This is a genomic window from Rhodoferax sp., from assembly GCF_012927445.1.
Classification (GTDB): Bacteria; Pseudomonadota; Gammaproteobacteria; order Burkholderiales; family Burkholderiaceae_C; genus Rhodoferax.
In genome coordinates this window covers 1-228,125 of record NZ_JABBPD010000003.1, presented here as the reverse complement: position 1 = coordinate 228,125, position 228,125 = coordinate 1, and the positions used below count along the sequence as shown (strand labels likewise).

The 228,125-nt window shown below is 58.2% G+C and carries 216 protein-coding genes, 1 tRNA gene, 2 pseudogenes and 1 riboswitch (1 of these 220 running past the window's edge); of the genes and pseudogenes, 112 read left to right on the top strand and 107 right to left on the bottom strand.

Annotation, left to right across the window (positions count from 1 at the left end; genetic code table 11):
* The 4 genes from HHJ17_RS05295 to HHJ17_RS05280 all read right to left on the bottom strand — a co-directional run.
* On the bottom strand, positions 1-668 hold the 5' portion of the coding sequence (locus HHJ17_RS05295) for a nucleoside hydrolase (RefSeq protein ID WP_296501992.1). 325 nt of this gene lie to the left of the window's left edge; the window shows 668 of its 993 coding nt (coding positions 1-668); it begins with the start codon at positions 666-668; the stop codon falls past the left edge of the window.
* Positions 669-681: 13 nt separating this feature from the next.
* Complete coding sequence (locus HHJ17_RS05290; protein ID WP_296501994.1) at positions 682-1,629, bottom strand: ribokinase; 948 nt, start codon at positions 1,627-1,629, stop codon at positions 682-684.
* Between the two features lie 83 nt (positions 1,630-1,712).
* Positions 1,713-3,560, bottom strand: coding sequence for an FAD-dependent 5-carboxymethylaminomethyl-2-thiouridine(34) oxidoreductase MnmC (gene mnmC, locus HHJ17_RS05285; RefSeq protein ID WP_296501996.1), 1,848 nt, complete (start codon positions 3,558-3,560; stop codon positions 1,713-1,715).
* A 12-nt stretch (positions 3,561-3,572) separates the two neighbouring features.
* Positions 3,573-3,845 (bottom strand): oxidative damage protection protein, encoded by a 273-nt coding sequence (locus HHJ17_RS05280; RefSeq protein ID WP_114970340.1) that lies wholly within the window; start codon positions 3,843-3,845, stop codon positions 3,573-3,575.
* Positions 3,846-4,085: 240 nt separating this feature from the next.
* On the opposite strand from HHJ17_RS05280, the gene HHJ17_RS05275 reads away from it, so the two are divergent.
* Together HHJ17_RS05275 and HHJ17_RS05270 are read left to right on the top strand one after the other, a co-directional pair.
* Complete coding sequence (locus tag HHJ17_RS05275) at positions 4,086-4,319, top strand: hypothetical protein (RefSeq protein WP_011464395.1); 234 nt, start codon at positions 4,086-4,088, stop codon at positions 4,317-4,319.
* A 3-nt stretch (positions 4,320-4,322) separates the two neighbouring features.
* Positions 4,323-4,841 carry a disulfide bond formation protein B gene (locus tag HHJ17_RS05270; protein WP_296502000.1) on the top strand — a complete coding sequence of 173 codons (519 nt, stop codon included), beginning with the start codon at positions 4,323-4,325 and terminating at the stop codon, positions 4,839-4,841.
* 11 nt (positions 4,842-4,852) lie between these two features.
* Here the strand turns inward: HHJ17_RS05270 and ppk2 are convergent, their stop codons facing one another.
* Together ppk2 and argA are read right to left on the bottom strand one after the other, a co-directional pair.
* Entirely contained in the window at positions 4,853-6,082 is a 1,230-nt protein-coding gene (ppk2, locus tag HHJ17_RS05265) for a polyphosphate kinase 2 (protein ID WP_296505173.1), read from the bottom strand.
* Positions 6,083-6,196: 114 nt separating this feature from the next.
* The gene (argA, locus tag HHJ17_RS05260; protein WP_296496697.1) at positions 6,197-7,546 is read right to left on the bottom strand and encodes an amino-acid N-acetyltransferase; all 1,350 of its coding nucleotides are present in this window, start codon (positions 7,544-7,546) and stop codon (positions 6,197-6,199) included.
* 67 nt (positions 7,547-7,613) lie between these two features.
* On the opposite strand from argA, the gene hrpA reads away from it, so the two are divergent.
* On the top strand, positions 7,614-11,507 hold the full coding sequence (gene hrpA, locus HHJ17_RS05255) for an ATP-dependent RNA helicase HrpA (protein ID WP_296505172.1): 3,894 nt from the start codon (positions 7,614-7,616) through the stop codon (positions 11,505-11,507).
* Positions 11,508-11,537: 30 nt separating this feature from the next.
* Here the strand turns inward: hrpA and maiA are convergent, their stop codons facing one another.
* From maiA to HHJ17_RS05235, 4 genes are read right to left on the bottom strand one after another with little or no spacing between them, the layout of a single operon-like run.
* Positions 11,538-12,173 carry a maleylacetoacetate isomerase gene (gene maiA / locus HHJ17_RS05250; RefSeq protein ID WP_296505170.1) on the bottom strand — a complete coding sequence of 212 codons (636 nt, stop codon included), beginning with the start codon at positions 12,171-12,173 and terminating at the stop codon, positions 11,538-11,540.
* A gap of 14 nt (positions 12,174-12,187) precedes the next feature.
* On the bottom strand, positions 12,188-13,381 hold the full coding sequence (locus HHJ17_RS05245) for a 3-hydroxybenzoate 6-monooxygenase (RefSeq protein WP_296503249.1): 1,194 nt from the start codon (positions 13,379-13,381) through the stop codon (positions 12,188-12,190).
* Positions 13,382-13,400: 19 nt separating this feature from the next.
* Entirely contained in the window at positions 13,401-14,111 is a 711-nt protein-coding gene (locus HHJ17_RS05240) for a fumarylacetoacetate hydrolase family protein (RefSeq protein ID WP_296503252.1), read from the bottom strand.
* Positions 14,112-14,132: 21 nt separating this feature from the next.
* Positions 14,133-15,170, bottom strand: coding sequence for a cupin domain-containing protein (locus HHJ17_RS05235; protein ID WP_296503255.1), 1,038 nt, complete (start codon positions 15,168-15,170; stop codon positions 14,133-14,135).
* A 107-nt stretch (positions 15,171-15,277) separates the two neighbouring features.
* On the opposite strand from HHJ17_RS05235, the gene HHJ17_RS05230 reads away from it, so the two are divergent.
* The gene (locus HHJ17_RS05230; RefSeq protein ID WP_296505168.1) at positions 15,278-16,177 is read left to right on the top strand and encodes a LysR family transcriptional regulator; all 900 of its coding nucleotides are present in this window, start codon (positions 15,278-15,280) and stop codon (positions 16,175-16,177) included.
* A 13-nt stretch (positions 16,178-16,190) separates the two neighbouring features.
* Here HHJ17_RS05230 and HHJ17_RS05225 read toward each other — a convergent pair whose 3' ends face one another.
* The 6 genes from HHJ17_RS05225 to HHJ17_RS05200 all read right to left on the bottom strand — a co-directional run bounded on the left by HHJ17_RS05225 (position 16,191) and on the right by HHJ17_RS05200 (position 21,582).
* Positions 16,191-16,997: a MipA/OmpV family protein gene (locus HHJ17_RS05225; RefSeq protein ID WP_296505166.1), complete on the bottom strand. Its 807-nt coding sequence runs from the start codon at positions 16,995-16,997 to the stop codon at positions 16,191-16,193.
* Between the two features lie 415 nt (positions 16,998-17,412).
* Positions 17,413-17,856 (bottom strand): hypothetical protein, encoded by a 444-nt coding sequence (locus tag HHJ17_RS05220; RefSeq protein WP_296505165.1) that lies wholly within the window; start codon positions 17,854-17,856, stop codon positions 17,413-17,415.
* 482 nt (positions 17,857-18,338) lie between these two features.
* A complete protein-coding gene (locus tag HHJ17_RS05215; protein WP_296505164.1) occupies positions 18,339-18,782 on the bottom strand; it encodes a hypothetical protein in 444 nt (147 codons plus the stop codon).
* A gap of 46 nt (positions 18,783-18,828) precedes the next feature.
* The gene (locus HHJ17_RS05210) at positions 18,829-19,800 is read right to left on the bottom strand and encodes a WYL domain-containing protein (protein WP_296505162.1); all 972 of its coding nucleotides are present in this window, start codon (positions 19,798-19,800) and stop codon (positions 18,829-18,831) included.
* A 13-nt stretch (positions 19,801-19,813) separates the two neighbouring features.
* Positions 19,814-21,310 carry a DUF2779 domain-containing protein gene (locus HHJ17_RS05205; RefSeq protein ID WP_296505160.1) on the bottom strand — a complete coding sequence of 499 codons (1,497 nt, stop codon included), beginning with the start codon at positions 21,308-21,310 and terminating at the stop codon, positions 19,814-19,816.
* A 26-nt stretch (positions 21,311-21,336) separates the two neighbouring features.
* A complete protein-coding gene (locus HHJ17_RS05200; RefSeq protein ID WP_296505158.1) occupies positions 21,337-21,582 on the bottom strand; it encodes a hypothetical protein in 246 nt (81 codons plus the stop codon).
* A 104-nt stretch (positions 21,583-21,686) separates the two neighbouring features.
* Here HHJ17_RS05200 and HHJ17_RS05195 point away from each other — a divergent pair, with 104 nt between their 5' ends.
* Entirely contained in the window at positions 21,687-22,517 is an 831-nt protein-coding gene (locus HHJ17_RS05195) for a hypothetical protein (protein ID WP_296505157.1), read from the top strand.
* Here the strand turns inward: HHJ17_RS05195 and HHJ17_RS05190 are convergent.
* Together HHJ17_RS05190 and HHJ17_RS05185 are read right to left on the bottom strand one after the other, a co-directional pair.
* Entirely contained in the window at positions 22,514-22,765 is a 252-nt protein-coding gene (locus tag HHJ17_RS05190; RefSeq protein ID WP_366557522.1) for a DNA translocase FtsK, read from the bottom strand. The genes HHJ17_RS05195 and HHJ17_RS05190 overlap by 4 nt on opposite strands.
* A gap of 421 nt (positions 22,766-23,186) precedes the next feature.
* On the bottom strand, positions 23,187-23,648 hold the full coding sequence (locus tag HHJ17_RS05185) for a hypothetical protein (RefSeq protein WP_296505155.1): 462 nt from the start codon (positions 23,646-23,648) through the stop codon (positions 23,187-23,189).
* 461 nt (positions 23,649-24,109) lie between these two features.
* Here HHJ17_RS05185 and HHJ17_RS05180 point away from each other — a divergent pair, with 461 nt between their 5' ends.
* Positions 24,110-24,376 carry a hypothetical protein gene (locus HHJ17_RS05180; protein WP_296505154.1) on the top strand — a complete coding sequence of 89 codons (267 nt, stop codon included), beginning with the start codon at positions 24,110-24,112 and terminating at the stop codon, positions 24,374-24,376.
* A gap of 99 nt (positions 24,377-24,475) precedes the next feature.
* On the opposite strand, the gene HHJ17_RS05175 is transcribed toward HHJ17_RS05180, so the two are convergent.
* From HHJ17_RS05175 to pobA, 3 genes are all read right to left on the bottom strand, one after another.
* Positions 24,476-25,240: an IS30 family transposase gene (locus tag HHJ17_RS05175; RefSeq protein WP_296503276.1), complete on the bottom strand. Its 765-nt coding sequence runs from the start codon at positions 25,238-25,240 to the stop codon at positions 24,476-24,478.
* A 91-nt stretch (positions 25,241-25,331) separates the two neighbouring features.
* Positions 25,332-25,913, bottom strand: a complete 582-nt coding sequence (locus tag HHJ17_RS05170) for a hemerythrin domain-containing protein (RefSeq protein ID WP_296503278.1) — start codon at positions 25,911-25,913, stop codon at positions 25,332-25,334.
* 98 nt (positions 25,914-26,011) lie between these two features.
* Positions 26,012-27,196: a 4-hydroxybenzoate 3-monooxygenase gene (pobA, locus tag HHJ17_RS05165; RefSeq protein WP_296505152.1), complete on the bottom strand. Its 1,185-nt coding sequence runs from the start codon at positions 27,194-27,196 to the stop codon at positions 26,012-26,014.
* A gap of 126 nt (positions 27,197-27,322) precedes the next feature.
* Here pobA and HHJ17_RS05160 point away from each other — a divergent pair, with 126 nt between their 5' ends.
* Positions 27,323-28,108 carry an IclR family transcriptional regulator C-terminal domain-containing protein gene (locus HHJ17_RS05160; RefSeq protein WP_296505150.1) on the top strand — a complete coding sequence of 262 codons (786 nt, stop codon included), beginning with the start codon at positions 27,323-27,325 and terminating at the stop codon, positions 28,106-28,108.
* Positions 28,109-28,114: 6 nt separating this feature from the next.
* On the opposite strand, the gene HHJ17_RS05155 is transcribed toward HHJ17_RS05160, so the two are convergent.
* Positions 28,115-29,023, bottom strand: a complete 909-nt coding sequence (locus tag HHJ17_RS05155; protein WP_296505148.1) for a DUF1932 domain-containing protein — start codon at positions 29,021-29,023, stop codon at positions 28,115-28,117.
* Between the two features lie 114 nt (positions 29,024-29,137).
* Positions 29,138-30,049, bottom strand: a complete 912-nt coding sequence (locus HHJ17_RS05150) for a LysR substrate-binding domain-containing protein (RefSeq protein WP_296505146.1) — start codon at positions 30,047-30,049, stop codon at positions 29,138-29,140.
* Positions 30,050-30,378: 329 nt separating this feature from the next.
* Between HHJ17_RS05150 and HHJ17_RS05145 the strand changes: the two genes are divergently transcribed.
* The 12 genes from HHJ17_RS05145 to HHJ17_RS05090 all read left to right on the top strand — a co-directional run bounded on the left by HHJ17_RS05145 (position 30,379) and on the right by HHJ17_RS05090 (position 41,478).
* Positions 30,379-31,551, top strand: a complete 1,173-nt coding sequence (locus HHJ17_RS05145; RefSeq protein ID WP_296505145.1) for an ABC transporter substrate-binding protein — start codon at positions 30,379-30,381, stop codon at positions 31,549-31,551.
* Between the two features lie 83 nt (positions 31,552-31,634).
* Complete coding sequence (locus HHJ17_RS05140; RefSeq protein ID WP_296503291.1) at positions 31,635-32,492, top strand: branched-chain amino acid ABC transporter permease; 858 nt, start codon at positions 31,635-31,637, stop codon at positions 32,490-32,492.
* Between the two features lie 10 nt (positions 32,493-32,502).
* On the top strand, positions 32,503-33,501 hold the full coding sequence (locus HHJ17_RS05135; protein ID WP_296503296.1) for a branched-chain amino acid ABC transporter permease: 999 nt from the start codon (positions 32,503-32,505) through the stop codon (positions 33,499-33,501).
* Positions 33,498-34,250 (top strand): ABC transporter ATP-binding protein, encoded by a 753-nt coding sequence (locus HHJ17_RS05130; RefSeq protein ID WP_296503299.1) that lies wholly within the window; start codon positions 33,498-33,500, stop codon positions 34,248-34,250. Before HHJ17_RS05135 ends, HHJ17_RS05130 begins: the two co-directional genes overlap by 4 nt.
* Positions 34,243-34,950: an ABC transporter ATP-binding protein gene (locus HHJ17_RS05125; protein ID WP_296505144.1), complete on the top strand. Its 708-nt coding sequence runs from the start codon at positions 34,243-34,245 to the stop codon at positions 34,948-34,950. The genes HHJ17_RS05130 and HHJ17_RS05125 overlap by 8 nt, the downstream gene beginning before the upstream one ends.
* Before the next feature lie 143 nt (positions 34,951-35,093).
* Positions 35,094-36,218: a 4-oxalomesaconate tautomerase gene (locus HHJ17_RS05120; RefSeq protein ID WP_296505142.1), complete on the top strand. Its 1,125-nt coding sequence runs from the start codon at positions 35,094-35,096 to the stop codon at positions 36,216-36,218.
* Between the two features lie 82 nt (positions 36,219-36,300).
* A complete protein-coding gene (locus HHJ17_RS05115; protein WP_296503307.1) occupies positions 36,301-37,347 on the top strand; it encodes an amidohydrolase family protein in 1,047 nt (348 codons plus the stop codon).
* A 30-nt stretch (positions 37,348-37,377) separates the two neighbouring features.
* Entirely contained in the window at positions 37,378-38,073 is a 696-nt protein-coding gene (ligK, locus tag HHJ17_RS05110; protein ID WP_296505139.1) for a 4-carboxy-4-hydroxy-2-oxoadipate aldolase/oxaloacetate decarboxylase, read from the top strand.
* 173 nt (positions 38,074-38,246) lie between these two features.
* Positions 38,247-39,209, top strand: coding sequence for an amidohydrolase family protein (locus HHJ17_RS05105; protein ID WP_296505137.1), 963 nt, complete (start codon positions 38,247-38,249; stop codon positions 39,207-39,209).
* Between the two features lie 9 nt (positions 39,210-39,218).
* Positions 39,219-39,662, top strand: a complete 444-nt coding sequence (ligA, locus tag HHJ17_RS05100; RefSeq protein ID WP_296505134.1) for a protocatechuate 4,5-dioxygenase subunit alpha — start codon at positions 39,219-39,221, stop codon at positions 39,660-39,662.
* Between the two features lies 1 nt (position 39,663).
* A complete protein-coding gene (locus HHJ17_RS05095) occupies positions 39,664-40,518 on the top strand; it encodes a class III extradiol dioxygenase subunit beta (RefSeq protein WP_296503321.1) in 855 nt (284 codons plus the stop codon).
* Positions 40,519-41,478 (top strand): Gfo/Idh/MocA family oxidoreductase, encoded by a 960-nt coding sequence (locus HHJ17_RS05090; protein WP_296505132.1) that lies wholly within the window; start codon positions 40,519-40,521, stop codon positions 41,476-41,478.
* Between the two features lie 126 nt (positions 41,479-41,604).
* On the opposite strand, the gene HHJ17_RS05085 is transcribed toward HHJ17_RS05090, so the two are convergent.
* Both HHJ17_RS05085 and HHJ17_RS05080 read right to left on the bottom strand, forming a co-directional pair.
* Positions 41,605-41,991 (bottom strand): type II toxin-antitoxin system RelE/ParE family toxin, encoded by a 387-nt coding sequence (locus tag HHJ17_RS05085; protein ID WP_296505131.1) that lies wholly within the window; start codon positions 41,989-41,991, stop codon positions 41,605-41,607.
* The gene (locus HHJ17_RS05080; protein WP_296505129.1) at positions 41,991-42,308 is read right to left on the bottom strand and encodes a type II toxin-antitoxin system Phd/YefM family antitoxin; all 318 of its coding nucleotides are present in this window, start codon (positions 42,306-42,308) and stop codon (positions 41,991-41,993) included. The genes HHJ17_RS05085 and HHJ17_RS05080 overlap by 1 nt, the downstream gene beginning before the upstream one ends.
* Positions 42,309-42,426: 118 nt before the next feature.
* Here HHJ17_RS05080 and HHJ17_RS05075 point away from each other — a divergent pair, with 118 nt between their 5' ends.
* Positions 42,427-43,431 (top strand): aldo/keto reductase, encoded by a 1,005-nt coding sequence (locus tag HHJ17_RS05075; RefSeq protein ID WP_296505127.1) that lies wholly within the window; start codon positions 42,427-42,429, stop codon positions 43,429-43,431.
* A 162-nt stretch (positions 43,432-43,593) separates the two neighbouring features.
* Positions 43,594-44,523 (top strand): tetratricopeptide repeat protein, encoded by a 930-nt coding sequence (locus tag HHJ17_RS05070; RefSeq protein WP_296505125.1) that lies wholly within the window; start codon positions 43,594-43,596, stop codon positions 44,521-44,523.
* 39 nt (positions 44,524-44,562) lie between these two features.
* Here the strand turns inward: HHJ17_RS05070 and HHJ17_RS05065 are convergent, their stop codons facing one another.
* Positions 44,563-45,480 (bottom strand): LysR family transcriptional regulator, encoded by a 918-nt coding sequence (locus HHJ17_RS05065; protein WP_296505123.1) that lies wholly within the window; start codon positions 45,478-45,480, stop codon positions 44,563-44,565.
* Between the two features lie 86 nt (positions 45,481-45,566).
* Between HHJ17_RS05065 and HHJ17_RS05060 the strand changes: the two genes are divergently transcribed.
* The 13 genes from HHJ17_RS05060 (at position 45,567) to HHJ17_RS05000 (ending at position 59,468) form a co-directional block, all read left to right on the top strand.
* Entirely contained in the window at positions 45,567-45,920 is a 354-nt protein-coding gene (locus tag HHJ17_RS05060) for a protocatechuate 4,5-dioxygenase subunit alpha (RefSeq protein ID WP_296505121.1), read from the top strand.
* A gap of 15 nt (positions 45,921-45,935) precedes the next feature.
* Positions 45,936-46,787, top strand: a complete 852-nt coding sequence (locus tag HHJ17_RS05055) for a class III extradiol dioxygenase family protein (protein WP_296505118.1) — start codon at positions 45,936-45,938, stop codon at positions 46,785-46,787.
* A 216-nt stretch (positions 46,788-47,003) separates the two neighbouring features.
* Positions 47,004-47,786 carry a crotonase/enoyl-CoA hydratase family protein gene (locus tag HHJ17_RS05050; protein ID WP_296505116.1) on the top strand — a complete coding sequence of 261 codons (783 nt, stop codon included), beginning with the start codon at positions 47,004-47,006 and terminating at the stop codon, positions 47,784-47,786.
* A gap of 88 nt (positions 47,787-47,874) precedes the next feature.
* Positions 47,875-49,728 carry a feruloyl-CoA synthase gene (locus HHJ17_RS05045; protein WP_296505114.1) on the top strand — a complete coding sequence of 618 codons (1,854 nt, stop codon included), beginning with the start codon at positions 47,875-47,877 and terminating at the stop codon, positions 49,726-49,728.
* A gap of 18 nt (positions 49,729-49,746) precedes the next feature.
* Entirely contained in the window at positions 49,747-50,997 is a 1,251-nt protein-coding gene (locus tag HHJ17_RS05040) for a thiolase family protein (RefSeq protein ID WP_296505112.1), read from the top strand.
* 97 nt (positions 50,998-51,094) lie between these two features.
* Positions 51,095-51,880: an SDR family NAD(P)-dependent oxidoreductase gene (locus HHJ17_RS05035; RefSeq protein ID WP_296505109.1), complete on the top strand. Its 786-nt coding sequence runs from the start codon at positions 51,095-51,097 to the stop codon at positions 51,878-51,880.
* A gap of 10 nt (positions 51,881-51,890) precedes the next feature.
* Complete coding sequence (locus tag HHJ17_RS05030; protein ID WP_296505107.1) at positions 51,891-52,310, top strand: acyl-CoA thioesterase; 420 nt, start codon at positions 51,891-51,893, stop codon at positions 52,308-52,310.
* Between the two features lie 61 nt (positions 52,311-52,371).
* Positions 52,372-53,505 carry an ABC transporter substrate-binding protein gene (locus tag HHJ17_RS05025; RefSeq protein WP_296505105.1) on the top strand — a complete coding sequence of 378 codons (1,134 nt, stop codon included), beginning with the start codon at positions 52,372-52,374 and terminating at the stop codon, positions 53,503-53,505.
* A gap of 75 nt (positions 53,506-53,580) precedes the next feature.
* The gene (locus HHJ17_RS05020; protein ID WP_296505104.1) at positions 53,581-54,618 is read left to right on the top strand and encodes a branched-chain amino acid ABC transporter permease; all 1,038 of its coding nucleotides are present in this window, start codon (positions 53,581-53,583) and stop codon (positions 54,616-54,618) included.
* 1 nt (position 54,619) lies between these two features.
* Positions 54,620-56,389, top strand: a complete 1,770-nt coding sequence (locus HHJ17_RS05015) for a branched-chain amino acid ABC transporter ATP-binding protein/permease (protein WP_296503372.1) — start codon at positions 54,620-54,622, stop codon at positions 56,387-56,389.
* An 11-nt stretch (positions 56,390-56,400) separates the two neighbouring features.
* The gene (locus HHJ17_RS05010; protein WP_296503375.1) at positions 56,401-57,138 is read left to right on the top strand and encodes an ABC transporter ATP-binding protein; all 738 of its coding nucleotides are present in this window, start codon (positions 56,401-56,403) and stop codon (positions 57,136-57,138) included.
* Positions 57,139-57,239: 101 nt separating this feature from the next.
* On the top strand, positions 57,240-58,973 hold the full coding sequence (locus tag HHJ17_RS05005; RefSeq protein ID WP_296503377.1) for an acyl-CoA dehydrogenase: 1,734 nt from the start codon (positions 57,240-57,242) through the stop codon (positions 58,971-58,973).
* A 39-nt stretch (positions 58,974-59,012) separates the two neighbouring features.
* Complete coding sequence (locus HHJ17_RS05000; protein ID WP_296503382.1) at positions 59,013-59,468, top strand: MarR family winged helix-turn-helix transcriptional regulator; 456 nt, start codon at positions 59,013-59,015, stop codon at positions 59,466-59,468.
* Between the two features lie 96 nt (positions 59,469-59,564).
* Here the strand turns inward: HHJ17_RS05000 and HHJ17_RS04995 are convergent, their stop codons facing one another.
* The 5 genes from HHJ17_RS04995 to lptF all read right to left on the bottom strand — a co-directional run bounded on the left by HHJ17_RS04995 (position 59,565) and on the right by lptF (position 64,401).
* On the bottom strand, positions 59,565-60,725 hold the full coding sequence (locus HHJ17_RS04995) for a pyridoxal phosphate-dependent aminotransferase (protein WP_296503383.1): 1,161 nt from the start codon (positions 60,723-60,725) through the stop codon (positions 59,565-59,567).
* Positions 60,726-60,756: 31 nt separating this feature from the next.
* Positions 60,757-61,710: a CysB family HTH-type transcriptional regulator gene (locus HHJ17_RS04990; RefSeq protein WP_296503384.1), complete on the bottom strand. Its 954-nt coding sequence runs from the start codon at positions 61,708-61,710 to the stop codon at positions 60,757-60,759.
* A gap of 66 nt (positions 61,711-61,776) precedes the next feature.
* On the bottom strand, positions 61,777-62,148 hold the full coding sequence (locus HHJ17_RS04985) for a CbiX/SirB N-terminal domain-containing protein (protein WP_296503451.1): 372 nt from the start codon (positions 62,146-62,148) through the stop codon (positions 61,777-61,779).
* Positions 62,149-62,176: 28 nt separating this feature from the next.
* Positions 62,177-63,283, bottom strand: coding sequence for an LPS export ABC transporter permease LptG (gene lptG / locus HHJ17_RS04980; RefSeq protein ID WP_296503385.1), 1,107 nt, complete (start codon positions 63,281-63,283; stop codon positions 62,177-62,179).
* Complete coding sequence (gene lptF / locus HHJ17_RS04975; protein ID WP_296503386.1) at positions 63,280-64,401, bottom strand: LPS export ABC transporter permease LptF; 1,122 nt, start codon at positions 64,399-64,401, stop codon at positions 63,280-63,282. Before lptF ends, lptG begins: the two co-directional genes overlap by 4 nt.
* A gap of 82 nt (positions 64,402-64,483) precedes the next feature.
* Between lptF and HHJ17_RS04970 the strand changes: the two genes are divergently transcribed.
* The 5 genes from HHJ17_RS04970 to HHJ17_RS04950 all read left to right on the top strand — a co-directional run bounded on the left by HHJ17_RS04970 (position 64,484) and on the right by HHJ17_RS04950 (position 68,120).
* Complete coding sequence (locus HHJ17_RS04970) at positions 64,484-65,929, top strand: leucyl aminopeptidase (RefSeq protein WP_296503387.1); 1,446 nt, start codon at positions 64,484-64,486, stop codon at positions 65,927-65,929.
* On the top strand, positions 65,926-66,360 hold the full coding sequence (locus HHJ17_RS04965; RefSeq protein WP_296503388.1) for a DNA polymerase III subunit chi: 435 nt from the start codon (positions 65,926-65,928) through the stop codon (positions 66,358-66,360). The genes HHJ17_RS04970 and HHJ17_RS04965 overlap by 4 nt, the downstream gene beginning before the upstream one ends.
* Entirely contained in the window at positions 66,360-66,680 is a 321-nt protein-coding gene (locus HHJ17_RS04960; RefSeq protein ID WP_296503389.1) for a hypothetical protein, read from the top strand. The genes HHJ17_RS04965 and HHJ17_RS04960 overlap by 1 nt, the downstream gene beginning before the upstream one ends.
* 111 nt (positions 66,681-66,791) lie before the next feature.
* Entirely contained in the window at positions 66,792-67,922 is a 1,131-nt protein-coding gene (locus tag HHJ17_RS04955; protein ID WP_296505101.1) for a branched-chain amino acid ABC transporter substrate-binding protein, read from the top strand.
* Between the two features lie 108 nt (positions 67,923-68,030).
* A tRNA-Ser gene (locus HHJ17_RS04950) sits at positions 68,031-68,120 on the top strand.
* A gap of 82 nt (positions 68,121-68,202) precedes the next feature.
* Here HHJ17_RS04950 and HHJ17_RS04945 read toward each other — a convergent pair.
* A complete protein-coding gene (locus tag HHJ17_RS04945) occupies positions 68,203-69,117 on the bottom strand; it encodes a stomatin-like protein (RefSeq protein ID WP_296503391.1) in 915 nt (304 codons plus the stop codon).
* A 43-nt stretch (positions 69,118-69,160) separates the two neighbouring features.
* A complete protein-coding gene (locus HHJ17_RS04940; RefSeq protein ID WP_296503453.1) occupies positions 69,161-69,586 on the bottom strand; it encodes an NfeD family protein in 426 nt (141 codons plus the stop codon).
* Positions 69,587-69,716: 130 nt separating this feature from the next.
* Here HHJ17_RS04940 and HHJ17_RS04935 point away from each other — a divergent pair, with 130 nt between their 5' ends.
* A complete protein-coding gene (locus tag HHJ17_RS04935) occupies positions 69,717-72,005 on the top strand; it encodes an arginine/lysine/ornithine decarboxylase (protein ID WP_296503392.1) in 2,289 nt (762 codons plus the stop codon).
* 63 nt (positions 72,006-72,068) lie between these two features.
* Here the strand turns inward: HHJ17_RS04935 and fabI are convergent, their stop codons facing one another.
* On the bottom strand, positions 72,069-72,863 hold the full coding sequence (fabI, locus tag HHJ17_RS04930) for an enoyl-ACP reductase FabI (RefSeq protein WP_296503393.1): 795 nt from the start codon (positions 72,861-72,863) through the stop codon (positions 72,069-72,071).
* 69 nt (positions 72,864-72,932) lie between these two features.
* Between fabI and HHJ17_RS04925 the strand changes: the two genes are divergently transcribed.
* From HHJ17_RS04925 to HHJ17_RS04870, 12 genes are all read left to right on the top strand, one after another.
* A complete protein-coding gene (locus HHJ17_RS04925) occupies positions 72,933-74,729 on the top strand; it encodes an extracellular solute-binding protein (protein ID WP_296503395.1) in 1,797 nt (598 codons plus the stop codon).
* Between the two features lie 3 nt (positions 74,730-74,732).
* Positions 74,733-75,761, top strand: coding sequence for an ABC transporter permease subunit (locus HHJ17_RS04920; RefSeq protein WP_296503396.1), 1,029 nt, complete (start codon positions 74,733-74,735; stop codon positions 75,759-75,761).
* On the top strand, positions 75,745-76,803 hold the full coding sequence (locus HHJ17_RS04915) for an ABC transporter permease (RefSeq protein ID WP_296503398.1): 1,059 nt from the start codon (positions 75,745-75,747) through the stop codon (positions 76,801-76,803). Before HHJ17_RS04920 ends, HHJ17_RS04915 begins: the two co-directional genes overlap by 17 nt.
* An 83-nt stretch (positions 76,804-76,886) precedes the next feature.
* Positions 76,887-78,494, top strand: a complete 1,608-nt coding sequence (locus HHJ17_RS04910) for an ABC transporter ATP-binding protein (RefSeq protein WP_296503454.1) — start codon at positions 76,887-76,889, stop codon at positions 78,492-78,494.
* A gap of 122 nt (positions 78,495-78,616) precedes the next feature.
* Positions 78,617-79,222: a ribosome maturation factor RimP gene (gene rimP / locus HHJ17_RS04905; RefSeq protein ID WP_296503455.1), complete on the top strand. Its 606-nt coding sequence runs from the start codon at positions 78,617-78,619 to the stop codon at positions 79,220-79,222.
* A gap of 22 nt (positions 79,223-79,244) precedes the next feature.
* Positions 79,245-80,741 carry a transcription termination factor NusA gene (nusA, locus tag HHJ17_RS04900; RefSeq protein ID WP_296503400.1) on the top strand — a complete coding sequence of 499 codons (1,497 nt, stop codon included), beginning with the start codon at positions 79,245-79,247 and terminating at the stop codon, positions 80,739-80,741.
* Between the two features lie 24 nt (positions 80,742-80,765).
* Positions 80,766-83,690 (top strand): translation initiation factor IF-2, encoded by a 2,925-nt coding sequence (gene infB, locus HHJ17_RS04895; RefSeq protein ID WP_296503402.1) that lies wholly within the window; start codon positions 80,766-80,768, stop codon positions 83,688-83,690.
* A 14-nt stretch (positions 83,691-83,704) separates the two neighbouring features.
* Complete coding sequence (gene rbfA / locus HHJ17_RS04890; RefSeq protein WP_296503457.1) at positions 83,705-84,076, top strand: 30S ribosome-binding factor RbfA; 372 nt, start codon at positions 83,705-83,707, stop codon at positions 84,074-84,076.
* 5 nt (positions 84,077-84,081) lie between these two features.
* Positions 84,082-85,098, top strand: coding sequence for a tRNA pseudouridine(55) synthase TruB (truB, locus tag HHJ17_RS04885; RefSeq protein ID WP_296503404.1), 1,017 nt, complete (start codon positions 84,082-84,084; stop codon positions 85,096-85,098).
* Between the two features lie 13 nt (positions 85,099-85,111).
* Entirely contained in the window at positions 85,112-86,935 is a 1,824-nt protein-coding gene (gene typA, locus HHJ17_RS04880; protein WP_296503406.1) for a translational GTPase TypA, read from the top strand.
* A gap of 58 nt (positions 86,936-86,993) precedes the next feature.
* On the top strand, positions 86,994-87,869 hold the full coding sequence (locus HHJ17_RS04875) for a DMT family transporter (protein WP_296503409.1): 876 nt from the start codon (positions 86,994-86,996) through the stop codon (positions 87,867-87,869).
* The gene (locus tag HHJ17_RS04870; protein ID WP_296503411.1) at positions 87,866-88,993 is read left to right on the top strand and encodes an enoyl-CoA hydratase/isomerase family protein; all 1,128 of its coding nucleotides are present in this window, start codon (positions 87,866-87,868) and stop codon (positions 88,991-88,993) included. The genes HHJ17_RS04875 and HHJ17_RS04870 overlap by 4 nt, the downstream gene beginning before the upstream one ends.
* A gap of 1 nt (position 88,994) precedes the next feature.
* On the opposite strand, the gene HHJ17_RS04865 is transcribed toward HHJ17_RS04870, so the two are convergent.
* The 4 genes from HHJ17_RS04865 to smpB all read right to left on the bottom strand — a co-directional run bounded on the left by HHJ17_RS04865 (position 88,995) and on the right by smpB (position 91,331).
* A complete protein-coding gene (locus HHJ17_RS04865; RefSeq protein ID WP_296503415.1) occupies positions 88,995-89,822 on the bottom strand; it encodes an anti-sigma factor in 828 nt (275 codons plus the stop codon).
* A 17-nt stretch (positions 89,823-89,839) separates the two neighbouring features.
* The gene (locus HHJ17_RS04860; RefSeq protein WP_296503418.1) at positions 89,840-90,376 is read right to left on the bottom strand and encodes an RNA polymerase sigma factor; all 537 of its coding nucleotides are present in this window, start codon (positions 90,374-90,376) and stop codon (positions 89,840-89,842) included.
* A gap of 7 nt (positions 90,377-90,383) precedes the next feature.
* Positions 90,384-90,767, bottom strand: coding sequence for a hypothetical protein (locus tag HHJ17_RS04855; protein ID WP_296503421.1), 384 nt, complete (start codon positions 90,765-90,767; stop codon positions 90,384-90,386).
* Between the two features lie 90 nt (positions 90,768-90,857).
* Complete coding sequence (gene smpB / locus HHJ17_RS04850) at positions 90,858-91,331, bottom strand: SsrA-binding protein SmpB (protein WP_296503423.1); 474 nt, start codon at positions 91,329-91,331, stop codon at positions 90,858-90,860.
* Positions 91,332-91,399: 68 nt separating this feature from the next.
* Here smpB and HHJ17_RS04845 point away from each other — a divergent pair, with 68 nt between their 5' ends.
* On the top strand, positions 91,400-91,843 hold the full coding sequence (locus HHJ17_RS04845) for a type II toxin-antitoxin system RatA family toxin (RefSeq protein ID WP_296503426.1): 444 nt from the start codon (positions 91,400-91,402) through the stop codon (positions 91,841-91,843).
* 1 nt (position 91,844) lies between these two features.
* Positions 91,845-92,180, top strand: coding sequence for an RnfH family protein (locus tag HHJ17_RS04840; protein WP_366557521.1), 336 nt, complete (start codon positions 91,845-91,847; stop codon positions 92,178-92,180).
* A 21-nt stretch (positions 92,181-92,201) separates the two neighbouring features.
* Here HHJ17_RS04840 and HHJ17_RS04835 read toward each other — a convergent pair whose 3' ends face one another.
* Positions 92,202-92,726: a DUF4124 domain-containing protein gene (locus tag HHJ17_RS04835; protein WP_296503432.1), complete on the bottom strand. Its 525-nt coding sequence runs from the start codon at positions 92,724-92,726 to the stop codon at positions 92,202-92,204.
* A gap of 137 nt (positions 92,727-92,863) precedes the next feature.
* Between HHJ17_RS04835 and guaB the strand changes: the two genes are divergently transcribed.
* The 5 genes from guaB (at position 92,864) to HHJ17_RS04810 (ending at position 99,495) form a co-directional block, all read left to right on the top strand.
* On the top strand, positions 92,864-94,333 hold the full coding sequence (gene guaB / locus HHJ17_RS04830; RefSeq protein ID WP_296503435.1) for an IMP dehydrogenase: 1,470 nt from the start codon (positions 92,864-92,866) through the stop codon (positions 94,331-94,333).
* Positions 94,334-94,468: 135 nt separating this feature from the next.
* On the top strand, positions 94,469-96,079 hold the full coding sequence (gene guaA / locus HHJ17_RS04825) for a glutamine-hydrolyzing GMP synthase (RefSeq protein ID WP_296503438.1): 1,611 nt from the start codon (positions 94,469-94,471) through the stop codon (positions 96,077-96,079).
* Between the two features lie 43 nt (positions 96,080-96,122).
* Positions 96,123-97,517 (top strand): tRNA adenosine(34) deaminase TadA, encoded by a 1,395-nt coding sequence (gene tadA, locus HHJ17_RS04820; RefSeq protein WP_296503439.1) that lies wholly within the window; start codon positions 96,123-96,125, stop codon positions 97,515-97,517.
* Positions 97,518-97,521: 4 nt separating this feature from the next.
* Positions 97,522-98,523: an LD-carboxypeptidase gene (locus HHJ17_RS04815; RefSeq protein WP_296503442.1), complete on the top strand. Its 1,002-nt coding sequence runs from the start codon at positions 97,522-97,524 to the stop codon at positions 98,521-98,523.
* 57 nt (positions 98,524-98,580) lie between these two features.
* Positions 98,581-99,495 carry an adenylate/guanylate cyclase domain-containing protein gene (locus HHJ17_RS04810; protein ID WP_296503444.1) on the top strand — a complete coding sequence of 305 codons (915 nt, stop codon included), beginning with the start codon at positions 98,581-98,583 and terminating at the stop codon, positions 99,493-99,495.
* 1 nt (position 99,496) lies between these two features.
* On the opposite strand, the gene HHJ17_RS04805 is transcribed toward HHJ17_RS04810, so the two are convergent.
* Entirely contained in the window at positions 99,497-101,914 is a 2,418-nt protein-coding gene (locus tag HHJ17_RS04805) for a GspE/PulE family protein (RefSeq protein WP_296505100.1), read from the bottom strand.
* Positions 101,915-101,931: 17 nt separating this feature from the next.
* On the bottom strand, positions 101,932-103,098 hold the full coding sequence (locus tag HHJ17_RS04800) for a PilT/PilU family type 4a pilus ATPase (protein WP_296499779.1): 1,167 nt from the start codon (positions 103,096-103,098) through the stop codon (positions 101,932-101,934).
* 268 nt (positions 103,099-103,366) lie between these two features.
* Here HHJ17_RS04800 and HHJ17_RS04795 point away from each other — a divergent pair, with 268 nt between their 5' ends.
* The 4 genes from HHJ17_RS04795 to HHJ17_RS04780 all read left to right on the top strand — a co-directional run bounded on the left by HHJ17_RS04795 (position 103,367) and on the right by HHJ17_RS04780 (position 108,576).
* Positions 103,367-104,005: a hypothetical protein gene (locus HHJ17_RS04795; protein WP_296499781.1), complete on the top strand. Its 639-nt coding sequence runs from the start codon at positions 103,367-103,369 to the stop codon at positions 104,003-104,005.
* Entirely contained in the window at positions 104,002-106,029 is a 2,028-nt protein-coding gene (locus tag HHJ17_RS04790) for a hypothetical protein (RefSeq protein ID WP_296505097.1), read from the top strand. The genes HHJ17_RS04795 and HHJ17_RS04790 overlap by 4 nt, the downstream gene beginning before the upstream one ends.
* A 9-nt stretch (positions 106,030-106,038) precedes the next feature.
* Complete coding sequence (locus tag HHJ17_RS04785) at positions 106,039-107,022, top strand: ATP-binding protein (RefSeq protein WP_296505096.1); 984 nt, start codon at positions 106,039-106,041, stop codon at positions 107,020-107,022.
* A gap of 504 nt (positions 107,023-107,526) precedes the next feature.
* Positions 107,527-108,576, top strand: a complete 1,050-nt coding sequence (locus tag HHJ17_RS04780; protein WP_296505095.1) for a hypothetical protein — start codon at positions 107,527-107,529, stop codon at positions 108,574-108,576.
* A gap of 232 nt (positions 108,577-108,808) precedes the next feature.
* Here the strand turns inward: HHJ17_RS04780 and HHJ17_RS04775 are convergent, their stop codons facing one another.
* The 4 genes from HHJ17_RS04775 to HHJ17_RS04760 form a co-directional block, all read right to left on the bottom strand.
* A complete protein-coding gene (locus tag HHJ17_RS04775) occupies positions 108,809-109,030 on the bottom strand; it encodes a GDCCVxC domain-containing (seleno)protein (RefSeq protein ID WP_296505094.1) in 222 nt (73 codons plus the stop codon).
* Positions 109,027-109,266 carry a cation transporter gene (locus HHJ17_RS04770; RefSeq protein WP_296505093.1) on the bottom strand — a complete coding sequence of 80 codons (240 nt, stop codon included), beginning with the start codon at positions 109,264-109,266 and terminating at the stop codon, positions 109,027-109,029. Before HHJ17_RS04770 ends, HHJ17_RS04775 begins: the two co-directional genes overlap by 4 nt.
* Positions 109,267-109,523: 257 nt before the next feature.
* A complete protein-coding gene (locus tag HHJ17_RS04765; protein ID WP_296505091.1) occupies positions 109,524-110,924 on the bottom strand; it encodes a heavy metal sensor histidine kinase in 1,401 nt (466 codons plus the stop codon).
* Complete coding sequence (locus HHJ17_RS04760) at positions 110,921-111,604, bottom strand: heavy metal response regulator transcription factor (RefSeq protein ID WP_296499806.1); 684 nt, start codon at positions 111,602-111,604, stop codon at positions 110,921-110,923. The genes HHJ17_RS04765 and HHJ17_RS04760 overlap by 4 nt, the downstream gene beginning before the upstream one ends.
* A gap of 831 nt (positions 111,605-112,435) precedes the next feature.
* On the opposite strand from HHJ17_RS04760, the gene HHJ17_RS04755 reads away from it, so the two are divergent.
* The 6 genes from HHJ17_RS04755 (at position 112,436) to HHJ17_RS04730 (ending at position 117,212) form a co-directional block, all read left to right on the top strand.
* Positions 112,436-112,732, top strand: coding sequence for a flagellar hook-basal body complex protein FliE (locus HHJ17_RS04755; RefSeq protein ID WP_296505089.1), 297 nt, complete (start codon positions 112,436-112,438; stop codon positions 112,730-112,732).
* A gap of 210 nt (positions 112,733-112,942) precedes the next feature.
* On the top strand, positions 112,943-113,251 hold the full coding sequence (locus HHJ17_RS04750) for a hypothetical protein (RefSeq protein ID WP_296505087.1): 309 nt from the start codon (positions 112,943-112,945) through the stop codon (positions 113,249-113,251).
* A complete protein-coding gene (locus HHJ17_RS04745; protein ID WP_296505085.1) occupies positions 113,248-114,684 on the top strand; it encodes a TolC family protein in 1,437 nt (478 codons plus the stop codon). The genes HHJ17_RS04750 and HHJ17_RS04745 overlap by 4 nt, the downstream gene beginning before the upstream one ends.
* Before the next feature lie 61 nt (positions 114,685-114,745).
* A complete protein-coding gene (locus HHJ17_RS04740; protein WP_296505082.1) occupies positions 114,746-116,161 on the top strand; it encodes a copper oxidase in 1,416 nt (471 codons plus the stop codon).
* A gap of 35 nt (positions 116,162-116,196) precedes the next feature.
* Entirely contained in the window at positions 116,197-116,706 is a 510-nt protein-coding gene (locus HHJ17_RS04735) for a cupredoxin family protein (RefSeq protein WP_296505081.1), read from the top strand.
* Between the two features lie 155 nt (positions 116,707-116,861).
* Entirely contained in the window at positions 116,862-117,212 is a 351-nt protein-coding gene (locus HHJ17_RS04730; RefSeq protein WP_296505080.1) for a copper-binding protein, read from the top strand.
* A 402-nt stretch (positions 117,213-117,614) separates the two neighbouring features.
* On the opposite strand, the gene HHJ17_RS04725 is transcribed toward HHJ17_RS04730, so the two are convergent.
* Entirely contained in the window at positions 117,615-117,896 is a 282-nt protein-coding gene (locus HHJ17_RS04725) for a CopK family periplasmic copper-binding protein (protein ID WP_296505078.1), read from the bottom strand.
* Between the two features lie 321 nt (positions 117,897-118,217).
* Here HHJ17_RS04725 and HHJ17_RS04720 point away from each other — a divergent pair, with 321 nt between their 5' ends.
* The 14 genes and pseudogenes from HHJ17_RS04720 to HHJ17_RS04655 all read left to right on the top strand — a co-directional run bounded on the left by HHJ17_RS04720 (position 118,218) and on the right by HHJ17_RS04655 (position 131,926).
* Positions 118,218-118,622, top strand: a complete 405-nt coding sequence (locus HHJ17_RS04720) for a hypothetical protein (protein ID WP_296499818.1) — start codon at positions 118,218-118,220, stop codon at positions 118,620-118,622.
* An 87-nt stretch (positions 118,623-118,709) separates the two neighbouring features.
* Positions 118,710-119,198: a hypothetical protein gene (locus HHJ17_RS04715; RefSeq protein ID WP_296499820.1), complete on the top strand. Its 489-nt coding sequence runs from the start codon at positions 118,710-118,712 to the stop codon at positions 119,196-119,198.
* Between the two features lie 13 nt (positions 119,199-119,211).
* Positions 119,212-119,487 carry a DUF2933 domain-containing protein gene (locus HHJ17_RS04710; RefSeq protein ID WP_296499823.1) on the top strand — a complete coding sequence of 92 codons (276 nt, stop codon included), beginning with the start codon at positions 119,212-119,214 and terminating at the stop codon, positions 119,485-119,487.
* Positions 119,484-120,134, top strand: coding sequence for an isoprenylcysteine carboxylmethyltransferase family protein (locus HHJ17_RS04705; protein ID WP_296499825.1), 651 nt, complete (start codon positions 119,484-119,486; stop codon positions 120,132-120,134). The genes HHJ17_RS04710 and HHJ17_RS04705 overlap by 4 nt, the downstream gene beginning before the upstream one ends.
* Positions 120,135-120,208: 74 nt before the next feature.
* The gene (locus HHJ17_RS04700) at positions 120,209-120,505 is read left to right on the top strand and encodes a heavy metal-associated domain-containing protein (RefSeq protein WP_296499827.1); all 297 of its coding nucleotides are present in this window, start codon (positions 120,209-120,211) and stop codon (positions 120,503-120,505) included.
* A gap of 36 nt (positions 120,506-120,541) precedes the next feature.
* Positions 120,542-121,174 (top strand): LemA family protein, encoded by a 633-nt coding sequence (locus HHJ17_RS04695; protein WP_296499828.1) that lies wholly within the window; start codon positions 120,542-120,544, stop codon positions 121,172-121,174.
* A gap of 38 nt (positions 121,175-121,212) precedes the next feature.
* Positions 121,213-122,034: a YgcG family protein gene (locus HHJ17_RS04690; protein ID WP_296499983.1), complete on the top strand. Its 822-nt coding sequence runs from the start codon at positions 121,213-121,215 to the stop codon at positions 122,032-122,034.
* Between the two features lie 2 nt (positions 122,035-122,036).
* Positions 122,037-122,537 carry a TPM domain-containing protein gene (locus tag HHJ17_RS04685; protein WP_296499829.1) on the top strand — a complete coding sequence of 167 codons (501 nt, stop codon included), beginning with the start codon at positions 122,037-122,039 and terminating at the stop codon, positions 122,535-122,537.
* A gap of 76 nt (positions 122,538-122,613) precedes the next feature.
* Positions 122,614-124,890: pseudogene (locus tag HHJ17_RS04680) on the top strand (heavy metal translocating P-type ATPase); the annotation flags it as partial.
* Complete coding sequence (locus HHJ17_RS04675; RefSeq protein ID WP_296499830.1) at positions 124,887-125,375, top strand: SRPBCC family protein; 489 nt, start codon at positions 124,887-124,889, stop codon at positions 125,373-125,375. The pseudogene HHJ17_RS04680 and the gene HHJ17_RS04675, both read left to right, overlap by 4 nt.
* A gap of 183 nt (positions 125,376-125,558) precedes the next feature.
* Positions 125,559-125,783 (top strand): hypothetical protein, encoded by a 225-nt coding sequence (locus tag HHJ17_RS04670; RefSeq protein ID WP_296499831.1) that lies wholly within the window; start codon positions 125,559-125,561, stop codon positions 125,781-125,783.
* A gap of 112 nt (positions 125,784-125,895) precedes the next feature.
* On the top strand, positions 125,896-127,170 hold the full coding sequence (locus HHJ17_RS04665) for a TolC family protein (protein ID WP_296499832.1): 1,275 nt from the start codon (positions 125,896-125,898) through the stop codon (positions 127,168-127,170).
* Positions 127,167-128,780 (top strand): efflux RND transporter periplasmic adaptor subunit, encoded by a 1,614-nt coding sequence (locus tag HHJ17_RS04660; RefSeq protein ID WP_296505076.1) that lies wholly within the window; start codon positions 127,167-127,169, stop codon positions 128,778-128,780. Before HHJ17_RS04665 ends, HHJ17_RS04660 begins: the two co-directional genes overlap by 4 nt.
* Before the next feature lie 14 nt (positions 128,781-128,794).
* Positions 128,795-131,926 (top strand): efflux RND transporter permease subunit, encoded by a 3,132-nt coding sequence (locus HHJ17_RS04655; RefSeq protein WP_296499836.1) that lies wholly within the window; start codon positions 128,795-128,797, stop codon positions 131,924-131,926.
* Positions 131,927-132,231: 305 nt separating this feature from the next.
* Here the strand turns inward: HHJ17_RS04655 and HHJ17_RS04650 are convergent, their stop codons facing one another.
* Positions 132,232-133,293, bottom strand: a complete 1,062-nt coding sequence (locus HHJ17_RS04650; RefSeq protein WP_296499837.1) for a tyrosine-type recombinase/integrase — start codon at positions 133,291-133,293, stop codon at positions 132,232-132,234.
* A gap of 122 nt (positions 133,294-133,415) precedes the next feature.
* Here HHJ17_RS04650 and HHJ17_RS04645 point away from each other — a divergent pair, with 122 nt between their 5' ends.
* Complete coding sequence (locus HHJ17_RS04645; protein ID WP_296499839.1) at positions 133,416-134,411, top strand: DNA-binding protein; 996 nt, start codon at positions 133,416-133,418, stop codon at positions 134,409-134,411.
* A 305-nt stretch (positions 134,412-134,716) separates the two neighbouring features.
* On the opposite strand, the gene HHJ17_RS04640 is transcribed toward HHJ17_RS04645, so the two are convergent.
* The 6 genes from HHJ17_RS04640 to mltG are packed head-to-tail and all read right to left on the bottom strand — an operon-like array spanning position 134,717 to position 139,272.
* Entirely contained in the window at positions 134,717-135,400 is a 684-nt protein-coding gene (locus tag HHJ17_RS04640) for an ankyrin repeat domain-containing protein (protein ID WP_296499841.1), read from the bottom strand.
* The gene (locus HHJ17_RS04635; protein ID WP_296499842.1) at positions 135,397-136,191 is read right to left on the bottom strand and encodes a TatD family hydrolase; all 795 of its coding nucleotides are present in this window, start codon (positions 136,189-136,191) and stop codon (positions 135,397-135,399) included. Before HHJ17_RS04635 ends, HHJ17_RS04640 begins: the two co-directional genes overlap by 4 nt.
* A gap of 45 nt (positions 136,192-136,236) precedes the next feature.
* Positions 136,237-136,599 carry a PilZ domain-containing protein gene (locus HHJ17_RS04630; protein WP_296499843.1) on the bottom strand — a complete coding sequence of 121 codons (363 nt, stop codon included), beginning with the start codon at positions 136,597-136,599 and terminating at the stop codon, positions 136,237-136,239.
* A gap of 10 nt (positions 136,600-136,609) precedes the next feature.
* Entirely contained in the window at positions 136,610-137,611 is a 1,002-nt protein-coding gene (locus HHJ17_RS04625; RefSeq protein WP_296499844.1) for a DNA polymerase III subunit delta', read from the bottom strand.
* Positions 137,608-138,267 carry a dTMP kinase gene (tmk, locus tag HHJ17_RS04620; RefSeq protein ID WP_296499846.1) on the bottom strand — a complete coding sequence of 220 codons (660 nt, stop codon included), beginning with the start codon at positions 138,265-138,267 and terminating at the stop codon, positions 137,608-137,610. Before tmk ends, HHJ17_RS04625 begins: the two co-directional genes overlap by 4 nt.
* 6 nt (positions 138,268-138,273) lie before the next feature.
* Positions 138,274-139,272 (bottom strand): endolytic transglycosylase MltG, encoded by a 999-nt coding sequence (gene mltG, locus HHJ17_RS04615; RefSeq protein WP_296499848.1) that lies wholly within the window; start codon positions 139,270-139,272, stop codon positions 138,274-138,276.
* Between the two features lie 29 nt (positions 139,273-139,301).
* On the opposite strand from mltG, the gene HHJ17_RS04610 reads away from it, so the two are divergent.
* On the top strand, positions 139,302-140,219 hold the full coding sequence (locus tag HHJ17_RS04610; protein WP_296499850.1) for a folate-binding protein: 918 nt from the start codon (positions 139,302-139,304) through the stop codon (positions 140,217-140,219).
* On the opposite strand, the gene HHJ17_RS04605 is transcribed toward HHJ17_RS04610, so the two are convergent.
* Together HHJ17_RS04605 and HHJ17_RS04600 are read right to left on the bottom strand one after the other, a co-directional pair.
* A complete protein-coding gene (locus HHJ17_RS04605) occupies positions 140,216-141,100 on the bottom strand; it encodes a YbgC/FadM family acyl-CoA thioesterase (RefSeq protein ID WP_296499852.1) in 885 nt (294 codons plus the stop codon). The two genes, HHJ17_RS04610 and HHJ17_RS04605, sit on opposite strands and share 4 nt — an antisense overlap.
* The gene (locus HHJ17_RS04600) at positions 141,093-142,067 is read right to left on the bottom strand and encodes an alpha/beta hydrolase (RefSeq protein ID WP_296499854.1); all 975 of its coding nucleotides are present in this window, start codon (positions 142,065-142,067) and stop codon (positions 141,093-141,095) included. The genes HHJ17_RS04605 and HHJ17_RS04600 overlap by 8 nt, the downstream gene beginning before the upstream one ends.
* 53 nt (positions 142,068-142,120) lie before the next feature.
* Between HHJ17_RS04600 and HHJ17_RS04595 the strand changes: the two genes are divergently transcribed.
* Both HHJ17_RS04595 and HHJ17_RS04590 read left to right on the top strand, forming a co-directional pair.
* On the top strand, positions 142,121-143,257 hold the full coding sequence (locus HHJ17_RS04595) for an iron-containing alcohol dehydrogenase (RefSeq protein WP_296499856.1): 1,137 nt from the start codon (positions 142,121-142,123) through the stop codon (positions 143,255-143,257).
* Positions 143,258-143,365: 108 nt separating this feature from the next.
* Positions 143,366-146,806: a DUF2126 domain-containing protein gene (locus tag HHJ17_RS04590; protein ID WP_296499857.1), complete on the top strand. Its 3,441-nt coding sequence runs from the start codon at positions 143,366-143,368 to the stop codon at positions 146,804-146,806.
* An 80-nt stretch (positions 146,807-146,886) separates the two neighbouring features.
* Here the strand turns inward: HHJ17_RS04590 and HHJ17_RS04585 are convergent, their stop codons facing one another.
* Together HHJ17_RS04585 and HHJ17_RS04580 are read right to left on the bottom strand one after the other, a co-directional pair.
* On the bottom strand, positions 146,887-147,987 hold the full coding sequence (locus tag HHJ17_RS04585) for a phosphoserine transaminase (protein WP_296499858.1): 1,101 nt from the start codon (positions 147,985-147,987) through the stop codon (positions 146,887-146,889).
* A gap of 6 nt (positions 147,988-147,993) precedes the next feature.
* Positions 147,994-149,253 (bottom strand): hypothetical protein, encoded by a 1,260-nt coding sequence (locus HHJ17_RS04580; protein WP_296499859.1) that lies wholly within the window; start codon positions 149,251-149,253, stop codon positions 147,994-147,996.
* Between the two features lie 214 nt (positions 149,254-149,467).
* Between HHJ17_RS04580 and HHJ17_RS04575 the strand changes: the two genes are divergently transcribed.
* The 3 genes from HHJ17_RS04575 (at position 149,468) to HHJ17_RS04565 (ending at position 153,610) form a co-directional block, all read left to right on the top strand.
* The gene (locus tag HHJ17_RS04575; protein ID WP_296499860.1) at positions 149,468-152,101 is read left to right on the top strand and encodes a circularly permuted type 2 ATP-grasp protein; all 2,634 of its coding nucleotides are present in this window, start codon (positions 149,468-149,470) and stop codon (positions 152,099-152,101) included.
* The gene (locus HHJ17_RS04570) at positions 152,101-153,069 is read left to right on the top strand and encodes a transglutaminase family protein (RefSeq protein ID WP_296499862.1); all 969 of its coding nucleotides are present in this window, start codon (positions 152,101-152,103) and stop codon (positions 153,067-153,069) included. Before HHJ17_RS04575 ends, HHJ17_RS04570 begins: the two co-directional genes overlap by 1 nt.
* An 85-nt stretch (positions 153,070-153,154) precedes the next feature.
* A complete protein-coding gene (locus HHJ17_RS04565) occupies positions 153,155-153,610 on the top strand; it encodes a RidA family protein (RefSeq protein WP_296499863.1) in 456 nt (151 codons plus the stop codon).
* Between the two features lie 91 nt (positions 153,611-153,701).
* Here HHJ17_RS04565 and HHJ17_RS04560 read toward each other — a convergent pair whose 3' ends face one another.
* The 6 genes from HHJ17_RS04560 to HHJ17_RS04535 all read right to left on the bottom strand — a co-directional run bounded on the left by HHJ17_RS04560 (position 153,702) and on the right by HHJ17_RS04535 (position 160,300).
* Positions 153,702-155,528 carry a methyl-accepting chemotaxis protein gene (locus HHJ17_RS04560; RefSeq protein ID WP_296499864.1) on the bottom strand — a complete coding sequence of 609 codons (1,827 nt, stop codon included), beginning with the start codon at positions 155,526-155,528 and terminating at the stop codon, positions 153,702-153,704.
* A 93-nt stretch (positions 155,529-155,621) separates the two neighbouring features.
* Positions 155,622-156,107 (bottom strand): 2-amino-4-hydroxy-6-hydroxymethyldihydropteridine diphosphokinase, encoded by a 486-nt coding sequence (folK, locus tag HHJ17_RS04555; protein ID WP_296499865.1) that lies wholly within the window; start codon positions 156,105-156,107, stop codon positions 155,622-155,624.
* Positions 156,104-157,711 (bottom strand): polynucleotide adenylyltransferase PcnB, encoded by a 1,608-nt coding sequence (pcnB, locus tag HHJ17_RS04550; RefSeq protein WP_296499866.1) that lies wholly within the window; start codon positions 157,709-157,711, stop codon positions 156,104-156,106. Before pcnB ends, folK begins: the two co-directional genes overlap by 4 nt.
* 131 nt (positions 157,712-157,842) lie before the next feature.
* Positions 157,843-158,517 carry an HAD family hydrolase gene (locus tag HHJ17_RS04545; RefSeq protein ID WP_296499867.1) on the bottom strand — a complete coding sequence of 225 codons (675 nt, stop codon included), beginning with the start codon at positions 158,515-158,517 and terminating at the stop codon, positions 157,843-157,845.
* A gap of 4 nt (positions 158,518-158,521) precedes the next feature.
* Positions 158,522-159,208, bottom strand: a complete 687-nt coding sequence (hda, locus tag HHJ17_RS04540; RefSeq protein WP_296499869.1) for a DnaA regulatory inactivator Hda — start codon at positions 159,206-159,208, stop codon at positions 158,522-158,524.
* Between the two features lie 9 nt (positions 159,209-159,217).
* On the bottom strand, positions 159,218-160,300 hold the full coding sequence (locus HHJ17_RS04535; protein ID WP_296505075.1) for an AI-2E family transporter: 1,083 nt from the start codon (positions 160,298-160,300) through the stop codon (positions 159,218-159,220).
* 93 nt (positions 160,301-160,393) lie between these two features.
* On the opposite strand from HHJ17_RS04535, the gene purM reads away from it, so the two are divergent.
* Together purM and HHJ17_RS04525 are read left to right on the top strand one after the other, a co-directional pair.
* Positions 160,394-161,437 (top strand): phosphoribosylformylglycinamidine cyclo-ligase, encoded by a 1,044-nt coding sequence (purM, locus tag HHJ17_RS04530; RefSeq protein WP_296499873.1) that lies wholly within the window; start codon positions 160,394-160,396, stop codon positions 161,435-161,437.
* Between the two features lie 79 nt (positions 161,438-161,516).
* The gene (locus HHJ17_RS04525) at positions 161,517-162,650 is read left to right on the top strand and encodes an MFS transporter (protein WP_296499985.1); all 1,134 of its coding nucleotides are present in this window, start codon (positions 161,517-161,519) and stop codon (positions 162,648-162,650) included.
* A 113-nt stretch (positions 162,651-162,763) separates the two neighbouring features.
* On the opposite strand, the gene HHJ17_RS04520 is transcribed toward HHJ17_RS04525, so the two are convergent.
* Positions 162,764-163,615 (bottom strand): tetratricopeptide repeat protein, encoded by an 852-nt coding sequence (locus tag HHJ17_RS04520; RefSeq protein WP_296499876.1) that lies wholly within the window; start codon positions 163,613-163,615, stop codon positions 162,764-162,766.
* Between the two features lie 42 nt (positions 163,616-163,657).
* Positions 163,658-165,223 carry a murein biosynthesis integral membrane protein MurJ gene (gene murJ, locus HHJ17_RS04515; RefSeq protein WP_296499877.1) on the bottom strand — a complete coding sequence of 522 codons (1,566 nt, stop codon included), beginning with the start codon at positions 165,221-165,223 and terminating at the stop codon, positions 163,658-163,660.
* 117 nt (positions 165,224-165,340) lie between these two features.
* On the opposite strand from murJ, the gene rpsT reads away from it, so the two are divergent.
* Positions 165,341-165,643: a 30S ribosomal protein S20 gene (gene rpsT, locus HHJ17_RS04510; RefSeq protein WP_296499879.1), complete on the top strand. Its 303-nt coding sequence runs from the start codon at positions 165,341-165,343 to the stop codon at positions 165,641-165,643.
* 124 nt (positions 165,644-165,767) lie between these two features.
* Here the strand turns inward: rpsT and HHJ17_RS04505 are convergent, their stop codons facing one another.
* Positions 165,768-166,088, bottom strand: a complete 321-nt coding sequence (locus HHJ17_RS04505; RefSeq protein WP_296505073.1) for a DUF3579 domain-containing protein — start codon at positions 166,086-166,088, stop codon at positions 165,768-165,770.
* A 278-nt stretch (positions 166,089-166,366) separates the two neighbouring features.
* Between HHJ17_RS04505 and HHJ17_RS04500 the strand changes: the two genes are divergently transcribed.
* Both HHJ17_RS04500 and argF read left to right on the top strand, forming a co-directional pair.
* Positions 166,367-167,611: an aspartate aminotransferase family protein gene (locus HHJ17_RS04500; protein WP_296505071.1), complete on the top strand. Its 1,245-nt coding sequence runs from the start codon at positions 166,367-166,369 to the stop codon at positions 167,609-167,611.
* 42 nt (positions 167,612-167,653) lie between these two features.
* Positions 167,654-168,562: an ornithine carbamoyltransferase gene (argF, locus tag HHJ17_RS04495; protein WP_296499885.1), complete on the top strand. Its 909-nt coding sequence runs from the start codon at positions 167,654-167,656 to the stop codon at positions 168,560-168,562.
* Between the two features lie 151 nt (positions 168,563-168,713).
* Here argF and HHJ17_RS04490 read toward each other — a convergent pair whose 3' ends face one another.
* Positions 168,714-169,889 carry an FAD-dependent monooxygenase gene (locus tag HHJ17_RS04490; protein WP_296499887.1) on the bottom strand — a complete coding sequence of 392 codons (1,176 nt, stop codon included), beginning with the start codon at positions 169,887-169,889 and terminating at the stop codon, positions 168,714-168,716.
* Positions 169,890-170,031: 142 nt separating this feature from the next.
* On the bottom strand, positions 170,032-172,452 hold the full coding sequence (locus HHJ17_RS04485; RefSeq protein WP_296499889.1) for a Lon protease family protein: 2,421 nt from the start codon (positions 172,450-172,452) through the stop codon (positions 170,032-170,034).
* A 134-nt stretch (positions 172,453-172,586) separates the two neighbouring features.
* Between HHJ17_RS04485 and HHJ17_RS04480 the strand changes: the two genes are divergently transcribed.
* Positions 172,587-173,588: an LLM class flavin-dependent oxidoreductase gene (locus HHJ17_RS04480; protein ID WP_296499987.1), complete on the top strand. Its 1,002-nt coding sequence runs from the start codon at positions 172,587-172,589 to the stop codon at positions 173,586-173,588.
* Between the two features lie 11 nt (positions 173,589-173,599).
* On the top strand, positions 173,600-173,890 hold the full coding sequence (locus HHJ17_RS04475; protein ID WP_296499891.1) for a DUF4389 domain-containing protein: 291 nt from the start codon (positions 173,600-173,602) through the stop codon (positions 173,888-173,890).
* Between the two features lie 3 nt (positions 173,891-173,893).
* Here HHJ17_RS04475 and HHJ17_RS04470 read toward each other — a convergent pair whose 3' ends face one another.
* From HHJ17_RS04470 to paaN, 15 genes are all read right to left on the bottom strand, one after another.
* Positions 173,894-174,388 (bottom strand): hypothetical protein, encoded by a 495-nt coding sequence (locus HHJ17_RS04470; protein WP_296505069.1) that lies wholly within the window; start codon positions 174,386-174,388, stop codon positions 173,894-173,896.
* Between the two features lie 44 nt (positions 174,389-174,432).
* Positions 174,433-175,278 carry a dienelactone hydrolase family protein gene (locus HHJ17_RS04465; protein ID WP_296499894.1) on the bottom strand — a complete coding sequence of 282 codons (846 nt, stop codon included), beginning with the start codon at positions 175,276-175,278 and terminating at the stop codon, positions 174,433-174,435.
* A 56-nt stretch (positions 175,279-175,334) separates the two neighbouring features.
* Complete coding sequence (gene paaE / locus HHJ17_RS04460; protein WP_296499896.1) at positions 175,335-176,438, bottom strand: 1,2-phenylacetyl-CoA epoxidase subunit PaaE; 1,104 nt, start codon at positions 176,436-176,438, stop codon at positions 175,335-175,337.
* Between the two features lie 19 nt (positions 176,439-176,457).
* A complete protein-coding gene (gene paaD / locus HHJ17_RS04455; protein WP_296505068.1) occupies positions 176,458-177,021 on the bottom strand; it encodes a 1,2-phenylacetyl-CoA epoxidase subunit PaaD in 564 nt (187 codons plus the stop codon).
* A gap of 5 nt (positions 177,022-177,026) precedes the next feature.
* Entirely contained in the window at positions 177,027-177,812 is a 786-nt protein-coding gene (gene paaC, locus HHJ17_RS04450; RefSeq protein ID WP_296499900.1) for a 1,2-phenylacetyl-CoA epoxidase subunit PaaC, read from the bottom strand.
* Positions 177,812-178,108 carry a 1,2-phenylacetyl-CoA epoxidase subunit PaaB gene (gene paaB, locus HHJ17_RS04445; protein WP_114969719.1) on the bottom strand — a complete coding sequence of 99 codons (297 nt, stop codon included), beginning with the start codon at positions 178,106-178,108 and terminating at the stop codon, positions 177,812-177,814. Before paaB ends, paaC begins: the two co-directional genes overlap by 1 nt.
* Positions 178,105-179,118, bottom strand: coding sequence for a 1,2-phenylacetyl-CoA epoxidase subunit PaaA (paaA, locus tag HHJ17_RS04440; protein ID WP_296499903.1), 1,014 nt, complete (start codon positions 179,116-179,118; stop codon positions 178,105-178,107). The genes paaB and paaA overlap by 4 nt, the downstream gene beginning before the upstream one ends.
* A gap of 35 nt (positions 179,119-179,153) precedes the next feature.
* A complete protein-coding gene (locus HHJ17_RS04435; RefSeq protein WP_296499904.1) occupies positions 179,154-179,936 on the bottom strand; it encodes an enoyl-CoA hydratase/isomerase family protein in 783 nt (260 codons plus the stop codon).
* 9 nt (positions 179,937-179,945) lie between these two features.
* On the bottom strand, positions 179,946-181,046 hold the full coding sequence (locus HHJ17_RS04430; protein ID WP_366557524.1) for an ABC transporter substrate-binding protein: 1,101 nt from the start codon (positions 181,044-181,046) through the stop codon (positions 179,946-179,948).
* Between the two features lie 69 nt (positions 181,047-181,115).
* Complete coding sequence (gene pcaF, locus HHJ17_RS04425; protein WP_296499906.1) at positions 181,116-182,321, bottom strand: 3-oxoadipyl-CoA thiolase; 1,206 nt, start codon at positions 182,319-182,321, stop codon at positions 181,116-181,118.
* A gap of 10 nt (positions 182,322-182,331) precedes the next feature.
* A complete protein-coding gene (gene paaK / locus HHJ17_RS04420; RefSeq protein WP_296499907.1) occupies positions 182,332-183,657 on the bottom strand; it encodes a phenylacetate--CoA ligase PaaK in 1,326 nt (441 codons plus the stop codon).
* 23 nt (positions 183,658-183,680) lie between these two features.
* Positions 183,681-184,145 carry a hydroxyphenylacetyl-CoA thioesterase PaaI gene (paaI, locus tag HHJ17_RS04415; RefSeq protein WP_296499908.1) on the bottom strand — a complete coding sequence of 155 codons (465 nt, stop codon included), beginning with the start codon at positions 184,143-184,145 and terminating at the stop codon, positions 183,681-183,683.
* Entirely contained in the window at positions 184,138-185,661 is a 1,524-nt protein-coding gene (paaH, locus tag HHJ17_RS04410) for a 3-hydroxyacyl-CoA dehydrogenase PaaH (protein WP_296499909.1), read from the bottom strand. The genes paaI and paaH overlap by 8 nt, the downstream gene beginning before the upstream one ends.
* A 4-nt stretch (positions 185,662-185,665) precedes the next feature.
* Entirely contained in the window at positions 185,666-186,463 is a 798-nt protein-coding gene (gene paaG, locus HHJ17_RS04405; protein ID WP_296499911.1) for a 2-(1,2-epoxy-1,2-dihydrophenyl)acetyl-CoA isomerase PaaG, read from the bottom strand.
* A 9-nt stretch (positions 186,464-186,472) separates the two neighbouring features.
* Entirely contained in the window at positions 186,473-188,140 is a 1,668-nt protein-coding gene (gene paaN, locus HHJ17_RS04400) for a phenylacetic acid degradation protein PaaN (protein ID WP_296499914.1), read from the bottom strand.
* 282 nt (positions 188,141-188,422) lie between these two features.
* Between paaN and paaX the strand changes: the two genes are divergently transcribed.
* From paaX to HHJ17_RS04370, 6 genes and pseudogenes are all read left to right on the top strand, one after another.
* The gene (gene paaX / locus HHJ17_RS04395; protein ID WP_296499916.1) at positions 188,423-189,376 is read left to right on the top strand and encodes a phenylacetic acid degradation operon negative regulatory protein PaaX; all 954 of its coding nucleotides are present in this window, start codon (positions 188,423-188,425) and stop codon (positions 189,374-189,376) included.
* Between the two features lie 256 nt (positions 189,377-189,632).
* A complete protein-coding gene (locus HHJ17_RS04390) occupies positions 189,633-190,505 on the top strand; it encodes a branched-chain amino acid ABC transporter permease (protein WP_366557523.1) in 873 nt (290 codons plus the stop codon).
* A 3-nt stretch (positions 190,506-190,508) separates the two neighbouring features.
* A complete protein-coding gene (locus tag HHJ17_RS04385; protein WP_296499920.1) occupies positions 190,509-191,441 on the top strand; it encodes a branched-chain amino acid ABC transporter permease in 933 nt (310 codons plus the stop codon).
* Between the two features lie 2 nt (positions 191,442-191,443).
* Positions 191,444-192,205 carry an ABC transporter ATP-binding protein gene (locus HHJ17_RS04380; RefSeq protein WP_296499922.1) on the top strand — a complete coding sequence of 254 codons (762 nt, stop codon included), beginning with the start codon at positions 191,444-191,446 and terminating at the stop codon, positions 192,203-192,205.
* Between the two features lie 31 nt (positions 192,206-192,236).
* Positions 192,237-192,635, top strand: a pseudogene (locus HHJ17_RS04375) (hemerythrin domain-containing protein); the annotation flags it as partial.
* A 216-nt stretch (positions 192,636-192,851) separates the two neighbouring features.
* On the top strand, positions 192,852-193,553 hold the full coding sequence (locus tag HHJ17_RS04370; RefSeq protein ID WP_296499990.1) for an ABC transporter ATP-binding protein: 702 nt from the start codon (positions 192,852-192,854) through the stop codon (positions 193,551-193,553).
* Between the two features lie 53 nt (positions 193,554-193,606).
* Here the strand turns inward: HHJ17_RS04370 and HHJ17_RS04365 are convergent, their stop codons facing one another.
* The 5 genes from HHJ17_RS04365 to HHJ17_RS04345 all read right to left on the bottom strand — a co-directional run bounded on the left by HHJ17_RS04365 (position 193,607) and on the right by HHJ17_RS04345 (position 199,671).
* Complete coding sequence (locus HHJ17_RS04365; RefSeq protein ID WP_296499924.1) at positions 193,607-194,305, bottom strand: ProQ/FINO family protein; 699 nt, start codon at positions 194,303-194,305, stop codon at positions 193,607-193,609.
* A gap of 143 nt (positions 194,306-194,448) precedes the next feature.
* Complete coding sequence (locus tag HHJ17_RS04360) at positions 194,449-195,366, bottom strand: hypothetical protein (RefSeq protein WP_296499925.1); 918 nt, start codon at positions 195,364-195,366, stop codon at positions 194,449-194,451.
* A gap of 172 nt (positions 195,367-195,538) precedes the next feature.
* A complete protein-coding gene (locus HHJ17_RS04355) occupies positions 195,539-197,416 on the bottom strand; it encodes a potassium transporter Kup (RefSeq protein WP_296499927.1) in 1,878 nt (625 codons plus the stop codon).
* A gap of 72 nt (positions 197,417-197,488) precedes the next feature.
* Entirely contained in the window at positions 197,489-198,175 is a 687-nt protein-coding gene (locus HHJ17_RS04350) for a response regulator (RefSeq protein ID WP_296499928.1), read from the bottom strand.
* On the bottom strand, positions 198,172-199,671 hold the full coding sequence (locus HHJ17_RS04345) for an ATP-binding protein (protein ID WP_296499930.1): 1,500 nt from the start codon (positions 199,669-199,671) through the stop codon (positions 198,172-198,174). The genes HHJ17_RS04350 and HHJ17_RS04345 overlap by 4 nt, the downstream gene beginning before the upstream one ends.
* A 260-nt stretch (positions 199,672-199,931) precedes the next feature.
* Between HHJ17_RS04345 and HHJ17_RS04340 the strand changes: the two genes are divergently transcribed.
* The 4 genes from HHJ17_RS04340 to HHJ17_RS04325 all read left to right on the top strand — a co-directional run bounded on the left by HHJ17_RS04340 (position 199,932) and on the right by HHJ17_RS04325 (position 202,822).
* Positions 199,932-200,450 (top strand): anti-sigma factor, encoded by a 519-nt coding sequence (locus tag HHJ17_RS04340; protein ID WP_296499933.1) that lies wholly within the window; start codon positions 199,932-199,934, stop codon positions 200,448-200,450.
* Between the two features lie 186 nt (positions 200,451-200,636).
* Complete coding sequence (locus HHJ17_RS04335; protein ID WP_296499934.1) at positions 200,637-201,311, top strand: hypothetical protein; 675 nt, start codon at positions 200,637-200,639, stop codon at positions 201,309-201,311.
* A gap of 54 nt (positions 201,312-201,365) precedes the next feature.
* The gene (locus HHJ17_RS04330; RefSeq protein ID WP_296499935.1) at positions 201,366-201,758 is read left to right on the top strand and encodes a glutathione S-transferase N-terminal domain-containing protein; all 393 of its coding nucleotides are present in this window, start codon (positions 201,366-201,368) and stop codon (positions 201,756-201,758) included.
* Between the two features lie 35 nt (positions 201,759-201,793).
* Positions 201,794-202,822 carry a diguanylate cyclase gene (locus HHJ17_RS04325; RefSeq protein ID WP_296499936.1) on the top strand — a complete coding sequence of 343 codons (1,029 nt, stop codon included), beginning with the start codon at positions 201,794-201,796 and terminating at the stop codon, positions 202,820-202,822.
* On the opposite strand, the gene HHJ17_RS04320 is transcribed toward HHJ17_RS04325, so the two are convergent.
* The gene (locus HHJ17_RS04320) at positions 202,819-204,006 is read right to left on the bottom strand and encodes a PLP-dependent aminotransferase family protein (RefSeq protein ID WP_296499937.1); all 1,188 of its coding nucleotides are present in this window, start codon (positions 204,004-204,006) and stop codon (positions 202,819-202,821) included. The two genes, HHJ17_RS04325 and HHJ17_RS04320, sit on opposite strands and share 4 nt — an antisense overlap.
* Positions 204,007-204,101: 95 nt before the next feature.
* Between HHJ17_RS04320 and nth the strand changes: the two genes are divergently transcribed.
* Together nth and HHJ17_RS04310 are read left to right on the top strand one after the other, a co-directional pair.
* Positions 204,102-204,743 carry an endonuclease III gene (nth, locus tag HHJ17_RS04315; RefSeq protein WP_296499938.1) on the top strand — a complete coding sequence of 214 codons (642 nt, stop codon included), beginning with the start codon at positions 204,102-204,104 and terminating at the stop codon, positions 204,741-204,743.
* A 78-nt stretch (positions 204,744-204,821) separates the two neighbouring features.
* The gene (locus tag HHJ17_RS04310; RefSeq protein ID WP_296499940.1) at positions 204,822-205,958 is read left to right on the top strand and encodes a GGDEF domain-containing protein; all 1,137 of its coding nucleotides are present in this window, start codon (positions 204,822-204,824) and stop codon (positions 205,956-205,958) included.
* 10 nt (positions 205,959-205,968) lie between these two features.
* Here HHJ17_RS04310 and cobC read toward each other — a convergent pair whose 3' ends face one another.
* The 15 genes from cobC to HHJ17_RS04235 form a co-directional block, all read right to left on the bottom strand.
* The gene (gene cobC, locus HHJ17_RS04305) at positions 205,969-206,616 is read right to left on the bottom strand and encodes an alpha-ribazole phosphatase family protein (RefSeq protein WP_366557520.1); all 648 of its coding nucleotides are present in this window, start codon (positions 206,614-206,616) and stop codon (positions 205,969-205,971) included.
* The gene (locus HHJ17_RS04300; protein ID WP_296499941.1) at positions 206,576-207,418 is read right to left on the bottom strand and encodes an adenosylcobinamide-GDP ribazoletransferase; all 843 of its coding nucleotides are present in this window, start codon (positions 207,416-207,418) and stop codon (positions 206,576-206,578) included. The genes cobC and HHJ17_RS04300 overlap by 41 nt, the downstream gene beginning before the upstream one ends.
* A gap of 66 nt (positions 207,419-207,484) precedes the next feature.
* A complete protein-coding gene (gene cobT / locus HHJ17_RS04295; RefSeq protein WP_296499944.1) occupies positions 207,485-208,564 on the bottom strand; it encodes a nicotinate-nucleotide--dimethylbenzimidazole phosphoribosyltransferase in 1,080 nt (359 codons plus the stop codon).
* 100 nt (positions 208,565-208,664) lie between these two features.
* Positions 208,665-210,170, bottom strand: a complete 1,506-nt coding sequence (locus tag HHJ17_RS04290; RefSeq protein WP_296499946.1) for a cobyric acid synthase — start codon at positions 210,168-210,170, stop codon at positions 208,665-208,667.
* A 1-nt stretch (position 210,171) separates the two neighbouring features.
* Positions 210,172-211,245 carry an aminotransferase class I/II-fold pyridoxal phosphate-dependent enzyme gene (locus HHJ17_RS04285; RefSeq protein ID WP_296499948.1) on the bottom strand — a complete coding sequence of 358 codons (1,074 nt, stop codon included), beginning with the start codon at positions 211,243-211,245 and terminating at the stop codon, positions 210,172-210,174.
* Positions 211,242-212,369 carry an adenosylcobinamide-phosphate synthase CbiB gene (gene cbiB / locus HHJ17_RS04280; protein WP_296499950.1) on the bottom strand — a complete coding sequence of 376 codons (1,128 nt, stop codon included), beginning with the start codon at positions 212,367-212,369 and terminating at the stop codon, positions 211,242-211,244. Before cbiB ends, HHJ17_RS04285 begins: the two co-directional genes overlap by 4 nt.
* 11 nt (positions 212,370-212,380) lie before the next feature.
* Positions 212,381-213,064, bottom strand: coding sequence for a 5,6-dimethylbenzimidazole synthase (gene bluB / locus HHJ17_RS04275; protein WP_296505191.1), 684 nt, complete (start codon positions 213,062-213,064; stop codon positions 212,381-212,383).
* A gap of 76 nt (positions 213,065-213,140) precedes the next feature.
* The gene (gene cobO / locus HHJ17_RS04270) at positions 213,141-213,710 is read right to left on the bottom strand and encodes a cob(I)yrinic acid a,c-diamide adenosyltransferase (protein ID WP_296505065.1); all 570 of its coding nucleotides are present in this window, start codon (positions 213,708-213,710) and stop codon (positions 213,141-213,143) included.
* Positions 213,711-213,745: 35 nt separating this feature from the next.
* Complete coding sequence (locus HHJ17_RS04265) at positions 213,746-214,513, bottom strand: ABC transporter ATP-binding protein (protein ID WP_296499994.1); 768 nt, start codon at positions 214,511-214,513, stop codon at positions 213,746-213,748.
* 8 nt (positions 214,514-214,521) lie between these two features.
* Positions 214,522-215,544: an iron ABC transporter permease gene (locus HHJ17_RS04260; protein ID WP_296505063.1), complete on the bottom strand. Its 1,023-nt coding sequence runs from the start codon at positions 215,542-215,544 to the stop codon at positions 214,522-214,524.
* A complete protein-coding gene (locus tag HHJ17_RS04255) occupies positions 215,541-216,410 on the bottom strand; it encodes an ABC transporter substrate-binding protein (protein ID WP_296505062.1) in 870 nt (289 codons plus the stop codon). The genes HHJ17_RS04260 and HHJ17_RS04255 overlap by 4 nt, the downstream gene beginning before the upstream one ends.
* A complete protein-coding gene (cobU, locus tag HHJ17_RS04250) occupies positions 216,407-216,997 on the bottom strand; it encodes a bifunctional adenosylcobinamide kinase/adenosylcobinamide-phosphate guanylyltransferase (RefSeq protein WP_296505060.1) in 591 nt (196 codons plus the stop codon). The genes HHJ17_RS04255 and cobU overlap by 4 nt, the downstream gene beginning before the upstream one ends.
* Complete coding sequence (locus tag HHJ17_RS04245; protein ID WP_296499961.1) at positions 216,994-217,899, bottom strand: ABC transporter substrate-binding protein; 906 nt, start codon at positions 217,897-217,899, stop codon at positions 216,994-216,996. The genes cobU and HHJ17_RS04245 overlap by 4 nt, the downstream gene beginning before the upstream one ends.
* Positions 217,892-219,265: a cobyrinate a,c-diamide synthase gene (locus tag HHJ17_RS04240; RefSeq protein ID WP_296499963.1), complete on the bottom strand. Its 1,374-nt coding sequence runs from the start codon at positions 219,263-219,265 to the stop codon at positions 217,892-217,894. The genes HHJ17_RS04245 and HHJ17_RS04240 overlap by 8 nt, the downstream gene beginning before the upstream one ends.
* Before the next feature lie 25 nt (positions 219,266-219,290).
* Entirely contained in the window at positions 219,291-221,165 is a 1,875-nt protein-coding gene (locus HHJ17_RS04235) for a TonB-dependent receptor (protein WP_296499965.1), read from the bottom strand.
* A 71-nt stretch (positions 221,166-221,236) separates the two neighbouring features.
* A riboswitch (cobalamin riboswitch) is annotated at positions 221,237-221,473 on the bottom strand.
* Between the two features lie 34 nt (positions 221,474-221,507).
* Between HHJ17_RS04235 and HHJ17_RS04230 the strand changes: the two genes are divergently transcribed.
* From HHJ17_RS04230 to HHJ17_RS04220, 3 genes are all read left to right on the top strand, one after another.
* On the top strand, positions 221,508-221,738 hold the full coding sequence (locus HHJ17_RS04230; RefSeq protein ID WP_296499966.1) for a DUF904 domain-containing protein: 231 nt from the start codon (positions 221,508-221,510) through the stop codon (positions 221,736-221,738).
* Positions 221,735-222,088, top strand: a complete 354-nt coding sequence (locus HHJ17_RS04225; protein WP_296499968.1) for a cell division protein ZapA — start codon at positions 221,735-221,737, stop codon at positions 222,086-222,088. Before HHJ17_RS04230 ends, HHJ17_RS04225 begins: the two co-directional genes overlap by 4 nt.
* A gap of 242 nt (positions 222,089-222,330) precedes the next feature.
* The gene (locus HHJ17_RS04220; RefSeq protein WP_296499970.1) at positions 222,331-223,149 is read left to right on the top strand and encodes a sulfite exporter TauE/SafE family protein; all 819 of its coding nucleotides are present in this window, start codon (positions 222,331-222,333) and stop codon (positions 223,147-223,149) included.
* Here the strand turns inward: HHJ17_RS04220 and HHJ17_RS04215 are convergent.
* The 3 genes from HHJ17_RS04215 to HHJ17_RS04205 all read right to left on the bottom strand — a co-directional run bounded on the left by HHJ17_RS04215 (position 223,105) and on the right by HHJ17_RS04205 (position 227,871).
* Complete coding sequence (locus HHJ17_RS04215; RefSeq protein WP_296505058.1) at positions 223,105-225,534, bottom strand: EAL domain-containing protein; 2,430 nt, start codon at positions 225,532-225,534, stop codon at positions 223,105-223,107. The two genes, HHJ17_RS04220 and HHJ17_RS04215, sit on opposite strands and share 45 nt — an antisense overlap.
* Before the next feature lie 20 nt (positions 225,535-225,554).
* Positions 225,555-226,862, bottom strand: a complete 1,308-nt coding sequence (locus HHJ17_RS04210) for an HD-GYP domain-containing protein (RefSeq protein WP_296505056.1) — start codon at positions 226,860-226,862, stop codon at positions 225,555-225,557.
* 76 nt (positions 226,863-226,938) lie between these two features.
* On the bottom strand, positions 226,939-227,871 hold the full coding sequence (locus tag HHJ17_RS04205; protein ID WP_296505054.1) for a 1-phosphofructokinase family hexose kinase: 933 nt from the start codon (positions 227,869-227,871) through the stop codon (positions 226,939-226,941).
* Positions 227,872-228,125: the final 254 nt, after the last annotated feature.

Genomic DNA, 228,125 nt, shown 5'->3' with positions numbered 1-228,125 from the left:
AGCGTGTCGGTGGCTACATGCTGGTGTTGCGCGGCAATTTTTTTGAACAAGGCGACCGGCAGGATAACGCGGTGGGTGACATCCAGGCCAACCATGGTGAGCTTCCAGCCGGCAGTGAACACCTGATCGGCGGCGTGCGGGTCGTTCCAGACATTGGCCTCGGCCACCGGCGAGACGTTGCCGGACTCCAGGATCGTACCGCCCATGAGGATGACCTGGCGCAGCAGTTGCGGCAGCTTGGGTTCGAGCTTGAGCGCCAGGCTCAGGTTGCCCAACGGGCCCACCGCCACCAGCGTGATTTCGCCCGGTTGGGCGCATGCCATGTCGACGATGAATTGCGCGGAAGACCGGGGATCAAGCTGGGCCTTGCTCGGCAGCCGCACGGGTAGGTTACCCAGTCCATCGGCGCCATGAATATGGGCGGGCGGGGCTTCGGCGGGCTTGCACCAGGGCGTCGCCACGCCTTGGGTAACCGGAACATTTTTGCCCGCGATGGAAGTCAAATAGAGGGCATTGATGGCTGCCTGCTCTACGGTGACATTGCCAAAAGTGGTGGTGATGCCCAGCACGTCAATCGCCGGGTGCGCCAAGGCAAAGTAAAGCGCCATGGCGTCATCCACGCCGGGGTCGGTGTCGTAAATAACTTTGTGGGGGTGGGGTGTCGGCATGGAATTTGAGGGCTCAGAGTTGTGTCGGCATGTCGAAACCACAAAATCGCCGGAGTTCTGCGTTTTGGGTTTCGCTAGTTTTTGGCTGGGTGGCTAAAAAGGCCGTCACTTCAGCCTGATTGGGAATACTGGACTGGGCGCCGAGCCGGGTGCAGGCCAGGGCGCCTGCGGCGCTGCCCAGTTGCAGGGCCTGCGGCAAGGTGTGTCCCAGACTGAGCGCGGCGACCAGCACGCCACAGAAAGTGTCTCCGGCGCCGGTGCTGTCGATCGGTGTGACTTTGAACGCCGGTTGGTATGAAAACACACCGTCCAGGCGGGCACAACAGCCACGATGCCCCAATGTCACCACCACGCACGGCACCTCGAGACGGGCCAGACACTGGGCCATGCTTCCTGCATGTTGGGCAACAACGGCCAGTTCCCCCTCGTTGACGATCAGCACATCAAGCAATGCCAGCAATTCTGGGGGCAAGGCTTGCGCCGGCGCGGCATTGAGAATCACCTTGACGCCGCTTTGTCGGGCGGTGTGGGCATACGCCATGACGCTTTCCAGCGGTATTTCGAGTTGCAGCAACAAGTGGGTGAAGCCCGTCAAGGGTGGCAAGTCTGCCGCGCGCAATGCATGGTTGGCGCCCGGCGCGACCGTGATGGCGTTTTCTGCGTCATCCGATACGCAGATAAAGGCGGTGCCGGTGGCCTGGTCTTTGACGCGCACGAGGTGCATCTGCACGCCGGCCGCATGCAGGGAGGCTTCCAGCGGAGCCGCAAAGGTATCTTCGCCCAGCGCAAGCAGCATGTGTGTGGTTGCGCCACCTGCGCGGGCGCATGCCACCGCCTGATTGGCCCCTTTGCCGCCGGGGAATGTTTTGAAATCCCGTCCCAACACGGTTTCACCCGGCGCTGGAATGTGCGGGGCGCGAACGACAAAGTCGAGATTGGCAGAACCGGCAACAAGGATCATGGCGAAGTCCCAAAAAGAGTAACGATGGCACGATGTGAATGACCGCGCCTGGCCGCAATGATGCGGTAATCCAGCCAGGGCAGCTAAGTGCCGCGCAGGGCGTAAACAGACTGCGCCAAACTGGCTTCCACCGCCAGCGGCTCGGCACCCCAGCGGGCCGCCAGCAATTCGGCGCACAGGACCGAAAAGCTCATGCCGCGTGACCCCATGCCAGCACAAATCCACAAACTGGGGTTGTCTGCTTTGTACAAGGGCCCCACCATCGGCAGACGGTCAGCCGTGACACAGCGGGTGTTTTTCCAGCCGTTAATGTCGCCGGCATCAAACTGTGCAGCCAAGGCCTGCCCCAATTGGGGGATTAACTTGTTCAGCCGGCCGAGGTTGGCAGCGTGGTTTTTATCATCCGGCAGGGCTGGTTTGTTATCGGGTTGGTAGCTCGAACCAATGAACCAGGCGGCGCCCCCTTCAACGGGCACCATAGGTACCACGCTGCCCGCCCCGTTGACCGGAAAGGGCGGGGAGGCGGCGTCTGCGGCCCCTCGGTGCAGGGACCACGACAACTGCCCCAGTAAACCGTGCATGCCGGACAACTGCTGGACGCAAATGCCCAAAGACGGCAAGACGGTTTGCAGGCTTTCAATCAACGGCTTCGCGCCGCTGGCATTGGCAAAAACCACCCGGCTGGCGCTGGTGAGAACCTGGCCCTGTGCGTCCAGCAGTTCCCATTGATCCCCGTTTTGCCGAAGGGCGGCCACCCGGGCGCCGCCCTGAAAAGTGACGCCGGGCTGCGACAGCCAGGCCCGCACCAATTGGACTGGCTTGAGCCACGCCGCCTGGGCGTGCCAGATGGTCGGGTCGTCTGCGGCAATCCCATGATTCCATGTCGTGTCGGCGAGTTGCTGCGTGGCTTTATCTGGTGTTGTCATTTGCGACCAGTCCAGGCCCGGCACCGGCCAGTTGGCGGGGAGCCCCGGCGTGCCATCGACCCGGTGTTCCAGCGTGCCTGTGGCCTCCCAGTCCTGGCCTTGTTCAAGCAGGCTGCGGGCCTGCTGCAGCATCAACCGCACGCCACTGCGTGACAAGCGCGACAGCGGACAATCGTCGGCAGAGACATGCGGCACCACCAAGCCCACGGGCAGTCCGGAAGCACCGGCGGCGGGCGCGTCGCCCTGGTCGAGCACCCGCACCTGCCAGCCACGCCTGGCCAGCGCGGCGGCAACACTGGCGCCCGCCAGTCCGGCGCCAATAACGGCACAAGTTTCAACCGGCACCGAAGGCGCCACCGACTGTTCTCGTGAGTTCTTGATAGTCCAGCGCGGATTGAAGTGGCCGCTCAGTAGACCACTTTGGGGCGGGGTCTCGCTGGGCTGCAACTCAAAGCCGCATTGCGTCAAATTAGCCAACAAGTCAGAAGCATCGGTCGCAGTGACCAGACCCGTGCCTCGGCGGCAGCAGCGTGCCAAGGCTTTGACCGCCCAGATATCCCAGGTCGAAGCCGCCGTGCGGTCTAACGGGGCCGCTTGACCTGGATCCAGGTAAACCGTATCGGCATTAAATTGCTGTTGCCGCAGCATGGCCGTCAAGTCGCCCACGCACAGCGTCAACAACACCCGCCCGTTGTCGAGCGTGAAACGATGAAAGCCGGGCAGCAACCCGAACCATTGGGGTGCCAGCTCTTGCAGCAACTCCCGCAGTTCGGGAAAATTCTCTGCAGAGGCCCGTAAGTCATCCAGCGAGGGCGGCGCTGAAGTCAGCGACACATAGTGCAGCATGTGCGGTCGCAAGCGGTCGCTTTTCCAGGCCTGCCAGGTGCTCAAAAAATTGAAACCCAGAGAAAAATGGGTGTCCAGAATGCGCCAAGCCGTCTGCCCAGCCCAAGCTTGCGGTAACCCCCCCTGCTGCCACAACACGGCTGTTGCCGGTTCAACCATGCGTCAGAAACATTAAGGGCTGGGAGGCACGTAGCCCTGGGCAGCGTCGGCGCCAGAGCCAAAAAAGTGGTTTTCCATCTGGCGGGCCAGGTACTGGCGCGCGCGCGCGTCAGCCAGATTCAGGCGGTTTTCATTGACCAGCATGGTCTGATGCTTGAGCCAGGCGGCCCATGCTTCTTTGCTCACGCTCTCCCAGATACGCTTGCCGAGTTCGCCGGGATAGGGCGGAAAGTCCAGGCCTTCCGCTTCTTTACCGAGTTTGATGCAATTTACAGTGCGTGCCATTTGAAGCCTTTTCCGAATTCTTATAAAGGGCGTAACTTTAGCAAGCTTTCAGTGGCCGTCGGGCGGGCAGGGTCAGGGAGGACTTGCATTTTTACGGTGCGGCCCAATATAAAGGGGGAATTGATTTAACCCAGAACATGCTGTTGATCGCCCATGCAGCTTTGCCGCCGGCAGCATTCGGGGCTGCAAAGTAAGCATCTATCAATACCGGCTTGTGCGCACTGAAGTAAAATGTAGTTTATGGCAAAAGCAGACACAAAAACCAAAATGTTGGCCGACGGCCTGCGTTACAAATCCAAAGTATCCGGATCACCCTTCACGGCGGCAACGTCGTTTGGGGCCGCGACCATGTCGTGTTTTCTGTGTGGCAAGCATCGCGCTCGCTCACAGATGGTCACGCGCAAAATTCTCGGCAAATCCCAAGCCGTGTGTTCACCGTCCTGCAAGGCGGCGGACGAGGCAGCCGCAGGCTAATCCATGTTTTCCCAGGCTCCGCGGGGCTGGCCGGGTAACTCTGCGCGCCGCATCTTTGTACTGCTCAGCGTAGTTTGTCTTGGTTTGCTGGCGTTTGGCCTGTATTTGCAACATGCAGTGGGACTGGTGCCCTGTCCCATGTGCATCGTTCAGCGCTATGCTCTTGTTTTGATAGCATTGATCGCAGGTTTGACGGCGACTAGCAACAAAAAAGGCATCCATATTGGTGGCGCTGTGCTGTTGCTGGTTACGGCCGGTTTCGGCGCCTATGTGGCGGCTCGGCAAAGCTGGTTGCAATGGTATCCGCCTGAAGTTGTGTCTTGTGGGCGTGACTTTTACGGAATGATCGAGACTTTTCCGCTGCAGCGCGTCATTCCCATGATCTTCAAGGGCGGTGGCGATTGCAGCAAGGTCGACTGGACTTTCCTTGGTGGCTCTATCGCCAATTGGTCATTTTTGTGTTTCAGCGGCATTGCCGTGCTGGCACTGGCGCTGATCTTAGGATTGATCAAACGCCGCTGAGCCCAGTCGCTCTACAAAATCGCGCTACCTGGGTGTTCACCCCGCTCATACACCACATGCGCGCGGCCTACCAGCAAGTTATCCAGCGTGCCAATATTGGCCAAATCCTTGTTGGCATAAGGCAGTTTGTGTAAAACGTAGCGCATGGCGTTCAGGCGCGCCCGTTTCTTGCAATCCGATTTGATGACGGTCCAAGGTGCATCGGCCGTGTCGGTTTCAAAAAACATGGCTTCTTTGGCCTTGGTGTAGTCATTCCATTTGTCCAGCGAGGCCAAATCAATCGGACTGAGTTTCCATTGTTTCAAGGGATGCAGTTCGCGTTCCTTGAAACGACGACGTTGCTCTTTGCTACTGACGGAGAACCAGAACTTGATCAGGTGCACGCCACTGCTCACCAACTGGCGCTCAAACAGCGGGGCCTGGCGGATGAATTCCTGGTATTCCACCTCGCTGCAAAACCCCATTACCCGTTCCACCCCGGCGCGGTTGTACCAGGAACGGTCAAACATGACGATTTCACCGGAAGTGGGGAGGTGCTGCACGTAGCGCTGAAAATACCATTGACCGCGCTCGGTATCGGTGGGCTTTTCCAGCGCCACCAAGCGTGCACCGCGCGGATTCAGGTGCTCCATAAAGCGCTTGATCGCGCCGCCCTTGCCAGCCGCGTCGCGCCCTTCAAACAGGATCACGATGCGTTGCCCGGTTTCCTTGGCCCAATTTTGCAACTTGAGCAATTCAACCTGCAGTTGGTATTTTTGTGTCTCGTATCGTTTGCGAGACATCAGGTTCTTGTACGGGTAAGCGCCTGTGCGCCAGTCACCGGCGAGTTCTTCGTCCGGCTTGCCCACTTTATCGTTGGCCAGATTCTGGTCGTCCAGCAGCATATTGCGAATGGCGGTTACATCATCGGGAGAACTGCCCGCCAGCAAGGCCTTGAGCGCAGAAACCTTGTCATCCGTCTGCTTCAGGATATCTTTCAAGGCACTCTGTTGCGCGCCTTGCGCAGCATCCAGCTTGGTTTTGGCTACTTTTTTTGCAATGCCGCTGACGGTTTTTGCCCCGGTGGTATCGCCTTGCGCCACACGGCGTGGCGTAACAACGGTGGACTTGCGGGGTGACGTTTTGGCGCGATTGACAGGGGCTTGGGGTGCTGCCTTTAGCTGGGGCGCAATGGCCTTGGGGGTTGTCACTGGCACCGAAACGGTTTCGGGCGCCCGCGGTGCTTGAATTTTCTCGCTCATGAACACTTCCTGCTTGTCAAAGTCGTATTTTGTACCTGATCAGCATGATAAATCTTGATGCACATCAAGCAGTTACAGGTGGCAATCGACACGGCAGGAAGTTGCGTTGGCGTCCTAGCCGATCTTTTTCACCAGCACCTGGCTTTTTCGATCCCAGTTGTATTTGCGCTTGCGGGCCTCGGGCAGCCATTCCGGGTCGACCAGCACGAAGCCCCGTTTGAGAAACCAGTGGGTGGTGCGGGTTGTCAGTACAAAAATACTGTCCAGTCCAGCGGCTCTGGCACGTTGTTCAATGCGTTTCAAGACCCGTTCTCCATCGCCTTGGCCTTGCACCTGCGGCGACACGGTAAGCGCGGCCATTTCGGCGGTGCGCGCTTCCGGGTAAGAATAAAGTGCGGCACAGGCAAAAATAACGCCGTCGTGCTCGATCACCGTGTAGAGACCCACATCGCGTTCGATCTCGGTGCGGCTGCGTTTGACCAGTGTGCCGTCTTTCTCAAACGGTTCAATCAATTGCAGAATACCGCCCACGTCGTCCACTGTCGCTTCGCGCAGACTTTCCAGCTTTTCGTCCACCACCATGGTGCCAATGCCATCGTGCACGTACACCTCCAGCAGGATGGCGCCGTCGACCGCAAAGGGAATGATGTGGCTGCGTTCCACCCCATGTTTGCAGGCCTTGACGCAGTGCTGCAGGTAAAACGCCGTGTCTGTCGGGTGGTTGGCCGCGGGCAACTCGGCCAGCAGCTTCTCGGCCGCCGCCAGGGGCAGCTCGGTATCAATTGGGTTTTCTTCGTGTTCCGGTTCGGTGGGGTGCACACGAATGCCCGGTATTTCAGTGACAAAAATAAGCTTGTCGGCTTGCAACGCCACGGCTACTGAAGTGGCCACCTCTTCCATCGTCAGGTTGAAAGCTTCGCCGGTCGGCGAAAAACCAAAGGGCGACAACAGCAGCATGGCGCCAAAGTCCAGCGTGCGCAAGATGCCCGCCGTATCGACCTTGCGCACCAAACCGGAGTGCTGAAAATCAACACCGTCCACAATCCCCACCGGCCGCGCTGTAATGAAATTGCCCGAAATCACCCGTACCGTGGAGTCGGCCATCGGCGTGTTGGGCAGGCCCTGGCTGAACGCAGCCTCAATTTCGTAGCGCAGCTGGCCTGCCGCTTCCTGGGCGCAGTCCAGCGCGACTTCGTCGGTGATCCGCATGCCATGCGAATAACGCGGTGTATGGCCCTTGGCCTTGAGTTGCTCATTCACTTGCGGTCGAAAACCGTGCACCAGCACCACTTTCACCCCCATGCTCTGGATCATGGCCAGGTCTTGCGCCAGGTGCTGCAACTTGCCGGCCGCAATGGCCTCGCCGGCAATGCCAACCACAAAAGTCTGGTTGCGAAATTTGTGGATGTAAGGCGCCACCGAACGGAACCAGGGAACAAAGGTGAAGTTGAAAACTGCGGACATGCGGACGTAGATTGAATTAAGAGTGCTGGGACTGGGATAATCTCCGATTCTCTACGAAGTTATTGCTTTGACAGTTCAGCCCTTACAAATCGAGTTTCCCGAATCCCTGCCCGTGTCGGGCAAACGCGACGAAATCATGGCCGCGCTTGAAGCGCATCAGGTCATCATCGTCTGCGGGGAGACCGGGTCCGGCAAAACCACTCAGCTGCCCAAAATCGCCCTTGCCATGGGGCGCGGCAAGCTGAACTACCCGCCCGGCAAGGGCAAGCTGATTGGTCATACCCAGCCGCGCCGCATCGCCGCCAGCAGCGTGGCCAAGCGCATTGCCGAAGAGTTGAAAACGACGCTGGGCGATGTGGTGGGCTTCAAGGTGCGGTTTCAGGACCGCCTGAGCCGCGACACCTCGGTCAAGTTGATGACGGACGGCATTTTGCTGGCCGAAACACAAACCGATCCGCTGCTCAAAGCCTACGACACCATCATCATTGACGAGGCGCATGAGCGATCGCTCAATATTGACTTTTTGCTGGGCTACCTGCGCCAGATCCTGCCGCGTCGGCCCGATCTAAAAATCGTGGTGACCTCGGCCACCATCGATGCGCAGCGTTTTGCCGATCACTTTGCCTCACGTAGCGGGCCCGCGCCGGTCATCATGGTGTCGGGACGCATGTTCCCGGTCGAGCAACGTTACCGGCCGTTTGAAGAGTCGCGTGACTATGACCTGAATTCGGCGATTGCCGATGGCGTGGACGAGTTGTGGCGCGACGTGCACAACGGCGGCGACATTCTGGTGTTCTTGCCCGGCGAGCGTGAAATCCGCGAGGCGGCCGACCATTTGCGCAAGCATTTGAGCCACCAGCCCGTATTTCGCAATGCCGAAGTGTTGCCTTTGTTTGCGCGCTTGAGCCAAGCCGAGCAGGACCGTATTTTTGACGGCCACACCGGGCGCCGCATCATCCTGGCCACCAACGTGGCCGAAACCTCGCTCACCGTGCCGGGCATTCGCTACGTCATAGACGCCGGTACCGCGCGCATGAAGCGCTACAGTTTCCGTAGCAAGGTGGAGCAGTTGCTGGTGGAACCGATCAGCCAGAGTTCGGCCAACCAGCGCGCCGGGCGTTGCGGCCGGGTCGCCAACGGTATTTGTATCCGGCTCTACGACGAGAAAGACTTCAACGGTCGACCGCGTTTTACCGATCCCGAAATTCTGCGCAGCTCACTGGCCGGCGTGATATTGCGCATGAAGTCGCTGCACATGGGTTTGGTGGAGGACTTTCCGTTCATCGAACGCCCGTCCGGCCGCGCCATTGCCGACGGTTACCAGCTGCTCAACGAACTCGGTGCCGTGGACGACGCCAATGAGCTGACGCCGATGGGCCAGGAACTGGCCAAACTGCCGCTCGATCCGCGGGTCGGTCGCATGATTCTGGAGGCGCGCGAACGCGGCGCGCTGGACGAAGTGCTGGTCATAGCCTCGGCTTTGAGTGTGCAGGATGTGCGCGACCGGCCGATGGAAGCGCAGCAACAGGCCGATGCGGCGCACGTCAAGTTTGATGACGAGAAAAGTGAATTCAGCGGCTATTTGAGGCTGTGGAAGTGGATCAATGACGGCAAAGGCGGCGAAGGGCAGCACAAACTGTCCAACCGCCAATACGAACAACTGCTGCGACAGAATTTCGTCAATATCCGGCGCGTGCGCGAATGGCGTGATATTCATTCGCAGCTGCACACGGTGGTGGCCGAGCACAAATGGCGGCTCAATACGCTGCCCGCCAATTACGAACAACTGCACCTGTCGATGTTGTCGGGCCTGCTGGGCAACATCGGCTGCAAGCTGGAAACCGAAGGCGCCTCCGGCGAGTACTTGGGCGCCCGCGGCATCAAGTTTTACCCGCATCCGGGCGCGCATCTGGTCAAAAAACCGGGCCGCTGGATTGTGGCCGCCGAGCTGGTGGAGACCACGCGACTGTTTGGCCGCGGCGTTGCTGCCATCGAGCCGCAATGGCTGGAACAGGTGGCCGGCCATCTGTTGAAAAAGCAACTGCTCGATCCGCATTGGGAAAAGAAAGTGGCCGAGGTCACGGCGCTGGAGCGCGCCACGCTCTACGGCATCGTTATTTACAGCGGTCGCCGGGTCAACTTTGGCCGGGTGGACATGGTGGCGGCGCGTGAGATTTTCATTCGCCAAGCCTTGGTGGACGGGCAATGGGAAACCAAACTGCCATTTCTGGAAGCCAACCAGAAACTCATCAAGCAAGTGGAAGACCTGGAGCACAAGGCGCGCCGGCAAGACGTGCTGGTGGACGAAGAGTTGATCTTTGCCTTTTACGACCAGCAGTTGCCCGCCGATGTGTGCAGTGGTTTCAGCTTTGAGAACTGGTACCGCGAGGAAATCAAAAAAAATCCGCAGCTCTTGCTGCTGACGCGCGAAGAGTTGATGCGCCACGAGGCGGCCGGCATCACCACCCAGTCCTTTCCGAAAAATATCCGCCTCGGCGGCGTGGACTGCGCCGCCATCTACCTGCACGAACCGGGCGATGCCAAAGACGGCCTGACCGTGACGGTGCCGCTGTTCGTGCTGAACCAGGTCAACGAAGAGCGCTGCGAATGGCTGGTGCCCGGCATGCTGAAAGACAAAATTCAGGCGCTGATCAAGACCTTGCACCAGCGCCCGCGCTCGCGGCTGGTGCCGCTGCCGGAGTCCGCCAGCAAAATGGCCGAGACGCTGAACGCGCCCGAGGTCTTTGGCCACGGCTCACTGCTGGATGCGGTGCTGAAACTGGTGCGCCTGGCGACCTCCATTGACGTGGTGCGCGCCGACATCAAAGCCGACATGCTGAGCCCGCACTTCTTCATGAACTTCCGCGTGGTGGACGAACATGGCCGTCAGCTCGGCACCGGGCGCAATCTGGGTGCTTTGAAGTCCGAATTGGGCGCGCAAGCGCGCGGCGCCTTTCAGGCGTTGGCTGGACTCAAGATGGCAAAGGACGCCGCTGCCTTGCCAATTTTCAAGGAAAATCAGCCTGTAGCCCGCGTCAATAGTTCGAAAGAAGCTATAAAAAACGTAGCAAATCCCGCCACGCCCGCCGGCCAGCGCTACACCGCTTGGACCTTTGGCGAGCTGCCCGAGCTGCTCGAAATCCAGAAAGGCGGCCAAACGCTGATTGGCTATCCCGGTCTGATCGATGTCGGTGACGCCGTTACGATTGAGGTGTTTGACGAACCCGATGTTGCCACCGCCAAACACCGCGCTGGCTTGCGTCGCCTGTTCTCGCTGCAGATCAAGGACGCGCTCAAGTACCTGGAAAAGAATATTCCTGACCTGCAAAAAATGGCGGTCACCTTCATGCAAGTCGGCAAAAGCGCCGACGGCAGCGGCGGCGGCACTATTGAAGAGTTACGAGAACAAATCATTGCCGTGGCGCTGGACCGGGCTTTTCTGCTGGACCCGTTGCCGACCAATGAATTCGACTTCAAACGCCGGGTGGACGAGGGCAGGGGGCGCCTGACCCTGATTGCCAATGAAGTGGCGCGCCTGGCCGCCATCATCCTGGCTGAATACGCCACTGCCGCGCGCAAAATCAAGGACACCAAGAACGCGCCGGATGCCACTACGGATGCGGCCCAACAACTGGCGCGCCTGATGCCCAAACGCTTTTTGGCCACTTCGCCGTGGGGTCCGTTGCAGCACTTTGCCCGCTACCAGAAAGCCATCACTGCCCGGCTGGAAAAATACCGCGCCGACCCGGCCCGCGACGCCGCCCGTCTGGCCGAGTTGCGCCCGCTGGAGCAACGCTACTGGCGTCTGGTGGCCGAGCGCAAAGGCGTGGTTGATGAGCGCATGCAGGAGTTCCGCTGGCTGCTGGAAGAGCTGCGCGTCAGCTTCTTCGCGCAAGAGCTGCGCACGCCGCAGCCGGTGAGTGTGAAGCGGCTGGAGAAGGCGTGGGCGCAGTTAGGGTGAGGTGACGGTTGATTGCTCAGGCCCGGAGCGTTATGCGTCCGGCTGTGCCGCAGGGGCGGCACGTTTGAAGGCGTCCAGTTCGGCACAAGCCTGGTCAATGGCCACAATGAGCGGATACGGGGTCAGGTCGACTTTAAAGCGCCGTGCGCTTTCCACCTGCGGCACCAGATAGGCATCGGCCAGCGTTGGACTGTGACCAAAGCAGAAGTTGCCGCGTTGTGGGTCCGCAGCCAGCATGACTTCCAGCGCCTGAAACCCATCCTGAATCCAGGTGCTGCACCAGGCAAGAACGGCGGCCTCATCGCAGCCCAAGACCTTGCGCAGGTACTCCAAAATGCGGCGGTTGTTGATGGGATGGATGTCGCAACCGATGAGCGCCGCCATGGCCCGTACTTTGGCGCGGTCATTGAGGTCAGCGGGGAGAAGCGGCGAAGTGGGGTAGCGTTCCTCCAGCCACTCGATGATGGCGGGAGACTGTGTCAGGGTCAGGTCGCCGTTCACCAAGGCGGGCACCAGCCCTTGCGGATTCAGTGCCTTGAACGCGGCACCGAGGTGTTCTTCAGTGCGCAGGTCAACCGCCACGTACGCGTAGTCAAGCCCTTTCAGGTTGAGTGCGATGCGCAAGCGGTGCGAGGTGCCGCTGCGGAAAAAATTGTAGAGCTGCATAAATGCTTTCCTTGTCAGTCTGTCGCCAGGCAGTTGCCGACATTCCAGCCGTACAACCATTCCATCGCATCATAAAAACGCTCGGGGGTACGGCCCTTCCACAGGGAGTTGCGCACCAGTCGCTCGACGCCCTTGGCGTGGTAGATACGGCCCATCTCGCGACCGGAGAGCACGATGCGTGCGGTGCGGGTGATGCGTGAACGCTGATACAGATCGAAGGCTTTGACGAAGTCGTTGTTGCAAACGCGCAGCGCTTCACCCAGTGTCACCGCGTCTTCCAGCGCCATGCAGGCGCCTTGCGCCATGTATTGCGTGGTCGGGTGCGCGGCATCGCCGAGCAAGGTGGCGCGGCCAAAAGACCACTGGCCAATCGGCTCGCGGTCGGCGGTGGCCCAGCGTTTCCATTGCTTGGGCAGATCGATCAGTTGGCGTGCTTTGGGGCAGATGCCCTGGAAGTAGCTTTGCACTTCTTCCGCGCTGCCTTCGGTGACACCCCATTCTTCCTGTTTGCGGCTATGAAAGGTCACCACCACGTTGTACTGCTCGCCGCCGCGCAAGGGGTAATGCACCAGGTGACAGTTGGGGCCGACCCAGATGCTGGCCGCGTTCCACTGCAAGTCTTGCGGAAAGTCTTTTTTGTCAATCACCGAGCGGTACACCACGTGGCCGGTGACGCGCGGCGGGTCGTTCACGTAGTGCTGGCGCACCACCGACTTCACGCCGTCGGCGCCGATCAGGGCAACACCACGGTGGGCCGTGCCATGCTGGTCATAAACCGTCACGCTGTCCGCGTCTTGCTCGATGCGTTCTACCCGGGTCGAGGTCAGGAACTCGACCTTGCCGGTTTCCTGCGCGCCTTCCAGCAGCGACAGGTGCACATCGACCCGATGGATCACGGCATAGGGATTGCCGAAGCGCTGGCGGAAAGCTTCGCCCGTCGGGATGCGCCCGACCAGGGTTTCGTCGAGTGCGTCATGCATCACCATCTCGTCGGTGAAGACCGAGCGGCTGCGGGTCTTGTCGCCCACACCCAGGGCATCAAAAGCGTGAAAGGCGTTGGGGCCAAGCTGGATGCCGGCTCCGATTTCACCAATCTCGGGCGCCTGCTCCAGCACTTTGACGGTAAAGCCCTGCCGGACCAATGCCAGCGCGGCGGCCAGGCCACCGATGCCGCCGCCGGCGACGATAACGGGAAGTTGTTCGGTCATTTTTTTGTCTCTCTCGTTCTTATTCGGCTTCGCCGATGGTGAGGGCCACATCACCCACGCCATCGATATGGCCGGTGATCTTGTCGCCGCTCTTAACGGCGCCCACACCTTCGGGCGTGCCGGTGTAGATCAGGTCGCCCGGCACCAAGTGATAGAACTGGGACAGGTCAACCAGCAGTTCCGGGATATTCCAGATCAACTGGCTGAGATCGCCGGTTTGTTTGGTTTCACCATTGACCTGCAGGTTGATGGCACCCTTGCTCAATACGCCGAGATTGCCGATGGGCACGATCTCGGTGCAGACGGCAGACTTCTCAAAATCCTTGCCCAGATCCCAAGGACGGCCCTGATCGCGGGCCACCAGTTGCAGGTCGCGACGTGTCATGTCTAGGCCGGCGGCGTAGCCGTAAATCAGGCGCTGCGCATCCGCTTCCTTCACCCGAAAACCAGGCGCGCCGATGGCGACCACCAGTTCCATCTCGAAGTGGTAGTTGCTGGTGCCGGCCGGATAAGGCACGGTCGCACCCGACTCCACCAACGCGGAGGGCGTTTTTGTGAAGTAAAAAGGCCGGGCCGTGGTCTTGTCCACCGGGCGACCCATCTCGATGGCGTGCGCGTGGTAATTGCGGCCAACGCAGAAGATGCGATTGACCGGAAAACGCGCATCGCTGCCTTGCACCGGCAGTGAGTTGACGAGCGGAGGGTTCCATAAAAAGTTGGTTTGAGTCATTTTTTCTGTCCTGAAATTAAATTAAGTGCGTACTTCGTACAGGCCGAGCTTCTTCTGCAGCGGCGCGTCATCGGCGATGAAGACAAAGGCGGCGTGGTCTTTGGAACGGTTGGCCAAGGTCACCGGCGTGTAGCCGGGAATACAGCAGGTGTCGGCTTCCGCCAGGCTGAACTGATGCCCCTCCAGGCTGACATCGGCGCCGCCCTCTATTTGATGAAACACCATCGCGCAGGAGCGGGCGGGCAGTTGCAGCCGCTCACCGGGGCGCAGCATCAGGGCCGAGAAACCCAGAATCTTCTGGCAGTCGGCACCGGTTTCCGGGTTCACATAAGCCACCTGAACCGCTTCGATGTCTGGTTGACTGAGTGCCAGCGCTTCAAGCACCGCGCGAACATCCACCCACGGATAGCGCAGCATCGGGAACGGTTGGCCAGCGCGGTTGAACATCGGCGTCGGCACCACACCGCCACGCTGGTAAGCCTGATCGTTAGCCTCTGAGGTGACGGTTTGCGCCTTGCCTTCGGTCACATAGGAGGCCTCCATGTAATAGACCAGTGGCAGATCCAGCACATCAAGCCAGACCACGGGTTGGTCGCCATCGTGACCATGCTCGTGCCAGAGGCCGGTCGGGGTCAGAATCAGGTCGCCGCGGCTCATCGGGCACTTTTCGCCTTCGACCGTGGTGTAGGCGCCATCACCTTCCACGATCATGCGCACGGCGTTCGGCGTGTGCCGGTGGGCGGGCGCCCATTCGCCGGGCAACAACAGTTGCATGCCGAGATAAATGGTGGCGCTGGCCTGCATCTTTTCCAGGCCATGGCCCGGGTTGGCCAGCACCAGCACGCGGCGTTCCGCTTTTTCAATCGGGGTCAGTTCGCCCGCCTGGAGCAAGAGCGAGCGCAAGCCCTGGTAGGGCCAGCAAATCGGACGGGTGCGCGGAATCGGCTTGCCCGGTGGCAAAACCGCACGCAAGCTGGGCCACAGCGGCACCAGGTTCTGCTCGGTCAGCGCCGCGCGATAGGCCTCGGGGAGGTCTTCCAGACGACCAAGTTCCTGCATGTTGTCTCCTTCATTGTGTGATGGAGTGGATCGTAGAAGCGGACCAAATTACTGTAAATCCAATGAAGTTAATATGTCGTATTCAAAATTCGCATAGTGCTGCCACCATGAACTCCATCGATATCCGCCTGTTGTCCGTGTTTGATGAAATCTACAAGACCCGCAGCGTCTCGGGGGCGGCGGAAGCGCTTGAACTGGGCCAGCCGGCGGCCAGTGTCGCCCTGTCCAAGTTGCGTCATCAGTTTGGTGACCCGCTGTTTGTGCGCACCGCCAGCGGCATGGAGCCCACACCGTTTGGCGAGGGGCTGGTGCGGCCGGTGCGCGCGGTGCTGGACGCACTCGACGTGGTGCTCGGTCACCGCGATGACTTTGACCCGCAATCATCGGAGCGAATTTTTCGCATCTGCATGACCGACATCAGCCAGCTGGTGCTGCTGCGCAAGTTGTGGGAAAAGCTGCGGGTGGCGGCCCCGGCCATCCGCATCGAGATTTTTCCGCTGTCCAAAGACACAGCACGTATGCTGCAGAGCGGCGAGGCCGATCTGGCGCTCGGACTCATGCCGCAATTGGAAGCCGGTTTTTATCAGCAACTGCTGTTCAGGCAGAGTTTTGTCTGCATGCTGGGCGCGGATCATCCCCGCATCACCGATCAACTCAGCCTGCAACAGTACGAAGCGGAGGACCATGTGGTGATCAGCTCATCGGGGTCAGCGCCCTTGATCGTCGACCGCGAAATTACGCGGCAAGGCATCAAGCGGCGAATTGCGCTGCAAATCCCGAATTTTCTCGGCGCGGCGTTCGTGGTGGAACACACCGATCTCCTCATCACCATCCCCAAGCGTCTGGGTGATGTGCTGCAGGGACGCGGTGCGTTCCGGATTCTGCCGGTGCCGTTTGCGCTGCCCGATTACGCGGTTAAGCAACACTGGCATGAGCGCTACCACCACGACCCGGGATCGCGCTGGTTGCGGGGCGTGATTTCAGAGCTGTTGTCTGACGCCGCCTGAAGGCCCCGTTGCGCTAGAAACCGTAGGAAACAGCCACGATGCCGGTGGCGCTATCGCGCTGGCGCGTCAGTGGACTGTTCTGGGCATCGCCCTGAAGGCTGCTGGCCGATACGGCCGTCGTAATCGCCGTGCGGGGGTTCAGCTGGTAGGTCACGGACACGTTGGCATGCACATCGCGCAGACCGGCGCCAGGGGTGTAGACGGCGTAGCCGCTGCTCAGGCTTTGCACCGCATCGACCCCGAAGTAGGACTGCTGGTATTCGGCGTTGGCAAAAGTGGCGGCCACGCCCAGGCCCAGGCGCCACTGCGGCGCCAGCGCCCGGGCGTAAGCCGCACCCAGATCGAGCAACATGCCCCGACTGTTATTGCCCGCGCCATAGCGCAGCGATGAGGTCAGCACCATCTGGGGATTGATGGCGTAGTTGAAGAAGCCACCCAACTCCGGCTTGGCATCAATGTCACCCATGCCGTTGAGCGCGCTGGAGCGGCTTTGTGCGCGGCCCAAATCGGCGGTTACGCGCAAGCCATAGTCCAGGTCCGGGCGGCTGGACAAGTTGACGCCGATGCCGTTGGTTGTGCCGGCAAACCAGCCATTCTTCCACTGGTAGTCCAGCAGCGGAACAAGCAGGTTGCGGTGCTCGTCGGAGCCCTGGTATTGGCGGGTGGCGAGCACGGCGGCGCCCACGGTGCCACCGTCGCTACCGGGTGCGGCACCGTAAAGACGCACGGCGTCAAAGGCCTGGGCGAACACCAGAGGGGTGGTCAGGGTCAAACCGGCGGCGAGCGCCGCCATTTTGAGAGAACGATTGGCAAGGGTCACAGAAAACTCCGAGGGGCGAATGGTTGGGGAAATCAATGGGCAGATCATGCATCACGCCGGGCCTATTCCTGTCTAGGAGAGTTTGCTATTTAATTAATAGCGTATTGCGTAGAATACACGGGGGCTGGAGGCCTATTTCATGCTTAGTCTTGGCAGATTACATATCAGTTACCTGCAAGAAGTGAAGGACAGGTTTGTAGCGTTAGCGGGTCTACAGAAATTCAAAATTCCCGCCCGAGACCTGACGTTGCCATCAGTAGCCCGACAGTCAGCTGTGTCGCCACGATTTCAACCAATTAGGTATCCGGACTCGACCAACTCCAGTAATCCACGATGGTTCCATTGAAAGTCCGGTCTACACCTCAAAGCCGACGCCGACCTGCGGCAAATGGTCGGCACCGAAACGAAGGGTCGCCTATTCTGTAGCGGCGCAGTTGTCGCAATGAGTGTGCCGCCACCGGCCTTCACGTAATTTGCCAGGTGCGCCACAGCGTTCGCATGTGCAAAGGCTATCAATATTTTCGACCTGCAAAATCAGCGTCCGTAATTCGTCAGAGAGTGGGCCATTGACGTAAAAACGCAAGCCACCCATTTTTTCTTTGATCTGAGCGACGCGCGGCCAGCGCTCCTTGGGCACGTCCTTCGCAATAAGCATTCCGATTTCGTTTTCACAGGCACGACTCAACCGATCAATCAAGTCGAACCAGCCGTCTTCGCATTCGATGCCACGCTGATCAAACGGGGCCAGGTCATCCACCAAAAGACCGGGAATGACATCAGGGTCAACCAAACGCATTCCCGGTGAGCGGAAAAAATTTGGATACCGCTGGAGAAATTCCGTCTGAAATTGAGCTTGCATCGCTTTGCTCCGGTTTATCAATAAATGACGCAGACGAGCTTAGTTGCCCCATATACAAGGGCTATCTTTCATGACACCGATTTGGATGACCTGAGCTGGAGGTTGTACCGGTGCTTGTCGATCCACAATAGATGCAATGTTGACCATCACTTCCATGTTTGTGGCATCCATCGGGATGACCCGAGTTTGACGTGGTTCCGTAACTGGTTGAGTTGCAGAATACGCAGTGCTTCAAATCTACGCCTGTATGTTCATGGCATCCATGAGGATGACCAGAGTTGGATGTAGTTCCAAAACTTGACGAACCGCAAAACTTACATTTAGTTCCCATTTCAAATCTCCTTAATGTTGATTCCAGATTAACGCTTCACTTGACCTAGGAATCATGCTGATGTTTTTGTCACAGCTTAGATGCCAGCGCCGAATCAAGGCTGAGAACTGCATTGCGCAATCCATGAAGTGGCTATTCATATTAGTTTGGGTCATTCGACCAGCTTAATGCCAGCCTTTTCCAGTCGACTCAAAACGGACCCAGTCTCGAAACTCCAGTCAACTGGCATTGTTGTTTTTAATTTAAGTTCAATGTCAAGTAAACGCGCCTCATCTGGAGAGATGTGAGCTATTCGTAAGAACGTACCAATCATTTCAGCGACATCTTCTACTTGCTTCCCATCGTGAAACATTTCAAAGGCACGGTTGCGTATTAGTGCACACGGAACAAGATGCTCTTTATGACCACCGCCCTTTGTTGATTTCCCGATCAGAATTAAAGGTTCATGAACCAACGTGTCAAATAAACGCGAATGCACATCTGCCTTCGTTCCCCGCGGATTCTCATCTTGTTGCTCTTCCCAAAAATTCTGTAAAACCCAAGCAGTCCGAAAAAAAGCTCGTTTTTGTAATTCTTCACGCGTGAATCGTGCCATTTATGTCTCCAGTAACTATTGCTAATCAAACATCTAACTCCGGAATCTATTGACCCGTCAACGAACTCCGTGAGACCTTGCACATTGCATCCCCAAACCCCAGCAACCACCAGTCCAACATATCCGAGTCCACCACCGTTGCCGTGATCTCGTAAGCGTCATCCAGTTCCACCACCTGCTGATCAACAGACAGCGGGCATTCCACGATGTGTAGCCCTGCGCTTTTCTCAATCCGAAAACTCAGGCGAATCTGTGTGCCATCGCCATAACCAAAGTGACCATCGTCATCGAAGTGTTTGAGGTCGAAATCCTTGGGCCGCTCGAACGTCAGGGTAGATGCCTTGGCCGAAATCATGCGGTGCAGCGCCAGGCAGCGTTCATCGTCGTAGCCATCAAACCGGCAAACCAGGTACATCCGCGGCCCCTGTTGTGCCAGACCCAACGGCATGACCTTGGAATTGGTCTTATTACCCGCCGCATTTTGGTAATCCACGTCCAGCCACTGGTTGCCGTACAGCGCATTGCTGACTTGCTCAAACACGTCGTGGTCAATTTTGGGCGGCAGCAGCGGCTGGCTGGTGCTGACCACGCGCACTTTGTCCAGCCATTCGCGTTCGCGCTGGGTTTTGGTCGTCTCGCCCAACTGGCTGCGGGCCTGATCAAAAAACCCGTCCATCGACTTCACCAACTTGGTCGGCAGCAAGCTGCCCAGTTGTTGCTCAGCCAGCGTGAGTAATAGGCATTCCTGCGGGCTCAGGCTGCCAATGGTCAAGCCCCTGGCTGACTCTTTCCAGCGGTAACGGTAGGGTTTGCTGCTCATGTCCCGCTCGATGCCGTACAGGTCAGCATCGCACAGGCTTTCGAGCAGACGCTGAATCGTTCTCGGCTCGCGGGCAAAGCCATCATTCGCCAGTTTCTTCTGTAGCTCAGTGGCGGTGATGGTTCCGCGCTTGGGGATGGAATGCAGCAGTTCGATTGAAAGCTGCAATGTTTCGTGGGGGCTCGGTCGTTTGGACATACAGATGTAGGGCCTACAGTTTCAGGTCAGTGCGACCAGCAAACACCTGCCACAGGCGCACCATGGCGTAGGTATCGAGCTTGCAATAGGCCAGCAGTTGTTGCTCGATCTGGTTTTTGCGTTCGGCTGGGGTGTCGGGGTGAATCGCTTCCAGAAAAGCCTCCATCGCCATGCCGCCGTCTTGCACTCCATCGAGAGCGTCATAACGCAGTTCTGGTACCACGGCAGGCAGCACTTTCTTGATGCTCCAACTGCCTTGCTGGCTCGGGTGGTAGTAGCGCTCACGGGCAATGGGCAGCAAGTCCACGACGCGGGCGTTAATGGCCAGCAGCGATGCGCTGAATTGCGGATAGCGCGTGGCCAGCTCACTCATGCGCGATGTTTCAAACCCGGCGTTGTACACATACACTGGCCCGCTTTCACCGCAGGCAGCGATTAAAGCTTGGGCGAATGGCTCGGCCGGGTCGCCGCCAGAAATATCAAGAAACTCGGTGTGCTCAAGCTGGCCCGCTTCCGACAAGGTGTGTAGGCTGAACTGAAAGGTGTTTTGTTGGTAAGGGCGCGTGCCTTGCCAGATGGGCACGGCAAACTGAATGGTCTCGAAGTCCAGAAAATATGCGGGCAGGCAATGAATCGCCAACTCGGCGGCGGCGCCATCCGCATCGAAGAACACGGTGTTGGCCAAGGTATGGGTCTTCACCCGTAGTTGCCTGGCGTTGAGCAGATCGTCGGACACGTCTGCCAGCTCAATCACACACTGGGCGGCTAACTGCTGTGCTTTGGCGCCAAAGTAAGGCAGCCAATAGACTGGATATTGTGCTTTCGGTTCGTCGCGGCTGCAATAGTCATAAAAGCCACAGGAAAAAGGCGTTTCGCAATGGGCACCAATGTCGATGACTGGCTCGGATGGCATGGCGTCCACGCTTTGCGCCTGCGCAATCCAGCCTTTGACTTCGTCGGTGCGGGAGAAGGCTTCTGCCGTAAGGTCGGCCTCGACCAAAAGCCCACTGTAGTCCCCATTACCCGGATAGGTCCACGAACTGTCAATGTGCGCCAGGGCGATGGACTGCAATAGCACGCCGGCTGACTTGGCGATGAAAGCTTGTACCGCCACGTCGTCGCGGTGGTAGTCCTTGACGCTGGTGGAGGATTTGACTTCGACCATGCGCCAGACCTGTTGGCCATCTTGTTGTTCAGGCAGCATGACGTCAGCAAAGGCCAGTGCGCCACCGGCACAGAAACCGGCTTCAAAGATGGGCTGTGGGGTGCCAAGCAGTTCCGTGGTGCGCTCGAACGCACGAGGGAACCCCTCGCTTTGCACGTCAATGAGCGCACCCAGATTTTCTGGGTCGTAAATTTGATGGGCGATGTCGCCCACCTGGTAGCCGATCTGAAAGCTCGCCTGCGTGGCATCAGAGTCCTCGCGCAGATCCGGACGATGAATTTCCAGCCACAGACGCTTGGGACACTGGCGTAGCGCCAGCAGTTTTGATTTTGAAAAATTGCGCATAGTGCGCACCTCCCTGTTTTTTTTTGTCAGTCTAACGCCCAGCCCGCCTGCAGCAGGGCATCTACCTCTGCAAAACGGTATGCATTGCCTCCTTTTTGGGCGAGCAATATCAGACGGTCATTGCAAAGATCGTCGTAAGTCGCATAAGCACCGCCCAGTGTTATGTGCTTGAAGTGCAGACCGCCGTCCGCAGTGACGGGCAGTTGTTCAAGAGCGTCACGGGTTTGTTGTTGCAGTCTTTCAGACCAGCTGGATGTGGGGTGGTTTGTCATGGCGATGGTTTTGAGAGATTGACGTCATTGTCAGGATGGGTGCGTCACACTGTGTCGTACGTCTGTGAATACTTGGCACATTGACCCAACACAACGAGGCACTTATGGATTGCATCGACGTCTATTACTCACCTAAACAGGTATCCTGCCCGGACAGTTCGTCCCCCAGCCCACGTAAACCGGCTTTGGTGGTGGCGAACTGGATCGAGCAAGGTTTACCTATCCACATCGTGGAGCCCCTGCCGACCAGTCGCGATCAGATTGCGCTGGCCCATTCACACGAGTACGTGGATGGCATCCTGAATTGCGAACTGATGAATGGATTTCGTGGCCGTCAGCGGGACGTGGCGGACTCGTTACCCTGGACTTGCGGATCACTGCTGTCAGCCGCACGTGGTGCCTTGAACAATGGACTGGTCACCTGTTCCCCAACTTCAGGGTTTCATCATGCGGGGTATGAAACCGGCTACGGTTACTGCACCTTCAATGGGCTGATGGTGACGGCATTGGCCTTAAAGCTGGAGGGAAAAGTTCAACGCGTCGGCATTCTTGACTGCGACCAACACTATGGCGATGGCACGGCTGAAATCATGGCTGTGCTGAATATTGATTGGATTCGACTTGTTTCGCAAGAACACTGGAGTCCAACTGACGCGGAGCCATTCATTGATCAGTTGCCCCAAGTGGTACGCAGCTTTGCTGACTGCGACTTGCTGATTTACCAGGCAGGTTCTGACCCGCACATCAATGACCCGCTGGGCGGTTTTCTTACCACCAACGAATTGGCCGTGCGTGACCGTATCGTTTTTTCTGTGGCAAAGTCAATCGGCATCCCGGTGGTGTGGAATCTGGCCGGTGGCTATCAAGAGCCATTGGCCCGCGTGCTGGAAATTCACCGCAATACGATGCTGGCGTGTGTCGCTGAGTACGGTTAAGTTTCCCGGATGCCACAGTCCAAAATTTGGCGATAACCATTCACATACCTTGAACCAATCAGTCCGGCTTGTTCCATCGCCTCAAGCAAGCGGGCTGCATGGTTGTAGCCCAACTTGAGGTGGCGCTGAACCAGGCCAATACTGGCCTTTTGATTGATCATCACCACAGCCACTGCTTGGGCGTACAACGGGTCTGGCGCAATTTCTTGCGCGCCCGGTTCAGTGGGTTCGTTGGAGGTGCGTGGCAATGAGGCTGCAAGCGGTTGCCGTTCAGCAAAAAATGTTGCACTAGGTAGCAATGCACAGACCGTGACTGACATGAGTGTGTGAATGCAAAGGCGGCGATTCATTGTGAGTTCTCTGATTAATTTGATAAGAGAAGACTATGGATCAACACTGCGATGAGATGTGTCGCCTGTGGGGTGATTTTTATCAAAAACCGAATACTTCATTCACGCTGTTAGGTTGCTTCTGCTCGGCAAGCAAACCTCATCAGAGGGAACTGGCAGTCGGCTTTACATTCCATTGCCGACACTCAGACTCAGGCTTATGGCCGACCGCTTCGGGCACTGACTTTAGTAGACTGATTGCAGCCATTCACTTCGCTACTAAGCAGTCGTTAACGTTTGAATTAAGGGGCGCCGTTAGGCGTCCCGCTTGAATGATGGGTTAGAGCAGGCCATATTTGTAACTTTGCAAATTGATAGGCGGCAACTCCATAAATTGCTGATGATATTGGTATAAGAAATTGTTTTCAGTTTTTTTTGGATCTTTTGACTCAAATATTTCTATATATATATTTCCGTAGGCGGATATTATTTGATGGTACCTGTCCCAGTACTCATTTGCCTCATGGGTAATTTTATTTATATAGCGATCGTACAAGCTTCCATCAGCTTTCCCGATATAAATAATGGGGTTTTTCCCTTTTAATCTTGGTATATCAGATTGTGTTTTCCATATGTACACAATTCCCCTTTGTTGCTTTGATTCTATTAACAACGCTTCAAGTTGGGCTTTGAAATCATCAATATTTGTAGCTGATATAGTTTTTGGAGCGATTGATGTACTAACTACAAGATCACAGTGCATTATTTCTCCAGTTCTAACGTAATGTATAGAGAAAAACATGCTATATATACTGAACCTTGCTCCATATACTGGTCATGAATTTCCCCTGAGAGTGGCTTTTAGCCTTGGTTTTAGTGGTTTTCTCGGATTATTTGCAGATATAAAAATTTCGACAAACCCCGCAGATTGTTCTTTTTTGATTCTAGGCTTCAAACAAGCCAATTTTGAAATTGGAGGAGCACTTCGACTGACCGCTTCCGTTTAGGTTTTACGACGCCTGCCCTCAGGCTTGGGCTGAGTCGCTCCGGTCAGTGGTTACGGGCTGGCATTCCACAAACCTAAACGGTTGCAGTCATTCAAGCGACGTGCGTTACGTATTTTTTGTTTGCCACTCACTTCGTTCCTATGAGATTTATCAAGCGATTCGTCTTCAATTGGTTCAGGATTTAACAGCCTAGGCATTTGTCAGCAACGCCTGGACACCCGTAATCTGCTGGCACCCGCTACAAAAGGAGTACCTCATGGCATTCTTGCTGATAAGGCACAAAGTCAAGGAATTCAAGACTTGGAAGACTGGTTACGACGGCCACCAGTCAAAACGCACCGAAGCAGGTCTCACAGAGAAATATCTACTTCGAAACTCGGACGATGCCAACGAGGTTGTTATTCTTTTTGAAGTGCAAGATATCAATCGAGCGAAGGCGTTTGCAGCTTCCGCAGACCTACGCGAGAAGATGCAAGAAGTTGGGGTGGTCGACAAGCCAGACATTTACTTCCTCGAGAGCTAAGGGACCGACCGGTTCCAATGGACAGCCATTGAATCGCTATAAAATACATAGCCTCATGCGCATGTTGTACGGGGGCTAGAGGCCTAAAACGTCGCAGATTCAACTACAAAGTGCATCAGTAGGAAGTTTAAGCGGAGTCATTTTCAAGCGATAAAAGACCTCATGCGGGGTGCGATAGCCCAGGCACTTGCGAGGTCGGTGGTTAAGCCGATACACCGCCTCATTGACCTCATCCTGGCTCACCTTGAGCAGGTTGGTCTGCTTGGGAAAGAACTGGCGCAACAAGCCATTGTGGTTTTCATTGAGCCCATGCTCCCAGGAGCAGTACGGATGCGCAAAGTACACCCGGGCCTTCAAGCACTGGGCGATGAATTCATGCTCGGAGAACTCTTTGCCATTGTCAAAGGTCAAGGTCTTGCACTTGGCCTTGTGGGGCCGTAGCAGCGCGATGATGGCCGGTGTGACCTTCGCGCTGTGGCGCGAGTCCAACTGGCAGGCCAGGGTATAGCGAGATTTTCGCCCCACCAGCGTGACCAGCACACCCTGGTGCCCTTTGCCAATGACGGTGTCCCCCTCCCAGTCGCCAATACGGCTGCGTTTGTCCACCACGGTGGGACGCTGCTCAATACCGATGCGATTCTTCAGCACGCCTCGGCGCTCCTGGCCACTGGCGTAGCGTTTGCGGCGTACCTTTTGACAGCGCAGGTAACTCACCAAGTCCCCGCCTGTCGCCTTGTCTTGGTAGGCGTGTTGGTAAATGCACTCGGCACTGATGCTGATGGCTTTCTCCAGCCTGAGTCGCCCACTGCACTGCTGGGGCGAGAGGTGCAGGCGCAGGTAACGACGGCCATCAATCAATTGCACCGCATTGGCGGCCGCTACGCGCTGTGCACCATGTGCATTGGCGTCGGCCAAGGCATTGCGGTGATCATCGAACGCGTCTGATATTGGGGGGTTAATCCCCCAAGCCAATTGGTGCGGGCGCGCGCGACACAATACGCGTGAACAGCCGGTCGTACACCGGGTCACGCGGGTACTTGCCGGTGAGGGGATCGCAATTGGTGGCAAATGCGGCATCGAGTTCTTTCCAGTCGGCGTCGCTCAATACCTTTTGGGCTGCGGGCAGAATCACGGTCTCTTCCAGCCGCATGTGTTCCAGATAAAAAGCAAGATACTGTTTTGCCGCTTTCTCAAAAGCGACACGTCTGGATTCACCAACCAACTCCCACGCCAACAACAAATGCTGTAACTCGCGCACTGCCGATTCGCCCTTGACATGGTCATTTTCCAGTCGGTCAATGGCCTCCGTGGTCTCGGGCGCCAATCGGGCGACGCGGGGGAAGAGCAGTTCTGATTCCTTGGGGTGATGCAGCCGTTCCGGAAACTCGTCAATGTAGAACAGCATGGCCCGCAATACATCAAAAAAACTTTCAGGCTCGTTGCCAGGACCACGTTCAACCATCATGCCAATGGAACGCAACATCGCCGCCAACGCAGCGTGCTCGTCGTGAATAATTCGAATGCTTTCGTGCGCCATGATGCGTCTCCCCTGTTTTAAAAGTAGTGACAGATGATAACTAAAACCACCTGATTCAAGCGACCCAATACGCAGCATCTGGCGGCATGTCGAGGCGCTTAATTGCCAAAATCGAGTGGCAGGCCAACGTAGTTTTCTGCAATCGTTCGCGAGCCCGCCTCGCTGTGCAGCAAGTAGTCGAGCTCGGCTTCCTGAAACTTGGCCACGATGGCGCCGTCATCCGGAAAGCGGTGCATCAATTGCGTGAACCACCACGAAAAACGCTCACCTTTCCAGATGCGCTTGAGGCAGCGCTCAGAGTAGGTATCGATGCCGGCTTCGGTTTTGTCCTGATAAAACTCGATGAGGGCGGTGGAAAGATATTTAACGTCCGTCGCTGCCAGATTCAGGCCCTTGGCGCCGGTGGGCGGCACGATGTGGCCCGCGTCGCCGGCCAGAAACATGCGGCCAAAGCGCAGCGGCTCGGTGATGAAGCTGCGCAGCGGCGCGATGCTCTTTTCGATCGACGGCCCGGTGATCAGTTTGTCGCGGCCTTCTTCATCCAGACGCAGGCGCAGTTCTTGCCAGAAAGCGTCGTCCGTCCATTCCTCCACGGTGTTGGTCAGTGGCACTTGCAGGTAGTAGCGGCTGCGCGTTTTGCTGCGTTGCGAGCACAGGGCAAAACCGCGCGGGCTGTTGATGTAGATGAGTTCATCGTGCACCGGCGGGGTATCGGACAGCAGGCCGAGCCAGCCGAAGGGATACACCTTCTCAAATTCCTTGATCGCGTTGCGCGGCGCGCTGGCGCGGCAGACGCCGTGAAAGCCATCGCAACCGGCGATGAAGTCACACTCGATCTCAAACTTTTGCCCGTCTTTCTCGTAGGTGACGCGTGGCTTCTTGCTATCAAAATCATGCACCGCTACGTTGTGGGCTTCATACACGGTCGTCAAACCGGCACTGGCGCGCGCGTCCATCAAGTCTTTCGTGAGGTCGGTCTGGCCGTAGACCATCACGTTTTTGCCGCCGGTAAGCTTGTTCATGTCAATACGGTGGCGTTGGCCGTTGTAAAGCATCTCGAAGCCGCCATGCACCAAGCCTTCTTTGTGCATGCGCTCGCCCACACCCGCTTCATCCAGCAGGTCAATGCAGACCTGCTCCAGAATGCCGGCGCGGATGCGGGTCAGCACGTAGTCGCCGGTCTGGCGTTCCAGAATGATGGCGTCAATGCCGGCTTTGTGCAGCAGTTGACCCAAAAGAAGACCCGAGGGGCCGGCGCCGATGATGGCTACTTGTGTACGCATGTTTGCTCCTGTTTTATCTGCGTCGAGCTTAGGAGGTCTGGGCCTTTGTTCCTCGTTGGATATTCAATATTTGTGCGATGATTGCACCCATTGCGCGATAGTCGCGCAACATATCGGATTTATGGGATGACCATCGCCAAAGCAGATTTCATCGAGGGCATGGCCAAGGGCATGGCGGTGCTGGAAAGTTTTGACACCGAACGCCAGCGCCTGAACGCCACACTCGCCGCGGCACGGGCCGGCATCACGCGGGCGGCGGCGCGGCGCCATTTACTGACACTGGCGCACCTCGGCTACCTGGAGACGGATGGCAGCTATTTTTGGTTGTCCAGCAAAGTGTTGCGTTTTTCGGGCAGCTATCTGGCATCCTCTCGCTTGCCTCGTGCGATACAACCCACGTTGAACCGGCTCGCCGTGCAGGCGCAAGAATCTTTCTCGGCAGTGGTGCTGGACGCTGACGAGGTGGTGATCGTGGCGCGCAGCGGCAATGACCGCACCTCATCGGCCACCGGGACGGGGCGCGTGATTGCCTACGGACTGCACATGGGGGCGAGGTTACCGGCCCATGTCACATCTACCGGGCGGGTGTTGCTGGCCGCTAAAACCAAAGCGGCGTTCAGTGCATGGATGAAGGGGCGCAACCTGGCCCGCATGACGCCCATGACCACCACGGACACCAAGGAATTTCGCGCGCTCATCGAAAAAGTTCGCCAAGATGATTTTTGCCTGTCCAGCGAAGAACACGAACTGGGCGTTCACGCCTTGGCGGTGCCGTTGCGCAATACCAAAGGGGTGACGGTCGCGGCGCTTAACGTGGTGGCATCCCACGATCGCTTGTCAACATTGGCGATGCAACGGGACTTGCTTCCTTTACTGTTTGAAGCGGCCCGGGAGCTGCGTCCGCTGTTGTAGATTGTTTTACCTATGGTTTGTGCCGGCAATCAGCCGGTCTGCAAACTCTTCCCAACGAGCGCCTTTGGGCAAGTCGTCAAACACGCCATCACGGGTTTGTTGCGCCATCCAATCGTGTTTCCCGGCGATAGCGGTTGACATCCAGGGTTCAAAGCCGGCCTCTTGTACCGTATTGGCGGCTTCGCGCATTTCCTCGGCCCGGCGCTTGCCATGCTGCGCCACGCGGCTGAAGAAGTAAGCGCCGGTCGCTTCCCAGTCGATAGATGGGAACGTCTCGGCCAAGGTCGGGATCATGTGGCTTTCGACGCCGTATTTTCGGGCGGTGGTGTAGCTCTCAATCACCAGCGCTTCCAGTCCCTTGATCATCACGCTGCGGCACATTTTGATCGCGGAGGCCATCCCGATCTCGGTCGCCACGGCTTTGGCGTCCATGCCGAAGGCGGCTAATTTTTCAGCCAGTGCCTGCGCTTGGGCCCCGCCCAGCAGCATCGGCACCCGAATGCCATAGGGTGGCACCGAGGTCATGACACCGGCCTCCACGTAGTGCGCCCCGGCCGCCTCAATGACCTGCGCCGCCTGCTGTTTGGTCCCCGGTGACGCTGAATTGAGATCCAGAAAAATGGCACCCGGGCGAATGTGCAACGCGGCCGCCTGCGCCACCGCCAGCGTGTTGGAGGCCGTCACGGCAGAAATCAAAAAGTCAGCTTTTTCGCACAGCGCTTTCATTGAGTCCCTTGCCAGCACGCCGGCTTGCGCCGCATGGGCCAGCTCGGCATCACGCGCCATAGCGGGGGTGATGGTGGCGTCGAACTTGAGATCCCATGCGCTGACGTCAATCACCTTACTTTTGAGCCCCTCAGTGAAAATTTTACCAACCTCGCCGTAGCCCACCATGCCAATATGTTCAAGTTTCATTCGCTTGTCTCTTTGTAAGTAAAAAAGTAGTGTTTTTGGCCTCTAGCCCGCATGAAATATGCGTAATAAGCTATCAATATTGCAGCAAGTTATCAGTGCCGGGCGAGCGGTCACTTAGTCGGGTTTCGCAAGCTTTGCCATGGTTTGGCGAATCAGTGTCAGGGTGGCCTGCTGTGTCAGCGTGGCCGGGCGCAACGAGCTGGTAGCGAGTGACACCTTGGTGCGCAGTTCCGGTGCATTGATCGTGCGCACCGAAAACGCCGAAGGTCTGACCGAGGTGGCGACCGCGTTGCGCGACAACACGGCACTGCCTGCGCCGTCAGCCACCAGATCAAGAATGGCGAATACGCCGTCGATTTCGAGCGCAATTTTCAGGCGGCAGCCAATGTTCGCCATTTCTGACTCGACTTGCATCCGAATAGCATTAGGCCGACTCGGAATCACCAAAGACAATTGCGCGACTTCTTTCAGTGAGATCGGTCCGGGCGGCGGTTCTTCCTGTAAACCCGGCGGACGCGCCTGCACCAGCAGCAAGTCTTCATCCGGCAAGGGCGAGATTTCAATCTCATGGCTGGGCTGGGTGTTGTACAGCACCGCAATGTCCAGTCGCCCATTCACCAGCGACTCTTGCATGGGCACGGACAAGCCTTCGCTGATGGAGATGGTTGCATCCGGCATTTGCTGACGAAAAGCCTTGGTCAGCGGTACGGTGAGCACGCGTGCCAGGCTGGTGGGCAAACCCACGGCAACGCGCCCGGCAAGCGAACCCCGCACCCGCCCCAGTTCCTCCCGGGCCCGTTCAACCTGGTGCAAAATGCCGCGCCCATGCGCCAGCAACAGCTTGCCTGCTTCCGTGGGCACGGCGCCGCGACCATTGCGCGTCAGCAGGCTTTGATGCAACTCCACCTCCAGCAGCCGCACCTGACGGCTCAGCGCGGGTTGCGCGATGTCCAGGGCAATGGAGGCGCGGGTAAAACTACCCAGTTCGGCGACACGCACAAAGTATTCCAGTTGTTTGAGGTCCATTTTTTACCACAAGTGAATATCTAGTTATCAATTATGCCAACTTGCAATAACTGCTAGTAGTTTCCCCGACTTAACAACAGGGGGAGTTCTAGACAAAATACCGCCCATGCAAACCGCTGGAACGACTGTCTGGAGATGCTGCTCATAATCGCTGTATGACTGCACTATGCGAATTTCAAATACCTCATATTGGTTTCGATGCATTTACAGTAATTTGGTCTGCTTCTACGATTCGCGCCCTCACGCCAGTTTCATCGTCAACAATAAAAATTTCCCCACTGACGTGGTAATTTTGCCGCGCCAGGCCCTCGAGTGAATAGGAGACAAACATGCAAATCAAGAAATCCAAAGTCTGGCTCGCCGCACTGGGCGCATGCGCGCTCAGTCTGGCGGCATCCGCCGCTGAACCCCTGAAAATTGGACTGGTGTTGCCGATGTCCGGCCCGTTTGCCTCTTATGGCAAGCAGATCGAACACGGTGCGCGGCTCTATTTGGAACAGTCCGGTGGCACATTCTCTGGCCGCAAGGTCGAGCTGATCATCAAGGACGACACCGGTGTTGCGCCTGAAATCAGCAAGCGCGCCGCGCAGGAACTGGTCGTCAAAGACAAGGTGCATGTGCTCGGCGGCTTCGGCTTGACCCCCTCGGCCTTTGCTGCAGCCCCCATCGCCAGCGAGTCGCACACGCCGATGATCGTCATGAACGCGGCCACCTCGTCGATCACCACCAAATCCGACTACATCCTGCGCGTCTCGCACACGCTGCCGCAGGTGACCGCACCGGTGGCCAGCTGGGCCGCCAAAAACAAGATCAAGAAGGTGTACACCCTGGTGGCCGACTATGGCCCTGGCCATGATGCCGAAGCCCAGTTCAAGAAGACATTCACCGCCGCCGGCGGTGAGATCGTCGGCGAAGTGCGCACCCCGGTGAAGAGCCCGGACTTTGCCCCTTTCCTGCAAAAAATCAAGGATGCCAAACCCGAAGCCGTGTTCCTGTTTGTGCCACCCGGCGAGCAAACCATCGCGTTCATCAAGGGGTTTGTCGAGCGTGATCTGGCCAAGGCAGGCATTCGCATCATTGCCACCGGTGACCTGACCTCTGAAGACGTGCTGGACGGCGTGGGCGACAACGCGTTGGGCATTGTCAATTCCTTCCATTACTCCGAAGCGCACAACTCGCCCGAGAACAAGACTTTCGTGCAAGCCTATTACAAGGCTTACCCCAAGGATCGGCCCAATTTCATGGCGGTCAGCGGGTATGACGGCATGCAGCTGATTGCCAAGACGCTGGAAAAAACCGGTGGTGATGCCAGTGGCGACAAATTCATGGCCGCCGCCAAAGGCCTGGGCTGGACCAGCCCGCGCGGCCCCATCAGCATCGACCCTGTGACGCGCGACATCGTCCAGACTATTTACATCCGCAAGGTGGAGAAGGTGGCGGACAAACTGCAAAACGTCGAGTTTGAGCAGACTGCCAATTTCAGAGACCCTGGCAAGCCTTAAACCGGTTTTGTCAGCCTTGCCCGGGAGGTGCCCACCATCTCCCGGCGTGATCTATTCATGTTTCCCAGCCATAGGTAATCACCATGACTATTCTGTTCGACGGCATCGCCTCGGGGATGTTGTTATTCCTGATCAGCGTGGGCCTTTCGGTCACCCTCGGTCTGATGAATTTCGTCAACCTCGCTCACGGCGCCTTTGCCATGGTGGGGGGCTATGTCTGCGTCACCTTGCTCAACCAGCTTGGCGTGCCTTTTCTGCTTTCCTTGCCGCTGGCCGGTCTGCTGACGGCGCTGGTCGGCGTGATCTTCGAACGCACCTTGTACCGTCGGCTCTATTCGGCCACGCACCTCGATCAGGTGCTGTTTTCCATCGGCCTGGTGTTCATGTCGATGGCGACCGCCCATTACTTTTTTGGACCACAGCAGCAGCCCCTGACCCTGCCTGACTTCCTGCGCGGACAAATCAAATTACCCGGGCTGGACATGGGGGTGTACCGCCTGTTCCTGATTGTTCTCAGTCTGGCCATTGCTTTTGGCCTGCAACGCATGGTGAGCGGCACGCGTTTTGGCGCCCAGTTGCGGGCCTCGGTGGATAACCCGCGTGCGGCCCGTGGCGTTGGCATCAACGTGGAGCGCATCTTTACCCTGACCTTCGCGCTGGGTTCGGGCTTAGCCGGGCTGGGTGGCGCATTGGGCGTGGAAATGTTGGGCCTCGATCCCGGTTTTCCGGTCAAGTACCTTGTTTACTTTTTGATCGTTGTCGCGGTCGGGGGCAGTGGCAGCATCACCGGTTCGTTGGTGGCGTCGCTGGTGTTAGGGGTGGTCGATGTGGTCGGCAAATATTACGTGCCCCAGGTTGGCGCCTTCGTTATTTACGCCGTCATGGTGGTGATGCTGGTGTTGCGCCCGCAAGGCCTGTTTGGCCGCCGTGCGGCCCATTAAGGACATCAACATGAGTCTTCCAACTATTGACCTGTCCCCGCTCAAGCGCGCTGATCGCTGGCAGCCTGCCGAACTGGCGTTCTGGCTCTTGCCGGTGCTGGCTTACTTTGTTTTTCCAGAAAATCTGGTGCTGTTGTCGCAGATCGCCATCATGGCGCTGTTCTGTTTGTCGCTGGACTTGATTCTGGGCTACGCGGGCATCGTTTCCCTCGGGCATGCCGCCTTCTTCGGGGTCGGCGCTTACGCTGCCGGGCTGCTGGCGTCCCAGGGTTTTGGTGACCCGCTCATGGGGTTGCTGGTGGCGGCCTTGGTCAGTGCCGTGCTGGGTTTTGTTTGCAGCTTTTTGGTGCTGCGCGGCACCGACCTGACGCGTTTGATGGTGACCCTCGGCGTGGCGATGATGCTGTACGAGGTGGCCAACAAACTCACCTTTATCACTGGCGGCGTCGATGGCCTGCAAGGCATCGAGATGAAGCCAATCCTGGGCCAGTTCCGCTTTGACCTTTACGGAAAAACCGCTTATTGGTATGTCCTGGTGATCTTGTTCGGTCTCTTCTGGGTGGCGCGCAAACTGGTGCACAGCCCGTTTGGCCTCAGTCTCAAGGGCATCCGGCTCAACGTCGGCCGCATGCCGGCGATTGGGGCGCCGGTCAATGCCCGGCTCTCGGCCGTCTACACGATCGGAGCCGCTTACGCCGGGGTGGCGGGTGCACTGCTGGCGCAAACCACCCAGTTTGTGGCCCTCGATGTGTTGTCTTTCAATCGTTCGGCCGAGCTGATGTTGATCCTCGTTCTGGGCGGCTCCGGCAGGCTGTATGGCGCTTTGGTCGGCACCATCGTCTTTATGACGGCGCACCACCTGCTGTCAGACATCAATCCAGAGTACTGGCAGTTCTGGCTCGGTGCCTTGCTGGTGCTGATCGTGCTGTTTGCCCGCGACGGCGTGATGGGCGGACTGCAGCGCCTGATGACGCGGCTGTCCCGCAACCAAGTGGAGGCCGCCCAATGAACTACGCCCTGCAGACCCGCAACCTGATCAAAAAATTTGGCGGCTTCGTTGCCACCAACGAGGTCAACCTGAATGTCGAGGCGGGCGCGCGACACGCCTTGATCGGCCCCAACGGTGCCGGCAAGACGACACTGATCAACCTGTTGACCGGGTTTCTGGAACCGACCAGCGGGCAAGTCATCCTGAAAGGTGACGATGTCACGCAGCTCGGCCAGCACCAACGCGTCAAGCGGGGTCTGGCGCGCACCTTCCAGATCAACCGGCTGTTTGCCGACCTGACCGTGCTGGAGTCCGTGATCATGGCGGTCAATGAGCGGCTGGGACTGGGTGCCCGTTTCTGGAAACCGGTGGGCGCCTATCCGGACGCGATTGACGAGGCCGTCAAGCTGCTGGAGCAACTGCGTCTGTTGGATGTGGCGCATGCGCCAACCCGTAGCCTGGCCTATGGCAAGCAACGTCTGATTGAAATTGCCCTGGCCCTGGCGGCCAAACCGCAAGTACTGCTACTGGATGAACCCGCCGCCGGTGTGCCGACGTCTGAAAGCCGGGAGCTGTTTGAGTCCATCGCCGCTTTGCCGCGCGAGGTGACCATTTTGCTGATTGAGCATGACATGGACTTGGTGTTCCGCTTTGCCGATCAAATCTCGGTGCTGGTCAACGGCGCCTTGCTGACACAGGGCACGCCCGAGGCCATTGCCAATGATCCCAAGGTGAAAGAAGTTTATTTAGGGGAGGCCGTTTGTGGCTGAATTACTGCGACTTGACAACGTGTGGGCCGGCTACGGTGAGGCCGTGGTGCTGGAAGGCATTTCGTTCACGCTGGAGGAGGGCGACAGTCTCTCCCTGCTGGGCCGCAACGGCATGGGCAAGACCACCTTGCTGTCCACCCTGATGGGCGCGACCCACTACAAATCCGGGAGCATGCGCTTTGCTGGGCAAGACCTCAGCAAAGTGCCGGCTCACGCCCGGGCGCACCTGGGCCTGGGCTGGGTGCCGCAAGAAAGAGACATCTTCCCCTCGCTCTCGGTCGAAGAGAACCTGACCGTGGTGGCCACCAAGGGTGCCTGGAACCTGGAAAAAATCTATGCGATGTTCCCGCGCCTGAACGAGCGGCGCAAGAACATGGGCAACCAGCTCTCCGGTGGCGAGCAGCAGATGCTGGCCATTGGGCGGGCCTTGATGCTGAACCCCAAACTGCTGCTGCTGGATGAGCCGCTGGAAGGCCTGGCGCCGCTGATCGTGCAGGAATTGCTGTCCATCATCAAGCGGCTGACCGAGGAAAGTGGCATGGCGGTCATTCTGGTGGAGCAGCATGCCCGTCAGATTCTGCCGCTGACGCGCCAGGCCTTGGTGCTGGAACGAGGCAAGGGCGTTTTCCAGGGGAGCAGCGACACCTTGCTCAATGATCGAGCCTTGCTCGACAGTTGGCTGGGCGTGACGGCGCACTGATGCATCTGAAATAGACACGAATGTATTCAATCGGCAATATCACTCTTGGATTGAATAGCTTATTCATCGTTATGTCGATTTGAGATAACTGCTAGTCGCTTCACTGGCTTAACAGCGGTAGCCCTTCTGGACAAAATACCGCCATGCAAACCGCAATCCCCACCTTATTCATGCGCGGCGGCAGTTCGCGCGGCCCCTTCTTTTTAGCCTCGGACCTGCCGGCTGACATCGCCACCCGTGACCGCGTTCTGCTGGCCGTCATGGGCTCGCCCGACAAGCGGCAAATAGACGGTTTGGGCGGTGCCCACCCCCTGACCAGCAAGGTCGGTATTGTGAGCCGCAGCAAGGTGCCTGGTGTGGCGCTGGATTTCTTGTTTGCGCAGTTGCAGCCCGACAAGGCGACCGTGGACACCACCCCCAACTGCGGCAACATGCTGGCGGCCGTGGTGCCGTTTGCGCTGGAGCGCGGCTTGATTGAGGCACAAGGCGACACCACCACGGTGCGCGTGCTGACGCTGAACACCGACATGCAATGCGACGTGACGGTGCAAACCCCCATGACCCCAAGTGGCCGCCAGGTGCGGTACGACGGCGACGCCAAAATTGACGGCGTGCCCGGCACTGCGGCACCCATCACCATCAATTTTCTGGACACCGCCGGCTCGGTGTGCGCCGGCTTGCTGCCGACGGGCAAGGTGCTGGATGTGGTGACGGTGGCGGGCGACGGCTTTGAGCCGTTTACTTTGCCCGTGACCTGCATCGACAACGGCATGCCTTTGGTGATGTTCAAAGCCAGCGATGTGGGGCGCACCGGCTACGAGACGGTGGCCGAGTTGAATGCCGACATGGCACTCAAAACCCGCATCGAAGCGCTGCGCATCCAAACCGGGCATTTGATGGGCCTGGGCGATGTGACTACCAAGAATTACCCCAAGATGACGCTGATTGCTGCGCCGCGCGAAGGCGGCAGTTTGTGTACCCGCAGCTTCATTCCGCATGTGTGCCATGACGCCATTGGCGTGTTGGCGGCTGTCACCGTGGGCACGGCTTGCGTGCTCACGGGCTCGGTCTGCGACGGTGTGGCGGTGATCAACGCAGGCGACACCAAGGTCGTGTCGGTGGAGCACCCCAGCGGGGAATTCAGCGTCGAGCTGGGCTTGGACCCGGCCGATCCGCAAAAGGTGACGCGCGCTGCGCTGCTGCGCACCGCACGCCTGATCATGCGGGGTGAAGTGATGGTACCCAGCGCTGTGTTTACTCAAAAATGATAGCTGTATGCGCACTGTCCATAAGAGCTAGAGCCCTATTTCTTATAAATTTTGACGTCACATGAACATTTCGGAGACCCCCATGAGCCAAGCCAAGCCCCTCATCATCGATTGCCACGGCCACTACACCACCGCCCCCAAGTCGCTGGAAAACTGGCGCAACCAGCAGATTGCCGGCATCAAGGACGCCGCCCTGATGCCCAAGGTGGCGGACCTCAAAATCAGCGACGACGAGCTGATTGAGACCATCGAACTCAACCAGTTGCGCCTGATGAAAGAGCGTGGCAGCGACCTCACCATCTTCAGCCCGCGTGCCAGCTTCATGGCGCACCACATCGGCGACTTCAATGTCTCCAGCACCTGGGCGGCGATCTGCAACGAGTTGTGCTACCGCGTGGCGCAGCTGTTCCCCGACAACTTCGTGCCCGCCGCCATGCTGCCGCAGAGTCCCGGCGTGGACCCCGCCACTTGCATCCCCGAGCTGGAAAAATGCGTCAAGGAATACGGCAACGTCGGCATCAACCTGAACCCGGACCCGAGCGGTGGCCACTGGACCTCGCCGCCGCTGAGCGACAAGGCTTGGTACCCGATTTACGAGAAGATGGTGGAGTACGACATCCCGGCCATGATTCACGTCAGCACCAGCTGCAACAGCTGCTTTCATACCACCGGCGCCCATTACCTGAATGCCGACACGACGGCCTTCATGCAGTGCCTGACCAGTGATTTGTTCAAGGAATTTCCGACGCTCAAGTTCCTGATCCCGCATGGCGGCGGCGCCGTGCCTTACCACTGGGGTCGCTTCCGCGGCCTGGCGCAAGAGCTGAAAAAGCCGCTGTTGCAAGACCACCTGCTGAACAATATCTTTTTTGACACCTGCGTTTACCACCAGCCCGGTATCGACTTGCTCAACACCGTGATCCCGGTGAAAAACGTGTTGTTTGCCAGCGAGATGATTGGTGCGGTGCGCGGCATTGACCCGGAAACCGGCCATTACTTTGATGACACCAAGCGCTACATCGAAGCGTCCAAAATTCTGAGCGACGCAGACCGTTTCCAGATTTACGAAGGCAACGCGCGCCGCGTGTTCCCGCGTCTGGATGCGGCGCTGAAGGCGAAAAACAAGTAATCTATTCAATCCGACCAGCTGGAAATCACCATGAGCACCCCCATGAACAACCTCGGTATCGTCAACCGCAAGATCGTCCGCGCCGACAAAGCAGCGGTGGAAAAACTCTCCCGCTTTGGCGTGGCCACCATCCACGAGGCCATGGGCCGCGTCGGGCTGATGAAGCCCTGTATGCGCCCGATTTACAGCGGCGCCAAAATCTGTGGCACCGCGGTCACCATCCTGCTGCAACCTGGCGACAACTGGATGATGCACGTCGCGGCCGAACAACTGCAGCCCGGTGACGTGGCCGTGGCCGCCTGCACCACCGACAACGAAGATGGTTTCTTTGGCGACCTGCTGGCCACCAGTTTTCAGGCGCGTGGCGCCATGGGTTTGATCATTGACGCAGGCGTGCGCGATGTGGCGGACCTGGAAAAGATGGGTTTCCCGGTGTTCAGCAAAGCCATTCACGCCAAAGGCACGATCAAGGCCACCTTGGGCTCGGTCAACATCCAGATCGTGTGCGCGGGCGCCATCGTCAACCCTGGTGATGTGGTGATTGCCGATGTGGACGGTGTGGTTGTGGTGCCTGCCGCCATTGCCCAGCAAGTGGCCGATGCGGCTGAAAAACGGGAGAGCTTCGAAGGCGACAAGCGCGCCATCTTTGCCTCCGGCGTGCTGGGGCTGGATTACTACAAGATGCGTGAAGGCCTGGAGAAAGCCGGGCTGCGTTATGTTGACTAAGCGCCTGGGCGGCAGAGCGTTCTGTTCCGTGTCCCCCGGCCTGTGGCCTTCTCCTTTTACCTGCACAGAACGCTCTACCGCCCAGGCTCATGGCATTTGAACAAATAAGCCTATAGCCCCCGCAAATATTGCGTAAGAAGCTATTTATTTGATAGCAATAATTCAGAAAACACATGGAATTCACGAAAACCCCCGGCTGGCTGGACTGGTATGCCGGCCCGAGCCAACCCCGCTTCAACCTGCCTGCCGGCGCGGTTGATGCGCACTGCCACGTGTTTGGCCCCGGTGACCAGTTCCCCTACGCACCGGAGCGCAAGTACACGCCCTGCGATGCATCCAAAGAACAACTGTTCGCCTTGCGCGACCACCTGGGCTTTGACAAGAACGTGATCGTGCAGGCCACCTGCCACGGCAGCGACAACCGGGCCCTGGTCGATGCGTTGAAAGCTTCCAACAACAAGGCGCGCGGCGTCGCCACCGTCAACCGCCAGGTGACCGATGCCGAGCTGCAAGCCATGCACGCCGCCGGGGTGCGCGGCACGCGCTTCAACTTCGTCAAACGGCTGGCCGACTTCACGCCGCGTGAGGTGTTGCTGGAGATTGCCAACCGCATCGCGCCGCTGGGCTGGCATGTGGTGGTCTACTTTGAGGCGCAAGACCTGCCCGAGTTGTACGATTTCTTCACCGCGCTGCCCACCACCGTGGTGGTGGACCACATGGGTCGCCCCGATGTGAGCAAGCCGGTGGACGGCCCCGAGTTTGAGTTGTTCGTCAAGATGATGCGCGAACACGGCAACATCTGGAGCAAGGTCAGCTGTCCCGAGCGCCTGAGCCTGAGTGGCCCCAAAGCCCTGAATGGCGAACAAAACGCTTACGCTGATGTGGTGCCTTTTGCCAAGCGTCTGGTCGAAACCTTTCCCGATCGCGTGTTGTGGGGCACCGACTGGCCACACCCGAATCTGAAAGACCACATGCCCGACGACGGCCTGCTGGTGGACTTCATCCCCCACATCGCCACCACGCCCGAGTTGCAGCAAAAACTGCTGGTCGACAATCCAACGCGTCTGTACTGGAATGATGAGGCCTTGCGGGACGGACCGCAGCACGCAGTGCAAGCTCGGTCCTCAACTGATTAAGGATGCTCCATGTCACTTGATAAACCTTACCTCGACGTACCCGGCACCACCATTTTTGACGCCGAGCAAAGCCGCAAGGGCTACCACCTGAACCAGTTCTGCATGTCGCTCATGACGGCGGCCAACCGCGAACGCTTCAAGGCCGACGAGCGGGCCTACCTGGAAGAGTGGGCCATGACGGAAGACCAGAAGCTGGCCGTGCTGGCGCGTGACCTGAACCGCTGCATTGCACTGGGCGGCAATATTTACTTTCTGGCCAAAATCGGCGCTACCGACGGCAAGAGCTTCCAGCAAATGGCGGGCAGCATGACCGGCATGACCGAAGAGGAATACCGCAACATGATGATCGCCGGCGGCCGCTCGGTCGAAGGCAACCGCGTGGTCGGCGAAGACGGCGACGCGCAAGCGCACCGGCAACCGCAAGGCCAGGCCGGCAAAAAAGAAAGCAACTGATATGGCCAAAATTACCGCCAGCGTTTACACCTCCCATGTGCCCGCCATTGGCGCCGCCATCGATTTGGGCAAGTCCACCGAGCCGTACTGGCAGCCTGTTTTCAAGGGCTACGAGTATTCCAAGCAGTGGATGAAGGACAACAAACCCGATGTCATCATTCTGGTCTTCAACGACCACGCTACCGCCTTCAGCCTGGACATGATCCCCACTTTTGCCATCGGCACGGCGGCGTCCTACCAGCCGGCCGACGAAGGCTGGGGCCCGCGCCCCGTGCCGGTGGTGCAGGGTCACCCCGAACTGGCCGCGCACATTGCGCAGTCGGTCATCCAGCAAGACTTTGACCTGACCATCGTCAACAAGATGGACGTGGACCACGGTCTGACCGTGCCGCTCTCCTTGATGTGCGGTCAACCCGACGCTTGGCCCTGCCCAGTGATTCCATTTGCCGTCAACGTGGTGCAATACCCGGTGCCGAGCGGCCAGCGCTGCTTCAACCTTGGCAAAGCCATTCGCCGCGCGGTAGAGAGCTTTGACCAAAACCTGAACGTGCAAATTTGGGGCACCGGCGGCATGAGCCACCAACTGCAAGGCCCGCGTGCCGGCCTGATCAACAAAGAGTTTGACAACGCCTTTCTCGACCAGCTGATTGCAGACCCCGCTGCCGCTGCCGCCATTCCGCACATTGACTTTGTGCGCGAAGCCGGGTCGGAGGGCATTGAGCTGGTGATGTGGCTGATCGCCCGTGGTGCGATGGACGATGTGGCCGGTGGCAAGGCCCCGAAGCTGCTGCACCGCTTCTACCATGTACCCGCGTCCAATACGGCAGTGGGTCATCTGATTTTGGAGAACCAATAAATGAGCAAAACCATCAAAGTCGCCCTCGCGGGCGCCGGTGCCTTCGGCATCAAACACCTCGACGGTATCCAAAAAATTGACGGTGTCGAGGTCGTCTCGCTGATCAGCCGCGATCTGGAAAAGACCCTGCAAATCGCGGCCCAATACGGCATCGGCCACGTCACCACCCAGCTCGAAGACAGTCTGGCGTTGAAAGAGGTGGATGCTGTCATCTTGTGCACACCAACCCAAATGCACGCCGCGCAAAGCATCGCCTGCCTGAAGGCCGGCAAGCATGTGCAAGTTGAAATTCCCCTGGCCGATACGCTGCAAGGTGCGCAAGACGTGGCAGCGCTCGCCAAGACCAGCGGTCTGGTGGCGATGTGCGGCCACACCCGCCGCTTCAACCCCAGCCATCAGTACGTGCACCAAGAAATCGCGGCCGGCCGCTTCAACATCCAGCAAATGGATGTACAAACCTACTTTTTTCGCCGCAGCAACATGAACGCGCTTGGCCAGGCCCGCTCATGGACCGATCACCTGCTGTGGCACCACGCGGCGCACACCGTGGATTTGTTCGCCTACCAGTGCGGCAGCCCGATCGTCAAGGCCAATGCCATGCAGGGTCCGATTCACCCGGTTCTGGGCATTGCGATGGACATGAGCATTCAACTCAAGGCCGCCAATGGCGCGATCTGCACCTTGAGCCTGTCGTTTAACAATGACGGCCCGCTCGGCACCTTCTTCCGCTACATCGGCGACACCGCCACCTACCTGGCCCGCTACGACGACCTGTTCAACGGCAAGGACGAAAAAATCGACGTCAGCCAGGTCGATGTCTCCATGAACGGCATTGAGCTGCAAGACCGCGAGTTTTTTGCGGCCATCCGCGAAGGCCGTGAGCCCAACAGCAGCGTCGCCAATGTGCTGCCGTGCTACCAGGTGCTGCACGATCTGGCGCAGCAACTCAACGCGGGCTGACGCGACTAAATGCCCTTGTTCAGTGAACACCTTTTGCGCATGAACATCGGCCAGTGTTGCAATTTTTGCGAGTGTTTTAGGCCTCTAGCCCTTATGCGCTTTGCGTAAGCTGCTATCGTTTTTGAATCACGTTTCAGATAAAACGTCGTCCAATGCAAACGACAGTTGCTTTTGACGCTTGATCGCCAGCAGGTAAATCACGTCACTCACCAGTGCATACAGCAGCAGGTAGTCCGTCATCACGTACTCACGGATTTCGGCGGCTTTTATGTCGGTGTTCAAGGTGCTCAGCAGCGCATCGAGCTTTTGCAGCCGCGCCTGGGTCTCAATGGACTTGGTTTGACGCTGCAAAAAGTTGCGGCCCAGACGCGGGTGGCGCTTCAGGTTGGCAATAACCGGCTCGCTAAGTTCATTGACCAATCGGTCAAAGCCGTTGGGAAACTGGCATTCGTCCCAAAAAGCTTCAATGCCTTGCAGATTGGCCGTGAGGTTGTTGGTGTAGCGGATTTGCATCAAGAGCCGGTCTTGGCTGGAAGATTCCGGTTGGCGCGGCGCGTCTTGATTGCGGCCAGATACTCCTCGGCATCACCCGTACGCCCCGCAGCAATGTCGGCCAAGCCTTTCTCCACCTCGTCAATCAGCATCAGGTGGCCCCGGTCACGCTCCAGTTGGTGGTAGTAGTCGAGCCGTTTGGCGTCGATCATGGCGACAGCGGGTTCGCCGTTTCTGGTGATGATTTTTTCAGCCCCCTGGCACACCTCGTCCACCAGGCGGGAAAAATGGGTGCGGGCTTCTGAAAAAGCGACGATGTCGCGGACGGCAATTCCCATGATCAATCTCCTTTGTACAGATAAGTGTGCTAAATATTGTTCATATTAACCGGATTTATGGCAGATATTCAGGGTGAGCGCCCCTAAACTCTCGGGCAAACCCTCTCAAGGAATAAGTATGCAAACAAGAAAACTCGGCCCCTTCCAAGTCTCTGCCATCGGCCTGGGCTGCATGAACCTGAGCCATGCCTACGGCGCGCCGGTGTCGGCAGAGCAGGGCGAGCGCGTGCTGCTGACCGCACTCGACGCCGGAGTGACGCTGTTCGACACCGCCACGCTTTACGGTTTTGGCGCCAATGAAACGCTGGTCGGCAAGGTCTTGAAGCCGCACCGGCAGAAGTTCACTCTGGCCAGCAAATGCGGCATGCAGGGGCTGGACTTGAACGGCGACGGCAAACTGGTGCGCGTCATCGACGGTCGCCCGGATGTCATCCGAAAGTCTTGCGAAGACAGCCTGCGCCGCCTGCAGACCAATGTGATTGACCTGTATTACCTGCACCGCTGGGACAAAAAAGTACCGATTGAAGACAGTGTGGGCGCGTTGAGTGACCTGGTACGTAAAGGCTACATCCAGAGCATTGGCCTGAGCGAAGTGTCGGCCGCGACCCTGCGCAAAGCGCATGCCGTTCACCCGATTGCGGCGCTGCAAACTGAGTATTCGCTGTGGACACGTAACCCCGAAATTGCCGTGCTTGACGCCTGCAAAGAACTCGGCGTGGCCTTTGTGGCCTTCAGCCCGGTGGCGCGTGGCTTCCTGTGTGGTCAGTTGCACGACGTGAGCACGCTGGATGCCAAAGATATCCGTCGCACCATGCCGCGTTTTGCGCCTGGCAACTACGCAGCCAATCTCAAGCTATTGCCTGCTTACAACGCCGTGGCGAAAGACGTTGGATGCAGCCCCTCGCAGTTGGCGCTGGCCTGGTTGCTGCACAAAGCGGCGCACATCATTCCTATCCCCGGCACCACCAGTTTGTCGCACTTGGGCGAAGACCTGGCGGCGGCGGATGTGCGCCTAAGCCCGGCCACGCTGGCCAAGCTGGACGCGTTGATCAATCAAAACACGGTGGTCGGCAGCCGCTACAACGCGCTGGGTAACAGCGAAGTCGATACCGAAGAGTTTTGAGTTTGCTATATAAACAATAGCGCATTGCGCAATCTGACTGAGGGCTGGAGGCCTGTTTGGCTTCAGGTTTTGATTAAGCAACGTCACTCGCACACTTGTTTTTCGAACAAGTGCCACCATCTCGGCCAAGTCAGTTAACTTCCTTTTAAGGGCTAAAACGTTATGTTCAACGGATCAATCAAGCAGCGCTTGGGCAAATGGCTGCTGGTCGGCGCATTGCTGGGCGCTGGCTTCGCCATGGCGCAGTCAGAACCCACCCTGAAACAGGTCTACGCGGAGGCCCAGGCCGGGCGCTTGGAGCAGGCGCAGGTCATGATGCAACAAGTGCTGGTCGCCCATCCGGGCAGTGCCAAGGCCCATTTTGTCCAGGCCGAACTGTTCGCGCGCCAAGGCAAGGTAAGCCATGCGCGTGAATCGCTGGCGATGGCCGAAAAGCTGGCTCCGGCCCTGCCTTTTGCCAAACCTGAAGCGGTGCAAGCGCTGCGTACCCAGCTGGCCGCCAAAAGCAACGCACCCGCCAACAATGCCACTCCCAACCGGGCAAATGCGACGGCCGCACCTGCTGCGTATTCAGCACCTGCGGCCCCGGCTTCGTCTTTTCCTTGGCCATTGGCTTTGGCACTGGGAGGTGGTGCGATTGCGCTTGCTCTCTTTTTGACGCGTAAAAAACCCTTGTCTGCACCCATGGCGCAACAGGCTTATGCAAATCCGTCTGCCATGTCGAGCGGCTTGGGTGGTTCGCAAAACTTTGGCATGGGCAACAACAACATGGGTGGGGGCGCGATGGCGCCCGGTTATGGCCAACAACCCGCCGGCATGGGCCTTGGCGGCAAGGTGATGGGCGGTCTGGCCACTGGTTTGGCGGTGGGCGCCGGCGTGATGGCCGCGCAAGCCATTGGCAAAAGCCTGATGGGCAATGACACACCGCCGGCGCACCAGCCGGACAGCTTGGCCAACAACAACGGCTACGAACCGCTTGCCGGCAACAGTGATTTGGGCGGCCAGAATTTCGGCGTGAACGATTCCGGCTCGTGGGACGACGGTGACGCCATCGCCAGCAGCGGTGACGGCGGCGGCGACTGGGACAGTTAAGCACTCCGGTCATGCGCAATGGCCCGCACTGAGCGGGACTCAGCCGCCTGCCGCGGCGGCCATCACCGCCGGCACCAGCGCCTCCAGTTCAGCGCGCAACCAGCGGTGCGCCGGGTCGAGTTGGTAGCGCATGTGCCAGATCATGTACATCGGCATGGTGGGGCAGGGCAGCGGGACCGGGGCGCTGGCCAGGTCGCGCAGCAGGTGCGACTGCAGCAGACCGGGCGCGGTGGCCAGCAACTGGCTGCCAAGAATAAACAAGGGTAAACCGGCGAAGCCCGGCACCATCACGGAGAACTTGCGCAGCACACCGCGTGTGGCGAGCCATTGGTCGAGGTCCAGCGCCCGGCGTGGCTCGTACACCACGGTAATGTGCTGGGCCGCCAGGTACTCGGCCAATGTGCGCGGCGCCTCGCGTTGGCTGGCGTCATAAAACACACGGTAGTCGTCTTCAAACAAGCGCTTTTGCAGGATGTCGGCGCCATCGGGCGGACGCGGGCTGATGACGAGCTGGCAGTGTTCGTGACGCAGCAGGTCCAGGCTGGGCACGTCCGACGGGATGATGCGCAGCGCCACGCCCGGTGCCTGTGCGCGCAGCCGCGCCATGAGCGGGGGCAACAACACGTCACGCTGGAAATCATTGGCGGCGATGGTGAAGGTGGTCTGCCAGCGCGCCGGGTCGAAGGGGTCGGACTGGGCAAAACGCGCCATTGACGCTAATAATTCACGGGCCTGCACTGCCAAATTTTCAGCCCGCGCCGTGGCGACGACACCACGGCCGGATTTGACAAACAGCGGGTCGCCCGTGATTGAGCGCAGCTTGTCCAGCAGGTGGCTCACGGCGGACTGGGTTACGCCCAGGCGTTGCGCCGCGCCGGTGATGGAGCCGGCTTCCACCACGGCGACCAGCAGTTGCAACAGGCGACCATCAAGGTCTGAATAATCGAATTTGTTCATGGGTTACATCATGATTCATGTGTATATCTTTGGCAATAGCGGCGTAATACTTCGGTCTACCCAGATTCAAAAACAGGAGATCAACCGTGGCTTCGAACCATCCTTTGCCCGCCATTGCGGGCACCACGCTTTTCGATGGCGAGCAGGCCCAAAAAGGCTACGCCCTCAACAAAATGTGCTTTTCGTTCAATTCGGCCGACAACCGCGCCGAGTTTCAACAAGACGAAGAAGCCTACATGCGCAAGTACCGCCTGACCGAGCCTCAAGCCGCCGCCATCCGCGCCCGCAACGTGTTGCAACTGATTGCCGCGGGCGGCAACGCCTATTACCTGGCCAAATTTGCGGGAATTTTTGGCCTGGACATGCAAGACATTGGCGCCCAGCAAACCGGCCTGACCAAAGACGAATTCAAGGCCCGGCTCGTGGCCGCCGGCAAATAAACAGGGGAAACAAAAATGGCAAAACTTATCGGTTGCATCGGTACCTCGCATATTCCGGCCATCGGCGGCGCTATTCACAAGGGTCTGCAGCAGAATCCGTACTGGAAACCGTTTTTTGATGGTTTCCCGCCGATTCGGGCGTGGCTGGGCAAGGTCAAGCCTGACGTGGTGGTGATTTTTTACAACGACCACGGGCTTAACTTTTTCCTCGACAAAATGCCCACCTTCGCCGTCGGCGCCGCACCGCAGTACAACACCGCGGACGAAGGCTGGGGCATTCCCGTCTTGCCGCCGTTCAAGGGCGAGCTGGATTTGTCATGGCAGATCATCAACACGCTGGTGGAGAAAGAATTCGACATCGTCACCTGCCAGGAAATGCTGGTGGACCATGCCTGCACGCTGCCGTTGAAACTGTTCTGGCCTGAAGGCGAATGCCCGGTCACCGTGGTGCCCATTTGCATCAACACCGTGCAGTTTCCGCTGCCCAAAGCCAGCCGCGTGTATGCCATGGGCAAAGCGGTGGGCGAAGCGATTGCGGCGTGGGACAGCGACAAGACCGTGGCTGTGATTGGTTCGGGTGGCCTGTCGCATCAGCTCGATGGCGAACGTGCCGGTCACATCAACAAGGTGTTTGACCTGCAGTTCATGGAAAGCCTGCTGACCAACCCCGAATGGGCCACGCAGTTCAGCATTCATGAGCTGGTCGAAAAAACCGGCACCCAAGGAGTTGAGTTGCTGATGTGGCTGGCCATGCGCGCCGCCCTCACCCCGGGTCAGGGCGCGGGTGTGCGCAAAGTGCACAGCAACTACCACATCCCGATTTCGAACACGGCAACCGGCTTGCTGGCACTGGAAAAGGTGGACTGAAAGTAACTATTCGGGCGCCTGCTGGCCAGGCATTGCGCAAGGTTTTAGATCAGGCCGTTTCAGGGATTTTCCCCTGAAGCGGCCTTTTTCATGGTGCGCCAAAAACTTCCTTTTGCTCACTTCTCATCTAGGGTAAACACTGACGAAAAGAGTCTGAAACACGCTTGAACTGGTTATATTTAATAACCATAATTCAACCCAGAAGGAAAAAATACCATGAGCAACCAAGACCTCCATTTCGAACTCTGCGGCGAGCAGCAAGAAGTTGCCGTCATCCGCCTCACACGCGGTGCCAAGCGCAATGCGCTGAACGACGGCCTCATCCTGGCGCTGCGCGATCTGTTTCAAAACATGCCCGCCAGCGTTCGCGCGGCGGTCATTGATGGCGAGGGCGAGCACTTCTGTGCCGGCCTGGATTTGAGCGAACTGAAAGACCGCGACGCCGGCCAAGGTCTGCACCATTCCCGCATGTGGCACGCCGCGCTGGAGTGCGTGCAGTACGGCCCGGTGCCGGTGATTGCCGTTTTGCACGGGGCCGTGGTCGGCGGCGGGCTGGAGCTGGCCAGTGCCTGCCACATTCGGGTTGCCGATGAATCCACTTTTTATGCGCTGCCCGAAGGCTCGCGCGGCATCTTTGTCGGCGGTGGCGGCTCGGTGCGCATTCCGCGCCTGATCGGCACAGCACGCATGACCGACATGATGCTGACCGGCCGCGTGTTCAACGCCGCTGATGGCGAGCGCATCGGTCTGGCGCAGTACCTCGTGCCGCCAGGCCAGGCGTTTGACAAGGCGTTTGAACTGGCCGTGCGCATTGCGCAAAACGCGCCGTTGACCAACTACGCGCTCACTCATGTATTGCCCCGCATCGCCGAGCAACCTGCCGACCAGGGCTTTATGACCGAAGCCATGATGGCCGCCATTGCCCAGAGCGCACCAGAAGCCAAAGAGCGTGTGCGCGCCTTCCTGGAAGGCCGGGCCGACAAGGTGAAAAGGGCTTGAAGCACGCGGCCCGAGGCTGGGCTGAGAAATTTTGACCAATAAAAATAAAAACTAAAAAACAACCACAACGGACCCGCTGGAGACCCACATGACTGATCCGAAATTTCGTGCACTGACTTTTGGCGTGACCCGCGTTGAACTGCGCGACGGTGCGCCTGGCGTGCATTACCTGCGTGCCGAGCAAGCGCTGCTCGACTACCCCGCGCGCATGACCGACCGCCTGCAGCACTGGGCGCAGGTCGCACCCGATCGCCTCTTCATCGCGCGCCGCGAGAAGCTGGCCAGCGGTGGCACCGGCGACTGGCAAACCGTGACTTACGCCCAAGCCTGGGCCAGCGCACGCAGCATTGCCCAATCACTGATCAACCGGGGCTTGAGCGTGGAGCGGCCTGTGGTCATTCTGTCCGAGAACGATCTGGCGCATGCGCTGCTGGCCCTGGGTTGCCTGATCGCAGGCGTGCCCTTTGTGCCCACGTCGCCCGCTTATTCGCTGATCAGTCAGGACTTCGACAAACTGCGCCACGTCTTGAAGACGGTGACCCCCGGACTGGTTTTTGCCGCCGATGCAAGCCGCTACGGCAAAGCCATCACGGCCGCCGTCGGCACCGATATTGAAGTGGTGTTGACCCGTGGCACGCTGGATGGTCGCAGCACCACCCCGTTGGCCGAGTTGCTGGCAACCCCGGCGACGGCGCAGGTGGAGGCGGCCATCCAAGCCACCGGGCCTGACACGATTGTCAAATTCCTGTTCACCAGCGGCTCGACCAAACTACCCAAGGCGGTCATCAACACCCAGCGCATGTGGTGCGCCAACCAGCAGCAAATGCTGCAATCCATGCCAGTGCTGGCGAGTGAACCGCTGGTGTTGGTGGACTGGTTGCCCTGGAACCATACCTTTGGTGGCAACCACAATTTCGGCATGGTGGTTTACAACGGTGGCACCTTGTACATCGACGACGGCAAGCCGACCCCCGCGCTCATGGCGGAGACCTTGCGCAACTTGCGCGAGATTGCGCCCTCGGTGTATTTCAACGTGCCGACCGGGTTTGAGGCCATCGCCAACGCCATGAAGACGGACGATGTGCTGCGCAAAACCCTGCTGTCGCGCGTCAAGATGTTTTTCTATGCCGGCGCCTCGCTGGCGCAACCGGTGTGGGACAGCCTGTACGAATCGCAAGAAAAAGAAGTGGGCGAGCGCATCGTCATGACCACCGGCCTGGGCATGACCGAGTCGGGCCCGTTTGCCATTTTTGTGACCAACCCGAACGTGAAAGCTGGTGACCTGGGTGTGCCGACACCGGGCATGGACATCAAGCTGGTGGACATGGGTGGCAAGACCGAGGTGCGTTACCGCGGCCCCAACATCACGCCGGGTTACTGGCGCGACCCGAAAGAAACCGCTGCTCACTTTGACGAAGAAGGCTTCTTTTGCTCCGGCGATGCGGTCCGGTGGATCGACGAAACCGATGTCCATCAAGGGCTGCAGTTTGACGGTCGCATTGCCGAGGATTTCAAACTCGCCACCGGCACGTTTGTCAGTGTCGGCCCCTTGCGTGCCAAGATTGTGACCGCCGGGGCGCCCTACATTCAGGACGTGGTGCTCACCGGCATCAACCTGAAAGAAGTTGGCGCCATGGTGTTCCCGACCCAGGCGGTGCGGGCTCTGAGTGGCCTGACCGCCAGCGCAGCGATGGCCGACGTGCTGGCCAGCCCCCCGGTGATCGCCCATTTTCAGCAGGTGATTGACGAACTGGCTCGCAGCGCTACCGGCAGTGCCGGCCGCATTGCCCGTCTGTGCCTGCTGGCCGAACCGCCGACGCTCGACCGGGGCGAGGTCACGGACAAAGGCTCCATCAACCAGCGCGCCGTGCTCACGCACCGCGCCGAGACGGTGGAAGCGTTGCATGCCGATGCACTGCACACCATCCTGAAACCACAATAACTTTAAAGGAATCGATTCATGGCTGCCAAAGGATTTTTCTCCCACTTTGATGACGTCTGGATGTTGGACGGCGTGCGCACCCCGATGGTCGATTACTGTGGAGCCCTCGGCCACATTTCGCCCACCGACATGGGCATCAAGGTCGCCCGCGCGGTGCTGGAACGCAGCGGCGTTCCGGGCGCCGACATCGGCTCGGTCATTGCGGGCAACATGGCGCCCGGTGACTTTGAGCAGTTCATGCTGCCGCGCCACATTGGTCTGTATGCCGGCGTGCCAATCGAAGTGCCGTCGCTGATGGCGCAGCGCATTTGCGGTACCGGTTTTGAGCTGTTTCGCCAGGCCGGCGAGCAAATTCAAAGCGGCGCCTGCGAGGCGGCGCTGGTGGTCGGTACCGAGAGCATGACGCGCAACCCGATTGCCGCTTTTGACCACCGCACCGGCTTCAAACTGGGCGCCCCGGTCGGGTTCAAGGACTACATGTGGGAAGCGCTGAACGACTCGGCGGCGGGTATCAACATGATCCAGACGGCCGAAAATCTGGCCAAAAAATACAGCATCAGCCGCGAAGAAGTGGACGAATTTGCGTCGCAATCGTTTGCCAAAGCGGTGGCGGCGCAACAGGCCGGCTTTCATGCGGGCGAGATCGTGCCGGTGATCACAGAGAAGTTTGAGCTGGCCGGCTACAAGCCGCGCGGCATCAAGCTGCAAGGCAAGACGCTGGAAGTGGCACAAGACACCCACGCCCGAATCTCACCTGTGGAGGTGCTGGCCAAGTTGCGGGCCGTGTACGAAGGCGGCGTCCAGACCGGTGGCAACAGCGCGGCGCTGGTCGATGCGGCGGCGGCGGCCGTGGTGGCCTCGGGCAGTTATGCCAAAGCGCATGGCAAAACATCGCTGGCGCGCGTGGTCGCGGCGGCCGTTGTGGGCGTGCCGCCCGAAATCATGGGCATCGGCCCGGCACCGGCGATTCGTCTGCTGCTGGAACGCAGCGGCCTGACGCTGGACCAGATTGGCCGCTTTGAGATCAACGAAGCCCAGGGCGCCCAGACCTTGGCGGTGGGCCGTGAGTTGGGACTGGATTTGAGCAAGCTCAACGTCAACGGTGGTGCCATCGCGCTCGGTCACCCGCTCGCCACCACCGGCGTGCGCCTGACCATCACCCTGGCACGCGAACTGAAACGCGCCGGTCTGCGCTGGGGCATTGCCTCGGCTTGTATTGGCGGTGGCCAGGGCATTGCGCTGCTGCTGGAAAATCCGGACGCGGCCTGATGTTTGCCATTATTTATAAGAAATTGATCTGTAGCCCCCGTCTTACCTGCGTAACCAGCTATTAAATAAATAGCAATTCATATTCTGAAAGCCTGACATGAAGATTCAAGGACAAGCCGCACTCGTGACCGGCGGCGGCTCCGGACTCGGTGAAGCCACCGCGCGCGAACTGGCCCGTCTGGGCGCCTTCGTTGCCGTGCTCGACATCAACCAGGCCAATGCCGAGAAGGTGGCCGCCGATCTGAACGCGGCGCACGGCGAGGGCAGCGCCGTCGCCTGCCCATGCGACATTACCAACACCGAGAGCCTGCAAGCCGCGATAGCCCAAGCGGCCGCCGCCCACGGCCCGGCGCGTATTTTGATGAGCATCGCCGGTATCGGCACCGCCAAACGCGTCATCAGCCGCGACGGTTTGCCGGCGCCGCTGGAAGACTTTGTGCGCGTCGTCAACGTCAACCTGATTGGCACCTACAACGTGGCCCGCCTGTTTGCCGCCGAGTGCGCCAAGCTGGCAGCGCTGGAAGATGGTGAACGCGGCGTGATGGTGTTCACCGCCTCGGTCGCCGCCTTCGATGGCCAGGTCGGTCAACAAGCCTACAGCGCCTCCAAGAGCGGTGTGGTGGGCATGACCTTGCCGATGGCGCGCGATCTGGCGCAGCACGGCATTCGCGTCTGCACCATTGCCCCGGGGCTGTTTGCCACGCCGCTGATGGCCACTTTGCCTGAGGCGGTGCAGCAATCGCTGGCGGCCAGCATCCCGTTCCCGTCGCGCCTGGGCAAGCCGGAAGAGTTCGCGCAACTGGCCAGCCACATTGTCACCAACATGCACCTGAACGGCGAAGTGATTCGCCTCGACGGTGCGTTGCGCCTGACACCACGTTGAAAGACCCACGGTGAATAAAACCATAATTTACGAAGTGAATGTGATGTTCGGCGACTGCGATCCCGCCGGCATCGTGTTCTTCCCGAATTTTTCCAAGTGGATGGACGCTTCGTCGCTGAACTTTTTCGTCAAGTGCGGCGTGTTGCCCTGGCGCGAGCTGGTCAAGACCACCGGCATCATCGGCACGCCGTTGCTGGAGATCAATACCAAGTTCATGCGCCCCGCCACCTACGGCGAAACGCTGCAGATTCACACCAGCGTGATCGAGTGGCGCGACAAGGTGTTCATGCACAAGCATGTGGTCATGCGCGGTGATGAGGTGCTGTGCGAAGGCACCGAGACGCGCGCTTTTTGCATGCGTCACCCCGACAACCCGGACCGCATCAAGGCCATCCCGGTGCCGGAAGATATTAAAACCAAGTGCAGCTGAAGCTGCCGCTTTCGATGTCAGTCGTTTTCTTTTCCCCACTAAAACTCCAGGAGACAAACCCATGAAAACCATCAAAACGCTCATCGCCACCGCCGTTGCGGTCTTGGCGGCCGGTGCGGCGCAAGCGGACATCACCATTGGCGTCAGCCTGCCGCTGACCGGCCCGGCCTCCGGTCTGGGCATCCCGGCCAACAACCAGATCAAGCTCTGGCCCAGCACCATCGCCGGTGAAAAGATGCGGGTGATCGTGCTGGACGACGCGACCGATCCGACCAACGGTGTCAAGAATGCCAAGCGTTTTGTGACCGATGAAAAAGTGGACATCATCATGGGCTCGGTCGCCACACCGGTGGCGATTCCGATGGCCGGGGTCGCCGCTGAAGCCGAGACCGTGCAACTGTCGTTCTCGCCAGCGGTGCTGCCACCGGGCAAGGACGGCTGGACTTTCCGCATGCCCCAATCCAACGCGGTGATGGCCCACGCCATGATCGGCCTGATGAAGAAGCAGGGCGTCAAAACGGTTGGCTTTCTGGGCTATACCGATGCTTACGGCGAGAGCTGGCTGAAAGACTTCACTGCTGAGGCCGAGAAAAATGGCATCAAGGTGGTGGCGGCTGAACGCTTTGCCCGCTCCGACACCAGCGTGACCGCACAGGCGCTGAAATTGGTCGCCGCCAACCCGGATGCGATGTTGATCGTTGCCTCCGGCAGCGGCGCCGCCATGCCGCACATGGCGGTGGTGGAACGCGGCTACAAGGGCAAGATTTACCAGACGCACGCCGCGGCTTCGCGTGACTTGATGCGCGTCGGCGGCAAGGCGGTGGAAGGTGCTTACGTGGTGTCCGGTCCGGCCGTGATTGCCGAGCAACTGCCTGACAGTCACCCCTCCAAAAAGGTCGCGATCTCGTTCGTGCAACAGTACGAAAAAGCCTACGGCTTGGGTTCGCGCAACCAGTTTGCCGGCCATGCCTACGATGCGATGCTGGTGATGGAAAAGATCGTCCCCATGGCGCTCAAAAAAGCCAAGCCCGGCACCAAGGAATTCCGCGCTGCCTTGCGTGACGCGATGGAAACCATGGGCCGCACGGTGGTGTCGCATGGCGTGTTGAACTGGACCAAGGACGACCATTGGGGCTACACCCCTGAGACGGGCGTGATGCTCAAGGTCGTCAACGGTGACTGGAAAGTCGAATAACGCTTCCCGCTGAGCATGTGGCGTCGCCCCGGTGGCGGCGCCCGTGACGGGCTTTTAATTTCAACGGACTCCCCCATGGATATTTCAATCGTCGGCATTCTGATGCTGGACGGCATGACGAACGGTGCCATTTACGCCTTGCTCGGCTTGGCCACGGTGCTGGTGTTCGCCGTGACGCGGGTGATCTTTATTCCCCAGGGGGAGTTTGTCGCCTATGGCGCGCTCACGCTGGCCATTTTTCAGACCGGCCAGATTCCGGGCACGGTCTGGTTGCTGCTGCTGATGGCGGTGTTGGCGTCCGTGCTGGACGTGCGCCAGACCTGGTTGCACACCCACAACGCACCCAAAGCGCTGAAAGCTGGCATGCTGACGCTGCTGGTGCCCGCCGTGATGTCGGCGCTCTCGATCTGGGCGGCGCCGCGCCAGTTTCCGCTGCTGGTGCAGGCCTTGTTGACGGTGGGGGTTGTCACCTCGTTTGGCCCGCTGGTGTACCGGTTGGCGTATCAGTCGCTGGCGGATGCGAGTTCACTGGTGCTGCTGATTGTGTCGGTCGGCGTGCATTTCGCCATGACCGGTCTGGGGCTGCTGTTTTTCGGTGCCGAAGGCTTTCGCAATCCATCGTTCTGGGATGAGCGCTTCAGCCTCGGGGCTCTCACTCTGACCGGCCAGACCCTCATCATCGGGGGCGTGTCATTGGCCCTGATTGGTTTGCTGTGGCAGTTTTTTGAACACACGCTGTATGGCAAGGCGCTGCGCGCTACCGCAGTGAACCGGCTCGGTGCGCGCTTGATGGGCATCTCCAGCCACACGGCCGGTCAATCCACCTTTGCCATGGCCGCACTGATTGGCGCGCTGTCGGGTTTGCTGATTGGTCCTACCACCACGGTGTTTTATGACTCCGGCTTTTTGATCGGTCTGAAAGGCTTCGTGGCCGCGGTGATCGGCGGACTCGCGAGCTACCCGGCCGCTGCCATCGGCGCCCTGTTTGTCGGCCTGGTGGAGTCCTTTGGCTCGTTCTGGGCCAGTTCTTTCAAGGAAGTCATCGTCTTCACCCTGATTCTGCCCATCCTTCTCTGGCGCTCCATGTCCGGTGGCCATTCGGAGGAACACTGATATGAAATTCACGCAAAATACCCAGCGCCTGGCGCTGCTGGCTGGCGTCGTCGTGCTGGCCTTACTGCCACTGCCCGACTTCTGGATCACGCAGCTCAACTACATCGCGCTGTACAGCCTGGTGATTCTCGGTCTGGTGCTGTTGACCGGCATTGGCGGTCTGACTTCTTTCGGCCAGGCTGCGTTTGTCGGCATCGGGGCTTACACCAGCGCCTACCTGACGGTGAACATGGGCCTGTCGCCCTGGGTCACGGTCTTTGCCGGGCTCGCCATCACGGCGCTGAGCGCCTTGGTGGTGGGCTGGATCACGCTGCGCATGTCGGGCCACTACCTGCCGCTGGCGACCATCGCCTGGGGCTTGTCGCTGTACTACCTGATGGGCAACCTGGACGCGCTCGGCAAGTACGACGGCATTCTGGACGTGCCGACCCTCAAATTGCTGGACTGGGACATCGGCCAGGGCCGCCCCTTCTTTGTTTTTGCCTGGGGCTTGGTGTTGCTGGGGGCCTTCGCACTGATCAACCTGCTGGACTCCCGCACCGGGCGCGCCATTCGTGCGCTGCGCACCGGCTCGCAAATGGCCGAGGCCATGGGGGTGGACACCTTGCGCTACAAGATTGGCATCTTTCTGATTGCGGCCTTGTTTGCCAGTGTGTCGGGCTGGTTGTTTGCGCACTTTCAGCACACGGTCAATCCTTCGCCTTTTGGGCTGAAGATGGGTATTGAGTATTTGTTCATGACCGTGCTGGGCGGCGCTGGCTATGTGTGGGGCGCCATCAGCGGCGCACTGATCACCAAGCTGCTGGAAGACCAGTTGCAGGTGCTGTTGCCTCAATTGATCGGCACCAGCGGCAGCTATGAAACGATCGTGTTTGGCATCGTGCTGGTGCTGGTGCTCAAGTACATGCCGGACGGCATGTGGTCGCTGGTGGGGCGCTATTTGCCCAAACCCCAGCGCGTGAACGACTGGCAAGATGCCGCCCCGCTGGTGGAGCGCGCCAAGCCCGCCACCGGCGACACGGTGTTGGAAGTGCTGGCCATCCGCAAACAGTTCGGCGGTCTGGTGGCGGTGAACGACATTGGTTTTTCGATCCAGGCCGGGCAGATCGTCGGACTGATCGGACCCAACGGCGCAGGCAAGTCCACCACCTTCAACCTGATCACCGGCGTGCTGGGGCTGACCTCAGGCCAGGTGAAGTTTCGGGGTGAGCTCATCAGCGGCCAACCTTCGCGCGAGATTGCGCGGCGCGGCATGTCACGCACCTTTCAGCACGTCAAGATGATCCCTGAAATGACGGTATTAGAGAACGTGGCGCTGGGCGCCCAGTTGCGCGGGCACAAGGGGGCACTCTCAAGCATGTTGCGGCTGGACCGGGCCGAGGAGCAAAGCCTGCTGCGCGAAGCGGCCCAGCAGTTGGAGCGCATTGGCATGGGTGGCTCGCTGCACGAGTTGGCGGGCAACCTGGCCATGGGGCCGCAGCGTTTGCTTGAAATCGCCCGCGCCCTGTGCAGCGACCCGGCCTTGCTGTTGCTGGACGAACCCGCTGCCGGTTTGCGCCACCAGGAAAAACTGGCGCTCGCCGCCGTGTTGCGCCAGTTGCGCGACGAAGGCGTGAGCATCCTGCTGGTCGAACACGACATGGACCTGGTGATGGACGTTTGCGATCACTTGGTGGTGATGGAATTTGGCACGCTGCTGACGCAGGGCACGCCGGAAGAAATCCAGCAAAGCCCCGCCGTGCGCGCCGCCTACCTCGGCACCGAACATTGAGGACCATTGAGATGACAACGCCTATTCTTCGAGTCCAGAACCTGCGTGCCGGTTACGGCCGCGCCGAAGTGCTGCACGGGATTGACCTCTCGGCCTCGGCCGGCAGCGTGATTACCGTGATCGGCCCCAACGGGGCGGGTAAATCCACTTTTCTCAACGCCTTGATGGGGGTGCTGCCCGCGCAGGGCGAGATCGAATTTCAGGGCCAATCGATCAGCGCGCTGTCGCTGGAAGAGCGGGTGATGCTGGGCATCGCCCTGGTCCCGGAAAAGCGCGAACTGTTTGGCACCATGCCGGTAGAAGACAACCTGGTGCTGGGCGCCTTTCGCCAGGTACGGCTGCGGAACAAAAAGTGGCGCGAGCAAATGGACGTGGTGTACGAGATTTTCCCCCGCCTGAAAGAACGGCGCACCCAGCTCGCAGGCACGCTGTCAGGCGGCGAACGGCAAATGCTGGCAGTGGGCCGGGCCTTGATGTCTCGCCCCACGTTACTGATGCTCGACGAACCCAGCCTCGGGCTGGCGCCGCTGGTGGTGAAGGAGATTTTCCGCACGATTGACGCCTTGCGCAAAACCGGCGTTACCACCTTGCTGGTGGAGCAAAACGCCCGCGCTGCGCTGGAAACCGCTGATTACGGCTATGTGCTGGAAATGGGCGAGATTGCCCTGCAGGGACCCGCCGCCGATCTGGCCAATGACCCGCGCGTGATCGACACCTACCTGGGCGCCGCCCGCAAGCCGAAAGCCTGACAGCGCGCCCGGCGCCACGGGCTTGTCCACAAATTTTTACATCATTTAGCCCTCTAGACCCCGTTAATAGGGCGTAAGTAGCTATCAAAATAATAGTCATCATGAACGCTTACCAACCTTGTACCGACGACATGGCCTTCATCCTCTCGCAGGTGTTGCAGGCCCCCGCGCAACTGCAGGCCTTGCCCGCTTTTGCCGAGGTGGACGCCGACCTGATGCGCCAGGTGCTGGATGAAGCCGGCAAGTTTGCCGGCGAAGTGGTGGCCCCGCTCAACCGCGAGGGGGATGAAATCGGCGTCAGCTTTGCCAATGTCAACGGCCGCGGCACGGTCACCATGCCGCCGGGTTTCAAGGAGGCCTACCAAGCCTTCTGGCAGAGTGGCTGGCCCGCGCTGGCGTGCGCCACCGAGGATGGTGGCCAAGGTCTGCCTGCCGTGCTCGAAGCCACGCTGTATGAAATGCTCAGCGCCTCCAACCACGGCTGGACCATGGCGCCCGGCCTGCTGCACGGCGCCTATGAATGCATCAAGCACCACGCCAGCGACGTGTTGAAGGGCCGATATCTGGCAAAAGTCGCCAGCGGCGAATGGCTGGCCACCATGTGCCTGACCGAGCCCCATGCCGGTAGCGATCTGGGCCTGGTTCGCACCAAGGCTGTGGCGCAGGCCGATGGCAGCTACCAGCTCAGCGGCACCAAAATTTTCATCTCCGGCGGCGAGCACGACCTGAGCAGCAACATCGTGCATCTGGTGTTGGCTCGCCTGCCTGAGGCGCCCCCTGGCCCCAAAGGCTTGTCGCTGTTTCTGGCGCCGAAAGTGATGCCCGACGGCACGCTCAATGCCGTTTTCTGCGAGCGGGTTGAAGAAAAAATGGGTCTGCACGGCAGCCCGACCTGCGTCATGCGCTTTGACGAGGCCACCGGCTGGCTCGTGGGTGAGCCCGGGCGTGGTCTGAACGCGATGTTCGTCATGATGAACGCCGCCCGGCTGCATGTGGCGCTGCAAGGCATTGGCCTGCTCGACGCTGCCTGGCAAAAAGCCGAGGCCTATTCCCAAGAACGCCGCCAGATGCGCGCGCCGGTGCGCGGCAAGTCGCCCGCCGAGGCCGATCTGATCTGCGAGCACCCGGCGATACGCCGAATTTTGAGCACGCAACGGGCCTGGATTGACGGCGGCCGCGTGCTGGCCTACCGCACCGCGGTGGAACTCGACATCGCCAAACATCACCCGGAGGCGCAGCGCCAGCAAACGGCGCAACAGTGGTGCAGCCTGGTCACGCCAGTGCTCAAGTCGGCCTGGACGGCGCAGGCTTTTTACGGCAGCAGCGAATGCCTGCAGGTGTTTGGCGGCCACGGCTACGTGCGCGAATGGGGCATTGAGCAAATCGTGCGCGACTCGCGGGTAAGCATGATTTACGAGGGCACCAACGAAATCCAGGCGATTGACCTGCTGGTGCGCAAAGTTTTGCCCGATGGCGGTCTTGGCTTGGCGACCCTGTTGCAAACGCTGTGCGAGGGCCTGGACCCCCAAGTCGCGGAGCACGCCCAATTGATGCGCCAGGTGGCGGAGCTGGGCCAGCTCACACAAGCCTTGGTCGCCGCCGCCAAGCAGAACCCGGAACTGGCCTATTGGGTGGCCGATGATTACCTGCGCGCCGTGGCCCTGACGCTCATGGCCTGGGCCTGGCTGCAAATCAACTGCGCCATCCGTGCCGACACGTCCAACCCCGATCCGGCACGCTGGACGGAACCCGCCAGCGCCGTGCGCCACTGGGTGCTGCCTGAATTCGGAATGCGCCTGAACATCATCACCGCGTGGATTGAGGATTGCGCGTAACCGAGTTGGTATGCTCCCAAGTTTTCTCTGCTGAATGCCATGGACGCCAAACCCCAGACCCCCTTCGTCGAAAAGGTCAATACCCGCTACCTTGAGACCCTGCTGGGCTACAACTCACGCCGGGCGGCGCTGGCCATCATTGAGGTGTTTCTGGAGCGCATGGCCATCTACGATTTGCGCGTGGTGGACTTCTCGGTGCTTTCCCTTGTCATTCACAACCCGGGCATCACCTCGCGCCAGTTGTGCGCCACCCTGGGCATTCAGGCGCCCAACCTGGTCAGCATGGTGAGTGCGCTGGAGAAAAGAGATCTGATTGCCCGGCAGCCTCATCCGCTGGATGGCCGGGCCATGGGACTGCACCCCACGCCTGCCGGGCTCAAAATGATGCAGGCCGCCGAAAAAACAGCGTCGCAACTTGAGCTGGACACCACCGCCCGCTTAACTGACGCAGAGCGGAAAACCTTGCAGCAATTGCTCAAGAAAATTTACAAATAAACCGAACTGATGCTGGCCTCGCAAGCTGTTTTTACAAACGATTTCATCGAAAATAGCCTCTAGCCCCCGTGCCGTAAGCGCAAGTAGCTCCTGTTTTTATAGCGCCTGCAGACGCTGCAGCGCTGCATTCAGCGTTTCGTCCTTCTTGGCAAAGCAGAAGCGCACCACGCGCTGGTCAAAACCGTTGCCGTAAAAGGCCGACAGCGGAATGGCGGCCACGCCAATTTCCGAGGTGAGCCATTTGCAGAATTCGGTCTCGCCCAGATCGCTCACCGCTGAAATGTCGACGCACTGAAAGTAGGTGCCTTCACTCGGCAGCAGCTTGAATTTGGTGCGCTTGAGCCCGTCCCGAAACAGATCACGTTTGCGCTGGTAAAAGGCCGGCAGTTCCAGATACGGTTTCGGGTCGGCCATGTAGGCCGCCAGACCGTATTGCACCGGGGTATTGACCGTGAACACGTTGAACTGGTGCACCTTGCGAAACTCAGTGGTCAGCGAGGCCGGGGCGGCGACATAGCCCACTTTCCAGCCGGTCACATGGTAGGTTTTACCGAAACTGGAGACGATGAAGGCGCGCGCCGCCAGGCCGGCAAAACGCGCCGCGCTTTGGTGTTCTTGCCCATCAAACACCATGTGTTCATAGACTTCGTCGCTGATCAGCAGCACGTTGGTCGGCGCCAGAATCTCCTGCAGGCGCAACATGTCCTGCGCCGTCCACACCGTGCCACTCGGGTTGTGCGGTGAATTGATGATGATGGCGCGGGTCTTGGCGGTGATGGCCGCCGCGATCTTGTCGAAGTCGGGGCGGAAAGTGCCCGGTGTCAACGGCACCCGCACCGGCACGCCACCGGCGAGCTCGATGTTGGGCACGTAGCTGTCGTAACACGGCTCCAGCACGATCACCTCGTCGCCCGCATGCACGACGGCCAGAACGATGGTGATGATGGCCTGGGTCGCCCCCGCCGTGATGGTGATTTCGCTGGCCGCGCTGTATTCACGGCCATGCAGCGCTATTATTTTTGCAGCAATGGCGTCGCGCAGCACCGGCACGCCGGGCATCGGCGGGTATTGGTTCAGGCCTTGCCTCATGGCGTCGGTCACGGCATCGACCAGCTTCGGGTCGCAGTTGAAGTCAGGAAAGCCCTGGCCCAAATTAACGGCATTTTTCTCCGCCGCCAGCGTGGACATGACGGTGAAGATGGTGGTGCCGACATGCGGCAGCTTGGTTTGAAGCGTCGGGGTAGGTGCAGTAGTCATGGCATTGAATCAGTGAAAGAGCGCGCTGGTTTTACAACTCGTAGTCGTCGACATGGCCGGTCATGGCTTGGGCCACCAGATTGCGGTTCAAACGGTCGCTCAACAATTCGGCAAATTTGTAGACAAAATTACGCAGGTAGGCGCCGCGTTTGAAGGCGACCCGGGTCACGTTCTGGCCAAACAAAAGCCCGGCGGGACGCACCACCAGGTCGCTCTTGGCCCCTTCCGCGATCACGTCGCGGACCGACATTTCAGCGGCAATGCCAATGCCCAGGCCCAGGCGGACGTAGGTCTTGATCACGTCCGAGTCAATCGCTTCGAGCGCAATGCGGGGTTCCAGCTTGCGGGTGGCAAACGCGTGGTCAATTTTGGTGCGACCGGTGTAGGACGGGTGGTAGGTGATCAGGGGTTCAAGGGCGATGTCTTCCAGTGTCAGGTGTTCTTTCAGGCACAAGGGATGGCCCACGGGCAGTACCAGCACATGCTCCCATTCGTAGCACGGCAAGGTCACCAGTTCCGAATAACCCGCCAGCGATTCGGTGGCAATGCCAATCTCGGCCACTTCATCGATCAACATTTTGGCCACCTGGTCAGGTGAGCCCTGGTGCAGGCTGACGTTGACCTTGGGGTAGGCTTGGCGCAGCTTGGCGACTGGTTCCGGCAGCACATAGCGGGCCTGCGTGTGGGTCGTGGCAATGGACAAAGTGCCGCTGTCTTCCGCACTGTATTGCTCGCCAATGCGCTTGAGGTTGCCGACCTCGCGCATGATCAACTCGATACTTTTGAGCACATGCTGGCCTGGCTCGGTGACGCGTTTGAGGCGCTTGCCGTGGCGCGCAAAAATTTCGATGCCCAGCTCTTCTTCCAGCTCGATGATGGCTTTGGAGACCCCGGGTTGGGAGGTATGCAGGGACTTGGCCGCTTCCGTCAGGTTGAGATTGCGCCGGACGGCTTCCTGAACAAAGCGGAATTGATGTAGGTTCATATTAAATTTCAACTAACAATGAAATTTATTATGCCTCAGCTACATATGCAAGTAACTGAGTAATCTTCAGGACAGGGCAATGCGGGCCATCAACTCAATCATCTGCGCCTCTTCGCCGATGGCGGGCCTTAGCTTGAACGCAATCTGCGGATGGCGGGTCTGGAGCGCCGCCATCAGCAGGGGCAAATCTTCCCTTGCATGCTTGCCGACACCCAAAAAGAGCGGCACCACAGTGATCGAGGTAACGCCCAGCGTGACCAATTCGGCGGCGCAGTCAGGCAGAGCAGGCTCCATGATTTCCAGATAAGCGCAGCGGACATGAACTGATGGCGCTATCTGCCGAATTTGACTGGCCACCGCCTCAATGGGTTGGCGCCACAAAGGGTCGCGTGAGCCATGGGCAAACAGAATCGTTCCGCGCACCATATTAGATTGCATCAAAAAGTCATTATCTTTAGTCATTGCACTAACGTCTCAGCACCAGCCAGCCAAACGCGGTGAGGGACAGCAGTGAATAAATCATGCCCGGCAGCGCGGCAGTCAGCCAGGGCTGCCAGTTCTGCAGGTTGCCGATATAGCCAAATACGTTATTCAGCAAGAAGAAGCTGATGCCGGCCATCACGCCGCCAAAGACATAGGTGGCAATACCGCCCGAGCGAAAGTGAAGGTAGGCAAAGGGCAGGGCCAGCACCACCATCACCAGACAACTCAGGGGATAAAAAACCTTCTTCCAGAATTCAATCTCGTAACGCTGCGCACTCTGGGCATTGGCATCCAGATGCCGGATGTACTCAAACAAGTCAACGGTACTCATGCGTTCGGGCTTGAGCAGCGCGGCCGACACCATCTCCGCGCTGATTTGGTTGGGCCAGCGAAAAGTATCCAGTTGGGTGCGTTCTATGCGAGCGGTATCGGTGCCGCGGACGGGGAACTCGGTCCGGCTCACCTGCTGGAGGGCCCACGATTCATCAGCGCTGTAGCTTGCGGTCTCGGCCTGCACCAGGGAGATCAGGAACCCTTTGCTGTCAAATTCGAAGACACGGACGCCCCGCATGCTGCCGTCCGAATCCAATGCGCTGACGTTGACCGCATACTGCGAATAACGCTGTTTTTCTTTCAGCCACGCGCCGGTCTGCCCGACCGTGATGAGCCCTTGGTAACGGGCCTTGATGAGTTGCGCGGTGCGGTCCGCGACGGGAGAGATGTAGTCCCCGATCGCAAACGTCAACACCACAAACCCCAAACCCAGCACCAGAAGTGTTTTCAAAGCCCGCCACGGTCCCAGTCCGCTGGTTCGCAAAATGGTGAACTCCGAGCTTTGCGCAAAACCCGCCATCACGAAAATGGTGCCGATCAAAACGGCGATGGGCAGTAACTCATAAAGGTGGCTCGGAATCATCAGCGTCACATAGGTCAAGGCATGCACCAGCCGATATTCGGCGGTGGCATGGCGCCCAAGAGACTGGATTTCTTCGACAAAGTCAAAAAAGAAAAATAGGGAAATAAACCCAAGCGTGACAAACGCCACCGCTTTGAGCACTTCACCGTAGATCAGGCGTCGAATGGTTTTCAAGTCGATGACTTCCGCAAAAGGGAGGTGGGTGAAGTACGAAGGCCCAAAAAGGTGTTCCAGTTCCAGTTGTTATGGCCCTTGGCCAGCCAGAGGAGTCCAAACACCAGCGCGCTACCGTGCAACGCCAGTAGAAAACCGACAAAGGAGAACTTGCCCGACGCAATCCAGCTTTGACCCAGGTTCAACAGGTTGTAATACAGGACAAAAGCAAACATGGAAAAAACAAGGTTGGCACTTCGGCCCACGCGGGGGTTAACGCTTGAGACGGCGATGCCAATGATCACAAAATTGATGGCCGCCAGGATCAAGCCAATGCGCCATGACAACTCAGCCAGGTTGGGCAGCGTCAGGTTTTTTAACAACACCAGGGTGGGGCGGGTGTTGATTGCAACGTAGTCAGGGTCACCGAGAATATCAACGCCGACCTTGATGCCGTATTCTTCAAATTCGCTGATTTTCAGATCGGACTTGCCAATCGTACTTTCCAGCCGCTGCCCATTGCTGAGCATCAAAAACCGATCTTTCCCCACCAATTCGACGCGACCGCTGCGGGCCGATGTCACGGTTTCTTTCCCGTTTTCAGTCGTGGCAATGAAGACATTCGAGCCCGACTGCTTGCCGGTGGCATCTTTTTCAACAAAAAACACCCGTTTCCCGGCGGCCGACTCCTGGAATTGTCCGGGTTGAATCCGCTCAAGATCACCGCGTTTTTCGTATTGGTCCTTCATGGTTTCAATTTTTTGATTGGACCAGGGCAAGACCAGCAAGGCCAGCGCCATCACCACCAGCAAGACAGGCCAGGCAAACCAGAACAAGGGGCCGAGCAAAGCCGACAACCCCCGGCCACTGGTGAACCAGATCACCATTTCGCTGTCACGGTACATGCGTGACAAGGCCGCGATGATGGAGATGAAGAGGCTCATGGTCAGGATGGTCGGCATGTAGGCGAGCACGGTGTAACCCATGACCAACATGACGTCAGACGGATTGAAGCTGCCACGCGAAGCCTGCCCGAGCGTGCGGATCAGCGTCATGGTCATGACAACCGTCGCCAGCACGATCAAGGTAGCGCCAAAACTGCGCGCCAGCTCCTTGCGAATGGAGGAATGGAATAACATAGACTGAGAATTTTCGGGACAGACCCCCAACTATGTGATAGCTGAGCAAGCGCTGTCCTTAACTAATTAGAAAAGCTGAATTATGAACTTTGAACTCAAGACATTTGACATTGCCGGTGCAGCAAATGAAAAGTGCGATGCCCTGATTGTGCTGCTAAGCCAGTCCTTCAAACCTGGAAAAGACGTTTTATCAACGCTGGTGGCTCAAGCGCTCAAGGCGGGTGATCTGGAGACCAAACCGGGTAAATCGCTGGTGGTCTACCGTCCCGCAGGAATGGCCTGTTCACGGGCGGTGCTGGCCAGCGTCGGTGATGGGTCGGCGAAAGAGGTGCGGCAAGCCGTCTCAGCGGCTGTTGCGGCGGTGAAAGCGGTCAATGTCAAAAAGTTGGCCATCTGTTTTGCCACCTTGCCGCAGGAGAATGCCGTTCGCGCTGCCGTGATGGCGGTTGCTGAAGCCAGTTATGTATTTACGACAACCAAATCAAAACCTGAGGGCAGGGCGATTCAGCGTGTTGTGCTGGGTTTACAGAACTCACCCAAGGTCAAGGCCGTTTTCGACCGGTCTGTCGCCGCCGTAACGGGCAGTGAATTTGCCAAAGAATGGGCCAACCGTCCGGCAAACTATGCGACGCCCACACTACTGGCCGGCGCCGCACGGGCATTGGCAAAGTTGCCGAATATCAAATGTGAAGTGCTTGGCCCCAAAGAAGTGGCGAAATTGGCCATGGGTTCTTTCATGGCCGTCGCCCAGGGTTCGGAAGAACCCTTGCGCTTTATCGTATTGCGCTATGACGGTGCCGTGAAGTCCGAAGCGCCCACGGTGCTGGTGGGCAAGGGCATCACCTTTGACAGTGGCGGTATTTCCATCAAACCCGCCGCCGAGATGGACGAGATGAAGTTTGACATGTCTGGCGCCGCCAGCGTGTTGGGCGTGTTTCGGGCCTTGGCAGAGTTGAAGCCCGCCATTAACGTGGTCGGCTTGATTCCCTCCTGTGAGAATCTGATCAATGGTCGGGCCGTCAAGCCGGGCGACGTCGTCACCAGCATGAGTGGCCAAACCATTGAAATTCTCAATACCGATGCCGAAGGGCGCTTGGTGCTGTGCGACGCTTTGACCTATGCCGAGCGCTTCAAACCACGTGCCGTGGTAGACATTGCCACGCTGACGGGTGCCTGCGTGGTGGCTTTGGGGGCGGTACGCAGCGGCCTATTCTCTGCCAACGATGAATTGGCAGCGGCACTGTTGTCAGCGGGTGACGCCTCGCTTGACCTGTGCTGGCGCATGCCGCTAGATGACGATTACGAAGAAGGCCTGAAAAGCAATTTTGCGGATGTGGCCAATGTGGGCGGACGCGCCGGGGGTGCGATCACCGCAGCAAAATTTCTGCAGCGTTTTACGGGAGCATTCCCGTGGGCCCATCTGGACATTGCCGGCACCGCCTGGAAAAGCGGCGCCGCCAAAGGCGCTACCGGTCGCCCGGTCGCCCTGTTACTGGAATACCTGCTGACTTCTGCCAAACACAAATGACCGAGGTTGCATTCCACTTCAATGCGCCTGACCGGGTGGCCTATGCCTGCCGTTTGCTGCGCAAGGCCGTGAGCAGTGGTGCGAAGATTGTGGTGACAGGCCTGCCCGACACCTTGCAGCAGCTGGATACGGAACTGTGGACGTTTTCAGCCACCGATTTTGTACCGCATTGTCTTCTTGACAGCGAGGCCGCACTCGTTGCGGCTTCACCTGTTATTTTGGCGGCGTCAACTGCGGCCGTGCCCCATCTGCAGGTGCTCCTCAATCTCGGTCCGCTTGTTCCTAGCGGCTTTGAGCGGTTTGAACGTGTGATTGAAGTGGTCTGCCTTGATGATGAAGACCGCCAATTGGCGCGTGGCCGCTGGAAGCATTACGCTGACCGTGGCTACGCCATCACACGGCATGATTTAGCCTTGAAAACATCAGCTTGATGAGTACAACACCCCGAAACCTGCCCCGTTTTCTGCCAACGCTGACGGAGGTGGTTGATCCCTCCAGTTTGCACCGGCATGCTGTGGCGGCAGCGCCTGCACCAGAGCTTGATGAAATAGTGCAGACAGTGCAGAAACAGGTGGCGGTGGTCCTGGAACGCCGTATGGCCGAAGAAATTGATGTCTTGGTACACACCTTGATGACAGAACAGCTGCAAACCATGAGTGCGCGCCTTCATGAGGAGCTGGAGACGGTCGTGCGGCAAGTGGTGTCTGAATTCATGCGCACACGGGCAGATCTGCATCAACATAAGTCATGAAAATGAGCCAATCTGATTGGTGTCTTCCCTATGGTTCTGGCGCGAAACTTGCGTTATCGTGTCTGATGTGTATTGGTTAAATTCACATTTTTCTTAACAATGGAGTTGTCTATGCAATTGAAATTGAAAATCACCGTGGCTGCCGCTATTGCCGCTGCCGCTGGCGTATCCCTGGCACAGGACATGATCGTCAAGATCGGCCATGTCGCCCCGGTTTCGGGCGCACAGGCCACGTACGGACGCGACAACGAGAATGGCGCCCGCATGGCTATTGAAGACCTGAACGCCGCTGGCGTGATGATTGCAGGCAAGAAGGTCAAGTTAGAGTTGATGGCAGAAGACGACGCCGCCGACCCTCGCCAAGGTGCGGCCGTTGCACAAAAACTGTGCGATGCCAAAGTGAATGGCGTTGTGGGGCACCTGAACTCAGGCACCACCATCCCCGCTTCCAAAATTTACCATGATTGCGGAATTCCGATGGTGACCCCGTCGGCGACCAATCCCAATTTAACCAAGCCTGGTTACAAAACCACGTTTCGTCTGTTGGCCAATGACAATGCACTGGGCGCGGGGCTGGCCTTTTATGCCGCTGACGCTTTGAAGCTCAAACGCATTGCCGTCATTGATGACCGTAGTGCTTACGGCCAAGGTGTTGCAGATGTATTCAAGAAGATAGCCGCGAGCAAAGGCATCACCATTGTTGACGAGCAGTTCACCACGGACAAGTCCGTTGACTTCATGTCCATCCTGACCGCGATCAAGGCCAAGAATCCGGATGGCGTATTTTTCGGTGGCATGGACGCTCAAGCGGGTCCCATGCTGCGTCAAATGGAGCAACTGGGTCTCACCAACGTCAAGTACTTTGGCGGTGATGGCATTTGCACCAACGACCTGATTAAACAGTCTGCGGGTGCCAAAACGCTTGACAACGTGATTTGCGCGGAAGGTGCTGCATCGTTGGTCAAAATGCCGGGCGGCACAGCTTGGAAGAAGCGTTATGACGCCAAATACCCAGGCCAGTTCCAGATCTACAGTCCTTACGTCTATGACGCCGTTAACGTGTTGGTTGACGCAATGAAGCGTGCTGGCAGCGCAGACCCCAAGGTTTACTTGTCCAAATTGGCGGACACCAACTACAAGGGTATTACGACCAATGTGCAGTTTGAGCCCAATGGTGAGTTGAAAAACCCGGCGATGACGCTGTACACCTACAAGGCTGACAAAAAGGTGGCTCTGAACTAAACCGGTTCCGCGCAAAGCAAAAAAAGCCACCCTTAGGTGGCTTTTTTATTACCTCGTTTGGTCGTCCAATAGAAATCAGCCCTTGGCTCAGTTAGAATTCAGCACGCTGGATCGGTGGATGAGCGGTTTAAGTCACACGCCTGGAAAGCGTGCGAGGGGTCAAACCCTCCGCGGGTTCGAATCCCGCCTGATCCGCCAGCATACATGTCTTGAATCATCCGCAGACATACGAAATCCCGCAGTTTTCATTGAGAACTGCGGGTTTTTTGTTTTTCGGCGCTTAATTAATCCGTTGGACCTGCACCATTTTCATCGCCGATGAAATCAGCGCTGACACCTCGGTCATGTTACTGGGCACGATCAGGGTCGTGGTGGCATCTGCCGCCACCTTGGAATAGGCCTCGACGGCTTTTTCTGCAACCTTGAGTTGCACCGCCTCGGCACCACCGGGTTGACGAATCGCTGCGGCAATACGTTCGATGGCTTGCGCGGTGGCGTCCGCAACAGCGGTGATGGATTGGGCTTCGCCCTGGGCCTTGTTAATGACAGCCTGTTTCTCGCCTTCAGAGCGTGCGATGAATGCCTCACGTTCACCCGTGGCAATGTTGATCTGTTCCTGACGGCGACCTTCTGACGCTGCAATCAGGGCGCGTTTTTCGCGCTCGGCCGTAATCTGCTGTTGCATGGCGTGCAGGATCTCTTTGGGGGGCGTCAAATCCTTGATCTCATAACGCAGCACCTTAACGCCCCAGTTCAGTGCAGCTTCATCAATCGCCTGCACCACTTGAGCGTTGATGATGTCGCGCTCTTCAAATGTTTTGTCCAGTTCCAGCTTGCCGATGACCGAGCGCAATGAGGTTTGCGCCAACTGCGAAATCGCCATGATGTAGTTGCTTGAGCCATAACTGGCGCGCATGGCATCGGTCACTTGAAAATACAAGATGCCATCGACCTGCAGCTGGGTGTTGTCGCGCGTGATGCAAACCTGGCTGGGAATATCCAGCGGAATTTCTTTGAGCACGTGTTTGTAAGCCACCTTGTCCACGAAAGGCATCAGAAAGCTCAAGCCGGGCGTCAGGGTGCCATTGTATTTACCGAGTCGCTCGACGACCCAGGCGTGCTGCTGCGGGACGACTTTGACCGATTGCGTGATAAACACCGCCGCCAACACAAACAAAATAATTGCAATTTCCATCAATTTCTCCAGTTAAATCCAACGCCAAGTGGTTGGCACATGCTCACAATTTTTTAAGGATGAGTCGGCTACCGACAACTTCCACAATGGCGTGGAGTCCCGGGGCGGGCATGGCGCCGGGTAGGAGTGACACACTCCAATTAGCGCCGCGGTACTTCACGGTGCTTGTACCGTCCGGGCCCCATGCCTCAACATGCACGCTCTCGCCAACATCCATATTGACGTCGTGATTGGCACCGGCGGGCAGGGCGGATGGCGTTTTTTGTTTGTAGAGACGCCATGCGACCACAAATCCACCGCCCACAACGGCTGCCACCACGAATTGCACCGTGGCAGTGGCACCGAGATGGGCGGCGATGGCCGCAGCAATCAAACCCATGGACAGCATGAGCAAATAAAATGTTCCGGTCAGTAATTCGACCGCGATCACAGCGCCTGCAAGCACCCACCAGATCGTTGATTCAGCCATATCGCCCCTAAATGTGTTGCTATCGCTGCATTTTGAGGCAAAAGAAGGGGTGAGCAAGTGACGAGACTTAATAAGTCCGTACACTTCGCGCCTGTTTCACATTTTTTGCTGTGCTTGGCTGGAGTTCTCAATGAAATTTCGCTTTCCCATTGTCATCATCGACGAAGATTTCCGCTCTGAAAATACCTCAGGTCTGGGTATTCGGGCGCTGGCCCAGGCGATTGAGTCTGAAGGCCTCGAAGTACTGGGTGTCACCAGTTATGGCGATCTCAGCCAGTTTGCGCAGCAACAAAGCCGCGCCAGCGCCTTTATTTTGTCGATTGACGATGAAGAGTTCACGCCCGGCCCCGATTTGGACCCGGCGGTGCTGAACCTGCGTCATTTCATTGAAGAAGTGCGTCGCAAAAATCTCGATGTTCCCATTTACATCTATGGCGAGACCAAAACCTCACGCCATCTCCCCAATGACATCCTGCGCGAGTTGCACGGCTTCATTCACATGTTTGAAGACACGCCCGAGTTCGTGGCGCGCCACATCATTCGCGAAGCCAAGAACTACCTGGAAGGCGTGCAACCGCCGTTCTTCAAAGCTTTGCTCGACTACGCGGAGAACGGGTCCTATTCTTGGCACTGCCCTGGGCACTCAGGGGGCGTTGCCTTTCTGAAAAGCCCGGTCGGTCAGATGTACCACCAGTTCTACGGCGAAAACATGCTGCGCGCTGACGTTTGCAACGCGGTCGAAGAACTGGGTCAGCTGCTGGACCATGACGGCGCCATTGGCAAGAGCGAGCGCAATGCCGCCCGCATCTTCAATGCCGACCACTGCTTTTTTGTGACCAACGGCACCAGTACCAGCAACAAGATGGTGTGGCACCACACGGTCGCGCCCAATGACGTGGTGGTGGTGGACCGCAATTGCCACGTGTCCATCCTGCACGCGATCATCATGACCGGGGCGATTCCGGTGTTTTTGAAGCCCACGCGCAACCACTTCGGCATCATCGGGCCGATCCCGAAAAGCGAGTTTGAACCCGCCGCCATCAAGGCCAAGATCAAGGCTAACCCCTTGATTCGGGAGCACTTGCAAGGCGTGGATGCCAGCAAAATCAAGCCCCGGGTGCTGACCCTGACGCAATCCACCTACGACGGCGTGTTGTACAACACCGAGACCGTCAAAGGCATGCTGGACGGCTATGTGGAGAACATCCACTTTGACGAGGCCTGGTTGCCCCATGCGGCGTTCCATCCGTTTTATGGTTCTTACCATTCCATGGGGAAAAAGCGTGCCCGCCCGAAACACGCCATGGTGTATGCCACGCAGTCCATCCATAAACTGCTGGCCGGCATCAGCCAGGCCAGCCAGGTGCTGGTGCAGGATTCGCAAACCGTCAAGCTCGACAAGCACCTCTTCAACGAGGCTTACTTGATGCACACCTCGACCTCCCCGCAGTACAGCATCATCGCCAGTTGCGACGTCGCAGCCGCCATGATGGAGCCACCCGGTGGCACCGCCCTGGTCGAAGAAAGCATTGCCGAGGCCCTGGACTTTCGCCGTGCCATGCGCAAAGTCGATGAAGAGTACGGTGACGACTGGTGGTTCAAGGTGTGGGGGCCGGACAAGCTGGTCGACGAAGGTATCGGACGCGCTGACGACTGGATCATCAAAGGTGAATCAGCCAAGGCCAAGGCCGGCGTCAACTGGCATGGTTTTGGCAAGATGGCCACCGGCTTCAACATGCTGGACCCGATCAAATCGACGGTGGTGACGCCCGGCATGGACTTGAATGGCAAGTTTGCCAAAACGGGGATTCCCGCCAGCATCGTGACCAAGTTCCTGGCCGAGCATGGGGTGGTGGTCGAGAAGACCGGGCTGTACAGCTTTTTCATCATGTTCACCATCGGCATCACCAAGGGCCGCTGGAACAGCATGTTGACTGCCTTGCAGCAGTTCAAGGATGACTATGACAAGAATCAGCCGATGTGGCGGATCCTGCCCGAGTTTTGCCAGAAGTACCCCAAATACGAAAAAATGGGATTGGCCGACCTGTGCCAGCATGTGCACCAGCTCTACGCCAAATACGATATTGCACGGTTGACGACTGACATGTACCTGAGCGACTTGGCGCCCGCCATGAAGCCCAGTGATGCTTATGCCCACATTGCGCTGCGCAAAACCGAGCGGGTCGAGATTGACCATCTGGAAGGCCGCATCACGGTCGGCCTGGTGACGCCATACCCGCCCGGCATTCCGTTGTTGATCCCAGGGGAAGTGTTCAACAAGAAGATTGTGGATTACCTCAAATTCTCACGCGAGTTCAATAGCCAATGCCCGGGTTTCGAGACCGACATTCATGGACTGGTGGAAGAAGAAGGGACAGACGGTCAGCGTCACTACTACGCAGACTGCGTCAAAGACTGACGCAATTGCTATCGGATTAATAGCTGCTCGCGCCCGGTAAACGGGGGCTAGCAGCTATTTTCATTAAGAAGTTGGGGTTTCGACAACCGCCACGGCTGTTTGGCTGACGCCACAATCCACGTAAGAAATCTGGCCCGTCATGCCGGAAGCCAGATCGCTCAGCAAGAAAGCGGCGACATTGCCCACTTCTTCAATTGTCACGTTGCGTTTGAGCGGCGATGCGCTGGCTGAAATGGCCAGCAGCCGGCCAAAATCCTTGATGCCGCTGGCGGCCAGGGTCTTGACCGCTCCAGCGCTCAGGCCATTGACGCGCATCCCCCGCGGACCAATGGCATCGGCCAGGTAACGCACGGAAGACTCCAGCGACGCCTTCGCCAGACCCATGGTGTTGTAGCTTGGGACGACACGCACGCCGCCCAGGTAGGTCAGTGTGAGCAAGGATGACTTGTCACTGAGGTAGGGCAGGGCTGCTTTGGCCATGGCGGGAAAACTGTAGGCGCTGATGTCGTGGGCGATTCTGAAGTTTTCGCGTGTCAGACCGTCCAGGAAGTTGCCGGCAATGGCTTCGCGGGGGGCGTATCCAATGCTGTGCACAAAGCCATCAAATTTAGGCCAGTGCGCCGATAAATCGATGAATAATTTTTCAATTTGCGCGTCGTCGCCAACATCGCAGTCGAATACCAGTGAGGAACCAAAATCTGCCGCGAATTCGGTAATGCGCTCTTTGAAGCGCTCGCCCACATAGCTAAAAGCCAATTCGGCACCTTGCTCGTGGCAGGCCTGCGCAATGCCATAAGCGATAGAACGCTTGGACAAAACACCGGTAATCAACAATTTTTTTCCTGTCAGGAATCCCATATCGTCTCTCTTATATAAGCAGGTGAATCATCGCCGTATCGGCGGCGGCATTTGATGCAGAATTGTCGCATGCGAAGTCTGCTGTTATTGCTGTTGTGGGGAATGTCTGCGCCGTTATGGGCGGCGCATGGCTACGCCCTTTGGGGTGACCTGAAGTACCCGGCCAATTTTTCGCATTTTGATTACGTTAATCCCAATGCCCCTAAAGGTGGCGAATTGCGTTTGGTCAGCAATCTGCGGGTGTCCACCTTCGACAAGTACAACCCCTTCACCATCAAGGGCACCGCCCCCGCTTACCTGTCAGACTTGATGTTTGACTCGCTGCTCACCGGCGCTCTCGATGAAACCGGCTCCGGCTATGGCCTGCTGGCCAACGATGTGGTCGTGGCGGCCGATGGCATGAGCGCCACCTTTCGTTTGGCGCCCGAAGCGCGCTTTCATAACGGCACTCCGGTGCTGGCCGCAGATGTGAAGTTCAGTTTTGACACCCTGATGGGGCCTTACACCTCGCCCGCCTATAAAAGTCTGCTGGAAGACGTGGCCGGCCTGGAGGTGCTGGATGAGCACACCGTGCGCTACCGTTTCAAAAAACCCAACCGCGGGCTGCCGCTCACCGTGGGCGGTCTGCCGGTCTTTAGCCGACAGTGGGGCATGGAGAACGGCAAACCCAAATCGTTTGACCAGGTGGTGACGGACATACCGATTGGCAGCGGCCCCTACAAAATCGGCCCGGTGCGGTTTGGCAAAGACATCACCTATGTGCGAGACCCAAATTACTGGGCTCGGGACCTGAATGTGAAGCGCGGCAGCAACAACTTCGAGCGCATCACGGTCAAGATTTACAAAGACAATACCGCCCGGCTGGAAGCCCTCAAGGCCGGCGAGTTTGACTTGATGCGGTTTTTTTCGGCCGGCGACTGGGCGCGCCGGGTGAATGGCAAGCGGTTCGAGTCCGGTGAACTGGTCAAACGCGAGTTCCAGCATCGTTTGCCTTCCGGCTTTCAGAGCTATGTGCTCAATACCCGACGCGACAAGTTCAAGGACGTGCGCGTGCGTCAAGCACTCGGGCTGGCGCTGGATTACGAGTGGATGAACCGCCAGATGTTCTACAACGCCTATCAGCGAGTCAACGGCCTGTTCGGCAACACCGATTGCCAGGCCACCGGGGTGCCCGGCCCGGAAGAGCTTGCCTTGCTGGCGCCCTGGCGGAAAGACATTCCACCCGCCACCTTCGGGCCGATGACCACAGCGCCGCGCACCGATGGCACTTCGTCTCTGCGCGGCAACCTGCGCCAAGCACAGGTTTTGCTGCGGGCCGCTGGCTGGGAGGTGCGCGATGGCGCCTTGCGCAATGCGCAGGGCCAGGCGTTTGACATCGAGTACCTGGACAGCAACGAAAGCAGCGCCCGCGTGGTGGCACCCTGGGCACGCAACCTCGAAAAACTCGGCATCCAGCTGAACTTTCGCCCGGTGGACTTTGCCTTGTACCAGCAGCGCCTGCAAAAATTTGAGTTTGATATGACCTCCATGGCCTACGGCGGCACGCAGAACCCGGGGCAGGAGTACGCGGACCTGTTTGGCGCCAAGGCCGCCGACATTGAAGACTCCGGCAACCTGTCCGGCATCAAAAGCCCGGCAGTCGATGCGTTGATCAACAAGATGACCAGCGCCAAATCCAAGTCCGAGTTGTTGCCCGCTTGCCGTGCGCTGGAACGTGTCATCAGCCACAGCCACTTGCTGATTCCCCAGTGGGCCGCCGGCACCCACCGCATGGTTTACAACAGCTGGCGCATTGCCATGCCAGCCACCATGCCGCCCTACGCCCAAGGCGAAGGCTGGGCCATTGACACCTGGTGGGCCAAATAAACCATGCTGGTCTATATCCTCAAACGTCTGTTGCTGATGATCCCCACCTTGCTGGGCGTCTTGCTCATTACCTTCGTCGTGGTCCAGTTTGTACCTGGCGGGCCGGTGGAACAGTACATGGCCGAGGCCAAGGCGGGGACCGGTTCCAGCGCCGAGGGCGGTGGCTTGAGCTACCGGGGCGCCCAAGGGGTGGATCCCAAGCGACTGGAACAGATCAAGGCCTTGTATGGTTTTGACAAACCGGCCCCCGAGCGCTTCTTTCAAATGCTCGGCCAGTTCGCCCGCTTTGACCTGGGCAAAAGTTTTTTCCAAAACAAAGAGGTTTCCCAACTGCTGTGGGAGAAGCTGCCGGTGTCCATCAGCCTCGGGTTGTGGACGTTTTTCATCAGTTATTTGATTGCCGTGCCGCTCGGCGTGGCCAAGGCGGTGCGGGCCGGATCGCGCTTTGACTTCGTCACCACGCTGCTGGTGCTCATGGGCTATGCCATTCCCGGCTTTGTGCTGGGCGTGGCGCTGCTGGTCATCTTTGGCGGCCAGTTGCAATGGTTTCCGCTGCGGGGTTTGACCTCCAGCAACTGGGATGAGTTGAGCTGGGGGGCGCGCATCGTCGATTACCTCTGGCACATCGCCATGCCGGTCACCGCCATGGTGCTGGGTAGTTTTGCCGTCACCACCATGCTGACCAAGAACGCTTTTCTGGAAGAAATTCGCAAGCAGTACGTGGTGACGGCGCGGGCCAAAGGGCTGGATGAGCGGCAGGTGCTGTGGAAACATGTGTTTCGCAATGCCCTGATCCCCATCATTACCGGCTTCCCGGCGGCCTTTATCGGCGCGTTTTTTACCGGTTCGCTGCTGATCGAAACGCTGTTTTCCCTCGATGGGCTCGGTCTACTGAGCTACGAGAGCGTGATCCGGCGCGACTACCCGGTGGTGCTGGGCACCTTGTATTTCTTTACGCTGATTGGCTTGGTCACCAAGCTGATTTCTGACCTGTGTTACGTCTGGGTGGACCCGCGTGTCAAATTTGATTAAGCCGCCAGCGCCAAGGCCCAGCCTGAGTCCTTCGCGTCGGGCCTGGTTGCGCTTCAAGCGCAACCGACTCGGTTTTTGGAGCCTGCTGGTCTTTTGCACACTGGTGGTGTTGAGCCTGTTTGCGGAAGTGATCTCTAACGACCGGCCACTCGTGGTTCGCTACGAGGGAACGACCTACTTCCCCATGGTCAAGGACTATTCGGAAAAAACGTTTGGCGGTGACTTCGACACCAGCACCGACTATTTGGACCCCTTCATACGGGAGCGTTTGTCTCAATCCGGCAACTGGGCGCTGTTTGCACCCAACCCCTACGGTCCTAAAACGCTGAATTACTTTGCCAAAGAACCCAATCCGTCGGCCCCCAGCCGCGATAACTGGCTGGGCACCGATGACCGCGGCCGTGACCTGCTGGCGCAACTGATTTATGGCTTTCGCGTCAGTGTGCTGTTTGCCTTGGCGCTGACCGTCACAGGCGTGCTGCTGGGCGTGATCACCGGGGCGATTCAGGGCTTTTTCGGCGGCACGACGGATCTGGCGTTTCAGCGGTTTATCGAGATTTGGGGTTCCATGCCGGAGTTGTACCTGCTCATCATCTTCAGCGCGGTGTTCGCGCCCAGTCTGGCGCTGCTGCTGGCTTTGTTGAGCTTGTTCGGCTGGATGGGTTTGTCGGACTACGTGCGGGCCGAGTTCCTGCGCAACCGGCAACTCGATTACGTGCGAGCGGCGCGGGCACTGGGCGTGAGCAATTGGCAAATCATCACACGTCACCTGCTGCCCAACAGCATGACCCCGGTGGTCACGTTTTTACCTTTTCGCATGAGCGGCGCTATTCTGGCGCTGACCTCGCTGGACTTTCTGGGCTTGGGTGTGCCGCCCGGAACGCCGTCACTGGGCGAGTTGCTGTCGCAGGGCAAAAACAATATCGACGCCTGGTGGATCTCGCTCGCCACCTTTGGCGTGCTGGTGGTGACCCTGCTGCTGCTGACCTTCATGGGCGACGCCCTGCGTGATGCGCTGGACCCGCGAAAGGCAGAAAAGTGAACGCCCCCACGCTCGGCACTGACGTGTCCTCGCTGCCCCCCGAGGGGGCTGTTCCGCCTAAGGGCGGCCTGTCGGCGGAACAGATCACGCGCCCACCGTTGCTGACCGTTAACGGTCTGCGTGTGGCGTTCTCCGGCAAAGAGGTGGTGCACGGTATCGATTTTTCCATAGCCCCCGGCGAAAAACTGGCATTGGTCGGTGAATCTGGCTCCGGCAAAACAGTGACCGCCCTGAGTCTGCTGCGTCTGGTGCAAAACGCTGACATCAGCGGCCAGGCCCTGTTTCAGGGGAGCGACCTGCTGTCCATGCCGGAGCGTGCGCTGCGCGGCCTGCGCGGCCAGGCCATTTCGATGATTTTCCAGGAACCCATGACGGCACTCAACCCGCTGTTCACGGTGGGCGATCAAATTGCCGAAGTTTTGGAGCTAAAACAGGGTCTAGCCCGCCAGCAGTCTGCGCAAGCAGCTATTAAGTTAATAGCTGACACCGGGATTGCCGAGCCCGCGCGACGTGCCAAGGCCTATCCGCATCAGCTCAGCGGTGGCCAGCGCCAGCGCGCCATGATCGCCATGGCGCTGGCGTGTCAGCCCAAATTGTTGCTGGCCGACGAGCCCACCACCGCGCTCGATGTGACCCTGCGCGGGCAGATACTGGATCTGCTGGCCAGCTTTCAGCAAAAAAATGGCATGGCCGTACTCATGATCACCCATGACTTGAATCTGGTACGGCGCTTTGCCGACCGCGTCATCGTGATGGAAAACGGTCATATCGTGGAGCAGGGCGCTGTGGCCGACGTATTTGCCCGTCCGCAACACAGTTACACCCGCCGATTGATTGACAGCAAGCCGGTTCGTGATGTGCTCGAGGTGGCGCCTGTTGCCAGCGAACAGGCCGTGATGCAGGCCCGGGCGCTGCGCGTGACCTACCCGACAGCGCTACCGGGCTTCAACGGCTGGTTTCGTCATGGCGAGTTTGTTGCGGTGCAGGGTGCCGACTTTCACCTTTCGCCGGGGCAAACGCTGGGCGTCATCGGTGAATCAGGGTCCGGCAAATCCACTCTGGCGCTGGCTGCGCTGGGGCTATTGCCTTTCTCGGGCGAAATGAAGGTGACCGGACAATCCTGGGGCTTAAGCGCAGCCAGCAACAAATCCATGCGGCGCGTGGTACAGGTCGTGTTTCAGGATCCTTTTTCGTCCCTGTCGCCACGACTGACCGTTGAAGAGATTGTGGGCGAAGGGCTGCTGGTGCATGAGCCCGAGCTGCCACTCACTGAACGCCGCCAGCGGGTAGTGCAAGCACTGCTAGAGGTTGGCATGGGCGTTGACCTGGATGAAACCCAGTTTGCAAGCCTGCTGCAGCGTTATCCGCATGAATTCTCTGGCGGGCAGCGGCAGCGTTTGGCCATCGCGCGCGCGCTGATCGTCAAGCCGCAGGTCTTGGTACTCGATGAGCCCACCAGCGCGCTCGATGTCACGATCCAGAAGCAGGTATTGCAATTGTTGCAGCGTTTGCAACGGGACCATGGCTTGAGTTATCTGCTCATCACGCACGATGTCGATGTCATTCGGGCCATGGCCCATCAAATTATGGTCATGAAAGATGGGGATATCGTGGAGGCGGGGCCTGCCGCCCAAGTGTTAGCCGCGCCTAAGGTGGATTACACCCGAATCCTGCTGGCGGCAGCCGGATAAAGCGTTAGAAATCAAGGCGTAGAAGCAGGTTTTCGGGTACAATCCAAGCTCACGACCAAACGGGCGGGTATCTACCGCCCGTTTTTTTTGGTCGATTGTTTTTGCATCGCATTTATACACACGTGGCACTAAAAGAAATTGTTGAACAAACCGTAGCTGGTCTCGGTTACGACCTGGTGGAATCCGAGCGTTCCGCTGCTGGATTACTGCGCATCACGATCGACCATCCGTGGTTGCCGAATGCGGATGGTTCTGTTGTTGAGCAGTTTGTCACGGTTGAAGATTGCGAGAAGGTGACGCGTCAGCTTCTGTTTGCGCTTGAGGTGGATGGCATTGATTACAAGCGGCTTGAGGTTTCCTCGCCGGGTATTGATCGTCCCTTGCGGCATGAAAAAGATTTTGAGCGCTTTGTGGGTCAAGAAATTGATGTCACGCTCAAGGCGCCCATTGGGGTTGCGGCGGCGGCAGGGCAAGTTAATGCCACACGCAAGAAGTTTCGCGGCACCTTGGAGCGCACCCAGGTTGAGGGTGGAGCGCCGGGTTGGCAAATCGTCTGGAGCGATCTGCCAGTTGGCAAGCCGGGTCAAAAAATTAGCAAGAAGAGATTGCAGGTGCCATTGCAGGCCCTGGGGTTTACTCTGGATGAGTTGAAAGAGGCGCGACTGGCGCCCATCGTCAGCTTCAAGGGTCGCGGTGTCAAAGGCGACTCAGAGACAAATTTGGATTGAATTGAAACAGGAGAGTTATGGCATGAATCGCGAAATGTTAATGCTGGTAGAAGCCATCTCACGCGAAAAGAATGTGGAGCGTGATGTGGTGTTTGGCGCTGTTGAGGCAGCGCTGGCGCAAGCGACCAAGAAGCTTTCCCAGGGCGACGTGGATATCCGCGTCGCAGTTGATCGCGACAGCGGCAGCTATGAGACGTTTCGTCGTTGGCATGTGGTGCCGGATGAGGCGGGTCTGCAGCTGCCGGACCAGGAAATCCTGTTGTTCGAAGCCAAAGAGCAGATTCCCGACATTGAGGTGGACGAATACATCGAAGAAACGGTGGAATCAGTCCCGATTGGCCGTATCGGTGCCATGGCTGCCAAGCAGGTCATTCTGCAAAAAATTCGTGACGCTGAGCGTGAGATGCTGCTCAACGACTTCATGTCGCGCGGCGACAAGATTTTTGTCGGCACGGTCAAGCGCATGGACAAGGGTGACCTGATTGTCGAGAGCGGCCGAGTTGAAGGCCGTCTGCGCCGCAGCGAGATGATTCCGAAAGAGAATCTTCGCATGGGTGACCGGGTTCGCGCCATGATCATGGAAGTGGACTTGACCCTGCGCGGTGCGCCCATCATTCTGTCGCGTTCGGCGCCTGAGTTCATGGTGGAACTGTTTCGTCAGGAAGTTCCTGAAATTGAGCAGGGTTTGCTGGAAATTAAATCCTGCGCCCGTGATGTTGGCTCTCGCGCCAAGATTGCTGTGTTGTCGCATGACAAGCGCGTTGACCCTATCGGTACCTGTGTTGGTGTGCGGGGTACGCGTGTCAATGGCGTGACCAACGAGTTAGCCGGCGAGCGCGTGGACATTGTGCTGTGGAGTGAAGATCCAGCCCAGTTTGTGATTGGTGCCTTGGCCCCGGCCAATGTCTCAAGCATCGTGGTCGACGAAGAGCGTCATGCCATGGATGTGGTGGTGGACGAAGAAAACCTGGCGATTGCGATCGGCCGTGGCGGTCAAAATGTGCGCCTGGCGTCCGACCTGACCGGCTGGAAGATCAACATCCTTGATGCCGCCGAATCAGCCCAGAAGCAAGCCAATGAGACTGATTCTGGTCGCAAGCTTTTCATGGAAAAGCTCGATGTGGACGAAGAAATTGCCGATCTGCTGATTGCAGAAGGCTTTACCAGTCTGGAGCAGGTTGCCTACGTGCCGTTGGAAGAAATGCTCGAAATCGAGAGTTTTGACGAAGACACTGCCAACGAATTGCGCACCCGCGCTAAAGACGCGCTTTTGACCATGGAAATTGCGCAAGAAGAGAGTGCCGAAGAGGTTTCGCAAAACTTGCATGACCTCGAAGGCCTTTCCCCCGAACTGATCGGCAAACTGGCAGATGGCGGCGTTCACACGCTTGACGACCTGGCCGATTTGGCCGTTGACGAACTCACTGAAATCACCGGCCAGTCTGCGGACGAGGCCAAGACCTTGATCATGAAGGCGCGCGCACATTGGTTTACCAATGACGCCGCTTCTCAAGAGTAATGGTCATGAAAGGTTACACAACAAATGTCCAGTACGACCGTCGCCGAGTTTGCAATAGAACTCAAAAAATCAACCGATACCTTGCTTGAGCAACTGAAATCGGCAGGAGTGGCCAAATCGGCCGCTACTGACAAACTGACAGAAGCTGATAAACAGCATCTGTTGAGCTATTTGCAGGCCAGCCATGGCACTGCCAGTGCCGAGCGCAAGAAAATTACGCTCGTCAAGAAGTCAACCAGTGAAATCAAGCAGGCTGATTCCACCGGAAAAGCACGCACCATTCAGGTTGAAGTGCGCAAGAAACGTACGTTCGTCCGTCGCGAAGACGGCGTTGAGGTGGCGGTTGAGTCATCTGAACCTGAGCATGAACTTGATACGACACCGCAGATCGACAATGCCGAATTGGCCCGTCGTGAAGAAGAGGTTCGCCAGCAGGCTGAATTGATCCGCCGCCAGGAAGAAGAACTCACCGAGCGCAGGCGTCAGCGCGAAGAGTTGGAAGACCGGGCGCGTGAAGCGGCTGAAACAGCCGCAGCCAAAGCGGCTGAAAAAGCTGCCGCTGAAGCTGTCCTTGAAAAAGCCAAGGCGCAAGCCCCCGCACAACAAGCAAAAGATGCTATCGATACTGCAGCGGCCAAAGTTTTGGAAGCTGCAGAAAAAGCCGAAGCAGCAGCCAAGGTGCAACTGGAAGCTCGCGAAAAAGCAGCTGCTGATTCCAAAGCACGGGCCGCTGAAGATGTTGCACGGGCCGCTGATCTGGGTGACCGTCGACGTAAGGCCGAGGCCGAAGCCGCCGCCATTCGCTTGATGATGTCATCGCCCGCCAAAAAAGCGCCGGTTGTCAAAAAACCAGAAGAAATCAGGGCCGAGGCCGCCAAGGCGGCGGGCATCAAGGGCACATTGCATAAGCCAGCCGCTGGCACAGTCGCTGCAAAACCGGCCAAACCCGGCGTTGCCGGTGCGCCAGGCACCACTACCGCCGCTGGCGCTGGCAAAGAAGTCAAGTCAGCCAAACTCTCCAGCAGTTGGGCGGGCGATCCGAAAAAGAAGAGCGCCATTCCAACCCGTGGTGCAACCGGTGCGCCCGGCCCGGGTCGTGGCAACAACTTCCGTGCGGCGCCAAGAGGCCGTCGCGGCAGTAACGACCGCGGTCGCGATGACAACCGCGTGCAGGCCGCACCAGTTGAAGTGCGTGTGCTGGAAGTCCACGTGCCTGAAACCATTACCGTGGCCGAATTGGCACACAAAATGGCGGTCAAGGCTTCTGAGGTGATCAAACACCTGATGAAGCTGGGTCAGATGGTCACCATCAATCAGCCGCTGGATCAAGATACCGCCATGATTTTGGTGGAAGAAATGGGCCACAAGGCCATCGTTGCCGCGCTGGACGATCCAGAAGCGTTTACCGATGACGAAGTGTCCCAGCAGCAATCAGAATCGTTGCCCCGCGCACCGGTTGTGACGGTTATGGGTCACGTCGATCACGGTAAAACCTCTTTGCTGGATTACATCCGTACCTCCAAAGTGGCTTCAGCCGAAGCCGGTGGCATTACGCAGCACATTGGTGCCTACCACGTGGAAACACCACGCGGCATGATTTCGTTCCTTGACACCCCTGGACACGAAGCCTTTACGGCCATGCGTGCCCGTGGCGCTCAAGCGACTGACATTGTGATTCTGGTGGTGGCAGCGGATGACGGTGTGATGCCGCAAACCAAAGAGGCCATCAAGCACGCCAAGGCAGCCGGTGTTCCGATTGTGGTGGCGATCAACAAGATCGACAAACCAGATGCCAATCCAGAGCGCGTCAAAAACGAACTGGTGGTAGAAGAAGTGGTGCCGGAGGAGTTTGGTGGTGATTCACCTTTCGTCACGGTATCGGCCAAGACCGGTCAGGGCATTGATGCCTTGCTGGAACAAGTGCTGCTGCAAGCCGAAGTGCTTGAATTGCGGGCACCGGTGGATGCCATGGCCAAGGGTCTGGTGATTGAGGCCCGACTCGACAAGGGTCGTGGTCCTGTGGCCACGATTCTGGTGCAGTCCGGCACGCTCAAAACTGGTGACGTCGTTCTGGCGGGTTCCACTTATGGTCGTGTCCGCGCCATGCTGGATGAAAATGGCAAGACCATTAAAACTGCGGGTCCTTCAATCCCGGTTGAAATCCAGGGTCTGACGGAAGTGCCGCAAGCAGGTGATGAATTCATGGTGATGTCGGACGAGCGCCGTGCCCGTGAAATTGCCACCTACCGTGCTGGCAAGTTCCGCCACACCAAGTTGGCCAAGCAACAAGCCGCCAAACTGGAGAACATGTTCACCGACATGGCCGCCGGCGCTGTCAAGATGGTTCCGATCATCATCAAGGCCGACGTGCAGGGTTCGCAGGAAGCATTGGCTCAGTCACTGCTCAAGCTGTCGACCGAAGAGGTCAAGGTGCAGTTGGTGTACACCGCCGTCGGTGCGATCAGCGAGTCGGATGTGAATTTGGCGATTGCGTCCAAGGCCGTCATCATCGGGTTCAACACACGTGCCGATGCCGGTGCGCGCAAGTTGGCCGAGAACAACGGTGTGGACATTCGTTACTACGACATCATTTATGACGCCGTGGATGAGCTCAAGCTCGCCATGTCGGGCATGTTGACGCCAGACAAGAAGGAAGAGGTCATTGGTACCGCCGAGATCCGTCAGGTGTTCAAAGTGTCCAAGATCGGCTCGATTGCCGGTTGTATGGTCACCGCCGGTATTGTCAAACGTACGGCGCGTCTGCGGTTGTTGCGTGACAACGTGGTCATCTACACCGGTGAACTCGAATCGCTCAAGCGCTTCAAGGACGATGCGAAGGAAGTCAAGGAAAGCTTCGAGTGCGGCTTGAATATCAAGAACTACAACGACATCCAAGACGGTGACGTGCTGGAGTTCTTCGAGATTCGTGAAATTGCCCGTACCCTTTGATAGATTTGAGATAAATCGTGCGAATCAAGTCAAAAACTCCTAACCGCAGCTTCAAGGTTGCCGATCAGATCCAGCGTGATCTGACCGAGCTGATTGCGCGCGAGCTCAAGGATCCACGGGTAGGCATGGTGACGATTCAGGCGGTGGAAGTCACGCCTGACTACGCACACGCCAAGGTGTTCTTCAGTCTGCTGACAGGAGACCCCAAAGCTTGTACGGAAGGTTTGAATCAGGCCGCCGGCTTTTTGCGGGCGGGTTTGTTCAAGCGCTTGCACATTCACACCGTGCCGACCTTGCATTTCTTGTTTGACCAAACAACCGAGAAAGCTGCCGACATGAATGCCTTGATTGCGCGCGCTGTAGCGTCTCGGGCCAAAGAGGACTGATGCCGATGAATGCGCCGCGTGCACGGGTTGCCAGGCGCCCCGTCCATGGGGTGCTGTTGTTGGACAAGCCTTTGGGCTGGTCCAGTAATGACGCCTTGCAAAAAGTGAAATGGCTGTTGCGTGCCGAGAAAGCGGGCCACACCGGCACGCTTGATCCCCTTGCGACCGGTTTATTGCCGCTGTGCTTCGGCGCTGCGACCAAGTTCAGTCAGCTCCAATTGGATGCAGACAAGACGTATGAAGCCGTCGCGCGACTGGGTGAAAAAACCAGCACCGGGGACGCCGAGGGCGATGTGATCGAAGAGCGTCCTGTCAACGTCACAGAGGAAGACCTGAACAATGTGCTACCACGGTTTACCGGGTTGATCCGGCAAATACCGCCGATGCACAGTGCCTTGAAAAAGGATGGTCGGGCGCTGTACGAGTACGCCCGGGCAGGTATTGAGGTCGAGCGGGAAGCGCGTGAGGTTACGATTTATGAATTAAAAGTAAGTCTAGCCCCCGTGGATACTGCGAAGCAAGCTATTGAAATGATAGTAAGGTGCAGCAAGGGAACTTACATCCGTACCCTCGGTGAGGATATCGGTGAAGCCTTGGGTTGTGGTGCGCACCTGACCGCGTTGCGCCGGGTTGAGACCGGTGGCTTCTCAGTGGCGCAATGCGTGACGCTGGAAGCCTTGGAAGCCATGACCGAGGAAGAGAGATTGAACTGCTTGATGCCCGTGGACTCGCTTCTTCGCGACCACACGGTTGTCACGTTAGAAGGCGAAAGTGCAGGGCGTTTCCTGAGTGGCGTGCGACGCCGGGGTAGCTGGCCTGACAGCCAGAAAGTAGCCGTCTACAGCGAAAAACCGCGTGCCTTGCTGGGCACGGCACACGTTGTGGCGGATGAATTGATCCCGGGGCGGCTGTTGAGTCCACTTGAGATAGAGCAAATATTGGGAGATTGCGGACCGGAGTCAAGCGTGCAGCACGCAGCCCCGCCCTCAGCGACCCAGAAAATAGACTTTGACCAGATTTAAGAGAAAGTGAATCATGACCATTAAGCAAATCCGAAACATCGCCATCATCGCCCACGTCGATCATGGCAAGACCACCATGGTCGACCAACTGCTGCGCCAGTCCGGTACCTTTGCCGATCACGAGAAAGTGGTCGACACCGTGATGGACAACAACGCCATTGAAAAAGAACGTGGTATCACGATTCTGGCCAAAAACTGCGCTGTGACCTGGAAGGGCACGCACATCAACATCGTTGACACCCCCGGACACGCCGACTTCGGCGGTGAAGTGGAACGTGCGTTGTCGATGGTTGACGGCGTGGTTCTGCTGATCGATGCGCAAGAAGGCCCCATGCCTCAAACGCGTTTTGTGACCAAAAAGGCTTTGGCCCTCGGCTTGAAGCCCATCTTGGTTGTGAACAAGGTGGACAAGCCCGGTGCGCGTCCTGACTTCGTGGTCAATGCCGCTTTCGACTTGTTCGACAAGCTCGGCGCTACCGATGAACAACTGGATTTCCCTGTCGTTTATGCCTCTGGCATCAACGGCTGGTCGTCGATGGTAGAGGGCGAACCTGGTGAACAGTGGGGCCCCGATATGTCGGCCCTGTTCGACACCGTGCTCGCCCATGTGCCGGCTCAAAAGGGTGACCCTGCTGCACCGTTGCAATTGCAAATTTCGGCGCTCGACTTCTCCACCTTCGTGGGTCGTATCGGCGTTGGCCGTATCAGCCAGGGCACGATCCGTCCCATGATGGATGTGGTGGTCATGGAAGGTCTGGATGGCAAGCCCGTCAAAGGTCGTATCAACCAAGTGCTGACATTCCAAGGCCTGGAGCGCGTGCAAGCCACGGAAGCTGGCCCAGGCGAAATCGTGCTGATCAACGGTATCAACGATATCGGTATTGGCGTGACGATCACCGACCCGATCACACCCATGCCGCTGCCCATGCTCAAGGTCGATGAGCCGACCCTGACCATGAACTTCTGCGTCAATACCAGCCCGCTGGCTGGCCGTGAAGGCAAGTTCGTTACCAGCCGCCAGATCTGGGACCGCCTGCAAAAAGAACTGCAACACAACGTGGCCTTGCGCGTCAAAGAAACCGATGAAGAAGGTATCTTTGAAGTCATGGGTCGCGGCGAACTGCACTTGACCATTTTGCTGGAAAACATGCGCCGCGAAGGCTACGAGTTGGCTGTTTCCAAGCCACGCGTGGTGTTCAAGGACGTGAATGGTGAAAAGCATGAGCCTATCGAGTTGGTCACGGCCGACATCGAAGAGACACACCAAGGCGGCGTGATGCAGGCTTTGGGTGAGCGCAAGGGTGACTTGGTCAACATGGAATCCGACGGCCGTGGCCGCGTGCGCCTGGAGTACCGCATTCCGGCGCGTGGTTTGATTGGTTTCACCAACGAATTCCTGAACTTGACCCGTGGTTCTGGCCTGATCGCCAACATCTTTGACAGCTACGAAGCGCACAAGGGCGACATCGGCGGCCGTAAAAACGGCGTACTGATTTCCATGGACGCAGGTGAAATTTTCACTTACGCCTTGGGCAAGCTGGACGAGCGTGGCCGCATGTTCGTCAAACCGAACGACCCGGTGTACGAAGGCATGATTGTGGGTATCCACAGCCGTGACAACGATCTGGTGGTGAACGCCACGCGTACCAAGCAGCTGACCAACTTCCGCGTTTCAGGCAAGGAAGATGCGATCAAGATCACACCGCCGATTGATGCCACGCTGGAATACGCAGTGGAATTCATCGAGGACGACGAGTTGGTTGAAATCACGCCCAAGTCGATCCGTCTGCGCAAGCGCTACCTGACTGAGAGCGATCGTAAACGCTTTGGCCGTTAATCCCCGTCAAGCGGGATAACTAGCGGGCTTCATTGCCCGCTTTTTTTTGAGTAAAACCATGAAACTAAGCCACAACCGGGCCGTGCTTCTGATGGTGGCGGTGACCCTGATGTGGTCCATCGCCGGTGTGGTGACGCGCCACCTGGACAGTGCCCGCAGTTTTGAAGTGACCTTCTGGCGCAGCTTCTTTACCGTGCTGGCACTGTTGGTGATCTTGCCGCTGTTTCAAGGGCGCGCTGTGTTTCGCCGGATGCGCAGCGGTGGGGCGTCGCTGTGGATTTCCGGCGTCTGCTGGTGCGGCATGTTCACCTTTTTCATGGTGGCGATCACACTGACCAGTGTGGCCAACGTGTTGCTCAGCATGGCGATAGGGCCTTTGCTCACGGCTTTGGCGGCGCGCCTGTTCATTGGCCATCGAATCCCCAGACGCACCTGGTTTGCCATCGTGGTCGCGGGTGCGGGTATCGCCTACATGTTTGGCAGCCAGATCGGTGACGGCGTCAGCCTGACCGGCACGCTGGTGGCCTTGTGTGTGCCCATTGCCGGCGCCGCCAACTGGACGGTGACCCAGCATGCGCATGCCCGTGGGCATGACGTCGATCTGATTCCTGCGGTCTTGCTCGGTGCTGTCTTCTCTGCACTGTTGACCTTGCCGCTGGCCTTGCCGTTTCAGGCTTCGACCCACGATCTGGTCCTGCTGGCCGGCCTGGGTGTGGTGCAATTGGCGATTCCTTCCGCGCTGGCGGTGTTGTGCGCCCGGGTGCTCAAAGCGCCTGAAGTGTCTTTGCTCGGCTTGCTGGAGGTTATTTTCGGCATCCTGCTGGCGTGGGTCGGGGCCAATGAAGTCCCGGGGCCCAACGTGCTGGCGGGCGGGGCGCTGGTGATCGGCGCCTTGGTGACCAATGAATTGATTGGATGGAGAAACAGACAATGACGATGCAAAATATTCTGCCAACGGATGAGGCGCCAGAGGTGCTGGCCGAAATTCGCGGTCAGGTGGGCTTGATCACGCTGAACCGGCCCAAGGCGCTCAATGCGCTGTCGCTTTCAATGATCCGGGCCCTCACTGAATGCTTGCTTGCCTGGCGCGATGATCCGGCCGTCAAGGCGGTCGCGATCCGTGGCAGCAACAAAACCGGACCTTTCGGTGCCTTTTGCGCCGGGGGTGACATCCGCTTTTTTCACCAGGCCGCGCTGGCTGATGATTCCCGGCTGGAGGATTTTTTCACCGAAGAATATGCCCTCAATCACCTGATTCACACCTATCCCAAGACCTACATCGCTTTCATGGATGGCATCGTCATGGGTGGTGGCATGGGCATCAGCCAGGGCGCCAAAATCCGCATCGTTACGGAGCGCACCAAGATGGCCATGCCTGAAACCAACATCGGCCTCTTTCCCGATGTCGGCGGTGGCTACTTCTTGAGCCGCTGTCCGGGCCGAATTGGCGAATGGCTGGCCTTGACCGGCGAAATGCTGGGCGCCGGAGAGGCGCTGGCCTTTGGTTTAGCCGATGTCTGCATTGACGTCTCACAGCTGACATCCGCCTGGGATGCGTTGACCAACCTGGACCTTGAGCGACCTGGCGCCATCGATCCCTGGCTTGCTATGTATTCAATAGCTGCTTCCGCTTACGCAACGGGGGCCAGAGGCCAAATTGATCATTATTTTGCACAACCAACCGTGTCGGCCATCGTCCAGGCGCTGGACGCGGATGACAGCGCGTGGGCACAAGGTACCGCAACCGCCTTGCGCCAACGTTCACCACTGATGCTGCATGTGGCGCTGGAACAAATTCGCCGAGCTCGCAGCATGACGCTGGCGGATGATTTGCGCATGGAGCGGGACATGGTTCACCATTGTTTTCACCCGCAACATCTGGGACGCTCTGGCGCTAGCAGTGAAACAGTGGAAGGCATTCGTGCCCTGGCTGTGGACAAAGACCACGCCCCCCGCTGGAACCCGGCCCGCATTGAAGAGGTCAATGCCGCGATGGTGGAACCTTTCTTCAGCAGCCCCTGGACACCTCAGACCCATCCGCTGCGCGAACTGCGCTGAATCACAGTTGCTGGTAAACCTGTTCGGCCAGTTGCATCAAAGCGGCACGCGACACCGGGCCTGACAACGCATAGCCAAAGCCCTGGTCGATCCAGTAAAAGCTGGGGATCGGACCGTCAGGCGCAAAGTGAAAGCCGGTTTCTCGGGCTTCCGCGCTGCCCGGCAACTTGTCGACAGCCCCGAGATACAGGGTGATTCGGACGCCCGCCGCATTCTGGAACATGAATTGCGCCCGCGCGCCCGCTTCACCAGGCAACAGGCGGCCGCCCACGAGCTCATAGCCCTCGGCGGCTAAATTGGGAACTTTGAGCGGCTTGCCGACGCGTTTGGACAGCCATTGCACCAAGTGCGCCTGCTCGGCCGCCGTGACCTCCACCGGGTGCCTGATTTCAGGGGAATACACCATATGGGCAAAGCCGGCCTGGCGGACAAAATCCTGCTCAGCCCGTGCTTTTGCCAAAGCAATCGTGCTCGTCTGGGATTGCCAGTTACTGTGCCAGGCGATTTGGGAGAACCAGCCCACGCCAAACGCCAACAGGACGCCAGCGGCCATGCCACCCCAGCGCCACCATTGGTTGATTTCCTGCTGGGCGGAGGCTGTTTGTTGCGCGGCTGCCCGCAAGCTGGACGGGAGCGGCTCGTCCAGAACGTCTTGATACAGGCCTCGCAGGGCGTTTCGCTGCTGTTGCCACTTCCTGACCGTCGCCTGTGCGTCAGGCTCTTGCGCCAGACGCGCTTGCAGGGCGGCAAGGTCATCGGTTGCATGCTGGCCATCCACCAGCGCGTGGATTTGGTCTTCGGTAAGTGGCTTATCGGCGGTGCTGTCCATGGTGTTTTTCCAATGTCTCACTTCAGACGGCGCAAAGTGCTAACCGGGGCAACGGAAGCTGGCGACGCTGCACTGCGGACCGGTTCATCCAGCAGCGCCTGCAGACGGCCGCGGGCACGCGAGAGGCGAGACATCACCGTGCCAATCGGAACGCCGGTAATTTTTGCCACCTCCGCGTAGCTCATATCTTCCAGGCTGACCAGCAGCAAAACCTCCCGCTGGTCCATTGGCAAACGCAGCAGGCAACGCTGCAAATCCATGGCAATCCCCAGATCGGCAACGGGGGCTACCAGCTCATGCGCCACCTCGTCAATATTGACGCTGCCGCTCTGTGCTTGCCTCGTCGCCCGGCGCACCTGGTTGGCAAACAGGTTGTGCATCACGGTAAACAGCCAAGCCCGCAGGTCAGAACCTGCGACCCACAAACGCCACTTGCTGCAAGCACGCTCCAGCGTGTCCTGCACCAAATCATCGGCCGCCCAAGCGTCGCCGGTCAGCGCCCGCGCATAACGGCGCAGCGCAGGTATTTGCTCGACGATGGGCTGGGTGTTCACTAATGACTTACGGCTTGGCGGTCTGCCACAGCTTGAGGACACCATCACCGGTTTTGTCGCCGGGTTTGCTGTCCTTGGACCAGAAATACAGGGGCTTGCCCTTGACGGCCCACTGCTTTTTACCGTCGTCACGCATGATGAGGGTGTAGTCGCCGGACGGCTTGTCCGATTCGCTGCCCAGCAAGGGTGGCCAGTTGGCGGCGCAAGGGCCATTGCAAACCGATTTACCGCTGCCGGCAACGTCTTTTTCGAAGGTATACAGCGTCATGCCGTTAGGGCCTACCAGCATGCCGTCGGCCACTTTGGCCGGGGCGGCAGACATGGAGGCACATCCACCCAAAAGGATAAGCGCCAAGGACAGGCTAAGGGAGGCGCGAGCGGTGAATTTCATGATGAACTCCTGAGTTGATGGACGCAAACAAACATTTGCACTCAGATAAACACCGGCACGCCCTGGTTTATTCCCTGCCTCCGGAAAAATTTATCGCCGATGTACTTTCATGGCTCGTTCCACCTCGCGCTTGCCTTCTCGGTCCTTGATGGTGTCGCGCTTGTCGTGCTCGGCCTTGCCCTTGGCCAACGCGATTTCGCACTTGATTTTGCCGGCTTTCCAGTGCAGATTGATCGGCACCAGCGTGTAGCCTTTTTGCACCACTTTGCCAATGAGGCGTTTGATCTCTTCCTTGTGCAGCAAGAGCTTGCGGGTGCGTACCTTGTCTGGACTGATGTGGGTCGAGGCGGTATTCAGCGGATGAATCTGCAGGCCGATGATGAACAGCTCGCCATTGCGGACGACGATATAGCCATCGGTCAACTGCACCTTGCCCTCGCGCAGGGATTTAACCTCCCAACCCTCCAGCACCAAACCGGCTTCCAGGCGTTCTTCAAAAAAATAGTTGTAAGACGCCTTCTTGTTGTCGGCAATACGGGTAGCAGTTTCAGGTTTCTTGGCCATATAGTAAATTTGGGGTCGTCAGTCATGCGTACAAGGCTTGTCTACAATCCCGCGCAGACCCCCATTCTATGAAAACCGTAAAGAAGTCAGTCCTGATCTGGTACAGCCCGCAAGAAATGTATGTTCTTGTGACTGAAGTCGAGCACTACCCCAAGTTTTTGCCCTGGTGCGATCGCGCCCGGATCGTCACATCAGACGCGCACGGAATGACGGCGGAAGTCGGCATTTCCTTCAGTGGTATTCGCCAGACGTTCACTACCCGCAATGAACATGTGCCAGGCCAGCAGGTGGCAATGACACTGGTGAACGGCCCTTTTTCACGGCTGGATGGTGAATGGAATTTCTTGCCGATTGGAGACGGAACGCAAAGGGCGTGCAAAGTGGAACTGACGCTCAACTACGGCTTTGACAACGCGACCCTTGGCAAACTCGTTGGCCCGGTGTTTGACAAGATTGCCGGCAGCATGGTCGATGCTTTTGTCAAACGTGCGGCGCAGGTGTATGGAGAGTGACGTGAATATTCAAGTTACCGTGGTTTACTCGCCAAGCCCCCGAGATGTGCGTGAGGTCAACCTGAGTCTGGCACCTTCGTGTACCGTTTTGCAAGCACTGCAGGAGAGTGGTCTTTTGCAACTGTTCCCCTTGATCGATCAGCAGACAACGGTGGTCGGTGTTTGGGGACGCAAGGCGAGTTTGAGCCAGCTGCTGCGGGAAAATGACCGGGTAGAAATCTATCGGCCACTCACGGTCGACCCCAAAGTGGCCCGCCGTGAGCGTTTCGCCAAGCAGGGGGCTCGCACAACGGGTCTGTTTATTAACAAACGTGCAGGTGCCAAGGCCGGTTACTGATTCAGAATCCAGCCATGCCGGCTATTTGCAGTCTGAATCGATGACGACCTGAATGCGCTTCACTTCAGAGGCCCGGGCCGCATCATCCATGACTTCACGCTCGCCCTTTTCGTTGGTCCGGGCCATGCGTCCGCCGGAGTCAAAGCTGGATTTGGCCTGTTTGGCACGGGCGCAATTTTCAATTTTGACTTTCAGGACTTTTTCTTCCTCTGCTTTGCGTTTGGCAACTTCGGCTTCTTCGGCCTTCTTTTTCTTTTCCGCCAATTCTTTGTCGACACCGCTAAGCCGGGAGGCACTGGCAGCCCCTAGCGGCGCGGCAGCGGCGGCACCGGTCGGAGCCAAATCGCCGCCACTGACGGGCGCACCCACTGGGCTTGCGGTTCGGCCGCCCGGTCGTTTAATAATGTTTTTGTCGAGAATGTCGGCTGGGGGTGCACGGTCACTGAACACCTTGCGGCCATCCTTGTCTGTCCACTGCCACTGTGCAGAAGCCGCTACAGATATCAGGCAAGCGGCTCCCATCAAAAGTTTTTGGATACGGTTCATAGCCGGAGTTTAGCCCGCACCCGACTATTTTTTACAGGACACATTTGCCTTGGGTCGCGTCATTTGTTCTTTTTTGACGATCTCGTTCGGGGTAACTGTCCATGTCGTGGGTACAATCCATCATTTGGAGCTTCGACATGCGCCTAATCGGCAAAGCGCTCACCTTCGATGACATATTGTTGGTGCCAGCGTTCTCCCAAGTCCTGCCTAAGGACACTTCTCTTGCGACTCGTTTCTCCCGCAACATAGAACTGAACATGCCCTTGGTGTCTGCCGCGATGGACACCGTGACCGAAGCTCGACTGGCAATTGCCATCGCGCAAGAAGGGGGCATCGGCATCGTTCACAAAAACATGTCGGCCCAGGAGCAGGCGGCGCAAGTGGCCAAGGTTAAACGCTACGAATCTGGTGTGTTGCGTGACCCGGTTGTGATCACGCCCCATCACACCGTGCGCCAAGTCATCGATTTGTCAGCGCAACTCGGCGTGTCAGGCTTTCCAGTCTGCGATGGCGGCAAAGTCGTCGGCATTGTCACCGGACGCGATCTGCGCTTTGAGACTCGTTATGACCTGCCGGTGAGTCACATCATGACGCAGCGTGACAAGCTGGTCACGGTGCCGGATGGCACCACGCTGGCGCAAGCCAAAGTCTTGCTGAATCAGTACAAAATTGAGCGCTTGCTGGTGGTCAATGATGCCTTTGAGCTCAAAGGCCTGATCACCGTTAAAGACATCACCAAGCAAACAAGTTTCCCCAACGCAGCGCGTGATGCGCAAGGCAAACTGCGCGTCGGCGCTGCCGTTGGCGTGGGCGAAGGCACCGAAGAGCGGGTTGAGGCGCTGGTGCGAGCCGGGGTTGACGCCATCGTGGTTGACACCGCACACGGTCACAGCAAAGGCGTGATTGAGCGCGTGCGCTGGGTCAAACGCAACTACCCGCAGGTTGATGTGATCGGCGGCAACATTGCCACCGGTGCAGCGGCATTGGCATTGGTCGAGGCCGGTGCTGATGCGGTCAAGGTCGGAATTGGCCCAGGCTCCATTTGCACGACCCGCATTGTGGCGGGTGTGGGCGTGCCCCAGATCATGGCGATTGACAGTGTCGCCACCGCGCTCAAGGGCAGCGGCGTGCCCCTGATTGCTGACGGCGGCATTCGCTACAGCGGTGATATTGCCAAAGCGCTGGCCGCTGGAGCCAGCACCGTGATGATGGGTGGCATGTTCGCCGGCACCGAAGAGGCGCCGGGTGAAGTCATCCTGTTCCAGGGCCGCAGCTACAAGAGTTACCGTGGCATGGGCAGCATTGGCGCCATGCAGCAGGGCAGTGCGGACCGCTATTTCCAGGAATCCACCACTGGCAATCCGAACGCCGACAAACTGGTTCCCGAGGGCATTGAAGGCCGCGTGCCTTACAAAGGCTCCATGGTATCTATCGTGTACCAGATGGCCGGTGGTGTTCGCGCCAGCATGGGCTACTGCGGTTGTGCCACGATCGAAGACATGCAGAATCAGGCTGAGTTTGTGGAGATCACCACCGCCGGCATTCGTGAAAGCCATGTGCATGACGTGCAAATCACCAAAGAAGCGCCCAATTACCGGGCAGACTAGGCAACAACCCCAGGCTGCGCGCACGTCGTGTCGCTGCGCCACCCCCTTTGCAGGGGGCAACACCAGCAGACTGGCAAAGTCAGATCTGCGGTGTTCCTGGGATAAGGCACGCGAACTGAACATATCTCTTCTGCCATGCATCAAAAAATTCTCATCCTCGACTTTGGATCCCAAGTCACCCAACTGATTGCGCGTCGCATCCGTGAAGCGCATGTTTTTTGCGAAGTTCATCCCTGTGATGTGACCGATGACTGGATTCGTGCTTATGCCCGTGACGGCAAGCTCAAGGGCATCATCCTTTCGGGCAGTCACGCCAGTGTGTACGAAGAAACCACGGACAAAGCGCCGCAAGCGGTGTTCGAATTGGGGGTGCCGGTGCTTGGCATTTGTTACGGCATGCAAACCATGGCACACCAGTTGGGTGGCATCGTGCAAAGCGGGCACAAACGTGAGTTTGGCCCAGCCGATGTGCGTGCGCACGGCCATACCCAGTTGCTGGAAGGCATTCAGGACTACACAACCGCCATGGGGCACGGCATGTTGCAGGTGTGGATGAGCCATGGCGACAAGGTCACCGAACTGCCGCATGGCTTCAAAGTGATGGCCAGCACCGACAGCTGCCCGATTGCCGGCATGGCCGACGAAGATCGCCGCTTTTACGGCGTGCAGTTTCACCCTGAAGTCACGCACACCAAGCGCGGCGCGGCAATTCTGGAACGTTTTGTTCTGGACATCTGCGGCACCCGGCCTGACTGGATCATGGGTGACTACATCAGCGAGGCGGTAGAACAAATCCGCGCTCAGGTCGGCACCGATGAAGTCATTTTGGGCTTGTCCGGTGGGGTCGATTCATCGGTGGCGGCGGCGCTGATTCACCGCGCCATTGGCGACCAGCTCACCTGCGTGTTCGTTGACCATGGTTTGTTGCGCCTGAACGAAGGCGACATGGTGATGGAGATGTTTGTCGGCAAGCTGCACGCCAAGGTGATTCGGGTCGATGCTGCTGATCAGTTTTTGGGTCATCTGGCGGGCGTGAGCGAACCTGAAGCCAAGCGCAAGATCATTGGCCGCGAATTTGTCGAAGTGTTCAAGGCGGAAGCTGGCAAACTCAAAAACGATCATTCGCGGCATGTGGCATGGCTGGCGCAGGGCACCATTTACCCTGACGTGATTGAGTCGGGTGCTGCCAAGTCTAAAAAAGCTGTGGTCATCAAGAGCCATCACAACGTGGGTGGTTTGCCGGAACTGCTGGGCCTCAAATTGCTGGAGCCGCTCCGCGAATTATTCAAGGACGAAGTCCGTGAGTTGGGCGTGGCGCTGGGCTTGCCGTACCACATGGTGTACCGTCATCCATTCCCGGGTCCAGGTTTGGGCGTGCGGATTCTGGGTGAGGTGAAGAAGGAATATGCCGATTTATTGCGCAAAGCCGACGCCATCTTCATTGAAGAGCTGCGTAACTTCATTGATGAAGAAAGTGGCAAAAGCTGGTACGACCTGACCAGCCAGGCGTTCACCGTGTTCTTGCCGGTCAAGAGCGTGGGCGTGATGGGCGATGGCCGCACCTACGATTACGTGGTGGCCTTGCGCGCAGTGCAAACCAGCGATTTCATGACGGCCGACTGGGCCGAACTGCCTTACGCGCTGCTCAAAAAAGTGTCCAGCCGCATCATCAACGAAGTGCGCGGCATCAACCGTGTGACCTATGACGTCAGCAGCAAGCCACCCGCCACCATTGAGTGGGAATGAGGCAGGCCGCGGTGCCGTGAGGGCATCCCGGACGTGGGCTTAAATGGCGGCTGATGACGCCACTTTCATGGCGCTTGCGTTGGCGCAAGCGCAGGTTGCCCTGGCCGCGGGGGAAGTACCGGTAGGCGCTGTGCTCGTTCGGGACGGGCAGGTGATTGCCGTTGGCCACAATGCGCCGATTGGTCGGAGCGATCCGACCGCCCACGCTGAAATTGTGGCGCTCCGTGCCGCGGCACTGGCTTTGGGCAACTACCGCCTGGACGATTGCGAGCTTTTTGTCACGCTTGAGCCCTGTCCCATGTGTGTTGGCGCCATGCTGCATGCACGCCTTAAACGCGTGGTCTTTGGTGCGCCGGACCCGAAAACAGGTGCCGCTGGCTCGGTGCTGGATTTACTCGCCAACCCCCAACTGAACCACCACACGCAAGTGCAAGGCGGGGTACTGGCGCATGCGTGTGCCAGCTTGCTGCAGGATTTCTTCAAACAAAAACGCGATGCCATCCGGTTACATAGCAGCCCGGTGCGCGATGACGCCGTGCGAACACCCGACGCACGCTTCGCGCAACTGCCGGACTATCCATGGCCTCCCCATTACATCAGTGACCTGCCCAGCCTGAATGGCCTGCGCATGCATTACCTGGACCTTGGCCCGGGCGATGCACCGCTGACTTACCTTTGTCTGCATGGCAACCCGGCCTGGAGCTACCTGTACCGAAAAATGATTCCGGTCTTGCTTTCAGCCGGTAGCCGGGTGGTCGCACCCGATCTTATTGGTTTTGGCAAGAGCGACAAACCCAAAAAGGAGGGGGTTCACCAGTTCACCTGGCATCGCCAGATCCTGCTGGAGTTGGTTGAACAACTGGATCTGAAAAACGTCATCTTGGTAGTGCAGGGCTGGGGCGGACTGCTAGGGCTGACCTTGCCGATGGCTGCCGCGCAACGCTACGCCGGCCTGCTGGTGATGAACAGCACCCTCGGCAGCGGCGACGCCTTGTTATCACCCGGTTTTGTGGACTGGCGCGAGATGTGCGCCAAAAAACCAGAATTTGACATCGCCCGCTGGGTTGCCCAGGGCCATCCGGCCATGAGTCCGCAGGAATGTGCCGCCTACGCGGCGCCGTTTCCGGACCGTGGTCACCGTGCTGCGCTTCGGGCCTTTCCATCCCTGTTGACGGAACTCAAGAACTCCAACGGCGCGGCCATTCTGGGCCAGGCTTGTGACTTCTGGCAGGCGCGTTGGTCAGGCCCAACCTTGATGGCCATTGGCCTGCAAGACCCGGTGCTGGGTCTGCCTGCCATGCGGGAATTACAACAACGCATTGCGGCTTGTCCGGAGCCAATGTGCCTGGAGCAGGCTGGACACTTCGTGCCGGAGCAGGGCGCGTCCGTCGCCGAAACGGCGGTTCAGTATTTCGGCTCTCCCCAACCGGTTAAATAAGCTCGTGAAAAAACACATCTATATCTACTCTCCTTCCGGTGCCGTGCGTGACAAGGCGGCGTTCCGGCGTGGTGTGGCGCGACTCAAAACGCTGGGGCACGACGTTGAAATTGATGAAGCGGCGCTAGCCAGTCATCTGCGTTTTGCCGGTGACGACGAAACCCGGCTCGCCGCCATCCACCGTGCAGCCGCCAGCGGCGCCGACGTCGCTTTGGTATCACGAGGCGGCTATGGCCTGACCCGCATTCTGAGTGGTATTAACTACAAAAAGGTCGCCAAAGCCATTGAAAAGGGCACGCTGTTTGTCGGCATCAGCGATTTCACGGCGTTTCAGAGCGCCGTACTGGCCCGCACCGGTGATGTAACTTGGGCCGGACCGGCATTGTGCGAAGGCTTCGGGGTTGGCGGCAAGACGAACCAGGCCGATGGCCCAGCTGGCGGGAAAGAGCAGGTACCCGACGACATCATGGAGGCCTGCTTTGACGATCTCATCAGTGGGCAAGGGGAGGGGGCAGGTTGGCGTCAAAATCGGGAGACACACCCAACCACTACCAATTCAATAGCTACTCCCGCAGAAGACACGGGGGCTAGAGCCGAATTTAGTATAAAGAACTCGACCATTTGGGGGGGCAACCTGTCGGTATTGGTCTCCTTGCTGGGCACCCCTTATTTTCCGATGATTAAAGGGGGCATCCTGTTTCTGGAAGACGTGGGTGAGCATCCGTATCGGATTGAACGCATGCTCACCCAACTGCTGCACGCCGGCGTACTGGCACGTCAAAAAGCAATTGTGCTGGGTCAATTTACGGCATTCAAGCTGGTCCCCCACGACCGGGGTTTCAAGTTGCAGAGCGTGGTGAACTGGCTACGCCAGCAGCTCAAGGTGCCGGTGCTTACCAATTTGCCCTACGGTCATGTCGCCACCAAAGTCATTTTGCCGGTAGGTGCAAAAACTGATCTGGTGGTGGAAGGGCGCGATGCCCTGCTGTTTTGGGGTCACCTCTGATGCGTCTCGGATATGACCTAAACTGTCCTCAATCTTAAGAAACGGAATCGGTTGGGAATGGGCGTTCACACTACGGTTGTATTCACCGATCTTTTTGGCAGCACAGGTGTCTTTGAAGCCCTGGGCAATGCCAAGGCAACACAGGCGATTACGCAGGTAACGAACTGGATTGCCAAAATAGTTGAATCGCACGGCGGACGTGTGGTCAAAATGCTGGGGGATGGCGTACTGGCGCTGTTTGATGACAACCCGTCGGCCATCGATGCCGTGGTGGAGATGCAGCGCAGTCACCTCAGGCGCATGGCCCAAATGCCGGCTGCCAACCGCCTGCCGATCCGCATAGGCGTTGCCAGTGGCGATGTCGAACTGGTGGACGGAGATTGTTATGGGGATGCCGTAAATGTCGCGGCTCGCCTGAGTGACCTTTCCGGTCCTCAGCAGATATGGGCCAATAGCGCAGCGCTGACGGGTGCTGACGAAGCCGATGGCGTGCGTTTTCGTATTCTGGGGCCCATCAGCATTCGGGGACGGGCCGAGCCCTGTACGGTTTACCAGGTCGAGTGGCAGGATGATGTCGCCTCCGATTTTTTGACGATGCAGGCGGAACTTGACCCCTTGCTCGACGCCAGTAATAAGGATGCGTTGGGCGGACAGATTGAGCTGACCTGGAAGGACACCGTCAAGACTTTCAAATCGTTCGAGCTGCCGATTCACATTGGGCGCATACGTCAAGTTGAATTTGTCATCAACGATCCCCGCGTTTCCCGAACGCATGCCCGCATTGACTGGCGAAATGGCAGCGTGATGCTGGTCGATGTCAGCTCCTACGGCTGTTGGGTTCGTTTTTCGGGTGGCGGCTCAGACTTGCTGCTCCGGCGTGAAGAATGTGTCTTGCATGGACGCGGTGAAATTGCACTCGGCTCCTCGTTTGCCGATCCAAGTGCCCCGACGGTTGGTTTTTCAGTGTCCTGATTCAGGCGTAAACGGTTCTGGCCTGCGGCAAATCAATCAAGCCAGCCACTACTTTTTCAAGCGCATCCTGGCGCAAGGTCCGCATGCCGGCCCGGGAGGCTTCGGCAAAAATTTCTGAAGTCGGTGCCCGCGTCTGGATTTTGTGTTTCATGCCTCCCACGTTTTCCAGGACTTCATAAATGCCCAAGCGGCCTTTATAGCCTCGCCCTCCACACCGCTCACAACCCACCGCCTCATGCACGGAGACTACCGATGCGGCAGGGTCGCTTGAGCTCGCGGAGGCCGCAGTCCAAAGGCGCTTGCGTCCTTCTTCCAGTGGGACCTCTGTACCCTCGATGTATTCATGCACAAGTGCATCAGATTCTTCGGTAGTCAGCACCTTGGTCGTCGCACAATATTTGCACAGGCTGCGAACCAGCCGCTGGGCCACGATACCGATCAGGGAATCCCCAAAGTTCAACGGATCCATGCCCAAGTCCAGCAAACGGACAACACTTTCTGCCGCACCATTGGTGTGCAACGTTGAAAAAACCAGGTGACCGGTGAGAGAGGCCTCAATGCAAACACGCGCCGTCTCATCGTCCCGCACCTCGCCGATCATGACGACATCCGGATCGGCCCGCAAGAAAGCGCGCATAGCCGCAGCAAAAGTCAGCCCAATCTTCGGGTTGACCTGAAGTTGGCGCAAGCCGGACTGGGTGATTTCAATTGGATCTTCAGCGGTCCATATTTTTCGACTCTCGGTGTTGATTTCACTGAGCAAGGAGTGCAGGGTGGTCGTCTTGCCTGAGCCTGTCGGACCACAGGCAAGAAAAAGTCCGTAGGGGTGCTGCGATAACCGTTTCACGATTTCGGCATCACGCGTAGAAAACCCCAACTGGGCCAACGGAATCGGTTTTGACGATGCCAGCAAGCGCATCACGACATCTTCCAAATTGTCATGGGTCGGAAGAATGGCGACACGCAATTCGAGCTTGATATCAGAAAAATCAGAAAAATTGATTTTTCCGTCCTGCGGACGTCGTCGCTCTGAAATATCGAGTTTGCTCATCACCTTGATGCGGGATACCAACGCGGCGCGCAAATCCGTTGGCAGCTTCAGATACTCTTCCAGATCACCGTCAATGCGAAAGCGAACCCGCGAAGGCTCTTCTCCAGGGTTGGTCTCAATATGAATATCCGAGGCCTTTTGTTTGTGCGCATCCATGATCATGCGTTTAACCAACAACACAACGCTGGAACGCTCATCAACTGCATTGCTGTGGACTTCTGCGCCTTCTACTTTGATCTCATTCTGAGCAGACATCAGCAAGGTCTGAAGATCCTGCACGGCCGCTTCAGGCGCCCCTGTTTTTATGACCAGCACGCTCGCTGGGCTGTCTTGAATGGGCAGAATGATTTGAGTTTCCCGGGTAATCCTTGCATCGATATGCGCTTTGGATGCCCAGACCAGCGCAAGATGGCAACCGGCAATCATGCTTAACCGGTCTTCCAACTCCCGACTCATGGGCGCGGATGACGCCACGTAGAGCGTCCCCGAAATCATTCCCAGCGGCACCACCGATTGTCTAGTAGCAATATTCCAGGAAATCTTGGTTAGAGCCTGCGAATCAATCTGGAATGTATCGGCGTTAACCTCGGGCGTCTTGACCATACGCGCTCTGGCGTGCTCAAGTTGCAGTTTGAAGGTGTCAGACTTGGCCAGCTGGTCATCAATATAGGTTCGTAGTTTTCCAGACTTGTCGCTTTGCAAATCAAGAAACGTCGCCTCGTCCATCAGTTTGAGCTCAAACAAGGCCTGGGCGGCTGTAATCATGGGTTTCCCGCGGGCGTCCTCCAGCAGGATGGCGAGTTCGTCCATGTTGCTGGCCAGCCCTGATACCTGTGGCAGAGTCGCCGTCACAATGGATTCTTCTGCCGGCACGGCCAACTCAGCAGATACGTGCGACAAGACGGCCGGGTCAGGGGAGTCAATACGAATACTTTGAAGCGAGTTTCTGGGTACCCACAGGGCAATGAACCGGGAATCTTCTTGCCGAACATAAAGGTAAACACCGCCGGCGCGCATGTTTACATAGCCACAGGTCTGACCATCCAGTGTTTTTCCATCAATAAAAAGAGCATGAAAAATGAGAGCATCTTCGTGTTCAAGACGGTGCGCATGTTCCGAGAGTAAGTCCGAATCAGTTTCGGCCATAAGCAAACCTGCGCACGCCACGCTGCGAATGTCAGAAACTGGAAGGGCGATCTCTTGCCCCATAAATATCAATTTCAGTTCAGAGATTGCAGACAGATTTTCATCGGAAGGCATTGAGCCGCGAATGAGTTGCCCATCAAGCAGGTGAACCTCGACCTCGAGCGTCGCCAGTGCCCCCGCATCAGGGGCGAACTGGAGTTTGGAGGGCAGGGGCCAGACCATGGAGGGGTACCGCGTTGCTATCGTTCAATAGTCAAACCATTTGATTCCGGTGGTTTGCCGGCGCTGAGCCTGATATGAAGCGACAAGTCAGTCTTGGAGTCCGCGTAATCAATGGCCTGTGCCAAGGTGATGTCATGCCGAGTGAACAGATCGAACAAGGACTGGTCAAAGGTGTGCATTCCAATCTCAACACTTTTGGCAATAGCGGCCTTGATCTGGTCGATCTGACCTTTCTGGATCAGGTCAGAAATGAAAGGGGATTGCAACATGATTTCGGTCGCCGGAACTAACTTGTTGCTCGTGCCCTGAATCAAACGCTGCGCAACCACACCTTTGAGATTGAGAGAAAGATCCATCAGAGTCTGTTTTCTTGACTCTACCGGGAAAAAATTGATGATGCGTTCAATTGCCTGATTGGCGTTATTGGCGTGCAAGGTCGAGAGACACAGATGACCGGTTTCTGCATAGTTCATGGCGTGCTGCATGGTCATGAGGTCGCGGATCTCACCAATCATGATCACGTCCGGTGCTTCACGCATGGCGTGTCTGAGTGCCTCATCAAACGAATGGGTATCCAGGCCAACTTCACGCTGGTCCACCACACACTGTTTATGCGGATGAAGAAATTCAATGGGATCTTCAATGGTCAGGATGTGACCGGGAGCTTCCTCATTTCGATAGTCAAGCATGGAGGCCAGTGTGGTTGATTTGCCCGAACCCGCAGCACCCACCACCAGGATCAGGCCGCGCTTCAGCATGGCCAACTTCTGCAAGATGGCCGGCAATTTGAGGTTAGCGATGGAAGGAATTTTGTTTTTGACGTATCGCACAACCATGCCGACTTGGCCACGCTGAAAAAAAACATTCAACCGAAAGCGCCCAAGCGATTCAATCCCGACGGCGAGATCACATTCCAGATCCGCCTCAAACTGACGCATCTGTGATTCATTCATCATGGAGTAGGCAAGCTCTTTGACCCGATTGGCTTGCAGCGCAGGCATATCTAACTTGCGCATGTTGCCTTCGACTTTAACGGTGGGCACAGCGCCTACTGATAAAAACAAATCAGAGCCATCCACTTCAACCATGAAGTGAAGGTAAGCACCGAGATCGTCGGTCAGACTGGGTTGCTGGACGGTCATCCGGCGAAATAAATGTGACACATCTATAAATTCGGCTTTCATTGGAAGCACCCCATAAGTGGGTCACTTTTACTTCGCAGAAGTAGGAAGTAAATCTGTCATTTGGCGGATTCGGGAAGTAAATATGACACTTGGCGCATTTGTCATGCTATCTGAAAGACGATGAAATCGTATCTGCTGCGCTGAAAGCGAGGCTTCATGCGGGTTACACACAAGTCTGTGTCACTTTTACTTCCTTTTGTTGCGAAGTAAATTTGACATCTCCAGAAGCGAGCCTATAAATACAAATCAATGATTTAGAACAAATGTCATGACCTTGACCTATACCGCCTCTGCAAGCGATCAGCAACCGTACGGTTCCTATCGTATTGATGTGTATAGCCAAAAGGCGGGGCGACGCATGACTTTGTACGGTAAGCCTGCACTGTGCCAATTTATCGATTTGGAAGCAAATGTTGACGTGTCCACCGTCTGTGAACGTCCCTTGCTAATTCCCAATACCAAACCCCGCCAAATGGTTGATTTTTGGGCGATTTGTGGTGGTGTTGCTACCTTTTATATTTTGAAGCGACCTTCGGATGTCGAAATCACAGGTACTGAGACGTCGGCATTTAACCAGTTTTGCAGGTGGGCCGAAGACAATAAGGCCCACGTCAAGATTGTCAACATCGCGGATTTTGAGACGAACCGCATCAGGTACGACAACTGGTCTTCAATCCTGCAACATTTGATTGCACATCGCGGTCAGGTAACTGATCACTTGGTGAATCATTGTGAGAAAGCAATTCTGCAAACCGCCACCTTGCAGGATATCGAAAACGACATTGCCGACGTGGACGCCATGCTTGTGAGGGCAGCCGTATTCACCTTGCTTGCGCGGGGTCACCTCAAATGTGACTCTATTGACACGATCCAACTCAACTCCTTCACAAAAGTGGTGAAGGTATGAAGTTGCCGCGCGTCATTGTGTTTGGCATGGCCAACTTCAATCGTGCATCCATACCCGAGATTCTGAACGACTTTGAGAACCTTCCCAAAGTTGACGAGTCCGCATTTGCAGACAATCCGGCCACAGCCCTTGCTTACAAGAATAATCTGGAAGCGTTCAGGCTTTTTGTGCAGGAACCAGATGTCTCAATGAAAGAGATTGAACGCGTCACGACCGTTTATCGCAAGCAGCTTTATCGCTTGCTGGACCGGGTTGTGAGCAAAGCCGAAGACGGTCGAGTTCAGGGACTTCGTGGGCTCATCCCTTACAAACACGTCAAGGAATACGAACGCATTGCAGTCGTACCATCATCGTCGGTCCTGTCCGGTTCGGCCGCAGCAGGTGCTTTTAATCAGCTTCTCAGGCGCTTTGATGAACTTGATAAATGGCTGAGGAAAAGGGTGCGTGAAAGAAGTCGGCCCCTTCGAGAAGGCGAAATGCGCGAAGTAAACAAGTCGATTCGTTCGTTGCACCGGGAATTCATCAATCGGTGTAAGAAGGAGGGTGTTCAGCCAGGTGAGTATCCGCTGAACCAAGACATGTTGGGCTACCGCTCATTTCAGGCTGCGGTACGGCGCATTACCCGGGAGCAGGGAGGATCACATCGCCTGGCAAATGAGACTACCCCAAGTGTTGCACCGAAAGAGTCGCCAGACTTCAAGCTTTGGCCCATCGGGGACATACCGTTCAAGCTGGTGCAGTTTGATGGCCATAAGATAGACATTCGAATCACGCTTGTTGTGCCGGACCCGTTTGGCCTGGAGACTCTTGTCGAACTCCGCCGCATTTGGATTCTTGTTGTTGTCGATGTCGCCAGTAGTGCGATTCTGGGTTATCACCTTGCATTGGGTGTTGAATACAACAAAGATGACGTCGCGGAAGCTTTGCAAGCCGCCATCGTTCCACACAGGAAAATCAAACTCACGATGCCAGGCTTGGCAGTGCGCGACGGAGGTGGATTTCCCAATGAGGTGCTCCCGCAATTGGAATACTGCCGCTGGAACTGGTTTCACTTTGACAGCGCTAAAAGTCACTTGGCCCAAGACACACTGGATCGTTTGACTAATGTCGTGGGTTGCTGGGCGATCTCTGGACGGCTCGGAGAGCCTGATGATCGCGCTTTCATCGAGCGGTTTTTCGGACTGTTGGAGCAGTGTGGATTTCATCAGGTTCCGGGAAGTCTGGGCTCAAGTCCATCGGACCCGGTTCGTCACCTTGCGGATGTGGGCTCTAATTTACCGATGTTGATGACTCTTGACCAACTCGAACAAATGGTTGAAGTCTTGCTCGCCAACATGAATGGGGAGTCCTCCAGCGGTTTGGGCGGTCGAACACCGCTGGAAGCGTTGCGTTACATGGTTGCCAAGCCGGAGTTCCTCATACAGACATTGCCCGCTACCAAACGTCACCAACTTTTTCTTCTGAAGGAGGCAACGATCAAGACCATTCGTGGATCTGGCTTGCCTCATGTCAACTTTGAAGGAGTACGCTACACCTGCGACATCCTTGGTAGTCGACCTGAATTAGTTGGCAGGAAGTTACGCATCTACTTCATGGCCCGAGACATTCGTAAGATTCACGCGTTTTTCGAAGATGGTTCGGAGCTAGGCATACTTGTTGCCAGTCGCCAATGGCGGATCACCCCTCACTCGCTACGCTTACGCAAGGAAATTTTGCGGATGCATCGACTTAAACTTCTGAAGTACGACGATGCAGACAACCCGGTGGAAGCATACGTCAAATTCAAACGGGCAGAAGCAAAGCAAAATAAACGTGCAGGGAATGCACTTGCAGGTGTACGTGCCGGCATCAATGCTGCTGCGAGTGCAACCGCTCACGGCGACGGAATTTTTGGATCCGCAGAGGAGCCCAAGTCGACCATTTCTGATGCGCAGGTCAGTCTGCCAAAGAAAACTAAAGCGCCAGCGCTGATAGAAACCGTTGAGCCCACCCCGTTGACGTTGAAGAAAACCGTTTTATTTTAGGGCGGGTACATGTCAATTGATTTTTATCGACCCGTTCCTCTCGAAACACACCCCGTTTCGATACAGAAATACATCGTCCCAACACCATCAATCAACGAGTTGTATTCCCGCGTCAAGAAATGTATCAAGCTCCGTGTGCCGGGTGCTATCGTTTATGCCATGACCCGGTATGGTAAGACCTATGCTGCCCGTTATGTTGCAACTTCTCTGAGGATGGATTTTCCGCGCATTGTCACCTTGACCTTTTCGTGTCACAAGAAAAAAACGCCAAGCGAGGCTTCTTTTTTTTCGAACCTGCTACGGGCTGTTGGTCACGAGAAGGCCGAAAGCGGAATGGCGTATCAGAAGCGAATCCGACTGCTCAACAAACTCCTTGAGTTGTTGGTGGCCTCCAAGCAAAACGTTTTGGTGGTCTTTGCAGATGAAGCTCAAAAGCTTCAGATCGAGGAATATGAATGGCTGCGCGAAGTTCACGATGATCTGGAAACGCGGGGGTATCGCATGATCACGTTCCTCATAGGACAGCCTCAGCTGAAAAACCAGAAAACTGCACTAAAGCAAGCCCGGCATACTCAAATTGTCGGGCGCTTTATGATTGACGACATCGAATTCCATGGGGTATGCAGTGTCGAAGATGCCGCCAGTTGCTTGCTCGGGTATGACACGGCTTGCTATCCGACTGATTCTGACTGGACGTTCACTCGCTTTTTCTTACCCCAAGCGTGGGCCAATGGCGCACGCCTTGCCGGGCAAGCGCAGTCTCTGTGGCAGCAGTTTGAAGATGCGCATGCGGAAGGTGGCTTTCGAACAGCGCTGGAAGTCCCGATGACCTACTTTGTAAGGTCGGTGGAGATCGCCTTGACGGAGATTGGACAAGACGGTGCCGACTTTGCTTTCACGCCAGCGCTGTGGAAACAGGCAGTAGCCGATTCCCGCTTTTCGATGGCTGAAGAAGAGCTTCTTCTCGATATCGAACCGGATTCCGAGGGGTAGACGGTGGTTTCCCGTCCATCAGCAGCGCCAATCCTTATTGACTGCTCGACAGTACCTGAAGCCAACTGGTGCTGGCGTCCTGAATGGTATTGCGGTAGCGATTCTGTTTATGGACTCTTGGCGAAGTTTGGTAGTTTGAATGTACTTTCGACCCGTGAGCTGTGTGAGCTTTTTGTGGAGAAAAATTCATCTGAGAGTAAAAACAGGCTTCCAGGTCGACCTCACTTTCCGGTAGTTGATCTCCGTTATACCAAGGACTTTCGGGTGGCGCGACTGGCCAACTTACTGCGACTTGACACAGCGCGGGTACGCTTGGGCTTTGTTGAATCACTTTTCCCCAACGCAACACAGATTGCCTCAACTGACTTGGTTTGGTGTCCCTACTGTGCCAAACACGGCTTTCATTCCCCCGCGTTTCAACTCAATTACTCCAGCGTATGCCCATTACACGGCCATATGTTGTTGCGTCGTTGTACACGATGTTCATCGCCTCTTCCCTACAGGTTGAACGCGACCATTCGAGGCGAATTATTCAGCTGTCCAAGCTGCGGAAAGGATTTCGCGCTGGCCATACGATCACCTGCGCGTACGCTGGAGATGAAAGCTGACGCGGCACTACTGTTTGCTGATTATTCTGAGTTGATTCGCTTCAGCGACCAGCTACCAACGATGGTCAATGCATGCAAAGCGTTGGTAGGTAGACCGTATATGCCGCTATTCATAAGTAAACCGGATATTTATCGGCGCAGTGCTTCATTTCGCCAGTTCGTTACTGACGTCCTCGTCTCCGTATCGATCCATAACTGCAAGGAAACCCAAGCTAGTCTCAACCTGCTGGCGCCAAGTTTCACGTTCGCAGAACCAATGCATAGCCCACATGCCACCCAAGCAAAGTCAAGCATGCCGAGCGTAAGGCGAGCAATCAAATCGGTAGCATCGGAAACTGATCAAAAGCTTCAAGAAGCGTGGGCTATCTATCGCACGGTTCGCCGACATCTTTGGCGTCACCATGTTTGCCAACACCGCAGTTGCGCTCAACTAGCGATGAAAACCTTGTGGTGGGATTTGGAGGGTGAGAAAACAAAACCCTTTTGTGAAATCGCGTTGGCATTTATCCGCTGGCGGATGCAATGGGAGGGAAGGCGGATTCCCGCTACTTTAGCTGTTTCAAACCGGGGTATTGTTCCATATGGGCTGCTTGGCTGGATATCCAAAGACTCGCCGATTTCCTCAGTTCATTGGTCACCCGCATTTGAATCATGGCTGAATGCGCACCTGCTTGCTGCAGCTTGTCTAGATAGTTTCGCAGGGTGGATGATGCTATCTGCCGCACATAAGGTAGATCATCAAGTGCGTTGGTGCATGAAAGATCATGAAATGTTCACCAAACGCCATTGGGCATGCAGCGGTCGGGGTACACCCCTTGAACCTGGACTGCTGTTCCTGGAGCCGTTGACTAGCTCAAACTACTTATCAGCCAATTTGTTGTCGTGCAAATGCACACGAATGCACCACCGCGTGACCGTACTGGCCCTTGCACGGGTGAAACGGTAGACTGGGAAATCGCAGCTGCTGCCAGATCACTCACGATGGTCACAGACGTTGAAATCACCAGCGCACAAGGGCAGGCAATGACGAGCGGAACGAGAGCCTTGTCGAGCCAGGTGAGCCAATTTCCACCCAGCAGCAAGGGCGGCAAGATGGCGAAAACCACCGGTGTGTAGACCTGCGCGGTTGTTCGTCAGAACCTTTTTTCGACAATAACGTTGTATTGATGATCAGAATGTCAACCGCAACACCCACTTTGGTTGCCACTTTCCTGAATTGGCGGGCAAGGGTTCGTGCCATACGAGCAATACACGCAGCAGTCACCCGGCAGGGGTTTGAGCACGGCATGGCATTCAGTGCATTCGTAAAACCATTGACAGGCATCAGTGGGCATCGTCTCACTCTTTGAAAAGCCACACTCAGGGCAAGTCAGCGTGGACTCCCGCGTGACGGTGTTCAATTGGCAGCCTCCATGACCGTGGATGGGTAACCTGCGTTCTTGGTGGATTCGGTCAGCGCGTCCACATTGGTTCTGGCACCGTCAAATGTGACAATGGCCTGTTGCTTGTCAAAGTTCACATTCGCCTGGCTGACGCCCGGCTCAAGGCAAGCGCGAACAACCTTGCGTTTGAATTCGTCACTGTAGCGTCCGCGCCGACGACCAGCGCCTGGAAATTGAATTTCTGAAGTGTGCACGTGTTCACCTATATTAAAGTGGACACGATACTCCTAAAAATTACGCCGCCCAGCAATATGAGTTCACCAGCCGCATACGTATGAAGGTGAACAAACGGGCATGATTCAATGCGATCTCAGTTGCACAAAGTCGGTACCGCACACCTGGTGCAAAAAACACATGGTCCCGGCACTCAATGCCGCCCGCTGCGGATCAACCTATATTGACGAATCGTCGTCCGCACCAACAAAAACTTGATACTGGCAGGCGTCGGATTTCAGGGTACGCGCGGCAGTCTGATAGTGAACGTGGTCACGGCGCTAATCGATGCCACCGAGATCGTGCCGCCATGGGCGTTGACGATTGACTTGGTGATGGCCAGTCCCAGTCCTGTGCCTTCGCTGCTGCGTTGCCGTGACGGATCAACCCGGAAAAAACGGTCGAACACCCGTTCCCAATACTCCTGGGGAATTGCATCGCCCGTGTTTTCCATACAAATCGAGACCATATTCGGGCTCGCGCTGAGGCGCACACGCACTGTGGTGTTCGCCGCCGAATGCCGAACCGCATTGGACAGCAGGTTGCCCAGCGCGCGGCGCAACATGAGCCGGTCTGCGCTCACCTCGCCGTCGCCTTCGAGTGCCAGGTGCAGGCCTTTTTCTTCGGCCACCGCATCGTAATACTCGAACAGTGCAAGAACCTCTGCTGCCAGATTGACCGTTTGCCGGGTAGGTACCACCAAGCTGTTTTCGGCCTTCGCCAGCAGCAACATGTCCGAGATCATGCGGGCCATGTGCTCGAACTCTTCGGCGTTCGATTCGAGAATGCTGCAGTACTGGTCGGCACTGCGCGCGCGCGACAAGGCGACCTGAGTTTGCGTCATCAAGTTGCTGACCGGAGTGCGTAACTCGTGTGCAATGTCGGAAGAAAAATCGGAAAGGCGGTGAAACGCTTCTTCCAGCCGCGCCAGCATCTCATTCAAGGATTGTGCGAGTTCAGCCAGCTCGACTGGCGCCGACTCCACTGGCAAACGATAGCTCAGTTGTTGGGCCGTGACCCCTTGCGTTTGTTCGCGCATGGCACGCAGCGGTGCCAAGCCGCGCCGTGCGGCAGCCCAGCCGAGAAAGCCGGTCAGTGCCGCAGCGCCCGCGACGAAGAACCACAGCGTTTGCAGAAAAGAACGCATGAAGGCCTGATGGTGCGCGATGTCAGTGGCCACTGCCACGATCACCTTTGAACGAGCGCCCGTGCGGGTTAGCAGGCCGGTCGGCAGTTCAGCCGCGATGCCGCGGTAGTTCTGTTCACCCTGCGCCCATGTGATGGGGCGGTAAGGGTTTCGGGCAGCGCTGGCGGCCACCAGATCGATCGGAAAGTTGGCGTTGGGTGTGGCGAAAATCACCTCGTGATTCGGCTCGAAGACAATCACTTCGAGGCCCTGATGCCCCACCAGCGAGTTGTCCAGCAGTTGCGTAATGCGTTTGAGATCATCTTGCGACTTCAACTGCTCAAGCGTGTGTTGGGCCAGCGCCATCTTGCCCGTCAGCGCGTCCATGTCCTGTTCCTCGAAATGCTTTTCCACCGAGGCGGCGATCACGACCCCGAGCGCCAGCAACACGGCCGAAGAGGCGCTGACAAACAGCAGCGTCAACCGTCGGGTGATTGAGGGCCGTCTATTCAAGCGCAATCAGGCTTCTCCAAAACGTAGCCCATGCCGCGCACGGTGCGGATGAGTTTGGGTTCAAAATTATCATCAAGTTTGACGCGTAAACGGCGCATGGCAACCTCGATGACGTTGGTGTCGCTGTCGAAGTTCATGTCCCACACCTGCGATGCAATCAGCGAGCGAGGCAGTACTTCGCCCTGGCGGCGCAGCAGCAGCTCAAGCAGGGCAAATTCTTTCGCCGTCAGATCAATCCGCTTCCCCGAGCGGGTGACCCGACGCCGCAACAAATCAAGTTCCAGATCGGCCGCCCGCAGGAACTCCGCAGCTGAGGCTTTACTTCCTCTACGCAACAGGGTCCGTACCCGCGCCAGTAGCTCGGAAAAAGCAAAGGGCTTGACCAGGTAGTCGTCCGCGCCGAGTTCCAAACCCTTGACTCGGTCATCCACGTGGTCGCGAGCGGTCAGAAACAGCACAGGCGTGTCTTTGCCAGCCTTGCGGATGCCTGCCAAGACCGCCCAGCCGTCAATGCCGGGCAGCATTACATCAAGAATCACCAGGTCGTAAGCCTCGGTGAGTCCATGATGTAGGCCGTCGCGGCCGTCGCGGACCAAATCGACAATGAAGCCGGTTTCGATCAAGCCCTGTTTCAGGTAGTCCCCCGTCTTCGGTTCGTCCTCAACAATGAGGATTCTCATGGCATCTCCTATTCAGTTGAGAACAGAGCTTCGCTACGCTCGGTCTGTCCTGCAAATTTTTTTGTTCATGTAATGTGGCCGCCATTTTGCGCTGCTCGGACATCGGAGCAGCGTAGATGACAGGAATGTAATCTGACGGTCAGCGTTTTGTTAAGGCGATTCAGCACATTGCGGCCTTTTTCCATCGAACTGCTTGCAAGGCTTAGTGATGAGAACGAAGGCGAAGAATAAATTCTTTGTCTGCCAGCTCAATGCGCATTTGGACTGTAACGATATTTGGCCGTTGGCTGCATGAATGAGGCGACAAATAGCTTGACGTGCGCAGGTAGACACCGAGAACTGAGATCACGCACCAATGGTGACGGTCTCGAATCACGACGCTGTGATCGATCAACCGAAAAAATGCAACACCTATGCTTTGCCGATTGCTTAGGGCGATGTCCATCGTCTCGGTGTAAATGCGGCGGTGCCGTCAAGGTCGGTAAATTAAATTGAACACTTCGCCCCAAGAGGTTTAACGCTGAAAAGGGTTACGCAACGATGACAGAGACGTAATGTTTGCGTCATCGTTGTGACGGTTTAATTTTCATACGATGCTCATGCGTCTTTTTAGAAATAACGGTCACCAGTGGCGAACTGCAATGAACCTGAATTGAAAATCACTGCGGCGCATTGCCTCGGTGTTGCCGCTGGGCGTTGTGATAGTTGGCGGCGCTTCCGGCCCGAACGCGCCCTCTCCTGAACTGCTGCAGTGGATCGAGATCGCGCGCACCCGTGGCGATCTCGATAAAACAGTTTCCCCCCAGAAAGGCTTATGAAATGAAAGTCCCCATGAAACCAGTTGATTTTATCCGCCCGGTTGCGGGCATAAACCGACCCATCGACAAGAACTCCGGTGCTCAGGGAACAGGATTTAAGGATGCGATGGTGCAGGCTTTGCAAACGACGAGTGACCTGCAAAAGGAATCGGGACGGCTTTCCAAGGAGTTCCAGCTCGAAAAGTCAACGGCGAGTCTTGAACAAACCATGCTGGTTGGCGTCAAATCGAACATTGCTTTCCAGTCGACGCTTCAGGTTCGGAATCGCCTCGTACAAGCCTATACCGATATATTAAACATGCAAGTGTGAAAGGGTGCAGTATTTAGATACCTGTATTTTTTGCGCAAGCAACGCGGCCGTTATTCTGCGTAGCTTGAACTTTTGTCGCGTAGATAACAGGAATGTAATCTGACGGTCAGCGTTCTGTTGGGGGTGAACCAGCACACTTCGGTCAACTATTTCCATTTCGTCGTGTGTTTTCTTCTCGCGACCTCCCTAACGTGATGAAGTGAGGATTTCATGTATCCATTTCCCCTTCACTGGCTCGTGCCAGTAGGACTGACGGTGGTCCTGCCCATGGCGTTCGCACAACCCAGTTCCCAGCCGAGAACGCCAGATTCAAAGAATGCTGCGCCGTCTTCACTCACGCTCAGCTATAAATCAGCATTTGTCGATTACCGAGCTTACAGTGAGCAATCTATCGTTTCTTGGATTGACGCCAATGACAAGGTGGCCAAGATTGGTGGCTGGCGCGCCTACGCCAAGGAAGCCCGTCAACCTGATGGTGCGTCTGCACCAGCCACCGGTGGACAAGGAGACAAACCATGATCCGGGACACACGCATTCCACGCCTCAGATGGCTGGTCGCTGCCATCTCGGTCATTGTGTTGTCGGGCTGCGCCAGTGTTAACTTTGACAATTCGATCGCCAAAACGAATCAAGATGCCTCTGAATTCACGGAGGGTAAGTTGACGCTTGCGCAAACCCAGGAGCAGCACACAGCGCTTGACCGTGCGGCAACCCAACTGCTGGCCCAACCCTTGAGTCAAGGTAATGCCGTTCAACTCGCGCTTATGAACAGTCCGGCCCTGCAGGCGATGCTGGCGCAGAACTGGTCGTATGCTGCCAATGCAGCGCAGTCCGGCCGCATCGCCAATCCGATCTTCACTTTTGAGCGCGTCAGCTTTGCCAGCGAAGTTGAGTTGGGGCGGCGACTCACTTTCGGCTTGCTTGACCTGCTGACCCTGCCACAGCGCTATGGCATCGCGCAACGAGGGATTGAGCGGGCTCAGCTTCAACTGACCTCAGATGTGATCGATCAAGTGACACAGGTGCGCCAGGCTTGGGTCAAGGCAGTCGCGGCACAACAGAATCTGACCTATGCGCAACAGGTGATTGATGCGGCACAGGCCAGCGCCGACCTTGCCCGCCGCCTGCAATCGGTCGGCAACTTCACCAAGCTGCAACGTGCGCGGCAGCAAGCATTTTATGCAGATGCCGCCACCCAGTTGGCGACTACGCAACATGAAGCGACAGCCACCCGCGAAGGTCTGGTGCGGGTCCTTGGCCTGACGGACGACCAGGCTCGGCAACTCAAATTGCCCGACCGTCTGCCGGATTTGCCTAAAGGCCCCCACAGCCCGGAAGACGTTGGCAAGATGGCCAATTCTGGGCGCCTCGATATCAAACTTGCGCAATCGGCCTTTGAGTCAGCGGCCAAGAACCAGGGTCTGAATGTCTTGACCAGCCTGACTGATATTGAGTTGGGTGTACGACGCGACACGGTGTTCGATAACGCCGCTGGCACCAGCACGCCACGCACCGGGTACGAAATCAGCTTGCGATTACCCCTGTTTGATTGGGGCGGTTTGCGTCGGGATGCCATGAATGCGCAAACACTGGCGGCGGCTAATCGGCTGGAGGCTACGGTACGGAGCGCCGGCTCGAACCTGCGCGAGAGTTATTCCGCCTATCGCACCGCTTACGACGTTGCCCGGCACTACCGGGACGAGGTGGTGCCCTTACGCAAGACGATTGCTGAAGAAAATGTTCTTCGCTATAACGGCATGCTGATCGGTGTCTTCGAGCTACTGGCTGATACAAAAGATCAGATTGGCAGCGTCATGGCGGCTATTGCGGCTGAACAGCAGTTCTGGCTGGCGGATGCGGCATTGCAAGCATCTCAGATGGGTAAACCTACAAGTGTTTCAGTAGGGACCGTGACCTCAGGTGGCTCGGGAGGTGGCGATGCGGGTCATTGACATGCGCCCGACCTGCGCTTCTCGCGCGTAGCGGTTCCGAACCAACTCGAAAGTAATTACGATGAATTCAAGACGACAATTTTTCAAAACAGCTGGCTTGGCTGGCGGCGCTGTGGCAGTGGCTGCAGTCAGCCGGGTGGCCATGGCGGCTCTGCCAGAACTTGTCATGCAAACCAGCCCGGACACGATGGCGCCCCTGGTTCCAAACACCGGCCGTCCATACAACCCAGTGGTCACGCTCAACGGCTGGACCTTGCCATGGCGTATGAATAATGGAGTCAAGGAGTTCCACCTCGTAGCCGAACCCGTGGTACGCGAGATGGCACCTGGCTTCAAGGCCCACCTGTGGGGTTACAACGGCCAGTCGCCAGGACCGACCATCGAAGTGGTCGAGGGTGACCGGATTCGCATTTTTGTGACCAACAAGCTGCCTGAGCACACCAGCGTGCACTGGCATGGCCAGCGTCTGCCAAATGGAATGGATGGGGTAGCCGGGCTGAATCAGCCGGCAATACAACCCGGCAAGACTTTTGTCTACGAATTCGTGGCGCGACGTCCGGGCACTTTCATGTACCACCCACATGCCGACGAAATGACACAAATGGCAATGGGGATGATGGGAATGTGGATCACTCACCCCAAGGTCAAGCACCCACTGATCGAAGAGGTAGACCGGGATTTCGTGTTCCTGCTGAACGCCTACGACATTGACCCAGGCGCGTACACACCCAAGATCATGACGATGCTGGACTTCAACTTATGGAGTTGGAACAGCAGGATATTCCCCGGTATCGACCCGCTGGTGGTCCGTAAAAACGACAAGGTGCGTATCCGCGTTGGCAATCTGACCATGACCAACCACCCGATGCATTTACATGGCCATGAATTCCTGGTGACTGGCACCGATGGCGGGCCGACACCGAAATCGTCCCGCTGGCACGAGGTCACCACGGATGTTGCGGTGGGTCAGATGCGCCAGATCGAATTTTTGGCCGACGAAGAAGGGGACTGGGCGTTTCATTGCCACAAGAGTCACCACACCATGAACGCGATGGGGCACAACGTGCCCACCATGATCGGCGTGGATCACCGCGGTGTGGCAAAGAAAATCACCAACCTCATACCCGATTACATGGTAATGGGCGAACGCGGTATGGCCGATATGACGGAGATGGAGATGCCTATCCCCGACAACACGACGCCCATGATGACCGGCCAAGGTCCGTTTGGCAGCGTGGAGATGGGGGGCATGTTCAGCATGGTGAAAGTGCGCAAAGATCAAAAGCCTGGCGACTACAAAGACCCGGGCTGGTACAAACACCCGGCCGGTGAAATCGCTTACGAATGGACCGGTTCACTGCCCAACCCCGCGCGTTTTGCTGCGGAGGGCGGCAAATCCATGCCAGTTCAGAACATGCCGATGAAAGAAGTCGAAGTTCAAGTCCGCAAGCCCTCCATGGGCAACATGAAGCATTGATTAGTTTCCTAACCAACACCCTTGAAAGGTATTCCATGAAATCACGCAACCTTCTGATCGCAATTCCAGGCATCTTGCTGGCCATGACTGTCATGGCGTCTGGCAAACACGCTGGGGGGCATGACGATGAGGCTATCGGCAAGCCAGGCGTCGCATCCAAAGTCACGCGCACCGTGAACGTCGACATGAAGGACGACATGCGCTTCCACTCTTCAAATTTCGATGTGAAACAGGGGGAAACTGTCCGCTTTGTTGCCAAAAACTCTGGTCAGGTCAAGCACGAGATGGTGCTGGGCACCGAAACGGAACTCAAGGAACACTACGAAGTGATGAAGAAAAACCCGGAGATGGAACATGCCGACGACAACATGGTCACGGTCGCGCCAGGAAAAACCGGTGAAATCATCTGGCAATTCACCAAGGCGGGTAAGGTCGACTTCGCTTGCCTGCAACCGGGCCATTACGACGCAGGCATGAAAGGTCTGATTAAAGTCGCAGCGAACAAAGGGAGCAACATTGAAGGCGAGCATACACACGCTCATTGACCAGCAACGCCAGTGATGCTGGTAGGGTTTTTTAATATTCCCGGCTGGCGCATGGGCAGCACCGACAGCATGGCAATCGCAAAGATGTCGATAGCGTTTAACAGTTTTAAAAACGGTAACTCTACGGTTTACCAAACTTATGAAGGAAAAAAATCATGAAATCGATGAAGAAATTGGTCATCTTTATATCAATCGCGTCGGCCACGGCCTTTTCTGGCGGCGTCTTCGCTCAGGCCACCATGGACCATAGCAAGATGGGTGACGTGAATATGATGGTCAGCAATGACATGACCCAGGGAGCGGTCCGCAAGATCGACAAGGAAGTCAAGAAGATCACAATCAAGCACGGCGAGATCAAGAACCTTGAAATGCCTCCGATGACAATGGTGTTTCAGGTCAGGGATTCGGCTTTGTTGGAGAAGGTACAAGCCGGCGACAAGGTTCAGTTCAAAGCCATAAAAGACAGTGGCGCCCTAGTTGTGACCGATCTCCAACTTGTCAAGTAATACAGTGAACGCCTGTAAGGAACGCATGAGAGCTCCAATGCGTAAATGAAATCTTTGGGTTTCACTGTGAGGGGCTTTTGCGCACACTGTTGAGTATCAACTGTTATTGATACCCCCCTATTCATGATGCGGCTGGGTCGGGTGGCAAGCGCCTGTATGAAACGGCGCTGATCTAGCCGGTTCAATGCATTTTTGTTTTGCGTATGTTCCAGTGCTAAATTCTCGAATACAAAGCTGCTGAAATGATGCGGGAATCCAAGGTGGCATAGGTGACTATATAGTTATACTGTTTATGGCTCTAGCCCTTGTAGGGAAATAGTATTAAGCTATATATTTAATAGCGATAATCATTGCTCGTTGGGTTGTTGTACGGGCAGTGTTGGTAACTGCCCGGCAATCGCATTAGTTCTGTTTATGCGCTTGCAGCGCTCCATATAGTTTACCAACCTCGTCACCATTCATGGTGACTGATTTGCCATCTATGGTTTCCATAGTCATGCCCTCTTTCATGCGAACAGCACGTCCATATTTATCTTCCATGGACATCTTGCCATCTTTAAATTGGTGCATGGTTGAGCCGTCTTTGAGTTGAACGGATTTAGCGATGTCTGCATTATCCAAAGCGAACACAGACAGGGCTGGCAAGACAAGACTCAGCGCAATAATGGATTTTCGAATTGACATGATAAAAACTCCTTCAAGTTGATTTGAAACGTCCCCCGATGTATTCCGTAGGACAGGTAATGCAACTACTGCATCACTGGTTTTAATGTAAGAGTTGAGTCCCGACAGTTGCATGACTGCCTCATTACAACTGCGACATTTGGCATAGCCTTGATGCACAAATGCGTCTTAGTGAGAATTTGGCCGCTCGACTAAATTATTTCGTTTTAAAAAATTTTTTAAGGATAAGTGACGCAGATTACAAAAATGTAATCTGGCAGCCATCTTTTTGTTATTGACATATCAGCACACTGCAGGCACTTAATTCTTAAGGACCAGTTCATGCCTGTTGACTTGACTCACCATCGAACCGCTTCTCATCAGGTGCCAAGCAAGCTAGTTTGTCAGCTAGATGTGGACGGGGCCTATAGCTATGAGCGGGTGGTGGTGAAGGACACCAAGGATTGGAAAGAAAACCCGGCCATGGTGTATGTAACCGATCATGCAGACCAGATAATTCCCACCGCTGGCGCCAGCGGTACCGCGACGATTCTGGCCGGAAAACTGAAGCTCAGCTCAATGTTTCTGCCGGATGGAGACAACAGTATGAAAGGCATCGCCAAATACGCGGCGACACCGGACATGAAAGCGGTGATCTCCATCACGCAGGCGGGCAAGCAGCCCGAGCAGACGTGCTTCATGCCCATGGGGGTTGCAAAGGATAGACATATCGATCACCCGCACTGAAATTTTGGATAAATCTCCGTTTGGAGATTGGCCCCACCCATTTCGTTGCCCAGGGGCCGGCAACACGCTGATTGAAGGAGTACCACGATGAAGAAACTAGCTATGACCGTCCTTGCGGTCGCACTCGCGTTTGGCTCGCCTGCGTTTGCGGAGGATGCCCATCACCCTGAGACAGCGCCGGCGGCCAAGTCCGCGCCCGCCAAGCCTGTTGCCAAGAGTTCCACCCAGACCGTGCAGAAAATGCAGGACAACGTCAAAAAAATGCAGTCCCAGCTCGAGCGCATCGCAAAGGTCAAGACCGACGAGGAACGGCAAAAAGCCATGGCCGAGCACATGCAAACCATGCAGGAGAACATGATGATGGCCCGCAGCATGCAGGCCGACATCATGGGTTGCCCCATGATGGATGACATGGGTAAAGGAATGATGGGAAAAGGCGGCATGGGCATGATGGGTGGTGGCGCCCGTCCGGAGGGCTCGCCGGAACGCATGCAGCAGATGGAAATGCGCATGGACATGATGCAAGACATGATGAAGATGATGGTGGATCGCATGCCGCCGCCTGCTGTCAAGTAAAAGAGTCATCGACATGAACCATGACCATGGATCGCATGAGACCCCGCTCGGTTTTTGGGGTTCCCGCTACGCGGTCGGCCTGATTGTTATCGGGGCCGTCGCGGGCTATTTCCTGCTGACTGAGCACCGCGCCCACTTCTTCGGTGCGTTGCCGTTCCTGCTGCTGCTGGCCTGCCCGTTGATGCACGTTTTCATGCACCACGGTCATGGTGGTCATCGCCATGGCGATAACGGATCTCAAGCCGGACCGGACAAGCCAGACCAACCCAAGCAAGGAGAATCATCATGAGCCACGACCAACCGGCCTATGGGCTATGGCTGCTGGTCGTCCTCAACTCGGCGATTTTTATCATGTTCGCCTACAGTTTTTTCAAACCGGCAACGGCGCGCGACTGGCGCACCTTTGGGGCATTCTCCGCTTTTATCGTGGCTTTATTTGTCGAGATGTACGGTTTCCCTTTGACCATCTATCTGCTGTCGGGATGGTTGCAGACTAAGTATCCGGGTTTGGATATCCTGTCTCATGATTCCGGACACCTTTGGTCAACCTTGCTGGGCGAGAAAGGAGATCCGCACTTTGGTGTCCTGCATATTGCCAGCTACATCTTCTTGGCCTTTGGTTTTATCCTGCTGTCGAGTTCGTGGAATGTTTTGTACCACGCGCAACGCAGGCATGCGCTGGCTACCGTCGGACCCTATGCAGTAATTCGACATCCACAGTACGTCGCCTTTGTGTTGATTTTGCTGGGCTTTTTGCTACAGTGGCCAACGCTGTTAACTTTGCTTATGTTTCCGATTCTGCTGGTCATGTACGCGCGTTTGGCGGTCAACGAAGAAGCGGAAATGCGAGCGCAATTCGGCGATGCTTTTGAGCGTTACGCGCAGCGCACACCCCGGTTTTTCCCGCGTTTGGGCCAAAGACCAACCGCCAGTTGACGATGCGACTGCTTGGTTTATGCCTGCGTGCAGGTTGACTCTGGTTTTCTTATCTAAATTTTAAGGATGCGAATATGAGCACTATCGATCTGGAAGTCCAAGGCATGAGCTGTGGCTCATGCGTCAAGCATGTCACACAAGCACTGCAAACAGTCGCTGGCGTTAGCGGTGTTGAGGTTGATCTGCAGTCTGGTCATGTTCGTGTCAGCGGTGAATTTCCGAAAGGCAGCGAACCATTAATCACCGCCTTAGGCAGCGCAGACTATCCCGCGCAACTGGCCACGAGTTCTGTTTCCCTTGGGGTGCCCAAAACGTCGGGGTGCAACTCTAACTCTACCAGCGGGGGTAAAGGTGGCTGCTGCTGTGGATGAGCAACTGGCGTAAATCAGAGCCTGATTGGAGAAAAAATGCGTAAATTTCTTTCTATGCTACTTACCGTGGTGGCCTTGGGCCTGGCGGGCTGCGGCTACAACACATTTCAAACCACGGACGAGCAGGTCAAGGCGAGTTGGTCGGAAGTTGTCAACCAGTACCAGCGCCGTGCGGACCTGGTCCCCAATCTTGTTAATACCGTCAAGGGCGAGGCGAAGTTCGAGCAGGACACGCTTACCAAAGTGATCGAAGCGCGCTCAAAGGCTACATCCATTCAAGCGACACCGGAACTGATCAACGACCCTGCCGCATTCCAAAAATTCCAGCTGGCGCAGGGCCAGTTGACTGGTGCGTTGTCGCGGCTGATGGTCGTTTCAGAGAACTATCCGAACCTTCGTGCAAATCAGGGTTTCCGGGACCTTCAGGCGCAGTTGGAAGGGACCGAGAACCGCATTACCGTGGCGCGCAATCGTTACATCAAGTCGGTGCAGGATTACAACGTGACGGTGCGGTCCTTTCCTTCCAATTTGACAGCGATGGTGCTGGGCTACAAAGACAAGCCTAACTTCTCGGTCGATAATGAAAAAGAAATCTCCAGGCCGCCAAGTGTCAGTTTTGACGCCGCACCGGTCCAGCCCAAAGGTGGTGCGTCAGGAGTGGCCAAGTGATCACTGTGAGCACCGCGAGAGGGGCGACCAAAGCGTTACTGCTTGCATTCACGCTTTGCTGCTCCCTCGTTGTCTCAGCACAAGTTGCGGTCCCGCCCTTGACGGGACATGTTATCGACTTGACCGCCACTCTTACCGTAGAGCAGAAGGCCTCTTTGGAGCAAACCTTGGCCGCGCTTGAAGCCAGGAAAGGCAGTCAACTGGCTATCCTGATGATTCCTTCGTCAGCGCCGGAAGCCATCGAGCCCTATGCATTGCGTGTTGCAGAGCAATGGAAGCTCGGACGAAAGAAGGTCGATGATGGTGCCATCCTGGTCGTCGCCAAGAATGACCGCACCCTGCGCATTGAAGTGGGATACGGCCTGGAAGGGGCCCTCAACGATGCCACCAGCAAACGCATCATCAGCGAAATCATTCTGCCGCGATTCAAGAGCCAAGACTTTTATGGCGGCATTGCGGCCGGGGTCGAACAAATCATCCGCGTCATTGACGGTGAGCCCTTGCCGGCCCCGCGCGAGAAGCCGGCCGGAAGCCTCGGGGACGTTCAGCAGTACGCTCCCATTGTCTTCATTCTTGCCCTCGTCGTGGGGGGTGTTCTGCGCGCCGCGTTAGGCCGAGTTCCTGGCGCGCTGGTCACGGGCGGCGCCGTCGCAGTGCTTGCCTGGTTTGTAGTTGGCGCCCTATCTGTGGCGTTGGTTGCTGGGGTAATGGCGCTATTCGTCACGTTGCTGGGTGGCGGCATGGGTGGGCGTGGACTCGGCGGTTACCACGGCGGAGCCGGCCGGGGTGGTTTTGGCGGTGGTGGCTTCAGAGGCGGTGGCGGTGGCTTCGGCGGCGGCGGCGCGTCGGGGAGGTGGTAGCCATGAATATCCAACGCATCGTTAAGCACTTGTTAGTAACGGATGGGCAGGTCAGACGGGCCTTTCCCCACAACACCTTGGACGCGATCGAGCGGGCGATCACGGCGAGTGAAACCTCACATTCGGGTGAGATCCGTTTCGCCGTGGAAGGCGCGTTGGACGGCTTGCCATTGTTCAAGGGGCAGTCGGCCAGGGAACGAGCCATCGAGGTGTTTTCACAGCTGCGAATATGGGACACCCAGCACAACAACGGGGTATTGATTTACGTGTTGCTTGCGGACCATGCCGTGGAGATCGTCGCCGATCGTGGCATCCATGCCCATGCGGGTACAGCAACGTGGAGCGCTATCTGTCGGCAGATCGAAGCGGCCTTCGCACGGGCGGACTACCAGTCTGGCGCCCTGTTGGGCATTGAGGCGGTGGCACAGACGTTGGGGCATCACTTTCCCCAGCACGGGTTGCGCATCAATGAACTGCCTGACGAACCTGCCATGCTGCCTTGATATCACAACTACATTTATTCGGATCAGTATGAAACTACACACGCATCAGGAACCAGCGGCTGAAGTAATGCAGCCATTGAAAGATCCTGTTTGTGGCATGCTCGTCACAGAGCAATCGGAACAACGCCAGGAACACGAGGGGCGGCTCTATTACTTCTGCAGCGCGCACTGCAAGACAAAGTTCAACGCGACCCCAGCTCAATTCGCTGTGGCAACACCGGCTCCTGAGCAAGAGCAACTGGGCGCCGCCGCTGGCACGGTCTACACCTGCCCGATGCACCCGGAGGTACGCCAGGACCATCCGGGCAGTTGCCCCAAGTGCGGCATGACGCTGGAGCCAATGCTGCCCAGCCTGGATGACGACAACAACCCCGAGCTGCGTGACTTTCAGCGCCGCTTCTGGTGGACCTTGCCATTGACGGCGGTCGTCTTCGTGCTGGCCATGTTCGGCCATCGTCTGCAGTGGATGGAGATGGCGGTGCAGAGTTGGGTTGAACTGGTTCTGGCGATCCCCATCGTGCTTTGGGCCGGCTGGCCTTTCTTTGTTCGCGGCTGGCAATCGGTGGTGAATCGCAGCCCCAACATGTGGACGCTGATCGGTCTGGGCACCGGTGCCGCTTTTGTCTATAGCGTGGTGGCGACTATTGCACCGCAGGTGTTTCCGGCCTCGTTTGTCTCGATGGGACGGGTCGCCGTTTATTTTGAAGCCGCCGCCGTGATCATCTCGCTGACCCTGCTGGGCCAGGTGCTGGAGCTCAAGGCCCGTTCGCAAACGTCGGCGGCGATCAAATCCCTGCTCGGCTTGGCGCCCAAGACCGCCCGGCGTATCAAAGACGATGGAAGTGAAGAAGACGTGCCGTTGAGCCACGTTCATGTCGGCGACAAGTTACGCATCCGTCCCGGAGAAAAAGTGCCGGTCGATGGGGTGGTGGTTGAAGGCAGCAGTTCGGTGGATGAATCCATGCTGACCGGTGAACCCGTGCCGGTGAGCAAGCGCGTGGGTGACAACGTGATTGGCGCCACGCTCAACACCAGCGGCGCACTGGTCATGCGTTCAGAAAAAGTAGGCTCATCCACGGTACTCGCGCAAATTGTCCAGATGGTGGCGCAAGCCCAGCGCTCCAGAGCGCCGATGCAGCGCATGGCCGACCTGGTGGCGGGCTACTTTGTCATGACCGTCGTGGCCATTGCCGCGCTGACCTTCTTTGGCTGGGGATTTTTCGGCCCCGAGCCGAGTTGGGTTTATGGCCTGATCAACGCAGTCGCGGTCCTGATCATCGCCTGCCCATGCGCCTTGGGCCTGGCCACGCCGATGTCGATCATGGTCGCCACTGGTCTGGGTGCCACGCGGGGCGTGCTGTTTCGCGATGCCGCCGCCATCGAGAACCTGCGCAAGATCGACACCCTCATCATCGACAAGACCGGTACCCTGACCGAAGGCCGTCCGGCGTTTGACCGTGCCGTACCCGCCCCGGGCTTTGAGGCCGACGAAGTGTTGCGCCTGGCCGCCAGTCTGGACCAGGGCAGCGAACACCCGCTGGCGGAGACCATCGTACGCGCGGCCCGCGAACGCGGCCTGACGCTGGACAAGCCCGAGAATTTTGAGTCCGGTTCCGGCATCGGCGTGCGCGGCCAAGTCGCGGGGCGGCAGCTCGCTCTTGGCAATACCACGCTGATGCAGCAAATCGGCGTCTCGGTCGATGGCCTGTTGTCACAGGCCGAGGCCTTGCGTGGCGAAGGTGCCAGCGTGATGCATCTGGCGGTCGATGGTCAGTTGGCAGGCCTGCTGGCCGTGTCCGATCCGATCAAGTCCAGCACACCGGAAGCTTTGGCAACGCTGAAAGCCGCAGGCTTGCGCATCGTGATGGCCACCGGCGATGGCCTGACCACCGCCAAAGCCGTCGCGGCCCGTCTTGGCATCGACGAAGTGCATGGGGAGGTGAAACCGGCGGACAAGCTGCTTTTAGTGGAGAGACTGCAGAAGGAAGGTCGCATTGTTGCGATGGCCGGCGACGGCATCAACGATGCGCCGGCGCTGGCGAAAGCGGATGTCGGCGTGGCGATGGGCACCGGCACCGACGTGGCGATGAACAGCGCCCAGCTCACGCTGGTCAAGGGCGATTTGCGCGGCATTGCCATCGCGCGCTCGCTGTCGGAGGCTACCGTCGCCAACATGAAACAGAACTTGCTGTTCGCCCTTTTGTACAACACGCTGGGCATCCCGATTGCGGCCGGGGTGCTGTACCCGCTGACCGGCTGGCTGCTGTCGCCCATGATCGCAGCGCTGGCGATGAGTTTCAGCTCCGTGTCGGTGATCGGCAATGCGCTGCGCCTGCGACACAGTAAGGTGTGACTTTGAAGTTTCGATTCCATCGGGAGGAGACGGCCGACATCGCGGCCAGTCCCCAAGCCGTGTTCGCGTTCCTGGACGATCACAAGCGACTGGCCGCACACATGGAAAAGCCGTCGCTTATGATGGCGGGCGCCACCATGAAGATAGACACCGACAGCCGAAGGGGCCATGTAGTCGGCTCTCAAATTCGACTAAAAGGACGCGTGCTGGGCATCCCTTTGTCCGTCGAGGAGACGGTCATTGAATACGAACCCCCACTTCGCAAAACCTGGGAAACCTGTGCAGAGCCGGAGTTGCTGGTGATCGGGCGCTACCGCATGGGCTTCGAGCTGACCTCGCAGACCGACAAGACGCAACTGCGCGTGTGGATCGACTACGATCTTTCATCTGGCGTATGGGCACGCTGGTTAGGGAAAGTCCTGGGGAAAGTTTATGCGGATTGGTGTGTGACGCGCATGGTCAGAGATGCGGAGAGCGCTTTTTGATGGTTTTTTGAGCCTCCTTTTGGACTTGATGCAACGTCGTTGCGGCGTCTCATGTAACGAACGCTTGAACCTTACTTAAATGTAATCTTGCCGTCATGAGGCCGACGGTCACCAGAGCACAAACTTCAAAGCGTCTGACAACATCAGACCGTTTTCCCTTAACCCCTCGATTAAAGAAGCATCATGAAACTGCAAGCAGTCCTGTCAACCGTATTGTTCGCCACGATCGCGACCTTAAACATCAACGTTCAGGCTGCCGAGACCGTCAATGCCACACCCTCAGCCGAAGCTAAAGCGGATCAAGGTACCCAGGCCAGCCAGCCGCAAAACGCAGCGAGCGCCCCGTCTGCAATAAAGCATGCAGCGCAGGATAAATCCAAGCACTACCACCCACGCGACGGGAAATAAGTCGAGTGCTGCGGGCCACAGGTTCCCGGTATGTCAATTTTTCCCGCTCAAATGAGTCGCTAAGGTCCACTGCTTTGTCGGGCGGATTCACAAAATAATCAGGATCATTTGCATGAAATCATTCCAAGGGCGCAAGGGCCTCTTGTTCGCTGCCTTTGCGGGCGTTTGGTGCTTCGTGGCACAAGCCCAGGAAGCACCACCAGGCGCGGATGTGCAAACGCTGCTCGCTATCGCCAAGGACGCAAATCCCGACTACGCCAGCATGCGCTACGAGGCGCAGGCCGCCACCGAGCGGGTGACGCCAGCTGGAGCGTTGCCCGATCCCAAATTTCGCACCGAGTTACGCGACATCACCAGGATGGGCGAGCAGAATCCGACCCTTTCGCCCAGTGATGTCGGTAGCACCCGCTATTTACTGATGCAGGACATTCCCTGGTTCGGCAAACGCGACTTGAGGCGGGAAATCGCGGCGTTCGAAGCCGAAGGCACCCAAGGCAAGGCCATGGGAAGCTGGGCTGAGCTGGCCGCCAAGATCAAGACCGCTCACGTCCAGCGTTATTACCTGCGCGGCAATGAAAAATTGACGCAGGAAATTCTCGATTTGATTGTTCGATTGGAGAAAGTCGCGCAGGGTCGCTACGCCAGCGGTCTGGCCGCCCAGCAGGATGTCATTCGGGCTCAAATTGAGCAAACCAATATGAAGAGTGAATTGGTGGCTCTGGAAAGCGAAAGTCGGCAGGTCAATGCGCGTCTGAATGCCTTGTTGGCACGACCCGCTTCAGCGCCACTGGCGCAGCCCGAAAGACTGCGCACCTTGCCCGACGCAGCCCAGCTCGACTACGCGATGCTAGAGGAGCGTGTGCGCACCCGCAATCCGCAGTTGTTCACCGAAGAGGCGCGCCTCAAGGCGGCCGAGAAAACCCGCGACCTGACGTACAAGAACCGCTATCCCGATTTCACCTTTGGCGTATCGCCCATTCAGTACCAGGGCGCCGTCAAGGAATGGGAGTTGATGGTCGAACTCAATATCCCGCTGCAGCAATCTTCACGCCGTGCCCAGGAACGCGAGTCGGAGGCCATGCTGTCGGCCGCCAGATCGCGCAAGGAGGCTGCAGCCAATCAGGTACTCGCCGAACTCTCGCAGAGTCTGGCCGGTATCGAGGCGGCCAGACGGACCGAGGTGCTGGCAACGAAAAGTCTTCTGCCCCAGGGCGAACTGACGTTCAGTTCCGCCCTGGCCGGTTATGAGAACGGCAAGGTGGATTTTGCCACCTTGCTCGACGCCCAGCGGCAAATCCGCCAAGCTAAACAAAATCAGCTTAAGGCCCAGGCTGAAGCACAAATCCGGCTTGCCGAAATCGAAAAATTATTAGGGGAAGATTTATGAAGCAGGGCACTGGAATTGCCATTGGCGTGATCGCGGTTGCGGTGCTAGCCGCTGGCGGTGGCTACTGGTTAGGCAACAAGGTAGCTGTACCCCCGACCTCAGCTGGTACAGCGGGGACGGCCAGTGCAGCCCACGCAGCCGGGGATACTGGTAAAAAAGAGCCCAAACTCCTTTATTACCGCAACCCAATGGGTCTGCCAGACACATCTCCCACGCCAAAAAAAGATCCGATGGGCATGGACTACATTGCGGTCTACGCGGGTGAGCAGGATGAGGACCCCATTGCTGCCAATCAGATCAAAATCAGCACCGAGAAGGTTCAAAAACTCGGCGTGCGCACCGAGACCGCCCAGTTACGCACCCTGGACCGGACGGTTCGAGCAGCCGGTCGTATTGAACCTGATGAGCGACGTCTTTTTACCATTTCCCCCAAATTCGAAGGTTACGTCGAGCGCCTGTATGTGAACGTCACCGGGCAGCCGGTCGGCAAGGGTCAGCCGCTGTTCGAGGTCTACAGCCCGGAGCTGGTATCGGCCCAACGCGAATACGCGATTGCCGCGCAAGGTGTGGAGTCGCTCAAGGAGTCGGGTGCTCAAACCCAGGCGGGCATGAAGCAACTGGCCGAGTCCAGCCTGCAGCGCCTCAAAAACTGGGATATTTCGCCAGAACAGGTCAAAGCACTGGCCACCTCCGGCGAGGCGAAGCGCACGTTGACCTTCCGCTCGCCAGTGGCGGGAATCGTGATTGAGAAAAAGGCCGTGCAGGGGATGCGCTTCATGCCCGGCGAGGCGCTTTACCAGGTGGCGGATTTGTCTTCTGTCTGGGTGGTGGCCGACGTTTTTGAGCAAGACATTGGTCTGGTCAAATCCGGTGCCAGGGCCAAGGTCAACATTAACGCCTACCCGGACAAGGTGTTTAAGGGTGACGTGACCTATGTCTATCCGACCCTGAAGGCCGAGACGCGAACCGTTGCGGTACGTGTGGAGCTTGCCAACCCCGGCCTGCTGCTCAAACCTGGCATGTTCGCCCAGGTGGAACTATCGACGTCGGCCAAAGGTAAAGTAGTCACCGTACCGGTGTCTGCGGTCATTGACAGCGGCACGCGCCAGATTGTCCTGATCCAGCAAAGTGAAGGCCGCTTCGAGCCACGCGAAGTCAAGTTGGGTTCCCGCAGCGACAACTACGTGGAAGTCCTGGACGGTGTGAGGGACGGTGAACAGGTGGTAGTGGCGGCCAACTTCCTGATTGATGCGGAGAGCAATCTCAAAGCAGCAGTCGGCGGATTCGGCCACTCGGCCCATGGTGCGACAACCAAGACGGGGAACGAGGCAGAGCAGAGCCCGCCCGCCGTCAAAGCATCAGGTCATAAGGCCGAAGGAACTGTGGACAGCATTGATATGAAGACGGGCACGCTCAGTCTCAATCACGGCCCGGTCGCCAGCCTCAAGTGGCCGGCCATGACCATGGAGTTCAAGGCTGCCAACACATCGCTGCTCAAGGACTTGAAGCCAGGCGCCAAGATTGCCGTCGAGTTTGTTGAGCGTCAACCAGGCGAGTGGGTCATTACCAGTGTCAAACCGCTGGCGGCCACGCCGCACGCCGGTCACTGACCGGGAGGCTCCACATGCTGTCAAAAATTATTGAGTGGTCGGGAAGAAACCGCTTCCTGGTCTTGCTCGCCACCCTGTTTATCGTTATATGGGGCGTCTTCTCTGTCCTGCGAACACCGATTGACGCCTTACCCGACTTGTCGGATGTGCAGGTCATTGTCTACACCGAATACCCCGGCCAGGCACCGCAGGTGGTGGAGGATCAGGTCACTTACCCCTTGACCACCGCCATGCTGTCGGTGCCTAAATCCAAAGTGGTGCGCGGCTTTTCTTTCTTCGGCGCGTCCTTCGTTTACATCATTTTTGAAGACGGCACCGATATTTACTGGGCGCGCTCGCGAGTGCTGGAGTACCTCAATTTCGCGTCCGGGCGCATGCCCAAGGGCATCACGCCGCAGATCGGCCCGGACGCCACCGGTGTCGGCTGGGTTTATCAATACGCGCTGCTGGCTAAAGATAAGACGCTGGCCGAACTGCGCAGCATCCAGGACTGGTATGTGCGCTACCAGTTGACCAAGGCGCATGGCGTCGCAGAAGTGGCATCCATCGGCGGCTTTGTGCAGACTTACCAAGTGACGGTTGATCCGGTGAAGCTGCGCGCCTACAGCATCCCGCTGATGAAGGTGGCCCAGGTGATTCGCGACTCGAATCGTGATGTCGGCGGACGCGCTGTGGAGATGGCCGAGACCGAGTACATGGTGCGCGGCAAGGGCTACCTGCGTGGCAAAAGCGATATCGAAATGCTGGTGGTCAAAAGTGACAAAGGCACGCCAGTGCTGATCCGCGATATTGCACGGGTCGAACTCACGCCGGACGAACGGCGTGGCGTGACCGAACTTAATGGCGAAGGTGAAGTGGTGTCGGGCATCGCCATGGCCCGCTATGGACAAAACGCGCTGGAAGTCATCCATAACTTGAAAACCAAGATCGCAGAAATCGGCCCTGGCCTGCCCGAAGGGGTGACGGTGCAAACGGTGTACGACCGGTCTGAGTTGATTCACCGCGCGATTGAGACCCTCAAGGGAACGCTGTTGGAGGAGTCTCTCATCGTCGCGGCGGTCTGTGTCGTCTTCCTGTTGCATGTACGTAGCGCCTTGGTCGCCATCCTGATGCTACCGGTGGGCATATTGATCTCCTTCATCGCCATGCGCCTGCTCGACATGAACTCCAATCTGATGAGCCTGGGCGGCATTGCCATCGCCATCGGCGCCATGATCGACGCGGCCATCGTCATGATTGAGAATGCCCACAAACACCTGGAGCGCCTGCCGGAAGGTCATTCGAATAATGATCGGTTTGACGCCATGCTGACCGCCTGCAAAGAAGTTGGGCCAGCGTTGTTCTTCTCGTTGCTCATCATCACCGTTTCCTTCCTGCCTGTCTTTAGCCTGGAAGGTCAAGAAGGGCGGCTGTTCTCGCCATTGGCCTACACCAAGACCTTCTCCATGGCGGGCGCTGCCATGCTTTCAGTCACCTTGGTGCCCGTGCTGATGATGCTGTTCATTCGCGGCAAGATCATGCCGGAGGCCAAAAACCCGGTGAATCGGTTCTTGATTTGGGTCTATCGACCCATCATCGCCGGGGTGATGCAGTGGAAAAAAATGACTATTTTTCTCGCCTTGGTGGTCTTGGTCCTTTCGATCTACCCAGCCTCCAAGCTCGGCTCCGAATTCATGCCGACGCTCAACGAGGGCACCTTGCTTTACATGCCGGCATCGTTGCCCGGCATGTCGATCACCAAGGCGGCTGAGCTGCTGCAGACACAGGACAAGATCATCAAGAGCTTCCCAGAAGTGGCTTCGGTCTATGGCAAGGCAGGACGCGCTAATACGGCGACCGATCCGGCACCGACTGAGATGTTTGAGACGGTGATTAACCTTAAGCCGGAATCTGAATGGCGCTCTGGCATGACCACCGATAAATTGATTGCCGAACTGGATAAGGCGCTGCAATTCCCTGGCGTGGCCAATGCCTGGACGATGCCGATCAAGGCCCGCACTGACATGCTTTCCACCGGCATTCGCACGCCCATCGGCATCAAGATTTTCGGGAAGAATCTTGATGAGATGGAAAAGTTGGCCAAGCAAATCGAGGCTGTCGTAAAAACAGTACCCGGCACCACCAGTGCGTTTGCCGAGCGCATTACCGGTGGGTTTTACCTCAATATCGAACCAGACCGCGAGCAACTGGCGCGCTATGGGCTGAATGTGGGCGAGCTGCTGGATGTGGTTGGTACGGCGCTGGGCGGTGAAATGGTGACCACCACCGTCGAAGGTCGCGAGCGCTACGGCGTCACTGTGCGCTATCCGCGTGAGTTGCGAAGCGACCCGCAGCAGATTGCCCGTGAGGTGCTGATCCCCGCCATCGACGGGGCCATGATCCCCCTGGGGCAACTGGCCAAGGTGGTGATCGCCAAGGGCGCGCCCGGCATCCGCACCGAAAATGCGCTGCTCTCCGCCTACATCTATGTCGACATTCGCGACCGCGACATTGGCGGCTATGTCGCTGATGCCAAAAAGGCAGTTGAAGCCCAAGTCAAGTTCCCCAGCGGTTATTACGTGACCTGGAGCGGCCAGTTCGAGTACATGGAACGGGCCATTGAAAAAATGAAAGTCGTCATCCCGGTGACACTGCTGACCATCTTTCTGCTGCTCTATCTCAACTTCAGGCGCATTACGGAAACGTTGATCGTCATGCTCTCCGTGCCGTTCGCCCTGGTCGGCGGCGTCTGGCTGATGTGGCTGCTCAACTACAACCTGTCGGTGGCAGTGGCGGTCGGGTTTATTGCGCTGGCCGGGGTGGCGGCCGAAACCGGCGTCATCATGCTGATCTACCTCGATCACGCTTGGGAAGCTGTCAAGACGAAGTGCCGTGCGGGTGGCCGTGAACCCGGTGTAGGCGACCTCTACGAAGCGGTGATGGAAGGCGCCGTTGAGCGCGTGCGGCCCAAGATGATGACCGTGGTGGCGATCATGGCTGGCCTACTGCCCATCCTGTGGGGGACAGGCACCGGATCCGAAGTGATGAGCCGCATCGCCGCGCCGATGGTGGGCGGCATGATCTCAAGCACGGTGTTGACGCTGGCGGTGATCCCTGCGATCTACGCGCTGGTTAAACAGTGGCGCCTGAATCGCGGCATTGAGTGAACAGATATGCAAGCACGGGGGGGCCCTACACGTGCTTGCATAAATGTAATGACGTGATAGAAGTCACGTGAATCAGCACCAATACGATTCGTAATGAGGCGAGTCACAAGACTAAAAGTCAAGCAGCTTTAGTGAAGCGATCGGCTCGTGTGAAAGCAAGAATCTGATCAGACAGATTTATCTAGCCGCTGTATTCCTGCTTTGTGCACGATGCAGGCCCCACGAGCGACGCCTGAAGGACCTACATCGACCGTCGTTAGTTTCTCGAAATGAGTTTTTCAATAAATTTTGGTTGGGAACCATCCTTATTCATAAAGCCGTGCGGCGCGACTTGTTAAAGTGCTCTCAGATCGGAAATAGCCCAGCACCGTTGACACGCTGTGATGCCCGGTCATTCCCATGGTTTCGGCCAAGGGCACGTTCTGCCGCCCGGCCTCGGTTACAAATCCCGATCGCAGGGAGTGGGCCGAGAAATCACCTTCAATCCCCGCTAATGCACAGCGTTCCTTGACGATCGTGCGTACGGCGGCCGGGGAGAGCGACTCGCCGATATGCCCGCCCTTGCGAATTCTCCTGAAAATCGCCCCCTCGATGATTTGGCTGACCTGCAGCCAATCATGCAGTGCCAAACCCGCGGCCCCAAGCACCGGTTTACCATTTTCCGGCTGGTCCACCCCGGACTGATTGGTCTTGGAGTAGGCGAGGGTGTAGATAAAGTCTGTCGGTCCGACTCGCTTCAGAAACTGGATCTCCGCGCCCGCCACTTCAGAACGGCGGCGCCCGCCGCTGGCCCAGGCAAAGAAAAGCAGAGCACGGTCACGCTTGCCGCGTAAGGAGTCGTCGCAGGTGGCCAGAATCGCTTGCAGCGGATCTTTCGTCAGCGCATCCTTTTTCTGGGGCAGGGCGCCGCGCTTGGCGTAGGCCTTGCGGGTGCGCGACAGCAGCTCGCGCACCTTGGGGTCATGACACGGATTTTTCAGCTGTTTGAGCTGATGTGCTTTTGACAACACGGCGATCCGGTGCACCAAAGTGTTGTGGGCCATGGCGCCGAGTTTGCCCTTGTAACCGCCCTGAACCAGCACCTGGTCGATCTCGGCTGGCAACTCCGAAACCAGCCCTTTGAGCGTGGTGCGCTCGGCATGGTCGACGATGAACTGGAGCACGCACGGGGTTGCCACCGGCAACTGGACCATCGCACCATAACGCAGGCCGTACCAAGCGGCCCAATAACGCAAGGCGCTGCGGTAGCTGGCCAAGGTGTTTTGAGACTCGCCTTCGCGCAGCAGATCTTCGACGGCGCGCTGCGTCACATCGCTGAGCTCGGTCGGTTGCAACGCCGGGATGTTCTGAAGCACGGGTAAACGCATGATGGGTCCTGAGGCTATTAATCATTAAATCATACATATCATGTATGATGTATTACATGAAATAGTAATAAGTCACGATAATCTTTTATTATCGTCGGTAAAAATAACGATGGAGCAGGGCGATGCAATCGAAAAGTACGAGAGGTGTGCAGCAGGGAGAAGTTTGGGCCGCAGCGGACCAGTTGGTCGCCGAGGGGCTGCGCCCGACGATTGAGCGCGTGCGCCTGAAAATCGGACGCGGCTCACCCAATACGGTCAGTCCCATGCTCGATGCCTGGTTCGCCACCCTGGGGTCGCGCCTTGGTGTCACCGACGATAAGAAGCCCACCGCCGGGGAGCTACCGGCCCCAGTGCGTCATGCGGTGACCAAATTATGGGAGACAGCCTTGTTGTCAGCACAGGACGTGGCCGAACAAGGTCTGTTGCAGGCACAGCAAACCTTAGCGGCTGAGCGTACAGCGATCGAGCAGCGGGCAGCCGACTTGACCAACCGCGAGCAAGGTCTGCAGGATCGGCAAAGGGCCCAGGATGAAGTTCTGCAGGTTGCGCGTAACCAAATAGCTGATCTGGCCACGCGTCTGGAGCAGTCGCAGGCGCTGACAATTCGGCGCGATGCTGAAACTGCAGCACTTCAGTTCAAGTTATCGGATCTCGATAAACAACGCGCGGCTGACCACCGTCGCAGCGAGGAACAAATCAAGCGCCATGCGGATGAGCGACGTCAGCTGGAAGAGCACGCCACCATCACCGAACGCCGCCTGATGGCGGAGCTGGATCGGGAACGGCAAGAAACCAAGCGCCTCAAGTTGAGTATGCAACAGTCGGAACAACGTGCCGAAACAGTTGACAATCAATTTCAAGCGGAGAAGCAAACGCTGGCTCAGAAGCTGATTAATTTGGAATCAGAACTGCGATCAGAGCGCCAGGCCCTGCTGTTGGCCAATGAGCGCGCCAGTGAATTGCGAGATTTGCTAGATGAACAACGCACAGCCAATGGCGCCGCCATTGCCCAATTGAGTCAACTCCTGAGCGAGGCGACGACCCCAAAAACACCCGTAATGGTGAAGCCCAGAAAAAGAGTGAAACCCCAAGCCTCCATCCAAAGAAAACCACAATAGCAAACTGTTCAGCGCGTCAATGTATGTGCGAAAGTTAGCATGTTCAACCCGTTTTGGCTCGTTTTACCTTTTCGAGGGATGGGCAAATTTAGCCAACTTGGTCCAGGCTATCAATTGCTGCGCAACTATGCTCATAGCAGTTGTGACACCTAAGAAATTCGTAATAATTTCCGGTGTGTCACTTTTACTTCCAAAAGTGGGACATTTTTACTTCGCTGGATGCGGACGCCTTATGTGTTGCCTCTGCTGGTTCTATTTGTTTATTAACATAATATACATCGTATGAAGTACGATTCAGACTGACATCACCAGATCCCTTTAGGCTGGAGGCCTCGAATAAAGGCGGCAATGACCTCGGCGACATCAGGACGATTGGCGCGATGGGCAAAATCAATAGCGGACAAGCCCTGATCGTTCTTGAGCATTGGATCAGCACCGGCCTCCAGCAGCAGCGTTACCGCCGCCGGGGTGCCGTAGTGCGCCGCCATCATCAACGGTGTGGTGCCGTTGGGTGACGCGGCGTCAATGTAGGCATCGTTATCGAGCAACAAAGTCATCACCGCCAAATGTCCATGCGTGGCCGCGTAATGCAACGGCGCCCAGCCCGGTTTGTTGACATCAGCGCCTTTGGCGATCAGTAGCTGGCAAATCTCTGTCAGACCCTGCAGCGAAGCCAACATGAGCGGGCTTTCATCCTGCTTGCTGCGAACTTCAACATTGGTTTGGGGCCAGTCAATCAAGACGGCGGCGACTTTAAGCGAGGGCTCCCGAATCGCCAACAGCAGGCCATGTTCTCCCGCCGGATTGAGCGTATTTGCATCAAAACCCCGCTTCAGCAATGCGCTGACCGCCGCTGCTTCATCACGTTTGATGGCGATGAAATAATCGTCATATGAGCCTGCATGAGAAAAAGAATAGCTATATAAAACAATAAGATAAAGAAAACTCCTAAAGCAATACTTGATCTTTTGAAAGATGCCGACGTTCACAGAAGGACCCTTTTAAAGAGGGCCTCAAAGTTACAACTGGTGATTTCGGCAATTTGCTCCACAGGACATTTTTTGATTTCCGCCAACTGGACGGCCACCAAAGGCACCAACGAGGGATTGTTGGTTTTACCGCGGTACGGAACCGGCGCCAGGTAGGGACTGTCCGTTTCAATCAGCAGACGATCGAAAGGAACAAAGGCCGCGACATCGCGCAAGTCCTGGGCATTCTTGAACGTCAAAATGCCAGAAAAAGAAATGTAAAACCCGAGGTCCAACGCGGCACGAGCCACTTGGGCAGTCTCGGTAAAACAATGAAACACGCCACCTGCACTGCCCGCCGCGCCGTCTTCACCCTCCTCGCGCAGAATCGCCAATGTATCGTCCGAGGCCTGCCGGGTGTGAATCACCAGCGGTGAATCAAGCTGCCGCGCAGCGCGAATGTGGGTGCGAAAACGCTCGCGCTGCCATTCCATATCGGCCACCGTGCGGTCGCCCAGGCGGTAGTAGTCGAGCCCGGTTTCACCAATTCCGACCACGCGCGGCAGTTGGCCCAACGTCAACAGGTCTTGCAGACTGGGCTCAATGACGTCTTCGTTGTCAGGATGGACACCAACCGTGGCCCAAAAATTGTCGTACTGAGCGGCCAAGCCCTGAACGGCAGGAAAGTCTTCGAGTGTGGTGCAGATGCACAAGGCGCGGTCCACCTGCGCTTGGGCCATCGCCTGCCGGATGGCCGGCAGCTCAGTGGCAAACTCAGAGGAGGTCAAATGACAGTGTGAATCGGTATACATGGGGAGTCAGTTGAAGCCACCCTGCGGGCAGTGACTGAAGTGAGGTCAGATGGTTTGCGTCGGCCGATCAGAGGCCAGGTGGCCACCCAAAATTTCTTCAATCTTGAGCTTAAGCACCCGCGACTTCTCATCTTTGGGAAACGAAATGCCAATGCCCTGGGTACGACTGTTGGAAGCCTTGGCAGGCGTTACCCACGCCACTTTGCCTGCCACGGGATAGCGCTGCGGGTCTTCCGGCAGAGACAGCAACACATACACGTCATCCCCCAGCTTGTATTCGCGCGCGATGGGAATAAAGATACCGCCTTCAGAAAACAGAGGAATATAAGCAGCGTAGAGCGCCGCCTTTTCCTTGATCGCCAATTGAATGACGCTCGGGCGTGGGGTGGATGGCGTTGGGTTACTCATGGGCATCAATCTATTGCTTTGAGTTTAGGGCGATTTGGGCCTGGCTCACAAGCGCTTCCAGCATCAAGCCGGCATTAAACGGATGCTCCACGGTGCGCGAGGTCGCTGCGAGCGCCCGGTTCCAGGCCGTCAAGGTGGCCAACGTGCCACCAGCGGGCAAGTCAGCGGATTCAAAAAACCGGGGTTCGGCGCCGGTTTTGACAGCCAGCGCGTCGTGACAGAGCTTGTGCAAGGCATCGACGGCTTGCGCGGGTGACCAGTCTTTCAATACGCTCACGTCACCGCGCGCCATCGCTTTCGGCAGTTTGACCCAGGCTTGCGCATCACGACCGGATTGAGAAAACAGCAAGGCGTCCTCGGGGCGACCACCGGCGGCGCGCAGCATCACACGCGCTTGCGCCGGCGGGACGCCCTGCCCTTCAATCCAGGCCAGCGAGCTGGTAACGTCCGGCCAGACCATGCTGTGGCCCAGACAACGGCTGCGAATCGTGGGCAGCAACTGGTGCCCGGCATCACTGGCCAAGACAAACTTCACATCGCCCGGCGGTTCTTCCAGCGTCTTGAGCAGTGCATTGGCGGTCACGTTGTTCATGCGTTCCGCAGGAAACACCAGCACCGCCTTGCCGCGCCCGCGAGCACTGGTGCGTTGCGAAAACTCCACGGCGTCGCGCATGGCGTCGACCCGAATCTCTTTGCTGGGTTTGCGTTTTTTATCGTCAATGTCGGACTGGGCCTTTTCGCTCAAAGGCCAGCCCAGTTCCAGCATGAAAGTCTCCGGCATCAACACACACAAATCCGCATGGGTGCGCACATCGATGGCGTGGCAACTGCCGCAAGTGCCACAGGCTCCCTGCGCCGACGGGTGTTCGCAAAGCCAGGCGCGTACCAAGGCCAGCGCGAGGCTGTACTGCCCCAGACCTGACGGACCGGTCAACAACCACGCATGGCCTCGTTGCGCCAACAGCTGCTGGGCTTGAACGGCGATCCAGGGCGCCACAACGGAGGTGCTCATGTCAGCCACCCTCTGGCTTCGACGGCTTGCAAGACGTCCAGCCAGACAGCCTCGCGCGTGTTGTCGGCGTTAATCCGGGCGAAACGGCTGGGCGATTCGGTCATGCGATTCAAGTAACCGTCCGACACGCGCCGGAAAAACTCCACGGGTTGCGCTTCGAATTTATCTGGGGTGCGTGCGCCGGTCAGCCGTTGCGCCGCGATTTCGGCAGGCAGATCAAACCAGACGGTCAAATTTGGTTGTCGAATGAAATCAGCCTCTAGCCCCCGTACAGTCTGCACCCATTGCTCCAAAATAGATAGCATCTTCAGGTCGAACCCACGGCCACCCCCCTGGTAGGCAAAGGTGGCATCGGTAAAGCGGTCGCACAACACGACATCGCCCCGGGCCAAGGCGGGCTCAATGCACTGCAGCAAATGATCACGCCGAGCCGCAAACACCAATAAAGCCTCGGTCATGGCATCCATCGCGTCATTCAACACCATGGAGCGCAGTTTTTCGGCCAGCGGTGTACCGCCTGGTTCGCGCGTCAGCGTCACCGCCCTGCCCTGCGCCCTGAATGCCTGCGCCAGACCCTCAATGTGCGTGGATTTTCCCGCGCCATCAATGCCTTCAAAACTGATAAAAAGACCACCCAAAAGACTGCCTGTTGCCATATGCCGTTATTGCCCACGCTGGTATTTATTGACCGCCCGATTGTGCTCTTCGAGGCTCGCACTGAACTGGCTGGTGCCGTCGCCGCGCGACACAAAATAGAGCGCCGGCGTGGGCGCCGGTTGCACGGCCGCCAGCAAAGCAGCCTTGCCCGGCATCGCAATCGGGGTCGGCGGCAGACCATTGCGGGTGTAGGTGTTCCAGGGTGTGTCCGTTTGCAGGTGGCTGCGTCGCAGGTTGCCGTCAAAGGTTTCACCCAAACCGTAAATAACCGTGGGATCCGTTTGCAGCATCATGCCGATGCGCAATCGGTTGGTGAAGACACCGGCAATCATGGCGCGGTCACTGACACGCCCGGTTTCTTTTTCAACAATGCTGGCCAGAATCAATGCCTGCTCCGGCGTTTTCAGCGGTGTGTCTGGCCGACGCTGGCTCCAGGCGGTTTCCAGCCGTTTGTCCATGGCATGCAATGCGCGTTTGAGCAACGCCAAATCGCTGCTGCCTTTGGCATAGGTATAAGTGTCAGGGTAAAAACGCCCTTCTGGATGGACGCCTGGCCGGCCCAGTGCGGTCATGATCGAATCAACCGTTAGCCCCCGTGTATCCGGCCTTAGCTGCTCTGCTTTTGATAGTGCAGCGCGAACCTGATTAAAGTTCCAGCCTTCCACCAAGGTGACAGCACGCTGCGCCTCTTCGCCGCGCACCAGTTTTCGCAACAGGCTAAAAGGCGTGGTACCGCGTTCCAACTCATAACTGCCGGCCTTGATCAGGCGCGCTTCCCCCGACAGGCGAAACCACCAATACAGCAGGGCGGGATCGACCTCCACCCCGGCATCTCTCACCGCCAGCGCCACACCCCGGACCGAGGTACCGGGGTCGACCGACAGGTCAACCGTTGCCGCAGCCATGGGCAGACTTTGGTTCAGCCACCAGACCGTACTGCCTGCAACAAGGGCGGCCAGCACAATAATTAGTTTAAAAAGACGCACAGCCCTACAGCCTTCCATGAAATCGATGGGGGATGATAATTCACCTTATGAAAATCGAACTTAAAGGCATTACGCCACTGACGCATCTGGGTGTTATCCGGGTGGAAGGTGAGGATGCCGCCAAATTTCTTCATGGTCAACTGACCCAGGATTTCTCACTCCTGGGCTTGTCCGAGGCCCGACTGGCGGCCTTTTGCTCGTCCAAAGGCCGGATGCAGGCCAGTTTTTATGGTTTCAAACGCAGCCACACCGAAATTTTGCTGGTGTGCAGCCGCGACATCCTGGGCGCGACCCTCAAGCGTTTGTCCATGTTCGTGATGCGCGCCAAAGCGAAACTGACCGATGCCAGCGACGACTACGCGCTGTTTGGCCTGGCCGGTGATGCTATTGAATCAATAGCTGGTGGCGCAGGTTCTGCCTGGTCTAAGGTCGATATTGGTCCTATAAGTGTGGTCCATTTGTACCCGGCGGATGGTGTGAACCGGGCGCTGTGGCTCGCCCCTGTGAGCGAAGCGGCGCCCGCCGGTGCGGCTCTGAGCCTGCCAGCTTGGTGCTGGGGCGAAGTGCGCAGTGGTATTGCCATGATTACGACACCGATCGTGGAAGCCTTTGTGCCGCAAATGCTCAATTACGAGTCGGTCGGCGGCGTGAACTTCAAAAAAGGTTGCTACCCCGGTCAAGAGGTGGTGGCGCGCAGCCAGTTTCGCGGCACCCTGAAGCGGCGCGCCTATCTGGCGCATTCAGAGGCGCCGATGAACGCAGGTGATGAAATTTTTCAAGCCGAGGATGACAGCCAACCCTGCGGCATCATCGCGCAGGCGGCGGCAGCGCCGTCGGGCGGCTTTGACGCCATTGTGTCGGCACAGGTTTCGGCATTCGAGGCCGGTGGACTGCATCTGGGCAGCGCCAGCGGTCCGGCACTGAGCTTGACGCCGCCGCCGTACCCCTTGCTGGCCGATATTTAAGGCCCGATAAGCGGCGGCAGCGTGTGAAACATCTCGATGTGCACGATGCCGGCTTCTTCAAACGGTTCGCCCCGTGGCAAAAAACCCAGCCGGACGTAAAAACCTTCAGCCGTCCGTTGGGCATGTAACAGCACTTCACGGTCACCCCGCTGGGTGGCGGCCAGCATCAAGGCCCGCAGCACGTCCCGCCCCAGGTTGGAGCCGCGCAACACGCGGTTGACCGCCATGCGGCCGATTCGGCTCACACCGGGGACATGCTGCAGCAAGCGGCCGGTACCCACCGGCAGGCCCAGCCGGTTGCGGGCCAGCGCATGCACGGCAGTTGCGTCGGCCTCGTCCCACTCCATCTCGACCGGAATGCGCTGCTCGTCCAGAAAAACCTCGGTGCGAACCTTGCTGGCCAACGGTCCAAGTGCTTGCCACGTTCCCAACTCAACCCGAACCATGGGCTCCCAGGCCTCGTAGCCCAACAGCACCTCGCGCAAAGCGATGGGAAGCGGCTTCGGCGTTTGCGAGGTAGGGTCGGCAAACACATAGATCAGTTCGCAGCTGACCAGATGCTGCTCGCCGCGAAAAATGGCGCCAGCAAACGTGATTGACGTGGTGCCGATGCGACTGCATTTCAGCGCCACCTCCAATTGGTCATCGACCCGCGCTGAGGCGTGGAATTCAACCGATGCTTTCTTCACATACAGATCGCCTTGCAAGGCCTGCATGGTGCTGTCATATGGCAAGGCCAGGGCGCGCCAATAGTCGGACATGGCGGTGTCAAAGTACATCAGGTAATGCGCGTTAAAGACGATTTTTTGCATTTCCACCTCGGCCCAGCGCACGCGCAGACGGTGGAAAAAACGAAAATCCTGGCGGGTGGTGTCAGTCATGGTGAGTTGCAATCAATTGAAAAGCCTTTTTGAGCGCGCGTGCGGCATCGGCATGAGCGCGATGCGCCTCGGGAATGGCGCGCCCCATTTTGATGAACTCATGCACCACGCCCCGGTAAATTTCCAGATCCACCGGCACACCGGCGGCACGCAGTTTGTCGGCGTACAACACGCCTTCATCCACCAACGGGTCACATTCGGCCAGCCCGAACCACGCGGGGGCCACACCCTCCACATCAGCTGCATTCAAGGGGGCAAAACGCCAATCGTCGCGGTCGGCAACGGTTCGGATGTAATGGTTGAAAAAATAGCTAATGCCCGGCTCTTCCAGTAAAAAACCATGGGCAAACGTTTTGTGCGAAGGCGTGTCCTGGTGCGCCGCGCAGCCGGGATAAAACAGCAATTGCAGGGCCAAAGGTAAAGCAGCGGCGCGGGCTTGCAGGGCGCAGGCGGCCGCCAGCGTGCCACCGGCGCTGTCACCGCCCACGGCAATTCGCGTGGTGTCCAAGCCCATGCTGGCACCTTGGGCTGCCACCCACTGCACGGCGTCCCAGGCATCGTCATGCGCCACCGGAAATTTATGTTGGGGGGCCAGGCGGTAACCCACCGACAGCACCGCGCAATGCGCCAGGTGGCTCAAAGTGCGGCACAGCACATCGTGTGTCGCAATGCTGCCAATGGTGAAACCACCGCCATGAAAGTACACCAAGACTGGCAACGGCTCGCTGGACGGGGCATAAAGCCGCACCGCCAAGGCATGACCATCGCGGGCGGGAATGGTGAAACTTTCAACGCGCTGCAATTTCGGCGAGGGGATTTCCAGAACACCAGCGCCCACTTCATAGACCATTCTGGCTTGCTCGGGCGTCAGTGCATGCAGCGGCACCTGGGGGCTGCGGGAGATGCGGTCCAGCACGCTGTGCATGGCGGGTGTCAGCAGGGCACGCGGGTTACGGTGGTGACTCATGGTGATCTTTGTTCTTGTTAAAGTGCAGTTTTAATCCTACACCGCACCACGCCATGGCACTTATCTATTACGTGACTCAAATCCAGTTCGAGTTTGGTGCCATCAAGCTGCTCAAGCAGGAATGCGCGCGGGTTGGCATCAGCCGTCCGCTGATCGTGACCGACCCGGGCGTCAAAGCGGCGGGCATCTTGCAAAAAGCGCTGGCTGCGTTGCCGGGCATGACCGTCGCGGTGTTTGACCAGACGCCGTCCAACCCCACCGAGGCCGCCGTGCGCGTCGCCGCTGAAATGTACAAGCGCCAAGGTTGTGATGGCCTGATTGCGGTCGGCGGCGGCTCGGCCATCGATTGCGCCAAGGGCGTGGCGATTGCGGCCACCCACGAAGGCCCGCTGACCCATTACGCAACGATTGAAGGCGGCTCGCCGCGCATCACCGAGCGTGTTGCACCCCTGATTGCCGTGCCCACCACCAGCGGCACCGGCAGCGAAGTGGCGCGCGGCGCCATCATCATCGTGGACGACCATCGCAAACTGGGGTTTCACTCCTGGCATCTGGTGCCCAAGGCCGCCCTCTGCGACCCCGAACTCACGCTGGGCTTGCCCCCGATGCTCACGGCCGCAACCGGCATGGACGCCATCGCGCACTGCATGGAAACCTTCATGGCCCCGGCTTTCAACCCGCCGGCCGATGGCATTGCGCTGGACGGTCTGATGCGCGGCTGGGCCCACATCGAACGCGCCACGCTTGACGGCAGTGACCGGGAAGCACGGCTGAACATGATGAGTGCTTCGATGCAGGGCGCCCTGGCCTTTCAAAAAGGCTTGGGCTGCGTGCATTCGCTCAGCCACAGCCTGGGTGGCGTCGACCCGCGTTTGCACCACGGCACCTTGAACGCCATGTTCTTGCCCGCCGTGATTCAGTTCAACGCGGCGGCTGATTCAATTCAAAAAGAGCAACGTCTGCAGCGCATGGCACAGGCCATGGGCTTGGCCTCGGCCAATGACATTGCCGAGGCCATCAAGGACATGAATGCCCGGCTCGGCCTGCCCAGCGGACTGGCGGCCATGGGGGTGCAAAGCAACCTGTTTGACCAGATCATCACGGGTGCCCTGGCCGACCATTGCCACAAGACCGGGCCCCGCATCGCCACGGCCGATGAGTACCGCGACATGCTGACCCAAGCGTTGTAGCTTTTTGCACATCAACTCGCCATCGATTGAAGCAAGATCGACTGGCACCAACATTGCTAGTGTGTAGATACAGTGAGGTTTTGCCTTGCTCCATCAACGAGACAAACTATGTCAATTCACGCTGCACTGAATCACGTTACCCACTACAAATACGACCGGCTGGTTAACCTGGGGCCCCAAGTCATCCGTTTGCGACCAGCGCCGCATTGCCGCAGCAAGATCATTTCGTACTCGCTCAAGGTTGAGCCGACCGACCACTACATCAACTGGCAGCAAGACCCGTTCGCCAACTACCAGGGCCGGCTGGTGTTTGAGGAAAAAACCCGTGAATTCAAGGTCACGGTCGATCTGGTGGTCGAGATGGCGGTGTACAACCCGTTCGATTTTTTCCTGGAACCGAGTGCTGAAAAATACCCGTTCAAGTATGAAAACCTGCTGAAGCAGGAACTTGCCCCCTATCTGGCGGCCGACCATCTGACCAAACGCCTCAAGGCCTGTCTGGCCCGGATCGACCGCACAAAGCGCCGCTCGATCGACTTTCTGGTCGACGTCAACCAGATGGTGCACCAGGAGATCAGTTACCTGATCCGCATGGAGCCGGGCGTGCAGACACCAGATGAAACGCTGAAACTGGGGTCCGGCTCGTGCCGTGATTCGGCCTGGTTGATGGTGCAATTGCTGCGCCATTGCGGCCTGGCGGCCCGTTTTGTGTCGGGCTATCTGATTCAGTTGAAGCCGGACGTGAAGTCGCTGGACGGCCCCAGCGGCACCGAAGTTGACTTTACCGACTTGCACGCCTGGTGCGAGGTGTATTTGCCCGGCGCTGGCTGGGTCGGGCTGGACGCCACATCAGGCCTGCTGGCTGGCGAAGGTCACATTCCGCTGGCCTGCACCCCGCAGCCGTCGGGCGCCGCACCCATTGAGGGCGGCATGGACAAGTGCGAAGTCGAGTTTGAGCATCAGATGTCGGTGACGCGGATTTACGAGTCACCGCGTGTCACCAAGCCCTACACCGAAGAGCAATGGGCCGACGTGATGGCGCTTGGCAGCGCCGTGGACCAGGAGCTGGCGGCCGGCGATGTACGCCTGACCATGGGTGGCGAGCCTACTTTTGTGGCCGTGAGCGACCGCGACGCACCAGAATGGAACACCGATGCGCTGGGACCGACGAAACGCGGCTTTGCCACCGAATTGGTGCAAAAACTGCGCACCGAATACGGTGCGGGTGGCTTTTTGCACTTCGGCCAAGGCAAGTGGTACCCCGGCGAACAGCTGCCACGCTGGGCCCTCAACATTTACTGGCGCGCCGACCGTGGCAAGGTATGGGGCAACCCCGCTTTGTTTGCCGACGAACGCGTGACCACGCATTACACCAGCGAAGACGCCCGCCGGTTCACGCAAACCCTGGCGGCCAAACTGGGCGTCACCGATGAGTTCATGCAGAGCGCCTATGAAGACGTCTGGTACTACCAGTGGCGTGAGCGCCGCCTGCCTGTCAACGTCGACCCGTTGCATTCAAAACTGGACGACGAGATGGAGCGCGTCCGCTTACGCCGCGTCTTCACCCAGAAGCTGGACACGGTGGTGGGCTATGTGCTGCCCATCAAGGTGACGGAAGAGCCGGGCCAGGACGGTCCGGTCTGGACCACCGGCTCCTGGTTCCTGCGCGATGAACGCATGTACCTGATGCCGGGCGACTCACCCATGGGCCTGCGCCTGCCACTGGACTCGCTGCCCTGGGTGAGCGAGGCCGACTACCCGTATCTGGTGGAGCAAGACCCGTCAGCGCCGCGTCCAGGCCTGCCCATGCACGGCATCATGGCGACCCGTTACCAGCCAGAGGCCACCCGCAAACGCCAGACGGCGACCAGCCCAGACGATGGCAAGCTGGCGGCCAGCGCGCAAAGCCAGGCACAAACCGAACCGGCCAACTTCGCCCGCGTGCCCAAGCAACAGGAATCGGCCCCCTGGGTGACCCGCACCGCCTTGTGCGTGGAAGTGCGCGACCCGCGGCGCGCCAGCGGCCCGAAAGCCGAGGCGGTGGGTGAAATATCGGGGGTGCTCTACATCTTCATGCCGCCGCTGGAAAAGCTGGAGGATTACCTTGACCTGCTGGCGGCCATTGAGGCGACGGCCGAAGAACTGGGCGTGACACTGGTGCTTGAGGGCTACCCGCCACCGCGTGACCCGCGCCTGAAGCTGTTGCAAGTCACACCTGATCCGGGGGTCATTGAAGTCAATATCCATCCGGTCACCAACTGGGGCGATCTGGTCAAAAACACCGAGTTTTTGTACAACGTCGCCTTCGAGTCGCGCCTGTCGGCCGAGAAGTTCATGAAAGACGGTCGCCACACCGGCACCGGCGGTGGCAACCACTTTGTGATGGGCGGTGCGACACCGTCAGACAGCCCGTTCTTGCGCAAACCTGAACTGCTGGCCAGCCTGCTGCTGTTCTGGCACAACCATCCTTCGCTGAGCTATCTGTTCAGTGGTATGTTTGTGGGGCCGACCAGCCAGGCGCCTCGGGTCGACGAAGCGCGCAACGACCAGCTCTATGAACTTGAAATCGCCATCGAGCAGATTTACAAAAACCGCGAACTGCATGGCCAGAGCATGCCGCCGTGGCTGGTGGACCGCACGCTGCGCAATATCCTGATCGATGCCACTGGCAATACGCACCGCAGTGAGTTCTCCATCGACAAGATGTACTCCCCCGACTCCGCCACCGGCCGTCTCGGCTTGCTGGAATTGCGGGCGTTTGAGATGCCGCCGCACCCGCGCATGAGCATCGTGCAGCAACTGCTGCTGCGGGCGCTGGTTGCCAGATTCTGGAAGACGCCATACAAGGCGCCGGCGACGCGCTGGGGCACCGAACTGCACGACCGCTTCATGTTGCCCACCTTCATCAAGATGGATTTCGATGACGTCATTGCCGAGATGCGCAGTGCGGGCCATGCGTTTGACACCAGCTGGTTTGCGCCGCATTACGAGTTTCGTTTCCCACTGGTTGGCACCATCCAGTCATCGGGCATTGAACTCACCTTGCGCAACGCGCTGGAACCCTGGCATGTGATGGGTGAAGAAGGCGCTCCCGGCGGTACCGCACGCTACGTGGACTCGTCCCTGGAGCGCATCGAGGTGCGCGTGACGGGCCTGAACGAAAGCCGCTACGTGGTGACTTGCAATGGCCGCGCCCTGCCCCTCCAATCCACTGGCACCAACGGCGAATATGTCGCGGGTGTGCGCTACAAGGCGTGGAACCCACCCTCGGCCCTGCACCCCAGTATTGGCATTCATGCGCCGCTGACCTTCGACATTGTGGATACCTGGATGAAGCGCTCCCTCGGTGGCTGCCAGTACCACGTCGCCCATCCCGGTGGGCTGAACCCCGATTCCTTCCCGGTCAACTCGTATGAGGCGGAGAGTCGTCGCATGTCACGCTTTGTCGCGATGGGGCACACCCCGGGCACCCTGATTGTGCCGCCTGCCAGCATCAATGTGGCGGCCAGTCGCGAGTTTCCGTTCACGCTGGATTTGCGACGCGGCTAGACCGAATCGCTTTGCCATTTCAGCGTGTACTCAAATGGCGGGCGCAACGGCGTCCGCCAAAGATCAATGCCGACAACGCGTCAGCGCGTCTGTTTACACTGAAAATCGTCCATGAAGCCGAGTAGCTTCTCCACCGCCGGGAGCGTCAGGGCGTTGTAAATAGACGCCCTCATTCCCCCAATGGCGCGGTGACCTGCCAGCCCAGAAAATCCAACCGCCAGCGCCTCGGCAAGAAATTGCTGCTCCAACGCCGGAGTGGCCAAGTTGAACGCGACGTTCATCAAAGAGCGGTCTTCAGGCGCGGCGCGACCCCGATAGAAACCGTCACTGCCATCCAGCATGCGGTACAGCAGAGCAGCTTTGCTGCGGTTGATCTGGTCCATGCGCGCGACACCGCCAATGTCGTTGAGCAACCAGCGCGTCACCAGCAAAATAACGTAGATGGCAAAAACAGGCGGTGTGTTGAAGTTGGAATGCGTCTGGATATGCTTGCGGTAGTCCAGAAACCCGGGCAGGTTGGCCGGCGCATCCGCGAGCAATTCATCGCGAACCAGCACCACGGTCACTCCCGCCGGCCCAATATTTTTCTGCGCGTGCGCATAGATCAGGGAAAAGCGTTCGGCTTCGCAGGGTTTGGACAAAAAGTCGGACGACATGTCGCTGATACGGGGCACATCGTCGCGGCCCAACACGCGATGAAACTGGAGTCCCTCGACCGTTTCATTGGACACATAGTGCAGGTAAGGCGCATCGGGTGCGAAGACCAGCTCATCGTCGTTGGGCAGGCGCCGAAAACCACTTGCCTCGCCACTCCAGGCCACTCGAACGGGGCCTTCGCGACTGGCTTCCGGCAGCGCCTTGCCGCTCCAGTAGCCGGTGTGCAAGTACTCGGCCGGATGCACTTTGCCGCGCAGCAGGGTCATCGGCACCATCGAGAATTGTTGCGTTGCGCCACCTTGCAGCAACAAGACATGATAATTTGTCGACAGGCCCAAGAGGCTGCGGATATTGGTTTCTACCTCGGCGACGACGGCGGCAAACCAATCAGACCGGTGACTGATTCCCAGAATGGACAGGCCGACTCCGGGGACCTCCATCATGGATTCCTGCACCTGCAGCAAGACACTTTCGGGCAATGCGCCGGGGCCACCGGAAAAATTCAAGCTGTTGAGTGGATTCATCTGTGGTTACGTTGTTGCGCCGCGTTCAGGCTGGTCGTTGGGGCTGCCCGCAGTCAGCCGAATCAGGTAATCGCGGAATGCATTTTTGACCTTCAGCATGTGCGTCTGCTTGTAGGGAAACTGGTCTTCCAGGTCCATGGCGTGGACGACCATGGCATGGTCAATCTCAAACACCAAGAGCTGGCCGTCCTGGGTTTCTGCACAATCAATAAATAAGTAATCGAGTTGGGTGCGCTGGGCAATGGCATCCAGCGCGACTTGGTGACGCTGGGCAAAGTCGGCAAAATGATCCATGAAAGAAACCTCTTCGGCCCGCTTCCAGGCCTCTTCGTACATGCCGGCATTCACGTAATGGATCATCCAGTTCACTGACACCGCCATATGGCAGGCGAACGGTTTGCCATCGATCAGCGCAACCCGCATCTTGCGGAAATACCTGTCTTTACCGCTGTAATCAATGAATCGGGACAGATAAAAATCAGCTTCATGGACCCGGGAAAGATAGCGGGCGATGTCCTCTGGACCCTCGATCTTGGCGAGATCACGGCCGGCCTGGGAGCCGACAGGACGCAAAATAATCGGGAAATCACAGCCCTCGAATAACGCTGAAAGATGGGCGACGCCGGTCGCCATGTCTTGCAATTCAACACGGGAGGCGCGCAGGGTTGGCGGCATGAGCAAGCCGGGCACATTCTGCAGCAGCGCACTGGCCACATCGCGGCCCACGGCCGGGATATGACTGGGCGCGTTGATGACCGGTTTGGGCCAGTCCGCCAGCGCCTGCTCCAGCGAGCGCAGCAACGCGTGATTCTCGTCGGATTCACTCATGGCCACGATCAACGCATCGTGCTCAGGCAGGGGCAAGGCCAAGGGGGCTCCGGGGGTCACATAATACAAATCCAGATCGATATCGCCGTTTTCCAGCAAACACTCAAGCGGGGTATTGGCGGCCAGATCGCCGGGCACCATGAGCATGAGCAAACGCAATTTGGCGGGCTGCTCCGATGCCGCCAGGTGATAAATACGCTTTAACGCCAAGGCCTGCGCCTGAATAGCCAGACCCAAATCGCGCTGCCCCAGGCATTGCAGCAGAATCGACAGATTCATCCAGAGGTTGGCATCCTCGGCATCGTTTCCGGCCCTCGCCAGCATTTCTTGTCCGATGGGCTGCAAATCAGTGCCAGCAATGCTCATCCGAAGAAAAGGCGCTAACCCGAGGTACGGCGTTGCAGGCTGACTCGTCATGTCATGGAGAGGGAGGGTCATCAGATAATTTCAGAGGTTGTATTCGGATGCGCACCCGAGGTGGCTTGTTGCACCTCGGATTTTATCTTCCCGGCAACCAGTTTCCGTTCAAGCCGGCCAGTGGCCACACGACTGCGCGCCATCCAAATTGAAGAGCCTGGCGCTGGCATACTCTCACACAGTGAAAGACGCAACCAATTCCCCTCTTGCCGCCGAGACCGCCGGACCTCCCCCTGTGAGTGCCATTCCGGCAGGCTGTGCCGCCGCCGCAGGCCATTTTGATGAACTGCGGGGAGCCACAACCCCCGGCGTCAGCGAAGCCAGTACAGATGCTATTAATTCAATAGCTACCAGCGCTTCATTGACAGGGGCTTGGAGTCAATTCTTTGAACATATTTCAGACGATGGTGCGCTTAACCTGAAACAGCGCTCAAGCAGTCTGGAGCGCCAGATTCGCGACAACGGCGTCACCTACAACGTCTATGCCGATGAAGGTGGGCCGCAGCGGCCCTGGTCGCTTGACCTGTTCCCGCTGATTATTGAGCCCGACCACTGGCGACAGATCGAGGCTGGCGTTACCCAGCGCATGCGCTTGCTGGAGCGGGTCATGGCCGATGTTTACGGGCCACAACAGTTGCTAGCGCAAGGCTTGTTGCCACCCGCCTTGGTGCAGGGTCACCCTGGCTACTTGCGGGCGATGCATGGCGTCAAGCCCGTGGGTGGCACCTACCTGCACATTGCGGCGTTCGATTTGGCGCGTGGGCCGGATGGCAACTGGTGGGTGATCAGCCAGCGTTGCCAGGCGCCGTCTGGTTTGGGTTATTTGCTGGAAAACCGGTTGGCCATTTCCGGCCAGTTTCCCCAGGCATTCCAGGCCATGCGCGTGCAGCGTCTGGCCGGTACTTACCGGGCGCTGATGGAGAGCCTGAAGCAAATGAGCCCGGCCGGTGCCGACTCGCACCTCGCCTTGCTCACGCCCGGTCCCTACAACGAAACCTATTTTGAGCACGCCTATCTGGCGCGCTACCTGGGGCTCACGCTGGTCGAAGGCAGCGACCTGATTGTGCGGGACGAACGCCTCTACCTCAAAACGCTCAAAGGCTTGGTGCCGGTGCATGGCCTGCTCAAACGGGTGGATGATGAGTACCTGGATCCGCTGGAGTTGCGGCCAGACTCCACCCTGGGCGTGCCCGGCTTGTTGCAGGCTATTCGCGCAGGCCATGTGCTGGTCGCCAATGCGCCGGGCTCGGCTTTTTTGGAGTCACCCGCTTTGCTGGGCTTTTTGCCGGCCTTATCTCAGCACCTGCTGGGCGAAGAACTGCAATTGCCCGCCCTGCCCACCTGGTGGTGCGGCGAACGCTCGGCCATGGAAGAAGCCCTGCCCCGCTTGCGAGACTGTGCCATCAAGCCGACTTACCCAGGCTCGCCCTCTCACGACAGTTTTGTTTCGGTCATGGGCCAAACCCTGTCACCCAGTGAGCTCGACGAATGGGCCGAGCGCATTGCGCGACAAAGCGACGAGCACACCGTCCAAGCCTACCTGCCCTTGTCACAGATGCCCACTTGGCAAACGGCCGAACCAGACACCCTGACCGATGAGGCCAATGGACGGGTAGAGCCTCGCTCGGTGGTGTTGCGGGTATTTGCCGTGTCGGACGGACCGCAATCCTGGCGCGTGCTGCCTGGCGGACTGGCACGCGTAGCCGGGGCGGAGGCCGAAATTGCCACCATGCAACGCGGCGGGAGCAGTGCCGACGTCTGGGCGCTCACCCGTGGTGAAGTTGACCGTACCACCTTGCTGCAACCGCACATGACGCCCGCCTCAATGGCGCTGCGCAAGCGGCTGGTGACCAGCCGGGCGGCTGAAAATCTTTTCTGGCTGGGTCGCTATACCGAACGAGCCGAAAATGCGATCCGGCTGGCCCGGCTGACACTGGAAGGCCTGAACGGAGAAGACCAATCATCCTTCCCGCTGCTGACTTGGTTCAGTAAGATGGCCGTGGCCAACACCTTGGTGCTGCCGGGTGTGCCAGTCGCCACCCAGGCACGCCGGGTCTTTGAGCGCTCGCTGATCTCCAGCCTGGGCAGCACGGAAGGTGCAACCAGTGTCGGTTACTACCTGCGCGCCCTCAAAATGACCGGAGCGACGGTGCGTGAACGGCTGTCGCAAGAGCACTGGCGTGTGATTGTTCGGGCCGAAGAAGAACTGTTTGCACGCTGCGCAGCGCACGCCAGCCGTGGTGACTATTCGTCACAGGAGGCCCTGCAGGTACTCAAAAGCGCCAGTGACCACATGTCCGCCATCACCGGTGCGCAGACCGACCGCATGACGCGCGACGATGGCTGGCGCTTGCTGAGCATTGGCCGCCACATTGAGCGTTTGAGTTTTCTGGCCTCCGCCCTGTTGCGCGGCCTGGAGACCGGCTCGGTCCACACGGATGGCGGCTTTGAGGCGATGATTTCATTGTTTGACAGCACCATCACCTTTCACGCGCAATTCCAGCAGAGCCGGGATTTGGCTGCCCTGATCGACTTGCTGGTGCTTGACCGCGACAACCCGCGGTCACTGGCCTGGGTGGCCCACACCCTGCGTGGACGTCTGGCAAAACTGGCCGGCTGTGAACCCGATGCACTCAGTGCCATCTCGATGCGGGTGCCCGACCCTGCGGCCTGGAGCTTGGCGCAGTTGTGCGAAACCCAGCCGGTTGAAGCCTCGCCCGGTAATGAAGCAGGCACAGAGCCGGGCTATTACTTTGCTCTGAACGATTTGCTGCTGCAATGCACGGGGGCGGCCTTCAATGTCTCGGATGCCATCAGCACCACCTATTTCACCCACTCGGGTGAAACAAAGCAAAGCATGGGGACTTGATGAGGCTGCAAATCACCCATGAGACCCGCTATGACTACCTGCCCGCCGTCGAAACGGCGCAGCACATGGCCTACCTGCAACCCGTGAACACCCGCCACCAGCAACTGCTGAGCCATTCCCTGCAGATCAGCCCAACCCCGGCCCAAATCAGGCAAACCCAGGATGTGTTTGGCAACACCCGCTGTTTTTTTTCGCTCCAGAGCCCACACACGGTGCTCAAGGTGGTGGCGCACAGCGTGGTCGAGACCCGTACCCGCCCCGTCCCCCTGAGCCGCATCAGCTGGGAACAAACCAGGGAGCTTTTCCGTTATCAGTCCGGTGGCCAGTTTGATGCCGCCACCGAATTCGTATTTGCGTCCCCCTTTGTACCCAAGCAGGCCGAGTTTGCCGCCTATGCGCGCCCCAGTTTTACCCCTGGCATCAGCGTGTTGGCTGCCGCGCAAGACTTGATGCGGCGCATTCACACTGACTTTATTTATGAGAGCCAGAGCACCCAAGTGAACACCCCGGCCCTGCAAGCGCTGGCCCAACGCAAAGGGGTGTGCCAGGATTTCGCCCACATCATGATTGCTTGCCTGCGCGTGATGGGCATCCCGGCGCGCTATGTCAGCGGCTATTTGCTCACCCAACCGGCACCCGGGACGGTCAAGCTCACCGGTAGCGATGCGTCCCACGCTTGGGGTGCGGTGTACGTCCCGGATCTGCCACCCGGTGAGCGTTGGTGCGACCTGGACCCGACTAACAACCGGGCGGGCTGGCATTCACCGGGGGAAGACTATGTAACCCTGGCCACTGGGCGGGACTTCGCCGACGTATCACCGATCCGTGGCGTCATTCATGGCGGCGCAAGCCACACCCTGTCGGTGGGCGTTACCGTCGAACCTGTGGCCAACTACATGCAAGCCAGTGGGCGGCCCAAAATCCAGGAACAGACGCAATCGCCAAGTCAGCGTCAGTCGCAAAGCTGATGCGCTATTAATTAAATAGCTTCTTATGCAGACTGGACGAGGGCCAGAGGCCAATTTCATTCATAAATAATCTCAAGGAAGCATTATGAGCATTTACGCCAAATTAACTGAACTCAACATCACCCTGCCGCCTGTCGCCATTCCGGCGGCGGCTTATGTGCCTTTTGTCCAAACCGGCAATCTGGTTTTTTTGAGTGGCCACATTGCCAAAAAAGATGGCAAACCTTGGGTCGGCCAACTCGGTAAAAACATGACGACCGAAGAAGGTCAGGCGGCCGCACGGGCTATCGCCATCGACCTGATGGGGACGCTGCATGCAGCAGTGGGCGACCTGAACCGCGTGAAACGCATTGTCAAACTCATGTCGCTGGTCAACTCAACCGGTGACTTCACCGAGCAGCATCTGGTGACCAATGGGGCGAGCGAATTGATTGGGCAGGTCTTTGGTCCCCAGGGAGCGCATGCCCGCAGCGCTTTTGGCGTGGCACAAATTCCAATGGGCGCCTGCGTTGAAATTGAACTGATTGCCGAACTGATCTGATCGGAAAGAGGCCAACGCCGGGAGGCCGATCCGGCCCCGTCACGGACAGAACTGGTCACACTTTATGTGGTCAGTTCTGTCACGCAGGGTCTTAGAAAGTTTCCCAATCCGAATCGACGTTCTGGCTCGCCAGCGCGGCCGGTTTGGCTGGCGCCGGTTTAACGGCGGCGGCCATTGCAAGCGGTTTCTTGACGGGTCCAGGCACTCGCGTATTGTCCAAGGCTAGAGGCTTCTTGATCGGACTCGTTGGCTTGGCGTTGCCGAGCGACGGTGCTGGCTTGCCTGTTGGCAACGACTGGGGCTGCTTGTACGGCAGGGCACTTGGGCGCGGTGTGATGTCTCTCGTGGGCCGCGCCGCGATGGTCACCGCAGTTTCACTGATTTTGAATACCGCCACCGCTTGCGCCAGTTGGCTGGCTTGTTCGCGCAGGCTTTCCGCCGCAGCGGCACTTTCTTCCACCAAGGCGGCATTTTGCTGCGTCATCTGGTCCAGGTTGCCGATGGCTTGGTTGACGTGGGCAATCCCCGAGCTTTGCTCGGCTGCGGCCGCCGTGATCTCGCTAATCACATCGGCCACCTTGCGCACGGACTGCACAATATCGCTCATGGTGGTGCCGGCATCCGACACCAGCTTGGTGCCCGAGGCCACTTTATCAACCGAGGTGCCAATCAGCATCTTGATTTCTTTGGCCGCCTCGGCGCTGCGTTGCGCCAGACTGCGTACTTCGCTGGCCACCACGGCAAATCCACGGCCTTGTTCGCCGGCACGGGCCGCTTCCACCGCCGCATTGAGCGCCAAAATGTTGGTCTGAAAAGCAATGCCGTCGATCACGCCAATGATGTCGGAAATTTTGCGGCTGCTGATGTTGATTTCTTCCATCGTCGAGACCACTTGCTTGACCACCGCCCCGCCCTTCTCGGCCACCGAGGAGGCATTGGCCGCCAGCGTACTGGCCTGGCGGGCATTGTCTGCACTCTGTTGCACCGTGCTGGTCAACTGGTCCATGCTGGAGGCAGTGGACTGCAAATTACTGGAGGTCTGCTCGGTCCGCTGGGCCAGATCGTTATTGCCACTGGCAATCTCCGCACTGGCGGTGGCGATACTGTCGGTACTCTGGCGCACCTGGTGCACCATGTGGCCCAGGGACTCATTCATGGCGGCGAGCGACTTCATCAAGTCACCAAACTCGTCACCGCGCGACGTGTCAATCTGCATGCTGAGGTCGCCTTTGGCGATTCGCGAAGCCAGTTCATTGGCCTGAACCAGGGGTTGACGGATGGAGCGAATCAACCAGGCAGCGCCCATCAAAATACCAGCAAAAAGCAGCACAAAACACAGGGCCAAAATGCTGGCAATCGAAGTTCTGGATTGTGAGGCCTCCTTCACCAGGACGGTCATCAGCTTTTCTTCCAGCGCCACCAACTCATTCAGGGTCGCCAGGTAAGTGGTCACCACCGGCATGTACTGTTCTTTGACGGTCCTGAGCGCTTCTTCACTGTTGCCATCGGCTTTCAGTTTCAGTGACTTGGCGCGGACTTCGCTCATGAGTTTTCGCGCGTCTGCAATTTTTTGGATCTGTGCCAGCTCGTCCTTGCTCAACAACATAGACTCGACGCCTTTTTGAACGGCAGAAATCTTGCTTGAGGTTTCGGTAATGGCTTTAGTCAGTGCCGCTTCGACCCCTGAGTCGTAGGCGGTAATCATCGCCAGCGTGCGGATCGAGTTGGCATCGGTCAGACCCGCCCATGTGCCGACCGCCTTGATTCGCGTGCTGAGATCGCCGATTCTTGCATCTGATTCAGCCTGCAGGCTGACCAGCCGGAATGCGGCAAATCCAGTTAGCGAGGCCAACGAAACAATAATTATTCCCACAGTGAGCCATAATTTTGTAGCGACTCGCAGATTGTTCAAGCTCATTTTTATCTCTCTCGGTGTGATTTTTTATTCTATACAGAATGCACCAAGAATTAAGCCGACTGACAGGCTTTGTAGCCAAGGGAATTCCCTAATTCAGAAGTCCGACAGGCGTGTAATGAGCTGGGCAGAAACGGCCTGTAACTGCCCAAGCTGAACCCGCAAAGGCGCCAACTCGGCCAGTGGCACCAGCACAAAAGCTCGCGCCAGCATGCGCGGGTGAGGAATAACGAGGGTTGGGCTGTCCAGGTTTTCATCGCCAAACAGCAAGATGTCCAGGTCCAAGGTGCGTGGCGCGTTACGGTAGGGGCGCTCACGCCCTGCCGCCTGCTCCAGTTGCTGCAACTCATGCAGCAAGTGATGCGGACTCAAGCCGGTGGCCACTTCCACCACCGCGTTGATGTAATCCGGGCCGGTGGACTCCAGGGGTGCCGTGCCGTAAAGGGAGGAGCGACGCAGCAGCGTTGTCGCCCGCAAGCCAGCAATGCTCTGCATGGCCTCCAGCACAGTGGCGCGGGCATCTCCGAGATTGGCGCCCAGCGCGATGTAAACCGTGACTGAGGCCGCTACAGATTCACTCAAATGCCAGTGTCGGCGGCTTGTTCGCCACCTTCTTTGGGGCCTGTGGTCCGGCGGCGGCGGCGCCGTTTTTTAGGCGCATCCGCAGAATCTGCCGGGCTACCGGTGGCAAAACCAGGAGCTGAATCAGCCTGACTTTGATCGGCATCCGCTCCCTGGGCTACATCACGATTCACTGGCGCCGCATCGCGTGCCACGGGCGCCTTGTGCACACGCGGCGTCCGTTGCCGCTGCTGTTGCTCTTCTCGCACCTGATCGACCATGTCCTGACGCAGCTCGTCACTCGCCAGGCTGAACTCCTGCCACCAATCCGACAGCACAATGTCAATTTCGCCGGCGTCCGCTCGCAAACGCATGAAATCAAAGGCGGCCCGAAAACGTGGCTGATCGACCAGGCCAAATGGCGCGCTGCCGACACGTTTTTCAAAACGCGGCTGCATCATCCAGATTTCGCGCATGTCGCCGGCCAGTTTGCCGCGACCGGACACGTCACCAATGCGGGCATTGAACACATCGTCAATCGCATCCTGCAACGCCGGATGGGAATGCTGACGCTGCTGAATGCGCTGAGCCCAGCCATCACGGACATCCGCCCACAAGGCGCAGGCCAGCAAGAAACTGGGGGCCACCGGTTTGCCCTCGCTCACGCGACGGTCGGTGTCCAGCAAGGCGGCTTTTACAAAAGTCTGTTCGGCGCGCTCCACCACCACATCCAGCAAAGGATAAATGCCGCGCGCCATGCCCAGCGTTTTCAACTGTTCAATCGAGGCCAGCGAATGACCGGTTTGCAGCAGCTTGAGCATTTCGTCAAACAAGCGGCTCTGCGGGACATCGGCCAGCAGTTCCTGTGACTTGATCAGTGGTGCGGCAGTTTTGGCTTCCAGCGTAAAGCCCAAGGCATTGAGCTTGGCGGCAAAGCGGACCGCGCGGATGATGCGCACCGGATCTTCCCGATAACGGGTGGCAGGGTCGCCAATCATGCGAATGATGCGCTTCTTGGAGTCCCGGATGCCATTGTGATAATCCACCACAATCTGGGTTTCCGGATCGTAATACATGGCATTGATCGTGAAATCGCGGCGCACCGCGTCTTCTTCCTGAGGGCCCCAGACGTTGTCGCGCAGTACCCGACCGGACGCGTCCACCGCGTGCTTCATGCCGGCCAGTTCGTTCTTGCTGGTGCGTTCGTTGCCCGACACCGCTTCGGCGGCCGCATTGTCCATGTAGGCACGGAAGGTGGAGACTTCAATCACGTCATTTTCACGACCCCGGCCGAACACCACGTGCACGATGCGAAAGCGGCGACCAATGATGAAAGCGCGCCGAAACAGGTTTTTTACCTGCTCCGGCGTAGCGTCGGTGGCCACGTCAAAGTCTTTGGGGCGCAGACCAACCATCAGGTCGCGGACGGCACCGCCGACGATATAGGCTTCAAAGCCGGCATTCTTGAGGGTATGTACCACATTGAGCGCCCGGTCATCCACCAGCGCCGGGTCGATACCATGGGCGGCAACGCTGACTTCCTCGCGTTTGCCAAACTGAAGCTTTTTGCCTTTTGCTGTCGAAGGAGATTTTCCCAGCAGCTTGTCGATAAATTTTTTAATCATATTTCCTTGTGGGATAGACCTCAGACTGTGAAACAGGCCAACTCTGTCCTCAACACATTAAACCTTGTGGGACAGACCGCATAAAAGGACAGACCCGGCGGCAAAGCAGCAGATTCTGTCCCCACAGCGAACTAAAACAGGTCAAGTATGCGCCATCCGCGCTCAATGGCTATCGCGCGCAGGCGCTCATCCGGGTTGGTGGCCACCGGGTGCGTTACATTTTCCATCAAACTCAGGTCATTGATGGAATCGGTATAAAAAGTGCTTTCGACATCGCTCCAGTCGAGGTTGCGACCGGCCAGCCACTGCGTGACCCGGGTTATCTTGCCTTCACGGAATGAAGGCACGCCCTTGATTTCACCGGTAATCCAGCCGGACCCCCCGGGTGCGGTGTCGCGCTCCAGTTCAACGGCGATCAATTCAGGGACGCCAAAGGCGTGCGCAATCGGACGCGTGATGAACTCATTGGTGGCAGTGACGATGATGACTTCATCACCGGCCTGCTGGTGCTGGCGAACCAAGGATAGGGCCTGTTGCTTTATAGCCGGTTGGACTACGGTCCTCATGAACTGGTCATGAGCAGCTTCCGAATTGATAGCACCCTGGCGCTTGACGGCGGCCGTGGAAAAGCGTACGTACTCGTGAATATCAAGCGTCCCGGCCTGGTAATGGGCATAAAACTCGTCATTACGACGACTGAAATCCACCGGATCGGTCCAGCCAATGGTGCTGGTAAATGCGCCCCATGAATGGTCAGAGTCAATCGGCAACAGGGTGTGGTCAAGGTCAAAAAGGGCCAGTTTCATGCGGTCAGGAGTTTTCCATCATGGATTTAATCAGGGGAATGGTGATTCCCCGCTTGGTTTGCAAGGCGTAGCCGTCAATCAGGTCGAGCAACTCCATCAGGCTGCCCAGATCGCGGCTGAAGCGGGACAGCATGTAGTCCATCACCTCGTTGCCCAAAAAGACGCCGCGGGCATCCGCAGCCTGGCGCAACACGGCGCGCCGCTCCGGCTCACTGAGGACATGGAGTTGAAAAATATGGCCCCATCCCAGACGGGTTCGCAGGTCGTCACGCAACTTCAGGTCGGCGGGCGGCATTTTTCCGGCGCCCAACACGCCGATCTGCTGGGTTTGCGCATTGACGAACCAGTTGAACGCGGCGTGTTGCTGCACGGCGGTGTACAGATGCACATCGTCCATCAGCACCGCCGACCAGTGTTCATTGAATTCGGGCGGCTCCTGCACGGAGGCATCAAGCCAGCCGACGGTGGCGCCCTGCTCCCGCAAAGCTTCTTGCACGGCTTTGAGTAAATGTGTCTTGCCACAGCCCTCGCTGCCCCACAGATAAGTGGGCACAGGGGAGCGGGTAACAGAACTTGCTTTGTCGCCGACCCAGAGTTCCAGGTGCTGCAATGCGGCCTCGTTCGGTCCGGCAAAAAAACTCTTTAGCGTGGGTCCGGTGGCCAAGCCGATGTCAAGGGCAATTTGCTTCATTCGTCGTATTTAACCCTGATAAAGTTTGCTGCAAAGATAACGTGCCCGCGCCCGCCGCATGGCCACCAGCAGCACAGCACTGGCCGGCAACGCAATCAACACGCCGACAAATCCGAACAATTGGCCGAATGCCAGCAACGCAAAAATCACGGCCAGCGGATGCAACCCGATTCGTTCCCCGACCAGTCTGGGCGTCAGAAACAGGCTTTCAATCAATTGTCCCAGACCGTACACCACCGCCACCATGATCAGCGCTTTGGCAGGTCCGGCGGTGACGGCAAACTCCAGAAAACCCGCCAGCGTTGCCAGGATCAGGCCAAAACCAAAGCCGACGTAGGGAACAAAAATGGCCAAACCGGTAAAAATACCGATGGGCAGCGCCAGATCAAGGCCAAACAAGGCCAAGCCGGCACTGTAGAAAAGCGACAGCGCCAGCATTACCAGCAGTTGACCACGCAGGTACTGCCCCAACACCGCATCCGCCTCACCAGAAAAACTGTCGTAGGCCGTGCGCAGGCGCGGCGGAACGAATTCAAGCACCTGGGCCACAAACCGGTTCCAGTCCATCAGTAAATAAAACAATGCGACTGGAATCAAGATGGCATTGCCGAGAATGGCAAAGGCCACGCTGCCCCCCAGCTTGAGCGACGTCATGACCGAACCAAAGGCGTCTTCCAGGTTGGCGCTCAGGTATTTCATAACAAACGCCTTGAGGCTGGCCACATCCAGCGAAAAATTAAGGCCAAACTGGGCTAAAAACGGCTTGAGTGAGGCATTCAGGCCGTCCAGCAGCACCGGCACCTGCTCGCGCATCAAGGGCAATTCTTTCGCCAAAATTGGCACGATCAGCAACATGACGCCCAGTACCACGAGGATGAACACGAGTTCTATCACCACAACCGCCACCATGCGCGGCAGTCGGCCGCGGCCCAGGCGGTCGAGCCAGTCCACCAATGGGGTCAGTGCGTAAGCCAGAATCGCGGCCACGACAAAGGGCGTGAGCACGGGCGCGAGCAGCCACAAGGCAAAGGCGGAAAAAACCGCAATCAGGCCCCAAGCGGTCGCTCTTTTTTGAGTTGAAGTAAATTGCATGCAGATGGCGGAGGACAAACCCTTAAAATCTGGGCAAATTCTATAGGGCTCTGTTGAACGGCCCGCCCCGACGCACTTACCCAAGCACTTTACATGACAACACCTACGCATTCCTCCCCCCTTTCCTACAAAGACGCTGGTGTCGACATTGACGCAGGTGACGCGCTGATCGAACGGATCAAACCGCTGGCCAAAAAGACGATGCGCGACGGCGTGCTGGCCGGCATCGGTGGCTTTGGCGCCCTGTTTGAAGTGCCCAAGCGCTACAAAGAGCCAGTCCTGGTGAGCGGCACCGACGGGGTCGGCACCAAGCTTAAACTGGCCTTTGAGTGGGACATGCACGACACCGTGGGCATTGATCTGGTAGCCATGAGCGTGAACGACGTACTGGTGCAAGGCGCCGAGCCGCTGTTTTTTCTGGACTACTTTGCCTGCGGCAAGCTGGATATCGACACGGCGGCTGCCGTCGTCGGCGGCATTGCCAAAGGTTGCGAGCTGTCCGGCTGCGCCCTGATTGGTGGCGAAACGGCTGAAATGCCCGGCATGTACCCGGCGGGTGAATACGACTTGGCCGGCTTTGCCGTCGGCGCCGTCGAAAAATCAAAAATCCTCACGGGTGCTGAAGTCAAACCCGGCGATGTGGTGCTGGGTCTGGCGTCCAGCGGGGTGCATTCCAATGGTTTCAGCCTGGTGCGCAAGTGCATTGAACGCGCGGGCGCCAATCTGCCGGCCATGCTGGATGGCAAACCCTTCAAACAAGCCGTGATGGAGCCAACCCGCCTGTACGTGAAGAATGTGCTGGCAGCGCTGGCAGCGCACCCGATCAAGGCGCTGGCCCACATCACCGGTGGCGGCTTGCTGGAAAACATCCCGCGCGTGCTGCCCGAAGGCACCGCAGCGCATTTGGTCAAGGGCAGCTGGCCGCAAACTGAACTGTTTGCCTGGCTGCAAGCCACGGCCGCGATTGACGATATCGAGATGAACCGCACCTTTAACAACGGCATCGGCATGGTGGTGGTGATTGATGCCGCCAACGCTGCCGCTTGCGCCGCTACCTTGCGCGCGGCGGGCGAGCAGGTGCACGAGATCGGCGTCATTGCCGCCCGCGGTGAGGATGCTGCGGTAGTCGTGCGCTGAGCCAAGGCTGAACGTGTCCAAGTCTGCTCAGACCTTGCGACACATCCCGCCCGGCATCTGGGCGCTGGGCTTTGTCAGCATGCTGATGGACATCTCCTCCGAGATGATTCACAGCCTGCTGCCGGTTTTCATGGTCACCACGCTGGGCATCAGCGTGTTTGCGGTCGGCCTGATGGAAGGCGCCGCCGAAGCCACCGCGCTGATTGTCAAAGTATTTTCGGGTGTCGTGAGCGACTACTGGGGCAAGCGCAAACCCCTGGCGGTGCTGGGCTATGGCTTGGGCGCCATGTCGAAACCGCTGTTTGCTTTGGCCAGCACCGCCGGCTTGGTGCTGACCGCGCGCTTGATCGACCGTGTGGGCAAAGGTATACGCGGCGCACCGCGCGATGCGCTGGTCGCCGACATCACGCCACCCGAGTTGCGCGGCGCCGCCTTTGGACTGCGCCAGTCGCTCGATACCGTGGGAGCCTTCGTTGGCCCCTTGCTCGCCATGGGACTCATGCTGTTGTGGGCCAATGATTTCCGGGCGGTGTTTTGGGTGGCCACCATCCCGGCGTTTCTGTGTGTGGTGCTGCTGATTTGGGGGGTGCGCGAGCCCGAGCGGCCCGCAGGCGCCGTTCGCATCAATCCCATCAGCCGCATTAATTTACAACGGCTAAGTTCTGATTACTGGTGGGTGGTCGGCATTGGCGCGGTGTTCACGCTGGCGCGCTTCAGCGAAGCGTTTCTGGTGCTACGGGCGCAACAAGGTGGTTTGGGCCTGGCCTGGACGCCACTGGTGCTGATCGGCATGAACCTGATCTACGCCGCCTGTGCCTACCCCTTTGGCAAACTCGCCGACCGGGTGCGCCACACCACCCTGCTGGCTTGGGGCTTGGTTTTGTTGATCGCTGCGGACGCGCTACTGGCCTACAGCAACCAATGGACTTGGGTCTGGGCCGGAATTTCGTTGTGGGGGCTGCACATGGCCATGACGCAAGGCTTGCTGGCCACCATGGTGGCCGCGACGGCACCCGAGAATCTGCGCGGCACGGCTTTTGGCTTCTTCAACCTCATGAGCGGCCTGGCCATGCTGGTGGCCAGTGCGCTGGCTGGCTGGCTGTGGGACCAGTTTGGCGCTTCTTTCACTTTTGTCGCGGGCACCGTTTTCAGTGTCCTGGCTTTGGGCTTGCTGCTGTTGCGTCCCGCTGAGAAACTAGCCATCCACTCCTGAAATAATAGCTGCTTGCGCTGATTGCACGGGGGCTAGCGCCCTATTTTCTATAAATTCTAGACAGCAGCGGCTGATCCCGCCGCAAGCGCGGCTGTGCCGGCGACAAGACGCTTTTAGCGCTTGGCGCCTCTCAGTTCAGCCGCCCGCTTGGCGATGGCGTCTATGTCCACCCCTTTTTCGGCATTGACCAGATAGGTTTCCAGGTCTTCCAGCGCCCGCCCCGTCTGACCCGCTTCCGCATAGACCAGGCCCCGGTCGCGGTACTCGGTCCAGGCTTGCGGCAGCAGCACAATCAGCCGGTTTTGTACCGCAATCAAGCGCTGCCAGTCTTCCTGGTCGGTGTGAATTTCTTTCAGGTTATGCAACATCCTTGAGATGATCTCGCGCGGTGGCGCCGTCTGCAGATAGAGACCCAGAGGGACTTCAAATTCATTGTCCAGGCCAACTTTTTGCCGGAACGGCTCCAGCCGTTCAGCCAGCTCTTCGCGGCTCAGCGACTGACCGTCCAGCGGATCGATCACCACTTGCCCATTGGGCAAATTGACTTTCAGCATGAAGTGGCCCGGAAAACCGACACCCCGCGCGGCCAGCCCCAAGCCCTGCGCCAGTTCCAGCCACACCACGGCCAGCGAAATGGGAATCGCCCGCCGGGTGTGCAATATGACACTCACATAGCTGTTGTCGGGGTCGTAATAGTGGTTGACGTTGCCGGCAAAGCTCAAATCGCGAAAGAAAAACTGATTCACGGCGCGCAGCTTCTGCAGCGGTCCGGCATCGGGCGGAATCCGGAGCTTCAGCCGGGCCAGCAATTGATCGACTTCACCGAGTACCTGCTGCACGTCCAGATCCGGGTATTCATCCTGCGCCAGGCAGACGGCCGCCTCCAGCAGCGGGAAGTCGGCATCACTTTGCACCAGGGACGCAAAATACTCCAGCGGAGTGGGTAGAGCCAATGACAGCTTCATACGAACATCCTTCCCGAAACTATGTGAGAAAACCCTGCCGGCTCAACGCCGAATAAACTGCCGCAGCTTGAGTCCAGAAGCCCACAGCGCTATGAAGTAAATAGCTGCAGAGGCAGAGAGGACAAGGGCCAGAAGCAAAATTCTCTTTAAATTCTCGCCCGGCATCTGCGTCCAGGCGACGGCCCCGTTCGCCCACATTAAAAACACCAACAGCAACGCGCTGGCCGCAATCACCTGGAATATAAACACAATCCAGCCCGGCTCGGGCTTGTAACTGCGGCGCCAGAGCAGCCCCGCCAGCAACCAGACCGCGTTGATCATGGCGCCAATACCGATCGACAGCGTCAGCGCGGCATGCGCAAACAGCGGCACCAACATAATGTTGAGCAACTGCGTGATGACCAGCACCGCAATGGCCACGCGCACCGGTGTTTTGGTGTCCTGGCTGGCGTAGTAACCGGGTGCCAGCACCTTGATGGCCACAATCCCGATCAAGCCCACGCCCCAGCCCATCAGGGCATAGGTGATTTGCTGCACGTCAAACTCGGTAATGGCCCCATAGTGGTAGAGCACCGCCACCAGCGGCTTGGCAAAGGTAATCAGCGCCACCGCACACGGCACGGCCAGCAGTACCACCAGACGCAAACCCCAGTCCAGCATGGCGGAATATTTTTTGGCATCGCCCGCCGCACGGGCGAGCGCGAGTTGCGGCATCAGCACCACGCCCATGGCGACGCCGAGCATGGCGGTGGGGAACTCCATCAGCCGGTCGGCATAGGTGATCCAGCTCACGCTGCCGGTCGCCAGCCGCGAGGCGATTTGCGTGTTGATCAACATCGAAATATGCGCCACGCTCACGCCCAAAAGCGCCGGCCCCATCAATTTGATGATGTTTTTGGTGCCGGGATCGGCCCAGGCCGTGCGCAATGCACTCCAGCGCAAGGTGATGTGCGGCATCAGTCCCAGCTTCTTCAGGGCCAGCAATTGCACCGCCAGTTGCAGCACGCCGCCCATCAGGACGCCGCCGGCCAGCGCATAAATCGGCTCAATACCCAGGGTCTTGAGCCAGGGTGCGCCAAGCCAAGCGGCAACAATCATGCACAAATTAAGCAGCACCGGCGTGGCGGCAGGCACGGCAAAACGCTTCCAGGTGTTGAGCACGCCAGCGGCCAGTGCCACCAGCGACATGAACGCGATGTAAGGGAACATCCAGCGCGTCATGACGACCGCTACCTCAAAGCCGTGCGGGTTTTTCTGCAAGCCACTGGCCATGGCCCAGACCAAGGCAGGAGACCCCAAAACACCAATGACACTGATGAGCAGCAAGACCCAGGTCAGCACAATCGCCGCCCGGTCGATCAGCGCCTGGGTGGCAACCTCGCCATGCTGGGCTTTGGAAGCCGCCATCACGGGCACAAAAGCCTGGCTGAAAGCGCCCTCGCCAAAAAAGCGACGAAACAAGTTGGGAATGCGGAACGCCACATTGAAGGCGTCCGTCAAGGCGCTGGCGCCAAAAGTCGACGCAATCAGGAGTTCGCGCACCAAACCAGTGATACGAGAAACCAGGGTCAACAGGGAAACAATAGAAGCAGATTTGAAGAGACTCACGACGCGAAGTGTAGCTGTGTCCGGCTGGCGGATTGGGTGCAAGCCCATCCACAGATGCGTAGCTGATAGAATCGAAGGCTTTGCTGACAACATCCACAGACCCAAGGAACTATTAATATGGCATCTACCAAACCCAAGAAAAAAAACCCACGCCTTGCGTCGGGCCTTAAGCGCGTCCGTCAGGACGTCAAAATCAACGCCGCGAACACTTCGCTGCGTTCCAAATACCGCACTGCGGTGAAGAATGTGGAAAAAGCTGTTGTCGCTGGCGACAAGGCTAAAGCCACTGAATTGTTTGCCAAAATGCAAGCCGTGGTTGACACCGTGGCTGACAAAGGCATCTTCCATAAAAACAAGGCCGCTCGCGATAAGAGCCGTCTGTCTACCAAGGTGAAAGCCCTGGTCGCAAAAGCCGCCTGATTTCAGGCAAATCGCACGCATTCTTGAGTAATTAAGAATGCGCCGTTTGTAACGGGTGCGCTGTCAGCAAAGCAAAAAGCCGTCGAAAGACGGCTTTTTTGTGTCTGGCGCAAACCGCGCTTAGTCAGGAAGTCTTGGGGGCATTGGGCGCTGGTGCACCTTGTGAGACTTGCAGGTCGTTGTCTTTGGCGAAGTTCATGCAGAAGTCCCAGGCCATGACGTCGTACTCGCGCAAATCGTGATGAACCACGATACAGCGTACGCCGTTGACCGTGGTGGGAATGCACCAGGGTGAATAGCCCAGATGGCTGCCCGGCTGCGGACCACCAGGGCGAAACTGACTCATGACGCCTGCCAAACGCTCCGCCCAATCGCTGGGGCGAAAGGGACGTCCGCTTTGGGTTAAACCCAGAATAAAAACTTCTTTGGCAGAGTTGGAAACCATCGGGTAGAGGTCAGTCAGTGAGCACCGTCGAGATGGTGCGATGCGCGTTAATTCTAATCGATCTTATGTCTTATAGAAGAGTTGATCAGAAACGTAGAACGCATTGGAGTGATGTCAGATTATCAAAAATCAATCCTGGTGATAGGCCTAAAATCACACTTCAACGGCCCAACCTGCGTTGGGCCGCTTTGTTTGTGAGACTTTGAGGGACAGACTGCAGCGACGCAATGCGAGCGGGCGCTGTCCCCAACTGATTAAGACACTGGAGTTTGAAAACCATGAACGCCGCACTGACCGCGACCGAAGCTGTCGCTTCACCCTTCATTGAAGCTTCTTCACCGCATGTGATGAACACCTATGGTCGCGTGCCGATCGCCCTGTCGCACGGCCAGGGCTGCCGCGTCTGGGATGTTAACGGCAAGTCGTATCTGGACGCGCTCGGCGGCATTGCCGTCAATACCCTCGGTCACAACCATCCGAAGCTGGTGCCGGCCCTGCAGGATCAGATCGCCAAAATTATCCATAGCTCCAATTACTACCATGTGCCAAATCAGGAGGTGCTGGCGAAAAAGCTGGTCGAACTGTCGGGCATGACCAATGTCTTTTTCTGCTCCACCGGGCTGGAAGCGAATGAAGCCGCCCTGAAACTGGCGCGCAAGTTTGGCCATGACAAGGGCATCGAACGGCCCGAGATCGTGGTGTATGACAAGGCCTTTCATGGCCGCTCCATCGCCACCCTGAGCGCCACTGGCAATCCCAAGATTCAGGCCGGTTTTGGCCCGCTGGTGGAAGGTTTTATCCGGGTACCACTCAACAACATCGATAGCCTGAAGCAGGCAACCGAGGGCAATCCGAATGTGGTGGCGGTATTTTTTGAAGCGATCCAGGGCGAAGGCGGCATCAACTCGATGCACATCGACTACCTCAAAGCGGTGCGGCAGCTGTGCGACGAGCGCGACTGGCTGCTGATGATTGACGAAGTGCAAAGCGGCATGGGCCGCACCGGCAAATGGTTTGCCCACCAGTGGGCCGGCATCAAGGCCGATGTCATGCCTCTGGCCAAAGGATTGGGCTCGGGCGTGCCAATTGGCGCGGTGGTGGCCGGCCCCAAGGCGGCCAACATTTTCCAGCCCGGCAACCACGGCTCGACCTTTGGCGGCAACCCGCTGGCTATGCGCGCCGGGGTCGAGACCATCCGCATCATTGAAGAAGAGGGGTTGCTGGAAAATGCGGCGCGCGTTGGCCAACACCTGGCGGCAGCGCTGGCCCAGGCGCTTGCGGCCGAACTGGCGAGCCACGCCGTCAAAGAAATTCGCGGCCAGGGCCTGATGCTCGGCGTCGAACTGGCCAAGCCTTGCGCGGCGCTGGTGGGGCAATGTGCCGACAACGGCCTGCTGATCAGCGTCACCGCCGACACCGTCATCCGGCTGGTACCGCCGCTGATCATGACCACGGCCGAAGCGGACGAAGTGGTCAGCATCCTGTGTCCGCTGATCAAGCAGCTCCTGCTTGACGCGGCCTGATAAACGCGACTTGATCCCCAACTAGCCAGCCGAGAACCCGGAATGAAACACTATCTGCAATTCAGCGACCTCAACGCCAGCGATTACGCCTATTTGTTCGAGCGGGCCGCACTGATCAAAAAGAAGTTCAAGGCTTACGAAAAGCACCACTCGCTGGCGGATCGAACCCTGGCCATGATTTTTGAGAAAGCCTCCACCCGCACCCGGGTGAGCTTTGAGGCCGGCATGTACCAGCTGGGCGGCAGCGTGGTGCACCTTACCACTGGCGACAGTCAGCTGGGCCGCGCAGAGCCGATTGAAGACAGTGCCAAGGTGATCAGCCGCATGGTCGATCTGGTCATGATCCGCACCTACGAACAAACCAAAATCGAGAGTTTTGCAGCCCATTCCCGCGTGCCGGTGATCAACGGTCTGACCAACGAATTCCACCCCTGCCAGATTCTGGCGGACATCTTTACCTACATCGAGCACCGCGGCTCCATCAAAGGCAAGACCGTGGCCTGGGTGGGTGACGGCAACAACATGGCCAACACCTGGCTGCAGGCCAGCGAAATTCTTGATTTCAAGGTGCATGTCAGCACCCCTGGCGACTACGAGGTTGATCAGTCCATCGCCGGCCTGCGCTCGGCGGAGAGCTACCAGGTGTTCAGTGACCCGATGAAAGCGTGCGAAGGAGCCGATCTGGTGACCACCGACGTCTGGACCAGCATGGGTTATGAGGCCGAAAATGAAGCCCGCAAAGTGGCGTTTGCCGACTGGTGTGTGGACGCGGACATGATGCGTGCCGCCAAGCCCGATGCGCTGTTCATGCACTGCCTGCCCGCGCACCGCGGGGAAGAAGTTGAAGCCGACGTCATTGACGGACCGCAATCGGTGGTGTGGGAAGAAGCCGAAAACCGGCTGCACGTACAAAAAGCGTTGATGGAATTTTTGCTGCTGGGCCGGCTTTAAGCCGCCAACTTGTCACAAGCTAACATCATTTAAGGCTCTAGCCCCCGTAGTTATTGCGCAAGTAGCTATTAAAACGGGAGCAAATTAGCGCCTTGCTGCACCTCGCCCCGGTGGTCGATTCGCCGGGGATTCTGCCAGGCGAAAGTCGCCATCAGGGCTGACTCCGATAGAGCCAGGGATTGTCCAGCAAGCGTTCGCCCAGCAGCTTCATCGCCGCGTCGCGTCCCCAGCTGACCAAGCCGGTCGCATGAAATATCTTCCCGTTGCGAATGGCACCGGCCTGCACCCGCGCGTTGCGTTGCCAGCGACTCGCGGCGTACTGCGCCAATGCGGTCGGCACATCAAGGCCGCGGGTGCCCACGGCACGCGCCAGACAGTGTGCATCTTCAATGGCCATACCAGCCCCCTGCGCCAGATAGGGCAACATGGGATGCGCCGCGTCGCCTAGCAGCGCAACCCGGCCCTGGGCCTGCTCATGCGCACCCCGCATTGGCGGGCGGATGCTCAATGCCCACAGCCGCCAAGACTCAATGGCCTGAATCAGGTCTTGCAAGGGGGCACAGGTCGCCGTCATGGCGCTTCTCAACTTGGCGGGGTTGGCGCTGTGGTCCCAATGCGCCATATCGCCCTCTGTCCGTCCGTGCACGATCGCCACGACATTGAGCCACTCCCCCCCGCGCACCGGGTACTGCACGACATGCAACTGAGGCCCGAGCCAAACCGTGATCTGGTGCGACTGCAAACGCGCTGGCAAGCTGCTTTGCGGCACCATGGCCCGATAGGCCAAATGTCCTGTGGCGCGGGGCGCGCCGTCGTTCAGCAATTGTTGTCGCACCTGGCTCCAGAGGCCGTCCGCGCCCACCAAGACATCCCCTTGCGCCTCATGCCCGTCGGCGGTGAACAGGGTGACACCCGTGTCCTGCTGCACAAACCGTTCCACCGAACTGTTCACTGTGAGCTGCACGCTCTCGTCTTTTAATGCCGTGAGCAGCAAGTGGTGCAAATCTGCGCGGTGAATCGTCGCATAGGGCGATCCGTAACGTTCCAGGGTCGCAGCCCCCAGACGCAAGACCCCGAGTTCATGACCCGACATCGCGCTGCGCACCTGCAAACGGTCCGGAAATGCGGCAACGCCGGCCAAGGCTTCTTGCAAACCCCAGTCATGGAGCACCTTCACCACGTTGGGGCCTAGCTGAATGCCGGCCCCGACCTCGGTGAACTCGGGGGAACGTTCGAACAACTCAACCGGAGCGCCCGCGCGGGAAAACGCCAACGCTACCGCCAAGCCGCCTATTCCCCCGCCAATAATTAAAGTTTTTGTGGTCATTGGGGCTTATTTTGCCTGTTCCAAACAGGCTCAATTAAACAGAAGCAGGCGTCGAGCGACGCCTCTGCGGCCACTGGCAACCTGACTTGACCTCACGCGCAAGCCCGCAGCAAAGCGGCCCCAAAGGCCAAGCCCACAAATCTCAGCGTGAGTTTTTACGGCTCACCTTCGGATGCTCCGCCAATTGGCACGCCCGCCGGTAGGACTGCAACGTTTTCTGGGCAAGGCCCAGCACGCTGTCATGGGCATAGCAGCCCACCGCGATCGGCATACCCGATGAATACCCGGTCAGCAGCGCGATGCCATCGCTCACATGCTCCGCCGTGTAGATATGAAACAAACCCTGGCTCACCGCCTGCACAAGCTTGCTCTCCAGCATCAGGTGGCGTCGGTTGCGATGGGGAATCAGCACGCCTTGTTTGCCATCCAGACCGGCTGTTTCACAGATGCGAAAGTAACCTTCAATTTTCTCGTTGATCCCGCCCACCGGCAGCACTTCGCCATGCTGGTTGACCGCGCCGGTCACCGCAATGCCCTGTTTGAGAGGCAGCCCCGAGAGCGACGACAGTACGGCATACAACTCTGCGCAGGACGCCGAATCCCCCTCCACGCCGTGGTATTCCTGTTCAAACACGATGGAGGCATTCAGCGCCAGCGGCGCGATATGGGCGAACAACGCCGACAGGTAGCTGTGCAATATCAAAACGCCCTTGTCGTGGATCGGGCCGGACATTTCCACCTCGCGCTCAATGTTGAGCAAGCCTTCATTGCCGGCATAAGTACGCGCCGTCACCCGTACCGGAAAGCCAAAGCGGTAATCCCCCAAATCGATCTGCGTCAGTCCGTTGAGTTGACCTGTTTTCTCGCCGTACAAGGAAATCAGCCAGTCGCCGTCAGTGATGGATTCCTGCAGGCGTTGGTCCGGGTAGTCATGGCGCAAGTTGCGCGCCTGCAAAGCGGCCTCGATGTCGGCCGATTCGACCTGCGTGCCGGCGCGTGCCTTGCACACCGCCGCGCTTTCCATTACCAGAGCCTCAGTGCGGGCAAAGATGGCGCTCTGACGCGACTGGTCGTCCACCTCCCGGTGCGAGTCTTCCAGCAAGCGCGCCACGGCTGATGCAGAAAAATGCGGCAAACCCAGTTTCTGGCAGATGTGGGCCACAAAAACTGCAGATGCGTTATACGTTTGGGCTGTCGCCGAAAAACTCTCGGCAAAGTCCACCTTGACCCGAAAGCGCCGGGCAAACTCCGGGTCGGCCTCCTGCAATTCATAGTACTGCTCGGTGGAGCCAATCAGGACAATCTTGACATCCACATCCACCGCCTCGGGCTCCAGCGACACGGCCGCCATCGGCGTGAGAATCGGGCCCGGATCTTCAATTTGCAACCTGCCGCAACGTGAAAAACGCCGCAGCTTTTCCCAGACCAATTCATCGGTCAGCAGGTCGCGCAAATGCAACATCAGAAAACCACCATGCGCCTTGAGCAGACTGCCGGCCCGGATGCGTGAAAAATCAGTCATCAGCGCATCCTCTTCCGGCTGATACTCAATGCTGCCAAACAGGGCGCGGAACGTTGGGTTGTCCTCAACGATCACCGGCGCACCAGCCAGACCCTCGTTGTCCACCAGCAAGTTCACCCGGTAACGGGACAACACCGCGGCCAGTTCCTCCAGCCGCAGTTCTTCATCAATATCGGACACCCGGAACAACTCCAGGTTGTCGAGCACGTCGTGCATGACCCCATCCAGATAGGCCCCAAGCTTGACCGAATCCTTGATCTGCTTCTTCAGACCGACGCGGATTTCCTGCACTTCGTGATCCAGCAGCGGCTTGACTACCTGGCGCCGCAGCGCGGCCAAGCCTTCATTCATGACGCGTTCTATCGGCCGGGTCTTGTCCAGATAGTTGGTGATTTCTTCACGCAATTCCTGCTCGGCCTGGTCAATCTGGGCCCGCCGCTCTTTCGGCAAAGAACGCGCCTCGCTCTCGGTCAATGCATTGCCTTTGGCCCCCAGCAAGGTAAATACCAGATGCCCATTTTCGCGGTACAAGGCAAAACTGCGGGCCTCGGCAAAGGCGTCGAGCTCGGCATAAGCCTTGGCCTCTTCAACCTTGTAGGTCTTCTCAATGTGCTCGCTCTCGGCCTTGAAGTCAGGGCCATCCAGGCGCCGGGGGATTTCTTTTTGCAGCGTCTTGCTCATCTGCGTCATGAGTTGCCGCAGCAAACGCCCCTGACCGGGTGGCAGACGCAGCGCCCGCGGTTTCTCAGGGGCATCAAAGTTGTGCAAGTAACACAAATCAGGGGGTACCGCCTTGCTGGCGGCTACCGCCTGCATCACCTGCTGCAACAAGGACGAGCGCCCACTGCCGACCTCGCCCAGAACAAACAGGTTGTAGTCCGCTTGCTCCATGCCCAGACCAAAGCGCGCCGCAGCTTGCGCACGCGCCTGCCCGATCCAGGGCAGCGGAAGTTGCAGCAACTCGGAGGTATCAGAGAACCCGAGAGATTCAGGGGCGATGGCAACGCGAAGCGCACCGGGCGTCAGACTGGAAATGGACATTGTTTTTTTATCTGTTAAACAGGTTGCACACAGTTTCTTGAGTTCAAGTGTTAATCAGTTTTGTCTAATTCGCAACAAGGGTATTTGACACAGCCCGTGCTTGTCGTTCATTTGAATGACCTAATATGTTGAACATGATCCCTTTTTCAGTTCTCGACCTCTCCCCCATCGTGCAAGGCGGCGACGCTGCACAGTCCTTTCGCAATACCCTTGACCTGGCCCAGCACGCTGAGCGCTGGGGCTACCAGCGCTACTGGCTGGCGGAGCACCACGGCATGCCCGGCATTGCCAGTGCCGCGACCTCGGTGCTGATCGGGCATGTGGCGGGCGGCACCAGCCGCATTCGGGTGGGTGCGGGCGGCATCATGCTGCCCAACCATTCGCCACTGGTCATTGCCGAGCAGTTTGGCACGCTGGAGTCGCTGTACCCCGGCCGCATTGACCTCGGGCTGGGCCGTGCTCCCGGCTCGGACCAGATCACCGCACGCGCCCTGCGTCGCAATCTGTCCTCGGATGCCGACGAGTTTCCGCGTGATGTCGTCGAGCTGATGGATTACTTTTCAGCCTCTTCTAAAAACCCGGTGCACGCGGTGCCGGGGCAGGGCTTGAACATCCCGGTCTGGATTCTGGGCTCCAGCCTGTTTGGTGCGCAGTTGGCCGCGGCGCTCGGCCTGCCCTATGCCTTTGCCTCGCACTTTGCACCGCAGCAGATGATGCAGGCCATTGAGTTGTACCGCGCCAGCTTTCGGCCCTCGGCGCAGCTGGCCAAGCCCTATGTCATGCTGGGCTTTAACGTGTTCGCCGCCGACAGCGATGCAGAAGCGGCTTTTCGAGCCACCTCGATGCAGCAAGCTTTTGTGAACCTGCGCAGCGGGCGCCCTGCCCGCCTGCCACCGCCCGTGGCCGACTACCCCAACCGGGTGGGACCGGCCGAGCGCGCCTTGCTCGACAGCGTGTTGTCCTGCTCCGCCATTGGCGCACCGGACACCGTGCGCGCCAGCCTCAGCGCCTTCATTGAGCACACCGGGGCCGATGAGCTGATGATTACCTCGCAAATCTTTGAACATGCAGCTCGTCTTCGCTCGTACGAGATCACCGCCGAGATCTTTTCAGCCACTTCAAAAACCCAGCTTTAAAAGGAACGATCATGAGCGAATTTCCTGCTGAAACCAAAACCGAACGCAACATCTGGTTGCGGGGTCTGCTGATGATCTTGATGGCCTTGGCCTACCAGTTGGCCAGCACCTTGCTGTTTTGCGTGGCCATCATCCAGTTTGTTCTGATGCTGGTCAGCGATGCCCCCAATACGCGTTTGTCTGCACTGGGTCGCAGCCTGGGCCGTTACCAGGGCCAGATTGCAAATTTTGTCAGTTTTGCCACCGAAGAGGTGCCTTTTCCCTTTACCGACTGGCCCTCCAGCGATCAGTTGCGCCCCTAGCAGCTACAGCAGCAACGAGCCGAAATGGCGCGCGAACGCCTGCGTGGTTTCCGGGCTCAATCTTTGGCCGATAAAGATTTCGACGCCGCGTAGCAATTTACGCAACTCGGCAGGGCTATTGCAGCGGTCAATGGCGGCACAGATCGGCTCACCGGAAGCACCCAGGCTGTCTGACACAAAGCGAGACGCTTCCTGCCGCACTTTTTTAAATTCTTCCGGGCTGGTTGCAGGTCGGGGTGGCTCGGTCGTTTCAGCAGCGGCAAAACCAGGTGCGGCGGGTTGTTGCAAAGGGGCAATGTGGTTGGTCGTTTCAATCAGCCCCTCTTGCAGCAAGTAATTCAGGACGGCCTCCAATTCACCGACACGCACGAAGGCGCCTAGATCATTGACCGTTTTAATCCCGTCAACCACGATCAAGACACGCCGTTGCAACGCGCTCAAACCACCGCGTCGTTCGGCAATCTCTGCCCTGCCCTTGTCTGTCTTGATGTATTTCATTCCTGGGGTCATCGTCTGTATCTCTCAATCCTGCAGCCGGGCAATTATCCTTTTTTCAACTGGTTCAAAAACGTTTGTGTGCGCAACCACGCATCCTCGGCGGCTGCGTCATTGCTGTCGCTCCTGTCGCGGTCGAAGCGGTGTTCTGCACCAGCGTACTGTTGAAACTCATGCGGAGCCTGCGTTGCAGCAAGAATCGCGTCCAACTCAATAGCCTTCAAAACCGGCACGGTGGAATCGTTCGTGCCGTGCAATATCAGAACGGGCGCGCTAGTAGAGGTAAAAACTTGCCGAAACCGGCTAAGCGTCCGGTCGGCTCCGGCACCGCTTAGGGCTCCGTAATACGACACGCCGGCTTGCACTTGACCGGCCGCGGCGAGCCAGAGCGAGAAATAGCCACCATTTGAAAACCCAATGGCACCAAGCTTTTGATTGTTAACTTTCGGGTTGCGGCGTAACCAATCAAGGCTGGCCACAAAGTCCGCGTAAATGGGCTCAGCGTAGGTTGTGAACGTGAGCTGGCGGGTCTTGGCACGGATTCCATAGGCATCCAGAAAAGAAGGAACCAGCACCACATAGCCTTCCGTCACGAGGCGCTGGGCGTATTCCAAGTCGCCGGATTGCAAGCCGCCACTGGTATGCAGCAGCAAGATGGCGGGATAAGGCCCAGGGCCATCCGGCATCATCAACTGGGCGTCCATGTTGTTGTTCACCCCGACCTTGATCGTCGTGGTGTCGGCCAATGCAGGCACCTCAAACAACGCCAGAACGAGAATGGCAATGGCCATCAGACGCAGTGATTTCAGTTTTGTAGTCATTCGCATTTTTAACATAGCCATGCGAAAACCACGCGCTGGATTGCTCAATGCGCAATCCCACAAGTCCAGCATCGCCGTGCCATCAGTGCATTGAATATCAACCCACTGATGGCACGCGACACGAATTTTTAGCGCTCGTCGTAGCTCACCACCAGTCGCTCGCTGGTCGGACGAGCCTGGCAGGACAACACAAAACCTTTTTCTGTTTCCCAGGTTTCCAGCCCGAAATTCTTGTCCATGTGCACACTGCCTTCCATCACCTTGACGCGGCAGGTACAGCAGACGCCGCCCTTGCACGAATAAGGCAGGTCCAGCCCGGCGGCGAGCGCCACGTCCAGCACCTTTTGGTCAGACCCCATTTGCAATTCGTGCGGCTTGCCGTCAAGCACGATGGTCAACGCCACCTTGCCCACCGCTGGCGTCTTGTGGCCGGCCACAGCGGCCTGCCGGTCAGCGGGCGTGAGTTCTTCCAGTACGGGGGATGTAAAGCGTTCGCTGTGCACGCGGTTGGCCGGTACACCGGCGGCCAGCAGCGCGGTCTCGGTGGCTTCGATCATGACTTCAGGACCGCAGATGAACACTTCGTCCATGCTGCCCACTGGGAGCAGTGCGTCGATGATGGCGCGAATCTTGTCGCCGTCAATGCGCCCTTGCAGCAGATCGGCCTCCTGCGCCTGGCGCGAGAGGATGTGAATCAGCGTGAGGCGATCGGGGTAGAGGTCTTTCAGGTCCTGCAGCGACTCATTGAACATCACGCTGGCCATGCTGCGGTTGCCATAAATGAGGGTGAACTTGGAGTCAGGCTGTTCTTCCAGCGAACTCGCCATGATCGACAGAATAGGCGTGATGCCGGAACCGGCAGCAAAACCGACGCGGTGCAGCGCGCGGGGGCGCTTCGACACAAAACGTCCGTCCGGCGGCATCACGGCGAGGGTGTCCCCCACTTTGAGCTCATGCGCCGCCCAGTTGGAAAACACCCCGCCCTCCATCGGGCGAATGCCCACCACCAATTCATGCTGCTCCGTGAGGTGGCTGCGGGTGCTGCAGATGGAGTAGCTGCGCCGCACATCGGCGCCCTTGATGGTGGCGCGCAGCGTCAGGTACTGGCCGGGCTGGAAGGAAAAAGTTTCACGCAGATTTTGCGGAATGGCGAACGCAATGGAGACAGAGCCGGCAGCTTCAGGGCTGATGCGCGCGAGCTTGAGGTCGTGAAAACGGGGAATGGTGGACATGGTGGGGACGCAGGAGCGCTCAATAAGGTTTGAAGTAATCAAACGGTTCCATGCAATTCAGGCATCGGTACAGCGCCTTGCAAGCCGTGGAACCAAAATGCGAGGTTTCGGTGGTGTTTTCAGAGCCACATTGAGGGCAAATGACCGCTGGCTGTGCATAGTCAGCTACTTTTTTAGCAGCAAACTGCACCACGTTGCCGCCCTGATTGGCACGAGCGCTGACCTGCGGCGGCGCAATGCCGTAGGTCCGCAACTTGGCTCGCCCCTCGGGCGTCATCCAGTCGGTGGACCAGGCCGGTGCCAGCTGGATGACCACGCGGGCGCTCACACCGGCTTGCGCCAGCGCCGCGACCACGTCGTCTTCCATTTGGCTCATGGCCGGGCAGCCGCTGTAGGTCGGGGTGATGACCACCTCCAGACCCTCAGCGCTGTCGCGGACCGCCCGCAAGATGCCCATTTCGCGCAGCGACACCACCGGAATTTCCGGATCCGTCACGGACTCCAGCAGGGTCCACACCGCGTGATGGGGGTCAGAGGGCTGCTTTGCAGCAATGGGCCCATCCGGTAAGAGTGCTGCGTTCATGGGGCTTACCAGACCGCTTCAGGGTGGACGCGGGCCAGGCTCTGCATCTCGGCCAGCACAAAGCCCAGGTGCTCGGAATGCACGCACTGCTTGCCGGTGGAGACATGGCCGTCGGTGCTGGAGCGCGTGAGCGTGGCCTGGGCCAGCGTGTCGTTCACGACTTCGTTCCAGGCGGCTTGCAGGCTGCTGGTCGCCACGCCGACACCGGCCTCAACCGCTACAGTTTCCATAGCACTCGACGTCCAAAACTCCTGCGTGTAAGGCATTAAATGCTCCAAAGCCGCCTGGACCCGGGCGTGCGACTCCTCGGTGCCGTCACCCATGCGCAGCAGCCAGTCACGCGAGTGGCGCAGGTGGTATTGCGTTTCTTTGAGCGACTTGGCGGCAATCGCGGCCAGTTGCGCATCTTTGGACGCCTTGAGCGCATCCCACACCAGCACCATGAGGGCGCTGTAGAGAAAGTTGCGTGCAATCGTCACCGCATAGTCGCGGTCACCCGCGGCGGTGGGCGCCAGCGCCGTGCTGTGCGGCAATTCCAGCAAGGTGTAGTTGCGGAAGTCCGGCACATCACGGAAGTACGCCAGCATGTCTTCGGTGGTGCGACCATCGTTGCGCAGGGTGGCGACGTGTTGGTACAGCAAGCGCGCCTGACCGATCAGGTCCAGGCTGTTGTTGGCCAGCGCCAGATCTTCTTCCAGAATCGGGCCGTGACCACACCATTCGGCGTTGCGCTGCCCGAGGATCAGGGCGTTGTCGGCCAGATGCAGCAGGTAGTCGGAATGCGCTGCCATTACATGTGCCCCACTTCGTCAGGAATTTCGTAGAAGGTGGGGTGACGGTAAATCTTGTCGGCCGCGGGCTCAAACATCGATTCCTTGTCCTCCGGTGCGCTGGCGGTGATGCTGGCCGAGGGCAGCACCCAGATGCTCACACCTTCCTGGCGACGGGTGTAGACATCACGCGCCATCTGCAGCGCCTGCTGCGCATCAGCGGCGTGCAAACTGCCGCAATGCTTGTGCTCCAGACCTTGTTTGCTGCGGACAAAAACTTCCCAGAGGGGCCATTCTTTCAATGCGGGTGTGCTCATGCTGCTTCCTTGGTTGTTTTGGTTTGTTGTTTGCGTGAGTAAGCCAATGCGGCATCGCGCACCCACTGGCCATCTTTGTGGGCCTTGACCCGTGTCGCCAGGCGCTCTTTGTTGCAGGGGCCGTTGCCGTTCACGGTCGACCAGAACTCGTCCCAGTCAATTTGCCCGTAGTCGTGGTGCTGGCGCTCCTCGTTCCACTTCAGGTCCGGATCGGGCAAGGTCACGCCGAGCACCTTGGCTTGCGGCACGGTGGCGTCAATGAACTTTTGGCGCAGGTCGTCGTTGGAAATGCGTTTGATGCCCCAGCGCATGGCCTGGACGCTATGGGCGCTATCGGCATCGGGTGGGCCAAACATGGCCAGGCACTTCCACCAGAAGCGATTGACCGCGTCCTGCACCATGGCTTTTTGCTCGGCCGTGCCCTTCATCATCACCAGCAGGGCTTCGTAGCCTTGGCGTTGGTGAAAAGACTCTTCCTTGCAGACGCGGATCATGGCGCGTGCGTATGGCCCGTAACTGCAGCGGCACAGCGGAATCTGGTTCATGATGGCGGCGCCATCCACCAGCCAACCGACCACACCGACGTCGGCCCAGTTGAGCGTGGGGTAGTTGAAGATGGAGCTGTATTTGGCTTTGCCACTGTGCAGGCCGTCGAGCATCTGGTCACGACTGGTGCCCAGCGTCTCGGCGGCGCTGTACAGGTAGAGGCCGTGGCCGCCTTCGTCTTGCACCTTGGCAATCAGGATGGCCTTGCGCTTGAGGCTGGGGGCGCGGCTGATCCAGTTGCCTTCAGGCAGCATGCCGACGATTTCGCTGTGGGCGTGCTGGCTGATCTGGCGCACCAGTGTTTTGCGGTAAGCCTCGGGCATCCAGTCCTGCGGCTCGATCTTGCCGTCGGCGTCGATCCGGCTGTCAAACCGGGCTTGTAATTCTGGATTTTCCGTTGACGGGGCCACGGGCACCGACTTCAGGCCGGGGCTGTCCGGCACATTGAAAGACTGGGTATACATGTTGTCTTATCTCCTGTGAGGGTGAATAAATTGAATTAAAGAAGCCAGGCCGGCGTTCGTTTCTCAAGGAAAGAAACGATGCCATCCTTCCCTTCCTCCGTCGCCCGTTGGCGGGCAATGCGTTGTGCCGTTTCCTCCATGACCGTGTCGTCAATGGGGCGACCGTTGATCGCCTGAATCAGTTGTTTCGCTGCTTGCTGGGCCTGTGGGGCACCGGCAATCAGTGTCTCAGCCAACGCGGCAATGCCGGCGTCCAAGGCATCGTCGGCGGTCACTTCGTTGACCAGCCCAATCGCCAGCGCCTTGTCAGCAGAAATCCGTTCGGCCGTCTGAAAGTACCGCAGCGCATGACGGGGGCCGATGGCGCGCAAGACATAGGGGCTGATGACCGCCGGAATAATCCCGAACTTCACCTCCGAGGTGGCGAACACCGCATTGGCGGATGCCACCGCCATGTCGCAGGCTGCGGCCAAGCCGGTCCCGCCTCCCAACGCGGCCCCTTGCACCCGGGCGATGGTGGGCTTGGACATCTCCGAGAGCGCACGCAACATGCGGGCAAAACGGCGGGAATCCTCCAGGTTTTCCGCCTCCCCGTAGGACGACGCACGGCGCATCCAGTTGAGGTCGGCGCCGGCTGAAAAATGCCGGCCCCGCCCCGCCAGAACGACCACGCGCACCGACGCGTCGGCGTCGAGTTCGGCGCAAGCCGCGCTCAGATCGCCGATCAGTTGCTCGTTGAAGGCGTTAAACACCTCCGGACGATTCATCCAGATCGTGGCGATCCGACCGTTACGCTCAAGTTCAAGGGTCTCAAACATACGATGCGATTACTTGGCAATCGTCCAGTCGCCGTTCTTGATTTCCAGCATGTTGAAGGCGGAGAGATCAAGACCCAAATGGTCGGTGGCCGACATATTGACTTTGCCACCGGTACCGATAAAGCCCTTGGTGGCTTCAATCGCATCACGCACCTTGGCTTTGTCGGTGGTGTTGGCGCGCTTGATCGCATCAACCGCCAGCATCAGTCCATCGTAAGCATGCCCGCCGAACGTAGACACATCGGTTTTCCATTTTTCTTTAAAGGCTTTGGCATAAGCGGTGGTCACCGCTTTCTGCGGGTCGTTGGCGGCCAGCTTGTCGGCAATCAGCAGCGCCGCCGCAGGCAGGCGAACACCTTCGGCCGCCGGGCCCGCGAGCTTGATGAACTCTTCAGATGCCACCCCATGGGCGTGGTACAGCGGCAGGGTGATGCCGAGCTGCTTGTAGTTCTTGGTCACGATGGCCGGGCCCTGACCCAGACCGTAAACGAACACCGCTTGCACGCCCGCTGTGTTCTTGATTTTGGTCAGCTGTGGGCTGGCGTCCGTATCTTTCGGGCCGTAGGTTTCGTTGGCCACCAGCGTGATGCCGTACTTGGCGGCGACGCCTTCAGTTTCTTTCTTGCCGGAGTTGCCAAAGCCACTGGTTTCAGAGAGCAAAGCCACCTTGCTGATGCTATGTTTCTTCATGTCCTCAAATACTTTTTCTGATGCCATGCGGTCGGTGTGCGGGGTTTTGAAAACCCACTTCTTGACCGGCTCGACAATCACCACCGCACCGGCTAAAGAGATGAACGGAATGTTGGCTTTTTCGACCAGCGGCACCATCGACATGGTGGAACCGGTGGTGGTGCCACCGACCAGAATGTCCACCTTGTCATCGTCAATCAGGCGTTTGGCAAAACCATTGGCCTTGTTGGCGTCACTGCCATCGTCGTAATGTACCAACTGCAACTGGCGACCGATCACGCCGCCTTTTTTATTGAGTTCATCCACATACATCTGCAAGGTCTTCAGTTCCGGGTCGCCGAGGAAAGCGGCCGGGCCGGTAACGGACAGCACGGAGCCGATCTTGATCGGGTCCGCAGCATACGCAACGATGGCACCCATGATCAGGGTGGCTGCGACGGCAATTTTTTTCAGTTTGAATTTCATGGTTTTGTCTCCTTGTTGTAAAAATTAAATGCGTTCAATAATGAGCGCAATACCTTGCCCAACACCGATACACATCGTGCAAAGCGCATAACGCCCGCCACGCCGTGTCAGTTCGTAACTCGCGGTAGTCACCAATCGAGCGCCACTCATGCCAAGCGGATGCCCCATGGCAATCGCACCGCCGTTCGGATTCACCCGCGCTTCATCGTCGGCCAGACCGAGGTCGCGCAGCACCGCCAGACCCTGCGCGGCAAACGCTTCATTCAGCTCGATGACGTCCATCTGGTCGAGCGTCAGACCGGCTTTGGCCAGCACCTTGCGCACAGCCGGCGCCGGGCCAAAACCCATGATGCGCGGCGCCACACCTGCGGTTGCCATCGCCACCACGCGGGCACGCGGCGTCAGTCCGTGCAGACGGGTCGCACCTTCAGAGGCAATCAACAGCGCACAGGCCCCGTCATTGACCCCCGAGGCATTACCTGCGGTCACCGACAGCTCGGGGCCATTCACGCCTTTGAGCTTGGCCAGCATCTCCAGCGTGGTTTCGGGGCGTGGATGCTCGTCGGTTTCGACGACGATCGGCTCCCCCTTCTTGCGCGGAATTACCACTGGCACAATTTCGGGCAAGAAGCGCCCCGCCGCATGGGCCGCAGCCCAGCGCTGTTGCGAGCGCACGGCAAAAGCATCTTGATCGCCGCGAGAAATGCCGAAGTCCTGCGCCACGTTGTCCGCTGTTTGCGGCATCGAATGCGTGTCATACAACTTCTTCATCTGCGGATTGGTGAAGCGCCAGCCGATGGTGGTGTCAAAGATGGCCGCGTTGCGCGAATAGGCGCTTTCCGCCTTGCCCATCACGAAAGGTGCGCGCGACATGCTTTCTACGCCGCCCGCTATCATCAACTCGGTGTCGCCAGCCTTGATGGAGCGGGCCGCCAGGCCGATGGCGTCCATGCCCGAGCCGCACAGGCGGTTGACCGTGGTGCCGGGCACTTCAATCGGCAGACCTGCCAGCAAGCCGGACATGCGGGCCACATTGCGGTTGTCTTCGCCAGCCTGATTGGCACAGCCATAAATGATGTCGTCAACCATGGTCCAGTCGACCTGGGTGTTGCGTTCCATCAATGCCTTGAGCGGGATGGCGCCGAGATCGTCAGCGCGCACGCCGGCCAATGCGCCAGCGTAACGGCCGATGGGGGTGCGAATGGCATCGCAGATAAAAGCTTCAGTCATGTCGGTTCTTTCAGTTCTGCTTGGGACGTTCATCGATCACGCGGCGGGCCTTACCCGTCAAAGTGCGTGGAATGGATTCGAAATCCATCACCGTCACTTTGGTGGAGATACCGGCGATGGTCTTGATGTGGTGCTGCATCTCCTTGGCAATCGCCTGGACTTCCACGGGCGACAAGTGACCGGAAAACTCCCGCTGCAGTTCGCAACGCACTTCGACGTTGTCCAGGTGACCATCACGGGTGAGCAGAATTTGGTAAGTCCCCGCCAAACGCTTGTCACGCAGGATCTGTTCTTCAATCACGCTCGGGAAAACATTGACGCCACGCACAATCAACATGTCGTCGGTGCGGCCGGTAATGCGGTCCATGCGCCGGAAGCTGCGCGAGGTGGGTGGCAGCAAGCGGGTCAAATCACGGGTGCGGTAGCGAATCACCGGCATGGCCTCTTTGGACAACGAGGTAAAAACCAGTTCGCCCTCCTCGCCATCGGCGACCACTTCACCGGTGTCCGGATTGATGATTTCGGGATAGAAATGATCCTCCCAAATGACCGGACCGTCTTTCGATTCGATGCACTCACAGGCCACGCCGGGTCCCATGACTTCCGTCAGGCCGTAGATGTCGATGGCGTCAATGCCCAGCTTGCGCTCAATCTCATCGCGCATGCCGTGGCCCCACGGCTCGGCGCCAAAGATGCCGATCTTCAGGGAAATATCTTCGGGCTTGATGCCCTGACGCTCAAACTCTTCGGCGATCACCAGCGAGTAGGACGGCGTGACCATGATGATCTCGGGCTGGAAGTCTTGAATCAACTGCACCTGTTTTTCGGTCTGACCACCCGACATCGGGATCACCATGCAACCCGCGCGCTCGGCTCCGTAGTGGGCCCCCATGCCGCCGGTGAACAAGCCGTAGCCGTAGGCGATGTGGCAGGTGTCGCCGGCGCGGCCACCCGCGGCGCGGATGGAGCGCGCTACCAGATTGGCCCAGTTATCAATATCTTTGAGTGTGTAGCCGACGACGATCGGTTTGCCGGTGGTGCCGGATGAGGCGTGCACGCGTGCCACCTTGGTGCGCGGCACGGCAAACAGGCCAAACGGGTAGTTGTCGCGCAGGTCGATTTTGGTGGTGAACGGAAACTTGGCCAGGTCGGCCAAAGTTTTCAGGTCATCGGGATGCACGCCTTTTTCATCGAACTTCTTTTTGTAGTGCGGCACGTTGTCGTAGGCGTGCTTCAGCGTCCACTTCATGCGCTCCAGTTGCAGGGCGGAAATTTCGTCACGGCTGGCCGTCTCAATGGGCTCAAGATCACCGGGCATGGGCTTTTTAACAGGCATGTTGTCTCCTCTGGGTCATTTAATTATTGGGGGCGCTCGGCCTGCTGCAGGCCGTTAATCACTTCACCACTGATACGGTAGCTCTTGCCCCGAAACAAGGCAATGGTTTTGCCACCCCGCACGCGCACCGTGACGTCATACACGCCGGTGCGACCGGCCAGCGAGCGCTCGACGGCCTCGGCCTCCAGCACGTCGCCTTCTCTGGCGGGTGCCAAAAAGTCGATATGACAGGCCGAAGCCACCGTGTTCTGGTTGTGGCTGTTGCAGGCATAGGCAAAGGCACTGTCCGCCAGCGTAAACAGGTAGCCGCCGTGACAGGTGTGGTGGCCATTGAGCATATCCCCCTGCACCGGCATCGACACCAGGGCGTAACCCGGTTTGACGCTGAGCAGCTGCATATTCAAGGCTTGGGTGGCACGGTCGCGCGACCACATGGCCGCCGCCACTTCTTCGGCCAAGGCCTGCGGATTGGGATGGGACTCAGTCATGAAAATTCTTCCCCGCAAAAACGTGGTGTTGAATCAGCGGCGAGACGCGGTAGCGGTCTTCCCCGTAGGCGAGACCGAGGTTGCTGAGCACCTGATTTATTTTGGGCAGGCCCACGCGATCGGCCCAGGCCAGCGGGCCGCAGGGGTAATTGACGCCAAGGCGCATGGCGGCATCAGCCCCTTTGGCATCACACACGCCTTGATTCACTGCATCGGCCGCTTCATTGGCCAGCATGGCGACGCTGCGCATCACGGCCAGACCCGGCACATCGTTGAAACGCGACACCGCAATGCCCGCGGCTTGCAGCAAGCCGATCGCCTGCGCGGCGCTGGCGCTGTCGCATTGCGCGGCCACACTGAGGGCCAGCCGGGTGACCTTGTTGTAGTCCAGCGCTAAATCGATCAGCACGGTATTGGCGACGTCAGTCTCAAAGGCCCGGCGCGTTGCCGTGCGGCCATCGGTGACATACACATGCGCATCACCGGCTGTCACCAGCAAGTCACCATTGGCGCTTGCCTGGCTAAAGCTGACCTTCTGGGTGCGCAAGCGCTCGGCCAAGGCTTTGGCGGCGACAGAATCACCGTAAATTACCACGCTGTCGGGTGTCGCTTGTACGGCTTCGGTGTTGGGCACTGGGCGTACGGCACCGTCGCGGTAATCATAAAAACCACGGCCTGTTTTTTTGCCGAGAAAGCCTGCATCGACCAGTTCCTGCTGAATCAGAGAAGGCAAGAAACGCGGGTCGTTGTAGAACGAATGCCAGACCGAACGGGTCACGGCAAAATTAACGTCGTGGCCAATCATGTCCATCAGCTCGAACGGCCCCATGCGGAACCCACCGGCTTCACGGCAGCAGGCATCAAACGTGGCGGGGTCAGCGCCGCCTTCATTCAACACGCGCATGGCTTCGGCGTAGTACGGGCGCGCCACACGGTTGACGATGAAGCCCGGCGTCGATTTGGCATGTACCGCCGTTTTGCCCCAAGCGGTGGCGGTGGCAAACAACGTTTGCGCCACGGCCTTGTCAGTGGCCAGACCGGAAACAATTTCCACCAATGCCATCAAGGGCGCTGGGTTGAAGAAGTGCAAACCCGCCAGCCGTTCGGGGTGCTGCAGGGCCGCCCCAATCGCGGTGACGGAAATCGAGGAGGTGTTGGTGCCAAAAATGCAATCCACGCTGACGAACGCTTCAAGGTCGCAGTACAGCTTTTGCTTGGCTTGCAGGTTTTCGACAATCGCCTCAATCACCAAGCTGGCATCGGCCAGATCGGATAACTCATTGACCGCGATCAGTCGCTCACTGGCGGCGATGGCGGCCGCTGGACTCAGCTTGCCTTTTTCGGCCATTCGGGCGAACTGGGCGCGAATACCGGCCACGGCCTGTGCGGCCGCCTGCGGGCGGGTGTCCAGCAGCTTCACCGGATGACCGGCTGCGGCGGCCACCTGGGCAATACCGGCACCCATGGCGCCGGTTCCGACCACGGCAATCACAGACTGCTTTAAAAGCGCGGTCATCTCTTTATTCCCCCGTGAAATGAGGTGCGCGCTTGCCCACGAAGGCGGCAACACCTTCGGTGAAGTCGGCACTCCAGCCCAACTCGCGCATGAAACCGGCTTCCATGGACAGTTGCTGTTCCAGCGTGTGGCCGGGCGCGGCATGCATGGCTTGCCGTGTGCGCACCAAGGCTTTGGTGGGCGCGGTGGACAGTTGGAGCGCCAACGCATCGACAGTGGCGGCAAACTCGGCGTCTTCCACGGCGGCCCAAATCAGCCCCCATTCGGCGGCCTTTTCCGCCGACAGTTTGCCCGCCAGCAGCGCCAGGCCCATGGCGCGTGCCATGCCGACACGTTGTGGCAGAAACCAGGTGCCGCCGGTGTCGGGAAGCAAGCCGACCTTGGAGAAGGCCTGCAAAAACGAGGCCGATTTGCTGGCAATAACCAAGTCACAAGCCAGCGCCAAGCTGGACCCAGCGCCCGCCGCAACACCATTGACGGCCGCGATGGTCGGCACCCGCAGATTTTGCAGGCGCAAGATCAGCGGCTTGTAGTTTTGCTCAACTACATTGCCCATATCAGGCGCTGTTTCGCCGGGCACGAATTGCACCTGGCTATCGGATAAATCCTGCCCGGCACAAAACCCGCGACCGGCGCCGGTGAGCACCAGCACACGGATCGTTTTGTCTTCCTGAACCTGGTCCAGCGCCGATCGCAACTCGGCGTGCATGGCCGCGTTGAAGCTGTTCATCTTGTCGGGGCGATTGAGAGTCAGGCGGGCAACGCTGCCCTGCACCTCAAAGCGGATATTTTCAAAAGTCATGACCGTGCCTTAGACGTGGTAACGACGCTGAATGACCCGGAAACGATTGGCCACAAAAGCCGAATCCGAGTAAGAGGCATTCGCCGCCGGGTTGCCGCCGGTGCCGTGGTAGTCGGAGAAGGCGGAGGACTGATTCACAAACACGCCGCTGGTCAGGTTGATCGACAGCGCGACCTTGGCGCGCCAGGTGGCGGCGGTCATGGCGTCAATCACTTCGGGGTTGGTGGAGTAAATGCCGGTGGTCAAGGCGCCGTGGGTGCTCACAATGCGCTCCGACAAGGCGATTGCCGCGGCGGTATCGGCCACTTTGACGACAAAGGTGATCGGGCCAAAACGCTCTTCCATATAGGCTTTTTCATCGGCCGCATCGCAGGCCAGCAGCACCGGTGTGCGCACTTCGGCGTTCGGAAATTCGGGGTTGTCGAGTTTTTTCGAGGCCAGAATCACGCGGCCGAGCGCGCCGCTGTTGGCTTCCTCAACGCGTTTCAAGGTGTCCGCTGATTGCATGGCGCCGAGCACGGCGAGCGCGACTTCCGGCTTGGCCAGCGTGCCCTCGATGGTGCGGGCGAGATCCGCACAAACTTCGTCATAAGACTTGTGGTCGTCTTCGGTGTCAATCCCGCCCGCCGGCACAAACAGCGCCTGCGAAGTGGTGCACATCTGGCCGGAATAGAGCGCCAGCGTGAACGCCAGATTGCGCAGCATCGACTTGTAGGCATCGGTGGAGTCAATCACGATGTTGTTCACACCTGCCAATTCGGCATAGACCTGAGCTTGACGGCAGTTGTCGATCAGCCATTGACCAAATACATTACCGCCGGTGAAGTCCACCGACTTGACCGCCGCATGGGTCACCAACTGTTGCGTGGTTTCACGTTTATCCGCGATACACAGGGTGACCAGGTTGGGGTCGATGTCGTTCTCAATCAGTACGGCGCGGATGGTGCGTACGGTGATGGCCGCGGGCAGAATCGCGTTGCCATGCGGTTTGATGATCACGGCATTGCCGGTCGCCAAGGCGGCAAACAAACCGGGGTAGGTATTCCAGGTCGGAAAGGTGCCACAGCCGACGACGACACCCACACCACGCCCCACCACTTCGAAGAGCTTTTTCATCACCAGCGGTGGGTTCTTGCCCTGCGGCTTTTCCCAAATCGTCTCCGTCGGCACAAAGCTCTGTTCGCGGTAGGCATAAGTCACGGCCTCCAGACCACGATCTTGTGCGTGGGGTGAACCGGCTTGAAACGCCATCATCCAGCCTTGACCAGTCGTTGTCATCACGGCGTGCGCCAGCTCAAAACTTTGCTGGTTCAAACGGTCCAGCATCTCGATGCAAATACCAGTGCGCCCTTCGCTACCCACCGCCTGCCAGCCCAGCATGGCCTGCTGACCGGCATCAATCAAGGCTTGCGTTTCACACACCGGGTACTGAACGTTGAGTTCAACGCCGAAGGGCGACTGCTCGCCACCCAACCAACCCGTCTGCCCTGGCTGATCGATCGCAAATTGGTGTCCCAGATGTGCGTCAAAAGCGCGCTTGCCATCTTCAGCGGCGGTTTCACCATAGGTTTTAGGGCTGGGCATTTCGTTGTAGGCAGACCAATAACCACGGGTTTGGATCGCCTTAAGCGCATGGTCGAGTTTGGCGCGGTGCTTTTCGAATAGGGGGTGGGACATTGATTTTTCCTAAATGAGGGATGCCTGCATTTGCAGACAAGGAACTTCAGTCAACAATTTTTTAATCAACTGTTTTTAATTTAAATTAACTTTATCACATAGTGATTCATTAAGTCTTTGTTTATTTTGAAACATGTATCGCTTTAATGTTAAAAATAGGGACCTCGTGCCTAAGACCAAAACCATGAACCTTGCCAGCCAGAACAAAACGCCGCTAACTTGCAAAACAATCAGGGCGGCTAAGATGCACGCCTTTATGCCTGTAGCCTCCGGTACTTCCCAGTGATTGATTCCATCCAGAAACACCTTGCCGACTTTCGGCAGCAAAGCCGCATGAAGGCAGGCTCGCTGATAATTTCCGTTTTTGGCGATGCTGTTTTGCCACGTGGTGGACGCATTTGGTTGGGCAGCCTGATTGGCTTGCTCAAACCACTCCAACTGAATGAGCGACTCATCCGGACTGCCATTTTTCGCCTCGTCAAAGAGGAATGGATGTACTCCGAAGCCATCGGTCGACGTGCAGATTACATGCTGACCCCTGCAGGGCAGCGTCGCTTTGAAGAATCAGCGCGCCATATTTACGCGTCCAATGCCCCCCTCTGGGATCGCCGTTGGCGCCTCATTCTGACCGTCGGAGAAATTGAGCCCAAGCAGCGTGAACGGCTGCGGCGCGCCTTCTTCTGGCAAGGTTTTGGGGTGGTGGGCTCGGACTGTTTCGTTCATCCCAGCACGGATCTGACAACCGCTGTTGATGCACTCACGACGGAGGGCATGAGCGATTTGCTCAAGCACTTGATGCCTTTACTGGCCGCCCATGCCGGCTCAGACCTCTCGGCCAGTGACGCCGATATGGTGCAGAACGCATGGAACCTGGAACAGCTCGGCACGTCCTATACCGACTTCGTGGCGTGTTATCAGCCCATGCTGGATCAGCTGCGCCGTGAAATGCAGAACGAAATTGACGACGAAAGCGCCTTCTTGTTGCGCACCCTGCTCATCCACGACTATCGTCGACTGCTGCTACGGGACCCAGAACTTCCTGACGTACTGCTTCCCGGCAACTGGCCCGGGCAAAAAGCCCGCCTGCTGTGCAAGGAGCTTTACCGACGCCTGCTCGCGCCCTCCGAGCGTCACATTGAGCTCCACATGAAATTATCGAACGGCACGACACCGGTCGCGCTCCCCATGTTGGCTGAACGATTCCAAAACGAAGACCCGCTATCACCGCCAGCTTGACGAGATCATTGCGTCGAGTGATCTTTCTCATATTTATCTCGGAGTTAGCTAGGGAAAACCCTCTTGACACCACTTAAAGTGATACAAATAAATTATATTTACAATTTTCTTGTATCACTTTATTGACAGATCATTGGTTGCGTTTCAAAATCGCAAAGTATGGGCGCGTAGCCCTTTACTGAAACGACAAGGAAAAAATGCTCAAGCAATCGGTCAAGCACTTGGTTTTCAATCGAACAGGACGGGGCATGTAATGCTGGCCCAATTTCTGCAATTCCTGTTCTCCGGCATCACGGTCGGCGCGACCTACGCGCTGGCCGCTCTGGGCTTCACCCTGATCTACAACGCCAGCAACGTCATCAACTTTGCGCAAGGCGAATTCATCATGCTCGGCGGCATGCTGGCAGTCTTCTTCACCCAGGCCGGCTTGCCACTGCCGGTGGCGTTGGTGCTGGCCATTCTGGTACCCGCCATCGTCGGCGTCCTGCTGGAGAAGCTGGCGATTGAGCCGGTCAAAGGCGCTGAGACCGTCACCCTGATCATCATCACCATCGGTGCATCGCTGGTCATTCGCGGCCTGATCCAGGTCTGGCTTGGTAAAGCCACCCACAGTCTGCCGGCGTTTTCCGGCGAAGTGCCGATTGCCATCCTGGGCGCTACGCTGATGCCGCAAAGCCTGTGGGTGCTGGGCGGCACGGCCTTGGTGGTGGTGGCGTTGTGGTACTTCTTCAACCGCACCCTGCATGGCAAAGCGATGCTGGCCACCTCGTTCAACCGGCTGGCCGCCGAGTTGGTGGGCATCAACACCAACTGGGTGCTGTTCATGAGCTTTGCCATGTCGGCCGCACTCGGTGCATTAGGCGGCATTCTGGTGACCCCGATCACCATGACGTCCTACGACGTTGGCATCATGCTGGGTCTCAAAGGCTTTGTCGCCGCCGTTGTCGGCGGTCTGGGCAACGGTCTGGGCGCGGTGCTGGGCGGCTTGCTGGTCGGCATTCTGGAAGCCATGGGCGCCGGCTACATCTCCTCTGCCTACAAGGATGCGATTCCCTTCGTTCTGATCTTGTTCATTCTCTTCTTCATGCCACGCGGTCTGTTTGGCAGCAAATCAACGGATCGGGTCTAAGTCATGAGAAAGAGCGCTTTTTTTGGGCTGTACATCGTCATCGCCATTTTGCTGGTGCTGCCTTTTGTGCTGCCCAACAGTTTCTACATGGATCTGGTCATTCGCATGGCGATCAACGCCGTGATTGTGTTGGGCCTGAACCTGCTGATCGGCTTTGCCGGCCAGATCAGCATGGGGCACGCTGGCTTCCTGGGGATCGGGGCTTACGCCTCGGCCGTGCTGCCAACCCACTTCGGCTGGCATCCGCTGCTGGCAATGGGGGCCGGGGCGCTGGTCACCGGTCTGCTGGCGGCCTTGCTGGCCCGGCCGATCTTCAAGCTCAAGGGCCACTACCTGGCGATGGCCACTTTGGGCCTGGGCATCATCATCAACATCGTGCTGCGCAATGAAGCCGCCTTGACCGGTGGCCCGGACGGCATGCCGGTGCCGCCTTTAGGCCTGTTGGGCTTTGAGCTGTCGAGCGACAAGCACTGGTACTGGGTGGTGGCCCTGCTGCTCTCGGTCAGCGTCTGGGCCTCCCTGAACCTGATCAACTCCCCCTTCGGGCGCGCCCTGCGTGCCTTGCACGGCTCGGAGGTGGCGTCCCAGGTCGCTGGTGTTGATGTGGTGCGCTACAAGGTGTCGATCTTTGTCATCTCCGCTGTCTTTGCCAGCCTGATGGGCAGTATCACCGCCCATTACGTCGGCTTTGTCACGCCCAACTTCGCCGATTTCTTTCACTCCATTGAACTGGTCACCATGGTGGTGATTGGCGGCATGGCCTCGGTCTACGGCTCGATAGTGGGCGCCGTGTTGCTCACCGCACTGCCACAGGCGTTGGCCACGTTTGAAGGCTGGGAAACGGTCGCCTTCGGCGCCATCCTGATGGTCTGCATGATCTTCATGCCCAAGGGACTGGTGCCGACACTGGCCGCTAAATTTGGCAAGGGAGCTTGAGCATGGCACTCCTTGAAGTCAAACAACTCTCGATCCAGTTCGGTGGCGTTAAAGCGGTGCAAAACGTCAGCTTCAGCATCGAAGCCGGCATTGTCTATGCCGTCATCGGCCCCAATGGCGCAGGCAAGACCACGCTGTTCAATCTGATCACCGGGGTCTACACCCCCACTAGTGGCACCATCTTGCTCGACGGTGAGTCCATCGCGGGCAAGGTACCCAACGAATTGGCCCGCCGCGGCGTGGCCCGCACGTTTCAGAACCTGCAGATCTGCATGAACATGAGCGCGATCGAGAACGTGATGGTCGGCGCCCACCTGCGACTGGACCGCAACCCGCTCAAAGCCGCGCTGCGGTTCCCGTCCATCACGCGCCGGGACGCTGAACTGCGCGAAGAGTCGGCCGAGCTGATGCGCTTTGTCGGGTTGGCGGCTTACATCGAAGCCCGTGCCGACAGCATGCCGTATGGCGCCCTGAAGCGGCTGGAGATTGCCCGCGCGCTGGCCCTGAAGCCGCGCATCATCTTTCTGGACGAACCGGCCGCCGGTCTGAACCCGAAGGAAACCATTGAAGTCGACGCCCTGGTGCGCAAGGTGGCCGACTCCGGCGTCACCGTGGTGCTGGTGGAGCACGACATGAAGATGGTGATGAACCTGTCAGATCGCATTCTGGTGCTGGACTACGGCAAGAAGCTGGCGGAAGGCACCGGGCAAGAGGTGCGCAAGAATCCCGACGTGATCGCCGCCTATCTTGGCACCCACGCTTAAAACAAGAAAAAAACAAAAATAAGGCACTCGCATGCAAGCACTGCGCATCATCAGCGAAGACCACAGCAATCTGTGGCGCCTCGCCACCACCATCGACCAGGTCGCCGAAGAAATCGAGGGCGGCGCAGCGGTGGACGCTGCCTTCTTCAATTCGGTGTTTGACTACATCGAACAGTTTGTCGACCGCTCGCACCACCCCAAAGAAGATGACTTCCTGTTTCGGATCCTGCGCCTGCGCAGCACACAGGCGGCGGCCATTCTGGACCCGCTGCAAGCAGACCACCGCGATGGGCCGGAGAAACTCCAGGCCTTGCGCGCCTGCGTGGCGCAAGCCGCCCAGGGCCAGTTGGCGATCCCTGAGTTCGCCGCCGCCTTGCGTCTTTACACCGCCGGCTTGAAGAGTCATATCCAGGCGGAGGAAAAGTATGCCATGCCGCTGGCCCGCGAGGTGTTGACGGCACAAGACTGGCGTGAGATCGACAGCGCCTTTCTGGACAACGCTGACCCGCTGTTTGGCGACAAGGCCAAGGCGGAGTTTCGGGAGCTGTTTCACCGCATTGCCAGTCTGGCCCCGGAATCGATCGGGCTGGGCGGACGCACGGCGGGCCACCTGCAAGCCAACGCCGCACCCGCCAAAACCGATGTGCTGCTGCGTGTGAGCCAGATGGAGAGCTGTTATGGCCGCATCAAGGCCTTGAAGGGCATCAGCCTGGAAGTGCGCCGTGGCGAAACGGTGGCCTTGGTGGGGGCCAACGGCGCGGGCAAGACGACCTTTCTGCGGACGCTGTCGGGGGTGCAGCCGATGAGCGCCGGCAGTATCCATTTCGACGGCGAAGATATCAGCCGGCTGCGCTCGGACTTGCGCATGCGCCGCGGCATCTGCCAGAGCCCGGAGGGGCGCCAGGTGTTCGGGCCGCTGTCGATTGACGATAACTTGCGCCTGGGGGCCTATACCCAGCCGAAGCAACAGGTCGAAGGTGATCTGGAAAAAGTCTTTGCCATGTTTCCGATCTTGAAGGAAAAGCGGCTGCTGCCGGCCGGCACCTTGTCCGGTGGCCAGCAGCAGATGCTGGCGATTGGCCGTGCCCTGATGGGGCGGCCCAAGATGCTGCTGCTGGACGAGCCTTCCATGGGGCTGGCACCGCTGCTGGTCGAGGAGGTGTTTAACGTGGTCAAGACGCTCAAGGCGCAGGGCATGACCATTCTGCTGGTGGAGCAGAACGCTTTTGCGGCGCTGGCGATTGCCGACCGCGGTTATGTGCTGGAGACGGGTCAGGTGACACTGACCGGCACCGGGCAGGAGTTGATCAGCAATGAGCAGGTGCGGGCCGCGTACCTGGGGATGTAAACCCTGTTGTCATAACCCTCAACAGAACCCGCATAAATGCGGGTTCTGTCGCTTTAACTCTCGGACTGCGTATTGCTCACAGGGGTTTGCAGACCGATATTTCGATCAAGCGCGATTTTCACGTCGCGCTTATCCAAACCATACATATCGGCAAACTCTTCAAGTGTCTTGCCACTGCTATTGAAGGCCCGGACGAGTGCTTCTTGCTTGGCCAGCTTTTGATCGTACTCGGCGAGCGCTTCCTCCAGCAGGGTGTTGGCATCAACATCTTGTGTCTGCACCGTCGACAGATACTCTTGACGATTTAAACCAGACGACTCAAACGCAGCAATAAGCTGTGCGCGAAACTTCGGTCGTAAATCCTCTCGCGAACGGCCCTGTCGGCGGCGGAACAGTTCAAGCATGGCCAAATAAACATGCGCAGGAGACACGTTATCCACGGCTAGACCCTGAAGGTCGTGCCGCTTGTTGCCCGCGGCCACGCTTTGCAGGTAACGCGCGGAACGCGTATGCCGACCCAGAGCGGCCTTCAGGGTGTCGCGCTCGAAATGCTCAGGGTGACTGGCCAAAAGTTCCTGAAAAATTCCCAGCTTGAGGGGCAAAAACTCAGCACCAAAGAGATGCGGATAAAGCTCAAACAGCTTTTCAAGAACAGGTTGAACAGCTTTCGAACGATCCAGTTGCCCGGTTTGCTCGCTTGCTGGCGTGGTCTCACCGGGTTGGACGGGGGCTTCTGATGTGGTTCGGGTCATGAGATTAAACGTTAGATCAACCCGTGATTGTCAACCAAGTGAGCGCCTCGTCACCGCAGCGCTGTATTTGGGCAAATTTCAGCGTCACAAGGCGGTGCGACTGCGCTTCAATTAAGGCTAATTAAAGTTACTGGAGGCGCCCATTACCTATTGCGATCCGGACCTCTTCCCTCGCCTTTTTCACGGTCTTTCTCCTGCCACTGACCGCGTCTTGATTCCTGTGGACCTCTCTCATTCGGCATGTTTTCCTGGCTTGATGCTCGATTTTGTTGTTCACGCTGCGCAGCACCTTGAGGTTGTTGCTGTTGCTGTTGCCGCTGATCTTGAACGGCGGGACCTCTCGGACGAGAAGGGATTTGTGCGGGGACTGCCCGCTGAACCTCTTCGCGACCCTGTTGCGGCACCTGCGCGCGTGGTGGAATAACAGAACGACCTTGATCCCCCCGCTGTAAAGAGGTGGGCGCTTTGGGTGTCACTTGTTCCTGATAATGCTGACGAACTACAGCATCACGCGGCTGGTAACGGTATTTCTGGCTTTGAAGCTCGTGTTGCTGCTCCACTCGGGGATAGCGATCCCCTGAATACTGACGCTGGTAGAGCGGTAACGGCGCTGGCGCGGGCGAAGACCTGCGATTCCATCGGTCCCATCCGCTTCTATGCTGCTGCCATTCATTGCCCCAGTGCTCACCCCAGCGAGGTGGCGCATCCGACCGCCATCCGCGGAAGTACACAGGAGGAACCCGGTAGTAACGCACAGGAATTCGCAAAACGAACAATGGCACAAACTCTGGAGCTACAAGACCCCAAGGCCCGTTGTACCAGGAACTCGCGTACCAGTTGTCCTCTTGGTAGACCCAGTACATCCCATCGTAAAAGAAAAAGTTCGAATTCAGTCGCGGTGCGTAATAGACCGGATAACCCGGCACCCGAACCAGTTCTGGATACACCGGCAGGTTAATCCCGATGCTCACATTTGGAAGTCCGATGCCAATGCTTACCTGCGACATAGCCGAAGTCACAAACCCCAACACCATCGCAACCAGAATAATCAAATAACGCATTTTCCAACCTCCAGTTCAAACAACGGGGTCGACGTGAAGATAACGGAAATTACCCTGACCCCAATATTTTGGATGATAGCGCTTCTACTAAATTACCCCAACCAGCAGTTGGCATAGATCCCAGTCAAGTAAATAACTCATCTTTCTGCGTTTTGCCGAATAACGAATTGCATCAAATCTGAACACGCGTCCCCAGTTCAATCACGCAATTATTGGGCAGGCAAAAAAAGTCAGCCACACTGCCGGCATTGCGTGACATCAAGGCAAATAGTGTTTCGCGCCAATGTGCCATGCCGGTGCCTTTGGTCGGCACCACGATTTCGCGACTTAGAAAATATGAAGTCTCGAACAGATTGATCGGCAAACCAAGGGGCTGGCAGAGTTCCAGCGCCTTCGGTATATCAGGTGTATTTTTGAAACCATAATTCACCTGCACCCGCCAGAAACCGGAAACCAAAGGCTTGACCTGCACACGCTCCTCGAACGGAATCCATGGCACATCATGGAACACGACCGTGAGGATTAAATTGCGCTCGTGCAGCACCTGGTTGTGTTTCAGGTTGTGCATGAGGGCCTGCGGAACAGTATCCGGGTTAGCGACGGCATAAACCGCCGTGCGGGGAACCCGATGCACGTGATCTTCGGTCAACGCCGTAATGAAAGGCAGCAATTCGGGATCATCGTGGCGAATGCTCTCAATCAGCAATTCACGACCTTGCCTCCAAGTTGCCATGATCATAAAGATGGCGGCGCCAAGCACCAGCGGAAACCAACCCCCTTGGAGAAATTTAAGTGAGCAAGACACCACCAAAAGCACATCCAGGGCTAAAAACACACTCGTCGCTGCGAGCGCCACCGGCACTGAATATCCCCAACCGTGGCGGATGACGAAGAAAGTCAACGCGGTCGTGATCAACATCGTCACGGTCACGGCAATACCATAGGCAGACGCCAGGGCAGAAGAACTGCCGAAGCCAACAACGGCAAGCAAAACGGAGACCAGCAGAATCCAGTTCACCTCCGGCATGTATATCTGGCCGACTTCCTTCGCCGAGGTGTAATGCACTTGCATGCGGGGCAGCAGTCCCAGCTGGATAGCCTGCTTGGTCATGGAGTAGGCCCCCGAGATGACCGCCTGGGACGCGATAACGGTTGCCAGTGTTGCCAACACGACGGCGGCGATAAGCCAAGTTTGGGGGAACAGGCGATAGAACGGATTTTCAAGCGCGGACGGGTCACGCATGAGCAATGCGCCCTGCCCCATGTAATTGATGGCCAGGGCCGGCAACACGAGGCCGATCCAGGCAAGCTGGATCGGCCGTTTGCCAAAATGACCCATGTCAGCATAAAGCGCCTCGGCGCCCGTGAACGCCAACACGATGGCCCCCACCGCCACAAACATATGCCAGCCCTGTGAGCGCAAAAAGGCCAGACCGTTCAATGGATTCAGTGCCGCCAAAATAGCCGGCTGCTGAATGATCTCCGAAATCCCAGTGAAGGCCAATACGCCAAACCACACCATGATCACCGGCCCGAACAGCTTGCCGACCAGGCCAGTGCCATAGCGTTGCACCGCAAAAAGTCCGATGAGAACCGCCACTGAAATGGGCAACACATAGGGCTTGAATGCCGGCGTGACCACCTCCAACCCTTCGACTGCACTCAGTACGGAAATGGCTGGTGTGATCACACTGTCGCCATAAAACAGGGCCGCGCCAAACACGCCCATCAACAGCAAAATCGTGCGTCGCTGCGGAGTTTTTCCGGCGGCATTGGCCGCAAGTGTCGTCAAGGCCATGATGCCGCCTTCGCCCCGGTTGTCGGCACGCAGGATCAGCAACACATATTTCAGTGTGACGACCATCATCAAGCCCCAAAAAATGACGGAGACAGCGCCGATGAGATGGGTCGCGTCCAGCGGAATACCGGTAGCCGGGCTGAAGACTTCTTTCATGGTGTACAGGGGACTGGTACCAATATCGCCGTACACCACGCCCATAGCACCCAAGGTGAGCGCCGCGAGGCTTTCCCGATCTGAAGTTTTACTCATTGCAATCCATAGACTGTGAACAGGGTGCCACTATCACCCTGGACGCATCAGGAACGCATAAGGAAAACTAACTTAGGCTACTGCCAGCCGATAACCCACGCCGGTTTCGGTGAGCAAATGCCTCGGTTCGGCGGGATCGCGCTCGATCTTTGCCCGCAATTGAGCCATGTACAGTCGCAAATAATGCGTGTGTTCCGTGAACTCAGGCCCCCAGACATCGGTCAATAACTGCCGATGCGTCACCACCCTGCCCGCACTGCGCACCAGTCGGGCAAGCAACTTGAACTCGGTGGGTGTGAGATGCAACACTTCACTATTGCGCTTCACAACATGTGATGCAAGGTCAATGCGCAGATCGTCCAGTTCATGCACCGTCACTGCCGCGGCCAGGGCCGTGCCACGGTGGCGCAGGGACACCCGAATGCGTGCCAGTAGTTCGCCCACGCTGAACGGCTTTGTCAGGTAATCATCGGCCCCGGCATCGAGCAGCAGTATTTTTTGCGTTTCCTGATGGCGTGCGGACACCACAATGATCGGCACAGCATTGCGCTTGCGCACCTCGCGCACCAGCTGTACCCCATCGCCGTCAGGCAATCCCAAATCAAGCACGATGACATCAGGCGGGTCATGCCGCAGTAATGCACTGGCTTCGCTCATTGACACGGCCGTCTGAACCTCAAACCCCTCCACCGACAGGGAAGACTGGATCAACGCCCGAATCTCCCGGTCGTCTTCGACCACCAGTACAAGCAAAGTCATGCGAGCTCCTTGCCCGGTTGCAGAACATCAACCGGCACGGTGAAGTAAAAAATGCTCCCACCACCGGTACGCGGTCGAAGTTTCAGTTGCCCACCATGCGCCTGGGCTATGGCCCGACACAGCGCCAGTCCCAGACCGGCACCCCGCTGGCCGGACTGATCACTGCGTGAATAAGGCTCAAAAATGGCTTCTTGCTCTGCTTCGGGGATACCGGGGCCCCGATCCTTGACGGAAACAACAATCGCCTGGCCCTCTAAGTTCACCGTCAGATCAATCGCACCATCGCTGTATTTCAGTGCGTTATCCAGCAGATTGCCGATCAATTGCGCGAGCAGCACCGGATCTGCCTTGACCAGGGGGAGGTCTTCAGGCACTTTGGACTTGATGCGGCGCTCAGGGTCCCGTTGCCGCACGCGCGCCAGCACGGCGCCAACGATCTCTTCCAACGACTCCCAATCCCGGCGTAATTGCTGCGCCGAACTGGTGAGGCTCATTAGCTGGAGAGTATTTTCAGTTACCGTGGACAGATAGGATGCCTCGCTCACAATGCTGCCCAGCAGCCGCGCTTGCTCGGACAAGCTCAGCTTGTCACGCTGAGTCTGTAAGGCAGAGGCCGCACCAACAATGGCGGCCAACGGTGTTCGCAGATCGTGCGAGATGGCCGCTAAAAAAGTGCTTTGAAGCTGCTGACGTTGCGCTTCGCTTTGGGCGGAAAGCATCGATGAAGTCAGGCGCAGGCGCCACAGTGCTTGCGCCAGCAGGGCGCAAAGCGCTTTGGCATGTTCCAAGCCACTCGCATCATTGGCAAAAGCTGACTCGACACAAACGGCACCGGTTACATGCCCTTTGTCACCCAAAGGCAGATACCAGGCATCAAGTCCTGGCCAGCGTCCGGTCCCCGGCCCCAGCACGGCGGCTTCCGCCATACAACAACGCAAGCCGTCCTGCACCGCGGTCGCAAGTCCATCCGCATGTTCCAGTTTGCGCCCATCCTGCGTCAAGATCAACGAACAAGGGCCAACAAAGGCCGCGTTCAGGGCTCTCTGGCCAAGCGCCAGGACCTCTTCTGGCATAGTGATATTGGAAAGGTCGCTTGCCAGGGCTTGCAATTGCCGAGCGCGGCTCTCGTTCAAACGAGCGATCTCGGATTCACGCCGAACGCCCGTAGCGAGGCGACTGATAACCAAGGCAACCACCAGCATGGCGCCCAGTCCAATGAAGTGCTCCTGGTTTTCGACCGCAAATGTCCAGCGCGGTGGGACAAAAAAGAAGTTCAAGGCCGTGACAGCCCCCACCGCGCAGATGGCCGACTCAATCCAGTCCAATTTATAGGCGGCAATCACAACCGCCAATACATAAATCATGGCCTGGCTTGTCAGCGAGACATAACGATCAAGCAGAAAGCTACATATGGTCGCGGCGGCCAATAGCAAAGCGACAACGATCCAGTTGCGCACTGGGTGATGACTAGCGTCAGAAACCGGGTGAGAATTCATGATGACGCCAGCGTACCACCCGCCGCATCAGGATCGCATCAGGATCGCATTAGGCCGTGACGGCATGCCAAATACAAAATTTTCTAATCATTGCCGACCCAGGTTGCTTAGGATTAAGCTGGCTCCGCCCATACCGACAAGGCGCGTGAGCAGTTACTGCGTTGCATCACGGTGCACGATAATTTAGTGCTGCTGGACCTGCCAAATTAACAACAAGGCAGCGGAAATGCTGCAAACCCTTATCAAGAGAATTAATACGAATGAATGAAACCGCCTCCCCCTCCCGGCCTCCGATCTCTCATGCGGCATGGTGGCGCGCAGCCACCATCGTTTGTCTGCTGGTCATGGCTTTTGCCACCGCCACGGGGGTGAGCATGTATGAGCAGTTCACCGCCCAGATCAATCAATTACAGGGCAAGCTTCAAAACATCGCGCAAATCAAATACATTGCGGTGCTCCTGGACGAGCAGCAAGCAGCAGCCCTGTTGGTCACACTGGACCCACAAGACAATGCGCTGCAGATTCAGCGCCTGAACAGTGTGTCCGAAGGACGCGAAGACACCATGCAACTGTGGGCTCTGCCCGCCAATGGCAAACCCCGTTCCTTAGGCATTTTGGCAAGCGCAGGCAAGACCTTGCGTTTGGCGGCCAATGAAAAATCATTACTTGACGTCCAGCAACTGGCCATCAGCGTAGAAAGCAAGGGCGGCATCGCAGAAAACGCAGCGCCCCGTCTACCCTATCTATTCAAAGGTGCGGTCGTGCAAAAAGCACTGTAAGCCATTGAATTCAAGCATGCGGCAGCCACTATTGCCGTAAAAATCCGGGCAAAACCAGCCCGCGATAAGATACTTAATCTGCAATGGTTGGATTAACTTCACGTTTTCTGCCCGTGCCCTGGTATCCATCCCAGGGCATGCAGCACAAATCTCGTCTCCCCCTCAGATCGAAAAAGGATCCCGCCCATGTCACTCTCTAGCGCAACGCTGTCAGCCATCCAACAGGCCGGTGCAGCTGTATTTTCAGCCGATCTCGAACTCAAGAACGCCGTCAAGGACTACGCGCAGCGTGTCAATGCCGCGATGGTGTCAAACCCGTATCACCTGGGCAATGACAGCTTGTTTGAGAACTGGAAGGTTGTCGCTCGCCTCTCACAAACGATGGCAGGGATCGAGGAAGAGATCAAGAAGGTGTACCAAGTGGCGGCTGAATTGATCGCGGATGATCAACCACTCGTGGTGCAAGTCGCCTCTCTTGCCGCGCCGATACGCGCTAACGATGCGAGTGTGGTTAGTCAAAATGACATGACACCCACGGATGTGTTGGTTAAAAGCAAGAAGAAGAAATTGAAGTCTGGCACGACCCGCAGTACCCGCGCCCCAAAACCAGGCCCAAGCCCGGTCAAGCCAGTTGGTGTTAGAAAAAGTACTCAGCAGCTCAACGGGAATCCCGCCAAACTTTTACAGTATTTTGAGAAGATTCTTAACTCCAAGAAATTTACGGTGCTAAGTCAAACTGCCGCTGGACAAGAGACGGGAATCCCCTTGGGTTCGATGACCGCAGCCACCAAAAAATTAATTGAAAGTGGTCGCGTCATTGCCGGTCCGACGGGCAGCTTCCGGCTGGCAACTGCCAAGTAGGCATTGTTTAAGTATTGATGTACAGCCACCCTATTTAGATTCCCAGCAGTCACCATGAAATTTTTTATCAGAACATTCTTCAAAACCTTGAGGATCATCCTTGGCCCCGTGATGCTGCTGTGGGAAATGATCAGCCGACCGAAAGGCCTGGTACGCCAGCCGGCATTGCAGGACCAGGTGGATGAACAATGTCAAAGCATCGTTCTTTATCAATTCAAAACCTGCCCCTTCTGCATCAAGGTCCGGCAGGAAATTCATCGTTTGTCCCTGAAAATTGAACGCCGTGATGCCCGACCAGACGGCAGCAATCGCGAGGAATTGTTACGCGAAACCGGACTGACCAAGGTGCCCTGTCTAAAAATCACTGATCAGGCAGGGAACAGCCAGTGGATGCACGAATCCGGCGCGATCATCGCGTATCTGCGTGGGCGTTTTGCCACCAACTGACCCGCCCTTCGATAACCCCCAGCAAGGCCCGCACCATGCGACAGGAACGCCAGGACCTCATCCGTTCACTGTTTGACGAATACATCGAGATGTATGCCGCGCGCGATGACCGCCTGACGGCGCGCTTCAGTGAAAATTTCAGTGGCTACACCGGCGGTGGCGATTTTCTCGTCAAAGACCGGGCCGAGTGGGCCAAGATCACCCGACAAGATTTCTCGCAAGTCACCAGCCGGATCCGCATCGAGATGCTGGACCTGGCAATGCAGGACCTCAGTGCCGACGTTGTCGTCGCCACTGCCTTCTTCCATATTCACTTGCCCATCCCCGACAGCATTCTTTCTCGCGAGACCGCACGGTTGGTGCTTATTTTTCGGTTAGAGGGGGCAGACTGGAAGATTGTGCACAGTGGCATCTCCATTCCTTATGGGCTGGTCCGGGATGGCGAGGTCTACCCGATCAAGGGCTTGCGCGCGCGCAACCTTGAGCTTGAATCACTGGTTGTAGAGCGCACCTTGGCGCTGGAAGAAGCGAACATGAAGCTGCAGGCACTCAGCAACACGGACGGGCTGACCGGTATCGCCAACCGACGCAAGTTTGACAATCTGTTTGCGCAGGAATGGAACCGTGCACAACGCACGGGCACACCCTTGGCGCTGGTCATGCTCGACGTTGACCTCTTCAAACACTACAACGACCACTACGGTCATGTAGCCGGTGACAGTTGCCTGCAGGCGCTTGCCGGGGCGCTGGTCAAGGCAGGACGGCGAGCCGGAGAACTGGTGGCTCGCTACGGCGGCGAGGAATTCGTCGTGCTGTTACCGGATACCAACGGGCATGACGCCTTGGAAGCAGCCCGAAACATGCAGCACGAGGTCTGGTCGCTGGCACTGCCGCACACCGAAACCGTGCCCGGCATTGTCACCTTCAGCCTTGGCGTGGCCAGTCTGGTGCCGTCCAGTCAGCACTCCCCTGAATATCTGATACAGCAAGCCGACTTGGCACTCTACCGCGCCAAAGAAGCAGGGCGTAACTGCGTGCAATTAGCGACTGACGCGCCAGACTAAAGCGCCAGCCTCAACCGCGCCATGCCCTCTTCAATCTTCTCCACCCCTGCCGTCGCAAAGCTCAGACGCAGGGTGGACAGATCGGGGTCATGCGCAAAGAATGGTGCGCCGGGGACAAAGGCCACGCCTTGTTCAATGGCCCGTTTGGCAAAGTCATTGGCATTGCTGCCCCGGCCGTCAGTGCCGGTGAGCTTGGCCCAGAAAAACATGCCGCCCTGGGGTGCATTGAATTCAATTGCACTACCCAACTCGCGGCGCAAGGATGCGGCCATGACGCGGGCACGCTCGGCGTAGGTGCGGCGCACCACGGTCAGCGCACCGTCCAGCCGATTGAGTGTGAGGTAATGCGCGGCGATGGCCTGGGTCAGGTTGCTGGTGTGGGCATCACTGAACTGTTTGCACATGGTGGCGTTGGCCAGCAGTGCAGGCGGCGCAATCATCCAGCCCAAACGCAGGCCCGGCGACAAGATTTTGCTGAAAGATCCGCAATGAGCCAACCAGTCGCGGCTACCGGGAATGTCGTCGCTCAGGGCCAGCAAACTTGGCGGTGGCGGCTTGTCGAAATACAGTTCGCCATAAGGATCGTCTTCTACCACCAGCGTTTTGGTGCGGGCTGCGATTTCCAGAATTCGCTTGCGCCGCGCCAGGCTCAAGGTGGCGCCGCTGGGGTTGCCGAAGGTAGGAATGAGGTAGACCAGCTTAGGCTTGTGTTCAAGAATGAGTTTTTCAAGTTGATCCACATCCACGCCGTCCGCATCAATCGGGGCGCCGATGATTTCTGCACCATACAGGCGAAAACACTGGATGGTGGCCAAAAAGGTGGGCGCTTCCACAATGACTTTGTCGCCGGGCGAGATCATGCACTTGCCAATCAAATCCAGCGCCTGCTGGCTGCCGGTGGTCACAATCAGGCCGTCAGGCGTCACCGTGGCGCCCTTTTGCGCCATGAAAGTGCTGAGGCCTTCGCGCAAGGGCTGGTAGCCTTCGGTGGCGCCATATTGCAGCACCGGTCCGGGGTTGTTGGTCAGCACGGCATTGCTGGATTCCTTGATGCCTTCCGCATCAAACAACGCCGGATCAGGAAAGCCGCCGGCAAAGCTGATGATGCCGGGCTTGCCCAGCAGTTTGAAGAGTTCACGGATGGCAGAGGTTTCAACGTTTTTCAGGCGGTCAGCAAATTGCATGGAAGTCTTTCATTTCTTTCCCCGATCCGAATAACAAGGGATCGATGACGGTTAGCTTGCTATTATTATTCAGACAGAAAATACACATAGAACGCATGAAACCAGACGCTATCGAAGGCTTTTTTGCCACCCTCAAAGCCGCCAACCCGATGCCTGTGACCGAGCTGGAATACACCTCGGTGTTTGAGTTGCTCACCGCGGTGTTGCTGTCCGCCCAGGCCACCGATGTCGGCGTGAACAAAGCCACGCGTCGCCTGTTCCCGGTGGCCAACACGCCGCAAAAAATACTGGATCTCGGCCTTGAAGGCCTGGAGGGCTACATCAAGACCATTGGTCTGTATCACTCCAAAGCCAAACACCTGATGCAAACCTGCCAGATTCTGGTGGCGCAGCACGGTGGCGTGGTGCCGCGCACGCGCGAAGCGCTGGAGGCGCTGCCCGGTGTGGGACGCAAAACAGCGAATGTGGTGTTGAACGTGGCCTTTGGTGAAGCCACCATGGCGGTGGATACCCACCTCTTTCGACTCGGCAATCGCACCGGCCTGGCGCCGGGAAAAACGCCGTATGAAGTGGAGATGAAGCTGCTTAAACGCATTCCTCCCGCCTATCTGGTGGACGCTCACCACTGGCTGATCCTGCATGGCCGCTACATCTGCCAGGCACGCAAGCCCTTGTGCTGGCAATGCGGGGTGAGCCAGTTCTGCGACTTCAAAGCCAAAACGCCGCCACCAGGGTAAGTCAGTCACGGGTGGCGTAACCACCGATAAATCACAATGTAATAATTGTCCCTTTTTTTACATTGCAGCAGATTTCAAATGAGCCTCATCGACCCCCGAACTGTCATTCTGCTGGGCGGCGTTATGAGCGGTTTGATGTCCTTGGTGCTGTTTTCGCTCAAGCGCAGCTACCCCGCTTCCATTAAAGGATTGGGCGAATGGTCTGCGGCACTGCTGCTTGTATTTATCGGCTCCTTGCTGGGTGCCGCAACCGGCAAGCTGCCCGTCATTTTCACCATCTCCCTCGCCCGGTTGCTGCTTGCCGCAGGCCTCTACCTCACTTACGTTGGCACCCAACGCTTCTTTGGCGTCACGCCGCGCTTAAAGCCCTGGATCGCCTTGATCGCGACGTTGATGGTGGTTCAGTGGTGGTTCACATTTATCGAACCCAGTTACCGCATACGCCTGGGTCTCTCCAATGCGCTGGCAACTTACCTGTTCGCGGTGCATGCCTATCTGGTGATCAAGCAGGGTTCACCCACCTTTGCCAGAGTGATGAGCATCACCGTGCTGGTGGCCATGTCGGCCATCCAGTTCATGCGGTTGGTGACTTCGTTCATCTGGCCCGTGGGCCAGGATCTTTTCGAAACAGCGTCCTACCATCTGGTTTATGTCGGCAGCTTCGTGTTTTGCATTCTGCTGTTCTCCATCAGCACCGTGCTGCTGGCCACCGAGAGCCTGCATGCCGAACTGCAACATTTAGCCAACCACGACTCACTCACCAATGCCCTGACACGGCGGAACATGGACGACGCCTGCCAGAGAGAACTGGCGCGTTGCAAGCGCCACGGCCGCAACATGGCCCTGCTGATCATGGACCTGGACCATTTCAAGTCCATCAACGACAGCCATGGCCATCAAACGGGTGACCGGGTGCTGGTCAATTTTGTGGCCAAAGTCAAAACCATGTTGCGTCAGCCCGACCAACTGGGGCGCTTTGGCGGCGAAGAGTTCATGGCGCTGTTGCCAGAAACCTCGCTGGAAGAAGCGGTTTTGGTGGCCGAGCGAATTCGCGCCGCCTGTGCCTTGGCCGACAGCGGACCCAGCTGCACCGTGAGCATTGGCATCACCACCCACCAACAAGACACGGACACCGTGGACACGCTGCTGGCACGGGCCGACGCCGCCCTGTACCGGGCCAAGGCCAACGGCCGCAACCGGGTCGAAACGGCTTGATCCGGTCGGCTCAGACCTGAAGTTCCCGCCAGCCGCCAAAGGTCGGCGCATCGCTGGGCCACTGCGCAGCCTGCGTCACCTGGCGCACCCCCTGCGCCAACAGACTGGCGGCACGAATGACACCGGCATGGGTGATCCAGACGGCATCAAGCCGCTGGCGCTGGGTTTCGTCCCAGACAGCGGCGACACGTTGCATGAATTCAGACACGCTTTCCTGGCCGCCAAAACGGTGCGCACCAAAGTCAGCCACCCAAGCGTCATAGTCGGCTTGGGGAATGGCGTCCCAGCGCTGCCCCTCCCAGCAACCAAAGTTCATCTCGGCCAGCCGTGCATCGGTTTTATAGGCCAAATCGGGCCGCAGCCCCCGTAAACAGTGCACAAGACGCTCACATCTTTGTAGCGGCGACGACACCAGGGCAACACCGGCGGGCAAGGTCAGCGCCAAGGCTTGCGCTGTTTGCAGCGTGGCCTGGGTGTCGGCGGCGACATCGCTGGCGCCGTAACAAACCGCCGGGGCGATCAGGGGTTGCGCATGGCGCACCAGCCACAGCTTCATGAATGCAACGCCCTCACCGCGCAGGGATGCAGCTGCCGCACGGGCTTCAAGCGCACCACCTTCACAGGCACAAGGCCAGACCAAGGTAAAACGCCAGTTCACACACCTGCTGCGTGGCGCCGAGGCAGTCGCCGGTAAAGCCGCCCAAGCGCCGCCAAAACCAGCGCCACATCACCAAAAAGGCGATGCCCGAGGCGGCCAGCGCCAGACCAAGCGCCCACAACAGCGCGATCAAATCCACGTCTAACGCTATGAAATCAGTAGCTACTTGCGCATAGACGACAAGGGCCAAGGCCATAAAACACCATAAAAAAGCGGTCATCAGGCTGGCGCCACTGATCTGATCCGCCAGTGGTTTTGACTTGGAGCCCGCCGCATCCCCCACATGCGGCATGAGGCGGATCAACAGCAGCGGCCAAGTGCGCGACACCACATGCGCCAGAAACAGCGCCGTGCACAGCACCAGACTGCTCACCGAGCCCAACAGGGCCAGCAGTGACACCTTGGCCAGCAGTACCAGCATCATGGCGATGGCGCCAAAAGCCCCGACGCGCGAATCTTTCATGATGATCAAGGCGCGATCCCGGTCCGGGCTGCCGCCCAAGCCATCCGCCACATCGGCCAGCCCGTCTTCATGGAACGCGCCGGTGATCACGACGCCAAAAGCCGTCCCCCACACCGCCGCCACCAGCGGTGCAAATCCGCCCTCGGGCAGCCCCGCCAACAACAAGGCGGTGACGGCTGCAACCAACGCGCCCACCAGCCAGCCCACCCCCGGAAAATGCGCGGCGCTGGCGCGCAGCATGGCCGGGCTGAAGCCGACCCAGTCGGCCAAGCGCCCGGTGACCGGGATGCGGGTAAAAAACTGCAGGGCCAGCAGGTAATGGCGAAAGAACTGGGTCATGGTGTCAAAGCGTTGGCCCCCTCGTCCGTTGAGGAGCGAGGGTGAGAGTGTCGATAGGCTGCGAGGTTAAACGGCGCTGGTTTCAGCGGCAGATTTTTCGGACACGCCCGCGGCTTCAAAGCTGGCCATGTCGCGCAAGATGGTGCAGGCCGACTGCAACAGCGGCCAGGCCAGCGCCGCGCCCGAGCCTTCGCCCAACCGCAAGCCCAAATCGAGCAAGGCCTGAGCGCCCAGATGCTGCAGCATGAATTCATGGCCGCGTTCACCGGAACGGTGGGCAAAAACACAACGCTGCAGCACCAGCGGCTGCAGGGCGTGCGCCACCAGCACGGCGGACGTGGCAATAAAGCCGTCCACCACCACCACGCGACGCTCGGTCGCGGCTTGCAGTACGGCGCCGACCATGGTGGCAATCTCAAAGCCGCCTAAAGCGGCGAGCGCATCCAGCGGCGCTTTGGCCTCGGGGTGGCGGGCCAGCACTTCACGCAGCACCGCTGTTTTGCGTTGCACGGCGGGCGCATCCAGCCCGGTGCCGGCGCCAGTGCAGACTTCAACGTCGAGCCCGGTCAGGCGGGCCAGCAAGAGCGACGCGGCCGAGGTGTTGCCAATGCCCATTTCACCCAGCAGCAGCGCGTTGCCGGGCAAACTTTTCACCAACTCTTGCCCGTTGTGCAGCGCTTGCTGGCATTGGGCGGCGGTCATGGCCGCTTGCACCGAAGAGTCGGCCGTGCCGTTCGCCACCTTGCGCACCAGCAAGCCGGGGCGTTGTGTGCCGGCGGGCAGACCGGCCAAAAAGTCGTGGTTCACGCCGCAATCGACCACCGTCAGGCTGATGCCGTTTTGGCGCGCCAGCACGCTCACTGCGGCGCCGCCGGCCAGAAAATTCTCGACCATTTGCCAGCTCACATCGCTGGGAAAGGCCGAAATGCCACGGGCGGTGAGGCCGTGGTCACCGGCAAATACCACCATTTGCGGCTGCACTAAAGCGGGCGACTCGGTGCCCAAAATCTCGCCCAATTGCAACGCCAACGCCTCCAGCCGACCCAGCGAGCCCAGCGGTTTGGTTTTGTTGTTCAGCTTGTGCTGCAGGGCCTGTGTGAGAGCAGGCGTGTGGATGTCGGCGAGCGTGGGCAAAGTTGTGTTCATGGTGCGTGGTGGTGTTAAAGGGTGTGAACTTTAAAAGTTAAACCAAAAAAGGAAAACGAACGAGGTCAATAATTTTGAAAAAACGCATCGCGGTCATTCATCAGGCAATCAAGCTTGCCAAAACGCCCGGCTCGAAATGCTGTTCAATGTAATCGGCGAGGCCGTCAAAGACGGACTCCAGCGTCGGCACCGGGCCTGCCAGACGGGCGCCAAACAAGGCTTGCAGGGCGGCGGGGTCTTCAAACAGGCCATGCAAATACAGCCCGAGCACATTGCCGGCTGCGTTCTGCCAGCCCAAGCCATTGGGCATGATGACGCGTGCCACATCGCCCGCTTTGGCCATCGCCGGGTGCTGCGCCGTTTGGCCGTGGTGGATTTCATAGCCGGCCACTTGCACGCCCGCCAGTCCAGCCCAGGGTCCGGCGATGCTGGCATCAAAAATAGCTTGCGTGTGCTGCACGGTTTTATCCGCTTCGAACACCGTCACCAGCGGCAGCAGCCCCAAGCCGGGCGCGTTGCCGTCAATGCCGTGCGGGTCAATCAACGCCTCGCCCAGCATTTGCAGGCCACCGCAAATCCCCAGCACTGCGCCGCCCTGCCCGGCATGGTCGGCAATGGCGCGGTCCAGCCCCTGCTGGCGCAGCCAGGCCAGGTCGCCGCTGGTGTTCTTGGAGCCGGGCAGTATGATCCAGTCGGTCGGCATGAGGCCTGCGAGTTCGCCGGGGGAGCGCACCCATTGCAGGCGAATGCCGGGAATGTTTTTAAGCGGCTGAAACTCGTCGAGGTTACTGATGCGCGGGTAGGCAATGACGGCCACGGTCTGGGTGACCGCCCCCTGGGTGGTGCTGCGGTCGTCGAACACGCCGTCTTCTTCCGGCAAACCGTGCTGCCACCACATCGGCAGCGTGGCTACCGTGGGGATGGCGGTAAGGCTCTCAAGCATCTGCGGCGCCGGCGCCAGCAGGCTGGCATCGCCACGAAATTTATTCAACACGAAGCCCTTGATCAGGGCGCGCTCGTCCTCGGGCAGCAGCGCCCAAGTGCCGTACAGGTGGGCAAAGGCACCGCCCCGGTCGATGTCGGTCACCAGCAGGCAGGCGGCCTGGCTGTGCAGCGCCACGCGCATGTTGACGATATCGCTGTCATGTAAATTGATTTCGGCCGGGGAGCCGGCGCCTTCAATCACCACCACGTCGTTCTCGGCGCGCAGTTCGTCCAGCGCCGCTGCAATTTGCGGCCAAACCTTCAGGCTGCGCCCGCGCCACGGCATGGCCGTGAGTTCGGCATCGACCTGCCCCATCAGCACCACCTGGCTGTGGGTGTCGCGTTCGGGTTTCAGCAAGAGCGGGTTCATGCGGACCTCGGGCACGGCGCGGGCGGCGAGTGACTGAAAGTATTGCGCGCTGCCAATCTCGCCGCCAGCGCCTGCCGCGCCGGAGGCCCCCGCTGCGGCCGCGACCACCCGGGCGTTGTTGCTCATGTTTTGCGCTTTGAACGGCGCCACCTTCAGGCCTTGGCGGGCGTAATAGCGGCACAGGGCGGTGGTCAGCCAGCTTTTGCCGGCGCCGCTGGTGGTGCCGAGCACCATCACACATTTGGCGGTCATGTCATTCTCCGAAATTAATAGCGGTCATACCGGACCCGGCAACGATGGCTTGCCAGGCCATTTTCAGCGCATCTTGCGCGGCGGGTGGCTGCACGCTGACGCGCACATGGCCCGGCAGACCAAAAGAAGTGGCATCGCGCAGCTTGATGCCCGCTGCGCGCAAGTGTTTCAGGTCAGCAGACAGCCGAAGCAGGTTGTTCTCTTGCTCAGCAGGGGTCATCGCCCCGTCTGCGCCATAGGGACGCGCACAGAAAAATGGCGTGTCGCTGGGCAGACAACGCCAGCCCAGGGTTTGCAGCAGCGCAAGTTGGCGGGCCTTCCAGACCGTCAGCGTTTGCAGGCTCTCACTCAGCCAGCGTTGCACCTCGGGCTGCACCCAGGCCTGCAGCAAGGCCACGCCATGGGCGCCCACCGGCCACGACGCGCTCAGGCGCTCCAGCACGGCCACCATGGTATGCGCGCCCAGCGGCGCAATGGCGTAGGCGGCGCGCACGCCGGTCAGGCCCAGCGCCTTGTTGGGCGTCCACAGCTGCCAGACCTGCGCCAGTTGTGTGGCCGTCAAAGTCGACGCGCCCGTCAAACGCAGGGGTTCGTAGGCGCGGTCCAACACGAGTGGCGCCAAAAACCTGTCCGGCCACTGTGCATGCGCGCCGCCCAGGGGACTGGACGGCTCACACGCCCACACCAGTTGGGCAGTTTCCGGCGTTGTCGCCACTTCCAAGCCCCAGGCCTGCGCGGCTTGCGCATAGTCGCCGTAGCTGTGCGGTGGCAGGGAAACACGGGGTTTGCCGAATCGTTGGCCATCGCTCGCGCCTTGCTGCGCCACACAAGCGGTGATGCGAAAAATGAACTCGCTGGCGCTGCCTGCCAGCAGCACACGCTGTGTGTCGACGCCATGAAAAGCGGCCAACTGGTAGCGCAGTGCGGCGTAACTGGCGTCGGGGTAATGGCGGGCGTCGGCTTGTTGCACTGCGTCCAAGGCGATGGGGCACGGGCCGCAGGCATTGCTGTTGGTCGAAAAATCAAAACGCGGCACGCCCAAAGCATCGGGGCCGCCGTGAATGCGGTGGGTCATGCCACCCTCCAAACCGCCACAAAAATAATAGCTGCTTGCGCAATGAATACGAGGGCTAGCAGCACTTTTGATGCATAAACGATGGCACGCCGTGTGTCCTGTGGCTGGGGTGCCCGACCCGCCGCGTTGAGCACATAGACGCCTGGTTTGTGCAGACTGACATCCAAGGCCAGCGCCATCGCCGCCATCGGCCAGCCGCTGTTGGGGGACGGTGTGCGGCGCGCCTCTTCGGGCAGGCGGGCCATGACGAAGGCGGCCTCCGGCCCCGCATGCTGCGTGCTAACGGCGTCAATGGGTTGCGGCTGCGTGCTGGCCAGCGTTTGCAGCCAGCACACCGCGACCAGCAAACAGGCGGTGATGCGTGCCGGAATCCACGACAACACGTCATCAGCCCGCGCCGCCCACTTGCCGGCCCATTGCCAGTTGCGGCCTTGGTAGACGCCAGGGTAGCCCCACATGGCATCGGCGGTGTTGGCAAAACGATAGAGCGCGGCGCCCGGCAGGCCGAGCAGCACGAACCAGAAAATGGGCGCCACCACGGAGTCGTTCAGGTTTTCAGCCAGCGTCTCAATCGCGCTTTCGCGCACCTGAGCCTCGGTCAAATGGGTGACATCGCGGCTGACCAGCCAGCTCAAGCGTTCACGGCCAGCGGCCAGCGACCCGCCTTGCGTGGGATTCAAGGCGGCCTCGACTGCCAGCACTTCGCTGCGCAACATGGCCCAAGCCAGCAAGGGTTTGAGCGCCAGCCCCAAGCCCAGCGCCGCGAGTACGCCGCCCCACAGAGGCCCCAGCACGGCGGGCAAAGTCAGCAATCCTTCTTGCAGCGCCCAAGCCGCTACACAAACGATAGCTGCTCCCGAACACCACATAAGGGCTCCAAGCCAAAAACGCTTTAAATCCGGGCTTGTTTGCGCCTCTTTTGCCGCTGCCGCTGGCGTTGCATGCGCCAAGGGCGCCAGCCGCCGCCCGGTCCAGCCCAGGTAGTTGCCCATCCACACCACCGGATGCCAGCGCGCAGCGGGCTCGCCCAGACAGTGGTCGATGGCCAGCGCCAGCAACAGTGCCGTGGCAAACATCAGGGTACCCAAGCCCAGACTCATGAGCGGCGAAAAAGTGAAGGGCATACGGGGGTCGGTCAGGGGTTCACGTTCGAGGGCGCGGCCAGCGGCTCAAATAAATCACAGGCCTGGTTCCAGTCATTTTCAAACACCAGCGAGGCCAGCGGCTGGCGCTTGGCCCAGCGCGCTTGTTGCAGCATCGGCTCTTCGTAAAAAGCCGGCACCGGCCCGATGCACAGCAACGCAATCGGCTCGGCGCCGGCAGGCATGTGCAGCAACTCGGCCACGGCGACCGGGTCAAACAGCGACACCCAGCCCATGCCCAGCCCCTCGGCGCGGGCGGCCAGCCACAGGTTCTGGAGGGCACAGGCAGCCGAGGCCAGGTCCATGTGCGGCAAGGTGCGGCGGCCAAAGATGTGCTTTTCGCGCCCCTCGGCCAGCGCCACAGCCCAGACTTCGGCCGCTTCCAGCAGGCCCTCGACCTTCAGGCGCATGAATTCATCTTCGCGCTGGCCCAGCGCCTGGGCCGTGATCACGCGCTCTTGCTCCACCAGCGTGTGCAGCTGCTGGCGCATCGCCATGCTGGAGATGCGGATAAAGCGCCACGGCTGCATGAAACCCACGCTGGGCGCGTGGTGCGCGGCGGTAAGCAGGCGCCGCATCACCTCCGGCGCGACCGTGCCGCCACAGAAGTGGCGCATGTCGCGCCGCTCGAAGATGGCGCGGTACACCGCATCACGCTCGCCTGGCGCAAAAGCCATGTCGGCGGCCAGATCCGGGGCGGCGTCCGGGCCAGCAAGTGGGGTGTTGGCCAATGGCGAGGCAGTCATGCTGGTCTCAGTCCTCAATGCCGCGCTGGGCCGGAATGCCGGCCTTGAACGCGTGCTTGACCATTTGCATCTCGGTCACGGTGTCGGCCAGTTCAATGATTTCCGGCGGGCAGCGCCGGCCGGTCAGCACCACATGCACATGGCTGGGACGCTCGCGCAGGGTTTGCGTCACGTCATCCAGCGGCATCCAGCCGTAGATCAGCGGGTAAGTGATTTCATCCAGCGTCACCATGAAGTAGTCGCCGCTCATGATGGCGGCCTTGGCCTTTTTCCAGCCGTCGCGCGCCAGTTGGGCGGAGTGTTCCAAGTCCTGGCTCTTCCAGCTGAAGCCGTCGCCCAGGCCCTCGATCGGAATGCCGATCTGCTCGAACATGCGGTGCTCGCCAAAACGGGCGCTCGGCACTTTCATGAACTGAAAAATCTTGACGGCTTTGCCGCGGCCATGGGCCCGCAGTGCCAGTCCGAAGGCCGCCGTGCTTTTGCCTTTGCCGTCGCCGGTGTTGACGATGACAATGCCGCGGCGTTCGCCTTCGGATTTTTCGTAGGGTTTCTCGGTAGGCGGGGTTTCGATTTGCATGGGAGTCATTTTCTTTAATTGGGGGTGAATGCCAATTATTTTTTGGGCAACGCCACCCACTGGTCACCCAGGGCATGAATGGCGATTCGTTTGTCGAACACTGCTTCCAGTGCGCGGTGGGTCACGGGGTCGGCACACGGGCCTTGGTGGGTGACGCGGCCTCGGGCCATGATGACCAGCTGGTCGGCGTGCAGGGCAAAGGAGATTTCGTGCAACACGCTAATGACCGTTTTGCCCTGCTCGATCAGCGCCCGCACCACGTCCAGCCAGTCGGCCTGGTGCGGCGGGTCGAGGTTGGCGAGCGGCTCGTCCATCAGCAGCACCTGCGCTTGCACCGCCAGCGCGCGGGCCAGCAGCACGCGCTGGCGCTCGCCGCCCGAGAGTTGGCCCAGCGTCCGGCCGCGCCAGTCCCAGGCCTGGGTGGCGCGCAAAGCTTGTTCGACGGCGGCATGATCGGCGGCACTGGGCGGCGCCAGCCAAGCCTGGTGAGGCAAGCGGCCCAGCATGGCGACATCCCACACGGTTAAATCATCGCCGGTGGTTTCGTTTTGCCCCAGCCACGCCAGTTGTTGCGCCCGCACGCGGCCCGGCAAACTGGCGAGCGGCTGGCCCAGCAGCGTCACCGTGCCGGTGTGCGGCAGCAGCCCGGCCAAGACTTTGAGCAGCGTTGATTTGCCGGCGCCGTTCGGCCCGACAATGCTGGTCCAGCGGCCGCGTTTCAAAGCCAGGTCAATGCCATGCAAGACTTGCATGTTTCCGAGGCTGGCGCTGATGGCGCCTGCCTTGATAGCTATTAAATCCATAGCATTATTCACAGACTGGCTCCTGAGGAAGCGCGGGTGCTGCGGTGCATCAGCCACAGCAAGTAGCCGCCGCCCAGCACGGCGGTCAGCACGCCGACCGGCAACTCTTGCGGCGCAATCAACCAGCGCGCCAGCGTGTCAGCCGCCATCAGCAAGACGCCGCCCATCAGGCTGGACAGAAAAATCAGACGGCCATGCGTGGTCTTGGCGACCGAGCGCACCAGGTGCGGCGCCGCCAGGCCGACAAAGGCAATCAGTCCGGTCTGCGCCACCGCCGTCCCGGTGGCCAGCGCCAGCACCGCCACCAGTGCGGCGCGCATTTTGGGCAAGGGCAAACCCAAACTGGCGGCGGTGGCTTCGCCCAGCGACAGGCCGTCGAGCACCTGGCTGAGCATCCAGGCCACCACCATGCAACCCAGCCAGACCGCGGCCATCAAGGCGCACGCGGTCCAACCGACAAAGCCGGTGCTGCCGAGCATGAAGGCCTGCATCGCCTGCGTTACCTCGGGCACCATCAGCATGGTGAGTGAGGCAAAGGCGCCCAGCACCACACCCACAATCACCCCGGCCAGCAGCAGGCGCAGCGTGTGTTGCACGCCTTTGGCCAGCATCAGGGTCAGCAGCACGGCGCCAACGGCCCCGGCAAACGCCGCCCCGGTCAGACCCAGGCGCACCAGCCACTGGGTGGCGAACGGCGACACGCCAAAAAACACCAGCGCCAGCGACACGCCGAGCGAGGCGCCCGACGCGCTGCCCAGCAAATAAGGGTCCGCCAGCGGATTGCGAAACAGCCCCTGCGCCACGGCACCGGCTAGACCCAGCAAGGCGCCGGCGGTCCAGGCGCCCAGGGTGCGCGGCAAGCGGATGTCCCACACAATTTGCAGCGCCACCGGATCGTTCCAGGCGTTGAGCACGCTCTCAAACCCGGTACTGCCGACGCTGGCGCCCAGCAGCAGCAAGGTTACGCTGGCCAGCAACAGGCTCACGCCAAGCAAATACGCCACGCGCTGCTGCCGAAAAATATCGGTCACGGTGCCCGTCCCGACATCTTTTGCAGGCACTGCGCCAGAATGCGTGCGCCCTCCGCCATCCGTGGGCCAGGCCGCACCACCACATCGGACTGCGCCACGGGAAAGACACACACCCGGTGTTCCTTGATGGCGCGGATACCGGCCCAGCCCGGGCGGCCTTCCATGCCAGCGTAGTTGCGGTCACCGACCATGATCACGTCCGGGTTGGCGCGCACCACGTACTCGGGGTTGAGCTTGGGGAACGGGCCGAGCTTGGCCGGCACAATGTTTTGGGCGCCCAGCCGGCTCAGGGTTTCACCGATGAAAGACGTTTCACCGGCGGCATAGGGCGCACGGTTGACTTCAAAATACACCCGTGTTTGCTTGACACTGGCTGGCAACGACTGCGCCGCCGCCGACATGGCGGCATCGATCACGCGCCAGACGCGCTGCGCATTCGGCACGTCCAGCACTTGTCCGATCTTCTCCAGCACGCGGCGGACATCGGCGTGGCTTTTCGGCTCCAGCGCAACCACCTTGATGCCCAGCGACTGCAAACGCTCGCCGGCGCGCGACGAGGTCGCCATCAGCACCACATCGGGTTTCAGCGCCACGATGGCCTCGATATTGGGGTCCAACCCGCCGCCTACCTGCGGCAAGGCCCGCACACTGAGGGGATAGTCGGAATAACGATCCACTCCCACCAGCCGCTGGCACTGCCCCAGTTCACACACGGTTTCGGTCAGCGAGGGCAGCAAGCTGACGATGCGCTGCGGCGGCTGGGCAAAGGTCACGGTGACGCCCCGGTCGTCGATGACCTGGAAAGCCTGCGCCGCGCCCGTCACGCTCAGGGCAGCGACAGCGAGCAGAAACCACATCTTTTTCATCCTGCATCTTTCAAAGTCAGCGGCAAACCGGCCGCCATCAGGGTGACGCGCTGGCACACCGCGGCCACGTCCTGGTTGAGCCGACCCAGCGCATCCACAAAGGCGCGCACCTCCGAGCCCATGGGAATCACGCCCATACCGATCTCATTGCCCACCAGCACGACGGGGCCAGGCGCCTTCTCAATCGCTCTTAAAAGAATAGCTACTTGCGCACTACCGACGGGGGCTAGAGGCTGATTTACCTCTAATACAGGCTCAGCTGGCATCAACCAGTTGGTGAGCCACAGGGTGAGGCAGTCCACCACCACCAGCGTGTCCGGGCGGCTGTGTTGCGCGATGGCTGCGGCGAGTGCCAGCGGCTCCTCCACCGTCGTCATACCCGGCACCCGCGCGGCCCGATCCACTTGATGACGGGCAATGCGCTCGCGCATCTCCTCATCCCAGGGCTGGGCGGTGGCAATCAGCACGGCGTGGTGGCTGGCGGATTGCGCCAACCAGTCCCGCGCCAGCGTCTCGGCCCGGCGCGACTTGCCACTTTTTTGCCCGCCCAGGATCAACTCGCTGCATGCCACGGTCAGACTTGTCATTTTTCATCCTCCGCGCCGCCGGGCCGCCCCAAGGCGTGGACAGCCCACTCGGGGGGCAGCGCAGCACACGAAGTGGCAAGCGTGGGGGCCACGTTTCGGCTCCAATCCAGCACGATACGGTGCAGTTGCGCCACGCCGTCGGTCAGTGCGGCGGGGCCGGGCTGCAGGATGTCGGCGGACTTGATTTCAAACAACTGTTGATTTTTAACCGCGTTCACATTCTCCCAACCCGGGCGCGCCGCCACTTTCTCGGGCCGGAATTTCTTGCCGCACCAGGAGCCGATGATGATGTCGGGGTTGCGGCGAACGATCTCATCACCGTCGGCAATGATGCGGTTCTTGCCCAGGGATTGGAGGGCCAGTTCGGGAAAAATGTCGTCGCCGCCGGCAATCCCCATCAGCTCGGACACCCAGCGGATGGCGCTAATGTGGGGTTCGTCCCATTCCTCGAAGAAAATTCTGGGTCGGCGCGGCAGGCGGGCAGCGGCGTCCTGAATCGCCGCCAGTTGCTGCTGCATGGTTTCAATCTGGGCCAGACCTTGCGCGCCCTGCCCCACCATGGCAGCGACCTGCGCCATCATGGAAAAAATCTCGGCCACGCTACGCTGGTTGAACACCGTGACCTGCACGCCCTGGCGAATCAAGGCGGCGGCAATGTCGGCCTGCATGTCGGAAAAGCCGAAGACACAATCAGGCTTCAATTCCAGAATCTTGTCGATTTTGGCGCTGGTAAAGGCACTGACACGCGGCTTCTCGTCGCGCGCCCGCCGTGGCCGCACCGTGTAGCCCGAGATGCCAACGATGCGCTGCTCTTCCCCCAGCAGGTACAACCACTCGGTGGTTTCCTCCGTCATGCAGACGATGCGCTGCGGAGCTGGGGAGAACGCAAAACGCTCAGTCATGCATGACTCCGGCGGGCACCTTAACGGGTTGAGCGCTGCTGGCGAACAGCGCCGCCGTGGCGGACGGACTGGACGGGAACCAGGCATGGAAGTAGCTGGCCTGGATCGAGCCGACCTGGTACAGCGCTTCGCCGGCGTCAGGCTGCGGCTCACCATCGGGACGTGCGGCACGCAAGGGCGCGGCCAGCGCCGTGGCACAGGTGGAATAGTGAAAAGTGTGGCCGCGCAGCAGGCCATCGTTCATCAGCAATTGCTGCGGCCCCAGTCCCGCCAGCCGCTTTTGCATGGTGACGGTCCCCGGCAGCAAGCCCCACTGGACGTGGGTCTGGCCATCGACGGTGACGAGTTCATCAAACAGCAGCATCATGCCGCCGCACTCGGCCCAGACCGGTTTGTGCAGCGCCACATGCGCAGCCAGGCTGTCGCGCAAGGAGGTGTTGCCCGCCAGCCGCGCCGCGTGCAACTCGGGGTAACCGCCCGGCAGCCAGACCGCATCGCATTCAGGCAGCGTGCTGTCCGCCAGCGGTGAAAAAAACACCAGCCGCGCCCCCAAGGCCTGCAAGCAGTCCAGATTCGCGGCGTAGATGAAACAAAACGCAGCATCGCGGGCGATGGCCACGGTGCGACCGGCCAGCGGTTGGCTGATTGGCAGTTCGGCACTGGCATCATCCACCACCTGAAACTCGACGTCCCAGCGCTTCAAATCAGCCAGCGACATCTGCCCCAGCGGCGTCACGGCCAGCGCATCGGCCGCAGCGTCCAGCCGTTCCAGTGCATCGGTGACCTCGCTGGCCACCGTCAGCCCCAGGTGCCGCTCCGGCAGGTTCATGGCCGGGTTGCGCATCAGGGCGCCCAGCCACTGCTCGGGCTCGCGCACACTGTTTTTCAACATCTCCGCATGGCGCTCACTCGCCACCCGATTAGCCAGCACCCCGGCCCAAGTCAAGCCCGGCCGGTAATGTTGCAAGCCAAACGCCAGCGCGCCGAACGTGCCCGCCATGGCGGAGGCATCGATGACCGCCAGCACCCGCAAGCCAAAGCGTTGCGCCAGATCGGCGGCGCTGGGCTCGCCGTCAAACAGCCCCATCACGCCTTCCACGATGATCAAGTCCGCCTCCCGCGCGGCTGCGGCCAGCCGCGCCCGGCAATCGGCCTCGCCCGTCATCCACAAGTCCATCTGATGCACCGGCGCACCGCTGGCCAGGGTGTGCCAATAGGGGTCCAGAAAATCCGGACCACATTTGAAGACCCGCACTTTTTTACCTTGACGCGTGTGCAAACGCGCCAGGGCGGCAGCAACGGTGGTCTTGCCCTGACCGGAGGCGGGGGCGGCGATGAGGATGGCGGGGCAAACGATTTCAGACATGCATATATCTTTCAGAGCATCAAAATTACTGAGGCGCCCATTTCAGGCCGATGTAAATCGTGCGACCTTCGTTGGCATAAGTACGGGCGGTCTGATAGTCCTTGTCAGTCAGGTTGTTTATCCGCGCTAGAAACGTAACATCGCGACTAAGGTGAGTGCTGGCCGACAGGTTAACCAAGGTATAACCCGGCAGTTCGGTGGTGTTGTCCGCTGTATCAAAGCGCTTGTCCGACGCCTGCATTTCAGCGCCCAGGCTCCAGTCACCGACATGGAAATCAGCACCCAATGTTGCATGGCGGCGCGAGCGGCGCGCGAGCTGTTTGCCCGTGTCCAAATCCTCAGGATTCTGGAAGTCAACCGAAGCGGTCAGATTTACGTGTCCCAGCAAATAGCTGGCAGACAAGGTCACCCCTTCGTACCCGGCACGCGCCACACTGTCGTAGCAGCCATAGGGCGATGCACAGGCACCGGGGCCATTGACATAGGTGATCAGGTTGCGCACTGTGTTGCGGTAGGCCACCACGCCCAGACTGCTGGCGCCGTCGGTATAACGTAGCCCTGCTTCGAGGTTGCTGCTGGTTTCAGGTTGCAGGCTGCTGACGCCATAGTCACTGAAACGCTGATACAACGTAGGCGCACGAAACGCGGTCCCGGCAGAACCGGTCATACGCAGTTTCGGCGTAATGGCATAGCCATAAGCGGCACTGCCGGTGGTCTTGCCGCCAAAGCCGCTGTCGTCATCGTGTCGCACATTGAGTTGAACGGTATGGCTGGCCTGCGCAAAACCATAGCCCAAGGCAACCGCGTCTTGGGTGCGGCTGCGGTTGGGGCCGACCGCCGTGTTTTCAAGTTCATCTTCCCGGCGCTCCAGCGTGGCTGTTACCAGATGCGGACCAAAACGCAGTTCGTTTTGAAGCAGATAACCGCGCAAATCTGTCGTGGTCAGGTAGATGGAAGGCGTGGTTTCATAGCGGCTTCGGCTGTTAGTCACGCTCAGGCGAGTGCTGTAGGCATCGGTCCACTGGGCATGCCAGTTCAGGCCGACGGTACGCAACTCATGTCGGCTAGTGTCATCCACCGGGCTGGCAGGTTTGTAGGTAAAAGCGTCATACTGGGACTCCATGTCGCTGGCGAGCACCGTGGCGTCCAGGCGATGGGAGCGATTCACCTGGATTCCCATCCGGGCGCTGGCCGACGTGCTGCGATAGCCATCCTGATCGGGGTTACGTACGCCATCAGCGGGTTTGCGCAAATACAGCGGCTGCGAATTAAAGCCATCGCTGGATTCATTTGCTAGGCCGAATGAATAGTCAACAGCGCTATCGACGCCGACAGATCCGCTAACACCGGCCTCCACCTTGCTCAAGCCATGACTGCCTGCGCCCACGCCTACATAGGGCGCAGCCGGGCCTTCTCCCCGGCGGGTAAAAAGCTGGATAACGCCATTGATGGCGTCGGAGCCATAGACTGCGGCGGCTGGACCGCGCAGGACTTCAATGCGATCAATCTGAGCCAGCGGAATACTCTCCCACGCCACACCGCCGCTACCAGACTGAGCATCCAAGCGCACGCCATCAAGGTACACCGCCGTGTGTTGCGAGTTACCGCCACGCAGAAACACACTGGTGGTGCCTCCGATACCCCCATTGCGGCTGATCTCCACGCCAGGCAAACGCGCCAACACATCAGCCACGCCGGTGGCGCCACTCCGCTCAATGCGTGCACGATCCACAACGGTGACGTCAGCCACCAGGTCGCTTAAAGGCTGGGCGACGCGGGTGGCAGTCACCACGGTTTCGCTTAATAAGGAATTTGACTGAGATTGCGCAAACAAGGGAAAAGCGCCAGCCAAAGCCAGAGGAAGCACGGCCAGGCGTGCGTGAAAAATACAAGTTGTCATGAAGGAAAATTTCAACAAATGCCCTCACCGTCGTCCCCGACAGTGCATGAGCGTCACGGCTGCCCGCCAGGGCGTGCAACCACCTTGTTGGCCGGTATCCGGGCTGGTGGAAGCAACCTCCATCGCCTTCCCAAGCGCATGTTCAGAACGCTCAGTGGCCGTGATGGAAGCGGAATCAAAGGATTCGTCCACTTACCGTTGCGGGGGCAGCGCAGGTTAGGTTAGCTGTTGCCAGCGTCTCCCTCCTGCTTCCCGTTGAACTGCGGCATGTGAACCACGCCGCGAGCACCGACCTTGCGATTTTACAGCCGATTACATTTTGCGAACCTTACAATAGAGGCTATGACGAACCCGTCCAAAATCGACCAAATTGCCGCGCGTGTGGAGCTTTTGCTCGTCCGTTACGATGAGTTGCAGCGTACCAATGCGCTGCTCTGCGCGCAAGTTGACGCCCTTTCGCAAGAACGCGACTCCCTGAAATCAAGACTCGGTGCCGCCCGCGCACGGGTAGATGCGCTTCTGGAACGCCTGCCGGAAGCAGTGGCCAGTGGTACGCAACAAGGTGCTACATGAAACAACTCGAAGTACAGATCATGGGGCAGAGCTACCTGCTAGGCTGCCCGGAAGGTGGAGACTTCCGCTTACTGGAAGCGGTTGAACGTGTTGACACCGCCATGTGCAAAATCCGTGATGGCGGCAAGGTCCGGGCGCGCGACCGCATTGCCGTGCTGGCGGCCCTGAACCTGGCATTTGATCTGGCTGACCAGGGTAGCGCCACACCGCAAGCACAGGGCAATCCTTCCACGGAAAACCTGAATTCGGATGCATCGCATGGCCCGCAGTCGGAAAGCCGCGAGTTGCTACTGACCTCCTTGCTGGAGCGACTTGATGTAGCTCTGGGTGATGACAGTCGTCTGATCTAGATAATCGACGCTCCCAACACCGGGATGTCCGGCAAGCTCTACAATCGTTACTGTCTGCAGTGCTCGCCGGGCTTTATATTTCCTTGAACCAATGCTCCTAGAGCAGGGCTTGGAACATTGCCTAGCCAGCGTGATCATCTCGCGTTAGATGAACCCAAGGCTTGCGCTGACCTCGCCCACCTGAACCCCGGTTCAGGATGCCGGTCCGGTGGCATTTGCAGACACCTTTTCTTTAGCCCCTCATGAATTTAGAACCCCTGCTGATCATTCAACTGGCCTTATTGGGCTTAAGTTCTGGTTTTCTGGCGGGTTTATTGGGCATTGGTGGCGGCATGATGATGGTACCGTTCATCACGATCATCCTGTCAGGCCGCGGTGTAGCGCCAGACCTCGCCGTCAAAATGGCGATTGCCACCTCCATGGCCACTATCATGTTCACGTCAATGTCCAGCGTGCGTGCCCATCATCAACGCGGCTTGGTGCGCTGGGATTTGGTCAAGGGCTTGGCGCCTGGCATCATTCTGGGTGGTGCGGTGGCCAGCATGGGGGTCTTTGCCCTGCTCAAAGGCGCGTGGTTGGCCCTTTTTTTTGCCGCCTTCGTGAGTTTTTCTGCCACCCAAATGTTTTTAAACAAGAAGCCGGCCCCAACCCGGCAGGTGCCAGGCACGGGCGGACTCATTGGTGCAGGTGGGGTGATTGGCTTTTTGTCAGGGCTGGTGGGTGCCGGTGGCGGCTTCGTCAGCGTGCCCTTCATGACTTGGTGCAACGTCGCCATTCATAACGCGGTGGCGACCTCTGCGGCCCTTGGTTTTCCCATTGCGCTGGCCAACGTAGTGGGCTACATCATCAGCGGCCAGGGTTTACAAAACTTGCCGCCCCATTCGATCGGCTATATCTGGTTGCCAGCACTGGGCGTCATTGCCGCCTGCAGCGTGCTGACCGCCCCGCTGGGCGCCCGGGCGGCACACAAGCTGCCGGTCAAGCAACTCAAGCGCGTATTTGCCAGCATCCTTTACCTACTGGCTGCCTACATGCTCTACAAAGGCCTCACGACGGTCTGATAAAGCGTGCGGCAAGGACGCCATCAGCACTTCAAATTCATCCGCAGGCAATCCCGGCGAGCATAAATAGCCCTGAAATGACTCGCAATCCAGCCCCGCCAGGTAGTCTCTTTGCGCGATGGTTTCGACCCCCTCCGCGACGACTTTTAATTTAAGACCCCGCGCCATGCCGATGGTTGCGCTCACAATCGCGCGGTCGCTCTCATCTTCAGGTAACCCCATCACAAACGAGCGATCAATCTTGAGCTTGGAGATGGGGAATTTCTTCAGGTAGGCCAGACTGGAATAACCCGTTCCAAAGTCGTCGATGGACATGACGACACCGAGTGCCGCCAAGGCGTGCAATCGTCCCAAGGCCTCGTGAGCATCTTTGACCAGAATGGACTCGGTCAACTCCAGCTCCAGAAGTTGCGGTGCCAGTCCAGAAGCTTTAAGCACGCCGGCAACGATCTCCACAAAATCAGACTGCTGAAACTGCAGTGCCGAGACGTTGATCGACACCGTCACAGGCGTGCCGCCGTTTTGCCAGAGCACCGCTTGCCGCACGGCCTCCTCCAGCACCCAATTGCCAATTGTGATGATGAAACCAGACTCTTCTGCCAAGGGAATAAACAGCGCCGGCGACACATTTCCTAGTTCAGCATCCGACCAGCGAATCAAGGCTTCGGCACCCAGCAACTGTCCGTTGGCCAGCGAAATCTGCGGCTGGTAGTGCAGCCGAAACAAACCTCGTTCCATGGCTTGGCGCATGGCATGGTCCATTTTCATGCGCGATAGCAAATCGACATTCATCTGCGGCTGGTAGAAACGGAAACTGCCACGCCCACGCTCCTTGACCAGATACATCGCGGTATCAGCGCATTTGATCAATTCATCCAACGAGCGGCCATCTTCGGGATACAACGCGACACCGATACTGCAACCGACTGAAAAACTCAGTTCATCAATTTGGAAGGGGCGTCCCATGATGTCAAGGATTCGGCGCGCCAACACTTCAGCGCCATGGGCATCAATCTCCTGCAAAAAGATGACAAACTCATCGCCGCCGAGTCGGCACAAGGTGTCAACATCACGCAAACACCGTTTGATACGCTCGGCCACCTCGATCAACACGCGATCACCGAACGTGTGTCCCATCGAATCGTTGATATTCTTGAAACGATCAAGGTCAATAAAGAAAACCCCAAACTCCGCGCCGTTTCGCTCGGCCATGCGCAGGGCAAAATCAACCCGCTGCGACAGCAGCAACCTGTTGGGCAAACCGGTCAATGCGTCGCTGTAAGCCAGTTGCTCAATACGTTTTCGAGCCGCCAGTTCTTCTGTCAAATCCTTGAAAAAACCTATGGTGTGCGTAATCTCACCCTGCTCATCGCGCAACATAGCCCAGGAAACCTGAACAGCGCAGTCGGTACAGCTTTTTCTTTTAAGTGAAACCTGGCCCCGCCAGCATCCTTCGTCGGTGAGCGTCTGCTGCACACGTGAAATTAATTCGAGGTCATGCGGGTCATGAAAAAGCTCTTGGAGCGAAGCACCTATCAATTTAGCTTGAGAATTGTCTGTCAACTGTTCACACACAGGATTGACCGCAAGAATGACAAAGTCAGGACCCGTAATGAAAATAGCGTCCTGACTCGATTCAAAAACTTTAGCGGCCAGACGAAGGCGGGACTCAGCATCGTTGCGTTGCGTAATATCGCGAAAGGAAAACACCCGCCCAACAGGCTGACCTCGACTGAATTGCGGCCGCGATACTCGCTCCAGCACATGACCAGAGATCAAGACCAATGTATCGGAGGTTTCCAGCAAAGGGCTCTCAGCTATTTCATGAAGCCGCTTCTCATAGCCGGCACGATCCAGAACACGACTGGCAAGATGCCCGTACAAGGCCGAGTCATTACGCTTTAACAACAGGGATTCAGGCACATCCCACAGTGCAGCAAAATGCCGGTTGTAGTTTCGGATGTCGCCATTGAGATCGCTAACCAAAATGCCATCGGCTGTAGATTCCAGGGTGGCTCGAAGTTCGGCCACCAGTCTCTCAAGCTCATCTTCAGCGCGACGCTGCAAGCGCAAATCACGTAGTCCTACCACATACAAGGCGCGATCCACTTTCGGCCAAACCCGGCTGACACGGCGCTCTACCGGCACCGCGATGCCATCGGCACCACGTAGCAAGGTCTCGGAGTGGATGCTATCGATCAAACCGGAAGCAACATCTTCCCAAAAAAACTGGTCTTCCGGCGTGGCGGTTAATTCAATGGCGGGCTTGCCAACCAGATCTTCGGACGCAAGACCGAGCAAATCAGCAGCCGCATGGTTGACGGCCAGAATGCGAAGGGTGATCGGATCCACCAGCCAGACCGCTTCGAGCAAGCCTTCGATCATGGAGCCACAGGCGTTGAGGTTCACTGATTCCCCCCAGAGAATGGGGGCTCAATAATGCTCTCGAAAAAATAACAAACCCGAAGACGGGGCGACAAATAGTCCATGGCGTCCTTGGGCAAACCCGCCGGTTTTAGACTACGCCGAATCCCGATGTTGGACATTTTTTCCAGATCAAGAATCAAGGCCTCGTGCCTTGAAACACTGGGATCGTACACAACGACTCGGGGCTTTAACGGCCGCGAGGAATTAACCGAAACCACAATGGCATACCGCTCCTCAACCAGTTGAACCACAGAACCTGGCGGATATACGCCCATCATCCGAATAAATGCGCTGAGAGCGCCCCCGTCAAAACGAGTTTTCAACTGCGCAAAAATTAGTGACAGTGCTTCATGTGGTGTGATCGCGGCAGCGGGGCGACTCGGGTTGCACAGATTTTCATACCGGTTCACCAAAGACAAAATTTTGGCCGGCATGGACAGACTGCCACCCTTGAGTCGGGTGGGGAAACCACTACCGTCAATCAACTCATGATGCTGGGCGATGGCCTGCAACGCTCCGGCAGTCAGCGCCATGCCTTTGCCAAGCGCAACACTCTGCCCCACATGCTCCTGGTACAGCTTGTATTCAGCCGATGAAAAATTATCTTCCAGCCAGCGAACCCGACCGGGCAACTGTGATTTGCCTATGTCATGCAGGAAAGCTGCCATGCCCAGATCAACCATGTCTGACTTCGTCAAACCCAGGGACTTACCCAAAAGCAGCGAAATAATTGTCACATTGACAGGATGCATGGACGCCTTGTCACCCATGCCATCAGACAACAGGCGAATGGCCGATTCACCCTCCCCCAACATTTCATCAACAAACGTGTTGACCAAGCCAAGACACTGCGCCATGACAGCGAGCGGTTTGGAATTGACATGCTCAACAACCAGCTTATATTGACGAATGGCCTCACCAAAACGGCGTTCACATACCGCCATCTCTCTTTGCTGTGCGGCAAGCAGTTCACGACGTTTTTTTACAGCACGACGTTCGTCTGCTTCTGCAGTGGTCAATTCCGACTCAGCCCCCCCGTTCTCGTTACTGAACGGAACGGACTCGTACACCTCGGCACCTGACAAATCATCGGTCAAATTACTTTTTTCAGGTAGGTAGCGAACACGCTTTAAACCAAGTCCTTGAATGACCGCGATCTGCTTCTTGGAGGTAATTGTGAAACTACCCTTGGGAAACGGGTGAGACATCCAGCCCAGTTCAAGCTCGATGTACATGCCTACTTGCAGTTGATGGATTTCAATGAATTCGGTCTGAGCTTCGTTCATGTGCAGTTCAATACAAAACTTCGGCCAAGCATGGCGATAAGTAATACGAGTCTCAGAAATATTTGTTTTGACCTTATCATATTAATCTGACGTCGCCGTACAAACGGGCGACATCTTCAGATAGGGAAAGCCCTGTACCTTTGGACAGCAAAGCAGCAGAACCTGCCGCGACACCATACCGAAAAGCGGCCTTCAACTCCAGACCCCGCGCGAGCGCCCAAACCATGGCGCCCACAAAACTGTCGCCCGCACCGATGGCACTGACCACCTTGATTGGCAAACTGGGCGCAAAGCACGCGCCTTCATTCGTGAACAGCCATGCGCCCCCTTCACCCAAAGACAGCACAACGACTTCAGCCTTACCCTGCACAACCAACTGCTCGGCAGCACGTCGCCATTGCGATTCAGTTTCCAAAGTTTGGCTGAACAGATCACGCAACTCACGAAGACTAGGTTTGACTAAGTAAACCCCCGCCTCAAGCGCAGCAGCCAGTGCCGGGCCAGACGTATCAAGAACTACTTTGACACCAAGCGGTTTCGCCAGGCGCGTCAATCGGGCATAAAAATCAACTGGAACACCGGGTGGCAGGCTCCCGCTTGCCACCAGGTATCTAGGTGGCACGGCAAGCGCCGAAAAATGATCGAGACACGCCTGCCACTCATGCGGCATCAATTCTGGTCCCGGCAAGACAAATCGATATTCCAGCCCGGTCGAACTCTCACTGACAGAAAAGCTTTCGCGGGTCTCACCTGCAATGTCAATGCAAATACTGTTAACACCTTCCTCATCGAGCAAGTGCTGAATCAACTCGCCGTTAACACCACCTGCGGGATATAACGCGGCGCAGTCGCCTGCCAAGCGGTGGACGACTCGTGCCACGTTGATACCACCGCCACCAGGGTGACGCCGAGGGATGTCGCACCTGAGTTTGTGCGTTGGCGTAACGGTGCCGGTCGATGTGGCAATATCGACAGCAGGATTCATGGTGACAGTGAGGATGTCGGTCATAACTATTCAAGAATAGCATGACTGCATGCAACTAAAAATCCTTAAGATTAGGCAGCATTCTCGACCAATGCCCCATCGATAAGTTTTTTATCCCGCAGGAAACTATGGCTAGTCTTACTGCTGGTTGGCTGTATGGACTTCACCCGCTTTCGTAGACAAATTTCAGCTTCCAGTTCGAAGCTGCTCGAATGCCAGCGGGCTCAGTTGGTCTAGATGACTGTGCCTGCGGACTCGATTGTAAAAACCCTCAATGT

What these genes read in the sequence shown, in the direction of transcription:
- cobO (WP_296505065.1), bottom strand. Translation starts at nt 213,710, where the DNA reads ATGCAAATCGAAACCCCGCCTACCGAGAAACCCTACGAAAAATCCGAA.
- HHJ17_RS05205 (WP_296505160.1), bottom strand. Translation starts at nt 21,310, where the DNA reads ATGCGCAATTTTTCAAAATCAAAACTGCTGGCGCTACGCCAGTGTCCC.
- HHJ17_RS04795 (WP_296499781.1), top strand. Translation starts at nt 103,367, where the DNA reads ATGACCTTGACCTATACCGCCTCTGCAAGCGATCAGCAACCGTACGGT.
- HHJ17_RS04255 (WP_296505062.1), bottom strand. Translation starts at nt 216,410, where the DNA reads ATGAAAAAGATGTGGTTTCTGCTCGCTGTCGCTGCCCTGAGCGTGACG.
- HHJ17_RS04610 (WP_296499850.1), top strand. Translation starts at nt 139,302, where the DNA reads ATGAAAATCGAACTTAAAGGCATTACGCCACTGACGCATCTGGGTGTT.
- nth (WP_296499938.1), top strand. Translation starts at nt 204,102, where the DNA reads ATGAAACCAGACGCTATCGAAGGCTTTTTTGCCACCCTCAAAGCCGCC.
- HHJ17_RS04480 (WP_296499987.1), top strand. Translation starts at nt 172,587, where the DNA reads ATGATCCCTTTTTCAGTTCTCGACCTCTCCCCCATCGTGCAAGGCGGC.
- HHJ17_RS05115 (WP_296503307.1), top strand. Translation starts at nt 36,301, where the DNA reads ATGAGCCAAGCCAAGCCCCTCATCATCGATTGCCACGGCCACTACACC.
- cobU (WP_296505060.1), bottom strand. Translation starts at nt 216,997, where the DNA reads ATGACAAGTCTGACCGTGGCATGCAGCGAGTTGATCCTGGGCGGGCAA.
- HHJ17_RS04215 (WP_296505058.1), bottom strand. Translation starts at nt 225,534, where the DNA reads ATGATCGAAGGCTTGCTCGAAGCGGTCTGGCTGGTGGATCCGATCACC.
- HHJ17_RS04995 (WP_296503383.1), bottom strand. Translation starts at nt 60,725, where the DNA reads ATGACTACTGCACCTACCCCGACGCTTCAAACCAAGCTGCCGCATGTC.
- HHJ17_RS04605 (WP_296499852.1), bottom strand. Translation starts at nt 141,100, where the DNA reads ATGACTGACACCACCCGCCAGGATTTTCGTTTTTTCCACCGTCTGCGC.
- HHJ17_RS04865 (WP_296503415.1), bottom strand. Translation starts at nt 89,822, where the DNA reads ATGGACAGCACCGCCGATAAGCCACTTACCGAAGACCAAATCCACGCG.
- hda (WP_296499869.1), bottom strand. Translation starts at nt 159,208, where the DNA reads ATGAAGCAAATTGCCCTTGACATCGGCTTGGCCACCGGACCCACGCTA.
- HHJ17_RS04960 (WP_296503389.1), top strand. Translation starts at nt 66,360, where the DNA reads ATGAGTACAACACCCCGAAACCTGCCCCGTTTTCTGCCAACGCTGACG.
- paaD (WP_296505068.1), bottom strand. Translation starts at nt 177,021, where the DNA reads ATGAACGCAGCACTCTTACCGGATGGGCCCATTGCTGCAAAGCAGCCC.
- HHJ17_RS05085 (WP_296505131.1), bottom strand. Translation starts at nt 41,991, where the DNA reads ATGCAAATCCGCTACACCAACAACCTCACGGCCAATCTGCAAGGCATT.
- HHJ17_RS05050 (WP_296505116.1), top strand. Translation starts at nt 47,004, where the DNA reads ATGAGCAACCAAGACCTCCATTTCGAACTCTGCGGCGAGCAGCAAGAA.
- HHJ17_RS04475 (WP_296499891.1), top strand. Translation starts at nt 173,600, where the DNA reads ATGAGCGAATTTCCTGCTGAAACCAAAACCGAACGCAACATCTGGTTG.
- HHJ17_RS04565 (WP_296499863.1), top strand. Translation starts at nt 153,155, where the DNA reads ATGAGCATTTACGCCAAATTAACTGAACTCAACATCACCCTGCCGCCT.
- HHJ17_RS04695 (WP_296499828.1), top strand. Translation starts at nt 120,542, where the DNA reads ATGCGTAAATTTCTTTCTATGCTACTTACCGTGGTGGCCTTGGGCCTG.
- HHJ17_RS04590 (WP_296499857.1), top strand. Translation starts at nt 143,366, where the DNA reads ATGTCAATTCACGCTGCACTGAATCACGTTACCCACTACAAATACGAC.
- HHJ17_RS05010 (WP_296503375.1), top strand. Translation starts at nt 56,401, where the DNA reads ATGACAACGCCTATTCTTCGAGTCCAGAACCTGCGTGCCGGTTACGGC.
- typA (WP_296503406.1), top strand. Translation starts at nt 85,112, where the DNA reads ATGACCATTAAGCAAATCCGAAACATCGCCATCATCGCCCACGTCGAT.
- HHJ17_RS04240 (WP_296499963.1), bottom strand. Translation starts at nt 219,265, where the DNA reads ATGTCTGAAATCGTTTGCCCCGCCATCCTCATCGCCGCCCCCGCCTCC.
- HHJ17_RS04855 (WP_296503421.1), bottom strand. Translation starts at nt 90,767, where the DNA reads ATGAAATTCACCGCTCGCGCCTCCCTTAGCCTGTCCTTGGCGCTTATC.
- HHJ17_RS04330 (WP_296499935.1), top strand. Translation starts at nt 201,366, where the DNA reads ATGAAATTTTTTATCAGAACATTCTTCAAAACCTTGAGGATCATCCTT.
- HHJ17_RS04670 (WP_296499831.1), top strand. Translation starts at nt 125,559, where the DNA reads ATGAAACTGCAAGCAGTCCTGTCAACCGTATTGTTCGCCACGATCGCG.
- HHJ17_RS04505 (WP_296505073.1), bottom strand. Translation starts at nt 166,088, where the DNA reads ATGGTTTCCAACTCTGCCAAAGAAGTTTTTATTCTGGGTTTAACCCAA.
- HHJ17_RS05095 (WP_296503321.1), top strand. Translation starts at nt 39,664, where the DNA reads ATGGCCAAAATTACCGCCAGCGTTTACACCTCCCATGTGCCCGCCATT.
- HHJ17_RS04205 (WP_296505054.1), bottom strand. Translation starts at nt 227,871, where the DNA reads ATGACCGACATCCTCACTGTCACCATGAATCCTGCTGTCGATATTGCC.
- HHJ17_RS04745 (WP_296505085.1), top strand. Translation starts at nt 113,248, where the DNA reads ATGATCCGGGACACACGCATTCCACGCCTCAGATGGCTGGTCGCTGCC.
- HHJ17_RS05070 (WP_296505125.1), top strand. Translation starts at nt 43,594, where the DNA reads ATGTTCAACGGATCAATCAAGCAGCGCTTGGGCAAATGGCTGCTGGTC.
- HHJ17_RS04810 (WP_296503444.1), top strand. Translation starts at nt 98,581, where the DNA reads ATGGGCGTTCACACTACGGTTGTATTCACCGATCTTTTTGGCAGCACA.
- HHJ17_RS04300 (WP_296499941.1), bottom strand. Translation starts at nt 207,418, where the DNA reads ATGACCCAGTTCTTTCGCCATTACCTGCTGGCCCTGCAGTTTTTTACC.
- HHJ17_RS05035 (WP_296505109.1), top strand. Translation starts at nt 51,095, where the DNA reads ATGAAGATTCAAGGACAAGCCGCACTCGTGACCGGCGGCGGCTCCGGA.
- HHJ17_RS04220 (WP_296499970.1), top strand. Translation starts at nt 222,331, where the DNA reads ATGAATTTAGAACCCCTGCTGATCATTCAACTGGCCTTATTGGGCTTA.
- rpsT (WP_296499879.1), top strand. Translation starts at nt 165,341, where the DNA reads ATGGCATCTACCAAACCCAAGAAAAAAAACCCACGCCTTGCGTCGGGC.
- HHJ17_RS05075 (WP_296505127.1), top strand. Translation starts at nt 42,427, where the DNA reads ATGCAAACAAGAAAACTCGGCCCCTTCCAAGTCTCTGCCATCGGCCTG.
- HHJ17_RS04970 (WP_296503387.1), top strand. Translation starts at nt 64,484, where the DNA reads ATGAACTTTGAACTCAAGACATTTGACATTGCCGGTGCAGCAAATGAA.
- paaK (WP_296499907.1), bottom strand. Translation starts at nt 183,657, where the DNA reads ATGCCTGTTAAAAAGCCCATGCCCGGTGATCTTGAGCCCATTGAGACG.
- HHJ17_RS04790 (WP_296505097.1), top strand. Translation starts at nt 104,002, where the DNA reads ATGAAGTTGCCGCGCGTCATTGTGTTTGGCATGGCCAACTTCAATCGT.
- argA (WP_296496697.1), bottom strand. Translation starts at nt 7,546, where the DNA reads ATGTCCGCAGTTTTCAACTTCACCTTTGTTCCCTGGTTCCGTTCGGTG.
- pcaF (WP_296499906.1), bottom strand. Translation starts at nt 182,321, where the DNA reads ATGACTGAAGCTTTTATCTGCGATGCCATTCGCACCCCCATCGGCCGT.
- HHJ17_RS04500 (WP_296505071.1), top strand. Translation starts at nt 166,367, where the DNA reads ATGAACGCCGCACTGACCGCGACCGAAGCTGTCGCTTCACCCTTCATT.
- HHJ17_RS04570 (WP_296499862.1), top strand. Translation starts at nt 152,101, where the DNA reads ATGAGGCTGCAAATCACCCATGAGACCCGCTATGACTACCTGCCCGCC.
- HHJ17_RS04385 (WP_296499920.1), top strand. Translation starts at nt 190,509, where the DNA reads ATGAGAAAGAGCGCTTTTTTTGGGCTGTACATCGTCATCGCCATTTTG.
- HHJ17_RS04845 (WP_296503426.1), top strand. Translation starts at nt 91,400, where the DNA reads ATGAAAACCGTAAAGAAGTCAGTCCTGATCTGGTACAGCCCGCAAGAA.
- guaB (WP_296503435.1), top strand. Translation starts at nt 92,864, where the DNA reads ATGCGCCTAATCGGCAAAGCGCTCACCTTCGATGACATATTGTTGGTG.
- HHJ17_RS05045 (WP_296505114.1), top strand. Translation starts at nt 47,875, where the DNA reads ATGACTGATCCGAAATTTCGTGCACTGACTTTTGGCGTGACCCGCGTT.
- HHJ17_RS05240 (WP_296503252.1), bottom strand. Translation starts at nt 14,111, where the DNA reads ATGACTCAAACCAACTTTTTATGGAACCCTCCGCTCGTCAACTCACTG.
- HHJ17_RS04800 (WP_296499779.1), bottom strand. Translation starts at nt 103,098, where the DNA reads ATGAAAGCCGAATTTATAGATGTGTCACATTTATTTCGCCGGATGACC.
- HHJ17_RS04805 (WP_296505100.1), bottom strand. Translation starts at nt 101,914, where the DNA reads ATGGTCTGGCCCCTGCCCTCCAAACTCCAGTTCGCCCCTGATGCGGGG.
- HHJ17_RS04235 (WP_296499965.1), bottom strand. Translation starts at nt 221,165, where the DNA reads ATGACAACTTGTATTTTTCACGCACGCCTGGCCGTGCTTCCTCTGGCT.
- lptF (WP_296503386.1), bottom strand. Translation starts at nt 64,401, where the DNA reads ATGTTATTCCATTCCTCCATTCGCAAGGAGCTGGCGCGCAGTTTTGGC.
- HHJ17_RS05270 (WP_296502000.1), top strand. Translation starts at nt 4,323, where the DNA reads ATGTTTTCCCAGGCTCCGCGGGGCTGGCCGGGTAACTCTGCGCGCCGC.
- HHJ17_RS04490 (WP_296499887.1), bottom strand. Translation starts at nt 169,889, where the DNA reads ATGACCACAAAAACTTTAATTATTGGCGGGGGAATAGGCGGCTTGGCG.
- HHJ17_RS05170 (WP_296503278.1), bottom strand. Translation starts at nt 25,913, where the DNA reads ATGGCGCACGAAAGCATTCGAATTATTCACGACGAGCACGCTGCGTTG.
- HHJ17_RS04595 (WP_296499856.1), top strand. Translation starts at nt 142,121, where the DNA reads ATGGCACTTATCTATTACGTGACTCAAATCCAGTTCGAGTTTGGTGCC.
- HHJ17_RS04520 (WP_296499876.1), bottom strand. Translation starts at nt 163,615, where the DNA reads ATGAAGCTGTCATTGGCTCTACCCACTCCGCTGGAGTATTTTGCGTCC.
- HHJ17_RS05185 (WP_296505155.1), bottom strand. Translation starts at nt 23,648, where the DNA reads ATGTTTTTCTCTATACATTACGTTAGAACTGGAGAAATAATGCACTGT.
- pobA (WP_296505152.1), bottom strand. Translation starts at nt 27,196, where the DNA reads ATGCGTACACAAGTAGCCATCATCGGCGCCGGCCCCTCGGGTCTTCTT.
- HHJ17_RS04625 (WP_296499844.1), bottom strand. Translation starts at nt 137,611, where the DNA reads ATGAGCACCTCCGTTGTGGCGCCCTGGATCGCCGTTCAAGCCCAGCAG.
- HHJ17_RS04665 (WP_296499832.1), top strand. Translation starts at nt 125,896, where the DNA reads ATGAAATCATTCCAAGGGCGCAAGGGCCTCTTGTTCGCTGCCTTTGCG.
- HHJ17_RS04225 (WP_296499968.1), top strand. Translation starts at nt 221,735, where the DNA reads ATGAAACAACTCGAAGTACAGATCATGGGGCAGAGCTACCTGCTAGGC.
- HHJ17_RS04470 (WP_296505069.1), bottom strand. Translation starts at nt 174,388, where the DNA reads ATGAAATACATCAAGACAGACAAGGGCAGGGCAGAGATTGCCGAACGA.
- HHJ17_RS05135 (WP_296503296.1), top strand. Translation starts at nt 32,503, where the DNA reads ATGAGTCTTCCAACTATTGACCTGTCCCCGCTCAAGCGCGCTGATCGC.
- paaH (WP_296499909.1), bottom strand. Translation starts at nt 185,661, where the DNA reads ATGACCGCGCTTTTAAAGCAGTCTGTGATTGCCGTGGTCGGAACCGGC.
- HHJ17_RS04600 (WP_296499854.1), bottom strand. Translation starts at nt 142,067, where the DNA reads ATGAGTCACCACCGTAACCCGCGTGCCCTGCTGACACCCGCCATGCAC.
- HHJ17_RS05280 (WP_114970340.1), bottom strand. Translation starts at nt 3,845, where the DNA reads ATGGCACGCACTGTAAATTGCATCAAACTCGGTAAAGAAGCGGAAGGC.
- bluB (WP_296505191.1), bottom strand. Translation starts at nt 213,064, where the DNA reads ATGGCTTTTGCGCCAGGCGAGCGTGATGCGGTGTACCGCGCCATCTTC.
- HHJ17_RS04985 (WP_296503451.1), bottom strand. Translation starts at nt 62,148, where the DNA reads ATGCAATCTAATATGGTGCGCGGAACGATTCTGTTTGCCCATGGCTCA.
- fabI (WP_296503393.1), bottom strand. Translation starts at nt 72,863, where the DNA reads ATGGGATTCCTGACAGGAAAAAAATTGTTGATTACCGGTGTTTTGTCC.
- HHJ17_RS05065 (WP_296505123.1), bottom strand. Translation starts at nt 45,480, where the DNA reads ATGAACAAATTCGATTATTCAGACCTTGATGGTCGCCTGTTGCAACTG.
- paaI (WP_296499908.1), bottom strand. Translation starts at nt 184,145, where the DNA reads ATGACTGAGTCCCATCCCAATCCGCAGGCCTTGGCCGAAGAAGTGGCG.
- HHJ17_RS05195 (WP_296505157.1), top strand. Translation starts at nt 21,687, where the DNA reads ATGGATTGCATCGACGTCTATTACTCACCTAAACAGGTATCCTGCCCG.
- paaB (WP_114969719.1), bottom strand. Translation starts at nt 178,108, where the DNA reads ATGAGCACACCCGCATTGAAAGAATGGCCCCTCTGGGAAGTTTTTGTC.
- HHJ17_RS05105 (WP_296505137.1), top strand. Translation starts at nt 38,247, where the DNA reads ATGGAATTCACGAAAACCCCCGGCTGGCTGGACTGGTATGCCGGCCCG.
- cobT (WP_296499944.1), bottom strand. Translation starts at nt 208,564, where the DNA reads ATGAACACAACTTTGCCCACGCTCGCCGACATCCACACGCCTGCTCTC.
- HHJ17_RS04435 (WP_296499904.1), bottom strand. Translation starts at nt 179,936, where the DNA reads ATGTTTGAGACCCTTGAACTTGAGCGTAACGGTCGGATCGCCACGATC.
- HHJ17_RS05005 (WP_296503377.1), top strand. Translation starts at nt 57,240, where the DNA reads ATGAACGCTTACCAACCTTGTACCGACGACATGGCCTTCATCCTCTCG.
- argF (WP_296499885.1), top strand. Translation starts at nt 167,654, where the DNA reads ATGAAACACTATCTGCAATTCAGCGACCTCAACGCCAGCGATTACGCC.
- nusA (WP_296503400.1), top strand. Translation starts at nt 79,245, where the DNA reads ATGAATCGCGAAATGTTAATGCTGGTAGAAGCCATCTCACGCGAAAAG.
- infB (WP_296503402.1), top strand. Translation starts at nt 80,766, where the DNA reads ATGTCCAGTACGACCGTCGCCGAGTTTGCAATAGAACTCAAAAAATCA.
- HHJ17_RS04720 (WP_296499818.1), top strand. Translation starts at nt 118,218, where the DNA reads ATGCCTGTTGACTTGACTCACCATCGAACCGCTTCTCATCAGGTGCCA.
- HHJ17_RS05180 (WP_296505154.1), top strand. Translation starts at nt 24,110, where the DNA reads ATGGCATTCTTGCTGATAAGGCACAAAGTCAAGGAATTCAAGACTTGG.
- HHJ17_RS04345 (WP_296499930.1), bottom strand. Translation starts at nt 199,671, where the DNA reads ATGAATTCTCACCCGGTTTCTGACGCTAGTCATCACCCAGTGCGCAAC.
- HHJ17_RS05025 (WP_296505105.1), top strand. Translation starts at nt 52,372, where the DNA reads ATGAAAACCATCAAAACGCTCATCGCCACCGCCGTTGCGGTCTTGGCG.
- HHJ17_RS04585 (WP_296499858.1), bottom strand. Translation starts at nt 147,987, where the DNA reads ATGAATCCACTCAACAGCTTGAATTTTTCCGGTGGCCCCGGCGCATTG.
- HHJ17_RS04430 (WP_366557524.1), bottom strand. Translation starts at nt 181,046, where the DNA reads ATGGGTGCCATCGTTGCGTATGCTGCGGACCCGATCAAGATCGGCTCC.
- HHJ17_RS05080 (WP_296505129.1), bottom strand. Translation starts at nt 42,308, where the DNA reads ATGGGAATTGCCGTCCGCGACATCGTCGCTTTTTCAGAAGCCCGCACC.
- HHJ17_RS04945 (WP_296503391.1), bottom strand. Translation starts at nt 69,117, where the DNA reads ATGGAAATTGCAATTATTTTGTTTGTGTTGGCGGCGGTGTTTATCACG.
- HHJ17_RS05145 (WP_296505145.1), top strand. Translation starts at nt 30,379, where the DNA reads ATGCAAATCAAGAAATCCAAAGTCTGGCTCGCCGCACTGGGCGCATGC.
- HHJ17_RS04310 (WP_296499940.1), top strand. Translation starts at nt 204,822, where the DNA reads ATGAGCCTCATCGACCCCCGAACTGTCATTCTGCTGGGCGGCGTTATG.
- HHJ17_RS05155 (WP_296505148.1), bottom strand. Translation starts at nt 29,023, where the DNA reads ATGAAACTTGAACATATTGGCATGGTGGGCTACGGCGAGGTTGGTAAA.
- HHJ17_RS04350 (WP_296499928.1), bottom strand. Translation starts at nt 198,175, where the DNA reads ATGACTTTGCTTGTACTGGTGGTCGAAGACGACCGGGAGATTCGGGCG.
- HHJ17_RS05015 (WP_296503372.1), top strand. Translation starts at nt 54,620, where the DNA reads ATGAAATTCACGCAAAATACCCAGCGCCTGGCGCTGCTGGCTGGCGTC.
- HHJ17_RS04645 (WP_296499839.1), top strand. Translation starts at nt 133,416, where the DNA reads ATGCAATCGAAAAGTACGAGAGGTGTGCAGCAGGGAGAAGTTTGGGCC.
- paaE (WP_296499896.1), bottom strand. Translation starts at nt 176,438, where the DNA reads ATGTCCACCATTCCCCGTTTTCACGACCTCAAGCTCGCGCGCATCAGC.
- HHJ17_RS04365 (WP_296499924.1), bottom strand. Translation starts at nt 194,305, where the DNA reads ATGACCCGAACCACATCAGAAGCCCCCGTCCAACCCGGTGAGACCACG.
- ppk2 (WP_296505173.1), bottom strand. Translation starts at nt 6,082, where the DNA reads ATGAGCGAGAAAATTCAAGCACCGCGGGCGCCCGAAACCGTTTCGGTG.
- HHJ17_RS04685 (WP_296499829.1), top strand. Translation starts at nt 122,037, where the DNA reads ATGAATATCCAACGCATCGTTAAGCACTTGTTAGTAACGGATGGGCAG.
- HHJ17_RS05140 (WP_296503291.1), top strand. Translation starts at nt 31,635, where the DNA reads ATGACTATTCTGTTCGACGGCATCGCCTCGGGGATGTTGTTATTCCTG.
- tmk (WP_296499846.1), bottom strand. Translation starts at nt 138,267, where the DNA reads ATGGCAACAGGCAGTCTTTTGGGTGGTCTTTTTATCAGTTTTGAAGGC.
- HHJ17_RS05090 (WP_296505132.1), top strand. Translation starts at nt 40,519, where the DNA reads ATGAGCAAAACCATCAAAGTCGCCCTCGCGGGCGCCGGTGCCTTCGGC.
- cbiB (WP_296499950.1), bottom strand. Translation starts at nt 212,369, where the DNA reads ATGCCCTTCACTTTTTCGCCGCTCATGAGTCTGGGCTTGGGTACCCTG.
- HHJ17_RS04655 (WP_296499836.1), top strand. Translation starts at nt 128,795, where the DNA reads ATGCTGTCAAAAATTATTGAGTGGTCGGGAAGAAACCGCTTCCTGGTC.
- HHJ17_RS05020 (WP_296505104.1), top strand. Translation starts at nt 53,581, where the DNA reads ATGGATATTTCAATCGTCGGCATTCTGATGCTGGACGGCATGACGAAC.
- pcnB (WP_296499866.1), bottom strand. Translation starts at nt 157,711, where the DNA reads ATGATTAAAAAATTTATCGACAAGCTGCTGGGAAAATCTCCTTCGACA.
- HHJ17_RS05245 (WP_296503249.1), bottom strand. Translation starts at nt 13,381, where the DNA reads ATGACCGAACAACTTCCCGTTATCGTCGCCGGCGGCGGCATCGGTGGC.
- ligK (WP_296505139.1), top strand. Translation starts at nt 37,378, where the DNA reads ATGAGCACCCCCATGAACAACCTCGGTATCGTCAACCGCAAGATCGTC.
- paaC (WP_296499900.1), bottom strand. Translation starts at nt 177,812, where the DNA reads ATGGCAGCGCATTCCGACTACCTGCTGCATCTGGCCGACAACGCCCTG.
- HHJ17_RS04875 (WP_296503409.1), top strand. Translation starts at nt 86,994, where the DNA reads ATGAAACTAAGCCACAACCGGGCCGTGCTTCTGATGGTGGCGGTGACC.
- HHJ17_RS04360 (WP_296499925.1), bottom strand. Translation starts at nt 195,366, where the DNA reads ATGCGTTATTTGATTATTCTGGTTGCGATGGTGTTGGGGTTTGTGACT.
- tadA (WP_296503439.1), top strand. Translation starts at nt 96,123, where the DNA reads ATGGCGGCTGATGACGCCACTTTCATGGCGCTTGCGTTGGCGCAAGCG.
- HHJ17_RS04320 (WP_296499937.1), bottom strand. Translation starts at nt 204,006, where the DNA reads ATGCAATTTGCTGACCGCCTGAAAAACGTTGAAACCTCTGCCATCCGT.
- HHJ17_RS05235 (WP_296503255.1), bottom strand. Translation starts at nt 15,170, where the DNA reads ATGCAGGAACTTGGTCGTCTGGAAGACCTCCCCGAGGCCTATCGCGCG.
- HHJ17_RS04990 (WP_296503384.1), bottom strand. Translation starts at nt 61,710, where the DNA reads ATGAACCTACATCAATTCCGCTTTGTTCAGGAAGCCGTCCGGCGCAAT.
- paaN (WP_296499914.1), bottom strand. Translation starts at nt 188,140, where the DNA reads ATGTCCCACCCCCTATTCGAAAAGCACCGCGCCAAACTCGACCATGCG.
- HHJ17_RS05200 (WP_296505158.1), bottom strand. Translation starts at nt 21,582, where the DNA reads ATGACAAACCACCCCACATCCAGCTGGTCTGAAAGACTGCAACAACAA.
- HHJ17_RS04210 (WP_296505056.1), bottom strand. Translation starts at nt 226,862, where the DNA reads ATGAACGAAGCTCAGACCGAATTCATTGAAATCCATCAACTGCAAGTA.
- HHJ17_RS04740 (WP_296505082.1), top strand. Translation starts at nt 114,746, where the DNA reads ATGAATTCAAGACGACAATTTTTCAAAACAGCTGGCTTGGCTGGCGGC.
- HHJ17_RS04750 (WP_296505087.1), top strand. Translation starts at nt 112,943, where the DNA reads ATGTATCCATTTCCCCTTCACTGGCTCGTGCCAGTAGGACTGACGGTG.
- HHJ17_RS04955 (WP_296505101.1), top strand. Translation starts at nt 66,792, where the DNA reads ATGCAATTGAAATTGAAAATCACCGTGGCTGCCGCTATTGCCGCTGCC.
- HHJ17_RS05000 (WP_296503382.1), top strand. Translation starts at nt 59,013, where the DNA reads ATGGACGCCAAACCCCAGACCCCCTTCGTCGAAAAGGTCAATACCCGC.
- HHJ17_RS04710 (WP_296499823.1), top strand. Translation starts at nt 119,212, where the DNA reads ATGAACCATGACCATGGATCGCATGAGACCCCGCTCGGTTTTTGGGGT.
- HHJ17_RS04650 (WP_296499837.1), bottom strand. Translation starts at nt 133,293, where the DNA reads ATGCGTTTACCCGTGCTTCAGAACATCCCGGCGTTGCAACCGACCGAG.
- HHJ17_RS04635 (WP_296499842.1), bottom strand. Translation starts at nt 136,191, where the DNA reads ATGTATACCGATTCACACTGTCATTTGACCTCCTCTGAGTTTGCCACT.
- HHJ17_RS05210 (WP_296505162.1), bottom strand. Translation starts at nt 19,800, where the DNA reads ATGTCCAAACGACCGAGCCCCCACGAAACATTGCAGCTTTCAATCGAA.
- HHJ17_RS05220 (WP_296505165.1), bottom strand. Translation starts at nt 17,856, where the DNA reads ATGCAAGCTCAATTTCAGACGGAATTTCTCCAGCGGTATCCAAATTTT.
- HHJ17_RS04265 (WP_296499994.1), bottom strand. Translation starts at nt 214,513, where the DNA reads ATGGATTTAATAGCTATCAAGGCAGGCGCCATCAGCGCCAGCCTCGGA.
- HHJ17_RS04325 (WP_296499936.1), top strand. Translation starts at nt 201,794, where the DNA reads ATGCGACAGGAACGCCAGGACCTCATCCGTTCACTGTTTGACGAATAC.
- truB (WP_296503404.1), top strand. Translation starts at nt 84,082, where the DNA reads ATGAATGCGCCGCGTGCACGGGTTGCCAGGCGCCCCGTCCATGGGGTG.
- HHJ17_RS04485 (WP_296499889.1), bottom strand. Translation starts at nt 172,452, where the DNA reads ATGTCCATTTCCAGTCTGACGCCCGGTGCGCTTCGCGTTGCCATCGCC.
- HHJ17_RS04245 (WP_296499961.1), bottom strand. Translation starts at nt 217,899, where the DNA reads ATGACTGAGCGTTTTGCGTTCTCCCCAGCTCCGCAGCGCATCGTCTGC.
- HHJ17_RS05275 (WP_011464395.1), top strand. Translation starts at nt 4,086, where the DNA reads ATGGCAAAAGCAGACACAAAAACCAAAATGTTGGCCGACGGCCTGCGT.
- HHJ17_RS04835 (WP_296503432.1), bottom strand. Translation starts at nt 92,726, where the DNA reads ATGAACCGTATCCAAAAACTTTTGATGGGAGCCGCTTGCCTGATATCT.
- maiA (WP_296505170.1), bottom strand. Translation starts at nt 12,173, where the DNA reads ATGCAGCTCTACAATTTTTTCCGCAGCGGCACCTCGCACCGCTTGCGC.
- HHJ17_RS04630 (WP_296499843.1), bottom strand. Translation starts at nt 136,599, where the DNA reads ATGAGTAACCCAACGCCATCCACCCCACGCCCGAGCGTCATTCAATTG.
- HHJ17_RS05290 (WP_296501994.1), bottom strand. Translation starts at nt 1,629, where the DNA reads ATGATCCTTGTTGCCGGTTCTGCCAATCTCGACTTTGTCGTTCGCGCC.
- HHJ17_RS04380 (WP_296499922.1), top strand. Translation starts at nt 191,444, where the DNA reads ATGGCACTCCTTGAAGTCAAACAACTCTCGATCCAGTTCGGTGGCGTT.
- HHJ17_RS04230 (WP_296499966.1), top strand. Translation starts at nt 221,508, where the DNA reads ATGACGAACCCGTCCAAAATCGACCAAATTGCCGCGCGTGTGGAGCTT.
- HHJ17_RS04925 (WP_296503395.1), top strand. Translation starts at nt 72,933, where the DNA reads ATGCGAAGTCTGCTGTTATTGCTGTTGTGGGGAATGTCTGCGCCGTTA.
- HHJ17_RS05215 (WP_296505164.1), bottom strand. Translation starts at nt 18,782, where the DNA reads ATGGCACGATTCACGCGTGAAGAATTACAAAAACGAGCTTTTTTTCGG.
- HHJ17_RS04940 (WP_296503453.1), bottom strand. Translation starts at nt 69,586, where the DNA reads ATGGCTGAATCAACGATCTGGTGGGTGCTTGCAGGCGCTGTGATCGCG.
- HHJ17_RS05040 (WP_296505112.1), top strand. Translation starts at nt 49,747, where the DNA reads ATGGCTGCCAAAGGATTTTTCTCCCACTTTGATGACGTCTGGATGTTG.
- ligA (WP_296505134.1), top strand. Translation starts at nt 39,219, where the DNA reads ATGTCACTTGATAAACCTTACCTCGACGTACCCGGCACCACCATTTTT.
- HHJ17_RS05130 (WP_296503299.1), top strand. Translation starts at nt 33,498, where the DNA reads ATGAACTACGCCCTGCAGACCCGCAACCTGATCAAAAAATTTGGCGGC.
- HHJ17_RS04760 (WP_296499806.1), bottom strand. Translation starts at nt 111,604, where the DNA reads ATGAGAATCCTCATTGTTGAGGACGAACCGAAGACGGGGGACTACCTG.
- HHJ17_RS04920 (WP_296503396.1), top strand. Translation starts at nt 74,733, where the DNA reads ATGCTGGTCTATATCCTCAAACGTCTGTTGCTGATGATCCCCACCTTG.
- HHJ17_RS04355 (WP_296499927.1), bottom strand. Translation starts at nt 197,416, where the DNA reads ATGAGTAAAACTTCAGATCGGGAAAGCCTCGCGGCGCTCACCTTGGGT.
- HHJ17_RS04580 (WP_296499859.1), bottom strand. Translation starts at nt 149,253, where the DNA reads ATGACCCTCCCTCTCCATGACATGACGAGTCAGCCTGCAACGCCGTAC.
- HHJ17_RS04730 (WP_296505080.1), top strand. Translation starts at nt 116,862, where the DNA reads ATGAAATCGATGAAGAAATTGGTCATCTTTATATCAATCGCGTCGGCC.
- paaA (WP_296499903.1), bottom strand. Translation starts at nt 179,118, where the DNA reads ATGTATACCCAGTCTTTCAATGTGCCGGACAGCCCCGGCCTGAAGTCG.
- HHJ17_RS04545 (WP_296499867.1), bottom strand. Translation starts at nt 158,517, where the DNA reads ATGAAACTGGCCCTTTTTGACCTTGACCACACCCTGTTGCCGATTGAC.
- HHJ17_RS04700 (WP_296499827.1), top strand. Translation starts at nt 120,209, where the DNA reads ATGAGCACTATCGATCTGGAAGTCCAAGGCATGAGCTGTGGCTCATGC.
- HHJ17_RS04535 (WP_296505075.1), bottom strand. Translation starts at nt 160,300, where the DNA reads ATGCAATTTACTTCAACTCAAAAAAGAGCGACCGCTTGGGGCCTGATT.
- HHJ17_RS04660 (WP_296505076.1), top strand. Translation starts at nt 127,167, where the DNA reads ATGAAGCAGGGCACTGGAATTGCCATTGGCGTGATCGCGGTTGCGGTG.
- HHJ17_RS04935 (WP_296503392.1), top strand. Translation starts at nt 69,717, where the DNA reads ATGAAATTTCGCTTTCCCATTGTCATCATCGACGAAGATTTCCGCTCT.
- mnmC (WP_296501996.1), bottom strand. Translation starts at nt 3,560, where the DNA reads ATGGTTGAACCGGCAACAGCCGTGTTGTGGCAGCAGGGGGGGTTACCG.
- HHJ17_RS04335 (WP_296499934.1), top strand. Translation starts at nt 200,637, where the DNA reads ATGTCACTCTCTAGCGCAACGCTGTCAGCCATCCAACAGGCCGGTGCA.
- mltG (WP_296499848.1), bottom strand. Translation starts at nt 139,272, where the DNA reads ATGGAAGGCTGTAGGGCTGTGCGTCTTTTTAAACTAATTATTGTGCTG.
- HHJ17_RS04735 (WP_296505081.1), top strand. Translation starts at nt 116,197, where the DNA reads ATGAAATCACGCAACCTTCTGATCGCAATTCCAGGCATCTTGCTGGCC.
- HHJ17_RS04870 (WP_296503411.1), top strand. Translation starts at nt 87,866, where the DNA reads ATGACGATGCAAAATATTCTGCCAACGGATGAGGCGCCAGAGGTGCTG.
- HHJ17_RS05160 (WP_296505150.1), top strand. Translation starts at nt 27,323, where the DNA reads ATGACCATCGCCAAAGCAGATTTCATCGAGGGCATGGCCAAGGGCATG.
- HHJ17_RS04715 (WP_296499820.1), top strand. Translation starts at nt 118,710, where the DNA reads ATGAAGAAACTAGCTATGACCGTCCTTGCGGTCGCACTCGCGTTTGGC.
- HHJ17_RS04725 (WP_296505078.1), bottom strand. Translation starts at nt 117,896, where the DNA reads ATGTCAATTCGAAAATCCATTATTGCGCTGAGTCTTGTCTTGCCAGCC.
- purM (WP_296499873.1), top strand. Translation starts at nt 160,394, where the DNA reads ATGACAACACCTACGCATTCCTCCCCCCTTTCCTACAAAGACGCTGGT.
- HHJ17_RS05230 (WP_296505168.1), top strand. Translation starts at nt 15,278, where the DNA reads ATGAACTCCATCGATATCCGCCTGTTGTCCGTGTTTGATGAAATCTAC.
- HHJ17_RS04525 (WP_296499985.1), top strand. Translation starts at nt 161,517, where the DNA reads ATGCTGATGGACATCTCCTCCGAGATGATTCACAGCCTGCTGCCGGTT.
- HHJ17_RS04755 (WP_296505089.1), top strand. Translation starts at nt 112,436, where the DNA reads ATGAAACCAGTTGATTTTATCCGCCCGGTTGCGGGCATAAACCGACCC.
- HHJ17_RS04965 (WP_296503388.1), top strand. Translation starts at nt 65,926, where the DNA reads ATGACCGAGGTTGCATTCCACTTCAATGCGCCTGACCGGGTGGCCTAT.
- paaG (WP_296499911.1), bottom strand. Translation starts at nt 186,463, where the DNA reads ATGACTTTTGAAAATATCCGCTTTGAGGTGCAGGGCAGCGTTGCCCGC.
- HHJ17_RS04465 (WP_296499894.1), bottom strand. Translation starts at nt 175,278, where the DNA reads ATGCTGGACTTGTGGGATTGCGCATTGAGCAATCCAGCGCGTGGTTTT.
- HHJ17_RS04290 (WP_296499946.1), bottom strand. Translation starts at nt 210,170, where the DNA reads ATGACCGCCAAATGTGTGATGGTGCTCGGCACCACCAGCGGCGCCGGC.
- HHJ17_RS04340 (WP_296499933.1), top strand. Translation starts at nt 199,932, where the DNA reads ATGAATGAAACCGCCTCCCCCTCCCGGCCTCCGATCTCTCATGCGGCA.
- HHJ17_RS04785 (WP_296505096.1), top strand. Translation starts at nt 106,039, where the DNA reads ATGTCAATTGATTTTTATCGACCCGTTCCTCTCGAAACACACCCCGTT.
- HHJ17_RS05055 (WP_296505118.1), top strand. Translation starts at nt 45,936, where the DNA reads ATGGCAAAACTTATCGGTTGCATCGGTACCTCGCATATTCCGGCCATC.
- guaA (WP_296503438.1), top strand. Translation starts at nt 94,469, where the DNA reads ATGCATCAAAAAATTCTCATCCTCGACTTTGGATCCCAAGTCACCCAA.
- HHJ17_RS05120 (WP_296505142.1), top strand. Translation starts at nt 35,094, where the DNA reads ATGCAAACCGCAATCCCCACCTTATTCATGCGCGGCGGCAGTTCGCGC.
- HHJ17_RS04705 (WP_296499825.1), top strand. Translation starts at nt 119,484, where the DNA reads ATGAGCCACGACCAACCGGCCTATGGGCTATGGCTGCTGGTCGTCCTC.
- HHJ17_RS04560 (WP_296499864.1), bottom strand. Translation starts at nt 155,528, where the DNA reads ATGAGCTTGAACAATCTGCGAGTCGCTACAAAATTATGGCTCACTGTG.
- HHJ17_RS04285 (WP_296499948.1), bottom strand. Translation starts at nt 211,245, where the DNA reads ATGACCCACCGCATTCACGGCGGCCCCGATGCTTTGGGCGTGCCGCGT.
- HHJ17_RS05150 (WP_296505146.1), bottom strand. Translation starts at nt 30,049, where the DNA reads ATGGACCTCAAACAACTGGAATACTTTGTGCGTGTCGCCGAACTGGGT.
- smpB (WP_296503423.1), bottom strand. Translation starts at nt 91,331, where the DNA reads ATGGCCAAGAAACCTGAAACTGCTACCCGTATTGCCGACAACAAGAAG.